The organism is Mucilaginibacter sp. P25 (assembly GCF_050859465.1).
Classification (GTDB): domain Bacteria; phylum Bacteroidota; class Bacteroidia; order Sphingobacteriales; family Sphingobacteriaceae; genus Mucilaginibacter; species Mucilaginibacter gossypii.
Genome location: NZ_CP193937.1, coordinates 5,973,806 through 6,204,491, shown reverse-complemented (window position 1 = coordinate 6,204,491; position 230,686 = coordinate 5,973,806). Strand labels below are relative to the sequence as shown.

Genomic DNA, 230,686 nt, shown 5'->3' with positions numbered 1-230,686 from the left:
CAAAAATCATCCGATGCAGATGATAATCGTTAATTTTCTGTGGTAGATTGGGGTTTTCGTCTTTCATAGCATAAGCAGCGAAAAGCCCTTCAGTCATTGCATCAATTAGTTGCTTGTATTCACCCCATCTATCAAAAACAATATAATTGCCATTTACAAAAGAATTAAGTTGAGCAACTGAATCAATCAGTTCATTGAAATGCCTGTTTCTGCCAACATTGCCGTCAATAAAAGATTGGTAGTTGTCCCTGATCTTACCAACCGCTTCGTGAATTTCATAAGCTGGCTCATTGATGAAATTTTGATTTTTTATCCATTTTGCAAGCTTCAGATTATGCCCTTTGGTGGCAGATCTTAAAACTACCTTATCCAAATCAATATTCTGATCCGAAGCAGCAGTATTTATAATATCGATATCATAATACCCCCTTTATCAATCTTCCCAGTTTAATCAGGTTAAACTGTGTAATGGCATAAATAACCGGCTTTTTCGCGATTTTTGCTTCTTTAGCAATTGTTTTTTGCATTTCAGCTGCTTTAACAAAATTACCTAATTGGTAATGCATGTAGGCAACCTTCATTTTATCAAGTAACCCTTCAGTAGGTTGATTATCAATTGATTTAATTGAACCTGGAATATCTAACTTGTAATACCGGCAAGCGACACAATCACATTCCTGATCCGGGAAATACCTCAATGATACATCCGATTTCCTGGAATCATTTCCAAGCCAATAAATATGATTTTCAGTAAATTTCTTTAAAACCAGCTTTGCTTTATTTTCCGCATCAACAACACCACTGATTAGTGATGGATTTTTAAATGTAATGGAATGGTCATCATTAACCTGAAAAGAGTCGAACAATTCTATCAATTCTTTATTATCAGTGGTTGCTTTGAAAGAATTAATGTATGGAATGAAACCATCAGCCTTTTTAAAAGGTTTATTTCGGATTAACAGGTGCCTTGGGAGATACCTGATCTCGTCATATAGGTATTCAAATAAATCATAAACCTGGTCTAATAATGGTTTCTTTTCGTCTACCTCAAAATCAGCTCCATTGGAAAAAATGGGGCTATCTTTATCTGTGGTTTTATAAAACTGTGTTGATTTAGATTCCCCGATCTGATCTAAAAACTTTTCAAAATTTTGTGCATTGAGTTGATGAGCCGGATTAATATAGATTTGCACACTTTCCTGATCATCACCAGCTTGATCAACTCTATCATCGACACTATCATCGAGTTGGATGGCGTGCCAAAAAACCTTTTGGTTAGGCACGTCGCACAACATAAACATGGTAGCAAAAGGTATCTCCTGCCGGTAATAACGAACATGCCGTAAAGAAATTTGAAATGATATTAAGCCTTTATTTTCCGTTTTAATTAAAGGTTTTACCGGGTCAAGGGTACCTTTATTTTGCAACTTAAATATCTCAAGAGTTTCGTTTTTAGCTTTTCCAATAATTTCAACCTGAAAATCGATTCCTCGGTCATCCTGGTTTTCCTCACTCACAACAGAAATATGAATTCCGGAATAGATATTTCCTATTTCATCGAAAGTCTTTTGGAGCAACAAATTGCCCTTTTTTCTTCCATCTATTGCTTTAAAGTCATCCGTGTAGTCCGTTTTCTTTTTTCCTGAAGTTTTCTTGCCCATAAATTGATAAAGTTTCTGGCGATTACTAAATTAAAGATTTTCAAATATTAAAACACGCGTTGTCCATCTGCTAACACAGTTTAATTGCCTATTTAATGGAAACAACTGTTAACATTGTTTAGGATGTATTATTTTAGAATTTATATAACACCTTATTCCAATGGTAAATAAGCTCTTTGATGATTTTGAAAGAACTGACATCAACCGTGATAATTTCGTAGTTGAACATTATACATTTTTAAATACCTCAGCTATTGACGAGGCCGAAAGAGCAAGAAAAAAGATTAATTTATGGAGTGATGGATTTCCGGTTACTACTGAATTTCTGAAGCGGTTCCGGTCAAAAAATAACAAGCAGCATACCGCTGCCTTATTTGAGTTGTATATATTTCATTACTTTAGAAATAAAGGATTTCCTATTGAAGCATTGGATAGAGGTAAAGTTGCTACTCCAGATTTTAAGGTTAGTATTGATGGTAAAACCGTATATGTTGAATGTACATGTTCAAGCAACTCCGGAATAACTGATACTATAGAGGAATTACAATCAGTTATCCTGGATTCATTCAAAAAAATAGATAAACAGGAGTATTTTATCAATATAGAGTGGCTTACTTGCGCCCCAAATACTCCCTCTTTAAAAAAGATTCTGTCATCATATACGGAACTATATAAACGATCAGCATCGAGCCAGGCAACTATTTATAGAAGATGGTGGCTGGAAAATCAACATCACCTTATTGTCAGCTCTCGTCATCCGTTAAGCGAGGGATCGGATTTATGCAGAACCCTGCACAGGTTGTTACACCTCATTTAAATGTTCTCACAGCTTTAAACGATAAACGTCCGTCAAAATATGATTTAAATGGTCCTTACATTATTGCATTGAATAGTGAGGATATGTTTCTTGGCCATTTAGATATGGAACTGGCATTATTTGAGGGCGCAAGGTTTCAGGATAAGTTACCCTTGAAACTTTGTAGGGATTTCGGATTTTTTATCGCAAAGCAGCACTTGGTCAATTCATCGGTTTCTGCGGTTTTGCTGGTTCAAAGACTTTCACCATATAGTGATGAATCGCCTAAAATGATGTTGTATAATCATCCAGAACCAAAATACACCTTTGCAAAAGAAAAATTACCAATAAATCAACAATGGTTTGAAAAGATTGATGAAGAAAATTATCAGGTAATAAATACTCCTGAATTATTTTAATCCTTCGAGATATAAAATCGGATACTGTAATTGAATCTGATTAATTTTACCCAAAATCTTATGGTATGCCTGTTTCACCTTCACCTACCAAACATATAATTACTGAAGCAGAATGGCTCTCATGCCAGGCGTTAGGTTTTGTGTTATATGCGCCAGGAAGTAAAACATCATTAGTTGACTTTTTAAATGCCAACTTTGATGGTTTTGAATTGCTTCAATTCTTATCAGAGATTAACAATATGCTTAGTCCGATGACTTCAAAGAAACTTACCAAAGTGATTAGTTTTGACGAAAAAGATCCCCAGGAGCTAATTATTCAATATTTTTCGGAGGATCATGACGATCCCCAAAATGGCCTTGTTTTTTCCAGAACCTTTATAAAGGACAATAATGAAAAAACGGTAATGCACGATTTTTTCAGAATTCCAAAGACAGCTCGAAATCAGGGCCATGGTAAAACAATGCTGAAAATCGGTTTACAACAATATTTAAATATCGGCGTTGATTTGATTAAAGTTCACGCGGCATTAGAAGATGGTGGTTTTGTTTGGGCTAAAGCACATTTTACAGCGGTTAACAAACCTGAAATGAGCCTTATTCTGGCAAATGCAAAATTATCTTTGAAAGCAGAAGAATTTAAAAAGGTTAAAGAGGTATTTGACAATTATTACAATCAGGAACCAGACGGTAAAGCATTTCCAATTAATAAATGGAGTAGTATGCCTGAAATGGTGTCAATCCTGCGTAATAGTGACTGGCACGGTGAAATAAATTTGAATAATCAGGAACTTTTAACTAATTTTAATGATTATGTTACTGGATAGAAACAAATATACAGAGGCTGGTTACATCGGAGAAGAGTTGATTGGTGATACAAACAAACAGCTTGATCAACGTTGTTTAGCTGTTCAGCATAGTATGAAAGACAAAGACTTTTCAACTTATGAAGAGACGCTGGCTGCATATCATGTTACTGACGCTGAGTATAAATTGTTTATAGGTAAAACTGCTATTAAAAATATCTTCGTTAGCTTTTCTGGCAGCACTTCACCAATTTTTAAAAAGGATTTTCTTGAAATCTATGAAAATATGTTGTTCACATATTTTCCGAGCCCATCTAACCGGGTTATATCTATTGCAAAGGGGATCGAAGAGGAAGCGAACGAGGTAGCTTAATTAAATTTTCTAAATTTTATTACTCCACAATAAGGATTCAATAGATTATATTGAACCGTATTCTTGTATTTTCTGCTTTCTGCAATCATTTAAAATCCAAACTCATCCAATTTTCCTGATTTAGTTTTAGGTACTTCCTAAGTACTCCTGATAAAATTGTGTTCGATAACTCAATATTCGGGCTTAGAAAATTGCCTATGAAAGCTAAAAAAACAGGTACACTTTCTGTTGATGAAGCCATCATACAGAATATTGAAGAGGTTGAACAGCAAAAAGAACTAAAGCTGATCAATCTGATATCAGAAATAATTGTCAACGCAACTTTAAGAGAATTAAATGAAACGAGCGATCAGGTATCTGAGATTTAGTAATCTTGGACAAAGTAACGGATCGATAGAACGCCAGGAACTTTATACGGACCAATATATTGAATATAATAAAATCCTGCTTGTAGATAGTTTTATTGACCGTGGCCACAGCGCCAAAACTTTTGACAGGCCAGATTTTTTAAAACTTCAGCAATTTATAAAAAAGCATCAGGGCAATGTTGACTATCTCATTGTCGATCAGTTAGACCGGTTTAGCCGTGACGCCGGAGAGGCTATGACTTTGGTGAAAAAATTACAGCGCCAATATAGCATCCAAATAGTCAGCGTCACAGAAGGGATAGTTTTTGATTATGATACTCCAGGTAGCTATTTCAGAACGGGCTTGCAATTACTATTAGCAGAAGAAGACAATATCAATCGAAGCATAAAAATTCGTGGTGGGAATTATACTGCCAGAGCTAAAGAGGGGCGGTTCATGAGTAATCTTCCACCATTTGGCTACAAAAAAGAAGGCGAAGGAAAAGAACGAACCTTAATTATTGATGAGGAAAAGGCCAAAATTGTTCATTTTATCTACGAATCTTATCTAAGGGATATTCCCTTGAATGTTATTAAAGAGCAGGTCAGAAAAATGGGCTTCGACAGAGGGGGTAATATGGCCGTAGAACGAGTACTAAGTAATCCTGCATACGCTGGCATGGTTAGGGCAAAAGCGTTTAAAGAACATCCAGGCGGACTATTTCCGGCAAGGCACGAACCAATTATTGACATGACAACTTGGAACGTGGTTCAAAATAAAATGATGAAGCCTGATAGAAGCAAGAAAACCCTTGATGATGAAATACCATTAAGGGGAATCTTAAAATGTCATTGTGGTCAACCATTATCCGGTGCTCCATCGAAAGGCAAGGCTGGTACGTGGTACTATTACTATAAATGCAAACATTCGCGGCATAATAATATAAGTGCCACCAAAGCACATGAACAGCTGCTACAGGTTTGCCAGCTTATGAGTCTTAGCATACAGCAAGTTCAAGCCATCAAAAACAAGGCAGAGGCATCTTTAAACGAAAAGTTTAAAGAAAATCAAGCAATTGCTAAAGAGAAAAAAGAAGAATTATTAAAGATTCAGGAAAAGCTTTACGCAGTGGAAGAAAAATGGATTAGTAATCAGATTAACCGAGAGACATACAATCGCTGGTACGCTAACTATAATTCAGAGATTCTCACCTTAAACGCAACAATAGAAAGATATAGTAAAGATCCGAAATCTGGCTATAAACTCGTGTCGAACCATTTAACCATGCTTACAGATATGGAATACGTTTATAATCAGGCAACTACAATTGAAAAAAGAGAGTTTATTTCTATGGTGTTCGACAGCAACTTGTACTATGAAAATGGTATCTATCGAACACCAACAATGATGCCATCGCTATCTCATAACTACCTGATAATGAAAGAAAAAGGATTGCTTGAATTGACAAAAAAAGGGATTTCCAATTGGAAATCCCTTCGGGTGGAGCCGGAGGGATTCGAACTCTCGACCCAATAATTATGACGGCTAATAATCTTAGGAAAAGATAGAGATAGTCAGAATAATTGGTTTGAATCAATATGTAAATGAAATTCATGTTAACATGAGTATCGACGCTCTGCTAATATGCCCAATTAGAATTTCAAAATTCTGAGTTGAAGTATTATGCTATTTATGGGAAGGGTCATCTTTCGGATCGACATAAGTTACTCCGGATGGGCCGAACCCGGTTATTTCGACAATAACTGGTTCTTTTCCGGTCATGGCAAAGTGATTCTGTCCGGCTACTTCCGAATAAATACTGCCTGCGGGCAACTCTTTGAGTTTTGATGAGTCAAATTTGTCACCGTAACCAAAGTGCCATGTGCCCGACAGTACCGTGGCCGTGCGTTGGTCCGGATGCATGTGGGCGGCTATTTTGGTATTCGGTTCAATCTCCAGCAGTATCATATACATTCCTTGTTTGGAGGGGTTGCCCATGATTACTATTTCCTTAACAGCCGAATAATTGGACGATCCGGGAGCATTTGTACCCCCACCGGTTTTGAGGGCCTTCACTTCGTGGAGATTTAGACGAAATTGACCGTTCTTGGAAATTTGGGCGCTGGCAGTGCCGGCGAATAAAAGCGCCGACAACGAGAAAGTAAGGATGCGAAACATAAAGTTTTTTTTAAAGGTGAAAAAGATGTTCATATCATCCCTTCATTCAACTTAGATGCCAGTATATTAAATTTCTGATTATCAGAAATTTAATATACTGTTGGTTTTTTCGGTACGACATATCGAGGTTGTGAATAAACAACCACGATATGCAGTGGTCCTAGGCAATCTTGAATGAAAAAGAATTCCAGTGGGGAGGGGATGTTCTGTACCGTAGGTTAAAGAAAGAAGGGGGATTAGTCATCCTCCCATTAAAACCGCATCGGTTTTGAACGAGATCTTTAAGCACAAACCTTTTTCGCTGATGATTTGAAGCTTGCCATTTAGCTGTTTACTTAAACCCTTAATAAGTTTCATCCCTAAAGAGTGGCATTCCTCTATATTAAATCCCGGCTTAAGCCCCCAGCCATTGTCGGCTATGATCAATAAATAGCTGTTTTCACAAGTTTCAGTAAGAGTTATGTTGATTGTTCCATAGCCATCTTCGGGGAAGGCATATTTTATAGAATTCGTGATCGCTTCGTTCAAAATAAGGCCAACAGGAACAGCCTGTGCAACATCCAGTTGTATCGCGTCCACCTCTCGCAGAAAGATTATCCGGCTTTGTGGATCAAGGTATTCTTTTAGATAGGAAACAAATCCATCAATGTAGTCCGCCATGTCAATTAATGCCAAGTCGTCGGACTGGTAAAGTTTTTGGTGGATCAAAGCGATCGACTGCATTCTGTGTTCGCTATTCTGAATGATCGCCAATGCCTCGGCGTTGTCGACAAAAGACGATTGTCTTTGTAAAAGGCCGATGACGATCTGAAGATTGTTTTTCACCCGGTGGTGTATCTCTTTGATCAGCCATTCTTTGTCCTTAACTAATTGGTTAAGTGCATCATTTTTCTCCCTGATCTCGTTATTGGTTTTTTGTTTGAGCCGGTAGTTGTAATAAAATAACACCATGAATAAAACTACCGCGGCGCTACCGCCCAGGGCAACATTGCGTGAAGTATTTGCCTGTCGGGCAATGTTATCCTTGATTTGATTGCTCTTAGTTAGTAATTTGATATCTTTCTCCTTTTGATCTGTTTCATATTTAATTTGCAATTCGGCAATTTGCTTGCTTGTGGCTTCGTTGAAAATCGAATCGCTTAAGGCTTTATATCGTTTAAAATGGTTTATGGCGGAAGGAAAATTTCGCAGCGCTGAGTCGATCTGAAAAAAGCAATTCAAAATCGCGGGCCCGCGGAATGCTATTTATCGTTATTCCTCCCTTTGAAAAGTAGGCGGCTTTGGTATATTTTTTCTGATGTATATAAAACCTGGCAATATCGTATTTCGCAAGTTCAATTATTTCCGTGTTTATACCGCCCTCATTGTAATCTCTCATCATCGCCAGGTAGTTTTTCTCGGCCATAGTAGGCTCGTTTAGCGCCTCGTAGCAATTTGCTTTGATTTGCTCAATTACGGCAGCCATGAACTTACTGTCATGCGGATGCCGCCTTTCTATATATTCGATATAATTCAGCGCTTCACGCGGCTGTTTTAATTTAATCAACCCCTGTACTACGAATCCCGCTGTCCTGAATATATATTCCTGCGGGACGTTATTGCCTTTCTCTCTCAGCTCGATCGTCTTTTTGTAGTAATAAATGCTCTTCTCCGTTTCTCCGAGGTCCTGATAGATCTGTGCCAGTTCACCATAGGTCGATTCAGAGGCCTTGCCCTTTGACTCCGATATTTTGACGCTTTTCAAGATATAAAAGAGGGATTGGTTCAAATTGCCTTGATATCGGTTTACAGACGCCAGGAGCCTGTATACTTGGTCAAGTTGCAGGTCGTTGGCGTTTTTATACTGGCTGACAACTTTTTTACAAATCTGTTGGGCTGTATCTAATTTATTTAGCGATACATAGCCGCCGGCAATTTCCAGGTTGACATCAATGATCCTCGCCGGCATTTTTAATTTTTGAAAAATTTCGAGCGCCTTCTTTAAAATTTCAATTTTTTCTGAAGCATCTGTTTCTTTCTCACCGAACCGTTGCAATATGCCAGCCTGATTGTAGAGGTCGTGGATGTCCTGGTAATGATTTATGATTTTCACGAAGTAAGCATCGGCTTGGTCTTTATTACCTTTCGCAAAACTGACTTCTCCTAGTTTGCCCAGGCTTTCGTACTTACCATACCTAGATGTGTCGTTTAAAGCATTGCTAAGCTCAAGTTCCTTAGTAAAGAAGTATTTTGCACTGTCCAGGTCGCTCTTCTTTTTCTGATATTGCTTTTTGAGGTAATAATTGCCTAATTCATGTAGGATTTTTAATTGAGCAGTATCTGGCTTGCTATCATGAAGTTTTTTTAATAAGTTGTTTTGCTGGCTGAAACAAGGGGAAACAATTGCCAATAACATTCCGGCAAAGAAAAGAAACTTCAGAATAGTATTTTTAGATCGTGCAGCCATTGAGTATTAACCAAAAAGTATCGTTCAATTTGTGATAAAAGGTTATTAAAAAAATATTAGCGTGATTAACGAGCCATGACTTGTAAATAATCGCCCGCAAAAAAATACTAACGGTCACTACAGTATTCGCCCAACTGAAGCAAATAACATAGTGACCATTAAAATTAAATATAGCGAATTACTTTAATTACCCGCCTTAGTTCCGCAGAAAGAAATCGAGCAGATCTTTCTGAACCTGCGGCGTATTTTCCTGCACAACCCAATGCCCCGAATTTTTGATGATTGATTCCTTTACGTTTGTGGCTACCAGCCTGCAATGCTCTGCAAGAAAGGAACCGGCAAAATGATCTGATCCCATAGCCAGCAAAGGCATCGGCAGCTTATTCTTCATCAGCTCAAGATTATCCTGGCCGTCCTGGTTAAATGCGCCGAACCAATGAAAAGCCCCTGTGGTAGCACCTGGAACCGAATAAGCCCGGATAAATTCATTCCGCTCAGCTTGCGTAAATGCGTCTTTTACATAACCCACCACAGGCCAGAAATCGGTGAAGAATGTCCCAACCCTGCCACTAACGAGCTCGCCTGAATGTGGCTGGGCGAAAAAGCCAAACCACCATGCCTGCGCTTTAACCTGGCTCCAGACAGGCTCAACCCCTGGCAGCAATGCGTCCATCAATGCCAGTTTCTTAACTTCGTTCGGGAATTGTGCGGCATAAGCATAGGCTACCATCAGGCCGATGTCGTGTCCGGCAAGATTGATATTTTTATAGCCGAGTTTTTTCATTAATTCGTGCATATCTATCGCCATATTTTTTTGTCATATCCATCGGCTGGCTTCGCTGATTCGCCGACGCCCCGCAGATCAGGGGCGATCACCCTGAAGTGTTTTGACAGTTCAGGCAACAAACGGTTCCACATATACCAGTTTTGACCGAATCCATGGATAAGAAGTAAAGGCTCTCCTTTACCGCCGGTTACGTAATGAATTTTGACGCCGTTTACTGTTGCGTATTGGTGCTTGAAACCAGTTGGGGGTGACGCAGGCGTTGTAATAGCAGCTGGTTTAGTTGCCGCCATGAAAGCTGAGGCATGTGTTGGGGCCAGCCAACCGGCGCTTGCTACTATTAAAAGAACGAGAAATGATTTGGTAATTGTTTTCATGATTTTGATGGGGTTTTATTGTCTGATAATTGTTACTGTCATTTGCTAAGTTGTTCTATTTTCCGGTGGGTAATTGCTCTATCCAATGGGCAATAAAATCTGCGTCTTCCTTCCAGGTGGGTTGACCCAGAACAAAATGATTTCTGTCCTTCGAATTCTTTATAGTCGGTTATCGATCCAGTATGTTTATATTTTTTATAGTTGGCGTAATTCAGTGCCGCCGGGATAAAATTATCGGTTGAGCCTGCTATGAATAATAAAGGTGCATGCGGCTTTTTAAAATCGACCTTTGCAGCTTTGGATATGGCATCCCTAACCACCAGTTTGGATTCTGGTATAAGATATTTGTAATACCCTTCCTTTTGTTCTTCATATGACATCCCATTTGTAAATGCGTATTGCCATTGCTTAAAAGACATTAAAAAGGATTTTTTTGCTGAAGTAAAAAATCCAAGTGGACCCCAACCGGCTTTATAAAAAGAGAACTTGAAGGTGAAGACGCCTTGCGGTTGCAAGGAGTGTATTGCTACTCCGGCAGCTGCCAATTCCCGTTCAAGTAAAATTTGGGTAATGAGCCCGCCCATCGAATGCCCTATTAGGATAGGTTTTTCAGGCAATTGCCGGACAAACTCGTCGAAATAATTCGTTAGGTTTTCCAGCCGTAGGGCCGCAATACAGGAGTTCGGTTGCGTTTGCCGCAGGTCATTGGCTGCGCCATCCTTAGCGGGCCATGGAGGAGCAATCGTTTTATAGCCTTCTCCTTCAAAAAAATACGCCATCTGTCCCAACACGAATTGCTCACAAATGCTCCTGTTATAAAGACTATGGTTTTTGAAGAATCTTTGTTCATGGTGTTCTGATAGTTAAAATTGTCATCGGACTGGCAGTCGCCGGGATCAACTCAATAGATATGCCAGTGCTTGAAAATAATTGATAATCAGATTTTTGTAAAATGGAATTATAGCCGTGTTACTTTATCTCGTAGCTGGCTCAGTATTATAACGAAATAGCGTTGTTTTTAGAGGTATTTTGGGTGTCAATACAGTGCGATGTAGCCTGCGATGTTCCTTGATTGCAGTTATTTTGCTGCGATAGCTTGGCCCCGAAAACAGCCAAACGAACACTTGTCCCGCTTATTTTTGGAAGGATCTTGTAATGCCTAATTTCTTCATTTTGGAATTTAAGGTAGTCGGCGGTAAATTCAGCAACCTGGCGGCACCGCCAGGGCCCCATATCTTCCAGCCGCATTCATTCAATGCCCGCAGGATATGTGTTTTCTCATTTTCTTTCATTGTTTGAACGTTTGCATTTGCAATGAAACTCATGGCTGGTTGCTCGGTTTGGAATGGTAACGCAATTGTATCAATAAAGTCGCTTTTAGCCAGTAACACGCTTCTTTCGATCAGATTTTCGAGCTCACGGATATTGCCGGGCCAGCGATAGGTCTGCATACTTTCCAAAACCTTTTCCGACAAGCCTTTAATTGCTTTCCCGGTTTTGCGGCTGTAAATAATTAAAAAATGATTAGCAAGCGCGGGGATATCTTCTTTACGCTCGCGTAGCGGAGGCATAACAATCGGGAAAACATTTAATCGGTAATACAGGTCGAGCCGGAAGCGACCTTCAGCGACTTCCATTTCTAAATTGCGGTTTGTAGCAGCGATAATGCGAACATCAGTTTTAATAGTAGTTCGACCCCCGATACGTTCAATTTCCTTTTCCTGCAGTACCCGCAACAACTTTACCTGCAATTCCAACGGGATTTCACCAATTTCGTCTAAAAACAATGTTCCTGTATGTGCTTGTTCAAACCGCCCTATTTTTCTCTCAAACGCTCCGGTAAAAGAACCCTTTTCGTGTCCAAATAATTCGGAATCAATTAAAGTGGCAGGCAAAGCAGCACAGTTTACCTTAATAAATGGTTTGGATTTACGCGGGGACAAGTAATGAATACGCTCTGCGATTCTTTCTTTGCCTGTCCCGCTTTCGCCCAGGATAAGGACGGAAGAATCCGCCGGCGCTACCTGTTGAACATTATCGAAAACATTTAACAAAAGGTGGCTGCTTCCGATAATCCCGGCAAATAAATCAGCACTCGTTTCCCGTCCCGCTGTTCTGTGCACTCCATTATAAACGGGGTTGCTACCCAAAGGGCTCTTTGAGTCAGAGACCATGATTTGGGCAAAATCACCAATTAAATTCCTGAATCGGTCGCACAATATTAAATGATCAGAGTCGTATGCATCTGGCCGACGGCCGTAGAAAAAGAAATAAATTGCCTGGTTGCCAGACAAGGGTACCGGAAAAACCAAAAGCGATTTCATTGAAAACGTTTCCGTTATCAGTTTTCTCATCGGTTGTTCATTAAAAGCCGCCTGCAGCTCCTTTTCGTCATACCAGGTTGCCAACTGCTCCCATGTGCTTTTTCCTTTCAAGGCTGAAAGCTCATATGATTTTTTGTTGGTGATAACCATAAGTTCCTTGGGACCAATGGTTTGGTATTCCTCGAATCCAATACGCATAAATCCAATTTCGTCATTATTGTTGTCATTTGACTTAAGGCCAACGGATAGATATTCGAATGGAATATAAGGTTGAAGTGCCTGGCCGATTTGCATCAGTTTGTAAGTCCAGTCTGCTTGCAAATCAATGATCCGTGCCACTTTTTTCTGCAATGCCGCATTTTGCCTCAATTTATTTTCAAGGTTGTTTTCATGCCGGTAAACGGCAATGTCTAAAGCCACAAGAACATCTTTTTCGCGGAATGGCTTTACGATAAAGCCGTAAGGATTCGTTTTCTTTGCTTCTTCAAGGATACTTTGATTGGAGTTCGCAGAAAGATATACAAATGGAATATTTTCTTCCGTTAACTGATTTGCCAGGTCGATACCGGTTAATTTGCCTTTCAGGTAAATATCCAACAAGACAAAATTAGGCCTATTGATCTCGATCAACTCCAGGGCTTCATCAACTGAATCAGCTATACCGCATATATCATAGCCGGCATTCTGTAATAAATTGCGTAAAACATCAGCAATGATATATTCGTCTTCGACGATCAAGATCTTCTTACTTAACTGGTCTGTCATGTTTAGTCCACCTGATATTGATTACATCTCGTCGGTTACAGTTTTTGTAAACGCACTAATTCATAAATCCTGCCAAATGAATCGAAAGTAACGCTTAATCAGCCGCTCGACTCAAATCAGTTAAAATTACATCACTTTCACCTAATATAACGAACATGAAGGTTTAATTCATGCCGAGATCTACATGGATGGCCATTATGGATTAATAATTACAACCATATTTCGTAAGGTTTGAATTTCAAGAACCACGATATTTCGTTGTTTTAACTCAAATAGTAATCATAAAATCACTGCTAAAAAGCATTATGCTTAATATCTTTAATGAAGTACGTCTCTTATTTGTCTTATATGTCACTCTTCTCTTGAAATAGCGTGATGTTGTACCTGTAGTCGAAAAATGGCGCAACCGATTGTTTTGCACTGTATTCTCGCACAATACATATGATCTCATCATTTTTGCCTGTTTGGAGTGTCAAACAGGCTCCGTCCAATTTTTGAGGTATTAATTATGTTTTATATTTGTGTGTGCGTACACACAAATACTTATTCTATTTTTTCTCGTAATTTATCAACTATGCTAAAAAGACTGTTGTTTTTAATTTGTATCGGCCTAACAAGCGTTACCAAAGCTCAGGATGTTTTTCTTTCGGGTGTAAAACCGGGCAAGGCATTCGTGTTTTCTACTAAAGGGGCATTGGTTTTAAAAAATAATTGTTTATCTGTAAAGTGGCTTGCTGGTAAATCGATAATTGCCATAAACGAATCTGCCGTTCAGAATAAGAAACAAATTAATTTAAAAGGCTCTCCTTTATTTGGATTAGAGTTTAAGGATGGTACTGTAATAAATTCTGCTGATTTTCAATTAAGTACCACTCCGAAAATTGTTCAGATCAAAGGAGATCCTGAGGCAGTTAAATTTTCTGAAAAGGAAGATGGTGTGAAAATTTTAGCCGAATTTTTGAATGTGAAATATGGCATTCGTGTAAAGTGGGAGGCCATTTTGAAAGATAATTCCAATTATATCAGACAAGTTTTCGGCGTTTTTGCTTTGAAAGACTCTTTAAAGATCAGGAAATTGAATCTGATCAATTTTCCGGCAGAAATGGGTATTAAGCTGTTGGGGGTTGTGGACGGATCGCCAATGGTATCGGATGATTTCTTTTTTGCCTGTGAAAGTCCGATAAGTAAATGCAATAATCAGAATGGCCGGATCAGCAGCTATATTGAACGGCAGGAGCCAACTCTTAATTTCGAAGCTTCTACTGTGTGGGGCATTGCCCCTAAAAGCCAGTTACGAAGGGGATTTCTTTATTACCTGGAGCGGGAAAGAGCGGCGCCATACCGCCAGATGCTTCATTATAATTCATGGTATGACCTTTCCTGGGCCGATCGTAAGTTAACCGAAGCTGGTTGTCTTGATCGTATTCAGGCATTTGGTGACAGTCTTACGGCAAAACGTCATATTAGCTTAAACGCATTTTTGTTTGACGATGGCTGGGATGACAACCAAACATTGTGGCAGATCAGCCAAAAGAATTTCCCTGCAGGTTTTGATAACATTAAAGCGCTGGCTGATAAATACGGAGCTTCATTGGGAGTGTGGATGTCGCCCTGGGGTGGTTACGAGCAGGCAAAGGAACAGCGGCTACAGTATGGCCGAAGCCAAAATCCTCCTTTTGAAACTAATTTGCATGGGTTTTCTCTTTCCGGGCCGGTTTATTCGTCCAGGTTTAAAAGTACTGCCGCTAAGTTCGTGACCAGTGATGGTATCTCTATGTTTAAATTTGATGGTGTAGGGGCGGGAGATCAGTCTACAGGTGCCACTGTTGAATATCAAACAGATATGGAGTCTTTGCTGAATTTAGTAACGGGCTTGCGTAAGGTAAAACCGGATTTATATTTTAGCCTCACCATAGGTACCTGGCCGTCGCCTTTTTGGCTTAAATATGGTGATGTAATTTGGCGGAATGGCTGGGATACAAACACGCAAGGGCAGGGCAATGGTCGTCAGCAATGGCTCAATTACCGGGATGGTCAGGCCTATAAGAATATTGTAATGCGCGCTCCCCTTTATCCTTTGAGCTCCCTGATGTATCACGGGATTTGTATTGCGGATAATGGCGCGCCTGCTAAGTTTGACATGGATGATAAAGATATTTCTGACGAGATATGGTCGTTTTTTGGATCTGGAACCAGTTTGCAGGAGTTGTATATCAATCCCCATAAGCTAAACGAGGCCAACTGGAATTGCCTTGCCGCTGCCATAAAATGGTCGCGCGAAAATGCGGATATTATGCCGGATGTGCATTGGGTAGGCGGCGATCCATCCAAAGGGGATGTTTACGGTTTTGCAGCCTGGTCTCCGCAAAAGGCTGTTCTTACCTTAAGAAATCCCTCGAATACAGCTAAAACATACCTGGTTAATACCCGGGAAGTATTTGAATTGCCATCAAATAGTACTCCAGATTATATCTTTTATAATGCGAAAGTTAACAGTAAAGAAACGAAGTCGTATGTGTTTAAGGGAGCCGTTCATGCTGTTAAGCTTGAGCCGTTTGAAGTGATGGTTTTAAACGCTGTACCTGTAAAATGACGGTTTAATCCATTTGTTTGTCTTCTGATTTGAATTATAAATTGATGTTGTAAGTGTGCGCGCAAACGCATTGGCCTGCATGAGGGTGTGTATGGCAACATTGTTTTTAAATAAATAAAAATGAAACGCGTATTCGTAGTAGTATTGCTAATCCTTTGCCTTTTTAATAAAACATCTTTTTCGCAAAATTTAGCTCCATATAAATGGTATAATCCGGTTAAGGCTGATTTTCCGGTTATAGAAGGGCAGGCCTGGTCAAAAGAAACGGCAGGTAGTTATGACAGGCTTCCGGCGCGTGCTCAAAAGGGCCTTAATCCCAATGTGTGGAACATCTCCCATAGCAGTGCCGGTTTGTACATTAAGTTTAAAACAGATGCACAGAATTTGGTTATCCGGTATAAAGTTAATGGCGAGTTTGCTATGTCACATATGCCGGCCACTGGTGTAAGTGGGTTGGACCTTTATGTATTGGATCCTAATGGCCAATGGTGCCTTGCTCCGGGTAGTTTCTCGTTTAAGGATACCATTACCTACCGGTTTTCAAATATTAAGGTAAGTGCCGATTTTGCGGGGCGAAGTTATGAATACCGGCTTTTCCTGCCTTTGTATAATTCGTTATCATGGCTTGAAATAGGTGTTCCACTTGGTAGTGCATTTAATTTTATGCCTTTATCCAAAGAAAAGCCGGTGCTTGTATACGGAACATCCATTGCGCAGGGGGCCTGTGCTTCAAGGCCAGGTTTAGCATGGACCTCCATTTTGCAGCGCGCGCTGGATCGCCCGTTGATTAATCTTGGTTTTTCCGGCTCCGGATTGCTTGAGAAATCAGTTATTGATCTGATGGCAGAGGTGGATGCGAAAGTATATGTGCTTGATTGTATGCCTAATATGATAAGTTTTTCTGACCAGGAAATCGAAGCACGTTTATCTGCAGCGATACAAACTTTAAAGCAGAAGCACCCATTGGTGCCGATATTGCTTGTTGAACACAGCGGGGGGAACGCGGGCGGACTATTGGATACGGGTAGAAATGCCGGTTATGGTCATGTTAATAAAGTGCTTGACCTGGCTTATTCAAAGTTGATTGCAGCCGGAACAAAGGGTATTTATTTATTGACTGGCAAAGAAATCGGGTTTGGTATCAACTCAACAGTTGATGGCTTACATCCTAATGATATCGGAATGGAGCAGTATGCCGCAGCATATGAGAAAGCAATCCGTGTTATAATTAATGAACCAATTGGCCGCTATTCAACCACGCGGCCCGCAGTACAAAGCAGGGATGGGTATTATGACTGGCGAAACAGGCATAATGAAATATTAACGCTTATCAAAACCAGTTCGCCAACGATTGTATTTCTTGGTAATTCGATCCTGAATTACTGGGGTGGTGAGCCTAAGGCGCCTTTAGCAAGAGGAGCTGATTCGTGGGATAAATATATCGAACCTTTGGGTGTGAAAAATTTTGGTTTTGGCTGGGACCAGGTAGAGAATGTGCTATGGCGTGTATACCATGAAGAAATAGAAGGGTTTAAGGCTGACAAAGTGATGATTATGATAGGCACCAATAACTTGTCTGCCTACAGTGACCAGGAAATATCAGAAGGGTTGAAAATGCTTGTGCTGGCTGTGAAGGAACGTCAGCCCACAGCGGAGGTTCTTTTGTCGGGTTTGCTGCCCAGGAGGGCGATGGAAAGCCGGATAAAGGTGCTCAATAAAGCCATTGCTAAACTGGCAGCTCAAACCCAGGTCCGTTTTATTGATCCGGGCAAACTATTGCTTAACCATAAAGGGAAGATTGATGAATCACTTTTCGGAGATGGCCTGCACCCCAATGAGGTTGGTTATCAAAAGCTGGCGGTAACATTGGTGCCATATCTTAAAAAATAATAAAGATGCCGGTATGAAATGCGCTTGACATGTGCAACGCTGAAATAAGTTCAGTATAGCGGAATTGTTTTAAAAGTAATTTCTATCAAATGATAGTCGATATTGATGAGATGGACTATATTAAATTACTTTTGCTATCTTTTCTACGCTAAAGTTTATTATGAAGAATAAAATTGTTCGCATTAAAGACATTGCCGAAAAAGCGAAGGTTTCGACGGGTACGGTTGACAGAGTACTGCATAAGCGCGGGCGGGTATCAAAAAAGGTAGAAGAGAAAGTGCTCAAAATTATTGAAGAGATGGATTATGAGCCCAATCTTATGGCAAGGGCTTTGGGATCCAATAAAATATACCAAATAGCAGCCTTAATACCCGATCATGAAATTGATTTCTATTGGCACGCGCCTAAGGCCGGAATTGAAAAGGCAGAAAAAGACTTGAAGCAATATGGCATTATTGTACAACAATATGTGTTTGATCCATATGATGTAGATTCATTTATAAGCAAGGCCAATAAATTAACCACTGATAAGCCCGACGGCATAATTTTATCGCCTATATTTTACCGGGAAACCCTCCCTTTTTTCGAGAAATGGAAGGTTGCCGAAATTCCATTTGTGTTGTTTAATACACAAATTGCTGAATGTGAGCCTTTAAGTTATATAGGCCAGGATTCATATCAGAGCGGGTTTTTGGCTGGTAAGCTTATTCATTATGGGCAACCCGATTCCTGCTCTATTTTAATTGCACACATTGATGAAGAGACGAGCAACGCCGCTCACCTTTTAAAAAAAGAGCAGGGATTTCGCAATTATTTTGCTCAAAATAACCTGGATCATCAGTACAAAATTCTGAGGGTTGAGTTAAACAGGTCAAATGCCGCTGTTTTTATGAAACAACTGGGGGATATTATTGACAGCACCCCTGATTTAGGCAGTATTTTCGTGACAACATCTAAAGCTCATGAAATTGCGAAGTACCTGGAACAGCGATATATAAAGCATATTAAAATAATAGGATATGATTTATTGCCTCCCAATCTGTATTTTCTGAATAAAGGGACAATCAGTTTCCTGATCAATCAAAACCCGAAAGGGCAGGGCTATTGGGGCATCTACCAGTTAACCGACAGCCTGGTGTTCAAAAAGGAAGTACCCATTATCAAGTATCTTCCGCTTGATATCGTTACAAAGGAAAATGCGAACTATTATGTTGATGATGAGGATGCCGTTTATTTAGATATCTGATCTCTCCTTAGCTAATTGTCCTTCATTCACAGGTCTGTATCCGCCATTGTTCGGTTATCCGGTTCAAACCCCAGTCAAATCCTTTTCTGCCAAAGCCCAATTTTTATGGGTTAAGAAAAAAGGTACAATAAATTACTTGATCTCTCACAACGGCGCTATGCTTTTAAGTTTCCCATTTGCGGCTTAGTGTCCTTGTACGCAAAAAACTTTTTAATAACATTTTTTGTGCACAACCAGAGGGGCTCAGCTCAGCGTGGTATCCGCCGATAAGTTCTCGCTGATTAATCTGTTTCATTTATATAACCCGAAGGTTTTTCCGGTGCATTATCCTCATGAAAAAAATAGTAACAAAAAATTAACAAAATGTGTGCGAACACACTAATATAATTATATTTTTATCAAGGTGTTTATGCTAATTTAATGTGTTCGTAAACATTTTGCTGATCTCAACGTATAAACGAAAAATAAATGTCATATAATATCTCTGAAATAGTATCCAATTTTTGCATTGAAGGAAATGTCGCAGCTATTATTCCGTATGGGTCCGGGCACATAAACGATACATTTCATTTAAAAAATGCAAACCCGGGTTTGCCGGGGTATTTGCTTCAGCGAATCAATCATCACGTGTTTGAAAACGTTCCGGCTTTGATGAAAAATGTACAATTAGTAACAGATCATTTAAAAGAAAAATTGACCGGCATTCCTGGTTCAAACCCCGATAAAGAAGTACTGACAATAGTTTCAGCTAAAGACAAACAGTGTTTTTTTTGTGATGAAACAGGTAATTACTGGAGAATGTATTGTTTTTTGAAGGATACCAAGAGTTATGACATGGTATTAACCGAGCAGCAAGCTTATGAAGGCGGCAAAGCATTTGGGAAATTTCAGTTACTGTTGTCAGATCTTGATAGCGGATTACTTTACGAAACCATACCAGGCTTTCATAACATCACCATGAGGCTTGATCGTTTAAACAAAGCGGTATTGGACGATCCGAAGAACAGGATTAAGGATGTTTTGACTGAGTTGTCGTTTATAATTGAAAGAGCAGATCAGATGGCTACTATCATGAATTTGGGAAAGGAAGGGAAATTGCCGCTGCGCATTATTCATAACGATACCAAATTCAACAACATATTGCTTGATATGAATGATCATGAACAATGTGTAATTGACCTGGATACAGTTATGCCAGGCTATGTGGCATATGATTTTGGCGATGCCATCCGCACTATCATCAATACCGCGCCCGAGGATGAGCAGGATGTTACTAAAATAGAGCTAAACATCCCCTTATTTAAAGCTTATGCAGCGGGGTATTTTGAATACGCCGGTAGCTTTTTGTCAGATACAGAAGTTAAATCGCTTTCGATGGGAGTTTTATTAATACCCTATATGCAGGGTGTGCGTTTCCTGACGGATTATATAGAAGGGGATGTTTATTACAAGATCCACTCTCCCGAACATAATTTACAGCGAGCCAGGGCGCAGTTCGAGCTGCTTAGTAAGCTTGAAAAAAATTACGACGTTTTTGATCAGATAATTCATAACACTGCAAAAAAGTACATACAGATAACAACCGAAATTAAATAATGGAACTTACAGTAGCATTTTTAGAAGATATGGACAAAAGCAGTCCTATTGAACACATGTCTGTTTTGTTAGACGAGCAGGAGAAGCACCTTGTTGGAATTGTACCATGGCCCGATTATGATTACAAACCCGATGTTCATTTTGCGATAGCTTACAGCAACGATTGTTTTATGTTGAAATATTACGTAAAAGAAAAAGCGATAAAAGCTTCCTGTTACAAACCTAATGAACCTGTTCACCAGGATAGCTGTGTGGAGTTTTTCATTGGCTTTGGTACCGAACTGGAGTATTACAATTTCGGGTTTAACTGTATCGGCACTTGTTCGCTTGGGTTCGGAAGGGGCAGGGAAAATCGCGAGTTATCACCTGAAAAGCTAATACGGCTTATAAAGTCTCAGGTGCGGTTAACACAGCAAACAAATATTGGGCATGGCGATATTAGCTGGGAGCTTACCCTGATGTTACCGTTGGATGTGTTTTATCATCATTCATTTACATCATTAAAAGGACAACAATGTCATGCTAATTTTTATAAATGTGGCGATGAACTACCTGAGCCACACTTTTTAACGTGGCATAATATTGAATGCGACGACCCTGACTTTCACCACCCGGAGTTTTTTGGGGAAATAAAGCTTGAAGCTTAACATAGCCATGCGGCATTTATATGTGTTTGAAGTTATTTGCAAGGTAATAGCACAGAGTTTTTTGTTTTTATTATTGATAATGTAGATCCCGGAAAAACGACGATTTTATGAGAATAAAACTTATATTAATAATGTTATTATATAGTGCAGTGGCTTTGGCACAGGTTAAAGTTGATGAAACTTACCAGGAGCTTCCGGATCCCAAACCTGTAAAACAGGCAAGCTGGAGTTCGCTGAAACCCGGAGTTTATGTAAGTTTCGCTACCGCCAATATACGTTATGATAAACATAATGCTCCTGCCATATCTCCTTTACAGGCTCAATGGAAAACCAAAGCCTGGAAAGGAGAAAAAGTGCATACTCAATTCCTGATATGGACAACCCGGAATCTGAAACAACTAAGCTTTATATGGAGTAAACTTAAAGATGGTAAAGGGCATGAAATCCCCGAACAAAATATAAACGCGAGTTTTGTACGTTATGTGATGGCCGATGGGTTAAACAACGAAGGCGGTGGCTGTGGTATATTGCCCGGCCATGATTCCAGCCTTGTTGAGGATGTTATTGACCCTGTAAAAATGCTTCCGGCAGGTAAAAATACAACCCGGCCGGTTTGGTTAAGTGTGAGTGTACCGGCTACTGCTATTGAAGGCCTTTACAGGGGGAATGTGAAGGTAATTGAAGGGAAAAATGCACCGCCTTTAATTTTACATTACGCTATACAAGTGCTTAATCATACCTTGCCTGCACCGGAGCACTGGAAATTTCACCTTGACTTGTGGCAAAATCCCTATTCGGTGGCCCGGGTGTATGGTGTAAAGCCATGGTCAAAGCAACATTTTTATGTAATGCGCCCTTACATGAAAATGCTGGCAAATGCCGGGCAGAAAGCAATTACTACCACACTCATTCATGATCCGTGGAATAGCCAAACCTATGATATTTACGGATCGATGATAAAATGGACAAAAAATAAGAATGGCTCATGGGGGTACGATTATTCAGTATTTGATAAGTGGGTGTCTTTTATGATGTCATTGGGGATTAATAAGTTAATCAACTGCTATAGTATGATTCCCTGGAATCTAAAGTTTTACTACTATGACGAAGCCCTGAGAAAAGACACGATGATCGTGGCTAAACCCGGCTCGGCAGAGTACGAGGCACATTGGCGCCCAATGCTGATGGATTTTGCCCGCCATCTTAAAGAAAAAGGATGGTTTAATAAAACCACTATAGCTATGGACGAAAGATCCATGGCCGATATGCAAAAAGCTATAGCGTTAATAAAAAGCGCTGATAAAAATTTTAAGATTTCGTTAGCGGGCAATTATCATCCGGAAATTGAAAAAGATTTGTTTGATTATAGTGTGGCGTCAAACCAGTTAATGGATCAAGCAACAATTCGTTTGCGCAGGGAATCGGGTTTAAATACCACCTATTATACCTGCTGCACAGAAGGGTATCCCAATACCTTCAGTTTTTCGGCCCCGGCCGAGTGTGTTTGGCTGGCATGGCATGCCGCATATAAAGGATATGACGGGTATTTGAGATGGGCTTACAATTGCTGGACCAAAGATCCTTTACGTGATACACGATTTGGGGCATGGTCATCGGGCGATGCTTACCTGGTTTATCCCGGTCCACGGTCCTCTGTTCGCCTGGAACGATTGATCGAGGGCATCCAGGATTTTGAAAAAATTAATATTTTAAAGGAACGGTTTATAAAAAATAACCAGCAGGATAAATTACTTCAGCTAAAAAATATATTGGAAGGTTTTGACATTGGAGAGTTGAAAAATAAGACTGCTGCCGAAACACTTCAGGTCGCGCAGGATCGACTGAATAGCTTATAAATCACAAAAAAAACGTTTTAATAATTTATATTTATTGTTTGCCCGCTTTCATTTTCAGTTTTTTTTTGACTTTATTTATACCTTCTGATTATTTTGAAAAGCTTAATATAAATGGCTTACACCAAGCCCTTAAGAAATAGCTTTTTTAATTTTAAAAAGTTAAAATCAATAATCGATAATAAGTACATTCTTTGGATGATGCCAATTATAAATTTTATAATGCAGAATGAATAGCCTGGAAATTCAGCTGATGACGGATGAGGATCTTATAGCATTGATCAGGGAAAATGACCTTGGGGCGTTTGAACGTATTTATAATAAATATTGGTCAAAGCTTTATCTTTCAGCATATAACATCATCAGAGATCGCCAGGTAGCTGAAGATGTAACCCAGGAAGTATTGGTAAACCTGTGGATGAAACGGGCCAATCTCAAACTCACTTCGTTAAATGCCTATTTATATACATCTGTTCGTTACCAGGTGTTTAATGTTATCCGTTCGGGTAAAGTAAGAGCGGATCTTTTTAACAGGCTGGAGGAGCTTTTTAGCAATAACGGCGGCGAGGAGCTCCTGTCTGAAAAAGAAATTAACCGTTTGCTGGAACAAGGTGTTGCTGAGTTACCTGAAAAATGCCGCCAGATTTTTATTATGAGCCGCAAAGAACACTTATCAACCAAAGAAATTGCCGAACGGCTGGGTATCGCGCCAAAAACAGTCGAAAACCAACTGACTGTAGCCCTGAACCGTTTACGTAAAACATTGGGCGATTTTGTTTGCATAGCCGCCATTATGTTATGCGGGCGTTGGTTTTAAGCTTTTTTACCTGTATCTGGTTGTATTTATCCCTTCCTTAGATATTATTACGGGTTTTACTCTCCAAAATTTCATGATTCCTTAATGCTGTAGAAATATTTTATTATTCTTTGGGGGTATGGCCTGTTTAGGGTTACTTACATACAATAACTACCCAAATGAAAAAAGAAACACTGATAAACTTAATAAACAAATACTTATCAAACGAGGCTACCCCCGAAGAGGAGGCCCGGTTGCTAAGCTATTATGATACACTCCAAAAAACAAGCTGCAATGGGATGAGCTTGAAATGGGCGATGAGAATGTAACAAAGAACGAGTTGTACAGCAAGATACTATCGGAGATAAAAAAACGTGAATCTGCACCTAAAAAAATGATTTTTCTGAGGAGGTGGTTTGTGGCAGCCTCTATCACAACATTGCTGATCGCGTCGGCTTCATTGGTTTTTTACATGAAGCATAACAGCTCATATTTCATCGCAAAAAATAGTATCTATCCCGTAAACAAGCACAGTATTGCCCCGGGAGGAAATAAAGCATTACTAACTTTAGCCGATGGTTCAAAAATTACCCTGGATGATGCCGCGTCCGGCGAACTGGCCAAACAATCGGGTACAAAAGTATCTAAGGCGGCAAATGGTCAGTTGGTTTACACAGTTGAAAACTCTGCATCTCATGCCACTGCTCCGGGTTTGCCCGAATACAATGTTATTGAAACCCCAAAGGGAGGGCAATACCAGGTTAATTTAGCCGATGGCACTAAGGTTTGGTTAAATGCCGGATCTTCACTCAAATATCCTACAAATTTTGATAGTGCAGTACGCAAGGTTGAATTAGCAGGAGAAGCTTACTTCGAAGTTGCTAAAAATGCACATAAACCATTTCAGGTTATCAGTAACCAGCAGATGGTGGAGGTTTTGGGTACACACTTCAATATCAGCTCTTATACGGACGAAACTTCGGTTAAAACTACTTTATTAGAAGGCTCGGTTAAGGTATCTGCGCTCAAGGCCAATCAATCCAAATTACTGAAACCAGGTCAGCAATCTGATATCAATTACGCAAATAACACAATTTCGGTACAACCGGTTAACACCGAAGAGGTTGTGGCTTGGAAAAATGGTTATTTCCTTTTTACCGACGAAGATTTGAAAAGCATTATGAGCAAGTTTGCCCGCTGGTATAATGTTGAGGTAGAATACCAGGGCAATGTGGATAATTTAAGATTTGGAGGGATGGTGTCGCGTTCAAAGGACCTGGCGCAGGCATTGAAGATAATTGAACAGACAGGGAACGTAAAAACCAGGATCGAAGGAAGGAGGGTTATCATTATGCCGTGATCATTACCCAGCATAAGGTAGCCTAAAAGGAAAGCCGGAAGTGGTGGAACACTTCCGGCCGGAAAGTTAGGGCTTTGCCATGAAATTAAATTCGTAGTCCAATTACAGATTAAACCCAAAACAAGTTCAAATGTATGAAATGTTATGAAATAAGTTTATACACAATCCCCCGTATAAAAAATAAAGCACTGTTGATCATGAAATTATCGATCATATTGTTATTAGCAACAATACTTCAGGTGAGTGCTAAAAGCTATGCACAAAAAATTACATTGTCAGAAAAAAATGCTCCGTTAGAAAAAGTGCTTAAAGAAATAAGAGAGCAAAGCGGGTACGATTTTTTTATAACTCAAAGCTGATTAAAGACGCTAATCCGGTTAGTATCAATGTACGGAATACAGAATTGGAAGAAGTATTGAAACTGGCACTTTCGGATCAGCCGTTTATCTATAGCATAGAAGAGAAAACAATAATTATAAAACCTAAGCCTGCGCCTGTTAAGCCCTCCGTTCAGGCAGTACCTACTATCAAAGTTTCAGGTGTTGTTACTGATTCAAAAGGTGTCACTTTACCCGGCGCGAGTGTACGTATCAAAGGGACTGATAAGGGGGTAATAACTGATAGCGAGGGGCGGTTTACCATTGAAGCTAATGATAACAGCACCCTTGTTATTTCATTTGCCGGTTTCATTGCCAAAGAAGTTACGGTTACCGGAGCAACATCTTTCCTGACCGTTCAGTTACTTGACGATACCAAGGGTATAAATGAGGTAGTGGTAGTAGGCTATGGTAAACAAAAGAAGCTGACCATAACCGGGGCTGTTACAACGGTGAATGTTGCCGATATAACAACTCCAAACCGCTCCTTATCTAATGCATTGGCAGGTAAGGTAGCCGGGGTTATATCAATGCAAAGAAGCGGGGAGCCGGGTTATGATAACGCGTCATTTACCATCAGGGGCATTGGCACTTTTACAGGTAACTCAAACCCGCTTATTATTATAGACGGCGTGCAGCGGGATGACGTGAACAGTACTTATGGTGGAGCTTACAACAACATCGATCCAGAAGATATTCAAAGCATTTCCCTGTTAAAAGATGCATCGTCAACCGCCGTATATGGGGCCAAAGGTGCCAACGGGGTTTTGATCATTACCACTAAAAAAGGTGTTGCAGGTAAACCTAAAATTTCCTTTAAGACAGAAACATCCATGTCGGGCCTTACCAGGACCCCTAAAATGCTGGATGCCGTTTCATGGATGAGGTTGCATAACGAAGCAACTACAAATGATGGTAACCCTGCTGCATATTCTGAAGAAACTATCCAGAAAACGGCAAGCGGGTTAGACCCATACCTTTATCCCAATGTAAACTGGATAAAATCTGTATATAAGAATTGGGCACCCGGCTATAATACCAACTTAAATGTAACCGGCGGTGCCTCAACGGTAAGGTATTATGTTTCTGCTTCTTTTTATGATCAGGAAGGAAGTTATAAAGTAACCAAACAAAACGGCTACAACCCCAACCTTAACTTTAAGCGTTACGATTTTAGGTCAAACCTTGACATTGATATCACGAAAACTACCTTATTGACCATGAACCTGGATGCGATGCTGGTAAGCAGCCGCTATCCCGGCATCTCGGCAGGAACCATCTGGTATGAATCATACTTAACCCCACCCAACGCGTTCCCGATAAGATACCCCGATGGCAAATGGGCCGGTCCGTATAATAACGGCGGATCTAACCCGGTAAATGATATTCAAAATTCCGGTTATAACAGCGAGTTTCGCCCTACTATCCAGTCTGTTTTTTCCATTAACCAGAAACTGGATGCTATAACCAACGGACTAAGCGCCATGGCTCGGTTTTCGTTTGATTCGTACAGCGAAAATGACAATGGCAGAACAGGGACAAATGATCTTTTTTTAGCCTCATCAAGAGACTCGCAGGGTAACCTTGTATTTGGCCAGTCGAGGTATGGAAGCCAGTTTTTGGGTTATACCCAGTATTCATCTGCCGAAAAAACCATGTACCTGGAAAGCAATATTAATTATGATCAGTCTTTCGGCAAACACCATATTGGCGCGCTTCTTTTGTACAATATGAGGTCAAGGGTCCAGAGCACAGCGGGTAGTGTTATAAACTCTATTCCTTATAACAATCAGAGTTTGGCCGGCAGAACAACCTATACATATGCCGATAGGTATTTGCTTGAATTTGATGCAGGCTATACCGGTTCAGAAAACTTTGAGCCTGGCAAAAAATTTGGCTTTTTCCCGGCTGTTTCTGCGGGTTGGGTAATTTCAAGGGAGCCTTTTTTTAAGGATTTTTCAAAAACGTTTAATCTGCTTAAAATAAGAGGTTCTCATGGCCTTGTAGGTAACGACCAAATTGGCTCTCACTACCAAATCACCAGGTTCCCATATATCAACCAATATGGCAGTGGCGGCTCCGTGGGCTTGGGCCTTAACGGAACTGTATATGGAGGCACTAAAGAAACTGTTATAGGTGTTGAGAACCTGACATGGGAAAAAGCCAGGAAAGATAATATTGGCCTGGAAATAGGGCTGTTCAATAAACTGAATATCACTATTGATGCCTATAAAGAGAGACGGACAAATATTTTAGTTCAGCGAAGCTCATTATCAGGGATACTGGGTGTAAGCGGGGTTGTATTTGCCAATTTGGGCGAAATGAATAACCACGGTATTGAGGGTAACATTGAGTATAATGACAATATCGGCAAGGTGGGCTTGCGCCTGTATGGCAATTTTACTTATAACAATAATAAAATTGTACAGCAGGACGAACCGAAACAGTTGTATGCTTATCAACAAGCCACCGGTCGCAAATATGGCGATAACCTGATGTACGTTGCAGAAGGGCTATTTACCTCACAGGAAGATGTTGATAAAAGCCCTACCCAGTTTGGCGCTGTGTTAAGGCCCGGCGATATCAAGTACAAAGATGTAAATGGCGATGGAGTGATCAACAGCTATGACAAGGTTTATACAGGCAAATCCGACATTCCTACCATATTGTATGGCGCAGGCTTTACGGTTGGCTATAAAAAGTTCGATCTTTCTCTTTTCTTCCAGGGAACCGGTAATGTAATTATCATGGCAAACGGTTCTTCTATAACCGGTGCAGGCGCAGAGGGCGCGGGTATTGTGCCATTTACAGGCATGGGCACTTATCCATCGGGTATGCTTGCAATTCTTGAGAACAGGTGGACAGTTGATAACCCGAATCAGAATGTTTACTATCCGCGTTTGGGCATTGCTAATCAAAACAGTAATAATTACCAGCCAAGTACATGGTGGTCAAAAGACGCAAGTTTTGTTCGTTTAAAACAGGCAACATTGGGGTACACACTTAAGCCGCTGTCCTTTACAAAGGCTGGTATTAACTCAGTTTACCTTTATTTAACTGGGCAAAACCTGTTAACATTCTCCAAATTCAAACTTTGGGACCCGGAGCTTGGCTCTAACGGCGCAGGCTATCCACCGGTACGAATACTTGCCTTAGGATTAAGGGTTGCGTTATAGAAATCGTGAATTTAAATCAGTTTCAAAAGAATTTAAAGTGTGCCAAATGAAAAAAACATACTAATAATGGTAGTTGGGATATGTTTCCTGGGTGCCTGTTTATCGTCCTGTAATTACCTTAATAAAAAACCGGATAACCTGTTAACATCAGATCTGATCTGGAGCACCAGGGCTAATGCCGAATCGTATTTATATAATATATATGGTTATATCAAACAAACCGATGGGGGAGATTACAGCGCGATGGGGGCAAGTGACGAGTCGTCGGTATCCATCCCCGGTACCAATGTAAGGCAAATGGTTGTGGGTAACTGGAGCCCGGTAAACGCCTATTTTGATTACTGGGATAACTACTATACCGGAATCCGGTCGTCTTTCATTTTTGAAGCCAATATTGATAAGGTTCCTGCTACCCAACTAAGTGTCAGCCTAAAAAATCAATATAAAGCCGAAGCAAGGTTTTTGCGCGGGTGGTTTTACTGGCAGTTAATAAAGCAATATGGTCCGGTGGTGAAAGTAACGGAAACGTTAAGCTTAAATGATGACTTCAATAAGTACCCGAGAGCGTCTTTTGACGAATGCAAGGATTATGTTAACCAACTGATGGATCAGGCCGCTTCGGGTTTACCGGCGCAATGGCCTTCAACCAGCAATTACGGTCGGCCAACAAAAGGTGCCTGCCTTGCTGTAAAAGCTCAGCTGGCCTTACTGTCGGCAAGCCCCTTATGGAATGGTAATCCATCATTTGCTTCTTTTAAAAACCAGGATGGCACCCCGCTGGCACCCACAGTATTTGACGCCGGCAAATGGAAAATAGCTGCCGATGCAGCCAAGGTTGTAATTGATCTTGGTTCGTACAAGTTATTTACAAATCTGGATAATGGCGGAACCCAGTTTGATCCTTATCTGTCTGTCAGGGACCTTTTCTTAACAAACTGGAACAGTGAGATCATATTTTCAAGAAACTCCTGGAATTATTGGGGATATACCAAATGTGTGTCGCCGGGGCCGGGAGGATATAGCATGTACAATGCCACCCAGAATGTTGTGGATGCGTTTTATATGAATAATGGCCGCACCATTGATGATCCGCTTTCGGGATATACAGCTACAAGTTTTGCTCAAAGTAATGGCGCAAAATATTGGGAGCACAGCAAAGGGCAATGGAACATGTATGCTAATCGCGAACCGCGGTTTTATGCCTATATCCAGTATAATGGCCGACCGGTATTGCCTGCGCCAACTGTTGATGATAAAAACTATTATTCATCTGCAGCGAATATTGACGGCACAGGCCGGGTTGAATTTTATTATAACGGTAAAGCCGGTGCAAAAGCCAGCGGCGCAAGTAATAATATTACCGGATATGATGTATTAAAAAATGTAAGTCCTGCCGATAACATAAGGATGGATGCCACCAACTACAGGCCGTTTATATTGATCAGGTATGCCGAGATATTATTGGATTATGTAGAAGCCCTGAATGAATATGATCCTTCGAACCCCAATGTCGTGCTTTATCTTGATCAGATCAGGACAAGGGCAGGCTTGCCTGGCATAGAGACAGTTTATCCGGGAGCTGTTGGAAACAAGGATTTAATGCGGAAATATATTTTAAGGGAACGCCAGGTAGAGCTTTGTTTTGAAAGCGACCGATACTTTACCCTTGTAAGAAGGCTGTTACTGGGTGCCGATGAAAATCAGACTATTTATGGCCTTAATGTCAACACTGACGATCAAGGCCTGGGATTTGCATTTACCGGGCTTTACAACAAAACGCTTTTTCAAAAAAGGGTATGGAACAATAAAATGTACCTATTCCCAATATCCCAGTACCAATTGGACCATGACAGGGCATTGGTACAAAACCCTGGTTGGTAATGATGACTCTTATTGACCCGACAGGGTTTAAAAGGTCTGGAAATAAATAATTAAACCGTAATTATTCAAATGAAAACATTCATAAATATATTGGCAAAAGGCATCAATCAATACCTGCTTGCCGGGGCGCTTTTTATAATGATAGCTTTTGTAAGCTGTAAAAAAGAAAAAGTTCCTGCACATGATCCTGCATCACCTATCAGTATTAGTACATTTATCCCAGCACAAGGTAGCGGTGGTACCGAAGTATTGATCTCCGGTACCAACTTTTCAACAGATACCTCGCAAATTTCGGTTACCCTGAATGGGTTCAAACTGAAGGTCATTGGTGCCAACACCAAACAAATGATGGTAGTGGTGCCTAAGAAAGCAGGTTCCGGGCCCATAGTTGTAACTATTGGAAAAGGAACCGCAACAAGCACCGATAATTTTACATACCAATATACCAGGACTGTCACCACCCTGGCAGGATCAGGTAAAGCAGGCTTTGCAAACGGTAAAGGAACAGATGCTATGTTTGATTTTAGCGGGCAAAGCTGGTACAGAAGCTGCGGGGTGACTGTTGATGACAACCTGAATGTTTATGTTGCCGATCCCGGAAATCACTGCATCAGGAAAATTGATACGGCAGGTAATGTATCTACACTCGCCGGTAATCCCCAGGTTTCGGGTTACGCGGATGGTAAAGGGGGCGCGGCAAATTTCTCCCTACCTTACGATGTTGCCGTTGATGCCCAGGGAAATGTATATTCCGTTGATCCGGGAAATTATGATATTCGTAAAATAAGCCCCGATGGTACTGCAACTACCTGGGCTTGGGGAAACCAATCGCCATGGAGCATTGCTGTTGACAGGACCACAGGTTATATTTATTACTCCAGCTGCTCCAGCCCCGGAAACATCTACCAGGTATCAGCTCAATGGACTACCAAACAGGTGATATCCGGTCTTAACTATCCCGCTGGAATCAAATTTGACAAAGCCGGCAACTTATACGTATCGGTTAATGGTGACCAGGTTATCAGAAAATTTAATGCCGGCGACTGGAAGGGCAGTATCATTGCAGGGCAGCTTGGGGTTTCGGGTTATTTAAACGGAGCGGCTGCAACTGCAAAATTCGCTTATCCATGGGGCATCGCGGTTGACAATAGCAGCAATATTTATGTGGCAGGCAATGGAACCTGGGACGGCGGAAGCTACAACCCCGACCAAAGTATCCGCTTTATACAAGCTAATACTTTTGATGTGAGCACCTTTGCCGGCAGCGGTACGGCAGGTTATGCTGACGCAATAGGAGGATCTGCGCTTTTCAGCGCGCCAACCGGTGTTGCTGTTGATAAGAATGGAACCGTGTATGTTTTGGATAAAAACAACAATCGGATAAGAAAAATAGTTTCGGAATAATTACGATCCTTTTTAAAAATACTATCACAGTTTATTTTTCAACCCAGACATATCCTTGTTGTCCGGGATAAATATGAGTAGTAGTTAATAATTGTTTGGGTTTATTTAAGGGGTACTCCGTAGCAGAAACACGTTTCTGCTACGGGCAGGTACTGCGCGGTTTTAAGTGCGAATAAACTTAATGCATGTCAAACAATGGCTACGCCAATTTTTCTTAGAATAAATTTAATGAAACATTATATAAATATCTTTTTAATACATGTTTTTGCCATTCAGGCAATGGCTTGCAGCAAAAAAACGGTAGGTAATGACGTAATAGTCTCAACCGGTAATACACATATCTACTATGTATCAGTTAACGGCTCTGATGCTAATTCGGGCAAAATCAATGCCCCTTTCCAGTCCATCAATGCCGCCTTAGATCATGCCTTGCCCGGTGATACCGTTATGGTCAGAGGTGGAAGCTATTATGATAAGGTTGTGTTTCCTAAATCGGGGGCAATGGATAAGTTGATCACATTGAAGGCTTACCCCGGCGAAAAGCCGGTGATAGACGGAAGTAAAATAATAGTTTCGGGCTGGGTGCCGCTGGTTACACTGAGCAATGTAAGATATATAACATTGGATGGCTTTGATATCTGTAATTTCACGAGCTCAACTTTTAATACCGATCCTGAAGGGATCGCCATCAATGGCAATTCGCACGATATCACTATCAAAAACTGCAACATTTATAACATAAAGAACAACGCATCCCTGAACGACTGGCGAAGCGGACACGCTATACTGGCAATTGGTAACGGAACTACTGCCATTACTAACCTGGTTATTACGCATTGTACTGTACATGATACGCAGACCGGTACAAGTGAAAATGTAACGCTGGCCGGTAATATTGACGGCTTTGTTTTTAGCCATAATAAAGTATATGATACAGAAAACATCGGGATAATTGTTGCCGGTGGTGATGGTTTAAACCCCAAAGGGGACGTAGCAACCAACTATGCCCGCAATGGCGTGATAGGTGATAACATTTTTCACGATAATACCATGACCAGGACGCCGGAAACCTGGGGCCCCGACAGGTACGGTGCTATCTCCATTTATGTTTGCGGCGGTGCTAATACCATTATCGAAAGAAACACAGTATACAACAGCGACCGGGGGATAGGACTGGTAAGTGAAAGCAACGTGTATGCAACCAAAACCACCATCGTGCGAAATAATTTTGTATATAACTGCTATCGCACAGGTATATACATGGGCGACTATCTGAACTACACATCCGGCGGAACTAAAAACTGTTACATAGTAAACAATACCTTATATCAGAATAACCGTGTACTGGGCGCTTTTGGCGAAATTGAAGGGGAGATCAGGCTTACGGAGCACTGCGACGATAACGTGATCAAAAATAACATAGTTTATGCAAGGCCCGTTGATGTATTTATTCATAAGTATACCACAACAGGCAGCAATAACATTATCGACAATAATTTATACTATACTACTGGCACTCCGCAATGGATTTGGAACAGTACTAACGGTGCTCCATATACCGATTTTAGCGCCTGGAAAGCATTCAGTGGCAATGATGCCGGTTCAACAAACGGGCAGGACCCTCTTTTGTTGAGTACATCATCGCCTGATCTCCATATACAATCGGCCTCTCCTGCAAAAAATACCGGAAATGTAATTTCTGCCGATATAAATGGCACTACAGATATTGACGGAAATACACGCATTGTAAATAATAAGATAAGTAAAGGCGCACAGCAGTAACATGTTTAATTAAAAAAGTATGCTTATGAAATGTAATGTCTATGTTTTTTTAATGCTTGGTTTTGCTATACAGGCATTTGGTTGCAGTAAAAAGAACGATCCCGGCGGTAATGTCACAATTACCGGGAGCACTCATGTTTATTATGTAGCTGCCAACGGGTTAGAGTCAAATAAAGGAACAATTGACGCGCCTTTTCAAACTATCAATAACGCGCTTTCCCATACCATTCCCGGCGATACCGTAATGGTAAGGGGTGGAGTATATAGCGAAAAGGTTGTATTTCCCAAATCTGGCGTAATGGATAAGTATATCACGTTGAAAGCTTACCGTGGGGAAACACCTATAATTGACGGTAGTGCTTTTAGTGTTAATGGGAGGGAAGCCCTGGTAACCATTGATAAGGCAAAGTATATAGTTGTAGATGGCTTTGAAATACGCAATCTTAAAACCGCAACCGGCGATCCCAAAGCCATTATGGTTGAAGGTGGATCCGACTACATTATTATAAAAAACAATACGGTATACGGTATTGATTATACTCAGCTACCGCTCAATGGAGGTGGAAATGCTATACTGATCATCGGGAATACTACCGATCCCGTAACTAATATTACCGTTACCGGGAACACAATCCATGATTGTAAAACCGGGTACGGCGAAAATTTAACCATCAATGGCTATGTTGACGGTTTTACCATCACCAATAATACCATTTATAATGCTCAAAATATTGGGATAGATGCAGCAGGAGGCTATGCCGCAAATAGCGATCCAACGCTTAACTATGCCCGTAATGGTGTTATCAGCGGCAACACCCTCTATAACATTGAAAGCAAAAGAGGACCGCTTGGTGGACATGGCGCCATAGGTATTTATGTAGACGGCGGCAGGAATGTGGTAGTGGAAAAAAACAAAGTGTCCGTTACAGACAGGGGGATTGGTGTTGTGAGCGAAACCAATGGCTTCCCCACCGATCATGTTACCATAAGGAATAACCTGGTATTTAACTGTTGGTGCTCCGGGATCTATATGGGTGGGTATTTAAATTACACAGGCGGTGGTACAAGCAACTCGGCTATAGTAAACAATACCTTGTATAATAACAACCAGGCATTAGGTGCCTTTGGCGAAATAGAAGGGGAGATAAGTATCAGGGAAGATTGCACCAATAACGTAATAAAAAATAACATCATTTATGGCGGGGCATCAGATATGTTTATTCATAAATATACCAACCGGGGATCGGGTAATATCATAGATTATAACCTGTATTACACCACAGGCCCCGCGCAGTGGACCTGGAACGGCGTGGCCTATACCGACTATAACTTATGGAAGGCAGCCTGCGGTGGAGACGCCAGTTCAACATATGGCACCGATCCTTTATTTGTCAATACATCCGGCCTTGATTTTCACCTGCAATCATCGTCAGTAGCAAAAAATAGCGGGCAGGTGATATCTGATGGCGTTAACGGTACGGTTGATTTTGATGGTAATACGCGTATCGTAAATAAGCAGATAAGTAAAGGGGCATATCAATAATCAATACCCATTGTTTTTAATCTTGATTACAAAATGGAAAAGATTCCCACAATTAAAGAGATAGCTAAACGCTTAAAAGTAAGCCCTTCAACAGTGTCGCGTGCTCTTCATGGTCATCCCAGCATTGGCCTTGTAACTACCATGCGGGTTAATAAGGTAGCAAGCGAACTAAATTATGAGCGAAATCAAACAGCTGTATTTTTTAAACAACGAAAAACATTAACTATTGGTGTAATTGTTCCGGATTTTTCTGACGCGTTTTTTTCTTCGGCCCTTAGTGGGATAGAAGATTACGCCAGCAAAAGAAATTATAACGTTTTTATTGGGCAATCGTTAGAAAACCCCGATAAGGAAAAACGTATCCTGGAAACAATGAAAACCCATCGGTTAGACGGCATTATCATTTCGATAAGCAAAAATACCACGAATTATGAAGTGTTTGAGCAATTGAAAAAATATAACATTCCTGTTGTGTTTTTTGACCGTATTCCCGGCATGGAAGATATTCATTACTCGGCTTGTAATCTCCAATCGGGAATGTTACAAGCCATTGATTGTTTAATAGAAAAAGGGCATCGTAGTATTGGGTTAATTAATGGTCCATCGCAACTGGCCGCAAGTAAAGAGCGCCTGGATGCTTATAAGCAGGGGCTTGATAAATATCAGATAGCAGTAAATACTGACCTGATAGTCTCTTCGGATCTGTCGTCGGCGCAAAATACTTATGCTATGCGGCGGCTATTATCTTTAGCTGATAAACCTACAGCTATTATCACTTTTAACGATTACGTGGCACGCGATGCAATTAAGTTGTTGAAGAACTATAATTTGGCTCCCAATCACGATATTAGCTTTGTCAGTTTTGCAAATTCTCCTATTTGGAGTTTTATGGATAGTGCCCCAATGGCATCCATTGAACAATTCCCCCAAAAGCAGGGCATAAAAGCGGCCGAAATACTTTTTAAAATAATTGATGATCGCATCAGTGAAGCGTCGTTAACACCGGTTTTCTATCATGCGGTATTTGATTCCAGTATGGTGTCTCATAGAGGGCGTACCAATGTATAGGATAAGGTTATAAAAGTCCCAATCTCGATTTGCATAAAGCATTAGCGGGTAATATTTATACAAAAAGGGGTTTATATATTTTTTAGAAATTACACGCAATAATTTGATTGTTAACTACATATGTGAATGTTGGCCCGGAATTGTGTTAACCCTGTTAACCCCTCTTTGTTAATAGAGTAAATCCAACCCAACACTATATATCGCTTAGTATCTGAAAAATTCAAAAAAAGCGGGGCTCATCATACCGCCTCGTTTTTTTGAATTTATAAGGCAGAGGTTGATAGGCTTGTTGTTTGTATACTCTTTAATATTCCAATTCAAAAGTGTCACTATACTTTAATTTGCTGCTCTTTTGTAAAGATTTGGGAATTTGAATACTTAACTGCCCATTTTGATAGGCCCATTTTAACTTTTCAGAGTTGCCCAACAGGCTTACTTTTTTAATCCGTTTAATATTGTTTACAGGGAAACTTACCTCGGCCGGAAGGGTTACATTATCTTTTTCTGATAGCCAGAAGGCATATAATGTGTTTTTTGTTTTTGACCTTGTAAAATATATGTTCCCAACAGAATAAGGTATAACAGGTTCGGAAGCGTAAATTCCTTTTCCGTTAATCTTCATCCAATTCGCAATGTCCTGTAACCTTTGATAGGTAATCAGATTCCAGTCGCCATCCGGTCGGGGGCTATATTAAGCAAGAGGTTACCTCCCCTTGAAACTATTTTTATCAGCGTTTGTACCAATTGACGGCTGGGCTTAAATTCGTCATCAGGAACATAACTCCAGTATTTGCCAATAGTCATACAGGTTTCCCATGGGTAGGATAAGGGCTTGTCCGGTACTTCCTGTTCGGGCGTGGTATAGTTTTCAAATTCGCCGGTCACTGTCCTGTCTACCATAATCAAACCCGGCTGATAGCTGCGGCTCATTTTTGCTATCCGGGCCATGTCAATATCCTGGTTATAGTGTTGCGGGTCGTTGTCCTTTGTAACAGATGGCCTTACCCAGCCGCCATCGAGCCATAAAATATCTATTTTACCATAACCGGTCATTAATTCTTCAATTTGGTTGTAGGTAAAATCTTTAAATTTTTGCCAGCGCTCAGGATATCGTTGCGGATCGTAGTTAACATTATGATCTTTAGGAGGAAAGTAAGGCCACCAATAATTTTCATTATGCCAGTCGGGTTTGGAAAAATATGCCCCTATCATAAAATTGTCTTTACGGAAGGCATTGAATATTTCTTTGGTTACGTTGCTTCGCGGATTTTTCGAAAACGGAGTTTTAGGGTCGGTAATTTTATAATCTGTTTGTTTAGTATCAAACATGCTAAAGCCATCGTGATGTTTAGTAGTAAATACCACATAATTCATCCCCGCAGCCTTGGCCGCTTTAACCCATTTTTCGGGGTTGAAATTGACGGGGTTGAAAGTGGTTTGGAGGTTTTCGTATGCTTTTTTATAAGTGAAATAATCATCGCTATAGGGGCCGGTACGCGTAACCCAGTCATCAGGGCAAATAGTCCAGCTTTCGGCCACACCCCATTGGCTGTATGTCCCCCAGTGCATAAATAAACCAAACTTTTGGTCTTGCCAGCGGGCAAGTTTTTGCCGTACCAGGGAATCTTTAGGAAGCTGGTACGTATCTGACATTTTATGCTCGTTTTGTGCCAATGCGGCCTGGCTGCATCCTAAAATAAACAGGCAAGGTAAAAGTTTTCGGATCATGATGGTATAATACATTGATAGTTTTGCTTTCATAGTAGATGAGCAAACATTAATTTAAAACCAATTCAATTACCGGTATCTCACTATCGGGCTTGGTTTCTGGTAGGTTTAATATCAGGTCGTTACCTGTGTCTTTTGATTTGCTATCCTGTTGTATCTCCGACGCGTCATGTAAAAACTGAACGTATTTTACTTTATCCTTGTAGCCTGGTAAAGTAAGTGTTTTGCCGGGATATGCTAACAAATGCACATATAAGCGCCGGGTATTTGCATTATAGGTAAGCAGGGTGTGCTCCGGGGCTACAAAGGTTTCCGGAGCTTCGGTACATCCGTAAATGGAGCGGCTGTTATATTTCATCCAGGCAGCTATTCCATCCAGCCTTTCGTTAGCACGTTTATCAAATAAACCGCGTGCAGTAGGGCCCACGTTAAGCAACAGGTTGCCTCTTTTACTTACGGCCTCTATCAACATCGTAATTAATTGCGTGGTGCTTTTCCAGCTGTTTTCATCCCGAAAATATCCCCAGGAACCAGAAAATGTTTGGCAGGTTTCCCAATAAGTTTTGTAATCGTTTTTTTGACCCATTCCGATAAATTTACCTGTTCGGGTGTCAGGTAATCCCAACCGTCCTGGTATTCATTTAAATCGAGGCGGTTATCAATTATAATATTGGGCTGTAGTTTTCTTATTTCTTTAACGAGTTCAACAGATCCCCAGTCTTTGGCCCCTTTTCCATGTTTGCCATTATCAGGGTACGAAAAATCGAGCCATAGCATATCAATTTTGCCGTAATTGGTAAGCAGTTCTTTAATCTGGTTGTGCATATAGGTACGGTACCTGGCCATATCACGCCCTTTGTTCAGCTTATCATAATCCTCGTCCTTTTCGCTTGCCGGTTGCAATGGGTGTAAAACATCAACGGTAAAGTCGGGGTGATGCCAATCCAACAGTGAATAATAAAAACCTATTTTTATACCCTCGGCTCTAAATGCATCAACAAAGTCCTTTACAAGGTCTCTTTTAGCAGCGGTTTTAGTAGCCTTGTAGTCAGTATATTTTGAATCAAACAGGCAAAACCCTTCATGATGTTTAGTGGTAAGCACAGCATATTTCATCCCGGCCGCCTTAGCTTTCTTTGCCCACTCTTTGGGATTAAACAAATCTGGATTAAACTCATCAAAATAACGCTGGTATTGCGCATCCGTCATGCGCTCCCATCTTTTTACCCATTCATGCCTTGCCGCCTGCGAATAAAGTCCCCAATGAATAAACATACCAAAGCGATCATTAGTCCACCAGGACATACGTTTGGCTTTTTGTTCGGGTGTTTCCGTTCCTATTTTCTTTTGGGCATATAAAGGGGAAAATGCAATAAAAAACAATAAAATACCTGTTAACGTTTTTTTCATTTGGCGGATAGCTGACGTTAGTTTTAAAAAGCGTGTTTAAAAAAGGAGATGTTTTACATCGATAAAATTTCATCAACCACTTCCAGTAAAGGCCTTTGAGGCTTTTCGGGATTTAGCTTTTGGTTGTCGTCCACCCATTTTCGTTCCCAGGAAAAGTAATCAGGTTCCTGAACGTTTTTACCTTGCAGATTGCTGCGCAGATAATCAAAATAACTCTCCCAGCGAGGCAAGTAATAGCTATCCATCAGACCGGCCCACTCTTTATAAGCATACTCATGCAGATTGTCTTCGGTACGCACATTTTCACCCCAATAGGTAATTTGCATTAATTCGTTTTTTAAATTGTTTGCTTTTTCTTCTGCGGTATTGCCGTTATCTATAGCTTGTTTGAGATAGGTGTTGAGCCTGAAATACTGATCGGTATTTAAGAGATCATCTGTCAGCCTTATCATATGCAGGAATTTTGCGCTGGCTGCGTTAAATGTTTGCAGATTCTTGCTGTTATAAGCGGTTACCATTTCATTAAATGTGAGCGTGCCTTTATTAGCCAGCAGTTGCCGCACCATATTGATGAGGTCTATTTTATAAGTAGCCGAATTTTTAAGAGCAGGCGCCGCTTTTGCAAATTCTTTTACCGCATTTGCAAAAGCAACTGTGTCATAATTCCGGGTGAGCGTACCCCAACTGGAAATTGATTTAACTTTAAGTGCGGGCCTTGCGCAAAAAATGGATTCGCCAGCCCCTTCCTGATAACCGGGAAGGCTTTGATAAATGGTTTGTAAAAATCCCTGCCAGGCATTACTTGCATGCCCATTGCTTTTACCATAACGATATAGAGCGTATTTATCGATCCAACTGCGGGTGTCTACATGTTCCTGGCGCCAGCCCAGTTCAAGCATCAGGTCATAATCAGGAGGGTTGTTATTGATGCCTTCAGGCATAATCCCCACACCTTTAAGATAATTGCTGTAAGTGCTTTTACGGGCACGGTATACCTCATCGGCAAAGCGCTGCAGTTTTCCATATACGCCAGGCCGTTCGCCAAAATTGTTAACGCTGCACCATATAAATGGTGTATTATCATAAGCCTTACGCTTTTCCCAGTTATTGGTAAACTCACCAAAAAGTTCCTGTACCAATACTTTTGATTTATCGAGACCATCAAGCATGGCCTGTTTGGGATTATCCTGCCAGCCCTGCAATACCCATGTTGAAGCTGGATAGTAATTTTGCATAGAAGCCTGTATGGCGGTACCTGCTTTTTTCAAATCCACTCCTTCCGTTTTACCACCTTCATGAAAAGGGTCGCCGGCAAAAAAATGGATGTTCTTACCGTATAATTTTTGAATTTCGCTATAGTAGATGCCGGCAATGCGGCTAAACTCAGGATCAGTGGGGTCAAGTATATCAGGTCTTTTAAAAGCACCCCAGGTACCCTGATCAATGATATGTGCTTTACTTTTGTTTTTTAATGAGCTTGGCACCATGCCGTAAAAACCTTGCAACACAGGTTGTATACCCAACTCCTGCATCCGCTTCATCATTTTCTGTTGAATCAGCTTCCTGTTGTCTATCTGGCTTTGAGGCATGGGACCTCCCCAGCCTTCAATATTTCCCATCAGCCACCATGCGGTATAAGCAGGCCCAACAATGAAACTGTTAATTTCATTTTCAGTGTATCCTATTTTCCTCAGCGTGTTTTGCCATACCGCTTCCATCCCTTCAACAGTAAGCATTGTATTAACACCATTTAACGCCATCCAGTCAAGCTCCCGTTCCCAGTCGGGCCAGCTATAAAAGCTCATTGTGTAATTATAGGTGCAGTAATTTAACGCATAACGATACTTGGCCGCAGCTTGTACGGTTACTTTTTTGTTAACATTAGGAATAGGAAACACGGGCGACATGTTATCACCCATGTGAGAAATAGAGCGATGGCAGTAATATTTTAAATACCAGTTTATACCAACAGCTGCCGCATTGGCTCCTGAAGCATGGATAACCAGTTTATTCTTGATGGTTTGCAGTTCAACTATTTCTGAACTGGTGTTTTTTAAGGGTTCAAAAACGATATGGTTGCTTAACCACGGAGCGCGCCTTTTAACCAGTGCTTTTACAGCATCAAATTGTTGCGCTAAAAGCTGTATAGGCAATAATAAAAGTAGCAGACAGGTTAGTTTTCGCATAAAAATTTGTTGGTTTTTTCTGTTAATATGTCCGAAACTAACTAAAATTTAATGGAAAGATTATGCATAATTCTATGCCCTGGAGCCTTGAAACCTACGCAAACGTTTGTTACTGTAAAGACAAACGTTTGCGTAAGTTTTCACTGTTTTTTATCAAATATAGAGCGGGCGATATGCTAATCCTGCCTGGATAACCCCGATTGACATTAACAGCCTGGGTTATTTTATGATAGGGCGAAAAAATGTAGCCGATATTACAGTTACCTAAGGACTGCCGATAACTACGGCCTATAACGGCCGCTGAAAAATGGAATAAAGGCGCTAAATTAGAGCAGAATTACGGATATTAATAACCTAACCAAACTGGTGGTTTAACTCACGAGTTCGGTTGATTTTTAATATGGTCACATGATACAATATTATAAATGTTAAAATCACTCTTGAATACCCGCATAAGTTATTATAAATATTATAACCGCAGTATATTAAAAGCAACACCGCTACTGCATTTACTGGTAACCTTAACAACAATAAGCGTTAGTGCTCAAAATTTGAGTGTAAAAACTGCTTTAGCCTCAAAATCAACAGATATTACAGTGGCCACTGCTCAAAAAAGTATAAGTTTAGCTATTGATAATTCTGATTACCAGGCGGTGAAACTTGCGGCTTGCTTTTTTGCTGACGATATAAAACAGGTTGCCGGAACTTCGCCGGCTATTACTACTTTGCAACGCCCCTCCGCTGAAATGATTATTGCCGGCACTATTGGTAAAAGCCCAGCTATTGATAGGTTGATAGCTGCACACAAGATCAAAGATATTATTAAAATTAAAGGCCGTTGGGAGGCTTCATTATGGCAAATAGTTAACAACCCCGCACCTGGTGTAAAAAAAGCGCTCATTATAGTTGGAAGCGATAGACGAGGGACAGTTTATGGACTCTTACAAATTTCAAGGAAAATAGGTGTATGCCATGGCATTGGTGGGCAGATGTTCCTACTGCTAAAAGAAAAACAGTTACGATCTCCGTACCTAAACCAACTTGGGATGAACCGGCAGTTAAATATCGCGGTATCTTTATTAATGATGAAGACTGGGGAATAAATCAATGGGCGAGGAAAAACTTTGAAAAGGATTTTGCACACGGCATTGGCCCCAAAACATATGAAAAATTATTTGAATTGATGTTGCGTTTGCGGCTCAACTATATTTGGCCTGCTATGCATGAGGTGTCTAAAGAATTTGGCGATACTCCCGAGAATGTAGCTTTGGCCGATCATTATGGTATTGTTGCAGGTTCATCACATTGCGAACCGATGCTGTATAATAACGTGCATTGGAACGAGAAACTTAAAGGTGCCTGGAATTATAGCACTAATCCTGATAGTATTTATAAATATTGGAAAGAAACTGCTAAGGACAGAAAAGACAAAGAAGCAGTTTGGACAATGGGTATACGCGGTATACATGATCGTGGTATGGAATCGCCACCATCAGGTATACCTGAAAGGATAACCCTTTTAGAAAAGGTATTTAAAGACCAGCGAGATCTTATTAATCAATACGTCAATAAACAATGGGGGGCTGTTGCTCAATGTTTTGTTCCTTATAAAGAAGTATTGCCTGTGTATGATGCCGGCTTAAAAGTACCTGATGATGTAACTCTGATTTGGGTAGATGACAATTTTGGATACATTCGCCGCTTATCGAATCCAACCGAAAGGAAGCGGTCTGGCGGTAGCGGATTATACTGGCACTTATCTTACTACGGTGGTCCTCATTCGTATACATGGATTAATTCTACCGCCCCGGCATTGATGTGGGAAGAGTTTCATAAGGCCTGGGAAAATCAGGCCCGGACGATGTGGGTGATCAACGTAGGTGATGTTAAACCGATGGAATTGGGGATCGACTATTTTTCACGCTTATCATGGAACCCGGAAAGTCAAAAGACGGATGCACAACCCCAATTTTTAAAAGCATTTCTTACAGAACATTTTAATGAAAATGTAGCTAAGCTTAACGACTTGCTTACAGAATTTTATCGTTTAGGCACAGTACGAAAACCTGAATTAATGAATCGTGATTGGGCTATTTCTTTGTCGGATAACGAAGCTGTGCAATTACAAGCTGATTATCAGAGATTATTAAATCTTGAAACTTCTGTAGCAAAGTCTGTACCCTTAAATAAGCAGGATCCTTATACAGAAATGATTGGTTTTCCGGCCCGTATCATGGCAGAAACCGGACTTATATTTATGCATGACAGGGCAATTGTTTATGGCGCAAATCAAGCTACCCATCATGTCGAGATAGATCGCCTTAAAGCGGCTTTGGAATCCGAAGTTAATAATTACAATAATAAAATAGCAGGGGGAAATGGCAATATATGATGCCGGGAACAATAACCGGTCAAAATCTTCTATCATGGAATAGCCAGGTAGCATGGCCATGGGCTGAAACCAGGAAACCGGATACCACCAAAAAAGCAATTCAGGCGGATATAACAAGAAACGCTTCATCTGCCGATGAACAAACCCCAGCCGGAACCGCAAAATGGTCGGTTATACCAGGATTGGGCAATAGCGGCCGGGCTATGGCATTGACACCGGTTAATCTTAATTTATCATGGAAACCTGGCGATGCAAAAGCTCCAACATTGAATTACAATTTTAAAACTGATGGTAATTCAGCAAAGGTGAGGATTGATTTTATGCCAACTTTCAGAATTTATCCTGGTATGCAATTAAGGGTAGCCATTTTAGTTGATAATAAATTTATTTCAACAACAGAAGTGCCGGGGTCAAATGGCAAGGAAGATGAGAATGGACCTAACCGTAACCAGGGTATTAGAAATAATTACGTTAGTGCATTAATAGATTTACCATCATTAACCACCGGTACACACAAATTATCTATCAGGGCTATTGACCCTGGCGTAGTAATTGATAAAATTTCATTTTATAAAAATTAGCGTCCTTAACTTTTTTATTTACTCCCAAAGCCGACGGGGCCAAAAGAAAACGATATATTCAGGAAACCGTCCTGTGGAAATCAGTAGGTGATTGCTGCGTGTGCTTCTTAAAGTATTTCAAAAAGTACGATGGGCGCCTACGACCCATGCAAAGCTCCATTCCTTTATGGCAGGATCTGTAAAATTTGTATTGGACATGCAGCGCCGTTTTGGAGAAACGAGGGTTATGTCGGCTCATGAATATTAAACTCCTGATGAACAACAAATGATGATCAAGACCAATCTTTCAGGAATGAGGCAAAAACTTCTTTATATTGTTCTGTTACAGGTATCGTAGTATTTGTAATCTGGACAGAATTTTTGGTAACGGATTTGACTGCTTCTTTGGATACGATAAATGAGCGGTGAATTCGCAGGAAAATACTGGCCGGGAGTTTCTCTTCAAGGTTTTTCAGGCTTGTGAGGGTTAATAACGGTTTATCCTGGTTCGCCAGGAAAATCTTTACATAATCTTTAAGTCCTTCAATATAAAGGATGTCTGCTATATTAACCTTTACCAGCTGATAATCAACCTTAAGATAAATATAGTTCTTTTCAACAGGCGTTCCGGGAGTTATATTATTTTGAGCGCTTTCCAAAATCTCAAAATAATCATATGCTTTGGCAGCCGCCTTTGAAAAATCAACAAAACTAAACGGTTTCAATAAGTAATCTAACGCGTTCACCTTAAAGCCCTCTAAAGCATATTGATCATAAGCCGTTGTAAATATAACGCGCGGACCTTTTTCTTTCCGGTTTGCTCAATGATCCTTGCCAGTTCAACACCGCTTAGGTCGGCCATCCTGATGTCTAAAAATATCAATTGAAGGCCGGGTTGTTGATGAATAGCTTTCAGCGCTTCGATAGCGTTGCCGAACGTACCCTGTAAATTTAAAAACGGGGTTTGTTCAATGTACGAAGTAATTAGCTTTAAAGCTATCGGTTCGTCGTCTACAGCTATGCAGTCAATTTTCATTTGAATCGGAAAGTTAAATTTACAATGAATTCCCTGATATTGGAGTCGCGGTCAACCGATAATGTGTAGCGCCCGGGATATAGCAGGTCGAGCCTTCTTTTCGTATTTACAATACCGATGCCATTACTATCTTCCAACTGAGCTGTTTGTTCTTCAAAAAGTGAATTCCTGATCTCCAGCTTCAACTCTTCGGCAGATTGGCTGACCTCTATATAAATGTAACTTGGGTGTACACCGCTGATGCCATGCTTAAAGGCATTTTCAACAAATGGCAGGAAAAGCATGGGGGCTATTTCATGATTTTTTAGGTTGACTTGTTTTTCAAAAATGATCTGTACATCATCGCTCAGTCTCAGCTTCATCAGTTTGATATAGTCCTCAATAAATTTGATCTCCTTTTCCAGGTCGGTCAGATCGTTCTTGGTTTCATAAATAACATAACGCATCATATGCGAAAGCGTGTAAACCGCATCTTTAGACGCCACGGGGTTGCTATCGGCGAGTGCATAAATGGTATGCAGGATATTAAAAAAGAAGTGCGGATTGATCTGCGCTTTTAAAAAGAAAGCTCTGAGCTGATTTTTTCCTGTTCAGTGGCACGGAAGGCTTCCTGATCGGCCTTGATCTTCCTGGAGACCGCGATGATTGTGCTCACTCCGAGTAAAACAAGTGCAGTTATGATAGTCCAGTAATTATAAACATGATTATCGTCAGATGATTTTTTAGCCGGGTTTTTGTAAACTTTGGTAAATACAGCTTTCCAGCCGGTTACTTCATCTAACCAATTGTTTAAGTACACAACGGAGACGAGAATAGCTATCATCAAAAGAACAAATAATACAGCCTTGTTTTTGTAAATCAATTGGGGCGTAAAATAAAACAGATTGGCATAGAATAATGTTGCCCATACCAAATGTATCAATACCTGTTTGATCCAAAATTCACCGGGGAGTTTCAAGGGCCAGGATAATGGGAATAACATTAACGCTAATAAACAGGCCACTATATAAAAGTGAACTGAGAAAAAGATCTTCTTTAAGCCTGAAAAAGCCATATCGCGAATTTTACCATAAAAATAGCGGAAAAAAAGTGCGTTTTGTTTCTCAGGCAAAACGCACCATACTGTATCAAATACAGTAATCAACTAAATCCCATCTCACCGGGATGCTGCAAATGACAAAATGTTTTTTTATTTTTTTTAGGAATAGATGGTTTACAGGAATTAATAGACAGAATGGCAACTTTGATCTATAGCTTTTATTGAAAATTCCTCCAATCACAAGGGCATAGACTCTAACGTTCATTTGGTCTATTATTAAGGCCGATCCGTCTATTCTGCAGATTTTGATCAATGTATTTACTTTGTTTTGTTTCAAAATCTCGAATATGGGAACTGAAAATTACAAGTTCAACTTAAAAAATACAACGAGCCTGCGGGCATTGAAACTGATAACCTGGTTTTTATTGGCAGCAGGGACTGTGCAAGCCCAACAGCCCGCAGGCCCGCCATCAGGTGCCCCTATGGGTAATGGAACTATCTTCGGAACCGTAATAGACTCCCTGACTAAAAAGCCACTGGACTATTCGACAGTAAGCTTATTTAAAGCTGGTACAACTGCTCCAGTGAACGGTAGCCTGGCAGATCAGAAAGGGAGTTTCAAAATCACTGGTGTGGCGCCGGGAACTTATCGCGTCCAAATCGCTTTTATAGGTTACTCCACCAAAACAATTGACGGGGTTGTTTTAACGGGAGCCAAAACCGACAGAAACCTTGGGCAGATTATCGTTTCGCCAAGCGCTAAGATGCTGGCTGATGTTCAGGTTACCGGGCAAAGAGCCCTGGTGGAGAACCACATTGATAAATTAGTTTTTAATGCAGAAAAAGATGTGACCAGTGCCGGCGGCAATGCTTCTGATATCTTGCGCAAAGTGCCCATGGTTTCGGTTGACATGGACGGCAATGTTTCCCTCCGCGGAAATCAGAACGTACGGATACTGATCAATGGCAAGCCTTCAGGAGCGTTGGTAACCAACGCGGGCGACGTTTTGAAATCCATGCCTTCCGATCAGATCAAGAATATTGAAGTGATAACGGCGCCCTCGGCTAAATACGATGCGGAAGGTTCGGCCGGCATCATCAATATTATTACCAAGAAGAAGGAGGTTGCCGGTGTAAGCGGCTCCATCAATATGGGTATAGGCACCCGTCAAAACAATGAGAGCGGGAATATCAATTTCAACAAAAATAAACTAAGCATTACAGCTAACCTGGGTTATAACGTTGGATGGCCGCAAACCACCTATCAATCCTTCAGCAGTCGAAATACCGAGCTGGGTACATCATCCTCGTCAAACGGGCAAAGTACATCAAATCGTCATTTTACTAATGGCTCGGCATCTTTGGGATATGATTTTAATGATCAAAACACGTTTAACTCTACTTTTAGCCTAAGGGGAGGGGCATTTAAAAATAAAGGTAACTCGGTAAATAGCAATAATTCTGCATCAGAGGGAAATATCGATTATACAGCCTTAACAAGCAACGAATTCAAAGTCTCCAACTTTGACTGGAATAACGATTTTACTCATAAGTTTAAAAAGGAAGGTGAAGAATTAAGCTTTGCTTTTCAATGGACACATGGTACATCAGATGTAAACTATCTGTCAGAATATTCTGCTTTTACCCAAAACCAGCGTGCGGTTAATAACGGTACCAATAACGAGTATACTTACCAGTTGGATTACGTACTACCGGTCAGCAAGGTATTTAAGCTGGAAACAGGTGCGAAAAGTATTTTAAGGAGGATCTCCAGCGAATACGATTTTTTCAATCCGGATGCTTCAGGCGCGTACGTATTTAATACGGCCACATCCAACACCTATAGTTACGACCAGGACGTGTACTCGGGCTACGGCTTGCTTACTGCAAATTTGAAAGATGGTTTTACTGTACAGGCAGGTGCCCGGTTAGAGCATACAAAAATTAATGGAAATTCGGGCAATGTAAGGGCCGGCCTGGCACCTTTTGATAATACCTATACCAATTTTATTCCAAGCTTTGTGATTTCAAAGGCTTTAACGCCTACCCAAACGCTGAAACTAAGCTATAGTAAGCGTATCCAGCGGCCGAGCCTGCAATATTTAAACCCGTTTCTGAATACCAGCAACCCTCTCAACCAAACGCAGGGCAACCCGGAATTGTCGCCCGAAATTACGCAGACCGTGGAAATGACTTATTCTACCTTCATCAAAAGCAGTGTTATCAATGCCTCCGTTTATTATAGGAAGACCGATGATATTATTGAAAGCTATGTACGTACAGTGCCTTACACCACGGTGGATAATAACGGGAACCCGGTTACCAGGGATGTTTCCCTCACCAATTACCTTAACGTGGGTAACAATAATTCCGTTGGTGTAACCTTCTTTGGCTCAACAGAACTGTTCAAGGTCCTCACCATACGGGGCAACGTTAATGCGTTTACCTATAAACCGCAGGTGATCAGCAGCCTTCAGCAAGCAAGCCAATCTACCTATGTTCAGTACAATGCCTTCATTAGCGGAACAGTAAAAATAAACAAGGCTTTGTCTGCCGAAACTTTTTTGATCCAGAACTCGGCAAGGAGAACTTTTCAGGGAACAAACCCATCTTTCAATTTATGGGTGATAGGTTTGAAGCATGATGTTTGGAAAAAACGCGGAACGATTGGTTTGAACATTACGCAGCCATTTAAGGATTATAAAGACTTTACCTCCAATATTAATAGCGGCCCGCTTAGTCAAAGCAGCAGGTTCTCAGTGCCGTTCAGATCTTTTGGCGTTAGCTTTGCCTACAATTTCGGTAAAATGAATTTTGGTCCGCAGATGCCTAAGAAGAAACGCGGCGTTAACAATGATGATTTAAAACAGGGCGACAGTAATGGGCAAGGGGCGCAAAATTGATAGAAAATATTGAGGGCAAATTTTTGAGTAATTCCCTTATCAAGGAAAATGAGGGCTATATGGGCTATATTTCTAACGAACTGATCCCGGCAATAACAAACAATCTGACTGAAAAAATATTCAAAAAACAGGAAAGGTACTACTGGTAGAGATTAAAATGGAAAAGCAACAACCCCATAAGTACCTGAACCTTACGCCGGGCTCGGCGGGAAATGACATACCTGCCGGGATATTTAAAAATGATAAAATGTAATCCTGATAAATATCCCGGACTGGTTTGTTTGATATGGTGATGCTATTTAAATGACTTAAAAGCCTCCGCAGCCTGGTTTAATTGCGCAGCGCTGTTAGTTTGCGGGCCATTGTGTATGATGATCCGATACCTGAATGTTACCGATTCGCCTTTCTTTAAAGTCAGGTTCTTTTCAGATTTGCCATTGGTAAACACCTTTTCGCCCAGCGGATTGGCTGCAAACAGGCCGTAGCCACGGGCATGCCAAAAAGTAGGATAATTAGGGTTTTGAGGATGATCGATAATGGTAACGCTTACCGAATCGGTTCCAATTTTACCATATACCTTGCACCATACGCCGCGGGTGCTCCATGCATCATTGCCTGTTTTGCCCTCGCTGGTGAGGTAAGTACCGTTGGCAACTTTATCAGTGCCACCTTTTACTATGGTAACATTACCCTTATCGTCAGTAAATTTCTGGTCGGCAGGGTCAGGGATTTGCAGCTCATGGGCCAGACGCAGGCCAAGCATGCCATCTTTGGCATCTTTAAAAAGAGCGTCCTTATCCGCAGTAAGCGTAGTTACACGGTCAATGATCCGTTCCCGGGCATTTCCGCTAAATTCAAAGCGGGTTTGCTCTTCCAGTATTACTTGTTTTTGCTGATCTGTCCAGTTTGCATGATAGGCCAGTATGCCTTTTGTGCCATCTTTTGTTTCCAAAATTTTGTCGGTTCGAATCCAACCATAACCACTCTTTTTAGCGGCCGGTATGGCATAAGAGTTATTCCAGAAATCAAGACCGTTCAGGTTTTCAAAGTTAAACCATAACCCTATGTGATGCGGATGATCTGTAGGATCGCCAGGCCGAGGGGCCAGCGGAAAGCCGCGGGTCACCAATGTGCCGTTTGCCGACCGCAAAGGGTAAAGAACGGGTTTTTCTAAACTATCCGGATAAAGGAAACTGGTAAAGGGTTTTCCACCTATCAGGATATCTATTTTATTATTTGTTGTTTTTACCAGCCTTACCGGTTCGGCTTTTTGAGCTTGTACTACAGGAAACAATAGCATATTTGCGGCAACGGCAAGCCCCAGTTTTTTTATGATCTTCATTGATTGATGTAAGGTTAAAAAAGGTTGTGCGCTAATGGCAAGGCACAGCCAATGTCAATAATGTTTGTGACCTATCCGGCTATTAATATTTAAAAACTTTTCCATTAGCCATTACTTCCTGGGTAGCTTCATCAAAAGTGGCCTTATAGCCGGTATGAACAGCTGCATTGGTCATGATATTGGCTATCGAATGGCTGTAACCGGCTTCAACCGGGGCGTTTGGCTGCTTACGACTGCGCACGCATTCCATCCAGTTGCGTACGTGGTTTGAAGTAAGTATATCACCTCCGGTATTGGCTGATGCTACCACCTTTTCGGTATTAGCCAGACTAATCTCAGGCAGCAGGTTTGCCTTCATATGCATGGCATCGGCCATTTTTTGAGTAAGACCTCCTTTTGGCGATACTGTATTGGTGATGAGGTTAAGCTCACCGCCGTTTGAATAGTAAATTTCGGCCGGGTGCTCATCGCCATTGTGCATGCGTGAGCCAAAAGTAACCTGGAAGCCGGTTGAAGGATCATTAAGCGGACCGTAATCAAAAGCGGCCAGTATGGTATCCCAGTTGCGGCGCCCATCTTTCCACATATAGATACCGCCGTTGGCAACTACACTACGCGGGTGTTTTAAGCCGGTAAACCAGTGTACCGTATCAATCTGATGGCTCATCCACTGCCCGGGCAGTCCTGATGAATACGGCCAGAACAGGCGGTATTCCAGGTATTTACGCGGGTCGAAATCTTCATAAGGCCGGTTCATTATAAAACGTTTCCAGTCGGTATCCTGTTCCTTCAGCTGTCCTAATAACTCCGGCCGGCGCCAGCGGCCTGGTTGGTTCACATTCCAGGTGAGCTCAACCATGGTGATAGGGCCAAACTTGCCCGAACTGATAAATTCATTGGCTGCATGATAATTAGCGCCGCTTCTGCGCTGCGATCCAATTTGCACAATTTTGCCCGATTCCTTTACTGCTTTTAAGGCAGCCCGGTTATCTTCCATGGTTTCGGCAAATGGTTTTTCTACATAAGCATCGCAGCCGGCCTTCACAGCTTCAATAGCATGGCGTGCATGCTGGAAATCAGCAGTGCTGATGAATACAGCGTCCACACTTTTACTATCATATAATTCTTCATTATTGCGGTAAGCTTTTACATCGTGCTGCATTTTTTCTTTCCAGAGGGCAGAGCCTTCCTCACGTCGCTTGTTCCAGATATCAGATACGGCTACTACATCAAAGTTGAGTTCTTTATAATGGTTCATGAAACTGGGCACGTGCGAACTTTTGTGCCTGTCTGAAAAGCCTACCACCCCAACCCTGACCCGGTCATTGGCGCCAATGATACGTTTATAACTTTGTGCGCTCCAACTTTTGGGGGCAAGCATAATTCCGGCCCCGGCTAACGAGACCTGCCTGATAAAGGTACGGCGTGATTTTTCCATGTAATAAATAGTTTTAGTTGCAGGTTGTTTTTCTTCAAAATACGGGTACGTCAGGGGGCAGGTACCTGTATTTTTTGCTGATTAAAAGGTAAACTGGTTAAAGCCGGTGCTTATGCGCGACTAAATCAAATATCGAAGAATAGAATTGAAAAGCAATAGCGTTTTTAAATGTTAATGTAACAATAATACTGTTTTTTGCAGATCAGATTTCCTTAAATAATGTCCTGGTTTAAAAATGTAACAGGTTAATATTTAATTAAACAAATTGGTTAAGTAACCCTAATTTATAGTGATATAAGGTTTGGGGATAAAACCCTTAATTGATAATTGTTAAATCCTAAAGCGCCTTTCATTTTTCATGAAAGGCGCTTTTTTTAACTGAAAGTTGTTCGATACTTTCAGATTTTAATTTCAATATATTGATTAATAGAATGTTAGTTTTTACTTAGTTAGCTTTCGTTTCATTAACTAACTTTCTTTAGGGTTAGGTTCCCCTTTACCTGTAGTAATAAGATTGTGCAAACTTCCCGTAATATAACCGGTCCAGGCGTTTGAGCAAACCTCATAACATTCATGAGGTGGAACCAGGCCCTGGTGGGTGAAGCGGACTTGTGTTTTGTCGTCCTGTTCGGAAATTTCAAAGATCACTTTGGTGCCTTTCCATTCGGTTTGATCTTTGGTGAAACTAAAATAGTTGTCCAGTACAAGCCAAACCACTTTTTGGTTGGGAACAACTTCTGTTAATTTCAAGGTACAGCGGTGAAGGTCCCTGGCTTTGTAGGTAAACTCGTCATTGAGTTTTTCTGTGCCGCCTTTAACTTCTTCCGACCACCATCCGCGAACATTATTGATGGCATCATAAGCCTCTTTAGGGGTTTTATCTACTGAAATGGTTATAGTTAAATCCTGATCTTTCATTTTTTGTTCATTTTATCGTTCATTAAAACTCCCAGTTTGTCCAGTTTATCGCCCCAGAATTTATCATAGTAGGCTAACCAGGCCTGTAGCTCTTTAAAGCCGTCTTGCTTCAACACACAATGCCTTTCTCTGCCGATGTCTTGTATAGAGATAAAACCGGCATTGTAAAGCACTTTGATATGCTTTGAAACGGCCGGCCTGCTCATATCAAAGTTCTCAGCCAGTGAGTTGATTGTACGGCTGTCTTTTGAAAGCAGGTGCAGGATCTGCCTCCTGCTTGGGTCAGCAATTACCTGGAATACATCAAGCCTGTGCTGTTCCATCTTTTTCCGCGTTTATGATCTGCAGCATTTTATTGATAAGCACCAACCAGCCTTTTTCCATCGAGCTAAACATCAACGGGTTTACAGAGTCTGCAAAATCACGGTGTACCAGCAAAAGTTCGGTGCCATTATCTTTTTCGGTTAACATCCAGTTTACTGTCGAGTTGCTTAGTTCACCATTGCCCGGGCCGAATTTCCATGAATAAGAAAGTTTTTTGAAGGGGATAACCTCCAGGATCTTGCAATAAAAAATCCCGTCGAAATCCATTTCGGGCATAGGTTTGGCCCTGAGCTGAAATTCGTGGCCCAGTACAGGTTTCAGATCGCCGGGCATGAGCCATTGCGATATCAGTTCCTGATCGGTTAAAAATTCCCAAACCACTGCGGGTGGGTGCGGATAAAATAATTGGTGCTGAATAATTTTTGCCATGATAGGTAACCTTTAAGTTACTCAAATGTATATGTAACTTGTGAGTTACGCAAATTTATTTTTATTTTTATTTGGGATGTTCGAAAAAGCTTGTTAAAAATGTAGAGACGCATCGCATGCGTCTCCCACATGCAGATTACGATAGGCAAGCGCTGTGTAAAGGAAGCTTGCCCTATGGGAGACGCAATTATGCATCTCTACGTAAAATGATTGGGGACTTTGTGTTTTAGGGTAGCTTTTCTACGCGGGATGAGCGTTTTGATATAGGATCACCCCAATTATTATCAAGGTTATTACAAGTAGCACGGCCAGGATAATCTTAATGACGCTTACCGGGCGCTGGCCGATAACTTCACCGGTGCTGGCATTAACTGTAAATTGATAAATCTTGTTATTGTAGTTATAGGCACTTACCCAAACCGGTAACATCAGGTATTTTATAGCTTTATCAAAATATTGGGTGTCGGTGCTGTCGATTCTTTGCTCGTCTCCGCCTATGTCGTCCCGTATTGCCGAATTTATCGCTCCAACAGTTTGTTCGGCCGCTTTAGTAAAACCTTGTTCCGGGCCTAACTGGTAAGTTTCGGAACGGAAACCGCTCATATAACGTTCATCAAACTTAACCAGCATATTAAAGTTCCATGGGCCGAGTTTGGTAAGCGTTTTTTCGGGCAATGAGTTGCTGGCGGGGACCATCAAATCGCGAAAATCACATTCCACCCTTCCTGATGCATATGACCAATCAGTATGGCGTACCTGCCTGGTTCTGGTCTGCGATTTCCCGTCTACGGTTTCAGTATACGTTTCGGTGGTGTAGTAGTAATCGCCGCGCTCACCGCTATAATCGGTGATGGTGTAGGTATCATAAGTCCAGTGAGGGAGGTAAACACCTTTTAGCGCCGATGACGCATCACTAACTTTTTTGCCAGATCGTTTGGCGCCCACCACAAGCTTTTAAGCCATTTTTTGAAAAAATCAACACCCTGTTGTTGGGTAACGGCAAATGGCAAAATATAATGAGGCGGCACATATTGCTGTCCGCTTTCAAGGTCCAAAACCAGGGGAGCTGTACAAAACGGGCATTTATCCGAGGTTACAAACTGATCGAGGATGGTTTGAGAGCCGCAGCTTTTACAATTCACTACCTTAAGATCGGCACTTTGTTTATTGTTGTCAATACCGGCGACAAATTCGTCATAATCATAAGGTAGAATATCGCGGCTGTCGGGGGCACTTTCAATGGCGTTGCTCACGCCACAGTAATCACACAGCAAATTATGGGTGCCGGGATTAAAGTGCAATAACGCCCCACAGCCCGAACAGTTTAAAGAGTTGTTTATAGCCGATGGGTTAACCTCGTTGTTCATTTCAGAAATATAGAATTAGGAATGATTATAGGTTAGGCTATTGGTGGAGGGACGTTACTAAATAATTCGGCTATTTCCTCAACAGATGATGCTACAGCCCAGGCAGCCATGCCTTTTTTCCAAACCATACTTTCCCTGCTTAGCTGCCCGCTGGCTATCATCGCATTGATGTCGTTTAATGAATGCGGACCGTCAGATTTGCCGTCTTTCGCAATATAGTACTGAACAGCGGGCTGGGGTGGAGGAGGCGGTACATTGCCACCGGTATTGTTGGGAGTAACCTGATTTTGCTGAAAGATATTGCCAACCTGGCCCATCATCGCAGCGCCAACACCAAGGCCCATACCGGCAGCACCTAAATTACCGCCTATGGTATTTTCGGCAGATTTTTCAATAGCATTGGCAGCCTGGAATTGTGCATAAGCGCCGAGATTACCCAATATGCCCATTTCGCTGCGTTTATCCAGCACCTGCTCAACTTCGGGTGGCAGGGAGATATTTTCGACTAATAGTTTGGTTAGGTTTAAACCAAGCTCAGCGAAATCGGGTTGGATAGATTCTGTTATGAATTTGCCCATTTCGTTGTAGTTGGCTGTCAGGTCAAGCACGTTTATCTTTGATTCGGCTACGGCATCCATCCCCCGCGAAACAACCGTGTTCCGCAACTGCTCATTGATATCGTCAATGATGAAATCGGGATTAGTGGCGGCGATTTCCTTAATAAATACTTTGGGGTCCAGAACCTTAAAGTTAAACGAACCAAATGCCCTCAGCCGCACCGGCCCAAATTCAGCATCGCGGATCATTACCGGGTTTTTGGTACCCCATTTTTGATTGGTGAACTGACGCAGGCTTACGAAGAATATATCAACCTTAAACGGGCTTTCAAAGCCATATTTCCAGCTCATTAAGGTGGTTAAAAGGGGCATATTCTGAGTTTGGAGCTCATAAGTACCGGGAGTAAATACATCGGCGATGAGTCCCTCGTTCATGAAAAGAGCGGCCTGCGATTCGCGAACAATAAGTTTTGCACCCATCTTTATAGCATTATCATGGCGCGGAAATTTCCATACAAGCGTATTTTGGGTGGTATCAACCCACTCTATTACATCTATAAATTCGTTACGAAGGATATTGAACAGGCCCATATTTTTTTGATATCAGGTTTAAATAATGATTAAATATGTGAAAAAAACAAATAGGTGAATGCGCCCACTGCTAATTATTTTATGTTTTTAAATCTGCATAAAATAAAAAACCGGACACTAATCAATTGACTAATGCCCGGCTCAAATGTTACAAAATGAACTAAATTAAGGAACGATCTTATCAAGCGGCGGGATATTGGTTTCAGCACCAGCGTATCCTTTACTTTGATTGATGTGACCATTTACGTTCAGGTCGATCTCGCTTTGCGGGACAGGCCACAGCACGTGATATGGTGAAATAGTATAGTGGTTACCCGAGTTGGTTACAACATTAGGGTTTTTGTAAAAATCGTTCTTCTCCATTATCCTGTCGTAAAAGAAGTTGCTTGTTGAAAAATTAGCTATGTTATAGCTTTTTCCGTTATAAGCGGCAATTCCTGTTTGCGCAAAAATGAAAGCGATACGGGTAAGCTCGGTTTTACGTGGCTCCTCCCAATACAGTTCTCTTTGGCGTCTCGTCAAGTATAGTGCCGATATTAACTTTGCCCGGATCTGTTAACAACTGTGCATTTGCACGTGCCCTTACTTTGTTGATATCATCCATAGCAAGTGCGGTTTGGCCTTTCCATACGTAGGCTTCGGCACGCAACAGGTAGGTTTCGGCTAAGCGAAAAACATACCAGTCGGTGTTGGTACCACGCGGAGGGCTCCACCATTTATCAAGCGCAATAGGGCCCGAGCCTATGAACACTTTGTAATGCGGCCAGCCAAACCAGGCGCGGATGGTATCTTTTGCTCCATTTAGGAAGCGTTGATTTACGTTAGCATCAGTATACTGTTCCAAATGTTTACCGTACCAGGTAGGGTCGGAAGTTTTAATTGCAGGACTGTTGTAAACCAGGTCAGTCATGTTCATCCAGTTGCCGGGTGCATGCCTTAAGTCTGTATTATCTGTCCAAATGTACTTGGTAGCATAAGGTGTACCACGTAAACGGCCAATACCACGGCCATACCATAAAGTAAGCGGGAACTCTTCGGTTACTTTATCCGAGATACCCGGCTTTAATGCACCCGGAGTAAGAATAGTACCGTTATGCCACATCGGCACGCAGTTCCTCATCACCTGCGATCCGTTTGGTGTTGCTCCGTCAAGTGTTTCGCGGTCAAGCACTACGTATAAAGCTTCGGCATTGGTTCCCAGCGCTTTGTTTTCAGGCCTGTGAAGGTCCCAGATGATGTTTTTAGAAGCATCGCCGGCAACAATACCAAAACGGCTGGTCATAAGGTGATATGGGCCGTTAATAGCAACGTTGGCGGCTGCAATGGCATCATCAAATAAACCAAGTGCCAGATCAACTTTAGCTAAAAGGTGGGCAGCACCGCCTTTGGAGATGTCGCCTTTAGCGTTCGCATCGGTAAGGTTAGCTACGGCGAACTCCAGGTCTGTTTTCATTTGCTTTAGGATAACGATACGCTGGGTACTGAAGTAGCCGGTGTTTACCGCAGTTTCTTCTTTTAGCAGCAATGGCACATCGCCAAACTCATGCACTAAACGATAGTAGCGGTAAGCACGATGAAATAAGGCTGTCGCTTTTACCAGGTTTTTATCGGCGTCTGACGGCCATTTAATGTTATCCAGCCTCGATAAAATAACGTTACAGTCATGTATCCCCTGGTACCAGGCGCTCCAGTAGCGGCCTATCTTGTTATAGTCGTCGCTGTTTAAGTTTGCGGTAGGGGTGATCCGCGCGTTCAGATCCTGTGCCGGCGTGGTTTTATCGGTAGTACCTTCAACTGCGGCATCAGTAAATATCGATTCGGTAAGCAACGGGGCCGAGTCGCCAAAGTATTCAAATCTGACGCTTACATTTAATGTAGCCAAAGCTGCTTTAAATGCAGCAGGTGAGGTATAAGTTACGTCGGGTGTAAATTTTGAAGGTGCCTGCGGATACAGATCGGCCCGCTTGGTACAACCCCCGGTTATAAATATGGTTACCGCTGTTAAAGCCGCAGCCATGATGTTTTTGTTTATCTTGTTCATGTATTAAATCCCTCCTTTAAAAAACTACGTTAAACCCGGCTGATAAATATCTTGGAGTAGGACCGCCGTTTTGCGGATCCCAAAGCGGCCAGCTTGAAAACACAGCTGCATTGCTTGCGTTCACAAATAATTTGGCGCTTGATATGCCCAGGCGTTTGATGAGCTGCGGACTGAAAGTGTAGCCGATAGAAGCGGTTTGCAGCCTTACAAACGAAGCTTTACGCCAAACATTAATGGTTGTGCCTGATGAACCTGAGTTTAAACGGGCGTAATCATCAATCTCGTTATCAGGTGTCCAGTAAGGCAATACGTATGAGTTCATACGCGCAAAGCCTACGCTGCCCGGGTTGTTTAAAGCCTGGTTGTATTGCCTTAACTGACCAATGCTTGATACCAGCAGGAATGATACATCGAAATGTTTAAGGAAATTAAAATCATTGCGTAACGACCAGCTGAAGCGTGGATTGGTAGAGCCCAGAAATTGCTTATCGTCGTTGGTGAATTTAAAATCGCCGTTTACATCCTGCAGTTTAAAATCACCGGGTTTAGCGCCGTATTTAGCTGCTTCAGTAGCATCTGCGGTTTTCCAAACACCCAGGATCCTGTAATCCCAAACAGCGTTGATATCGTGACCAATGAACCAGCCGTTGCCGATATCATCTTTTTCAACATTGGTGGTAACGCCGTTGGCATCGGTAACCGGGAATGCACCATACAGGTGAACAATTTTGTTGCGGTTTAAGAAAAATGTTCCGCTGGCATTCCAGTTAAAGTTTTCGCTTTTGATGACCTTGCCGTCCAATGAAATTTCAAACCCTTTATTGTTAACCTGGCCGATGTTGGTATACGGGTTTGAGTTATTAGTACCACCTGGTAAAATGTTTAATGAATTGTAACCCTGAACGTCAAGGATACTGCGTTTAACCAGCAGGTCGGTAGTTTTACGATCATAAACATCAATAGAGCCGCTAAGCCTGTTGTGCAATACGGTGAAATCAAGCCCGATGTTGGGGCCCACGGTGCGTTCCCATTTTAAGGCAGCGTTTTGTAAGGTACTTACATAGATACCGCTGTTGTTAGTAACCGTACCCGAGTTGTTTGCCGTGGGATATTTAACGCCACCCAATACAGCCAATGAGATAGAAGGATCGGCGGTAGTAGTAGAAGTACGGTTACCGTTAGCGCCATAGCTGAAACGTAGTTTGCCATAATCCAGCCATTTAAAAGCATCACCTTTCATGAAGCTTTCATCACTGAATACCCAGGCAATTGCTCCAGAAGGGTATACCTCGCGTGGATGCTGCAAGCCAAATGCGGAGAAACCGTCGCGGCGTACAGTGGCGGTAACAATGTACTTGCCCAACAAGGTGTAGTTGATCCTGCCCATGATGGCATCGGCATTATAAATTCGGTCATCGCTGCTTTCAACAGGTAAATTACCGGCGCCTATGTTGTGGTAACCCAAAATATCGGTTGGGGTTAACTGTGTGTTTGAAGCATTGGTATACCAGGTTTGGTATTTTTCTTTGTTAAGCAGGAAGGTTGCATCAAAGCTATGGATGCCAAATGTTTTGTTCCAGCTTAAAATATTATCAAGGTTGTACCTGTAGCGGTTTTCTTGCGAGCGTATAGCTGTACCTCCAGAAAGTTCATTAGGGTTAGCTACCGGGCGGAAAAAGAAGTTCCGGTACGATTCGATGGTTGGCGCATAATTCACCGTATACTTAATACCGAAAGGAAGATCCAAACGGGCAAAAAGTACCGAGAACAGCGTGTTTTGAACCGCTACGTTTTGATTATAGCGGTTGCCGAGAAATGGGTTACGCTGGTTCAAACCGCTGTCATCGGTATCGATACGGCGTAATGAGCCATCGGCATTGTACACATCTCCATAAGGAGATGAGTTAATGATCTGCGTCCAGTCGGCTTCGGTAGCGTCAATACCCTGACCACTCAGCGGGGTGCTGGCTGCACCTTCATCGCGGCTTGCAAACTGCGCATTTACACCAAGGGTTAAAAATTTAGCAGCCTTACCTTCCAGGTTTACGCGGAAACGTCCGTCGGTATACTGGCCGCCCTGGATCAGGTTCTGGTTTTTGGTGTAGTTGCCCGATACATAATATTTAACGGTTTCTGAACTTCCCGAAAAGCTGCCGGTATAATCCTGGCGGAAGCCATTGCGGAAAATCAGTTTTGACCAGTCGGTCATTTTACCAGCCTGGTAGTTGGCAATCTCGTTAGGGAATAAGCCCAAACGTTGCAGCCAGATGGTAGTTGGGTCGCCTGTAGCACCATTGAGGAACTGGGCAAGCGTTACACCATCGGGCAGTTTGTTAGGGTTGCTGTAATAGTAATAAGGATTTGAAGTATTAGAACTGCGGGCACCGTCGGCACGCCAGTTAAGAAAGCCGTCGCCGGTGTAATATTTTTGATTTTGCAATAGTTGAGCGATACCAAAGTTGGCATTCAAGGTGATTTGGGTGCCGCCTTTTTTACCTTTTTTAGTGGTAATGGCTACAACGCCGCCAGCAGATTGAGCACCGTATACAGCAAGTGCGCTTGGGTCGCGCAGTACATCAACGCGGTCGATATCGTTAGGGTTGATATCAGCCAGCTGGCCGGGATAAATAACACCATCCAATACGATAACAGGCTGTACGTTGCCCGAAAGAGAGGCTTTACCCCTGATCTGCAGGTCGCCTGTACCGCCGCCTTTGGCTGAGGTATTCAATGCAACCGATATCCCCGGGATGTTACCCCTGATAATGTCTGTAGCACTGGCCGGGTGTTCATTTTCCAATTTCTCGGCCTTAACACTGCTGATGGCACCGGTAACATCTTTAACGGCACGTGTGCCGTAACCTATAACTACAACTTCTTCCAACTGTTTGTTGGCATCGGCCAGTGTTACATCAATTGTTGTGCGTCCATTAACTGGCTGCTCTTGTGTGGCCGAACCCACAAAGCTGAAAACGAGTATAGCGTTGCTGTTGGCTGTGATAGAATAGCTGCCTTTTAAATCAGTAACTGTTACCGCACCTGTCGACTTGTTTTTTACAGTAGCGCCAGGTATTGGCAGACCCTGGCTGTCTTTAACAATACCTTTCACGGCAATGTCCTGTGCGAACGTGCGTGTTAGTATTGTAATAAGTAAAACAAAAATTAGCGTAATTTTTTTCTTCATAATTAATTGCTGTTTAATTGGTTAAGCAGCCCATGGCTGCCGGAACGGGCTATAGGCAAACCTGGTTTACACCATAGCGATGCAGGTAAATAACTGCTATGCAATCTTTACTTCATATAAGCGATTTGTTGGTTAAGCGTATTACTAATTGGTATTTGGTGGGGTAAATGTAACGCGGAATAAACCAATAATGCAATAGTTTGATTGTGTGTAAGTTATTGATTTTAAGATGTTTAAATCAATTTTGATACGTTTTGATAACGAGGAACTCAAACGTTGAAGTGGCGTATTTACAGCAGGTTACACCCGGTTTGTTTTTGCAGCTGATACGCTTGATGAACAAGAAAAAAAGTGAAAATAATTTAAAAAATGACAAAGGAGGAGATCGGGGAGATGGTTAATACTTGTTTTATAATGATAAAAATGAGGTTTTCACGCTATGAGGGTCCTCTGCGAGCTTGGGTTAACGCACAAAACTAATAGCAAATGGCTATTGCCAATCGACTGATTAGCGTAGGTTGAACCCCCTCTGGGTTTCGTAAAAGTGGGGAAGGATATTTCTACAAACCTTTTCCCGCTCTGGGTGACTAATAAACAAACATTAATTGAGATGTACTGACAGGTGGTGCACCAGAGGTGCAAAAGGTTTGCAGCTTCCAGTTCCAGTGGTAATCCTTTGCCCAGAGGGGCAAAACAAGGAGCTTTGCTGAATAAATCATCGTCGGCCACAACGGCGTCGTGTTTATAGCAAATATGGAGTATGTTTTAGCGCGTAGGTGCCTTCTATCGATATTCAGAAAGTTTACCTCACATCACCAACACCGTCCAGCCTTGCTGATCATTCTTCTTTCGTGATTTTTTCTTTTCATGCAACACTTTTTTTATGCGGATGGCGTAAGTCCAGCAGGTGCTTTGGCGGATATCGAGCTTTTCGGAAAGCTGGTGCGATGATATCGTGCCGTTAGTACTGTAAATAAGATAGGTTAGATAAAAAGCCTTATTGATAGGGATGCGGCTGTTTTGAAATATGGTATTATGCAGCGCTGATTCTTCATAACTGCATTTGGTACAGCGGCGGCTGTGCGGCAACCTTCCGGCACAATATGTTGTATTTGAGCAGCGGGTACAAATAAAGCCGTCTTTCCATTTTAAAGCCGACAGGAATTTAAAACAGGTTTCCTGGTCGGGATACTTTGCGCTGAATTCTTCATAGCCCAACTCTGTAGATAACGCGCGTGATTCGGTAACCTTTTCAATGTTTGTTTTGAGCTGAACATTATCTTTTTCAAGCAAGACATTCATTCTTAATATTTCACCAGCCTGCTTTTCCAACTGCTGGTTGGCCCGTAACAATTCTCTGTTTTGGTTTTCGATGATCTGGCTTTGTTGCCTCACCTCGTTTGATTTTTCAACCAGTTCGTGTGTACGGATTTCAACCTGGCGCTCCAATTCCTCATTTATCGAATCCTTCAACTGGCTGTTCAATTGCATTTGCCGTATGGTTTCTTCATGGGCTGCATCCTTCTCTTTCCGCAGGATCCTTACCTGGTCGCCAATGGCAAATGATAACAGTACCATCTCAATAATAAAACAAAAGCTGAGGCTATAGTAACTTATAGGAGCTGGTAAAAAGTAAGTATAACCAAGAGCGGTAAGAGCTTTAACTATAAAGCCCACAAACAAAATGGAGTAGGCCAGCACAAAAAAGCGGGCCGGCTTGTAACCGTTTTTATAGATATACACACCGGTAGCAAAAGCCAGCGATAGCGGAATCACTTCAACAAACTTATATACAAACAGCGAATTGTTGAAGAAAAGGCAATACAGAAAATAGGTGGTGCGCAGCAATATCACACAATTGATTATCCTGTTTAATTGCGGAGCTTTTGTTTTAACCTGCAATAACTCCTTGCTGAATATCAGGGCACAAATACTGGTAAAATATAGGGCAGTGCCGTTCCCGTAATTATTTAAAGCCGGCGCTCCCGGCCATAAATATTGGAACGCGATACCATCGGCACTCATTTCGTAAAGGCCTACGCTTAAAATGTAAAATACGTAGTACAGGTATTGTTTCTTTTTAACCGCAAGGAACATGAGTAGGTTATGGAAACAAAAAATAAGGATCATGCCATAAAACAGGCCGTAGGTTAAGTATTCGTTAAGCGCATAATGAATAAAGTAATTAATGGTACGGTAAACTATAATAACATTTACCGCATTGTGCGATTTGATCCTGAAATAATAAGTATGATAACCAGGTTTGGTATCTCCGATCTGAAACTCAAAGTTTTTATGATGAAAAAGCCTGCTGTTGAAATTAAGGCTAGCGCCCGATTCACTTTTGATATAGTTACCTGCCGCATCAGGCATATAAGCCGTTACCTCATCGGTTGTTTGATCAAACAGCTCAATAATGCTGTTGTTGTTTACAGGTTCGCTAAAGTACATCCGCACGCGAAACCAGTAAGCAGAGTTTTTATAGTGATTGCTGGGATAGTATGAGCTGTTTTCGTTAAAAGAGGAGCTTATTTCCTGTATATCCCGGAAAGTTAGCTTGCCGGTGCTATCCTGCAGGTATTTTACCTCGTTAAGGGTAAACTTATGTTGCTGAACACTTTTATCAACCCGGAGTATATTTTGAGCACGAGAAGTAAGTGCCCATAGGCATATAAAAAAACAAATAAATACTTAGTCAATGCAGGTAAATGTTTAATCAAATGTTTTCAATAAGTAGTGTAGCTTGCAATAATTTAAAATGCATAATTATTGCATTCTCCCATTTTTTGGGATGACGGCCATACACAATAATGTTTATTAAGAACAGGTTTATAATATCCCAAATATAATTAATTGTTAATTATTTGTCGTTGCTGGTTGCTCTATTTTCTTTATGTTTTCTGACACGCTTTTGATGGATTGTAATTCACGATGTATCAAAATAGGATAAAATTTGCGAATGAAAGCCTGCTACATTTTGATACCTTTGGCAACAACCAGTTATTAATTACGGCGGATGTTTCAGCAATTAAAGGCCTTTTTGCTCATTTTTTTATATGCTATTCTTTAGCAGCCATAGCAAAAGGCCCTGGTTTCCCGGTTAGGTATTTAGGTATTGAAGATGGCCTTTCAAACAATGCGGTAACCTGTATTACGCAGGATAAATATGGCTTTATGTGGATGGGAACTTATGACGGCCTCAACCGGTATGACGGCTACACATTTAAAGTCTTCCGGAACATCTGGGGCGATAAAAACTCGCTCGTCAATAATCACATTAAATCCATTAATGCCAGCGGCGGGCGAATATACGTGGGAACCGAAAAAGGACTCATGTATTTTGATTATGCCGACTCACGCTTTCACGCGCTTTATTGTTATAATGAAAAGCATGAGCCCATTAAAATTGGGTTTAATATCAATGAGATAGTCTCCGACCGGTCGGGCAATATTTTCGCGACCAATGGTACATACGGCTTCCTAAAATTTGGGAAAACAGATACCATTGGCAAAGAGATCCTGTATGATGTCAAAAAACAACAGTTTAATACAATTGCTGCCCAGATGGATACGCAGGGCACTATCTGGATTCTGGTAAACGGGGTTGGGCTTGGCAGGTACGATGCAGCGGCTGAAAAGATAAAAATTGTATCCCAAGAACTGGCATATGCAGGTTGTATGACCATTGATGGAAAAGGTAAAATTATTGCAGGCGCAGGTAATGAATTATGGATGTATGATCCTGTCACCTTGAAAACTACGCGGCTGGAGAACGGGCTTAACAAAGTGACCAACAACAATATTTTCAGCCTCACCACAACTAGAAACGGCGATATCTGGGTTGCAACCAATGGGGGAGGGATTAAAGTTTGGAACCCGGAGACCAATACGCTCATCTATATCAATGCAGGCGAAACACCTAACAGCTTACGGAGCGATGCTGTTGATGCTGTTTATGAGGATGATGAATCCCGGATCTGGATAGCAACCTTACGGGGTGGCGTGAACATTATTGACCGTAAACCGGCCTCATTTCATGTGTTCGCGCATGATGCTTTTAATAAAAACAGTGTTATCAATAATTTTATCCTGTCGTTTTGCGAAGATAAGCAGCATAATGTATGGATTGGCACTGACGGCGGCGGGTTAAATTACTGGAACACGAAAACAAATACGTTTACTGCCTATGTACACCAAAATATTCCGGGATCTATCAGCAGTAATTTTGTTGTAAGTATTTTAAACGACTATACCAATAAGATTTGGGTGGCAACCTTTAATGGTGGCATTGATGCGTTTGATAATGCAACCGGCCGGTTTAAACATTATAGCTGTTATAACCCGGTAGATAAAAAAGAAGAACGGAATTTTTGGAAGCTTTATGAAGATTCGCAGCACCGTTTGTGGGCAGGCAGTACCTGGGGAGGGGCATTGTTTTTGTACAACCGAGCCAAAGATCAGTTTGAACTTTTTGATAACAGCCTGGTAAATCTCCACGCGCTTTTTGAAGATCACAGAGGTAATTTGTGGGCGGGAAATTATAGTCGTCTCATCAAAATAGATGTTCAGCATAAAAAACACCAGGTTTATTTTGTCGGCCAGGCCATCAGGGCTATCACCGAAGATAATAAACGCAATTTATGGATTGGTACCGAAGGCGGAGGGCTGCTTCAATATAATACCGACACCCATCAGTATAAAAGATATACCGAATCGGCAGGGTTACCGAGCAATACTGTACTGAATATATTGGTTGATAACAGCGGGAATTTATGGTGCAGTACTTATAACGGCCTTTCTAACTTTAATGTAACAACGGAAAAGATCACCAATTACAACGCATCTGATGGATTACAAAGTAACCAGTTTAATTACAACGCGGCCCTAAAACTGGCATCAGGCAAAATGTTGTTCGGCGGTATAAAAGGGTTTAATTTGTTCTCGCCTGATAGTATTGCTCCTTACGCGCACCAGCCCCGGCTCATGCTTTCTGATTTTAAAATAAACAATGTATCAATTGAACTCGATAGTGCCTATGGCCTAAAACTGCCGTTAAATGAATTAAAGAAAGTAACTATCCCGTTTAGCCAGGCTACGCTGAACATCAGTTACACAGCGCTTGAATATTCATTTCCCGAAAAGATCTCCTACGCCTATTACCTTGAGGGCTGGGACCATGGCTGGAACTATGTAGGCAAAATAAAGTCGGCCTATTTTTCGCGTCTCAATGAAGGCTCCTATACACTGAAAATCAGGGCTACCAATACGGAAGGGCAGTGGACAGCGCCACCCATTACCATTAAAATTATTGTTTTGCCACCATGGTACCGCACCTGGTGGGCCTATGTAATTTACCTGTCATTAATAGTTGCTATAGGTTACGCGTTTTACAGGTACAGATTAAACCAGGCCAGGCTCAGGTTTAAGGTAAAGCTGGCCAACCTGCAGGTGGAGAAAGAAAAGGAGCTCAACGAAAAGAAGCTGACTTTCTTTACCAATGTATCGCATGAGTTCAGGACTCCGTTAACGCTTATTATTAACCCTATAAAGGACCTCCTTAATCAAAGTAAAGGCAATACCGAAGAGTTGAGCACGATATACCGCAACGCACGCCGTTTGCTGGGGTTGGTTGATCATTTGCTCCTTTTCAGAAAAACCGAAAGTGAAAATGCGTCGCTTAAAGTGAGCAGGTTAAATTTTGTTACTTTATGTAATGAGGTTTATTCGTGCTTTATTCAGCAAGCCAAAATTAAACACCTTAATTATACCCTCGCAGGTGGAGCAGATGCCATTGAAGTATACTGCGACCTGGAAAAGATAGAAATAGCCTTATTTAACCTTATTTCAAACGCTATAAAATTTACTCCGGATAAGGGGATTATCCACGTTGTAATTGAACAGGACGATGTTTATGTATATTTTAAGGTAATTGATAATGGTATAGGCATAAATACCGAAGCGGGCGACAGGCTGTTTGATAAATTTTACCAGGCAAAGGATAAAAATTATTTCCGCAAGGGTTTTGGCATAGGCTTATACCTGGTTAAGGTTTTTATAGAAAGTCATAAAGGTAATATCCGCTACTCTAATAATCCCGATGGGGGGACAACTTTCGTGCTTGCGTTGCCAAAGGGCAAATCACATTTTTCGGAGGATGTTATTGCTGACGATGTTGTGCCAGATTACACTTACGTAAATGACCTTATTGGCGAAGATAACAAGGATGTTATGCCGGAAGATGAGGACTTGGCGGCATTGGAACTCTTCAGTTCGGCGCGGCATACGCTTATCGTGATTGATGATAATGATCAGATCCGTTCATACATCAAAAAATTTTTACGCCGGGCTATAACGTAATCGAGGCACAGGACGGTACTACTGGCCTCGAACTTATCAAGAAGCATATTCCCGACGTAATTATAAGCGATATTGTAATGGACGGCATTAGCGGACTTGACCTGTGCCGGATTGTTAAGGAAGATCAGGCTATAAACCATATCCCTGTTATCCTATTAACCGGGGACACTACGCCTGATATTATGCTTAGAAGTATAGATGAGGGAGCCATTGATTTTTTACGCAAACCATTTGATAAAGAATTGCTGATAGCCCGGGTAAAAAGTGTATTGCGCAATAAAACCGAGCTCCAAAACTATTTTTATAAGGAAGTTACCAAGAAAAGTACCGGCCGTAGCATCTCCCAGGAAAACAAAGACTTTCTGAATAACTGTATTTCGGTAATTGAGCATTATTTTACCGACGATAAGTTCGATGTATACGTGCTGGCTAAAGAGATCGGCATCAGCTATGCAACGTTATTTAAACGTCTTAAAAACATCACGGGGCAATCGGTCAATAACTTTATCCGGTTTGTGCGCCTGCGCAAAGCTGCCGAATTATTGATCCAAACCAATTGTAATGTCAACGAAGCCGCTTTCCAGGTTGGCTTTAGTGATGTGAAATATTTTCGCGAACAATTCTTCAAACAGTACGGCATCAACCCGTCTGATTTTATCAAAAAGCACCGCGCCAATTTTCAAATTTCGTATCGACTGAACGAGTTCGAAAAAAGCTCTTCCAAATAGCCCGCCTTTATTAGGATGATATTCCATCACTCTGAAAGCTTGCTGAAATAAAATAAAAGTGAATTTGACACTTATTTTCTCGTGTATTCTACAGAAATCATCAAAAAGGCGTGTTTTTGTATGTTTTGACCCCGGTAATTTATAGTTTTACCCCTCTCTCGTAATGCCAAATTACGCTTATTTCGTTCCAACCGACAGGCAATAATCAGTACCAATATTTTATTGCCGGCAATTCATAAACTAAAAATTAATGCAATGAAAGTTTCAAAAATGCGCAACCGGGCAGCTTTTGCCATGGTGTTAAACCAGCCTGGATAGGCTCAGTTACCGCCCAAAATTCCAAATTAAATGAACCCTATAAACCAAATTAAATTATGAAATATAGATTTACTCTCTTAAAAAGTTTTTCCGTATTGCTTTTAATGATGATGCTCACAGGCATTGCTCAGCTGGCAAGCGCGCAAACAAAAATTAATGTAAAAGGTGTTGTAAAAGATGCCACCGGCAATGTGTTGCCCGGTGCAACTGTAAACATCCAGGGCACAACCCAATCAACCACAACCGATGTTAATGGCGCTTTTAAAATGGAAGTTGCCGAAGGCTCAACGTTAAAGATCTCTTTTGTGAGCATGATAACCAAATTCATTGAGGTTACAAAAAATACCACCACACTAAATATCGTACTTGAAGATAGTAACAAGCAGCTTAATGAAGTTGTAGTAGTAGGTTACGGTACGCAAAAACGATCGGACGTTACCGGCTCTGTTACAACGGTGCCTAAGTCCCGCTTGTCGCAGTTGCCTGTTACAAACGTTTTGCAGGCCGTAGAGGGAGCGGTTGCCGGGGTAACTGTAACCACATCATCCTCAATTCCTGGTCGCCAGCCTTCAGTTACGGTTAGGGGGCAAAACTCTATCTCGGCTGCTTCTGGCCCTTTTGTGGTAGTTGATGGTATCCCGCTTACCAAAAGTGGAGGATCACTTAATGATATTAACCCCAACGATATTGCATCAATGGAGATCCTTAAAGATGCTTCCGCCGTTGCTATTTATGGTGCTAACGGCTCGCAGGGCGTTATCCTGATCACTACAAAACGTGGTACTACTGGTAAACCTGTAATTCGTTACAATGGATATGCCGGCTATGAAAATCTGGGGCATATACTTGAACCACGTGGTCCGGCCTCATTTACCCAGAAGTTCCTTGATTATGAGTCGCAAAACCACTTAACCCAGCAATTTCCCGAGCCGGTGTATAATAACTCTGAAAGGGCTAACTACGCTGCCGGCCGCACTATTGATTGGGTAAAAGAAGTTACCCAGCAAGGCTTTATGCAGGATCACAACCTGAGTGTAACAGGCGGTACCCCTGATGTTAAATACTTTTTATCAGGCGATTACCTAAAACAAAAAGGTGTGATAAAAGGCTATCAGTATAACCGTGCAAGCGTACGTTCAAACTTGGATGTAAACGTAACCAGCTATCTGAGTGTAGGCGCCAATTTGTATTTCGCCAATAATAATTATGATGGCGGCAGGGCAAACTTACTCAACGCTACAGCCATGAGCCCCTATGGTAACATATATAATGCTGATGGCACTTATGCCATTTACCCAATGGCCCCCGAACAGCTATATGTTAATCCTCTGCTTGGTTTAACTACCGACCAGATAAACCGAAGCGTGAATATAAGCGGCAACGGCTATGCCGAAGTAAAATTTGGCGGTGTACTCAAAGGTTTAAAATACCGCTTAAATGCCGGGTATACTTACCTGCCTACCCGTGTAGACGGCTATAGCGGCCGTTTGGCTAATACACCTTTAGGTTCGGCAACCGCGGTAAGTTCCGAAACAAATAGCTACACGCTGGATAATCTGTTGCTTTATACCCGCGATTTTGGTAAGCACCGGATCGATTTCACCGGCTTATACAGTGCTCAACAACGTAAATATTTCATTTCGGGAATAGCCGGTACTGGTTATATAAACGACGAACTGTCATTTAACCAGATTGGTATTGGCGCAACAGTATCAGGTGCAAGTGTAAATGGCTTTTCAGGGAGCTATTCAGACAGATATGCGCTTAATTCGCAAATGGCCAGGTTGAATTATTCATATGACAGCAGATATCTGGTAACCCTGACCGTAAGGCGCGACGGTTCATCAGTATTTGGTGCCAATACTTCCAAATATGGCTGGTTCCCGGTTGCAGCCCTTGGTTGGAATGTAAGTAATGAAGATTTTCTCAAAAACTCCAAACTGATCAATAGCTTAAAGCTTAGGGCATCATATGGTAAAACAGGTAACGAGGCTGTAAGTGTTTACAGAACCATTACATCGGATGGTACGGTAAGGTTTCCTTTTAATGGGGTAAGCACCGTAGGCATACAAGCAAGCAACCTTGGTAATGGCAACCTGCACTGGGAGAGCACTAATCAGGCTAATATCGCGGCCGACTTTTCTGTGTTAAATAGCAGAATCAGCGGTACCGTGGAATATTATGATTCAAGAACAACCGGGCTATTGTTAAACCGTGCACTACCAACCATTACCGGTTACAACCAGGTTGTTGATAACATAGGTAAGGTAGCAAATAAAGGTATCGAGGTAACGCTAAATACCCGCAATATTGATGGCAAAGATTTTAGATGGGAAAGCACTATTGTGTTTGCAGCTAATAAAAATAGAGTTGTTGCCCTTTATGGCGATGGCAAAGATGATATTGGCAACAAATGGTTTATTGGCAAACCTATCAATGTAATATATGATTATAAAATGACCGGTGTTTGGCAAACAGGTGAAGATCCCTCCAAGCAGGATCCCGTTGCTAAGCCGGGGGATTTGAAATTTGCCGATATTAACGGCGATGGTAAAATTACTGCCGATGGTGACAGGGTAATATTGGGACAGCAGGACCCTAAATGGACGGGCGGTTTAACCAACACATTTCATTATAAGAATTTCAACCTAAGCATCTTTGTACAAACGGCACAGGGCATGTTAAAAAATAACGCCGATTTAAATTATGCCGACGAATCGGGCAGAAGAAATACGCCTGCCGCGGTTGGTTACTGGACACCAACTAATAATAGCAACGACTTTCAGTCATTAACTTATACCAACACGCGTGGTTATGGTTATCCGCGTAATGCCAGTTACACCCGTATTAAAGATGTGACTTTTAGTTACGTAGTTCCTCAAAGATTGCTTGATAAAGCAGGCATAAGCGGTTTAACCTTTTATTTAAGCGGTAGAAACCTGAAAACGTTTACAAACTGGATAGGATGGGACCCTGAGGCCAATTACTCAACCCGCGGATCGGGCGATTGGGTAAATAATTATCCACAAACCCGTACAATCATTTTAGGTGCTAATATTTCTTTAAAATAACTAACCCGTAAAAAGACATGAAAAACTATTCAGCAATATTACTCTTTGCAGGTGTGTTAACAGCATTCGCATCTTGCAAAAAATCATATCTCGACGAAAAACCATACTCGTCATATACTCCCCTTACTGTTACCGATTCATTGGGTATGGAGGCATCGGCAATAGGTTTATACAACCTTGAAACCGGTATCCTAACCTATTCAGGTGCGCAAGGCTGGCCAAGTGTTTGGCAGGTAGGTACCGATGTGGCGAACGCTACAGCCCAGCAGCAGGGGATAGAGGTGCCTTATTATAATTATAGTGCGCTGGCACCACAGGATGACGCCGCCAAATATATCTGGGGCAAATATTATGCGATGATCAATAACGCTAATATTATAATTGACAATGCTGAAAATCCATCAAATACAAAATTAGGATCTATAGGAAAAAAGCAAGTGGAAGCAGAGGCCAAGTTTTTCAGGGCCTATGCCTACAATAACCTGGTTACCTTATTTGGTAAAGTGCCGCTTACTGATCACGCTTTAACTGTTCCGAAGATAAACTTTACCCGTGCGTCTCTTGATGATTTAAACGCGCTTATTACCAGTGACCTTAACTATGCAGTTACTAACCTGGCCGACCTGAATGCCGGTACCGCGAAAACAAACGCTCAGGGTAAGCCGGTTGGCAGGGCTAACAAATATATGGCAATGCAGTTGTTAGCCGAAGCTTATCTGCGTATGGGTAAAAACGACCTTGCTGAGCAGCAAGCTCAAGCCATTATCAATAGTGGCAAATTTAGCCTGATCAAAGCCCGTTACGGCGTAAGGGCAGGTGGCGCAGGCGATTACTATTCAGATATGTTTGTATATGGCAATCAACGCCGTGCGCAAGGCAACGCCGAAGCTATCTGGGTGCTTGAGCAGGAAAATTCATCAGTTGTTGTAGGTGGAAATGTGGATAATGCTCAGCAACGCAGGGTGTGGGGCGCGGCATACTATCAGATTCCGGGAATGTTGCCTTGCGATTCCTTAGGTGGTCGTAGTATCGGGAGATTAAGATTAAGTAACTGGGTGCTTTATGGGCTGTATCCACAAGGGGACATTCGTAATTCACAATACAATATTAAAAGACAATACTATTACAATGATCCTAAGTACCCTGCGTTATTAGGAAAACCTGTACCATTTGCTGGCGCGGATACCTTATTCAGGATTTGCCCGAGTACAACTAAATGGGGCGCGTTTGATCCTAACGATACTTTTGGCTACGCCATGATCAAGGATTTTATCATGATGCGTTTAGGTGAAACTTACCTGCTACTCGCCGAAGCACAGTTTAAACAAGGTAAAACTGCTGATGCAGCCACTTCTATTAACCTGTTAAGGACGCGGGCCAATGCACCACAGGTAACGGCCGCGCAAATGACACTTGATTTTATACTTGATGAACGTGCCAGGGAATTGATCGGCGAGGAAAACCGCCGCCAAACCTTGATGCGTACAGGTACACTGGTTGACCGTGCCACGCGGCTTAATAGTAACGATGCCGTTCACCCAACAACCGGGCTCGCAGCTAAGAATCTGCTGCTACCTATCCCTCTGTCTGAAATTCAGTTGAATAAAGATGCGGTGCTGGAGCAAAACCCGGGTTATTAATTAAAACACAAATAAAAAGTAAGGGCAATATCCATTGCCCTTACTTTTACTTTTTTATGAAGCTATACCATTTAAGATCGCTGTTTTTTATATGTGTCCTGTTTGGGAGCACTATTGTTGTATCTGCTCAAACCGACAAGGTAACTACTACCACTATTGGTTTGGGCTGGGCTAATAACTCTGTCAATACAGTTGTTTTCCGCAAAAACTCATTAGTTACTTTTAAGGGTGAACAATACGCCGCTTATTATAACAACGACCAGGCTTTAGTGTTGGCTAAGAGAAAAAGCGGATCTGGTAACTGGCAGGTTGCTGCAACGCAATATAAAGCCGATGCTGCTGATGCCCATAAGGATATCAGTATCATGGTTGATGGTGCCGGCTATTTGCATGTTGCCTGGGGACACCATAATCAGACTTTAAACTATGCTAAAAGCATTAAGCCCGGAAGCCTAACTTTGTCGGCCCAACAAAGCATGACAGGGGTTGGCGAAAACAAGGTCAGCTATCCCGAATTTTATCGTTTACAAGATGGCGATCTGTTATTTGTTTACCGCGACGGAGGTTCGGGTAACGGAAACCTGGTCATGAACAGGTATAATATAACTACTCAAAAATGGGTTAACATACAGCAAAATCTTATTGACGGTGAGGGTAAACGCAATGCCTACTGGCAAATGTGCATCGATAAAAAAGGGACAATCCATATTTCATGGGTATGGCGCGAAACGCCAGACGTAGCAAGTAATCATGACATGTGCTATGCCCGATCAAACGACGGAGGTTTAACCTGGGAAAAATCGACTGGCGAAAAATATATGCTCCCGATTAATGCTGCTAATGCTGAGTACACATGCCGGATTCCACAGCACAGCGAGCTCATCAATCAAACATCCATGTTTGCCGATGACGGGGGCAACCCTTTTATCGCAACCTATTGGCGCGATAGCAGTTCAACTACACTACAGTATCATATTGTTTTTAAAACCAGCAGTAGTTGGCATTCGGCCAATCTTGGTTTTAGGAAAACAGCATTCGGTCTTGGCGGTACAGGTACCAAACTGATCCCGATATCGCGCCCGCAAATTATAGCCTGGAATAAAAGCGGAAAACAATCAGTAGCGATTATTTTCAGAGATACCGAACGTGGGGATAAAGTTTCTGTGGCTGTAAATAACGATCTGCAAAGTGCGAACTGGCAGGTTAGTGATTTAACTGCCATGCCTGTAGGGGAGTGGGAGCCCACCTATGATACCGAACTATGGAAAGATAAAGAGGTTCTTAACCTGTTTGTACAAAAAGTAACGCAGGTAGATGGTGAGGGTAAGGCCAACGTGGCGCCTACGAAAGTACAGGTGTTGCAATGGAAACCTTGAAATAGAAAGTCTTAAACCCTGATTCAGAAGTTCTAAGTCTTTAGAAAAACTTAAGACTTTCGACTTGAGACTTACAACATGGAACTTGAACCAAAGTATAATAAACAAATAACAGCCCGGATGAAGAAACTCATATTTTATTTTCTATTGATAAGTGCTCCGTTTTGTGCATCGGCCCAAAGCAAAAAGAATACCGCACAAGTATCCGACAGGAAACTGTGGTTAAGCTACATGGATAAGGTAGCCCGGCCAGTGATCAGCAACCTTGCAGCCGATCAGCTTAAGGAAAAATGCCAATGGAACTATCTGACAGAGTAGATAATAAGGAAAGTCGTGCTAAGGTGGGATACCTGGAAGCTTTTGGCCGCACATTGTGTGGTATAGCGCCGTGGTTACAATTAGAGGGAGGTGATCCCGCCGAAGTAAAACTTCGTGAGCAATACCGGGCATGGTCTTTAAAGGCTATCGCTAACGCTGTTAATCCGCAGGCTAAAGACTATATGCAATGGAGCGGTGGCCAGCCATTGGTTGATGCCTCGTTTGTTGCTTTTGCCTTGGTACGGAGCCCATGGTTATGGGAGCACCTTGATGATGCTACCAAAAAACAAGTGGTTGAAGTAATGAAAACTACCCGGGCAACTGTTCCGGTTTACTCCAACTGGATTTTGTTTTCGGGGATAATAGAGGCATTCTTTTGCAAATATGACCTGGGCTACGATCCGGTAAGGGTTGAATTTGGTATCCGCGAATTTACAGAACATTGGTATGTTGGCGACGGTATGTATTCGGACGGGATGAGCTTTCATCTCGATTATTATAATAGCATCGTGATCCATCCCAATCTGAGTACCATATTGGAAGAGGTAGATGCTAAAAAGAAAACTTATGTGCGTGAGGAACAACGTGAGCTGGCTGTTGGCCAACGTTATGCCGAAGTGCTTGAGCGCCTTATTAATGCTGATGGAAGTTACCCCGCTATAGGACGGTCGATAGTTTATCGCGGCGGCGCATTTCATCATTTAGCAAATATCGCCTACAAAAAACAACTGCCTGCAAGCCTGAAACCGGCACAGGTAAGATGCGCGCTAACAGCTATGATCAAAAAACGCTTGGCGCGCCGCAAACTTTTACTGCCGATGGCTGGCTTAATATGGGTTTATATGGCAAGCAGCCCAGCCTGGCCGATTTTTATATTACAACAGGCAGCCTGTATTTCTGCGCCACCGCTTTTGTACCATTAGGTCTGCCCGAAGCCGATCCGTTTTGGGCTGATGCGGAAGAACCCTGGACCGCAGTTAAAATTTGGAGCGGCCAAGATGCACCTGCAGATCATGCACTTGATATCAGAAAATAATACAACATCTTTATATGAAATACTATCGTTTTTTATTGCCGGCCTTTTTGCTGCTAAGTATCATCGGTCGTGCGCAAACCAAATTAACCAGTTTTAGTCCGGGCGCAATCTGGCCAGATGATAAAGGGGTGCACATCAATGCCCACGGGGGAGGCATTCTGTATAATAATGGGGTTTATTATTGGTTTGGCGAACACAAAATTGCCGGCGATGCAGGTAACCGGGCAATGGTTGGAGTTCATTGCTATCTCGTCAAAAGACTTATACAACTGGAAGGATGAGGGGATCTCGCTGAGTGTTTCGCCAGATACCACAAATGATATAGCAAAAGGCTGCATCCTGGAAAGGCCCAAAGTTGTTTATAACAAAAAGACAAAGAAATATGTAATGTGGTTTCACCTGGAACTATTAGGCAAAGGCTACAGCGCTGCCCGCGCCGGGGTTGCTGTAAGCGATAAGGTGACCGGCCCGTACAAGTTTATTAAAAGCTATCGCCCTAACCCAGGGCAGATGCCGTTTTATCCGGCACTTACACCCGAAGGTGATAAAATAAACTGTGTTAATCCGGCTCACGAAACCGATAAGTTTTTTTGCCGCGATTTGCCCGGCGGCCAGATGGCCCGCGATATGACTGTTTTTGTTGATGACGACGGCAAAGCCTACCACGTTTTTTCATCCGAAGAAAACTACACCCTTGATTTGGCCGAACTAACTCCCGATTATACAGGGCATACAGGTAAGTTTATCCGTATCTATATAGGCCATCAAACCGAAGCTCCTGCATTATTTAAACGTAACGGAATTTATTACATGATAGGCTCGGGTTGTACAGGTTGGGCACCCAACGCCGCCCGTTGGTTCAGTGCAAAATCAATTTGGGGGCCTTGGACTTACCACGGTAACCCTTGCCAGGGACAGGATAGCAAAATAACTTACGGCGGTCAAAGTACGCATGTATTGCCTGTGGCCGGTAAAAAAGATGCCTTCATATTTATAGCCGATAAATGGGCTCCAAAAGACGCCATTGATGGCCGTTACCTGTGGTTGCCCATCAGCTTTAAAGGTGATGATATCGAAATAAGCTGGGTAGATAACTGGAACCTTGACATATTTAAGAAATAATATGCGAAACTTCATAAGCTTATGCTGCCTGCTGTTCGTTACCGGTACGGCGACCGCTCAAGACAGTCTCATTACCAATATCCAAAGCCGTAAAGCACTTGATCTGAACGGCAAATGGCAATACATTGTTGATCCGTACGAAACCGGGTTTTATGATTATCGGTATAAGGAGCTCAACGAAAAAAATGGCGATGCCTATTGGAACAGCGGCATCCCGGCTAATAAAACTGAGAAAAAGGAGCACGGCTATATCGATAAATATAGCATTGATGTACCCGGCGACTGGAACCATCAAAAGCCGGAATTTACTTATTACGAGGGTACTATCTGGTATAAAAAATCGTTCGACTACGTTAAACCGGCCAATGGCGGCAGGCAGTACCTTTATTTTGGTGCGGTAAATTATAGGGCCGATGTATACCTGAACGGTAAAAAGCTGGGCATGCACAAAGGTGGCTTTACGCCGTTTAATTTTGAAATTCCTGCCGGGCTGCTTAAGGAAAAGGATAACCTGTTGGTGGTTAAGGTTGATAATAAGCGCTATGCAGACGAGGTGCCAACCCTTAACACCGATTGGTGGAACTACGGAGGTATCACCCGCGATGTAAAACTGGTTGAAGTACCGGCAACTTATATCCGCGATTTTGTAATCCAGCTTAAAAAGCCTGTTAATGGTGCGGCTCCCGCAAAACAACCGGAGATAAGCGGATGGGTTAAACTGAGCGATACTCCGCCAACTGGTCAAAATATCACCGTACAAATACCCGAGCTCAAGTTTAGTAAGCAGTTTGCTGCCACAGGCAAACTTACGCAGGTTAGCTTTAAATTGCCAAAGGTGCAGCTATGGTCGCCCGAAACACCTAAGCTGTATAAAGTTATCATAAGGTCCGGTGCCGATAAAACAGAAGATAAGATAGGGTTCCGCACCATCGAGGCGTATGGCCCGAAGCTATTGTTAAACGGTAAGCCTGTGTTTTTACGGGGGATCTGTATCCATGGCGAAATACCGCAGGACGTGAGAAGGGCTTACACCCAGCAGGATGCTGAACAATTGTTAACCCAGGCGCATGAACTTGGCTGCAATATGGTTAGGCTGGCACATTATCCTCATGACGAAAAGATAACCCGCCTGGCCGATTCGCTGGGGATTATGGTTTGGTCGGAGATCCCGGTTTACTGGACGATTGATTTTGGCAATGCTGCTGTACTTGAAAAGGCAAAAGCCCAGCTTAATGAAATGATCACCCGCGACCATAACCGCGCCAGTATCATTATCTGGTCGGTTGGGAACGAAACACCGGTGAGCCCGACACGTACGAATTTTATGCATGATCTGATTATCAGGGCCAAACAACTGGATGATACGCGCCTGGTTTCGGCGGCGCTTGAGGTAAATTATGGTTCGGGTAAAGATTTGAATGTGGTGGATGATCCGCTGGGTGAGTTTGTTGACCTCGTTGCTTTTAACGAATACCTTGGCTGGTATGGCGGCATGCCCGATAAATGCCGTTCTACAAACTGGAGCACGCCATACAATAAACCTTTATTTATCAGCGAAACCGGGGCCGAAGCTAAAACCGGTTTTCATGCCGATTCATTGACCCGCTTTAGCGAGGAGTACCAGGAGTGGTATTTTAAGGAGCAGGTAGCTATGTTTAAGCGGATGCCTGCAAATTTCGTGGGCCTGTCACCATGGGTAATGGCCGATTTCCGGTCGCCCAAACGGAATAACCCACTGTACCAGGAAGGCTGGAACCGCAAGGGTCTTTATGATGATAAAGGCAACAAAAAGAAAGCTTTTTATATTCTTCAAAACTATTACAAACAAAAAAGCGCAGAAGCGCTGAACAGATAGCGCATCACAATGAAAAAAATTACAATATCTTTTTTAACATTATTTTTATGCTTCAGCATAGCGGGCTTTTGCCAGGTACCCAAACATACCTTTGCGCTGGGCGATGAGGCTTTCCTGCTTGACGGGAAACCTTTCCAGATGATCTCGGGCGAAATGCATTATCCCCGCGTACCGCGCGAAGCCTGGCGCGCCCGCATGAAAATGGCTAAGGCAATGGGCTTAAATACCATTGGCACCTATGTTTTCTGGAACCTGCACGAGCCGCAAAAAGGCAAGTTTGATTTTAGCGGTAATAACGATGTGGCCGAGTTTGTTCGTATTGCTCAGCAGGAAGGCCTGTGGGTGATCCTTCGCCCAAGCCCGTATGTTTGTGCCGAATGGGAGTTTGGAGGATATCCTTACTGGTTGCAGAACGAAAAAGGCCTTGAGGTGCGTAGTAAAGAAGCCCAATACCTTAAAGAGTATGAAAGCTATATCAAAGAGGTAGGCAGGCAATTGGCCCCGCTACAGATAAACCATGGCGGTAATATCCTGATGGTACAAATTGAAAATGAATACGGCTCATATGGCAGCGATAAAGAGTATCTGGGGATTAATCAAAAACTATTTAAAGAAGCCGGTTTTGATGGATTGCTGTACACCTGCGACCCTGCCCCCGATTTGGTAGCTGGTCATTTGCCGGGATTACTTCCTGCTGTTAACGGTCTTGATAATCCTGCAAAGGTTAAAAAGATCATTAATGAAAATCACGATGGTAAGGGCCCGTATTATATTGCCGAGTGGTATCCGGCCTGGTTTGATTGGTGGGGAACTGCCCATCACACTATCCCTGCCGAACGTTATGCCGGTAGGCTTGATTCCGTACTGGCAGCAGGGATTTCTATCAACATGTACATGTTTCATGGCGGTACTACCCGTGCGTTCATGAATGGTGCTAATTTTAAAGATACCTCGCCTTATGAACCGCAAACGAGCAGCTATGATTATGATGCACCCTTAGATGAGGCAGGTAATGCTACCCCGAAATTTATACAGTTCAGGCAGGTGATCCGTAAGCATTTGCCTGCCGGTATGCAATTGCCGGATGTGCCGGCAGCCAAACCGGTAATCACAATTCCTGCTGTTAAACTAACACAATCGGTAAGTTTATTAAATACTCTGCCAGCTGTTAAAGAAAATCTAAGTCCGCTTACGTTTGAAGACCTGCACCAGGACTATGGCTTTGTGTTGTACCGAACTGTTTTAAACGAAAGCAAAAGCGGACAGCTCAAACTAAAAGAGCTTAGGGACTATGCGGTGATTATGATTAACGGTAAAAAAGTGGGCACGCTCGACCGTAGGCTTAATCAGGATAGCCTGTATCTAAAACTTCCGGCAGGTAAAGTAACGCTTGATATTTTGGTGGAAAACCTTGGCCGCGTCAACTTTGGTAAGTATCTTTTGCAAAATAAAAAAGGGATCACTCAACAGGTGCTTTTAAACGGAACAGAAGTGCAGCATTGGAAAATGTATTCGCTGCCGTTTCATGATCTAAGCACCGTGAAATTCTCCGCTGCAAAGCAAAATGTAGAATCGCCGGTTATCAGGAAAGGTGGATTTACGCTGGATAAAGTGGGTGACACTTACCTTGATATGAGCAACTGGGGAAAAGGTGTGGTATGGGTAAATGGCCACAACCTTGGCCGGTACTGGGGCATTGGTCCGCAGCAAACCTTATACCTGCCGGTTGAGTGGTTGAAAAAAGGATATAATGATGTTGAGGTGCTTGAGCTGTTAAAACCTGAGCAAGATCAGTTATCCGGCGTCGATAAACCGATATTGGATGTGGTAAAATCTTAAATAAGCTTAAAGCCGAAAGCTTAAGGCTCAAAGCCTTTTTATGTGTATCGGAGAAATAAACTAATAAAAGCTTTGAGCTTTTCGCTTTAAGCCTTAAGCTCTTTTAATAATATAAATACTATTTACAATGGCAAGAGTAGCATTTAAAATGAAGCTTCATGAAGGGCAAACCGCCGAGTACAAGGCGAGGCATGATGCCATTTGGCCCGAATTGAGCAGTTTGCTTAAAGATGTGGGGATCAGTAATTATTCTATTTTTTTAGATGAGGACACGCACTGGCTTTTTGGCGTAATGGATGTTGAAGATCAGGAAGCCCTTGATCATTTGCCTGATAGCCCTATTATGAAAAAATGGTGGTTATACATGGCCGATATCATGGATACTAATGCCGATCATTCGCCGGTGAGTGTGCCTTTGAAAGAGGTGTTCTTTTTGCCATAGATAGGAATATTGCTATTATTAAAATGGTTGTCATAAAGTGCGTGCTGCGGTAGGCGCCTTTGTGGTGCCCATTTTTGTTTTGTACGGATAGTATATGCCTGGCTTTCACCTTGCTGTATATGTTGTATCTTAATTAAAACAATTATTTTTACGGATATAGTTAGTTTCATACCATGGTTGAGATATTTCAGAATATCCGTAAAATATACAGGTTCAGCGCACCTTGCGAAGAGCTGGCTAACTATATCGAATTTTATTCACAATCAGTTTTAGATTTATCTGCACAGTACGTAAAAAATGAATTTTCATCGGTGAAAATGTTCCCCAGTTGGACACCTACTTTTTATATCAACCTTGGTTCGCCTTATTATATTGATTTGAAGGATACCCGGTATCATGTAAGGGAGCAGCAAGATGTTTTAATATTGAGAAATGAGGACGTTACCAGGCATAAACTACCTGCCGATAATATATTCACGGTTAAATTTAATCCGGGCGGTTTAGAAGCCGTTTCAGGTCTAAATCAAGTCCCGGTTATTGACAAGATCATTAACCTTAATCAAATTTTGCCCTGGGAATTACTTCAAAAAGTAAAACGGCCTGTAAGTTTCGAGGAGCGTGTAATCATTGTTGAATCATTTTTGTTAGAGAAGCTCATTAAACAGGTAAGCCAGGATCATTATGTTAAAATTGTTAACGACAGCATTGGCGAATATCAGGCTACTGGCATGCAGTTGAATACATCAAAAGTTGCTGAGAAGCTGTTCATTACTTCTAAAACTATCAATCGGTATTTCAACAGGGTGATTGGCACTCCGCCTAAAAATTATTTCTCAATTGTGCGGGGCAGAAATGCATTAACAGCATTTGTAAATAACAGAGAAAGCTTTGTTCCGATAGATTATGGATATTATGATTTGAGCCATTTTTATAAGGACGTTATGAACCTTACCGGTCAAAGGATAACCAAGCATCAATTTTAATTTGTCCGTTTTTTACTTTTAACGGGTAAGGCAGATCGCTTTCTTTGTAAGCTAAACAACGGTCATGAAAACATTCCTTATCATATTATTTGGCGCTACTTTTCTTATTCAAAAAGCTTATAGCCAGAAATACAAACCGGTATTAGAGCCTTACCCCGGGTTGGTTAAGGCAGACCCAAGGCTTGTTTTAAAGACCGGTTACCTTGTTGTACCGGAAAATAGAAGTAAACCGGCAGGGCGCAAAGTGAAGATCCCGTTTTTATTTGTACGCAGGCCGGATCAGGATGCACGCAAAAAGATCTCACTTTACACTACAGGGGGACCGGGTTATAGCACTACACGTAATATCGATAGCATAGGTTATGACTCCGGCTGGTTGGCCTACGGTGGCTTTATTGCTTTTGACCAACGCGGGACAAAGCGGGCGCAGCCATGCCTGGATTGTATGGAAGTAGCAGCGGCCATCAAACGCAGTTACAGGGAAGGGAAAAATAAAGATAGCCTCGTATCTCAGGCCGTTACCCAATGCCGAAACCGGTTTACAAAACAGGGTGTCGACCTATCAGCCTATAATACTATTGAAAGCGCAGAGGATATAAATGATTTAAGGTTAGCCTTAAATATTGATTCGCTTAACCTGGTTGGTATATCCTACAGTGGCGGCCTGATGCTTACCATGGCGCGAAACCATCCTGAGGGCGTTCGGGCGTTGCTTTTGAATTCACCGCTCCCCGGTTACGTAAATTTTGAGGAGCACGCTTTATTTAATATCAATGAAGCGCTTGAGCAGGTATTTCATAATTGCAAAACGGATTCCTCTGCCACGAAATATAAAAATTTAAGAACGAAGTTCCATCAATACTTCAGCGCTATTACCGGGAAGAAGTATACCATAGCTTATCAGGAAAAAGGAAGCAAGCAAGCTAATAATCTCACTTATACAAAAAACGAACTACTCGATGCAATAATAGGCCGGATGAACTCCCGGCAGGTTAGCACGGTGCCTGCGGTAATGATTGATTTAATTGAAGGCCGTCATGATAAATATGTACAGGAGGAGTTTGATGGCTATTTCGCGGGTAATTCAAGCGTATCACTGGGTATGAGGTATTCTGTTTATTGTTCAGAACAAATTTCATACGATGATCCTACATTGGAAGCACAACAACATTTGGTATTACCGTGGTTGGCCGGGTATCCGTTTAATGATGTAAATCATGCCATATGCAATTGTTGGAAGGTGAAGGCTGAACCTGCTATAGCAAAGCAGCCTGTTTATTCCACAGTACCGGCATTAATTTCGGCAGGTGACGTCGACCCTGATTGCAGGCCATTTTATAATAGATTAATTAAGCGTTATATGCCTAATAGCCAATTATTGATTATCCATAATAGAGGGCACGCCCCCGGTTTCAGTGTAGATGGAACTGATTATGTGAAACTTTTTTTGAAAACCCTTATAGAAAACTTACATCTCAATCAAAAAACCTGATCATAGAATAGCTTAATAGCTATTGTCAGGTTTTTCGGTAATAAAGGTTTTGTCGTCTGTTAACATTATGCTAACATAGCAGCCTTACATTTGAGCCAAAACAACTCTTTGGCATGTATCCTGCACTTACTGATGAAGCGTTGATGGGGCTTATCCAGCAAAGCAACCCCGTTGCCCTTGAAACTCTTTTTAACCGTTACTACAAAACCTTATGTCAATTGTGCACGGTGTACACTAAAGATTATACCGTTGCCGAAGAGATCACTGCTAATCTTTTTATTAAACTTTGGGATAACCGCGATACAGCCATCCTTAATGTAAAAAGTTACCTGTTTGTTGCTGCCAAAAACCTCTCTTTGAATCATATCCAAAAAAAGAAGGATCCGGTACATTCCATCGAAGATATCGACCTGCAGGGACATGTATTAAAAGACAGGGACAACCCATTCAAAATCCTTTCGGGTCGCGAATCGTACGATAAAATACTAAACCTTATTGATACGTTACCAACCAGTCAGAGGCAGGTGCTGCTCATGAGCCGTATCGATAATCTCGACAAAAACGAGATAGCCAAAGTGCTGGGGATCTCTGTGCGTACGGTTGAAACTACACTTTACCAGTCTATCAAAAAACTTCGTCAGCTGTTAAAAGGGCAGCACAATTTCACTTCCGAGGGTTAATAATTTCTTAATGTAAACTTAACTTTTTTCGCTACGTATCGGCTACGTAAAATCAGTCTTTATTGCAGAGACAGATTTAATGGAAGATAATAGTTACCGCTTAATAGTTGAATATTTTGAAAAAACCATCAGCGATGATGGCTTAACACAGTTACAGGAGTGGATTGAGGAGAACCCCGAAAACCTTGCCCAGTTTAGTGAAACCATCCAGATCCTGGAAGCATCCAAAACATACTTTAAACAACCGGAAAATGCCGAGAGCGCCTGGGCAAAAATCAATGCACATATAATCCAACCTCAAATACCTGTAACTAAACGCACTACTAAATTCAATTGGATAGCTTATGCTGCCGCCTGTTTGCTTATTTGTACTACCGGTTGGTTTGGATATATGTATTTCAAACAGTCGCCGGTTTTGGTTTACGAAGAGATCAGCAATGTTGATGGCAAGCATTCAAAAATAATGCTGCCCGATAGTTCGACAGTTTATCTGGGTGGTGGCAGCAAACTCAGATACGCCAAAAACTTTAGTGGCGAGAAACGTGATGTAACGCTTAACGGCGAAGCTTTTTTTGATGTGGTTCATCAAGCTAAGCCTTTTGTAGTTAAAAGCGGCGATATCACCACTGTTGTATTGGGTACTTCATTTAATATTAAAGCCTACCTGGCCGATCATAAAGTAGCTGTAACCGTGCAAAGCGGTAAAGTAGGGGTAATGGCCAATGTGCAGGGAAAACCTCAAATGGTTAAATACCTGGTAAAGAACGAAGCGATCAGCATCAATACCCAAAACGGTATCTACACTTTTAACAACACTGATGCATCATCAGTAAGCTCGTGGATCAATAACGAATTTGTTTTCTATAATACAACTTACAGTGAGATAGCCGCTTCGCTTGAGCATCATTACGGCGTTAAGATCAGGTTTACAGAACAGGATTTGGGCAATGTAAGGCTTACAGCCAAATTAAGAGGTATGACATTGACAGATGCCATGGAAACCCTTAGCGCGCTATCAGGATTAGGCTATACGCAAAAAGGTAGTCAGCTTTTTATTTCAAACAATAATCAAAAAGGAGGAAGTATAATGAAATAGTATTACCCGGCTATTGGTAAAAGCCTGGACGTTGCTGGTAACAACCCCAGGCTTCAGAATTTTGACAATTTAAACTCACGGTTAGACAAGTATAAATTAAAGTAAATATATGAAAAAGTTATGGTTATTAACCATGCTGTTCTTTTTACAATTGCCTTTTGGCGGCATAAACGCTAAGGCTCAAACAGTAATAAACAAAAGGATCACGTTTGGTGCCGAGGGCACCATGCTCAAGGATGCCTTTCAGCAAATTGAAAAATCAAGCGATATCTCTATCAGTTATAATAATAGCCTGCTTGATGATAAACGCAAAGTACACATAACAAAAGCAGAGCGCTCATTAGGAGAAACTCTTGACCTGCTTTTAAAAGGAACTACCTGCACTTACAGAGCAGCAGGCGAACGTAATATCCTCATCATTGCAAAAACACAGGATAGGGGTAGCATTAAAGGGAAAGTGGTTGATGAAAAATCAGAACCACTTCCAGGTGCTACAGTGAAAGTTCCGGGAACAGGGGTCACTGCTATCAGTGGCGTTGATGGTTCATATACATTAAATATTGTGCCGGGTACTTACACGGTTGAGGCAAGCTTTATCTCTTACGAAACAAAAAGGATTCAGAACGTAAGTGTTAGCTCAAATACAAACACTGTTTTAAATATCACACTTAGTCCCGCCGATAATAAACTTAACGAGGTTGTGGTAACAGCACTCGGTATCAAAAGGGAAGATAAAAGTTTGGGTTATTCCGCCCCGGTTATTAAAGGCGATCAGCTAACCAGCGCTCTTTCTGGTAACTGGACTGATGCGTTATCGGGCAAGGTGGCAGGTTTAAACCTCATCCGTTCAAACAGTGGACCGGCAGGATCAAACAAAATTATCCTGCGTGGCGAAAACAACCTCACCGGCGATAATGAAGCCCTGATAGTAGTTGACGGTGTTGTAATTAACCAGGGTAGCGGCAGACGTACAAGCAACTCCGGCGAATCGGCTTATGGTACCAGCAGCGATAACATGCCTGCCGATTATGGCAGCAACCTGAACGACATCAACCCAGAGGACATTGAAACGGTAACGGTATTGAAAGGCCCGGCGCGGCGGCGCTTTATGGCCAGCGCGGTGCTAACGGTGCTATTATCATTACCACAAAATCGGGTAAGAAACATAGCGGTTTGGGTATTACCTTTAACTCGAATGCGAGCCTTGAAAGCGTAAACCGCTGGCCCGATCTGCAATATGAATACGGACAAGGTACGGCAGGCTCCCGTTATTATTCATATGGTGCCGGTCCAGATGGTGCAAGCACAAGCGCAACAAGTTCGGCTTACGGACCTAAATTTGATGGCCAGCTTTTTTATCAGCTTGATCCCGTTACACAAAAGCAAAGTACAACGCGTACGCCATGGGTGCCATACAAAAACCAGATCCGCGATTTTTTTGATGTTGGCCAAACTTTCACCAATTCGGTAAGTGTTGATGGTGGCAGCGATAAAACAACGGCTCGTTTTTCGGCAACCAATGTTACCAATCACTGGATAACGCCAAACACAGGTTATACCCGTAACAGCATCGCTTTATCGGTAAATTCAAAGATCAATGATAAGTTGACCATCAACGCAAAAGTAAACTACAACAACAGAAACAGTGATAATTTACCGGGGGCGGGCTATGGTAACCAATCGCTGATGTACTGGTTTATTTTCTGGCAACCCAATGCCAATTTAAACTGGTTGAAGAACTACTGGAAAAACGGCCAGGATGGTAAAGCGATCTTTTATCCTTTCAGCTCGTTTCCTGAAAACCCTTATGCCGTTTCTTACGAGTTTATCAATAAATCAAACCGCAACTCGGTTACCGGGAACGTTGAAGCGCTTTACAATGTAACAAAAGAGTTTAGCGTACAGGTTCGTGCTACTTTAGATATGGGCTATGAGCAGCGCGCACAACAACGTCCGTATGATGCCGGTACCAAATATCCAAAAGGTTCCTATCGTACGCAAAACATCTATTCGGAAGAGCAGGGTGCCGATTTCCTGTTGAAATATAACAAGAAAATAACACACGATGTTAACATTACCGCTACAGCAGGTGGCAGTATGCTCCGCAACAATTATAATCGCGATGAAGTGCGCGCCGACTCGTTAGTATATCCGGGCGTGTATTCAATGGCCAATAATGCAGGGCCCCTGGTTACCCAGCCATATAAATCAAAATACGCTATCAACAGCTTCTACGGCTTATTGTCTACATCATTTAAAGATTACCTGTATGTGGATTTAACAGCCCGTCAGGACTGGATCAGTACGTTGGCTACTGCTAACCGCACCGATCAGGTTGGGTTCTTTTATCCATCGGCAAGTATGAGCTTTTTGCCATCAGAAGCATTCAAGCTGTTTAAATTCATCGACTATGCAAAATTGAGGGCATCGCTTGCAGGGGTTGGTAGCGGTACAACAAACCCTTATCAAACTTCATTTAACTATGTATCAGCGGGCAGTACCTATGCAGGTGGTTTGCAAAATCCGCGTACGCTATCAAACCCCGATTTGAAACCACTACGCACCACAACTCTTGAAGTTGGTGCCGAAGCAAGGATGTTCAATAATCGTTTGGGCTTTGACATTGCTTTATACACAGGTAACACCAAAAACCAGATCCTTAGTCGTACTGTCGATCAATCGTCGGGTTATAACCAGGCAGTTATCAACGTAGGTAAGGTAAGCAACAAGGGTATCGAAATTTCATTGAACGGTACGCCTGTGCGCAAAGCCAACGTGTTTAGCTGGAATGTTACTGCAACCTTCAGCGCCAATAAAAATACCATTGAACAGCTTGCCGATAGTGCCGTAGTGCTGCGTAACGGCCCAACAGGCGGTGGGCAGATTGTTGCTCGTGTAGGCGGCAGCATGGGCGATATGTATGGCCGCGGTTACTTACGCTCGCCCGACGGGCAAATCGTTTATGACCCATCTACAGGTTTCGCTAAACTATCAGATAACCTGGTTTATTTGGGCAACACCATTCCAAAATGGAAAGCAAGCATGGGGCACGATTTCAGATATAAGCAATTTAACCTGCACCTGTTATTTGATGCCCAGGTTGGCGGTGTGTCATACTCGCTATCAAACTATAAACTGGCCGAACAGGGTAAAACAACACTTACCTTACCGGGCAGGTATAACGGTATCATAGGTAAAGGTGTTATTCAAAATCCTGACGGAAGCTACCGGCCGAATGATGTCATTGCAACAGATGTTGACGGTTACTATCGTTCACACTATGGTATTGATAATGCCGAAGGCAATACGTTTTCAACCAACTTCCTGAAATTCCGCGAGGCAAGGTTTGACTATTCATTGAGCCCGCGTTTGGTTAAACGCCTTGGATTAACACGAGCTACAGTGGGTGTATACGGACGCGACCTGTACATCTGGACAAAGTGGCCAATCTTCGATCCTGAATTTGGTACCCTTTCGGGCAGCGATATAGTGCAGGGATTTGAGATTGCACAGTTTCCATCAACCCGCACATTTGGTTTTAACATAGTTATTGGCATTTAATAATTAACAATATGAAAAGGAACGGATATATACTTATATCGATGATGATGTTGTTCGTTAGCATAATGTCGTCATGTAAAAAGGATTTTATTGAACTTAATACCGATCCCAACGGCACGCCAAACGCCCTGCCGCAGCAATTGCTGGCTCCGGCGTTGGTAAATACATTGGGGACTAATATGCTTCGCGCTCGTAATTTTAATAACGAGCTGATGCAGGTTACCGTTGATCCCGGCGATTCGGAAGGCAAAGTATTCAGGTATGATATCAAACGCACCTGGGCCGATGCTACCTGGAATGCCTGGTATACCCAGTTAACCAACTTTAAAGATATTTATAACATAGCCAGTAAGGAAGTTACCTACAACAAAACGTATATGGGCATTTCACTTATTTGTCAGGCATGGTTATATTCCTTGTTGACAGATACTTATGGCGATGTGCCTTACTTTGATTCGAACAAAGGCAAGGAAGGGAACTTTACGCCTAAGTTTGATAAGCAGAAAGATATTTACCTGGATATTTTCAAAAACCTGGAAGCAGCAGATACCCTGCTCAATGCGTCGGCAAACGTAGTTGCCGGCAGTGATCCGGTATTTAGCGGCAATGCTTTAAAATGGCGCAAGTTTGGTAACACGCTTTATTTAAGGTTGTTGTTAAGGGTATCTGGCAAAGCCGATGTTTCGGCTGATGTGATAGCTAAGATCAAGCAAATTGTTGATACCAATCCCGATGTTTATCCCATTATGGGCAGCAATGATGATTCGGCAGTTTTGCGGTGGACCGGCTCCGGTGCTTTAACATCTCCTTTTATTGGCGGAGTACGTGAACAAGACTGGCGACAGCCCGGTGTTTGTGAGTTTTTTGTAAACAACCTTGCCAAATGGGCTGATCCCCGTTTAACTGCTAACCGCTGGTCGATATCAAGCTATCAGGGTGGTATCCAGGGAATCCCGAGCGGCTATGCGCCCGGCCAAAACATTGGTATCAAATCATATTTCCTTTCTACCACATCGGCAACTACATTGATGAACGACCCATTGATGGGTAACATCATGAACTATTCGGAGCTACAGTTTATCCTTGCTGAAGCTGCAGCGAAAGGCTGGATAGCCGGAGATGCGGCCACTTATTATAAAAATGGTGTACAAGCAGGTATCACATTCTGGATCCCGACTTATGCAACCCCTATAGATACCTATTTAGCAGGCGCCGATATTGTTTGGGACAATGCTGCCCCGCTTGATGAAAAGATGGAGATGATCCATGTTCAAAAATACTACTCCATGTTTTACACTGATTTTGAGCAATGGTTTGAGTACCGTCGTACAGGTCACCCGGTATTGCCAAAAGGTAACGGTTTAAGGAACAACGGCATTATGCCGGCAAGGCTGCAATACCCGGTTTATGTACAATCGGCCAATCCTGATAGTTACAAGGCCGCAGTGGCTGTACAGGGTGCCGATGAGATCAGCACGCAGGTTTGGTGGCAAAAACAATAATCAACTGGTTTTAAACTAAGAGATCTATAAAATGAAAAAGATATATTTATTACTGGTGCTTGCAACAGCCATCGGTATAAATTCATGCAAAAAGAATAACTATGCTGAAGGTTCGTTAAGCCCGATTATTGCCGTTGTTGACCTGAAGGGGATTTACAAAGGCTCGGATGTTGTGCTGAACAGCACCAATATGGGCGGAGCAAAGGAAATAGTGGGCGTAGTAATTTCAAACGCCGCAGCAGGTAATAGTCCTGCCGGCGTATTAGTGGTGCAAAACAACCGCCGTAACGCAGTTAGGGGTATTTCTCTCGAAATAGGTAATGCAGCTGCAAACTATGTTCCCGGCGATTCGGTAATAGTGCAAGTTGAGGGCGCTACACTTACCAAAGTAAACGGCAGTATGCGTGTTAAAGGCCTTACCGAAAGCTCAGTGAATAAAGTTGCCACGAATAAAGCCGTTAAAGTGCAGTCGGTTCCATCAGCAACCTTGCTGGCTTCGCCCGATGTTTACGAAGGTACACTGGTTACGATAGCTAAGGCAGTAACCGACCCGGAGCCGCAGCAGGGCGAAACTTACGCGGGTGATAAAACACTTAATGACGGTTTTGGCAAAATAATAATGCATACAGAGGCTAACGCTGCTTTCGCAACTACCGAATTACCGTTCAGCGCTAATTTTACAGGCATTCCGTTTGCGATAACATCAGGCACCGATACCAAAATGCAGCTTTGGCCGCGTACTATCGATGATGTGTTTACACTTGCTGCAACCAAGCCATCGCCAATCATCATAACCGGATACCTTACCAATCCTTCGGGCAGCGATGCTGATTATGAGTATATCCAGTTCAAGGCAACTAAGGACATTGACTTTGCGGTAACCAATTACGCTGTGGTAACCTGTAATAATGCGGGTACTAACCCGGCACCTGCCAATGGCTGGGCGCAAGGTTTGGCAAAAACTTACAAGTTTGACCTCACATCGGGCACAGTTAAAAAAGGCCAGTTCTTTTATGTAGGCGGTAATAAAAATATCTGGGGTAAAGGCTCAACAGATATCAGCTCATCCAACTGGATCAACAGCACCATGTATGCCGAAGTGCCGGGTGCTGATTTCGGCAATGTAACTACCAATCTGTTAGCTAACAGTGGTAACGTGGCAGGAGTTTCAGTTTTTGCGGGTACAACAGTGAGTGCCGCAAGCGTTCCGCTTGATGTTATCATGTACGGTGGCGGTGGTACCGTGTACTCGGCTGGCCCGCCGGAGATTGGCTACCGCATTACCAATACCGATTACTATAGTACCATTAATCCGGTAACCCGTACTGATCAGGGCTTTTATGGAGGCGGTACCAATACCTCAAAGCTCACCTTACCAACTGATGGCCTATTTAGCCAGTTAGGAGGTGTGTATGATGCGCTTACCGGCAGATGGGTAAGCGGCAGAACCGTAACCAGCGTTCCTCTTACACTAACATCGCCAATTAGCGCCATTGAAACGGCTACAGGCGTAACAACAATTCAAAATTAAAACCTCACCCCAACCCCTCTCCAAAGGAGAGGGGCTTTATATAACAGGATCAAAATATTTATTTAAGTCCTCTCCTTTGGAGAGGATTTAGGTGAGGTTAAAATATTATTAAATGAACAGAAGATCATTTTTACAGGGCATTGGCCTTATAACCGGCGGTGCGTTCATATCGCTCGGTGCCAACGCACTTACACAAATATTAACCGGTGATACCGTAAAAGGCCGTGTCACTGCAGGCAAAAAAGGAATTAAAGGCGTAGTAATATCCGACGGTTTTTCGGTAGTACTTACCGATGATAAGGGTAATTACGAGCTTACTCCAAATGAAAAAGCTAAAAGTATTTTCATGAGCACACCATCAGGCTACGAGTTTAAAACAGATTATAACGTATCTAAGCATTACGAAAACATAGGCGGCAGTTCGCATTTTGATTTTAAGCTGGAGCCGTTAAAAGTTGATGGTCACAATCACCACTTTATTATCTGGGCCGATCCGCAGGTTAAAAACAAAAAGGACGTTAAGCAGATGATGGATACCTCGGTTCCCGATACCATTGCTACCATAAAATCATTAGGTAAAAACGCACTGGTACACGGTATTTGCGTAGGCGATATTGTTTGGGATAACCATGAGCTTTTCCCGGATTATAATGAGGCCGTAGCACAAATGGGGATCCCGTTTTTCCAGGCGATAGGTAACCACGATATGGATTACCGTATGGGAGGCGATGAAACTTCTGATGTTACCTTTAAGCAAATCTACGGGCCAACTTATTATTCATTTAACCGGGGCAAGGCTCATTATGTAGTATTAGATAATGTTCGTTACCTGGGTGTTGAGCGTGAGTATGATGGCTATATTACCGAAGATCAGCTAAACTGGCTGGCAAAAGATCTGCAATACGTTAAGAAAGATCAGTTACTGATCATTAACCTGCATATCCCGGTATATAATCAGGTGAAAAATAACCAGGATTTTTATAAAGTGCTGAATGGCTTCAGCAATGTGCACATCATGTCGGGTCATACGCATTACCATGATAACAATATCACCAACGGTATTTTTGAGCATAACCACGGCACAGTATGCGGAGGCTGGTGGACGGGGCCTATTTGCGTTGATGGTACCCCACGTGGATACGGCGTGTATTCGGTAACTGGTACGGAGCTAAAATGGTATTATAAATCGACAGGTTTACCGGCCGAAAACCAGATCAGTGTTTATGCCGAAAAACTAACCGACCAGATGCGCCTCATCGCCAATGTTTGGAACTATGACCCACAGTGGAAGGTAGTGTATTATTTAGATGACAAACCGATGGGAGCGTTGTCAAAAGAACAGGGATATGATCCCTTATCGGTAAGTTTGTATAAAGGCGATCAGCTACCGGCAGGCCGGCATTTTGTGGAGCCGCATGAAACAGGGCATTTGTTTGTGGCGCACTTTGATCCGTCGGTTAAAAAGGTTAGGGTTGAAGCTACAGATCGTTTCGGAAATAAATATTCAAGCGAATTAGATGCAAAATAAAATAAACATTGTTACCGGTATAAGTCTTATCTTGTTATCAGGCTTTACCGTTGTTAAAAACATGGAACTAAAAAATGCAGATTTCCCCTCATTCAGCGCCGAAGCACATCGCGGCGGCAGGGGACTGAGGCCCGAAAATACCATTCCTGCTATGAAAAACGCCATCGATCTTGGTGTTGTTACTACGCTGGAAATGGATACGCATATTACGGCGGATGGGCAGGTGGTTTTATCGCATGATGAATATATCAATCCGCTGTTTTCGCTTACGCCCGATGGTAAGGATATCCTCAAGGAAGATGCGAAAAACCTGATCCTCTATAAAATGAAATATGAGGACCTGAAACAATATGATGTAGGTTCAAAGCCGTACAGCAAATTTCCGCGCCAGCAAAAGATAAAAACCTACATGCCATTACTATCCGAATTGATTGATTCGGTACAGCATTATATTAAGGTAAATCATAAAAAGCCGGTATTCTACAATATCGAAACCAAATGCTCACCAGAGGGCGATGGTATTTATAATCCAGCTCCGGACGCGTTTGTGGATAAGCTGATGGCTGTTTTGATCGAAAAGAAGGTCCTGCCTTACGTTGTGATCCAGTCGTTTGATAGACGTACGCTGCAGATCATCCACAAAAAATATCCTGATGTGCGTACTTCTTATCTTATCGAAAACAAAAAATCGTTTGAAGATAATATGGCCGATCTTGGTTTTACTCCTTTCATCTACAGCCCAGACTATAAACTGGTTGATGCCGACCTGGTAAAGAAATGCCATGATTCAAAGATTAAAGTACTACCATGGACAGTAAATACAAAAGCCGAAATTGAACAGCTTAAAAGTTTAGGTGTTGATGGTGTGATTACTGATTATCCGGATTTGTTTTAGGAAGCAAATCCGCCCTTTATAGCATGCGATTGCCACGTCGCGCCCAAGCTTATTCCCGTTTCGCTCCTCGCAATGACATGTTTTTTGTTGTGCCGAACCTTATCCACGCCAAATAAGCTGAATGTAATGTCAATTTACCATAATCTAAACATTGAATTTAAATGTGATATTGCAGTTTGTTAAAACGTTTTATCAATTTAACCAACAACCCAATCATGTTTAAGTTAAAAGCTATATGCTTTATTGCGATTTGTGCCGCTTCACTCTCACTAAAAGCACAAACGGCCCGGCAGCCTGTAAAACCGCTTGCCCAGCTTCAGCAGGAATTTGTCGATCTGCGCTTCGGTATGTTTATCCACTTTAACATCCCAACCTATATGGATCAGGACTGGGCCGATCCTGATGCTTTGCCAACTATCTTTAACCCTAAAAAACTGAATTGCGACCAGTGGGCAAAAGCCGCTAAATCGGCAAACATGACTTACGGTTGTATTACCACAAAACACCACAGTGGTTTTTGTATCTGGGATACCAAAACAACCGATTATAACGTGATGAACAGTCCGCTGAAAAAAGACGTAGTGAAAGAGTATACTGATGCTTTCAGGGCTAACGGTCTAAAGGTGTTTTTATATTACTCAATACTAGATACTCACCACAGGTTAAGGCCAAACATGATCACGCCAAAGCATATTGATATGGTAAAAGCGCAAATCACTGAGTTGATGACCAAATACGGCGAGATTTCGGCTCTGATCATTGACGGCTGGGATGCACCATGGTCGAGGATTTCATATGATGACGTTCCGTTTGAAGAAATCTACACATTGGTGAAATCATTACAGCCAAACTGTTTGGTGATGGACCTTAATGGTGCCAAATATCCGGCAGAAGGCATGTATTTTACTGATATCAAGACTTACGAAATGGGAGCAGGGCAACGGGTTTCAACTAAAGATAACCGCATGCCGGCTATTGCCTGTTTACCATTGCAGGCCAACTGGTTTTGGGAAACAAGCCACCCTACAACCCCGGTTAAGGAGCCTGCCAAACTGGTTAACGATATCCTGAAACCATTGAACAACGTCGACTGTAATTTTATCCTGAACGTGGCACCAAACCGCGATGGTTTATTTGACGATAACGCCCTTGCCGCGCTTAAAGAAATAGGCAAACTTTGGAAAAACGAAGGGCCAGTGGCTAAGCTTTCTACGTTGGATGCACCGATTATTTCATCAAACATTGCAAAAAATCAGCCGGCAAGCGCAAGCTGGAGCGATGATTCTGCTATTATGGATTTTGCTAACGATGATGATTTTCATAGCTCATGGGTGTCAAACCCAACAGTTAAAAATCCATGGTACGAGATAGATTTTAAGAAAGACCAGGCATTGAATACCATTGTTATTGCCGAAGAAAAACCGAATATTTCACATTACCGTTTGGAATATTACCTGAACGGAAGCTGGAAGCCATTGTTTGATGGTGATAATGCTAATAAGATTAAAGTTCACCGTTTTGACAGGGTATGGGCTGGCAAGGTTCGGATCTCGATAGATAAAGCTGATCATCAGGTATCAATAGCCGAATTCCAGGTTTATAACGAAAGAAGATAATACACTATAACTGCTGAAATTTACTAAGGAAGACCCGCCCGCAAGGCGGGTTTTTTTGCTGTACCCCGTTTTTGTATATTAAAATGCCAATAAGCATTATTTTTTATAGCTGTTGCATTGGTATACTTGTAAAAACAATTCTAACCTATTTATGAACCAAGGCTTGAAAACAACACTCCTGTTTGTAGTTTTACCGCTATGCATGCAATTGATTGCGCCAAACGCAAACGCGCAAAACAATACTTTATGGTATAAAAAGCCCGCAAAAGCGTGGACAGAAGCTTTGCCGATAGGCAACGGCAGATTAGGAGCCATGATTTTTGGTGGCGTTGATGATGAGTTGCTGCAACTCAATGAATCTACCCTATGGTCGGGTGGACCGGTGAAGCAAAATGTAAATCCCGGTGCATTTCAATACTTGGCCCAGGTAAGGGAAGCGTTGTTTAAAGGGGAATATCAAAGGGCACATGAGCTAACGCAAAAGATGCAGGGCTTATACTCTGAAAGCTTCTTGCCTATGGCCGATCTGCATATCAAACAATCATATAATGGTGGTAACAGCACCAGCTATTACCGCGATCTGAATATCGGGAATGCTGTTGCCACAACAAAATATACCGTTGGCGATATAAACTATAAACGCGAAATTTTTGCTTCGGCACCTGATAAGGTAATTGTTATCCGGTTTACGGCTGATAAGGCTAAACAGTTAAACCTTAAAATAAATACGAGCAGCCAGCTTCGTTTTCAAAAAGAGGTGCTGAATAAAAATGTATTGCAGCTTAGCGGTAAAGCTCCGGCGCATGTTGAGCCAAGCTATGTTGATTCAAAAAATCCGATAGTTTATGATGATGATGATAAGTGCAGAGGTATGCGGTATGAGGTGTTGGCAAAGGCCGTAAGCAGTGATGGTAAAATAACTGCCGATACAAGCGGGATCACCGTAAAAGGGGCATCAAGTTTAACGCTGTACGTTACCGCAGCCACCAGTTTTAAAGCATACAACCAATGCCCTGATGGCGACGAAAAGGTTGCGGCCAAATACCTTGATAAAGCTGCTGCCAAACCTTATGCACAGTTGCTCGCCGCCCACCTGACCGATTATCATCGTTTTTTTAACAGGGCAAGCCTTAAAATTAACGATAACAAGGGCAGTCATGCCGAATTGCCTACTGATGAACGACTTGCGCTTTACAATAAGAATCATGGTACTGATCCTGGCATTGAAGCTTTATATTTTCAATATGGCCGTTACCTGTTGATAAGCAGCTCCAGAACACCGGGCGTTCCTGCTAACCTTCAGGGCATCTGGAATAAAGAATTACGTGCACCATGGAGCTCAAACTATACCAGCAACATCAACGTGCAAATGAACTACTGGATGGCAGAGGATTGTAACCTGTCTGAAATGCACCAGCCTTTATTTGAGTTGATCAAAGGATTGTCGGAAACGGGCGCTGGTGTTGCTAAAGATTTCTACCATGCTAAGGGCTGGGTAACCCACCATAATACAGATATCTGGGCTTTGGCTAACCCCGTAGGCGACCTTGGTCATGGCGACCCTAAATGGGCAAACTGGGCAATGGGTGGCGACTGGCTAACCCGTCATCTTTGGGAGCACTATTTATATACCGGCGATAAAGCGTTTTTAAAAAATACAGCTTACCCTTTAATGAAAGGCGCCGCCGAATTTACTTTTGATTGGTTAGTGCCCGATGGTCAGGGCCATTTGGTAACTGCACCTTCTATGTCGCCCGAAAATGATTTTATTTATGCTGAGGGTAAAACCGGGGATGTTTCTGTTTCTACTACAATGGATATGGGTATCATCCGCGATCTGTTTGATAACCTGATAGCAGCAACTAAGGTACTGGGCGTTGATGCAGCTTTCAGGGATTCGCTTATCGCCAAAAAAGCTAAACTGATCCCGTATCAGATAGGCAGTAAAGGCCAATTGCAGGAATGGTACAAAGACCAGGAATCGCCTGACCCGCATCACCGCCATGTATCGCATTTATATTCGGTTTACCCGGCTAATGAAATTTCGATAGCTGTAAACCCAGAACTGGCAGCGGCGGCTAAAAGATCGTTAGAGTTACGCGGTGATGAAAGTACCGGCTGGAGCTTGGCCTGGAAAGTAAACCTTTGGGCCCGGTTAAGAGATGGTAACCATGCCTACAAACTTTACCGCGACCTGTTGCGCTTAACCGGCGAAAGCGGTTACAACTACAGCGAGGGTGGGGGTCTCTATCCAAATATGTTTGATGCCCACCCGCCGTTCCAGATAGATGGTAACTTTGGTGGTACCTCTGGTTTGGCCGAAATGCTGCTGCAAAGCCAGGATGGTAATGTACACCTGCTACCTGCATTGCCCGATGCCTGGGCCAATGGTGAAATTAAAGGTTTGGTAGCCAGAGGCGCATTTGTAGTTGACATGAAATGGGCAGCGGGCAAGGTTGTGACCGCCCAAGTGTTATCAAAAACAGGCGGCACCTGCCATATTATATCTAAATCCAAACTGACAGTTAAAGGTTTAAATGCTACTCCTGTTAAAGTAAAAGAGGGGTATGAGTTGGTGATCAATACAGAAAAAGGCAAATCATATCAATTAGTAAGCAGCATATGAGCAACAGCAGGAGAGACTTTTTAAAGAAAGCATCGCTGGCGGGCGCAGCAGCAATGGCAGCACCGGAATTGGTATCAGCATCAGCAAAGAATGATGATTATTTGCCAGATGATGGCATTGGAAAAACTTTTCTTTTCCAGGGCGATTCGATAACCGACGGCGGCCGCAGTTACGATAAAGACTGGAACCATGTTTACGGTCAGGGCTACGCTTATTTGATAACTGCCCGTATTAATTTTGACTATCCCGGCCGTGATTACCAGTTTTTTAACCGGGGCATCAGTGGTAATACCGTAAATGATCTTGCATCACGCTGGCAAAAAGATACGTTGGATATTAAGCCCGATGTATTAAGCATACTAATAGGCATTAACGATGTGCACAGGGTAATAATGCAGGGCCATAAAGCAACCGCCGACGATTTCGGCAATGCTTATGATAGGCTGTTAACACAAACTAAAGCTGCGTTACCCGATGTTAAGCTGATCATGTTAGAGCCTTTTATTTTACCCGTTGGTATGGTAAGCAAGAACCCGGAGCTTTGGACAACCGAAGTTCAAAAGCGACAGGTTATAGTTAAATCACTTGCATCAAAATTTAACGCCATTTTTGTGCCTTTGCAGGAGGTGTTTAATAAAGCTTTACAAAAAGCCAATGCTGAGCATTGGATCTGGGATGGTGTTCATCCCATGCCGGCAGGGCATGAGCTCATTGCCCGGGAATGGATGAAGGCGGTTAAAAAGCTGTATTGATTTTTGCCGTTTTACGATACAAAAACTCGTTGTGAGTATAGCGTGGCAATCCCATAGTCAATGCATGTCCAATTTGTACAGCTACGAGATTGTCTCGCCGTTTCTTTACATGACTTTTTAACCACTATCTCCAACCCAAATCTCTTCTTCCGAACACTAACAACGGCGTAGAAATTAATGAATCTTTTTCCAATCTATGATATCATGATATTCGTAGTAATCAGCAATAGATTCAATATCATAAAGAATTGGTTCTGCTGAAATGTGAATGCTTTCTAAATATTTTAGATATTTCTTATGGGTTGAAAAACCCCGCTCTATTTTTTTGCTGGAACCACAACATACCACCCTTCTTTAACATAATTTCCATGAAGAATTGAATTAGTGTAATAAACCAGAATTACGCCATCTATAACATTTGCTTTTTTAATGTGAGAAAAGCCTGTATCCCCATCTATGCCTTCCAGATTCATTCCCCATCCTGATTCTTTAGTTACAATTATTGCTTCATAAGGTTTAATGAATGGTAACCTGGCTGAATCCCATTCTCCTTTTGCTGTGTAAAATTCATCTATATTAGATCGTTTATGAGATTGCCCGGAGCAGGAGAATAGCAGTAAAATGGTTAAAGGAAACAAAAGAGTCGTTTTCATTGTGGTTTATTGTACATTTCGTTGCCAAGAGCTAACCAAAAAACTGTCTTCACGCAATTATTGGTTAAGGTAATAATAGAATTGTAAATAAAAGCTCTAAAAAAATATCAAACAGGCTGTTGGTCGGTTAGTTCGTAGCACAAATAAACTTTATCACTGGCTTTGTTTTTGATTTTAAAGAAAAAGCTTTAGTACTACAAAAGCAGATCGGGTAAGCCTGATCCGCTTTTGTAAAACTTAATTACTTTCTGCTATCAGCTGAATAGCTTCTTCTCGGGTTTTGTGTTCAATGGCCATTACAAATTCAACAGGGCCGCCGCCTTTACCGCAGCCAAAGCATTGAAAAATATTTTTTTCGGGCGACACCATCAGGGAGGTTGCCTGGTCTTTATGGAAAGGACAGCGGCCTTTTAAATTTCTCCGGCTTTCTTCAAGCAACACATATTTTGAAACAATTCGTACAAGATCGGCCTGTACCGGCAACAGGGAATGAGATGCAGACATGTTGGGCGATAGAATGATTAATTTATCAGGCTGCGAAAATAATTTTTTACCAGGTTGCAATAAGGGATTGTTGAAAAAAGTTATTCCCACGGGACAAAGTAATGCCTCTTTATCACATGTGGTAATTTACGTAGCAACTGGGCATCATTTTATTTAGCAGCCCACATGCTAAGTTGATGGATGTTTAACAGATTGCTTGCCCCGCGCATTCCCAAAACAAGTTCGGTATGACTTTTTTTAGTAACTGGCCATGCTTTCTGCTTTTCTCAGAAATATCTACTTTAGCCACACAAGCAAATCGGCAAAAAGACTTTGCGCTTTGCGAGAGAAAAATCAAACACCATGAACTACACTCAAATTTGCAAAGCTTTTAATGATTTAACCGTTACCGAGCTGTACCAATTACTAAAGCTCAGGAGCGAGGTATTTGTAGTTGAACAAAATTGTGTGTTTTTAGACACCGATGATAAAGACTACGCTTGCCACCATCTGTTATTGTTTGATAATGATCAGGAACTGGTGGCCTATGCCCGTATTGTACCCGCGGGTAAATCATATGCCGAAGCATCAATTGGGCGTATAGTTAGCAGCAAAAAAGTACGCGGTACGGGTGTAGGTAAAATACTAACCCAGGCCGCCATCGATCAAACTAAAAAGATCTATGGAGATGTGCCTATCCGGATAGGGGCACAGTACTATGCTATCAAGTTTTATGAACAGTCGGGCTTTAAAATTGATGGTGAAATTTATGATGAAGATGGTATCGACCATATTGAAATGATCCTGTCCTGACAGATCTCTACCTGAAAAGAGCACTGATGATTATTGTTGCCCGCTTTACTAATTTGATGCAGTTGTAAATGTGTTACTGATTAAATTGTATGATGACACTTCCAAAAAAACTACATAGCATGAAAGTCATAATCTGCGAGGCGATGGTGTTTATCACGCTTGTACTGTCATCTATTGGTTGGGATTTGTCATACACATACCATGATCATCCTATGCCGTTGATTTTTTACTTTTGGGTAACCGCATTTACGTTATATTGGCGCCGTAAAAAGACAGTTCAGCGTGTATAGGCATCTGCCAAAATATGAATAAGTTATAACAAGAATAACAATCACAAATTACATATATCATGAAAACAAACATCGGAATTAATGAAGCAGACCGCCAGGCCGTTTCAGATCAGTTAGCCAAATTATTAGCCGACGAATTTGTACTGTACACCAAAACCCGTAATGCTCACTGGAATATTGAAGGCCCCGACTTTCATTCAATGCATGTGTTTTTTGAACAGCAATACAACGAGCTTGATGAAATTATGGACAGCGTGGCCGAACGTATCCGTAAGATAGGTCATTACGCACCAGCTACTTTAACCCAGTTGTTGCAACTTACTCATTTAACCGAAAGGCTCGATCACAAAAACGATAGCGCTGGCTTTTTGAAAGAATTGCTTGAAGACCATGAAAGTATCATCGAGTTCATACGCGGTAATATCAATCCCTTCGCAAATCAGTTTAATGACGCCGGTACCAGCGACTTTATTACCGGCTTGATGGAAACACACGAGGGCATGGCCTGGATGCTGAGGTCGCACTTTAGATAAAATGATCTCCCCGTTTAAATAACACCTTTCGGCTCAAATGATCTTCCGGATGCAAACGGAAGATCATTTGAGCCGAAAGTAAAATAATTATCCCTGCAATATTATTCAGCCTGCTCAAGGTAAGTTAGTTGTTGATGATAATCCTATTGCCATGTAAACCTTTTGCACCTTCAGTGCATTGCTTACTTGTTCTGAAGTAAGCCCCCCAAAGGAGAGCGTTAATACCATCGATAGTATAATGTATTAAAAAAAGATAGTACAGGATGCCAGATCATGATGAAAGCGTTAGTATTGTTTAATTATAAACTTACCAGCTTTCACGATAAATCTGTCTCATTTGTATTTAATCTCCGGTAATATCTTTAAAGAAGGTGCGGTTAAAGACCTTGACTCGATAAAAAAGACTGTGATTAACCGGCAACTAATAAAGCAGTGCGAAATACGCCTTTACAGCAGTATTTTCCATTGGGCTCTTTCTCAAGAGCGGAATTTTAAAAACAGACAAAAAGATATTTTCACATGAAGAAAATCATCGGCATACTTACACTAACCATCATCTGTTTTATCTGTCAGGCCCAAAAGCTTCCTCCGGTTTTTGATGCTAAGCGATCTGCCGAAGCGCAATCTACAGAAACGGTAAGGAAATATCTTTCACCGGTCCGCATTCTTTGGAAATCGCCGAATGCAGCTACCAATATTATCAATGCCGAAAAACTGCTGAAGCAAGGTGATGGACAAGCCGATCTTTCAGGTAATGACTTGTGCATTCTTCAAAGTGATGAAAAGGGAAAGCCCGGTTTATTGCTTGATTTTGGTAGGGAATTGCACGGCGGTTTGCAATTGGTAACCGATCAGTCAAGGGGTGGCAAGCCGGTGAGGGTGCGTATCCGTTTTGGCGAATCGGCAAGCGAAGCTATGTCAAACATCGATACCATAAAAGGTGCTACTAACGACCACGCTATGCGCGATATGATTATGTCCCTGCCATGGTTGGGTAAGCTGGAAATCGGTAACACCGGTTTTCGCTTTGTACGGATCGATTTGCTGGATGATAACAGTCAACTTAAGCTGAAAGAAGCAAGGGCTATTTTTGTTTACCGCGATATCCCTTACCTCGGCTCATTTAAATGCAGTGATACGCTGCTTAACAAAATATGGCTTACCGGTGCGTACACCGTACACCTCAATATGCAGGATTATCTTTGGGACGGTATTAAACGCGACAGGCTGGTTTGGGTAGGCGATATGCATCCCGAAACATCAACCATTGCCGCTGTATTTGGCGATAATCCGGTAGTGTCAAAGAGCCTTGATCTGGCACGGGACATTACCCCTTTGCCCGACTATATGAACGGTATGGTATCTTATTCTATGTGGTGGATCCTAATCCAACGCGATTGGTATATGTACACCGGTAATTTGAAATATCTGCAGCAGCAGAAAGCTTACCTGGTAAAGTTGCTGAATCAGTACGCTGTACAGGTTGATGCAAACGGCAGCGAAAAGTTGGACGGCGCCGGTCGGTTTTTGGACTGGCCATCGAGCGAAAACAAACCTGCTATTCATGCGGGTTTACAGGCCATGCTGGTGATGACCCTGAATGCCGGTGCCGAACTCTGCAAAATATTGAATGATCAGGCCACCTCCCAAAAATGCGAAGCCGCGGTTGCTAAACTAAAAACCAATGTGCCGGATGCCAGCGGTTCAAAACAGGCGGCAGCCTTATTGGGCTTATCGGGTTTACTCCCTGCCGAAAAAGCAAACGATATTCTTTCTAAAGAGGGAATACACAATTACTCAACGTTTTTTGGTTATTATATGCTGTTGACCAAAGCCAAAGCCGGCGACTACCAGGGTGGCATTGACGCTATCCGCAACTTTTGGGGCCCGATGCTGAACCTTGGCGCTACTACTTTTTGGGAAGATTTTAATATCGACTGGCTGCCCAACGCTTCGCGGATAGATGAGTTGGTGCCCGATGGTAAAAAAGATATCCATGGTGATTATGGCGCTTATTGTTATAAAGGTTTCAGGCATAGTCTTTCGCATGGCTGGGCATCAGGGCCAACACCGTGGTTAACTGAGTATGTGCTGGGTGTAAAGATAATTGCGCCAGGTTGTAAGGTAATTAAGATTGAACCCCATTTGGGCGATCTGAGCTTTGCCGAAGGAACTTATCCAACACCATATGGTATTGTGAAAATTAAACATGTTAAGCAGGCTGATGGTAAAGTAAAAACCACAATTAATGCGCCCGCGGAAGTTAAGGTGGTCCAATAAATATCTACCGTTGCCGCTGGCAAAACCGTAAAGTATTGCCGTCAGTATCCGTAACATAAAACTCGCGCGTTCCCCAGGTTTGGTCGGTTGGTCCCTGGTGAACGGGCGATTCTTTTAACTGAGGTATCCAACCCGCGGGATAGGTAATATGTAAACCGGCTATCCACATCATTAACCCAAACATTTACCACCGAACCAAATAAGCGGTCGCTTTCATATACGGTTAACTACATCTCTCCAAATTCGCTTATTAGGTCAATAACGCCGTCATCAGCCGTGGCTTCAGGGTATTTGAGCCTGAAATCAAGCACGTTGGTGTAAAAACCGACGGCTTGTCGTAAATCGCGGCATTTAAAAAGCGGGATCATTTTCATTGTGAAGTATTTGCTTAAAGTTAGCCCTAAACTTTTGTTAGAAGAAATATTAAAAGCGCGGTGATTGAATAATTGGATTTTTCATTGTTCAAAACAAATTTGTTACGGAGTTATTGATATTAAAAGTGCTATCTTGGTGTAATTATAAATCGCTGTACCTATGTCTACAACAAAGCCCTTCACTCCAACCGACGGCGAAGACAATTCAAACGGAACGCGCCGTGATTTTCTTAAGCAAACATCGCTGTTAACGGCCATTGCCTTAACACCGGGTACTGTAGTTAAAGCGGCCGAAAACCAATGGGATGAGAAATTTGCCGGCGTTTTTGAAAAGCAAGCCCTGCACCTGGAGGTGAACGGTGTAAAACATGAATTGATGGTTGAACCGCGTGTGACCCTGCTGGAAGTGCTGCGCGAATACCTCGACCTTACGGGTACCAAAAAGGGTTGCGACCGCGGCCAGTGCGGCGCTTGTACAGTGCATGTAAATGGCGTACGCATTAACTCGTGCCTAAGCCTTGCATTGACAAATGATGGTAAAAAGATAACTACTATTGAAGGCCTTGCCAAAGAGGAAGAGCTGCATCCCATGCAGGAGGCTTTTATTAAGCACGATGGTTTTCAGTGCGGATATTGTACATCAGGACAGATCATGTCGGCCGTGGCTTTGCTTAAAGAAGGACATACCGGATCTGAAACAGAGATCAGGGAATTTATGAGCGGTAACATTTGCCGTTGCGGCGCTTATCCCAATATTGTTAAGGCTATTCAGGAAGTTAAAGGAGGTATGGTATGAACCAGTTTCAATACACACGACCAGCCGAAACGGCTGTTGCCATTAAATCATTGGCAAAAGAACCAAACGGCTACTTTTTGGCAGGCGGAACCAACTTGGTTGATATGATGAAAATGGGATTGGTAGTACCGGACAAGTTGATTGATATTAACCGCCTCCCGCTTAAAAAGATAGAGAGAACGCCTACAGGTATACACATAGGTGCTTTAGCCTCCAATAGCGAGGTTGCCGAGCACGCTTATATAAAGGCGCAATACCCGTTGCTGGCGCTGGCCATCAATGCCGGTGCTTCGCCGCAGTTGCGCAATATGGCTACCGTTGGGGGCAATCTTATGCAACGTACCCGCTGTCCTTATTTTTTTGATACTGCTATGCCTTGCAATAAACGTACTCCCGGAAGCGGTTGTGGAGCATTGCAAGGGATTAATCGTATGCATGCCCTTTTTGGCGCCAGCGATAAATGTATTGCTGTTAACCCCAGTGATATGAATGTGGCGATGGCCGCGTTGGATGCCACCATCCACGTAACGGGTGTAAAAGGCCCGAGAGCCATTAATATTGGTGATTTTCACCGCTTGCCAGGCGATCATCCGGAACTTGATAATACCTTGCAAAAAGGCGAGTTGATCACTTCAGTTGATTTGCCCGCAGCATCATCTGCTTATAACAAGCATGTTTACTATTTAAAGATTCGCGACCGTACATCATATGCCTTTGCCCTGGTTTCGGTGGCTGCCGCTTTGCATATCGAAAATAATACTATTACAGGTGCAAGACTGGCCATGGGCGGGGTGGCACATAAGCCATGGCGTTTAACCGCTGCCGAAATATTTTTAAAAGGTAAAGCTATTACTGAAGATAATTTTAAGCAGGCCGCGCAAATTGCCATGCAGGGTGCTAAAGCTTATGAGTACAATAAGTTTAAGTTAAAGCTTGCACCTAATGCTATTGTACAATCCTTAAAATTGGCCACCGGCCTTGCATCATAAATTAACGACTATTTAGCTAATAGATTTAATACTGATCTTCATGAAAAAAGACGCAATTGGCGATTCCTTAAGCCGTGTTGATGGCCGGTTAAAAGTAACCGGCGGAGCTAAATACAGCGGTGAGTATAAAGTCCCCAACCTCACCTATGGGGTGCTGGTATCGGCAACTATTGCTTCTGGTACGGTAACTGCACTTGATACCAGGGCTGCCGAGCGTGCACCGGGAGTGCTTGCTGTCATTACGCCATTTAATGCGCCAAAAGTACCGGGCTACCAGGCCGGCGCAGAAAGGCCGGTACGCGGGCTTAAGTTATTTAATGATAATAAGATTTACTTTAACTCGCAACCCATTGCGTTGGTAGTTGCTGATACCTTTGAACGGGCTACCTATGCGGCATGCCTGGTTAAAGCAACTTACAATACTGAGCCTTTTGAAACTGATTTTCATAAAAACATAGATAAAGGGGTAACCCCGCAAAAAGGTAATTATAAAGATTATGTGCGCGGTGAGGCAAATGCCTATAAAAATGCCCCGGTAGTGGTTGAGGAGGAATATCTGCTTCCTACAGAAGTACATAACCCTATGGAATTGCACGTTACCACCGCGTTTTGGGATGGGGATGATAAGGTTACACTGTATACCAAATCGCAGGGCGTAAAAGGCTCCCAGCGATCCATTGCTGCGGCGTTCGGACTTAACCCCGATAATGTGCAGATCAATTCGAGGTTTGTTGGTGGAGCTTTCGGCTCTTCGTTACGTACCTGGCCGCATGAAATTGCAGCCGCACAGGCAGCTAAACTGGTAAAACGCCCGGTTAAACTTACACTCACCCGCGAACAGATGTTTACGCAGGTAGGATATCGCCCTTTAACCATTCAAAAAATAGGACTGGGCGCTACTGCCGATGGTAAGCTGATTGGTATTACCCATGAATCGCATTCGCAAACAGCCGTTTATGAAGAATTTACTGAAGGGGCGGTAAATGTATCGCAGTTTTTATATAACAGTCCTAATGTAAATACGCTCTACAAGGTAGTGCCTTTAAATGTCGGTGTGCCTGCGCCTATGCGTGGTCCGGGAGAGGCTACAGGTTCTTTCGCACTTGAATCGGCGCTGGATGAGTTATCTTACAAGCTTAACCTCGATCCCATAGAGTTAAGACTAAGAAACTATACCGATACTGATCCTGAACGGAACAAGCCATGGTCGAGCAAATACCTAAAGGAATGTTACCAGAAAGGGGCCGAGGCCATAGGCTGGGCTGATCGTAAAGCCCAACCCGGCGCCAATAAAGAGGGCGAATGGCTGGTAGGCTACGGGATAGGCTGCGGTGCGTTTGGCGCATACCGGGGCAATGCCGTGGCTAAAATAAAGTTGACGGCCGATGGCAGTGTGAACATTCAGAGTGCCACGAGCGATATCGGCCCGGGCACCGGCACATCAATGGTATTGATAGCTGCTGATACTTTGGGAATCCCTGCGGATAAGATCACGTTTGAGCTGGGCAATTCGGCTTTTCCTAATGCGCCAACGCAGGGTGGGTCGGCAACGGTATCATCTGTTGGTTCGGCGGTACATGATGTGTGTGTGGCTTTGAAACAGAAACTGTACATTATGGCCGGCAAACCCGCCGATAGTATGGAGCCTATTGATTACGTTGCTGTGTTAAAGCAAAACAATATGCCGTCGGTTGAGCTTACACAAGAATCAAAAGGCAATCCCGAAGCGCAAAAATATTCCATGTACTCGTTTTCGGCGCATTTTGCCAAAGTGCATGTACACCCGCTTACAGGGCAGGTAAAGATCAAAAAGATTGTAGCCTGTGTTGATGCCGGAAAAATAGTTAACCACAAAACCGCCAGCAGCCAGATGATTGGCGGCGCGGTTGGCGGTGTAGGCATGGCCATGACTGAAGAAGCTGTTTTTGATAATCGCTACGGGCGCTATATTAATGGTAACTTTGCTGATTACCACGTGCCTGTAAATGCCGATATCCAGCAGATAGAAGCTATATTTATTGATAAGCCCGATCCGGTTTTAAACCCGGTAGGCACCAAAGGTATTGGCGAAATTTCGTTGATAGGGGTAGCTCCCGCTTTGGCAAACGCCATTTATAATGCTACGGGCAAAAGGGTAAGGGAATTGCCCATAACACCCGACAAACTGATATAGCTGTAAAGCTGCTGATGAAAGAGATCATTGATATTGTTGCTGCCTATGATGAGGCACATGCACTGGGAAAAAAACTGCACTGGCTACTGTTGTATTGGTGGAAGGTTCTGCCTATCGTCGGGCCGGCGCACGTATGCTGATTACTGAGGACGGGCAACTTACCGGCGCCATCAGCGGCGGGTGTTTGGAAGGCGATGCCCTACGCAAAGCCCGACTGGTGATCCTGCAGCAACAACCTTTACTGGTAACCTATGATACTACCGACGATGATGATGCCAAGCTGGGCGTAGGATTGGGTTGCAACGGTATTATCCATATTCTTATTGAACCCATAACCAGCGATATCAATAACCCAATTAGTCTGTTGAAAAATATCGTCAGCAATGGTCAGCATGTCGTACTTGCAACTGTATTCTCCATTAAAGACAGAAAAGCGGCGCAGCCCGGTACGTGCCTTTGCCTTACCGAAGATAAACTTACGATAAGCCATTCCGAGCATCTGCCATACCAGGTTGCTTTGGTAAGTGATGCTGAAAGGGTACTGGAGGAACAGCGATCAGAAATACGGTTTTACCAAGCTGATACCGAGTATACTGCTTTTGTAGAACATATTAAACCTGTGATTTCGCTCGTGATTGTGGGGGCAGGTAACGACGCAATTCCTTTAACACGAATAGCTGCGGTTTTAGGTTGGAATATTACCGTGATAGATGGTCGGCCTAATTATGCCGTTAAGCAACGGTTCCCGTTTGCTCAAAATATTGTAACTGCCAAACCGGCTGAGGTATTATCACATATAAAGATCGGTGATCGCACGGCTATGGTTATGATGACCCACAATTATAACTATGAGATAGCGCTGCTTAAAGAACTATTACCGACATCGTTACCCTATATCGGCATCCTCGGCCCCAAAAAGAAATTGGAACGTATGCTGGCAGAAGTTGAACATGCAGGCATATCTATTAGCGAAGCACAAATGAACAACATCTATGGCCCGGTAGGCTTGGATTTAGGCGCAGAGGGGGCCGAAGAGATAGCCTTATCGATTATGTCTGAAATTAAAGCGGTATTATCAGCACGCCAGGGATATTCATTGAAATATAAACCCGCGCCCATTCATATTTCTAATCTTCAATACCTGGTTAAGTAGCCGTCAGGTATCCGTTCTTTTTTATTATATACTTCTGATAATTTTTCAATATCTCCCGAATTAACCGTTTTGGTTGCGATTTGTCATACCGCAATCATTAATTATCTCAAACCGTAAAATAGACCAAAACATCAGAGCTTTAGCCATTTTTAATCAGGTATTACTGCGCAATTTTGTATCGCATAGGTGAGGTAATGCAGAGGAATGGGTTGAGTTTTTAAGTGTGTAATATTTAAACTAAGATGAGGCCGGTTGCCATAAACTTCAGTAAATTCATGGTAGAAAAACGAGGCAAATGAAGCCGGAATATTTTTCAGATCGGAACCTGATCCTGCTTTACCTGCCTATAAAATATTAAGTATCATGACAAGTATAACACCCCAAAGCGGCAAAAAAAGATAGTAATTGTTGGCGGCGGTTTTGCCGGGCTTAACATTGCACAGCAGCTATATAAAAACAATTATTATGATGTTACCCTGGTTGATAAAAATAACTACAATTATTTTACACCGCTGCTTTACCAGGTAGCAACCAGTTTCCTTGAACCATCAAGTATCAGCTATCCCTTCCGTAAGCTTTTCAGGGATAAAAGATTGAGTTTCCGTATGGCAGCCGTGGTTAAGGTTGATCCTGCGGCAAAGATTCTTTATTTGAGTAATGGCGAGCTATCTTATGATTACCTCGTTTTCGCGGCCGGTGCAAGTATAAATTTTTACGGGATTGAGAGTATCAAACAAAATGCCATCTCCCTTAAAGAAATTAACGACGCGCTCCGAATGCGTAACAGCCTTATTAAAACAATGGAAAAGGCAGCCATTACTACCGATCCAATAGAGCGTCAAAAGCTTTTAACCATAGTAGTTGCCGGGGGCGGTCCAACTGGTGTTGAAGTAGCTGGTATGCTTGCCGAGATGAAAAACTATATCCTGAAAAAGGATTACCCCGAGCTAATGAATGCCAAAGGTAAAATTTACATAGTTGATGGCGGCCCTGATTTGCTTGCCCCCATGAGTGATAAAACCCACAAGGAAACCCGCCAGGCGCTGATTGAGTTGGGTGTTGAAGTTAAATTAAATGCCCATGTAAACGATTTTAATAATGGTGTGATAACCTTTGCCGATGGTGAAACACTTGAAGCCAAAACCCTGATTTGGGCTGCCGGTATCATTGCCAATACTTTTGAGGGGATCCCTGCGAGTAGTTTAGGCATAGGCCGCCGCATGATCACTGATGAATATAACCGGGTTAAAGACCTTGAAGATGTATATGCCATAGGCGATATCAGCGTGCAAATAACCGATCCGGTTTATCCCAAAGGGCACCCGCAACTGGCACAGGTTGCCATACAAATGGGACGCAATACTGCCAAGAACTTTATAGCCATGGCAAAAGGCAAAGCCATAAAACCATTTAAGTATTTCGATAGGGGAGATATGGCCATTGTTGGCCGGCATAATGCCGTGGTCGACCTGTTTAAGCACAAGGTACACCTTAGTGGTATTGCGGCTTTATTTGTATGGCTATTTATCCACTTAATGTCGTTGGTGAATTATAATAATAAAATTAAAACTTTGTATAACTGGGCTGTAGCCTTTTTAACACGTGATCAGGCACTAAGGATGATATTCGGGAGCGGGCAGAGCCGGGCAGATTAATCGTCTGTATTAAATGGTTTGCTTATACAAAAAAGGGGCAGCGCCTGGTGCAGGTTGCTGCCCCTTTTTCGTTTCTCAAATAATGAGCAAGCGCCTTTATGGCCGGGAGCATTGTAACAAATGAGGTGTCCCAATTTTTTGATTCCCGAAAAAAAATGAAAAAAGCCCGGTGCTCCTTTTTTTGAAAATCCATGTGTTCCATTTTTTAAGTGAAAAATAACGGAACGGGATAAAAATGTTATTCGTTGATAATCAGAGGTTTGTGTTTTTGTGTGGAACACAGTTAAATTATTGATAATCAGTATTTAAAACTTTTTTGGGTATTTGTTAGGTGTTTCACCCTTAATCCAACGGTGGCTGATTTTGAGTGTATTTTTGTGCTTCTTTTTATGTTTTTTGATAAGACCGGTTGACGAGAATCTTGATGGTGACAAAGTACTGCCACCATTGCTTAAAGCCGGGAAGATTAGCTTTGCGCTTTTCTGTGTATATGACGAAGCTTCGCTTCGTCGGCCCTGAGGCCTGAGTACTTTTATTGCCGCTGCACATATGCCGCATGTGCTTTATCTGATATTAGTTTAAACATACCCGCGAAACGCGTACCAGCATGGTAAAATACTTGTTCGCACAATTGAGATTTAGCAGTTTAATGGTAGTTTTGAGCCAACCAATCGCAATTTTATGAGACGTTTAATTTATATGCTTGCTTCAGTATTTACTATGCTGACTGCCAATGCACAACCGGCTCCCGTTAAGGTAAATGAAGGGATGCTGCAGGGTACTTTTGAAAATAGCCTCACAGTTTATAAAAGTATTCCATTTGCCGCTCCTCCGGTTGGTAAATTGCGCTGGTGCCCTCCGCAACCCGCCGCAAAATGGGATGGTGTGCGCCTGGCCGACAAATTTGCCCCGGAACCTATGCAAGGGGGCAACCCTGTGTCGGGAAAAAGTGAAGATTGCTTGTACCTGAACGTTTGGACACCTGCTAAATCACCCGATAGCAAAATTCCGGTCCTTGTATGGATTTACGGCGGTGCTTTCAATGCCGGCGGCACTGCCGAATGGGCTTATAACGGTGCCAATCTGGCGAAAAAATGTGGTGCTGGTAAGTATCGCCTATCGCGTGGGCCAGCTTGGATTTTTGGCGCATCCTGAATTGAGCGCCGAAAGCCCCAAACGAGTATCCGGTAACTACGGCCTTCTTGATATGATAGCAGCACTTAAATGGATTAAACAAAATATTGCAGCCTTTGGAGGCGATCCTGGCAAGGTAACTATTTTTGGCGAGTCGGCAGGAGGCATCGCGGTTAGTATGTTATGTGCAAGCCCACTGGCTAAAGGACTGTTTCGCGGGGCCATTTCCGAAAGCGGGGGCTCATTTGGCCCAACGCGTACCACAACATTTCCGGGCGAAAATATGAAAAAGCTGCATGATGCCGAAGCTGCCGGCGAAGCATATGCTAAAGGTGCCGGGTATCCCTCAATTGACAGTTTGCGAAAAGTTGATGCTGATAAGCTCCCCGCCGTACGCGGGCTTGCATGGCCCATTGTTGATGGCTGGGTGATTCCCGATGATCAATATAAGCTCTACGAATCCGGTAAGTATAACGACATACCAATACTGGTTGGTTATAACTCTGATGAAGGGGCCAGTTTTTCGCCGCCTAAAACTACGGATGACTATATCGCCGCAGTAAAAAACCGTTATGGAAAATTCGCCGATGAACTTATTAAGGCTTATCCGCCCGGCACCGGTACGGTAGCCAAAACCGCGCGCGACTTAACACGTGATGCAGCGTTTGGCTGGCATACCTGGAGCTGGGCTACATTACAGGCAAAAAGGGGCAAATCCAAGGTTTTTTATTATTATTTTGATCAACACCCCGAGTATCCGGCAGGTTCCTCGCAGGCAGGTTATGGATCGCCGCATGCACAGGAAGTGGCTTATGTGTTCGGCCTGCTTAATGTATCAGGTGCGCAGGCTAAAGCAGACCTTGATATTTCGGATGCAATGAGTACTTACTGGACAAACTTTGCAAAGTATGGCGACCCCAATGGTGACGGAAAGCCCGAATGGCCGGCCTACAGCCCCGCCCGTCCGGCAGTAATGTACTTTTCCCAAACGGCGCATACCGGCCCTGTTCCGGACCTTGCGTCGCTGAAAGTATTGGATGCTTATTTCAGATGGAGGCGTTCGCCGGATGGCCAGGCCGGTGTTAAGTAAACCGGAGCGCCCGGCTCCTCGTAAATGGCAGGTACCGGATCAAAGAAAATAGCTGTTAGTCCGATTAAGCTTTAAATAAAACTTGAATGAAGTTAAGAACTATTGATGCAACATCACTGACACCGGCCGAAATGCAGGTTTATCTGCACTATGCCATTGCTCCCCGGCCAATATGTTTTGTATCCACTATCAACAAAAGCGGCGGGGTTAACTTAAGTCCGTTTAGTTTTTTTAATGTTTTTAGTATCAACCCGCCAATATGTGTTTTTTCGCCCACAAGCAGGGCGCGGGATAATACCACTAAACACACGCTCGAAAATGTTTTGGAAGTGCCTGAATGTGTGATCAATATTGTGAACTATGATATGGTGCAACAGACCTATTTAACCAGTATGGATTACAAAAAAGGGGTAAACGAATTTGCGAAAGCGGGCTTTACTGAACTGGCTTCGGATACGGTAAAACCACCGAGGGTGGCGGAGTCGACCGTTCAATTGGAATGTGCAGTGAATGATGTGATATCGTTAGGAAAAAACGGGGGCGCGGGTAATTTGGTTATTGCTGAGGTGAAACGGATCCATATCAGCGAAGCTATTTTGGATGCTAATGATAAAATAGACCCGCATAAAATAGATCTGGTGGCCCGTTTAGGTGGCGATTGGTATTGCAGGGTAACCGGTGATAATTTATTTAAAATTTCCAAACCAACAGGCAGCGCCGGAATAGGTATCGGTGTAGATGCTTTTCCAAAAGAGGTTAAATATTCCAAAGTATTAACCGGGAATGATCTTGGGATATTGGGGCTTGTTGAAGCGCTGCCATCACATGAGGAGGTAAACGCTTTTAGCAAAACCGATGAAATGAAAGAACTGGTTGATGCTGCCACCAGTGACACTCACACCCTGCACCTGCATTTAAAAGCCAAACAATTGTTAGATAACGGCCGTGTAACGGATGCATGGAAAGTGTTGCTGATGTAGGTTACGCTTGTGCCTGTAGGTGATTAGCTTATAAAAGTCAATGCTACCGTAAGCGGTAGTGAGTACTTACGGCAACGGGAATTGACAGCATAATAGTAATTGGCTTTTATAGTAAGGTGGATATTAGCTATTTTTGAGCATGAAACTAAACCGCCTTATCATACTGTGTTTTGCTGTTTTATTTTTTTATGGATGTAGAAAAGGAGAAAACGCAAAAGAAATAATACCAGCACTTACACCCGGTCCGGGAGCGGCAGAAATTGGACTATCAGGTGATATAAAAAACCCTGATGGCTCCGCGGCCGAAGGAGTGGATGTTACTATAGATGGACATAAAATCACAACTTCAGCTTCCGGCTTGTTTGAGTATACCGGCAAAGTAAGTAACGCTGATAAGGTAAAACTTTCGATATCTAAAAAAGGGTATTTCAAATTCAGTAAAACCTTTACCCTGGAAGAGAATAGTACGATAGAAAACCTCTCTTACCTTTTAGTTTTGGAACAAACCGTCGGAAGTTTCGGATCGGCAAGCGGCGGTACCATTACCACTACCTACGCTACGCTGGTTTTTCAGCCTAATAGCTTTGTTAACCAAGACGGAAGTGCCTATAATGGAAACGTGACCGTAAAAATGCCTCCCAATATCATTAGCGAATATGCGGATAAATTGCCGGGGGATACCAGGGCTTTAACGGCAACGAATCAGAAAGTTGTGTTAGACCATTGGGGCGGGATGAATGTGCAGGTTTATGGCAACACGGGGCAACTGCTTAAACTGGTAAAGCCGGTTAATTATACCTATAAAATTGACTGGCGATATGTTTACATTAACAAAAGCAACCCAATAAAGATATGGAGTTACGACGAAGCCGATGATATCTGGAAAGAAGCCGGCGACGCTACCTTGAACGGACAATATTTTACCGGTAGCACAACAAGCCTATCCTATTTGCAATGGGGCACAGCTTATCCGCAAGCTTTGCTCAGGGCTTATGTAACGGATGGCAATTCAAACCCGGCCAGCTTTTTTAGGCTTGGTTGCGGTATAGATAATTACGCCGTTAATAGTTTTTCGGGCGTAAGAATTAACTCGAAAGGCGTTGCATTAATTTACGTGCCGGCCAATACACAAATACGTACAGCCGTAGCATCGCCATGTTATGATATGTTGAACGCCTTTTTAATCCCGCCAATTGCGGTCGATAAAAAATTGGAGCAACCACTGGTTGTTAATTTGGCGCTATACATAACCACCTTTGAGGGTAAAATAGAAGATTGCGGATTTAACGGCGTGAAGGGCAGGGCCGAGTTTACTTTTAACGGCAAAAAGATGCTGAGTAATCTTGATAACAATGGCTATTTTAAGTTTACCTTCCTTCTGTGCCAGTTCAATGGTTACAATGGTAAATTGGTTGTTTATGATGAGCAAAACAAAATTATTCATCAAAACAGCAATAACCCGATAAGGGCCGGCATTAAAAATGCCTATTTGGCTTCATTGTGTACTGTACCGCAAGCTGGTAAGGTAACAATAAATGTAAATGGAAAAACCTATACGTTTGAAACGCCTAAAGATAGCCTGTCGATGAGCGAGACTTTTGAACCCTGGAATGGTAGCCCGACAACCATGATCTCTGCGCACAGTGCCGACAGAACACAGGGCTTTCTTCTGACTTATCTTGGCTTTAAAGGGGGGAAAGTTGATTTGTATACCTGCGGCTTTTCTATACCTTCAAATAATTACACCATGACGTGGGGGCTTTACGAACGTGGTACTACCCAGATCACAAAATATAAAACGAGCGACACCTTAATTGAGGGAACGTTTAAAACTAAAACTAATCTCAATTTTTCGGTAGGGGCGCCCGGTGAGGTGGTGGAGATAAGCGGTAGTTTTAATATTTCGAGGTAACGGGGGATTAGCCTATAAAATCCCCCGCTGCCGCAAGAGCTGGGGGGCGGCACCTGTGCACCAATTAAAGGCAGCGTATGCTATGATTAATTTTATAAAAATTCAATCAATTCCGCTTCTCCAACGCATCTTGGCCCTTCGTGTATCCACCATTTTCTGCCTATATTTAAGTAGTGCTCTATTTTCCAACCTAAAAAGAATCTTACAGTTACTGCTTTTTCTTCACCGGGCTCAATTGTAAACCCATCATCCCACCTAATATCCCCGATGTATGTTTCAAACCTGTTGCCATCTTTGTTATATTCAAAAACGTGATTGGGCCGGTATCCGCTTAATATCCCTGTTCGTCTTCCGCCATCTTTGGTTGCTTTTAGCTTTATTAAAGCTTTAACAGAAATTAGTTGGTGTTCTTCCTGCTTTATTTCCCTGATACTCGCAAGAGTATATTTATCATAAGCCATAACATCAAATACTTTTGATGCCCCTGTATCAAGCCATCTTTTGTAGATGAGTTTGCCGTTCATGTATACGTAGAGTTCGCGATCTTTGACTTCTTTGTGGATTAGCATGGTATTTATAAAGGTAGAAATTGTGCGTGTAAACACCATGAACTATAAGATAGTTAGTGTTGAGAACGTGCTACACATGAGCACCAGCCAAGGGGAGTTTAACCAACCACTGCGACAGCCATGTTTCAGGTGCTTTTTATCATTTTAAAAGAAATAATAAAAATAATAAAAATAATATCATAAGTTATAATTAAATCGTTAATAAGCTTAGTTACAAATCTGAACCTTACTTCAAGTCACAAATCATCCATGCTGAAATTTTTGCTAATTCTTTTCTTGATGAGCTTTTTATCATCTATCATCAGCGCTCAAACCTTAGATAGGATAGAAACCGGCATAACCGATACATCAAAAAAACATTCGCCTGTTCGATCCCGATCTGCTTCTTTTGCACCCAAAATTTATCAGTCACGAGAGAGAATATATCATCCGGATAGTTCCCATATCCCGCACAAGGCAGTTATGCGTTCTTTTATGATTCCAGGTTATGGACAGGTCTATAACCGCAGATGGTGGAAAGTGCCGTTGATTTATGGTGGCCTGGGACTCCTGGCCTCGGCAATAATATATAACCAACATCAATACAATGAATATCTCACTATATCGCGATATCGTCAGGGTGATCCGCCAAGCCCCGGCGCCCCCTATTACGACCGATATGTTCTTTTCAGGGATTATCAGGTTTCTGATGCCCGATTGAGCGATGTACGGGAGAATTCAAGAAGAAACAGGGATTTGAGTATAATGGGTTTTCTGGCAGTTTGGGGCATCCAGGCAATTGATGCATACATTGATGCGAAGTTCCTGCATTCTTATTCAGTTGATAATAATCTATCATTCAGGGCAACTCCCCAAGTTATAAATCAACGGGTATATGCACAGCATGCCGGCTTTAAATATATTCCGGGTATTAAAGTAATTTGTAGCTTCTGATAAGTTGTTTAAAAGCGATTCAGTAAAACTTATATTAAAAAGTCACGAGTACGCTACCCTTTTGCCCTGCGCTGCATATTCGCGCCAATTTGGAATAGCATTACAAACTATCAAAATCGTTGATTAATACCATTACTTGTCCGAAAAGCGCCATGGTTCATAGTAGGTTGCCTGTTAATTTTGTATTTAAAAAAGAAGCGCAAAATGAACAGGACAACCGCAACTCAAATCATCATCAGTCAGATCAAAAACAAGCAGGTTAAATACCAGGAATTGGCCAATGCCATCAGCAGAAGCTTAGTTTGGACAACCCTTGCGTTGCACGGGCAGGCTGTAATGGAAAAACACGAAGCCGAAAAGATCGGCGAACTGCTTGATCTGGATGCAGAACTTGTAACCTCCCTGCAGGAGATCCCCGATAGAGGTTCCTTAGATGAAATGCCGCCTAAAGACCCTACCCAATACCGTTTTTATGAATTGCTGTTGGTTTACGGCACAACCCTTAAAGCTATCATCAACGAACAGTTTGGCGACGGAATCATGAGCGCCATTGATTTTACCATGGATATCAGCAAGGTTGAAAACCCTGCCGGCGACCGCGTTAAGGTGATTATGGAGGGCAAGTTTCTGCCGTTTAAGAAGTGGTAAACTAACAATGTTTTCTTTGCCTTGGTTGGAGTTATACAACTGCTAAACTTCGACTTGTTGGGGACATGATTACATCCCCTCAATAGAATTCGATAGTGTACTACTTGCCGATCATTTTTTTACTTAAATATGGGCTGTAATCGAGAACGCCTGTGGAGGATGGACATTTATAATGTTGAAAAAAGAAAGGATAAAAAGCACTATACCTCCAATTGCTGGTGCACGCGTGTCGCTTGTACCTTGTCCGTTTGCTTTGAAAGGATTTTTGACGAATTTGCAACTTCACCTAATTAGATTTGTGACCAGTTGAGAGGAACACGCGGCACGCGTGCACCAGCGAAGGCTTTCAGCAAAACCGATGAAATGAAAGAACTGGTTGATGCTGACACCAGTGACACCCACACCCTGCACCTGCATTTAAAAGCCAAACAATTGTTAGATAACGGCCGGGTAATGGATGCCTGGAAAGCGTTGTTGATGTAGGTTATTTAAGCCTTGCGATAGCTTATATCGAAAGCTAAGGTCTTAAGCATGGTAAAATTCAACTTAACTTAGACTTAAAACTATGCAAGCATTTTGCTTGCGTAGTCTGACTGGCAGTAAAGTAATTACCACCGTCAAAAGTTGAGCTGAAAGCTTAACTCACTTTAGGACGAAGTTACGCTATCGCTAAACTTCGACCAGAGGGGGTAGCTTCAGCACTGCAAAGCGCATTATAATACGACATCTCCGTCAAATGGTGGCTGTAACAGAAAGTCCCGCCATGCTTCTACAAGTTCTTTTAATTCTGTAGTAGGAATTTCCGGATAATTCCTCCCAACATCATCTATATAAAATATCGTAATGGTTTTGTAAACCGTAATTTCTACAAGATCGGAACCAGATTCATATTCGGCAAGTTCACCGCTGAGTACTTTTTCTATCTGTGGGATTACTTCTTCAGTCAGGTCATCCGCCCCCCAACCATATAAAAAGCTGCTGGCTATACTATTGGTATGTGGTATCTTACTAATCTTTTTACCCCATTTGCCCATGTCCATAACCTTATTGGTAAAATTAATCTCGTATTTTTCTATTAACTCCCGGTTCATTTAGCGGTATTTTTTATGAGATAGATAAGCGTCATCGGTTATGCTCTCTTGTGGGCATGGTTTTGTTGATGATTTCTGTTTTTAAAGCTATGGTTAATTCTTGAAAGATACGGTATATATGATTGCGGTGTTGAGTGTTTTAGTACTGGTGCACGCGTGTCGCGTGTACCTTGTCCGTTTTGTTTTGAAAAGATATTTGACAAATTTGTAACTTCACCTAATTAGACATTCATGATCAGTTGAAAGAAACACGCGGCACGCGTGCTCCAGCGAAGAGATAGAGCATTAGTTCATTATATCAAATCAATACTTTCCAATGAATAACAATACGCGGACGGTATGCGATGTTACAACGTCAATATTTTAACTACAACACAAAAAAAGTATTAATATATAACTATTAATATTGGGACCTAAACTTGTTTATTATGATTATCAATAAAAGCAAAATTATTGCTGCTCCATTGTTATTATTTTTTGTTTTTTGGAGCATCATTTTAATGGGGCAGACGAAGAAAATCCATTTATTGTGCCCACGTAAAAATTTTGAAAAAAAATTATAGATTCTGTATTTGGCTATTTTAATTCAAGGAAAAAAATACAATTCTGCTAAGAATTCAAAAGAATAAGGATTCTACATCCAGTGTCGGAGTAGGTGTCTATCAGGTAAGACTTACAACATTGGCAGAAGATGATCTTTATAGTTTACTTTTAAAGAAAGACAAATACTACGGCTTCTTTGAATATAAAAAGCACCCTGTTTTAGTTTATGGCCGAAGTGAAGACCCGGGATACTTCTTTTCGAGATTAAAAGCTACGAAAGCCTTCAAATTCTTAAACGCATATCAAGGAGGTTTTGATAACGAACCGCCTGTAAGTATTGAGCCAACAGTTTTTATTTTTTATTATAATAAAGATCGTTTTTTATTTGGATTGAGTGGTATGTTTGGCTTTTGGGAATAAAGTTAATATAAGCGTACTACAAGAGATCTTAGACGAAATCTTGAATTACGAATGCTGTTACTTATTGTATGTTTGAACAACAAGGGCAGTTCTCTGAAACTGGAATATATATTCTGGTCGAAGCGGTAGCGTGACTTGAACCTAAAACTGTTCAAGCATTTTGCTTGCATGGCCTAAATAGTAATAAACGATATAACTGTCATAAAGTTAAGCTGAAAGCTTAACTCATTTTAGGAGTGATTCCTTTATATAGTTAATCTTGCTTTGCCAAAGAAAACGGTCCTTTATATCTTGCATAATTTGATCTCTTTTTGGAATTCTCTTTTTGCTTTGATATTGCTTAGTTTCTTTGAATAACAAATTCTTTTAAAAAATCTCTTAGCGCTTCACCCACAAATCAACCCCGCCACAGTCCTCACTTCAACAAAATCATCTCCTTCCAAATCCTTACAGTTCACATGCGTATCGGTACAAATGAGTTTCTTAATAGCCCCACAGGCTTTTAACTTTCCAATGCCATCGTTCACAAATAAACCATGTGTGGTGATCACATAAATATCCCCGGCACCGGCATTTTTGTAAGTCATCGCGGCGTTTACGATGCTGCCGCCCGAGCGGATCATGTCGTCATAGATAATAACCGTTTTGCCGGCTACGTCGGCGTTGATGGCGCTTACTTCGGTATGGTCGCCTTTGAGGCGGCGTTTCAGGATGAAAGCGGCATTTACGCCAATGTCGTTAGCTAATGACTCAACCCATTTGGCACGACCTGCATCCGTGCTGGCCATTACAAAGTTATCGCCGCCGTATCGGGTGGCCGCTTCAATCACAATATCTTTGCAGTATACGTGTACGGGGTACAGGTCCTGCTCAAAGTAGTACTGGATGCCCTCGCTATGCAGATCGAACAGCATCACTTTGTTGCCCCGGTTTGATTTTGGTATGGCCGAAAGCAGGCGCGCGCGGGTTTTGGCAGTTACAATTTCGCCGGGTTTAACGGCGCGTTCCATGGTGCTGTAACCAAAGTAGGGGATCACCAGCGTAAGCGAATCGGCACCATAACTTACCAGCGACGAAGCAAGGTCGTACAGTTCAAGCGTGGCGCTATCGCTCACGGTACCGCCGATCAGCAGCACCTCTCTGCCTTCCACGTTGGATAGGATACGCTGATAGCGCTCGCCATCGGTAAAGTGGCTTACTTCAATTTCGCCGCGTTCGCAATGGCCAAGGGCCAGTACTTTTTCGGCAAGGTATTCATATCCGGTTATGGCAAAAAGTAATTTTTTCATTATTGGTTCTGTAAGGTGTTAATCACCTGCTCAAAAGTAAAATCTTTAATGATATGGCCGTTCTCAAAAACGGTTTGCAGCTGGTCGGCCAGTTCGGGTTGTTCATCGTGGTGAAAGGTTTTATAGCCTTCGGTAGTTTTTACCAGTTTAAGTCTACCGCCTTTGCTCTTTTTGAAACTTGTGGTGATGTTACCGTTGGCATCCATTTCCGCAGGACTTTTCTCAACAGCTACTTCCTTACCGTTGATCACTGCGCTGCTACATTTCAGGGCAAACTTTTGGGTATCACGGTCTACCTTTTGTAGTAGCGCCCCGCCCATGCCCAGCACCAGGTTTTCGGCGCTGATGCCGTTTTCTTTCAGGGCTTTGTAAATCACGCCGATCTCGGTATAATTAACCCCATCGCCCTGGATCACCCTAACCTGCGGAGGCAGTACTTTATACCCTTTGGCATTGGTAGTAAAACCGAATTTATCAAACAGGATCTTGAAAATTTCCAGTAAGGTCATCACCGGATCGCCGCTATCCGGGCGGATTACCAGGGTGCCATCGCGTTTAAGGATTTCTTCTTTCAAATCCTCGCCCCAGTATTCGCTGCAGGCGCGGAAAATATTGAAACTATCGCTCACACAGGCAATAACGCCGGTAGGGAAGCTGCGAAGCACATGTTTAAATACTTCCAGTTCGCCTTCCTGCCCAAGCAGGGTGCAAATGCTGTGCTCCGTAGCCGGAATGCTTAGTCCGTATACCTTTTCGGCATGGTAGTATTTTATAGCCATACCAGAGCCGGCAAGGTTATCGCTGCCTGCAAAGCTGAGCAGGTGAGCCGCACCACCAATTTTGGCACTTTCTACACTACTCACCCCGCGGAAACCGAAGTCATTCAGCACAAAACCAATCCCGCCGAAAGCTTCTGGTGTGGCGGTTTCCTCGTAGTATTGGGTAACTACTTTTTAACCTCGTGGCTAAGCGTAGCCACGGTGCAAGGGTACCAAACCTGCATCAGCAGGGTTTCGAGGAAGTTGGTGAGCCAGTAACATTCGGGGTCGGTGTTTTCGATGGTCATGAGTACGTTGCCGGTGGGCACGCTGGTACCTTCGGCCACTGCTTTGATGCGTACCGGCAAATAACCGTTGTATTTATCTAATATGTACTGAAACTTGCTGCAATCAAACACATCATCGCGGCCAAATACCTGTTTCAAAAACTCGTCGGCCTCATCCAGGTCAACCTGGTTAAAGGCTGGTCCCTGCAGGTATTCTTTCAAAAAATATTGCAGACCGAAAAAAACGGTTTCGTTGAACATGCCCCCGCGGCTTTCCAGGTAACTGTAAATATTGGTGGTGCCAAGGTAGTAAAATTTATGGTGGGCGTATTTATATGCGTCGGCTAAGAGGATCAGATTTTCCTTTTTCATGGCTTTAATTTTTAAGGTATTTGCCGGTGATGAAATTAAACAATTCAATGTGTTCTTCGCTTACAGAGCCATCTTTTATCATTAAAGGCAGGTCTGTTAGTTTAAACCAGGCCAGGTCGGCAATATCATCCTGGGCCTTTGGTTCGCCACCAATAAAATCACAGCTAAACAGCAGGGTAATGATCTTATCAACCTCGCTGCGGTAGCGCCAGTCGTTTATTTTGGCCGATGTTTCGTACTGCATGGCGGTGGTTTGCATTTCGCCGCATTCCTCGGCAAGCTCGCGTTTGGCAGCATCTTCGTAACAGGCATCTTCTGGGTCGGAGAAACCACCCACAAAGCGCCATTTATTATTGATGACTTTTTTGCCTAAGAGGATCTCACTGCGGTTATTTCTGAAGAGGGCTACATCCACCGTAGGGTACACCTTTGGATATTGGTTATAGTAAGCGTATAGAATCCCCGCACGGAAATCGTTTGAGTCGAAAACCTTATCGGCGTATTGCTTGCGTAGCTCGGTTGCGTTATAATCACCGTGTTCGGGCAGTTCGATGGTTTCAAACTTACCGCTGTAGTAGGGAATGAAGCTGTCGCGGCTGCCGTACAGACAAAACTGCTCGGCATTGAAAACACTTTTCAGCAGGTTGTCCAGTTTATCCGACCAAACTTTATCGCTCGGGTTATCGCTGATGGGGAGCACCACAATTTCAGGATAATCTTTTTTGATCATCTTTTCACGCGTGTAATAGTCGTAAGGATTTTTGCGACTGCCTTTTATGGGGCTAACGCCCAGTAATATAATCAGTTTGGCATGGTTTTGCTTAACTTGTCCTATCAATTCCCGGTGACCCTCATGCAGGTACGGCGTTTGAAAGCGTGCTATTATTACTCCTGTTTTCATTTCTAATTTGCGTTAATTATACACAAATATAAATATGTGTTTTTAATACGCAAATTATTTTTTAATTTTTTTGGGGATAAACTTGTAATGGTGTTAAAATAAACTGGTCACGCTGAAGTTATTTCAGCACGCCATAAGCCGAGGCGCAAACATAGCGGAGACATAGCATGTGAGATCCCGAAATAAATTCGGGACGACGGGTGTGGGCATGTTGAACTTATTTCAACACGCCATAAGCCGAGGCGCAAACATAGCGGAGACTTAGCATGTGAGATCCCGAAATAAATTCGGGACGACGGATGTGGGCATGTTGAACTTGTTTCAGCACCCCACAAGCCGAGGCGTAAGCATAGCGGAGACTAAGCCTGTGAGATCCCGAAATAAATTCGGGACGACGGATGTGGGCATGTTGAACTTATTTCAACACGCCATAAGCCGAGGCGCAAGCATAGTGGTGACTTAGCATGTTGGATCCCGAAATAAATTCGGGACGATGGAAAAGTTAAAAGTCTCCCCAACCGGGGGAGATTTAGAGGGGCTCGGCTTATATCTCGAAACTAATTCCCTCTTTCTTCAACTGAAAATACTTTTCCTCGTTAAAGCGGAAAAGGTTACCCGGTCTGCCGGCGCCTTCGAGGGCCTGTTTTTCGGTAGTTTCTTCGAGGAAGCCGTATTTGGTGATCTTCTTTTTAAAGTTACGGCGGTCGATAGGGCGGTCGAGCACGGCGAGGTAGAGCTTTTCGAGTTCAGAAAAGGGGAACTTTTCTTCAAGCAGCTCGAAACCTACGGGCTGATAAAGCATTTTGCTTTTAAGGCGTTCGCGCGCTACGCTGATGATGGTGGTATGATCGAACGCCAGGGCGGGAAGCTTTTTGATATTGAACCAGTTTACATCGCTGGCGTCGGTAGCGGCTTTAACAACAAAGGCGTCGGGCCGTACAAGGCCATAATAAGTTATGGAGATCACCCTGTTACGCGGGTCGCGCCCCGGCTGGCCAAAGCTGTACAGTTGCTCCAGGTAAGTGATGTTTACACCGGTTTCCTCTCTTAGCTCACGCTGAATAGCTTCCTCTAACGATTCGTGGTCAGCTACCAGGCCGCCCGGTAATGCCCAGCTGTTTTTAAAAGGCTCGATATTGCGTTTAATGAGCAATACGGACAATCCCTCTTTGGAGGTATATCCGAATACTACGGCATCAACGGCAACCTTTATGTTTTGGGTGACTGGCATAATACAAAGTTAGATATTGGGAAGCGGTGGGGCAAGAGAAAGGCAACTATTCAATTAATTAAAACCAGGGTGTCAGCCACTATTTCATTATGTTTTATTAGCTGATGAGGTAACCTGTTTAATGGGTGGAATATTTAAAAGTTTTTTTATTTAAAAATTTTCTTGTAAATATGCCCTACCAATCAGTAAACCGTTTTACCGCCGCTATGCTTCACGATAAGGAATATCAAATGTGGCCCGATGCCCGGTTATTGGAGCAGTTAAGGCTTGATGACCGTAAGGCATTTGAAATTCTATACCATAAATATTCGTCGAAGTTGTTTTACGCGGCTTATAATCTTTTCAGGGATAAGGATGTTTGTGAAGACCTGGTGCAGGAACTATTTATTGATCTGTGGACAAAGCGCAATCAGCTAAATATCACTTCGCTTGAAGCTTATCTCAAAGTAGCCATCAGGCACCGCGTGTTATTTTATCTCCGCACAAAAAAAGCATCGGTAGATCTCGCCGTGATTGAGACACTGGTTGAAAAGTATTCGGCCGATAGTAAATTGTTCCAGGATGATATTGCTCATTTACTGGAAGATGGCGTAGCTCAACTCCCCGAAAAATGCCGGCAGATCTTTACCCTGAGCCGTAAAGAATATCTCAGCAATAAAGAGATAGCCACCCGGCTAAACATCTCCATTAAAACCGTCGAAAACCAGATCACTATTGCTTTGAGGTATCTGCGCACTGGCTTAACTGACTACCTGCCGTCGGTAGTGGCGCTGGTATTGCTGCACATGTTTGGCAAATAGACCCCAAAAAATATTTTCAATTGCTTTGGGGGTACCCCGGTTTATTGCATCCTGCAGTTATAAACCATGGCAAAATTCCCTTTCAGAAAAAAACAATCCGGTGCAAATGACAGGCATTTGCAGGAAGAGCTTGTAAATAAATATTTCGACGAGCTCGATCTCCGCAGCGTACAAAACGAGGCAGGTGATGAGGTGGAATTTAATGCTGATGGCGTGTACAGCAGAATCAATGCTGCTTTAGAGAATACAGAAAAGAAAAATCCGGGAAAATTAAAAAAATGGATGGTTGCGGCTTCGCTTCTTGCAGGCTTATGTATTTCGGTAACAATAGCTTATCAATACCGCTATGCCCTGCTTGATCGTTTGGATCCTATTGCCAGCAAACAATTGGTTGCCGCTAACGGGCAAACTGTAAATTTCACCCTTGCCGATGGTACCAGAATATGGTTAAATGCTGGCAGTAAACTTACTTATCCCGAAACCTTCCGGGGCGAAAAACGAGAGATCAGGCTGGAAGGCGAAGCTTTTTTGGATGTGGCACATGACCCTGCCAAAGCTTTTATTATACATACCGGAAAAGTGCGCACCCAGGTGCTGGGCACCAGTTTTAATATCAAAGCCTACGCTAACGAAAGCTTTATTAAGGTTGACGTTTTAAGCGGCAAAGTTGGGGTAGTTACTCCGGCCGGTGCAACAAAAAGTACAGCCACATTTTTAACCCCCGCCGAGGAGGTTGTTTTTGATAAGGATAAGCTATCCGTGATAAAAAATGCTCAGGTTGATGTAAACGCCCTAAGCAGTTGGAAAGACGGTGAATTGGTATTTAAAAATATGGCGCTGCCCGAAGTGCTCAACACCATTAACCGTCACTTCAATGTAACCGTAAAGGCCGATGTTAACCTGGCGCGTTGCTCTATCACCGCCAACTTTACCAATGTTTCACTGGAAAATATCATGAAGATCATATCGAAACTGGTGAAGGGAAAAGCTGTGCAAAAGGGCCCGGCTTATCAGCTAAAAGGCAAGGGCTGCTAACATAAAACCAACTAATAAAAGAGATATACCAATTATCAGTTAACCTAAATACAAGCTATGACAACATAAATACATTAAAAAACCCTGCTCAAAAGGGATTTTGACAGGGTTAAACTAAAATGCCGGATTATTAATAAGTGCAGCGTTTAGAGGTCCAATTCAGAACGAAGCACTTGAATTTCAAACACTTTAATTTTCTCAAATCTATGAATATATCTCTATTTTCAAATGGAGTAATCTCGTCATGTATTAATATTAATGAAAATTACCTCGCTTGCCTGCTTTGTGGTTTGCCTCATGTGCTTTACGGCCGTGGCAAACAACTCTTTCGGGCAAAAATTTCTGGAGGTATCGGTTACGCTCAAGCTCAAAAATGCCAAGCTAACCGATGCGCTGGATAAGATCTCGAACCAAAAGCATATCAAATTTGCCTACGCCGATAATGTACTTAAACCAACTTATGTCATAAGCCTTAAGGTCAAGGACAAAAGTATTAAGGAAGTACTTGATCAAGTTTTAACGCCCTTCAACCTCAGCTATAAGATCATTGACGATGTTATAGTTATTGATGAAAAGCCGGAGATAGAAAGCAGCACCGGCGGTATTGAGCAGGGCCCCAGGCAACCCATCAAAGTTAAAGGTAAAGTTACCGACGAAAATAACTTATTTATACCCGGCGCAAGCGTACGGGTTAAAGGTACAACCATTGGCACCGTAACCGATATTAACGGTAATTACACCATTGATGCGCCCGATGCTGACGCTGTACTGGTGTTTAACTTTATAGGCTATGCAACAAAAGAGCAGCCCATCGGCAACCAGGCTACGTTGAATGTGCAACTGGTCCCCGAGCGTACTTCGCTTAATGAGGTAGTGGTGGTAGGTTACGGTACCCAGCGGCGCACTAATGTTATAGGCGCGGTAGATCAGATCAGCGCGAAAGCCATTGAATCAAAACCTTCAATAAACTTAACACAGGCTTTGCAGGGCACTTCGCCCAACCTTATCATCCAGCAAACCAGCTCCGAGCCGGGAGCTTATGCCAATGTGAATATCAGGGGGTGAGCACACTTAATGATAACACCCCATTGGTGGTAATTGATGGTATTACCGGTGGTGATATCAACCTCCTTAATCCACAGGATATCGAAAGTGTTTCGGTACTAAAAGATGCCGGTTCGGCGGCTATTTATGGTTCACGCTCGGCAAATGGGGTTATTTTAGTAACTACCAAAAAAGGTAAGAATAATTCACGCACTACCGTAAATTACAATGGACAGGCAGGTATCCAATCCCCGCACGTGGGTTATAAACCGGTACACAGTTATGAAAATGCCATTTTACGCAATGAGGCTATGGTTAATGCCGGTTTGCAGCCTATTTATAGTCCGCAGCAAATTCGTGATTTTCAGCAACAGGGCGATCAACAATGGTTCCTGGATGCCATTTTGAAAGACTCATGGCAGCAAAGCCATAACCTAAGTTTAACAGGTGGCAATGCTACAACATCGTTCCTGGTGTCGGCGGGCGTAACCGACCAGCGCAGCAACCTTGTTGGTCCTGATTATGGTTTAAGGCGTTATAACTACCGCATGAACTTAACCAGTAACTACGGTAAGTTAAAGCTTACAAGTATCCTGGCTTATTCACGCTCCGAAATCAGAGAACACTCCTACAGCACAGGCACGCTGATAGTGGATGCAGGCCGTACACCCACCTATTATAAAATTAAAGACGATCAGGGCCGGTACCTTACCAATGATGTACTCACAGAGTTTAACCCGCTTGGTATCCTGGAACAGGGCGGTTACCGTACCCATGACGATGACAATCTGTTAGGTAACTTAAATGCAGAACTTTCTGTTACCAAAGATTTTAAACTGAAAGCTGTTTTTGGCGGCAGGTTATTGTCCGATCACCAGTTTACGCGTGTTAAGCAGGTGAATTTTTATCCATCCGGAACTTACGGGGCAGATCGTAACACCAATGATGATAATAACAAAACCCTGTTCACCAATACGCAGTTACTGGCCGAGTTTGCCAAAACTTTTAATAAATCACACAATGTTGATGTATTGGTAGGCGTGGCTAACGAATCTACCACGGCAAAGCAAAACAGTATCCATCTTAAATATACCGACCCGGAACTGGGTACACCTACCACCGGTACTATCATTGACCCCGCTACTTCATCAGCATCCAATAACGGAACTACCGAAACAAGTCTTAACTCATTATTTGGCAGGGCAAGTTATTCGTACCAAAATAAGTATTATGGCGAGTTTGATTTTCGTGTAGATGCTTCGTCAAAATTTGCGCCGCAAAATCGCGGCGCTTTCTTCCCTTCGGTATCGGGCGGCTACCGCCTTACCGAGGAGCGCTTCATGCAAAACTATCGTAACAACATCGGCGATTTGAAACTGCGTGCATCATACGGTATTTTGGGTAATCAAAGTGTTAGCGATTATCAATACCTGCGCACTTATGGCCCTTTTCAAAATGCTTATGGTTTTAACAACTCGGGCGTGGGTGGCACAGCCATATCCTTTGCCAACCCCGATCTGCGTTGGGAACGTGCTGCAACACTGAATATTGGGGTTGATGCAGGCTTCCTGAAAAACAGTTTGACAGTTGCTATCGACTACTTTAATAAAACCACCCGCGATATCCTGCTGCCACCCATTGTGCCGGGAACCTTTGGTGCTGGTTTGCCAAGTTATAACGCGGGCAAAGTACAAAACCATGGCTGGGAGCTAACGGTTAACTATTATCTCACTACGCAAAACTTTAAACACTCCTTTAGCTTCAACGTGGCTGATAGCAAAAACAAGGTGCTTTACCTTGAGGGCGGCGATCAGCTAAAAGCTATGATGAGATGCAGGTGATCAACCGCGTAGGCTTGCCGATAGGCTCATATGTTGCCTTAAAACGCGACGGCTATTTCCAAAACCTTCATGATATTCAAACAGGTCCTAAGCCAACCGGTTTAACCGTATCGCCCGGCGATAACCGCTATGTTGATGTTAACGGCGACGGCGTAATTGACGATAACGATAAGTTTGTTTTCGGTAACCCGTTCCCTCGCTTAACTTTCGGTTTTACATATAATGTAAGCTATAAAGGCTTTGACTTTAACCTGTTTTTACAGGGCGTAGGTAAACGCAGCATGTTTATCAGGGGCGAGCAGGTTGAGCCATTTCACGTAAACTACTCACAGGTTATCTATCAGCACGAGCTTGATTTCTGGACACCTCAAAATCCTGATGCCCGTTTTCCGCGCCTTGCGGCCAGCGGCAGCCAATCAAACGAAAACAACTTCAGGCGTGGATCAGATATGTATTTGTTTGATGGCAAGTACCTGCGCGTAAAAAATGTACAGGTGGGCTATACACTTCCAAATGCATGGGCCAAGTTGCTGGGTTTACAAAAACTGAGGGCTTATGTATCGGGCCAAAACCTGCTTACGTTTTCGGGCGTGAAATTTATCGATCCAGAATCGACCGAATTTAACAGTAACCTGGGGGCTGGCGGCGCTAACAGTGCGCGGTCATACCCAACGCCAATTTACTACGGTTTTGGTTTAGATGTAACCCTATAACACTATCCATCATGAAAAAATATTCGACATATAAAACCGCCTTTTTAGTATTACTGGCCAGTTTATCGGCTTGTAAAAAACTCGATCTGGCGCCTACCAATAAGTTCACCGACAGCAATTTCTGGACTACTACCGAAAAAGCCGGCGCGGTGCTTAATACCGCTTATTCGCAAATGTTCAGCAACGACTATTTCTTTTATAACGAAGGAGCGTCGGACAATGCATACAATGGCCGCGGTGACAACCAGGGTGCTGCCTCGCTTGCCGCGGGTACATATGATCCGTCGTTAGGGCGAATCAAACAGGAGTGGGGGTTCCACTACAGCGGTATAAAAACCTGCAACATTTTTTTAGAGAATGTAGACAGGGTAACTGCTATGGATGCAACGCTGAAAGCCCGTATGAAAGCAGAAGCAAGGTTTATCCGCGCTTTTCATTATTTTATGCTGGAAACCTGGTGGGGCGATGTGCCTTTGTTTGATCACGACATCAGCATTGACGAATCAAAAAGCATCGCCCGCACGCCAAAAGCGCAGGTTGTTGATTTTGTATTGAAAGAGCTTGACGCTGCAGCAACTGATTTGCCGGTAAATACCGCCTATAAAGATGCCGACAGGGGCCGGATCACCAAAGGTGCAGCCATAGCCTTAAAAGCAAGGGTGCTGCTATATGAAAGCCGCTGGCAGGATGTAGCAGCCACCTGCGAAAAGCTGATGAACGATAACAGCAATGGTACTTACAGCCTGTTTCCATCGTACGAAGGTTTGTTTTTACCGCAGAATGAGTACAACAGCGAGGTGATCCTCGACCTAGAATTTGTACCGGATGTAAAAACATACAGTAACTTTTTTGATATGGCTCCGCTTGCTGTTGGAGCCCGTTTAAATGCCCTTGCCCCAACACAGGAGCTGGTTGACAGTTACCTGATGGAAAATGGTAAAAAGATCACCGATCCAGGCTCAGGGTATGACGAAAATAATCCCTATGTAAACCGCGATCCAAGGCTTACCAATACGGTTGTGTACAACGGTTATAAATGGAAAAAGCCGGATAACAGCGTACAAATTATTTATACCAAACCGGGCGACGATCCGGGTGCTACCAAGCCTGATGAATATGCGCCGGGCAAGGTAAGTTCACCAACAGCTTATTATACCCGTAAATATTACGACCCTTCATCTGCCGTAAATTTTCAATCCGCTTTAAACCTGATTCTCATCCGTTATGCCGATGTGTTGCTGATGTATGCCGAAGCTAAAAATGAGCTTGGTCAGCTGGATGCCGGTGTTTGGGATAAAACTATCAAAGCGCTGCGCAGTCGTGCAGGCTTTACCGATGCCCCTGCATTAAATTTTGCAGCTGGAAGCCAGGCTGATTTAAGAGAGATAGTTCGTAACGAGCGCCGTGTAGAACTGGCTATGGAAGGCCTGCGGGTATTTGATATCCGCCGCTGGCACACCGCCGAAACCGTATTGAATGGTTGGGCGCACGGAGCCAAATTTGGTCCGGCATCGGTTGATAATGGCTACATCAGGGCCAACCTGCGCACCTTTGACAAAGGTAAAAACTACCTGTGGCCAATCCCTCGCGATGAGCGCGCTGTTGACCCTAACCTAACTCAAAACCCGGGCTGGTAAATCATTAATTATTTATAAAAAGACATTATAATCAATTACGATCATGAAAAATATTACATACTGCCTCATGGCAGGCATCATAGCCATTTTAATGGTAACAGGCTGTAAAAAGGATAAAACCTTACAACATACACAGGTATCGGCAGTAACCAACCTGTTTGCTCCTGCAAATAACAAATTCATCCAGTTAGAGCCGGTAACCGGTTCAGCCACTTTTGAATGGGCCGAAGCTCATGCCGAAGACAATGGCCTGGTTTTGTACGAGGTTGCCTTTGATAAAGAAGGCGGCGATTTTTCAAAGCCGATTTACACCGTTCCTTCAGATGCTAATGGTTTGTACAATAAACTTACCATCTCCTATAAAGACCTGAATAAGGTGGCCGATTTAGCGGGGATCCAACCGCAGGCTACAGGTAAATTGAAATGGACCGTAATGTCGTCGAAAGGTATTAATGTGGTTAAAGCGACTGCATCAAGCATTATTGAAGTGCAGCGTGCCGCGGGTTTTACTGATATTCCTGCCGATCTGTACCTGACAGGTTCGGCTACCGAAGGCGGCGACGACTTAGGCAAAGCTGTGCATTTTAAACAAACTGCTGCTGGTGTATTTGAGGCCTGGACTTCATTAAAAGCAGGTACTTATCACTTCGCCGAGCGTAACACAGGCACGCCCGCTACCTATTCTATTGACGGTATCAAGCTGCTGAAAGATGGTAGCACTACCGTAACCGGCGCAACTAAAGTTGAGCGTATCGTAGTTGACTTTACATCTGCATCGGCTACTATAACCGAAGTAACTGAGGTTGGTTTATGGTTTGCGGCAGATAATAAAGTATGGTTCCCGCTGCCTTATAAAGCCGGTGGTAAATGGGAAATAGATAATGCTTCTATTGTGTTTCACCAGGAATCATGGGGTAGGGATGAGCGTTACAAGTTCCGCTTTACCTTTAAAGATGCTGCGGGTAATACTTCAACCCAGTTTTATGGCAGCAAAAATTCGGATAACAGTCGTCCGGATGCCAATACAGCCAAATCATTCTGGTACATGGTGCCGGTTAACAACTCGCAATATGATTTCTGCTTTAAGTTTACCGGTGCAGCCGATAATCACAACGCCGATATCGTAGTTGACTTTAGCGCTGATGCTGCTGCTTATACCCACTCTGTTACTGTTAAATAATATTAACCGCCTACCTGCCGCCGTGTTGTCAAAATATGGCGGCAGGTTGACGATAAAAGATATTTTATGAAAAATAAATTGCTCAACATAGCTACTGCTGTCCTTATGGGCGGCATAGCCATGACTTTTTCATCGTGTTTAAAGGATAAGCCTTTCCCCTTGTACGGCAATAAAGCTTCGGCAAAGGTGCAATATAAGTACGCCGAAACAGCCGATTCATTACAGGAAAAAACATACACAACCTTCATATCTGCAAACGGAAATTATTTTGTGGCGAACAATGCCGGCAGTACCACTTTTAATTACTGGCCTAATGCCCATACCCTTGATATTTTTACCGATGCCTACCTGCGCACCAATAATGATATCTACAAGCAAAGAATGAGCTCGCTTTTAGCCGGAATAAAAACTACTAACGGCGGTCTTTCCAATAATTTTTACGATGATATGGAATGGCTGGATCTGGCTACATTAAGGGCTTACAATGCTACAAAGGATGCCGCTTATCTAACGGCAGCCCACACGCTTTGGACAGATATTCAAACCGGCGAAAACAATAACCAGGGCGGCGGTATAGCCTGGCGTAAAAATCAGTTGGATTATAAAAATACACCTGCAAATGCTCCGGCCATCATCTTTGCGGCCCGTTTATATGCTTTGGAAAAAAATGAAGCCGACCTCGCGACAGCAAAAAGATTATATACCTGGCTCAAGAAAACCCTGCTTGATCCTTCGGGCATTATCTGGGATGGTATCAACGCCAATGGCGACGGGCAGATCAGCAAGTGGAAGTTTACCTATAACCAGGGCGTGTTTATCGGGGCTGCATTGGAACTTTATCATGTTACCAAAGATGCTGCCTACCTCACCGATGCGGTGAACACAGCCAATGCCACCATTAATGATACAGATATTTCACCCGGCGGCATCCTGAAATCGGAAGGGCAGGGCGACGGTGGTTTATTTAAGGGTATCCTGATCAGGTATCTTACACTGCTGGCCCTCGACCCCGATATTGCTGAAACCGACAGGACTAAGTTTATCAGCTTCCTGAAATTTAATGCCGAAACACTTTATACAGCAGGTATCGAGCGGCCGTCACTCATGATCAGTCCCGATTGGAAAAAACAGCCATCAGATACTACGGATCTTACCACCCAGTTAAGCGGTGTAATGATGGTTGAAGCTGCCGCAACGCTGAAAGCGGCCGGTAAATTTTAAACAACAACTTTGTAACAATAAAAGCCATAAAAGTATTCAACCACTTTTATGGCTTATTTTAGTACTTGATTTATACCTGTCTCAAATACAATTATCTATGAAAATTAAACTTATCGCCCTGCTTTGTCTTACCGTAGCTTTTAGTACGTGTGCCCAAACACCTAATTACAAAGAGCGGATAAAAATCATCAATCAAAACATTAACAGCTATTTTGCCGATACAAAGACCGGGTTATACCTTGAAACCACCGACTCGGTTGAGAATAAGGGCAACCATTCGTTTTTGTGGCCACTTTGTGCCCTGGTGCAGGCTGCTAATGAAATGGAAGTGCTGGAACCTTCCAAACAATATCTTAAGCCTGTTATGGTTGCTATCCAGCAATATTATTCGCCCCGCTTACCTACACCGGCTTACCAGGCCATGGTAGCAAAGGAAAAACAGGATTCGCGTTTTTATGATGATAACGAGTGGGTGGCCATTGCCTTGATGGATGCCTATAACCGTACCCATAACAAACAATATTTGGAAACCTCCAAAATGATCTACCGGTTTTTACTAACCGGTTATACCAATGAGGCAGGCGGTGGTTTTTATTGGGAAGAAGGCAACCGGAAAAGTAAAAATACCTGCTCAAATGGTCCGGGGATTTTGGTGGCCTTGCAACTGTACAAAGCAACAGGTCGTAAACAATATTTGGACACAGCTTTACTGGCTTATAACTGGACAAACAAAAACCTGCAGGCACCATCCGGCTTGTTTTATGATAACATAAAGGTGCCGTCGTTAAAGATCGATTCGGCTATTTATACATACAACGCGGGCACCATGCTGCAGGCCAATGTGCTGCTCTATAACATCACCCATGAAAAAAATACCTGACCGAGGCCCGCCGGATTGCCAAAGCCTCTGAACAATACTTTTACCGCAACAACCGGCTGCCCGGCAATTACTGGTTCAATGCGGTTTTACTTCGTGGCTACCAGGAATTATATCGTGTTGATAAAGACAAAACACAATTTCGTTTTTTTGTTGACGACGCTAACCGCATATGGCAACAGGAACGGAACGATAAAAACCTGCTCGGTCCGCATCGCATCAAAAGCCTGATAGACCAGGCAGCGATGGTGGAGATTTATGCGAGGCTGGAGGAGATGGGGGGTAAAAACGTCGGTGTACAGCAAAAAAATGGATGTCATGCTTCGACGAGCTACCCTATGACAACTTAAAAAAGGGGTGTCATACTGAGCCTGTCGAAGTATGGAGGGCAGGCCTCTGCGCGCGACCCTTCGACAAGCTCAGGGCGACAGGCCGACACACAACAAAAAGGGATTGTCATGCTTCGACAAGCTCAGGGTAACAGGCCTTTATTTTTTGCTTTAGCTAATTCCGGTAAAAGGTCCCAAGTGTCGTTTTGATAGCTTCTTTCTTTTCTCTTCGCCATCCTTTAACCTGTTTTTCAAATGCTATAGCTTGGTTAACGTCATTAAATACCTCATTAAACACCAGTTCCAAAGGTCGCCGTTTAAAAGTATAACAAGTAGGATTCTCGCCGGATTGATGCTCAATCAATCTTCGCTCAATATTATTAGTTATTCCAGTGTAGTACGAACCATCAGCACATTTCAATATATAAACGCGATATTGATTCAGGCCAACGTTTATCATCCCTTACCCAAACAAATTATTGGTAAACTCCATTTTTATCCTTGTTTGAAAGTTATCTATCGTCTTAAAAATCTCCTTTAAGGCTACTTTTTCAATTTTGGTGAGTTTATCCGGATCGATGTAGTTGTCGGGTTCGGTGCGGTCCCGGATAATTTGGGAGGCCTGGTTGCGGAGGCGCAGGCCCATTAAAAAATAGTACGACTGGATCAGCTCATGAACCTCTTTTTCGTTGAACACACCTTTCTCTTTTAGCGCCTTCAACCGCTCGCCAGTATTCACCTCAAAAATACGGTGGCGCAGGGCGTACATCCGCACCAGGTCGACGATCGGGGTCATTGATTTTTTAATGTCGAAAACTTCCTGGCTGCCTTTGGTGAACGTTTTGATGTTTTTGAAAAAGGTGAGGGGCGGCTCATATTGCAAAGCATTTTTAGCCATATGGAAAAAGATCTTACCCAAAGGTTTTTGCAATTCCTCGTCCAGAAACTCTTTTAACTCATCCATAATGCCGGCTTCGCCATAGAGGTATCGGCAGTCAAAAAATGTAGAGAACTGAATTACAGTTTCGGGAACAGCTTCGGTCATCCAACTTTCGTAATTGCGTTTCCAATGGGAGAGAGAGTGCGTCCATTTGGGGTTTTGGGCCATGTAGCCGCCGGTGCAAAAGCTGAAGCCGATATGGTCAAGTTTTTCAGATACCTGTTGCGCAAAACTCAGGAAATATTCGCGCACTAACTCACGCTGCTCGTTGGCTTTATCTTCATAAATAATGGCGTTATCCTGGTCGGTTTTAAAAGTTTGTTCCTTACGGCCTTCGCTGCCAAGCACCATGAAAACAAATTTGGCCGGCGGTTGGCCCATTGTTGCAATAACGCTTTCAATTACTTTTATGGCAATGGTATCGGCAATAGTGGTGATCACCTGGTTTACAATTTCGGCGTTTACACCCCGACCAAGCAATTGTGTGACCATTTGCGGTACGGATTCCCATTTGCGCTTAAGCTCCTGTACTGAAATGGCTTGTTTTACCGATTGAATGAACACCAGGGGCGATTGCGCCTGTTCGGACAATAATTTATTCCTGCTGATGCTGCCTACAAATTCATCCCCGTTTTTGATGAGTAAATATCGGGTTTTGGTACGGAACATCATCAAGATAGCTTCGTATACATAAGCGTTGGTGCTAATGCAAACGATAGGGTTATCCATAATGTTGCCGACCGGTTGGGCGGTATCTGCCTGTTTTGCAACTACATTATCGCGCAGGGTTATATCGGTCACATAGCCTACAATTTTGGCTTGCTCATCGCGGATAAAAATGCAGCTTACCTTGTGTTTGGCCATCAACCGTGCCGTTTCATAAACCGGGGTCCCTTGAGGGCAGGATACTATCTCGCGGTATTCGATACTTTCAATTTTGCGCGAGTACATTTGTTCGGAAGCTATATAGCTTTCCTCAAAAGTTGCCGGGCGTTTGTAAAAATGGGCAAACTCATCATTAAGCATCCGTTTACCAAAATCGGCAGTAAAATATTGTACAAAGTCTTCGTAAGCTTTGCACAGCGACCGGAAATCTTTGCGATGTAAAAAGAAAACGGTTGTGCCCTTTTTGGCTATTACCGTACGGATAGACTGTTTACGGTTAAGCAATACCGAAATACCTCCATAGCAGTAACCCGAATGATGATACTCCAACAACCGCTTATTTTGCTGGGTGTCATAAAAAAGGATTCGTATTCGCCTTCGGCAATGATGTCTACGCCGCGCATTTTGGTTACTTCCTGCTGGTAAATAACCGTGTCTTTACTATAACGGATCTCCTGCAACTGGTCGGCAACCTGTTCCAATACTTCTGTTGGAAGCAGATTAAAAGGGGATACTTTACTTAAAAATTCAAGACGTTGAACCATATAACCAAAAAGCTATGATGATGATCAAACTTAAAATGATGGCTGCGGGTAAAAGGTATTTTTTTCGGAGCGGATTTTTTGCAGGTAAACCTCCTGGTGCTCCACGCTCTCTTCGGTAATATCGCCGCGTTTCAGCATCTCAAAAAAGCACTCGGCGGTAGCCTCGGCATCTTCAAGGGCGTTGTGCTGTCTGTCAAAGGTTTTGTTAAACAATACTTCGTACAGTTGGTTTAACCTTAAATACTTGGTTTGCGGGTTTTGTACCCACTTGGTGGTTGCCAGCATGGTACAAAAGGTTTTTAAATTTTGAAGCGGATTGGTGATCCCTGTGCGGTAAAACTCAACGCCGGCAACATTCAGGTCGAGCTCAATAAAATGACCTATTACCAGTGGTTGATACTCTAAAAGATCATTGGCCAGCATGGTCACTACATCTTTGCGCCATTCGCCGTGCTCAACCAAATACTCCTGGGTAAGGCCGTGTACTGCGTATGCTTTTGGGCTTATGGTGAAGTCATTATCTTTAATATAATGATCTTCACGCTTTACCTCCCGCATATCTTTGGTGTACACGATCCACGACACCTGCAGGGCATAAGGCCAGTTGTCGTTATCACAATAGGGCAGGTCCCACTTTTTGGGCAGGCCGGAGGTTTCGGTATCTATGAATAAAAGGTAATCTTGCACATGCTAAATTTATGAATTTATTTGAATGATGGTAACAGGCAACAAAATCCCTGCGGGGAAATATTGGTTTAAATAAAAAAACTCGCCTTGGGCGGGCGTTTTTATATGATTTTCTCCAATAGTTACCCCTTTAAGGGCTGGCGGTTACGGCGCTGTCAATACCTTCCTCTCCACTGTGTGCGCACTAAAGTAACCCAACGCGCCGCCTTTAATATTGGTTAGCGGATTTGCCGGGGCGGCGTTATTGCCATCGCCGTTGGCGCTGTTGCTGAGACTGTAAAAGTATTTGTAAACAGTCGGGTCAATGCTCATCATTTCAATGGTTACCTGGTTGCCTGGGCGGATATCGCGTGCCGGGTTATCGTTGCTGTTATCAAACCTGAGGTTGTTGTTCACCTCCTGCCCGTTGGTAAATTCATCGTCTTCCAGCATGATCGTTTCTTCTTTGCGGCCGTTTACATACTGTACAAAGCGATAATAGTTTTTGGTAGCAATAGGGTCGTCATATCGCACGGTAACATATTTGCGCGGGGTGCCGTCTTTATTATTTTGAAGCTCGTCTTTAACCAGGTAAATACTATCTAATGGAACGCCGGGGTGCATTAAGCAGCTTGAGGTGAATGTTTTGCCGTCAACACTAACATTAAGCTGATAAGTATGGCCGGGGTTGCCTGTTAAAGTACTGTTTTGGTAAATGCCGGTAATTGTAGCTGTAAGCGGGTAAACATTGTTATTATCATCGGCAATGGTAACGGTAGCGCCGCCTATGCCATTGAAGTCATTGTTATCGGTGAAGTTTTTGGTCTTACTTAATAATACTTTGCAGCCGCCGGCCTGGTTGGTTAATACACCTTCAACTACATATTGCGGGGTAGTATCTTTTAGTTTAAGGTCGATGGCCTTTTCGCAGCTGCTTAGGCTTGCTGCAAAAAGCAGGATAGTTATATATTTTATAGTGTTTTTCATCGGCTTAAAATTTAAAGTTATAGGTAACCGAAGGCACAAAGGTGAACAGGGTAGTGCGCACCGCCTCGGTACGGCTTGCGTCGGTCTTGTTGTCGCGGAAAAATATGCGGTAAGCGTTTGGATTACCGTATGCATTGTACAAACTGAATGTCAGATCAGACTGAAATTTCGCCGTTTTTTTAAGTTGCCTGGTTGCCCCTAAATCTAAACGGTGATAAGCCGGCATCCTGTCGGCATTTCGGTTGGTATAGTAGTAATAAGTTACGCCGTCAACCTGGTATTTACCACTCGGAAAGGTCACGGCATCGCCGGTATAGTAAACAAAGTTGGCGGAGAATGTCCATTTTTCGCTGGCTTTATACATGGCTACAATGGCAATGTCGTGGGTGCGGTCCTGCCGGGCATTGTACCACTTATTGTTATTGATGCCGTCAATCATCCGTTCAGATTTTGACAGCGTATAGCTGATCCAGCCGCTAAGCCTGCCGGTTTTCTTCTTCAGCAAAAACTCGGCACCGTAGGAGCGGCCTTTTCCAAAAAGTAACTGTGTTTCTATGGGTTGATTGGTGAACACATTGGCGCCATTGCGGTAATCTATCTGGTTTTGCAGCTTTTTGTAATAGCTTTCAACGGTAAATTCATAGTTGTGTTCGTTGAAATCCTTGTAGTATCCCACAGAGAACTGGTCAGCAATTTCCGGCTTAATGATATTAGTGCTGGCCACCCATTTATCCGTTGGTGAACCCGAGTTTGAGTTGGAGATCAAATGCAGGTTTTGCGCATTGCGGGCGTACGATGCCTTGATAGAACTTACATCATTTAGCTGGAAAGCCGCTGCAATGCGGGGCTCAGGGTTTATATAGGTTTTTACCTCCTGGCCGGAAGTGTAATGTTTAGAGCCTACGATGTTCCCGTCAGCATCAATATCGTAATAATCGCCTGAGCCAAGTATGGTAAAGGCCGACAGGCGTACCCCGTAGGTTAAAGTAAAACGATCTGTTGCTTTCCAGGTGTTGGTAACATAAGCGGCGTTTTCAAGGGCATACCTGTTTTGCAGGCTTTGAGATATAACGCCGGAGTTACCGGTAGCCGAAATTTCGCCCGGCTTAATGGTATGGTAAATGCTGTTTACACCAAAGCTGATGGTGTTTTTGCCGCCGGCATACCATTGCATGTCTTCCTTAAAGTTAAAATCGCGGATCTGCGAATAAATATTGTATTCGTTTACATCCTGCTTAATGTTAAGCTTATAGTCATAATTGCTGTAGATGAGCGAGGTGTTTGAAAACAGCTGACTGTTAAAAATATGGTTCCAGCGCAGGGTAGCCGTGGTGTTACCCCAGTTAATGCCGGCTATATCGGCAGCCTTAAGCACATCCTTTCCAAAATATCCCGAAACAAACAACCTGTCTTTATCGCCTAAAACATAGTTGGCTTTGGCATTAAGGTCATAAAAATAAAGCTGGCTTTTTTTGGCAATACTGTCTTTTGACAAGGCCAGGAAAGCATCGGCATAAGTACGCCGTGCGGATATCAGGAAAGATGATTTGCCCTTTTGAATAGGCCCTTCGGCATTAATGCGCGCGGCTATCAGGCCAATGCCGCCGCTTACGCCAAACTTCTGGTTGTTACCATCGTTCATTTTAATATCCAGTACAGATGAAAGCCTGCCGCCGTATTGTGCGGGCATATCGCCTTTATAAATATTGATATTCTTGATGGCATCGGAGTTAAAGGTGGAGAAGAAACCCAGCAAATGCGATGCATTGTATACGGGTGCCTCATCCAGCAGGATCAAATTTTGATCGGTTGCACCTCCGCGTACAAAGAAACCGCCGCTGCCTTCCCCGGCCGATTTGATTCCAGGCAGCAATTGGATGGTTTTGATCACATCACGCTCGCCAAGCAGGACGGGAATGTTTTTGGTTTCCTGGATGCTGAGGTGCTCAACGCCCATTTGCGGGCTGGCCAAGTCGCGTGCGCCGGCAGGCGCTGCTTTAACAGTTACTTCCTGCAATTGCTGGGCATTGTCTTCCAGTTCGATATTTAAACGAAGGTTGCCGGCTAATGATACCGGAACAACCGCGGCTTTTTGCCCCATAGCGCTTACCGAAAGTTGATGGTCACCGGCAGGCAGTGTAAGCGAATAAAAGCCGTATTCGTTACTTGATGTGCCAAAGTTTGCATCGGTAACCCTAATGCTTGCGCCAATAATAGTTTCGCCGGTTTGTTTTGATTTAACGGTGCCGCTTACCGTGTATTTGCCATCAGTGCCGGCGGCTGCCTGCTTTTTTACCTTGCCGGCATCGTATTTGATCAATACTTCATTATCAAGCACCGTAAAAATAAACGGGTGCGGAGCAAGGGACTTGCGTAATACCTCGCCCAAAGGTTGATTTTGGGCATTGACACTGATCTTAACCGTGCTTTTGGCAACTGTTTCATTATAGGTGAACCTTACGCCACAGGCAGCTGTGATTTTCTCCAAAGCCTGCTTAATCGGTTCGTTGTTTATGGTTATAGTAACGGGTTTATCTAAAGGTCCCTGGGCTTGTGCTTTGCTTAGTGCCATCATTAAAAATAACAACAAGCAGAGTGCCGTTCGGAAGGGTGTTCGCGTTATTTCGCAAATCAGCATGGAGGGCCATGCCGGTCTGTTGGTTTTCATAGTTGCTTTAAATTGTTGGTGTGGTTTGTTTCCTTTTTAGGGATGATGTTTTAGAATGAAAAGGTTAATTGTTGGATGATAAAGGTTGCAGGAAATATTGGTTTTCGACCCGTTTCCAGCGAAGGTCCATTACGGCGGAAAGTTTATTAAACGTTTTGTCGATAGGCTCATTCGTGTTGATATGACCGTAAAAACCGTTTTGGGTGATATCCGGCGTAAGGTGTATGCGGATACCATACTGATGCGACAGGTCGTCAACCACGGTTTGCAGTGACGCCCCGTCATAACTGAACAAACCGGTGCGCTGTGAAAGGAATTTGGAAGCATTGGGATAATTTTCCTTAATTAACGATCTGTCAGCCTTGTTATACAAGGCCCGTTGGTTAAGTACCATAATGGCTTGCTGGCTTTTGGGTAGGTTATGCTCCTGCACCGCCACTTTTCCGCTGATAACCGTAACTTCAGAGATAATCTGGTCGGGATAGGCTTTAACATTAAAGCTGGTACCTAATACCACGGTTTTAAGCTGTCCCGATTGGATAACGAATGGATGGTCCTCATCATGTACTACGTCGAAAAACGCCTCGCCCTCCAGTATTACCAAACGTTCTTTAGTCCTGAATTTATCTGGATAACTGATGCGGCTGCCGGGACTAAGCCAGATCCGGGTACCATCGGGCAAACTGATTTGCCGGTGTTTGCCCGGAGCTGTAACCAGATCGACCTGTTTGGCAGGATCAATAACTTCCAATACCTGGTTTTTGTAAAGCGCGGCAAAGGTAACCAGCAATACCAAAGCCGCTGCAGCAGCAATGTTTCGCCATAAGGTAAATACCTTACGTACAGGTTGTTCAGGTGTTTCCATTTGCGCGGTTATCTTACTCAAAATACTTTCCCGCAGCTGCTCAGGATTTTGGTATTTCGAGGCAGATAACAATACTTCTTCATCATTAAAACCAGCATACCAGGTATCAAGCCAGGCTTTTTCGTTAGCACTGATGGTGCCTTGTTTTAATTTATGAGCGAGCTCCCTTACGTTGTAGGTGTTGTTTTCCATTGTGCCTGATCTTTCAACCTTTTGCACATATAGTCAGTGATGGAAGCAGATACCCTTAGTGGAAAATGAAAAATATTTACCGCTATCTTTTTTTCTTTTTGGTGAGATAAAGATCTGTATAAGTTATGCCGGTTGAAAATTTACTAATTTTAAAAAAGCCAATTAAAACCAATCAAATGAGAAAAGTAATCTACGGCATTAACCTAAGCTTAGATGGTTGTTGCGACCATGCCAAATTTAGCGGTGGCAAGGATATATTAGAACATTTTACCCGACTTATGGATGATGTTGACCTGATTGTATACGGGCGTAAAACCTTCGAGCTTATGGTTCCGTATTGGCCGGATGCCGCAAAAGATCCTTTATCAACCAAAGAGGAAAAAGAATTTGCACAGGCATTTGACGGTATTGAAAAACTTGTTTTCTCACGGACGCTGACCGGCACCAACGATAAAAACTCTGTTATTAGTCAAGCAAACCCTGGCGACGAGATCCGCAAACTGAAGCAACAGGCCGGAGGTAATATTTCAATAGGAGGTGTGAACCTGCCCTTACAACTCATTGAACTTGGTTTGGTTGATGAGTTCCATTATGTTATACATCCCGTAATTGTAGGCGAGGGGAGAAGTCTGCTGGAAGCTGCAGGTTTAAAGGAAAATGTAGGCTTAAAACTAATTGAATCAAAGATCCTTGAATCGGGCTGTATCGCGCTTCATTATGTTAAAAACTGAAGTGTATATTAGCTGAGGAGTAAAATTAGCACCGGCAGAGAAATACCCAGCGATTGCCTTAACGAACTTAGTGCCTTTGACATATGCGCTTCAACGGTTTTTTGTGATATGCCCAGTTCAGCAGCTATCTCGGCATAGGTTTTATTTTCATCGCGGCTAAGCAGGAATACGATGCGGCATTTTTCGGGCAGAAGGCTGATGCTGTGGTTAAGCCGTTGGCGCAGTTCTTTTTCCTCCAGCCATTGAATAGTGCTGTCGTCTGTTTCGTGCGAGGTAAAAGCGAGTTCATCCAGGTGCTGTTGTTTCCTGTACTGACGATCAAGATGAGTGATCACCTTGTATTTAATGGCTACCGAAAGATACGTAGCCATGGTATGTGTTAACTTAAGGCTTGCACGGCGCTGCCAGATACTTAAAAATACTTCCTGCACTACTTCTTCGGCTTCATGCTCGTCATCTAAACGGTGATAGGCTACAGCAAAGGTTTTATCCCAATACCGGTTATACAGCTCGGTAAAGGCATCCCGGTTGTCGCAGGCCATTAGCTGTAATAACTGTTCGTCCGTGTGGGCTATGTGCTGGTTTGGTACAGGCATTATTTCATCTGCAATGCTATGTTAAATAGATTGCAAAATCTTATTTTTTGAACCTATTTAACATGTTTTAACAGTTTAGAGTTTAATCAACATATAAAGTTACAGAGCTATCAATATTTATGAATCTCCTCTAAAATAAAAAAGGTCGCCCCACAATCGGGGCGACCTGTATCGAATCAGTCAGTTAATAGTTTTTCAGTTAATTATTTAAAATGTAAAGCCTACCCTGGCAAAAAAGCGGCGGCCGTTTTCGCCCATTTGTACGGCATCAAACGGACCCGATGGTTCGTTGTTATAAGCCCATCCCTTAGCTCCCTTTACATAAGCCAGATCGGGATGTACGTTAAAAATATTGTCGGCGCCTATTGATACACGAACCGATTTCGCCACTTTGTAAGCGAAATACAGGTCGCTCACTACTTTGCCGCTGTAAATATATTGGTCGGGCAGTTGTGCCGAACCATTATCGGTTGGTACGGTAGGTGTAAGAGTTGTACCGTCGCCATAGCCATCAATAACAACTTTGCCAAAGTAAGTAAAGCGGGTACCTACGGTAAAGCTTTTGTGGCTAAACTCGGGGTTTAAGCTAAGTTTTTGAGGGGGGCCGATGCCAGGATAAATTTCTTTTCACGTTCGCTCAAAAATGTTTCGCGCAGGGCAGGGGTAGTACCAAGTATAGGCGGGTAATTTACCTTGTCAATCTTCATAGTTTGGAAATTGCCTGTAAAAAGTACCCTGAACCTGTTGGCGCCAATGGTTTTGTTGTAGTCAATAACTACGTCCAAACCTTTATTGGTAGTGTTTACAGCATTGGCAAAAAACTGGGCAGAGCTTACATGCAGGTTTTTCAGGGCATTGGTAAATGTAGGGTCGAGGGTTTCGTCATCGGCACTGAACTGGCCAGAAAGCACAACGCGGTCGGTAACTTTAATATAGTATCCATCAACAGTAAAACTTAACTCAGGCATCGGTTTAAAGGTAAAGCCTAAACCAGCATTTTTTGATTTTTCCTGTTTAAGGTTAGGGATGCCTGCTGCTTTGGTGATGGGGCTGTAGTTAGGGGCTATTTTAACTTCAGATATCACAGTGCCCTGTACGTTGGTAAAAGTTGAACTGTAATTGATCTGTTGTAATGAAGGTGCACGGAAGCCTGTACCCAATGAACCGCGGATGTTAAAGTTATCGGTGATTTTGTAACGTGTGGCCAGTTTAGTATTAAAGTTTGAACCAAAGTCGCTGTAATGTTCATAGCGGTTAGCGAAATCGACCAGCCATTTTTTAGTGATATCGCCTTCAAGATCAACATATACACCTTCTACCGAACGGTGGGCATTTACCACATCACCGGGCTGATAGCCTGGAAATCCCTGTGAGCCTGCCGCTTTTACACCGGTTGGGTCGTAATTTTTGTAGGATGCCTCTTCGCCCGAAAAGATCTTATAGCGCTCGTAACGGTATTCGCCGCCAAAACCAAGGTTAAGGCCCTGCATTACATTGCCAAAATGTTTGTTGATGTTCAGGTTACTGGTGTTTTGTAAAAACTCCGATCCGCCGTCGTCAAAATTGGTTTTATCAGCCCCTAAAGAAGCATTAAATGTTTTATAGCCAAAAAAGTGGAACTTATTGTTACCAATATTATTGCTCAAATCCCAGTCCCAGGCATTGCCCAGGGTGCCTTTTGCGCCTACGGCAATGGCAAGATCTGTATTATGTGTACGGATAATGGGATTGTAATATGATTCGCCGTCTGGGGTGTTAAAAATGATACCGCTCACCGGGATCATTTTGCCGCTGTTGTCGGTAGGGAAACGTTCAGGACGGCCAGAGAAATTACGGGTAAAGGCATAATCGTCAGATGCCTTATAGCTGTAACCACCAAAGCTGTACAAGGTTGTACGGGTACCGGCAAGAGGTGATTCATGGTTGAAAAAGAATGTGCCGCTCTCGGCCGATCCATCGCCATTGGCACGCCTGTACGGGTTTATAGGCAGCGCTTTAGGGTTTGAGGTTGTGGTATCATGCGTTTGGCGAAAGGTTTTGCCGTTTTTGGCATAGTCGCCCGTAAAGTTGATGAAACCGCCGTTTTTGCCGAGCGCTAAACCATAGTTGGCATCAATAGTGATACCATTGCCATCAATAGCACCCCCGTGAGGGTATTGAGACGCAACAACACTTTTACCACTGTTAAAAGCGGGATCATAATAACCAGAATAACCAACATTGGCATTAAACACGCCGGTGGTTTTCTTTAAAACAAGGTTGATAACACCCGCAATAGCGTCAGAGCCATATTGGGCCGAAGCGCCGTCGCGAAGGATCTCGATCCTGTCGATAGATGCGGTTGGGATAGAACTCAGGTCGACACCAGAGTTACCGCGACCGCGCGTACCGAATACCGAAACAAAAGCAGTGGAATGCCGGCGTTTACCATTTACTAAAACCAGGGTTTGATCGGGGCCTAAGCCGCGTAATGTACCCAATTCAACGTGGTCGGCACCATCCGAACCGGATTGTTTATTGTAGTTGAATGATGGGGCCGAATAGTTAAGGATGTCGGTAATATCCATACGACCGGTTACTGAGGCCGCTTTACCCACATTAACAATATCAACAGGAACCGCCGTTTCAAGTTTTACCCGCCCGGCAGATCGTGTACCTATTAATACTACTTCATTTAATTGGGCTATATCACCAACCAGTGTAATATCAATTTTAGTACGTCCGTTAATAGCAACTGTTATGGTTTTGTAGCCCGTATAGCTTATAATCAGTTCATCAGTTGCCGCTGCTGAAATGGTGTATATCCCCTTTGCGTTGGTGCTTGTACCTAAATTGCTGCCTTTTATATGTACCGATACCCCGGGCATTGGTGCATTGCTTGCCGCATCGGTAACGATTCCGGTTATAGCTTTCTTTTGTGCTAATGTCAATAGGGGAGTTATGGTTAGCAAAACGAGGGTGAATAGTAAAATTTTCTTCATAAAACGGAGGTTATGGCGATTGAAATAATGTTAATTTTAACGTAAGTTAATAATTATTGAATAATTGTCAATGTAAAATCAATTTTATTAGAAGATTTGTACTTGTGATTTACTGTTTTAGGTGATTTGTGATGAAAAATACTGGCATTTTTGTATTTTTTTATGCCAGAGTGTTGAATTAACAAAAAAAGCCAACTGCTGAAAGGTCTTAATTCTTAACAATTGGCTTTTTGGGATTTAAAAAAATGAATTGAACGTCTTTTTGTCGTTTGTTTTCTTAGTTAAATGGCTTTTTCAGGTTCGGTATCTTTCGTTGTTTTGCTCGCAGGCGCTTTTGCAGGAGTAATTGGTGCAGCGTCGGTTGCTTTTTCCCTTTTTTTGCTTTGGGTTCAGCGGGAGCGGCGTGTGCTTCAGGACGTAATTTAGCCGCCAATATTTTTGCCAGGTTTTTTGCAGCTTTGTCTATAGCTTTTTTAGCTTTGCTAACATCGGGGCCAAATTCACTTACCAGGGTTTCAATCTGGATAACTAATTTCTCTTTTATTTGTTTCTTAAGAGCTTTACGGGCTTGTTTAATAGCGGCTTTATCTTTTATGTTTTTCATGTGAATGGATTAGAGATCGGGTGAAGCACAGTTTTTTTCTGTGCGGTGCAAAGTTATGTTAATATAATGTGGTTTTAATATTATGTTTATGTTAACAACTACTATTTATGTTAAATTTTTATTAATTGATAATCAGTGCTATTAATTGTTGTTGCTTTATTTATTTTTTGTTTTATAACCCTTGGCCTAATACGGCTTTACTAATTTTTTGAAAGCCTTAGGGTTAATTCTTAACTTAGCCGTTTATTTATTGCCCTAAAACAACATGATCAAAGATTTAAGTGCATTAACCCAGGTAGCCGAATTTCATGCCACTTTTAAGCACCCTATAATTGAAAAACCTGCAATACCCTCAAAAGCACGCTGTGATCTGCGTATCGAACTTATTGCCGAAGAATTAAAAGAACTGCAGCAGGCTGTTAATGATAATAACATGGTTGAAGTAGCTGATGCCCTCTGCGATCTGCAATACGTATTATCAGGAGCAGTACTTGAATTTGGCCTGGGCTCAAAATTTAAAGAACTGTTTGATGAAGTGCACCGCTCCAACATGAGCAAAGCCTGCAAAACGGTTGAAGAGGCTGAGAAAACCATCGAACACTATAAAAATACGGCCAGTACGGATGCATACTATAAAGAGATAGACGGTTTGTACCTGGTGTACCGTACCTCTGATCATAAAACATTAAAATCTATCAATTATTCGCCTGCCTATCTGAATGGCATTGTGGGTTAATCATAAACTAAAAACACTATTCCATTGTCAGCACAAGAATCCAATCAGCCTCAGGCTAAAACCAATATGCACCCGCGTAATAAACACCGCGCGGGGTATGATTTTAAAGCATTGATCAAAGCCACGCCTGCCCTGAGGCCATTTGTGCGTACCAATGAATATGATAATTTTACCATTAATTTTGCCGATCCGGAAGCAGTAAAAACACTTAATAAGGCATTGCTGCAATATCATTACGATATAAACTACTGGGACATTCCCGAAGGTTTTTTATGTCCGCCTATACCTGGTCGTGCCGATTATATCCATTATGCGGCCGATCTGCTTGCTTCTGTTAATAACGGTGTTGTGCGCAAAGGCCGGAAAGTACGTGTACTTGACATCGGAACGGGCGCTAACCTGGTTTATCCCATAGTAGGTTTCAAAGAATATGGCTGGAACTTTGTTGGCTCAGAACTCGACTTGGAGGCTATGGCATCCGCACAAAGTATTGTTGAGCAAAACAGCCAGTTAAAGGTTGCTGTTGAATTGAGGCAGCAAAGCAAGAAGGCTGATATATTTAAAGGGATCATTAAACCCGGCGAGTTATTTGATCTTACTATCTGTAACCCGCCCTTCCACGCTTCGGCTAAGGAAGCTGCTGCCGGTTCGGCCCGTAAATGGGATAACCTGGGTTTACGAAAAGATAAACAGCCTATACTTAATTTCGGCGGCCAAAATACCGAATTATGGTATCCCGGGGGCGAAGCTGCATTCCTGAAACTGATGGCCGCGCAAAGCAAGGCCTTTGAAAAACAGGTTTTATGGTTTACCACGCTGGTTTCAAAAAAGAAAATCTCAGGATCTTGTATAATGCCCTTCAAAAAGAAGGCGTAAAAGATGTGCAAACCATCAATATGTCGCAAGGCCAAAAGGTAAGCCGCATCATGGCCTGGACTTATTTAACGCCGGAGGAGCAGAAAATATGGTTGAACCCTGATTTATAGGATTAAAGGATGCCGTGATATTTAAACCTTGATTTGCCGGACTTTAGGATAGCCTTGATGCTTTTTAATTCATGGTTATCCTAAAATCCTTTCAATCAAGGTTCAGCTTACACTCTCAAAAATGTCTTCTTGGTATACAAGTAATACAAAAACGCCCATTTTACCATTACGAAGCAAATAGCCATTACTACAATATTGTATGGATCGCCTACTAACTGGCCTATCCATCCAAAAAGGCCTTCGGTTGTATAACTCCATTTAATAAAGTGGCCCGAAATATAAATCAAAATGGAGTTCATGCCTATCACCCTGAAATAAAATGCCCATTTGTGATAGCCTTTTACATCAATAATATAGTAAAATAATGCCATCAGCAAAAGGCTTAAGCCGCCTACGTGCAGTACAAACGAGCTTGTCCACAGGTTTTTGTTGATCGGGAAATCGAGGTTCCAGATTTGTGCAAGGATCAGGAAGATGATACCTACTGCAGCCATGGTAGTTACCTTGCGCATTTGCGTAACACCGCCCTTTTTAAGCAACAGGCCGGTAAGGATGCCTAAAATACCGGTGCTGATGGCCGGGATGGTTGAAAAAAGCCCCTCAGGATCGTGGATGCCTAAATACAACCGGCCCGGTAGTATGCTGCGGTCAACGTATGAGGCAAAGTTGCCTTTCATGGTCAGGTCGCCCATAGGGAAGCCCGGTGCAGAGGTAAACTTAAGCAGCAGCCAATAGCCGATGATGAAAAAGCCAAACCAAAACATTTGCCAGCGCTCGGTACTGTACAGGTAAATGATGTTGGCAAACATATAGGCAATACCGATACGGCCCAATACGCTGGGGAACCGGATCTCTGAAACAGGCATAATTTTTAACCCGTTGTTTACCACAAGGCCGAGCAACACTAAAATAAATGCCCTTTTTATAACGCGCAGCAATAATTGCTGGCGTGTTTTGCCTTTTTCCAGTTCGCGCCCCACAGAAAATGGAGTTGATACGCCTGCCATAAACAGGAACAACGGGAAGATAAGATCATACAGGTGAAAACCATTCCAGTCGGGATGGGTAAATTGGTTGGCAATAGCGCCCCAGAAAGGTGAACCGGTGGCTTTGGCCATGCCGTGGAAGATCTCTTCGCCGCCCATAATCCAAAACATATCAAATCCCCGGAGGGCGTCCAATGAAAATAAACGGGTGCGCGCCGCGTTAATATCGTCGGCTTGTTTAGCACTTGCCTGGTCTGCTGTGGTAGTCATTAGTTTAATTGTATTTAGGTATGAACTAAAGATAGGAAAAGCAATACTATTTAAAATTATTTTTTTACATCAATAACTTTTAAAAGCTGTTTAAAAAGATTTTGTGAGGTATTTTAATGTGATGCGTTTCTGCGATGGAAAGATTTCGGAAATAAATCCAAAATGCTGCCGTAAATTCGCAGCCTTGTAATTATGCCCATGTTAGAGATCATATACCGCGATGAACACCTGATTGCCATCAACAAGCCCCATGGATTGCTGGTTCACCGGTCGCCCATAGCAGCCGATGCTTCAGAGTTTGCCCTGCAATTGCTTCGGGATCAAATTGGCATGAAAGTTAACCCTGTTCACCGCATCGATCGTAAAACCGGTGGCATCCTGCTTTTTGCTTTTAATAAAGAGGTAGAGATTGCCATGCAAAAAGCATTTATGGAAAACCGTGTGAGCAAGAAATACCTGGCCATAGTAAGGGGCCATACACCTGATGCGGAAGATATAGATTACCCGCTGCGCAAAGAGAATGGCACTTTGCAGGATGCATTTACCAGTTACACTACCCTAAAAAGGGCAGAACTTGATATAGCTCTAGGCAAACATCCAACTTCAAGGTATTCATTGGTTGAGGCTGTGCCTACAACCGGGCGTATGCACCAATTACGCAAGCACCTGAGCCACATTTTTCACCCAATTATAGGCGACCGCACCCACGGCTGTAACAAACAGAATAAGTTGTTTTTAGAGCAATGGGCAATGAAAACCATGCTACTGCATGCATCGCAGTTAAATTTTAAGCACCCCATAACCAGCGAAGAAATAACGATCAAAGCTGCACTTCAACCCGAATTTACCCGGGTTATGGAGATCATGAGCTGGTAAGCCAGTCTTAAGGTAATTATTTAAACAAAACGGGCTTAATATTGTAGTTGATAGATGGAAAAGTCGGTGATCTATGATCTGGATACCGAAGATGGTATACGCCAGATCGGCATTGAAGCGGTGCAGCAGCTGATACCCGGTACAAATGTGTATGCAACTGGCGTATTTAGGTTAAGTGAAGGGGAAACAGATCTTGGAGATATTGTTTTTGACGATCATATGCACGAATGGGAATATACCTGTATGGGGAATTTAACCCATCGGGAAGCTAAAAAGGTTGCAAGGTTTATTAAGCATAATTTTAAAACGGAGGTGGCGGAGTAAGAAGCTAATGGGAAAAATCCCTTCTCGGGAAGGAAATCGCACAATCTCCCGCTTTTTTAGTCCGTTAAGTTAATAGCTAAGCCGATACAGATAATCGGTCCCCCGGGGAAATTTTACCGTATCTTTGCGCCTCAACAAAAACAAACCATGATTGATCAGGCATTGAGTAACCTCGGCATAACTGCCCTTAACCCCATGCAGCTTGCCGCGCTTAGTGCCGCTAAAAAAGGTGATGTAATCCTTTTATCACCTACGGGCTCGGGGAAAACGCTTGGTTTTTTATTGCCTTTGCTTAACCTGCTTGATGCCGGTGTTTCTACAGTACAGGTGATGATCCTGGTGCCCTCGCGTGAGCTTGCTTTACAAATTGAGCAGGTTTGGAAATCTATGGGTACGGGTTTCAAGATCAATTGCTGTTATGGCGGCCATGCTGTAAAAATTGAACGGAATAATCTTTCGCATCCGCCTGCAGTTTTGGTTGGTACGCCGGGGAGGATTGCCTTTCATTTGCGTGAAGAAAATTTTAGTACTGATACTGTACGTACGCTCATTCTCGATGAGTTTGATAAAGCGCTTGAGTTCGGTTTTCAGGAGGATATGGCTTATATCATCAGGCAGTTGCCCGTTGTTAAAAAGCGGATATTGACTTCGGCTACAAAAATGAGTGAGATCCCGGATTTTACAGGGATTGCTAAACCTGTTGAAGTGAACTTTTTAAGTAATGTTACTTCGGCGCCAGATATTAAACAAAAAGCGGTGATATCCGAAGCTGCCGATAAACTGGATGCACTTTTTGCCCTGATCTGTAAAATTGGTAATAAAGCAACCCTTGTGTTTTGTAATCACCGTGAAGCGGTTGACAGGATCGGCGAGTTGCTTTGGTACAAGGGGTTGGAGCACGATGTTTTTCACGGCGGTATGGAACAGGACGACCGGGAACGCGCCCTGTTAAAATTCAGGAACGGAAGTCACCGTTTATTGATCACCACCGATCTGGCCTCACGTGGGCTGGATATCCCTGAAATAGAATATGTGATACATTACCAGCTGCCGCATAATGAGGAAGCTTTTTTACACCGTAACGGCCGCACAGCACGTATGAACGCTAAAGGTACATCATACCTGATGCTAATACCCGATGAAAAGTTGCCATACCTAAAACAACTGCCCCAAATTGAAGAACTGCCCGAAAAACTGATATTGCCGCCTGCATCGCCTTGGCTTACCTTGTACATAGCCGCTGGCAAAAAGGATAAAGTTAACAAGGTGGATATTGTAGGCCTGCTGCTTAAAAAAGGCGGGCTGGCAAAGGAGGACCTCGGTTTGATAGAAGTGCTTGACTACTCATCGTACGCTGCAATCAAGCGCGATAGAATAGAAAGTGTAGTAAAGCAGGTAAAGGCCGAAAAAATTAAGGGCAAAAAGGTGAAGATGGAAATTTCGAGGTAATTTTGTTTAAAAGAAAGATATATAATGAGCAATAACGATATCATGAAAAAGCTGCGGGTGGCTATGAAATTTACTGATGATGATATCATCAAGGTTTTGGCATTGGTTAATTTCAGGATCACCAAAGCCGAGATTGGTGCCATATTCCGTGCTGATGATCACCCCAACTTTAAACCCTGCGGCGATCAGATCCTGCGTAATTTCCTGAATGGCCTCATTATCTACAAACGCGGCCCAAGGGAGCCGAAACCGAAACCGGAGTAATCTGAACCGGGATTTGGGATGATTCACCGGATTTATAGGATTTGATTTGCGAGCGGAATGAGTAGATTGGTTGGATTTCACAGACAAGATCCTGACTTCCGAAAAATCCTATGAAATCCCGGTTCAGGCAATAATTAATGCCCTTCCACAGGCTTTTCCTGTATTAATCTGTATCTCCCTGATTTAATCAGCTTTTGTTGCTGAGCCGAAAATGAGGTCCGGCCGCCAAAATCCTGTACCCAATAGGTTTTATATTCTGCCACGCCAACTTCTTTAAAGTCCGGGTTCATGAGGTTGCGGCAATGGCCTTCACTTTTAAACCAGCCAGCCATCACTTCCGCAATGCTTTGTTGGCCCTGGGCTATGTTTTCGCCTATGGCAAAACTTTTGAACCCTTTAAATTTATAACCGGCGTATACTATGCGGTCTTCCATGCTGCGGCCGTCTTTGCTGTCGTGACTAAAATAGCTTTTGCGGGCCATGTCTTTAGCGTGCCCTATAGCTGCATCTTCCAAATCATTATTCCAGGTAAGGGGAGGGGCCGGCGGGAAATATTTGCTGCCGCAATTGCAGCCTTTCTGGCGTGTAGCATTAATGCTGTTTAAAAACTCGGTCCTGAAGTGTTTGCTGCTTTGGCTGTAGGCATTTGCAAACCAGAATAATGCAGCAAATAATACTATCAATTTTTTCATCTTAGTGCTTTGACACTTTTAAACGCCTGTGGTTTAAATTATTGTTTAGGCCTTCTGATAGCTGAACGCCAGCGGCCGGTTTTCTTTCGCCTGTAAATAATAATTATAGCTATAACGACGAGAATAATAGTGGTGACTGTGAGAATGATAACGATGTTATGTGCCTGGCGTACCTTAGCATTGGCCTGCGCCTGGAGTTTTTGGTAAATACTTTTTTTGGCTATCACCGAATCCTGTTTTTTGATCTTGATCGAATCGGCAGCAGCTACCTTGGCAATGCTGTCGACTGTGACCTGGTTAAGACTATCGTCCAAAAATTCATGGCGTTTAATAGCTACTGCAGCTTTATCATAATCGTTCATTTTCCGGTAAAGTTCGGCAAAGCCTACCTGCACTATCGACTCTTTTTTAGGATCGTGGGTTTTGAGCGATAAGGTTAAAGCATCGTTCAGGTCCTTCATACTGAGTTTATAGTCTTTGATGTCGCTTTTAATAGCTGCAAGCTCTATAAGCGAGCTGATAATATTAAGCGTATCCTTCCTTTGCCTCGATATGGTGTTCGATTGCAAAATGAACCATTTGGCCTCGCTGAATTTACGCTGCGAACGATAAACCTTTGCAAGCGCGTTAAAGCTTGTACGCAAGCCTAAAGTATCGTTATAAGTGGAATAGCTATGCAGGGCGAGCATAGTGTAATTAAGCGCCTCGGTTTGGAAGTAGTATTTCATTCGCCGGGTTGATACGGTATCGTATCCTAAATAATGGGCAGCTATTTGGGTATAGATAGGGCCTTTTAACGAATCACTGGTAACCTGTAATTTTTGCTTAAGACTATCAAGCTCACTGGCGTGTGCTGATAATTTAAGCATGGCTGTCAGAAAAAAAGTAAGGTAATAAGTCTCTTCATATAACAGATTACTCGAAAATGCAATAATCTACTTATAATTAGGCAAATAGCGTGCCTGTTTAAGGTCGCCGACATAGGTGTTTGTGAAGATCGCTTGACTTTTTATTCATTTTTGAACAGTATGAGCTGTTTTTCAGGAGGATAACCCTGGAAATATTAATTAACAATTGCCCGCGCATATCCCACAGCATCAGCTTTAATGCATAGTATTGTATACAAAAAAAGATTTTGCTATGCGATTGCTTAAGAGATCACCCGTTCGTATTTATTTAACGCTGATCTTAAACCTGCAAATTGCTTTAACAGTACATTGTATAAGGTAATACCTAATGCCGCACAAGTGATACCGGCTAACACGTCAAGCACGTAATGGTGGCTTGCATATACCGCCGTAAACCAGATGCCAACGGTTACCACCGCAAAAAAGATATTAGCAAGTCCCAGCTTGTTTTTTAAGCCGTAGTAAAGCACTATAACCGGGTATGATGAATGCAGCGACGGCATGGCAGCAAACACGTTTGATCCTTTTGTATAAATCCCTTTAAAAACCCCGGCATGAAAGTAGGCGTCAAACCTGGCCAGCCCGGCGGTATTGCCCATAGTTAACGGAATAAAATGAAATCCATGATATTGAACAAACCAGGGTGGTGCGGCAGGGTAGGCGTAGTAAACTATAAAGCCCAAGATATTCACCAAAACAAACGTTAACGAAAAATTAAGGAACTGTTTTTTGTTTTTGAAGAAAAGGTAAGCGGCAAAGCCCAGCGGCACAGGGATCCAGCACAAATAAAACAAGCCCGATAACACATCAATGAAAGTGTTGCTGTTGGCCAGCCAGTATTCATTAGGTGTAAGCAGTTTGCCGTTAAAATGAATGCCGAAAAGGTGTTTCTCTGCATTATAGAGCTCGGCAATATGTACCGGGTTGTAGTTATAATTGGGGAAGGCTTTCATGTAATCAAAAACAATCCAGTACACTATGAAAATAGTGAAGCCCAATATAAACTTACGGGTTATTGCCGACGCATAGAATAGCACATTGAAAATAACTACCAGCGTAAGCTCGTCTGGTTTATAACCAATAAGGAAAGTTGAAAACGCCAGGTAAGCAATGGAAAGCAGCGAAACAATAATTATCGACCGGATATTTACTGTTACGCCTGTATTGGCATTGGTCATTGCTATTTTTTTAAGAAATCTGAACGGAAAATTTTATCCCAGAAAGGTGAACTCACACCATAACCCTTTTCAGGATCCTGGTAGTGGTGCAGCATATGGTGTTGTTTTATTTTTTTGAACAGGCCGCTTTTAAAGTTAAAATGGTGCATGGCATAGTGAGATATGTCATAAAACAGATATCCTAAAATAAAGCCCGGGAAAAAGCCCCAGATGTAGTTTACAGGCAATAACCATTTAAACAAAAAGAAGAAGCCTGTAGCCAGCGGAATACTTAACGAAGGAGGCAATACCAAACGTTTGGCATCGCTCGGGTAATCATGATGCACACCATGCATAATAAAATGGAGGCGTTGCGCCCATTCCAGTTTTTCACTTGGTTGATAGTGAAAAACAAAACGGTGCATAATGTATTCGGTGATGGTCCAAATGAAGAGGCCGAAAATGAACAGGCCTATATAGGTTAATATGTCTAACCCTAAATCAAAGAATTTATAACTGCAATATCCAATAACAGGCACAAAAATGTACAGGGGCACGGTATAATGTACCTTTGATAAGCCTTCTAAAAAGTCGCTCTTAAACATTCGCACCGATTCCTGCGAGTTGGATATATATTTCTTTTTCATTGTTATAATCAGGTTTTAAAATGTTTTATTATTTCTCTGCCTGTTTATGGGTGTTAAAATTTTTCAGAATGGCTGGCCTTTAACCAGCAAAAGGCAATTTTAGCAAAGATATTACTAAGTGTAAAATGCCTTTATTTTATTGTTACGAAGATATGATATTTGTTGCGAAGTCTTAAGCCTAAAGTTCGCAGTCTTAAGATAAGTAATTCAACATCCTCGCTTAAGACTTTTTAACTTAGAACTACAGGTTTACTTACCTTCTTCCTCTTCCAGTTTAATTAAAGCTTTTTTAGCCTCTCTTAACCTGTTAAAAGCGGTGATATTGGTTAAAACAGCAAGTATTACCAGCGGGATTGTAAATATCGATATGGTTTCAAATACATGAAATTTAATGCCGGGAACAAATAATTTATAGTTACCGCCGATGTACTGAGCTACTATGCCCGATAAAGCTGCGCATAAGCCGATAGTTACTACACGTTCAGGCCTTTGCATTAAACCGCCTTTAATTTCAACCCCCAAACCTTCGGCACGTGCACGTACATAACTAACCATCATTGAGCCGATCAACGCTATAAAGGCAGCTATCGAGCTCAGGAAGTAGTGATGCGCCACCAGGTAATAGCAAATACCCAAAAACATGATCAATTCGCTGTAGCGGTCAAGTACGGAATCGTACAAAGCACCAAAGGTTGATTTCATATTCCCTAAGCGGGCTACCTGGCCGTCAAGCATATCAAATAAGCCTGCAAAAAGGATGAGGCCACCGGCCCAGCCTACGTAGGTTAAATCGCCGCGGTTACCTTCTTCGGCACCTAAAATAAATATCCCTGCAACGCCTACGTTAAGTACAAAACCTATAGTAGTTACGGCATTGGGGGTTAAGCCTATTTTTATAAGGATCTTCACAAACGGATCAATAACCTTATAAATGCCTAATTGCAAGTTGGTTCTGAATGATCTCCTAAGTGTTGTAGTTTGCTGTTCCATTTTTTATCTCTGCTTATTTAGGTACAATGATTAGAAGTCGAATTTAACCCTTGTGCGCAGGCCCCATTGGGCAACGTTTGGCTGGTCAAGGTAGTTAAAGCGCCTCACAAAATCTATGCGTATAAATTTAAATATATTTTCAATACCAACACTACCCTCAACATAAGGCGTTTTGCCCAATGTATAAGTAATCGGCACGCCATCGGTGCCAACAGGTAATTGATATAATGACGGATGTATCGAAGGATTGTTTTGGTCGGACAGGCCGCCGTATAATACTTTTAACGATGCGGTTTCGCGCCATTTCAATTTCTTTAACAACGGTATTTTGTTGAAGAAGAAGCCGCTGAAATGCTGGTCAATCCTGAAACTTGCATATTTATCACTCACAAACTCCAAAAAGTTCATTAAGTTGTATGAGTCGAGGTCATACGCGTAAGTTTGGTTAGCCCTGTGTATAGTTAACAAAGGGTACGGTACCGAACCAAAGATTTTACCAGCTGAAACATTGATATCCGCATAGCCTAGCTGTGAAAAGTAAAAGCGTTTATCAGCACGGAAATCAAGCTTTTGATAATTGTATTCACCGGCAAATAACCCTTTAATACCTTGAGCATAATCAAGTTCAAAGGCCGGGTATTTGTTAGGGATAGGGATGCGATAGATCTTGCCCTGGTAAAACTGCTCATGAGGTGCCCAGCGGATACTTCCGGTAAGTTCGGTGGTGGTTAAGTGATGGATAGAATTTGGCAGATCATTAACAACATTATCAAAATATAATGATCCTGCCGGCTCCTGAGTCCATTTTTTGAAGCCTGCGGCAAACGAAAGATGGCTTTCCAGTTCGTGTAAATAATCAAACCTGTAAAAATCGTTATAAAGGAACTTATCGTTCACGCCACGCTTAAACGATAACAGGAAGTTATCCTCCTGCACAAACTGCAGGCTTGCGCCAGGGATTTTGGTATCACGCTGAAAACTTGCCCTGATATAGTTTTGAGGGAAACGATAGATAGATTTATTATTAATAGAGTAGGTTGCACTTAAAAAGTACTTCCAGCGCTCATCTTTAAAGCCATAAGCTGCATAAGTTTCGAAATAATAACGTTTGCTTAATTCGGGCGTTGTACGACCGCCTACACGTAAACGGAAACCTTCAACCGGGTTAAAGCTGTAAAATGTGTTGGCAGGGCCTAACTCAAATTTACCAAAGCCTTTGTAGCCCGCAAGCAGGAGGGTTGCTATATCAACTGTACGTTTAAACGAAGGCATATTACGCAGGCTGTCGATGTTTTTATAAACTTTTGATTCGGCAAGCGTTAAAGTATCCGGCCTGTTTTCCTGCCAGAATGATTCGGGGCGATGTTTCACTTCATCGCTTAATTCAGCATATGGCGACCCCTGATAAGTTGTATCCGGCCGGGGTTTGTTAACTACGTAATTGCTGTAGGTTATGGCCCGGATACCAAATAAACCACTCTTTGCATCTTTTTTGGATGCGCCAAAATCTGCAATGGTAGTACTTTTGCTCAGGTGATAGCGGCCATCCGGGTTTTGTTGAAACTCCAGGTTAACGGTCATCGACCTGATAAAGTTGATGTTGATATGTTTGTTGATAGTTAAATCACACTTTTGAACAGCGTAGTTGCCATCGAGCGTGATGTATATGCTACCCTCAAAAAGTACGTCGGTACTGTTGCGCGGCGTAAAATCAAGTTTAACAAGCTTGTTATTGTGCTCATCAAGAATAGTATCGGCAATAAAGTATTTGTAATAGTTTGGCGAGTTGTCAGATATTGGGCTAAGAAACTGGCTGGTTATCAAAAATACGTTGTTGGTATAAATATCAACCTTGTTGTATAAGTGCTTGAAATATTGTGTAAGCCCTTCATTATCAATACCCGCACCGTAGTTAACACTTTTTTGGCCGGTTATATCTTCCCTCGTTTTTTCGGGATTTTTACGGTAATAAACCTGTTGCAGCTTTTCATCAAGATAAATAGGCAGCAATGATTTGCCTGGTACCAATGAGCTATCACGGTTATCTAAAATGAACTTATACTTGCGGAAAAATTTCCTGTCCGAAAACTGGGCGGATACATTGCTTAGCGCAAACATCATTTTATCATACTCCTTGTATTCAACATAGTTGTATGCTTCGGGACAGTTCTTTTCTTTATTTTCGATAACCTTTCGGATCAGTTCAACGGCGGGGTTGTCTTTATTACGGTATTTAGGTTTTTTGCCCGATTTTACCACAACTTCGTTAAGCTGTTGCGAAGCCGGGAACATTTTTACATTTACAACCTGCTCTTTACCGGGAACAACAGCTAAAAAAGCGTCTTTATAACCTAAAAATGAAATTTTGATTTGTTTGTATTGCTGATTGTTTGTAGCCAGGCGATATTTGCCATTAACATCAGTAGTGGTACCGGTAGTGGTGCCCGTGAAAGAAATACTAACAGAAGGCAGGGTTTGTTTGTTACCTGCATCGGTAACGGTACCCGTTATTACCGTTTGCTGTGCATATAATGCCGAAGCAGAAAAGAACAGTATTAAGAAAAATAAGCTTTTATAAAATTTTTTACAATCCATGTACTTTGTGCAATTGTGCAAATACAAACTTCTTTTTCGGCTCAATACTGTTATTATTGGATAAAGAGGTATGTATTAAATTATTCAAATATTCCTGGCAGGTTAATTATGTCCGCCCCTGTATGTTTTTCGTTGTTCTGCCACCCAATCTTTCCCCGCTTACCCTGCTTTGTACACTCCCGGCAGATGGTTATTACGGAGTTTACAATTAACAGGCCAAAGGTAAAAAAATCGCTACAGACTAATGTGGTCAAAAAGTCAAATATTGTTTACAGCTATTTACTGTATTATATTACCTTAGCCATAATAACCCAAACAACGGCTTTGAGCAGCCATTAGTACGCTCGTTACTTTTCGGTTTACTATATTGTTTATTTTATAATGATCTGGTAATCAAATACAATCAGGGGTTTTTGTTGCCGACTGAAAGCGTGCCAGGCTATTCAAATAACATTATTTAACAATTTATTCTTGGTGTTAATAAGACTAATGCTGATAAAGTAATGTTACCTGCCCCTGAATTTTTTTACCTCACAAAAACAAAACAGCCGTGAAGCAGGGGTTCAACTGCTTACGGCTGTTTTGACGGTATTTGGTAATTTAACGATTATTCGGTCGCGAACATGTCGTCATAGTAATCCAAACCAAGGTGGGTGATCAGGTCTTCGCCCATCAGGTAACGAAGGGTATTCTCCAATTTGATCAGTTGTTTAAAGATGTCATTTTCTGCATGTAAACCCGGTGCAGTTTGAGGCGATTTCAGGTAGAATGACAGCCATTCCTGGATACCGCTCATACCAGCACGTTTAGCCAGATCGCAGAAGATAGCCAAATCAAGCGCGATAGGCGCAGCAAGTATTGAGTCGCGGCAAAGGAAGTTGATCTTGATCTGCATTTTGTAGCCCAACCAGCCAAAAATATCGATGTTATCCCAGCTCTCTTTGTTATCACCATGCGGAGGGTAGTAGTTAATACGGATCTTGTGGTAGATGTTACCATAAAGTTCCTGGTTATCTTCCGGTTTGAAGATATCTTCCAATACACCCAGTTTTGATACTTCTTTAGTTTTGAAGTTATCCGGATCATCAAGAACCCAGCCATCGCGGTTACCCAAAATGTTGGTCGAGAACCAGCCGTGCACACCTAATGAACGTGCTGCCAAACCTGGGGCCAATACTGTTTTCATTAAAGTTTGACCTGTTTTGAAATCTTTACCAGCAATTGGAGTTTTGGTTAATTTTGCCAGTTCGATTAATGCAGGGATATCAACTGTTAAGTTAGGGGCGCCGTTAGCAAAAGGAACGCCTAATTTTAAAGCCGCGTAAGCATAGATCATGCTTGGAGCGATCAGCTTGTCGTCATTTTTCAAACCTTCCTCAAAAGCGGCTAATGACTGGTGTACAGCAGATGCTTCATAATAGATCTCGGTTGAACCGCACCATACCAACACAACCCTGTCAAGACCATTAGCCTCTTTAAAGTTTTTGATATCTTCCATTACCTGCTCGGCAAGTTCAAGCCTGGTTCCGGTTTTAACGTGGGTGCCATCAAGGTTTTTAGCGTAGTTTTTATCAAACGCGGCTTTCATTGGCTTTATAGCTTCCAATTCGGCTTTAACCGAATGTAAAAGTCCTGCTTCCAGTACCTGTGCGTTTGAGGCTGCTTCAAATACGTTATCTTCATAAACATCCCAACCGCCAAATACGATGTCGTTTAAATCGGCTAAAGGAACAAATTCTTTAATTTTCGGGTTACGGTTTTCGGTTCTTTTTCCTAAACGTATGTGGCCCATTTGAGTAAGGGAGCCAATTGGCTGCGAGATGCCTTTTTTAACGGCCTCTACGCCGGCAATTAAGGTAGTTGCTACTGCGCCTAACCCGGGGATCAGGATGCCAAGCTTACCTTTAGCAGGTGTAATGTTGATTTTCATTTATGTTACTATTATTTATTTCAAATTAATCGGCTAAAGCCATTTGTTGGCTTTATACCATTTTAGCGTTTCGGCCATGCCGTTTTGCAGATTGTATAAAGGATAAAAACCCAGGTCGGATTTAGCTGCTTCAATATCGCAATTCCAGTTAATGGCGGTCAGTTCATTAAGCTTTTCTATATTCAGCACCACAGCTTTGTTGCTCAAAGAACTTATTTTTTCAGATACTGCTGCAATCATTTTAACAAAATTTACAGGCAGATGAAACTTTAGCGTTTTTAGCATTAATACATCTTTGGTGATGGTGCCTAACTCATAACGGTTATAAAAATTACCATCGCTCAGATTATATGTCTTGTTATTGCCACCGTATAAAGCCTTGATACTTGCTTTGGCCAGGTCTTTAACATATATAAAGCTGAGCTTTTGCTGCGCCCTGCCTATATAGGGCTCAATGCCCTTCACTATCTGTTTAAAAAATATAAATATGCCGGTGTCCCTCGGTCCGTAAACCGCGGTTGGTCTTAGTATGGTATAATTCAGGCCGCTCACCGTTTTTAATTTCTGTTCGGCAAGCAATTTGCTCCTGCCGTATGCTGTAACCGGATGCGGAGGAGTTGCTTCGGTTATGGTGCCGGTTAGCGTATTAAGCGGCCCAACTGAAGCCAGGCTGCCAATAAGTACAAACTTTTTTAAATCAGGGCAAGCTTCATAAGCCGCCGAAGCAAGGTTATGGGTATATGTTGCGTTGATCCGGTTATATTCGGCTTCGGAGCGGGCACTGGTTACACCTGCCGCGTGGATGATATAATCGGGCTTTATTTCTGCCAGTTGCTTCTTTAGTGTTTCTTTATTGTTAAACTCGGGGTAGATATATTGAATGTCTAATTCCTTAAGGTGATCAATTTTGCTGCTTTTGCGTATAGCTATAAAAACCTCCAGGTTGTTTTGAAGGGCTTCTTCAATTAAATGATATCCAACAAATCCGCTTGCACCGGTTATTAAAACCCGTTCCCTCATATCGCTTTTTGATATAACCTGTATTTTTTATAAGGATCGCCTTTTATGGCTTCAATGGCACGGTTCATCATATCATTGTTCTCCAGTGTCCAGCCGGCTTCGGCATGTTTATAACCCTTGGCCTTATATTCCCTTATAATGGTGCCGTATAAGCAGGCTTCAATGCCCATTTTACGATAATCTTCAATAACGCCTAAGGCATAAATACGGATGCCGGTGATGCTTTTTTTGCCGAACAATAATTTGAAAATGCCGGTGGGCAACAAACGGCCGCGTTTTATTTTTTTGAAGATATCGTTATAATCGGGAAGGGCCAGGCCAAATGCAACTATCTTGCCACGTTGCTCGGCAACAATAGCAAAATCAGGATCAAGGATCAGTTTAAGATCTTTGGCCAGGTAATCGTATTCTTCATTGGTTAGTGGCACAAAACCGGTGTTTTTGTCCCAGGCCGAGTTATAAACGTCGCGAAGTTTTGCAGCCTCTTCCTTAAAATTTTTAAGGTTGATCTTGCGGATAATGATATCGTTGCGTTTTAACCGATCTTCAAGCGCGTTTAATAACCTTACCGATTTATCATCATAGGCTTGTCCTTCCCAATGCCATCCAATCAGGTCAACATCTTTTTTAAAGCCAAAATGCTCAACCAGGTCGGCATAATACGCAAAATTGTAGGTGTTCATCAGGAATGGTGAACTATCAAATCCCTTTATTAATAAGCCACAGGGCTCATTTGTTGAAAAGTTGGTAGGGCCTAACAGTTTACCGGTAACGCCTTTTTCTTTAAGCCATTTGGTAACGGTTTCAAAAAGCAGGTTAGATATCGCGGTGTCGTTAATACAATCAAAAAAGCCAAAAAAGCCATCGTTAACATGGCTGTATTCGTTATGCCCGTTATTAAGGATCGCGGCTATCCGGCCAACAATTTTATCGCCATTATAAGCTAAAAAGGGTTGTACGGTATTGTGTTTATGGAAGGGGTGTTTGGTTAAGAGGTCCCTTTGGGCAATAAACAACTCAGGAACATAGTAAGGATCGTCCTTGTACAGGTCATGCGGGAAATCAATAAATGAAGCCAGTTCTTTTTTTGATTTAACCGTTACTATTGTAATCATGTGTGGTAAATGATTGAATAAAGCAAATTGGTATGCTTTAAAATAAAAAGTGCATTTAGCTTACCTTAATTAAAAAGCAGCTAAATGCACCTCAGGTTTCTTCATTATATTTTTTCTTTAACAGAAGCGGTTACACCAACTTCTTTAAAGGCTTTTGACAGTTTTTCAACGGCTTCGTCAATTTGCTCAAAGGTATGGGTAGCCATCAATGAGAAACGAAGCAGTGACGAATCGGAAGGAACGGCAGGGGATACAACCGGGTTAACAAATACACCAGAAGCTTGCAGGTGTTTGGTAACCGCGAAAGTTTTTTCGTTATCACGAACGTAGATCGGCAAAATAGGGCTTTCGGTAGGGCCAAGGTCAAAGCCTTCTTCCAGTAAAAGCTTCATGGCATAATTGGTGTTATCCCATAATTTTTCGATACGCTCCGGTTCTGATTCAATGATATCTAATGCTGCAATTACGCTGGCTACAGAGCCCGGAGGCATACTCGCGCTAAACATCAATGAACGCGCGCGGTGTTTGATATAATCAATAGTGTCCTGGTCGCTGGCAATAAAACCACCTAACGATGCTAATGATTTACTGAAAGTACCCATGATCAGGTCAACTTCATTGGTAAGGTTAAAGTGTGAGGCGGTACCTGCACCTTTATCACCAATTACACCAAGGCTGTGGGCATCATCAACCATGATATTGGCACCATAAGTATCGGCAAGCTCAACGATTTTAGGCAATTTAACAATGTCACCTTCCATGCTGAAAATACCGTCAACAGCGATAATCTTCACGGCATCTTCAGGAAGTATGCTTAATTTGCGCTCCAAATCGGCCATATCGTTATGAGCGTACTTGATCACTTTTGAAAACGACAGGCGGCTGCCGTCAATGATGCAGGCATGGTCATACTCATCAAGTATGATATAATCATTCCTGCCGGTAACGCACGAAAGCACACCAAGGTTAACCTGGTAACCTGTGCTGAATAAAACAGTAGCTTCTTTGCCTACATAGTTAGCAAGCCTGTTTTCAAGCTCAATGTGGATATCAAGTGTACCGTTCAAAAAACGTGAACCGGCACAGCCAGTACCATATTTGTCAATTGCTTTTTTTGAAGCTTCTTTGATTTTTGGATGATTGGTAAGGCCTAAGTATGAGTTAGAACCAAACATTAATACCCGCTTGTTGTCAATAATTACCTCAGTGTCTTGTGCAGACTCAATAGGCCTGAAATAAGGATATAACCCTCGTTCACGCAGCATATTTGCTACTTGAAACTGAGCGATTTTCCCATGTAGTTTTTTAACCATGTATATTAACTCTGCTTAAATTTTGTGTAAAAATACCATGAATAAGCATATAACTTATACGGTGTGTGTAAATTTTTTTAAAATAATGCCTATTAACGTATCAATACTACTTAAGAAGCACACAAATTCTTACACGGCAAATTAATTAATTTTTTTGTTTATATCGAGCCTATTATTTTCATTTTTTTGTCAAAAGCCCAAAAAGCTGATACTATCCCGTGTTTTTGTAATTTTTTACGTAAAATTCTTGTTCGTGATTTTAAATTAGTAATATTAATTACATATTCGCATTCCCCGTAACAATCCTGCACTAATTATAAAATTTTTTCTTATAATTTTTGCCTGATATACATTGTTATTTATGGCTACCCTATGAAAAAACACAAGTACTTTTTGGCGCTTCTTGTACTTAATTTAACATTGAATTTACATAGCAATAGTTATGCCCAAACTGCCGCTGATAGTATAAGCGGACCGGTTTCCCTAAAACAGGCTATTGACTTTGCCTTACGTAACCAACCAACAGTAAGGCAGGCTTCCATTGATGAACAGATCAATGAGCGTGATATTAGAATTGGCCTGTCGGCCTGGCTGCCGCAGGTGAACGGCTCGGGCCTTTATAATTATTACTATAAGGGCAGCCCGCAGGCTGGCGCCTCCGGTGCTAACATCCCCAGCAACGCGGGCAGTATCCGTAACCTTTCAACTCTGGGCGTTACGGCCTCGCAGGTACTATATAACAACGATGTATTTCTTGCTTCAAGAGCGAAAAGATATTCGCGCGAGTATTATAAGCAGAACACCTTGAGCAGCCAGATTGATGTAGTAAGTGATGTTAGCAAAGCTTTTTTTGATGTTTTACTATCCGGCAAACAACTTGACATCACTAATGAGGACATCATCAGGTTGCAAAGAAGCCTGAAGGATGCCAAAAGCAGGTATACCGCCGGTGTATCCGATCCTACAGATTATAAGCAGGCAACCATCGCTTTAAATAATTCACTGGCTACCCGTAAACAAACCGAAGAGGCCATCAAAAGTAAAACTGCTTTATTAAAGCAGATCATGGGCGTAGGCGCGGCTACACCGTTAAGCCTTTCTTATGATTCGAGCCGGTACGAGCAGGAGGCCAGTATTGATACTTTACAATCGCTCAATGTAAATAACCGGATCGAATACCGTTTGCTTGAAACAACAAAGGCACTCAATAATCTCAACGTAAATTACTACCGTTTTGGGTTTTTGCCTTCATTATCGGCTGTAGGGAGTTACCAGCATGCATACTTCAGCCATGATTTCGGTGATTTGTATAACAAGTCTTTCCCTACAGGTTATGTTGGTTTAACGCTGGCTGTACCCATTTTCCAGGGGACGAAGCGCCTGCAAAACCTCGCTAAAGCCAGGCTGCAGGTTGAACGTACCGACCTGGACCTGATCAATACAAAAAATAGTATTTATACGGAATATACCCAGGCACTGGCGGCATATAAAAGCAATTATACCAGCTACCAGCTCATTCGCGAAAATGTAACACTTGCAAAAGATGTATATAAGGTGGTAAGCCTGCAATACCGTGAGGGAGTAAAAACTTACCTCGACGTAATTGTATCGCAGGCAGATCTGCGTACTGCCGAACTGAGCTATTATAATGCCCTGTTCAATTTACTCAGCAGCAAAATTGACCTGCAGAGGGCTCTTGGAATCCTGCCTGTTCAGCAACCATAAGATATCGTCATAAAAAAATAAAAACTACAGCAACACACGAACAACCTATTCTACATGAAACATACATATATATATTGGTTAGCCCCTGCAGCACTTTTAACATGGGCATCATGCGGTAAACCTCAAAAGGGCGGGCCGGCGGCCATGCCCCCAACCCCAGTATACCTTGCCGACGCTAAAACAGCCGAAGCAGTATACTATGATAAATACCAGGGTATTGTGGTTTCGGTGAACACTGTCGAACTGCGCAGCCAGGTACCGGGTTTTGTAACCGGTATATTTTTTAAAGAGGGTGATGTTGTGCAAAAAGGCAAAGTATTGTATGAAATAGATAAACGCAAATACCAGGCTGCTTTTGACCAGGCCAAAGCTAATGTGCTAAGCGCCGAGGCCAATTTGGTTAAAGCGCAAAAAGACATTGACAGGTATAACATGCTGCTTAAGAGCGATGCGATTGCCCGTCAGACAGTGGATCAGGCACAGGCTACTTACGAAACTAATAAAAGCCAGGTTGCTGTAGCGAAAGCCGCGCTTGAGTCGGCCCGTACCGATTTATCATATGCCACCATTACTGCGCCTTTTACGGGGCGAATAGGGATCTCGCAGGTGAGGCTTGGAACACAGGTAGCAGCAGGTACCACATTGATGAACACCATATCGGCCGAGCACCCCATAGGTGTTGATGTGGTGATCAATGAGCAGGATATCAACCGCTTTTATGGTCTTCAAAAATCAAGTACCGACAGTACCTTTAAACTGGTGCTACCCGACGGAAGCAAATACAACAAGACAGGTAAAGTACTGGCGATTGATAGGGGCGTTAGCAATCAAACCGGCAGTATTAGGGTGAGGATCCAGTTTCCGAACGAGGATGACGTGCTTAAGGATGGCATGAGTTGTGTTTTACAGGTGCTGAACAGCCAGTCGGGCCAGCGGGTACAAATCCCTTACAAAGCAGTAACTGAGCAAATGGGTGAGTTTTTTGTTTTCGCAACAAGAGATACTGTTGTTAAAGACACAGCTGCCGATAAAACTGTTAAGGACAGGCGCGATACAATTGCAAAACAGGTGAAGGTGAAATTAGGGCCGCGTATTAACAGCGACGTAGTGATAATGGATGGCATAAAACAAGGTGATAAAGTGATTACCGACGGTTTTCAGCGTTTGCGCGATGGTGGTAGGGTCACTACCGGAACAGCCGCGCCTGCCGGAGCAGCACCCAAAAAATAAATTTATATCAACAGGAAAAATTTTAAGCCGAAGAAGGGGCGCATCTACCCTGGAAAACTTAATATAGAGAAAGAATGATCGCAGATACTTTTATAAAACGACCGGTTACCGCCATTGTAATATCCCTGGTGATATTAATAGTGGGCATCCTGTCAATATCCAGCCTGCCTATAGGCCAGTACCCTGATATTACACCTCCAACCGTGTCAGTTAGCGGTAACTATGTCGGTGCTGATGCGTTAACAGTTGAGCAAACGGTTGCTACACCGGTTGAGGTGCAGGTAAACGGCGTACCCGGTATGACCTACCTGCAAAGTAACAGCAGCAGCAACGGGCAAATGAGCATGACGGTTAACTTTGATGTTGGTACTGATATTAACATTGCAGCCCTCGACGTGCAAAACCGTGTAGGTATTGCTTTACCAACTTTGCCGCAGGAGGTACAGCGTTTGGGTATGGTGGTACGTAAACGTAATCCAAGTATCCTGATGCTTGTGGCCATGTTTAGTCCTAAAGGCACCCATGATGTTACTTTTACTGATAACTACACCAACGTATTTATAAAGGATGCTATTTTGCGTACCAAAGGAGTGGGCGACGTTGTTACACGTGCCGATGATTTTAGTATGCGGATCTGGCTTAACCCGGATAAACTTGCTGCGTTAGGTATGAGTGCTGCGGATGTAACCAGTGCCCTGCAAGAGCAAAACGCGCAGGTTGCCGCCGGTACAGTAGGTGCTACACCTCAGTTAAAAGGACAGACATTTGAGTATTCGGTTATTGTAAAAGGCCGTTTAGAGAAGCCGGAAGAATTTGGTAATGTGGTTGTTAAAACCCAGCCTAACAATGGGGGTATAGTACACTTAAAAGATGTTGCCAGGATTGAGCTGGGTAAATTCAACTACTCAGGTAACTCATTTGTTGATGGTAAAAGGGCATCTTATCTGCTGGTGTACCAGGCCCCGAACAGTAACTCGCTTGAAACTGCCGATAATGTATACGCTACTATGAATGAGCTTAAAAAGAGCTTTCCTAAAGATATAGATTACGTAGTTCCTTTTGAGGCCATAACCGTGGTAAAGGTGTCGGTAAGCGAGGTTATCGAAACGCTGGTTATTGCACTTGTACTGGTTATTATTGTAGTATTCCTGTTTTTACAAAGCTGGCGCACAACCCTCATTCCGGTACTGGCTATTCCGGTATCAATTATTGGTACGTTCATTTTCTTTATTCCGCTCAACTTTACTATCAATACGTTAACGTTGTTTGGTTTCGTACTGGCCATTGGTATTGTGGTGGATGATGCTATTGTGGTGGTTGAGGCTGTACAGCATTATATGGATGAGGAGGGTATGACACCTAAAGAAGCCACCCAGCACGCTATGGCCGATATCTCGGCCCCCGTAATAGCAATTGCGCTGATCCTGGCTGCAGTGTTTGTGCCGGTAGGCTTTGTGCCGGGTATAGTAGGGCGATTGTATCAACAGTTTGCCATCACCATTGCCATATCTGTATTGATATCAGCTTTTGTTGCGCTATCATTAACACCTGCATTGTGTACGTTGATATTAAGGCCGCATAAGATAGATGAAAGCTCTCGTGGCTTAAATAAGTTTTTCTTTAAATTCAATACCTGGTTTACCCGCGTAACCGGTAAATATCGAAACACAGTTGATAAAAGCATTAAAAACTCAAGATACATTATCATTCTGCTGGTGTGTATCATTATAGGCGCGATACTTTTATTCAGAAGTAAACCATCTGGTTTTATCCCGCTGGAAGATGATGGCCGTGTTTATATCACTTTTGATTTACCCGAGGCTTCAGCAACCGGCCGTACTGTTGATGTGTTGCACAACATGATGAGAACGCTTGATAGCGTGCCGGAAATAGCCCATTACGCGGCGTTGGGTGGTTTGAATGCCATCAGCTTTGCAAGTAAATCAAATAGTGCAACCATATTCGTGCAGTTGAAACCTTGGGATGAGCGTAAAGAAAAGTCGCAGCAGATAACAGCGCTTGTTGCACGGTTAAACCAAAAGCTCGGTAAGTATAAGGAAGCCAATGTTGTGGTGATCCAGCCACCGGCAATTCCGGGGTTGGGTAGTACAGGAGGTTTCTCGTTTATATTAGAAGAGAAACAGGCAGGTGGCGACATTAAGGTATTTGAGAAAACGCTCCGAACGTTCCTTGGCGCAATTAATCAGCGTAAAGAGATAGCAAGGGCCTTCTCGTTCTTTACTGCCAGTACGCCTGCTTACCAGTTAACGATAGACAGAGAGAAATCTAAAAAGCTTGGTGTAGCAATATCTGACGTGAACAATGCGCTGCAAACCTATTTGGGTAGTACCTATATCAACGACTTTACCATTTATGGTCGTAACTTCAGGGTAGTAGCCCAGGCCGATACCAGTTATCGTACCAATGTGCAAAACATAGGACAGTATTTTGTGCGTAATTCATCAGGAGCCATGGTGCCATTGAGCACACTTACATCATATAAGGTAATTGAAAACTCACCGTTGATATCGCACTATAACCTGTTCCGTTCGGCCGAGATTAACGGTAGTACCAAGCCGGGGTATAGTAGTGGTGATGCTATTACCGCTTTGAAAGAGACAGCCGCGCAGGTATTGCCGCAAGGTTACGGTTACGAGTTTTCGGGCCTGAGCCGTGAGGAGTTATTATCCGGGTCAAAAACGGTATATATATTTGCACTGTCAATAGGATTCGTGTTCCTGTTCCTGGCTGCTTTGTATGAAAGCTGGTCGGTACCGTTCTCTGTGTTATTGTCAGTGCCCCTGGGTGCATTTGGTGCCATATTGTTCCTTACTTTCTGGCCTGATCTTACTAACAACGTTTATGCACAAATTGGTTTGATAACGCTGATTGGTTTGGCGGCCAAAAACGCCATCCTGATCGTAGAGTTTGCCAAGGAACGTGTAGACGCAGGCATGGAATTGGAAAAAGCTACGCTCGAGGCTGTCCGGCTACGTTTAAGGCCAATCATCATGACGTCGATGGCATTTATATTAGGTGTAGGTCCGTTGATGGTTGCATCGGGCGCCGGTGCTGAAGCCCGTAAAACCATAGGCTGGACGGTGTTTGGGGGAATGCTTACTGCTACATCATTGGCTATATTTATAGTACCGGTTTTATTTTACCTGATCACTAAAATGGCTTACGGTAAGGAAAAACTTGCCGAGCTTGAAAAAAATTATGATCCTAAAAAGCACGGACCGGAGGTATAATAATTGTTAAAGTTTTGTAAAAAGAGAGGCGCAAGTCTCTCTTTTTTACTTTCCGACAGGTTTGGTATACTGCTACACCTGGCTATTTAACCATTTATGCGCTCGAAATTAGGTGTTAGTAGACACTTTTGATGCTTATGCAGGGCAGTTTTTTATAAAACTATTCATCATAAAGTATATTAAACGGTCATTATTTTGTATTGACCTCATCGCTTTAAATAATATTGATTTTCAATTATTAAGCCGTGTGTGATTGGATTAAACGCGGTTGTTTTATTGGTTTAAATAATATCCTGGATAGTGAATGATGCCAATAATGGCAAAGTATTTGTTAAGGAGGAGTTAATACAATGGAAAATTAAAAAAATCAACATTGTAGAATTTGACTAAAAAACACAACTATGAAAACAATGACTAAAATGATAGCTTCGGCGTTTACTGCGGTGGCTATCTTCATCGGAACAAATGTTAAAGCTCAAACTACACCAGCGAACGCACTACGCTTTGGGGTAGGCCTGGAAGCAGGTATCCCAACAGGTAACGCTCACGACATTTCAAAATTTGAGTTAGGCGGTACTGCTCGTTTGCAATATGGTGTAAGTAATGATTTAGCCCTTACACTTACCTCGGGTTATTACAATTTTTTTGGTAAAACCTATACTTCATCATTTTCCAACTCTACGTCAACAACTACAGTTACAGTTAAAGGCAGGTCTTTAGGCATAATTCCGGTAAAAGCCGGTATTAAAGCTTTTGTTGGCGATGGCTTTTATTTCGCAGGCGAAGTGGGTGCCGGTTTTGAAGTTCACCCACCAATTGCGGGGGTGAAAAGAATACTAAACTTATCCTTTCTCCTGGCTTAGGTTATGCCACCAAATCATGGGATATTGGTGTGCGTTATGAAAACTTCTCGGGACAAAGCAATAACTATGGCCTGGTTGGCTTACGTTTAGCTTATGGATTTGGATTGTAATTTTTAATATACTTAAACAAAAAAATCCGCTTGCCAACAGCAAGCGGATTTTTTATTTCTGAACCGGGATTTGCGGGGATTTACCGGATTTATAGGATTGATTTTGCTGTGCAGACAATTAATATCCTGATAATCCTCAAATCCTAAAAATCAAGGTTCAGTTTATTATGCCAATTTACCCAACGCTTCTTTTAACCTTCTCATAGCCTCAATCAGTTTGTCTTCGGCCGTGGCATATGATAAACGGATTGAAGAAGGATCACCGAATGAATCGCCGCCCACGGTGGCTACGTGGCCTTCTTCAAGCAGGTACAAGCTTAAATGGTCAGAGTCATTGATCACGCGTCCGTTGTAGCTTTTACCAAAGAAAGAGGTAACGTTAGGGAAAAAGTAGAACGCTCCATCTGGCAGGTTTACTTTAATACCTTCTATTTCACTCAGTAATTTATAAACAATATCACGGCGTTTTTTGAATGCGGCGCGCATTTCAAGCACACTTTCCAAACCCCCTTCGTAAGCGGCTATGCCGGCACGCTGAGTAATTGAACAGGTACCGGAAGTTACCTGGCCTTGCATTTTATCAAATGCGGCGGCCAATTCTTTAGTGCTGGCTGTGTAGCCAATACGCCAGCCGGTCATGGCAAAGGCTTTCGACCAGCCGTTGATGATAACCACACGATCTTTGATATAGTCAAATTGCGCGATAGACTCGTGTTTGTCAACAAAGTTGATGTGTTCGTAGATCTCATCGCTCAGGATATAAACATGTGGATGTTTTTCGAATACCTTAGCTAAACCTTCAAGTTCATCTTTAGTGTAAACACTGCCGGTAGGGTTACATGGCGATGAAAACATGAACAACTTGGTATTAGGAGTGATGGCTGCCTCTAATTGCTCGGGGGTGATTTTGAAGTTAGTATCAACGGTAGTGTTAATGAAAACGCTTTTACCTTCGGCCAATTTAACTACTTCACTGTATGAAACCCAGTAAGGAGTAGGGATAATTACTTCTTCGCCTGGGTTAACCAAACACAATACCGCGTTAGCGATAGCCTGCTTGGCACCTGTTGAAACAACTATGTCGGCAGCATCATAATCAAGATTGTTCTCGTTCTTCAGCTTGGCAACTACGGCTTTACGAAGTTCAGGGTAGCCTGCTACTGGTGTGTAGTAGGTAAAGTTCTTGTCCATGGCCTGCTTGGCGGCTTCCTTGATGTGTTCAGGGGTATGAAAATCAGGTTCACCAAAGCTAAGGCTGATCACGTCGACACCTTTAGCGGCAAGTTCACGGCCCAGTTTGGCCATTTTAATCGTTGCAGATTCGGACAGGTTTTGTATCCGGGTACTTAATGCGCTCATATAAATTATGTTATCGCGGCAAATATAGAAAATAACTTTACTGCTACTTACGCTTGTTATTTTTTAAATTTGCGGCCTAATACCACCCTTGCTTTGAATCAACAAAAAAGGATCATTTTAATTTCGCTTATAACGGGGATTGTGCTGATGCTGGCGAAATTTGGCGCCTACTTTTTAACAGCCTCCAATTTTGTACTTACCGATGCCGCCGAAAGTATTGTAAATGTAATTGCAAGCTCATTTGCCTTTTACAGTATCTACCTCTCGGCCCTGCCACGAGATGAAAACCATCCTTACGGCCACGGCAAGGTGGAGTTTTTTTCGGTTTTTATAGAAGGATCACTTATCGGCATTGCCGGGTGCATCATCATTGTAAAATCGGTTTACAGCTTTTTCTTTCCCAACATTATCCATGACCTGTTTACCGGTGCTATTATTATAGCGGCAACCGGAGCCATTAACGGCGTGTTGGGTTATTATATGATCCGTAAGGGCAAAGAGCTTCGTTCCATCACCCTTGATGCCGACGGTCGTCATTTGCTGGCCGATACCGTTACCAGCGTAGGCCTGGTGGTAGGTTTATTGTTAATTGAATTTACCAGGATTTTATGGCTCGATAGTGCATTATCTATATTGGTTGGCTTATATATAGTGTACAGTAGTTACAAATTGGTTCGTAAATCGGTAGGGGGATTAATGGATGAGGCAGATTTTCAGGTAGTGACCGGGATCGTGAACGTTTTAAGTGAAAAACGCCGTGAGGCCTGGATAGATGTACACAATTTGCGCGCGCAGAAATATGGACATGAGCTGCATATCGACTGTCACATGACGCTGCCCAACTATTTTGATCTGAATACAGTACATACTGAAATATCATTGGTTGATAAGATGATAAATAACGATATGGGCATAAAAACGGAGCTTTTTATTCATGCTGACCCTTGTGTACCCAATTGCTGCCACTACTGCAGTATGCCCAATTGCCCTATCCGGTCGGAAGCAAAAAACGAAACAATAGCCTGGACAATGGAAAAGGTTGTACGTAATAAAAAACACTTTGAATAATGGAATACTTTAATGTAAGGGTTTACGGTCTGCTGCTGAACGATGATGATGAATTGCTCATAAGCGATGAACAGGAATACGGTGTGCGTTTTTCAAAGTTCCCGGGCGGAGGCCTGGAACTTGGTGAGGGCCTGATTGACGGGCTTAAACGCGAGTTTATGGAAGAGTGTAATATTGAGATTGAAGTTGTAGGCCATTTTTACACCACTGATTTTGCCGTAAAATCGGCCTTCAATAATTCGCAGGTTATCAGTGTATATTATTTAGTGCGAAGCATTACTCCGGTTAATTTGAACATAAAGGCTGTTGCCTTTGATTTTGATGGGGAAGGAGAGGTGTTGCAGGCTTTTAGATGGGTGCCACTTACCGCGCTTAGTGTGGCCGACTTTGAATTTCCGACAGATAAACGTGTGGTTGAACTTTTACAGAACGAACTATGAACCTTACCGAAAGGGATTTAAAAGTAATATGGCACCCCTATACCCAAATGAAAACCGCGCAGCCGCCTGTAGGTATTGTACGTGGCGAAGGGGCACTGTTATTTGATGAAGAAGGAAAACAATACATTGATTCAGTATCGTCATGGTGGGTAAACATTCACGGGCATGCGCATCCTTATATTGCCCAAAAGGTATCAGAGCAGCTTCACAAACTGGAACATGTGATATTTGCAGGTTTTACCCATGAAGGCGCCGTTGAATTGGCGGAACGGCTGTTAGCAATTTTGCCGGCCAACCAAAAAAAGCTTTTTATTCAGATAACGGTTCAACCGCTGTTGAGGTTGCTATAAAAATGTGCCTGCAATACTGGCTTAATAAAGGCGATCAGCGCACCAAGATCATCGCTTTTAATAATGCTTACCACGGCGATACATTCGGCGCGATGGCCGTAAGTGGCCGCAGTGCATTCACTAAAGCTTTTGACAGCTTACTATTCGAGGTAGATTTTATAGATATACCCAACGTAGAAAATATAGAAAGCCTCAAATCTCAGATCTCAGATCTCAAATCTCAGACGGCCTGCTTTGTTTTTGAACCATTGGTGCAGGGCTCGGCAGGGATGATCATGTATGAGGCTGAGTATTTGAATGAATTGATGGCCCACTGTCGTGAGGAAGAAGTGATGCTGATTGCCGATGAAGTTTTCACCGGCTTCGGGCGTACAGGCAAACCTTTCGCCACGAATCATGTAAATGTTGAGCCGGATATCATGTGTTTCTCCAAAGGACTTACAGGCGGCACGATGGCGCTGGGCTTAACTACCTGTACGCAGCAAATTTATGATGCCTTTTTATCGGATGATAAGTTGAAAACCCTTTTCCACGGGCATTCGTTTACGGCCAACCCGATAGCATGTGCTTCGGCATTGGCCAGCCTGGATCTGTTTCAACAACCCGAAACGGCAGAGAACATTGCCAGGATCAAAGCCGCTCATACTGCCTTTGCCGATAAGATCCGCAATCACCCTAAAATAAAAACCGTGAGGCAAACAGGCACTATACTGGCCATGGAGTGGGAAACCGGCGATAATACCTCATACTTCAGTTCGCTCAGGGATAAGCTGTACCATTATTTTTTATCCGCGGGGATCATATTGCGCCCCCTGGGAAACGTTATTTATATTTTACCGCCATATTGCATTACTAATGAGCAACTCAGTTATGTTTACAGCAAAATTGAGCAGGCTCTTGAAGAATTATAAATTATGCTGAACAAAATACTACCTACTATAATAGCCGATAACGAACTTCATTCACGCTGGTTAAACACATTATCGTTAATGGAAAATACCGGCGCACGCAAGATTTCGGCCAGTGAAGACCCGCTTACGGTTACTTACATTATATTAAAGCACGCTGCCGAAGAGCACCGTCATGCCTTTTACCTTAAAAAGCAACTGGAAAAAACGGGTGTAACGTTACCAACCTACGCTGCCGAATACCTGCTGGCCCCGGGCTCAAGCAAGTATTATTTAAATCAGTTGGATGTGGATGTTTGCCGTTATTTAAAAAGTGAGCTGAACCTGAAAGGCGCTGAGCTCCGTTTTGCAGCTTACCTGTTGGTTACCTACGCTATTGAGGTACGTGCCGATGAACTTTATCCAATTTACCAGGATGCCCTTGACGAAGCAGGTAGCAAAGTAAACGTAAAATCGATCATTTTAGAGGAAGAAGGCCACTTGGAAGAGATGATCAACCAGCTGCAGCATTTCTCGCCCGATTGGGAACTGCACGCTCAAAAAGCTGTTGAATTTGAAACCAAACTGTTTAATCAATGGGTTGAGCAGTTGGGTAAAGAATTGGCTTTGTAAGGAATAAAAAATCTGTCATTGCGAGCGTAGCGCGGCAATCGCACTGAAGCTGAACGGCTCTGTATAGCTACGACATTGCTTCGTCGTTCCTCCTCGCAATGACATGAATAAACTTTAATACCCCATATACTCCGTAAACACCTGCTGCAAATAAGCTTTACCACAAGCAATCGCCGCTTCAGTAGCATTTTTATCAGCATTTGGTTTGCTGTTATAGATCATGGTGCGGCCGGCGTTATCATATGAAACAGCCTGCCCCGGCTGCATAAAACCGAACCCATTATCCCAATCAAAAAAAGCAAACTCTTTACTATTGGAATTCAAGAGATCTTTCGACCACTTAAACTGATTATGTGGCATACCTAACTGAGCCAGCAGGGTAGCTGCGAGGTCTGTTTGTCCGCCCAGTTTACTGTTTTTTTACCACGATATTCGGGCTTGATCACATCGCCGAAAAACAAAAGAGGTATATGGTATTTAGCCGGGTCGTAAGCCTCGGCTGTATTACGCGGCAGGCGGTGACCGTGATCGGCCACCAGGATAAACAGTGTGTTTTTATACCAGGCTTGTTTTCTGGCCTGCTCAAAATAAGCGTTCAGGCATGAATCGGTAAAATAGGCTGTGCTTCTGAATTTATTACTTACATCAGCGTCATCATTAAAATGGTGCTTAACAGGTAGTACAAAAGGCTCATGATTGGATGATGTTTGTACATAGTTAAAGAACGGCTGTTTTTGACGGGCCAAATATTGCAGGTTTCGGGTAAGCAGGTCATCGTCATAAACACCCCATTGTGTTTTTATATGGCTGTTATCAAAGCTGGCCTCGTCGATAATATGATCGATATTATGTGAAGTCATGAACTTATCAAAATTCATATAATTACTTTTGCCACCATAAAAATAAGCGGTTTCATAGCCTGCATCTTTAAACGATGCAGATAAAGCCGGAAGTTTTTTATGTTTAAGCGTATCGCTGATTATGGTACGGATTGCCTGTGACGGGAAGCCACTCAGGAGAGCTACAATACCCTTGTCGGTACGATCGCCTGAGGCATAAATGTTGTTAAAGAACAGTCCGTTTTTAATGAACTTTTCAAAGTTTGGCGCTACGCCTTTATCTCCTCCTAATGATTCTATCACGTCGGCTGTATAGCTTTCCATTTGGATGATTACAATGTTTGGGCGGCTGATAGTCAGGATTTGTTCTGTTGAATTGCCTTTAACATTATATAATTCTTCAACGGTTTTTGCGGCCTCATCCGGGCGGTCGTATAGATAGGGATTGTAAAGCGGGCGCAAATTTTCAAATACATTGTTAAAGAGGTTCCACTCGGTGTTGAGGGCACTCTGGTTGAGGATTTGCTTTTCGGAGAAATAAGCAGAGTTCTGGCTTACCGGCTTAGCTTGCAAACCGCCGCGCATCATCACAAAGTTTACAAAAAGCAGCAATGTGGTAAGCGAAACTTTAAGGCTTGGCCGGACATCAGGCTTTTTAAACTGATAATTGATGATGAAATGAGATAGCATTATACCGGTGGCCAGTAAGGCAATCCCGATAAAAATACATTTACCCACCGGCGATGATCCACTTGATGCGATTGCTTCTGAAGGTGCGTGATAAAACGAAGTAAACACCCTGAAACTAACTTTGGTGCCCCATTCACGGAAAATATTAAAGTTAAGTACCGTATTCAACGAAATGCAGAACAAGCAAAACCAAACATATACTTTTAGCCAGATGGGTTTTATTCTAACCTTTGGGATAAACCAGTTGATGGCAAATACAAGGATGGGAATGATACAGATATATGCTGTTGCCGATACGTCAAGCCTTAAGCCCCAGAAAAACGTTTGAAGGATTTCCCCGATGCGGGCGTGATCCAGCTTGTGCAGAAAATAGATCTCAAATGTCGCTCTCGTAATTGCGAAAAAAGCGATCCAAAAGATGAAGAATCTGAAAAAGCTAAAAGGTTCTTTAACATTGGGGTAACAAAAATAGTATTTTGCCACAATGTTAAGGAACCTTTAATGAATTGTTAATGAAATATTCGATTATCTGCCGCCGCTCATAGCTTTCAGGTCATCCAGGGTGATCTTTTCAAAATCAGCAGGGATCCCGAATGTACCGGCAGGGTTTTTTTGTTCGGTAATACTTTTAACAGTAACCTCGGTGCTTTGACCTTGTGAAAATGAGGTGTATTGTACCGGGAAACCACCAACAGCGCGGTAGTATTTAGCAATAGCAGTTACAGGTACAGTAACATCATTAGTTACCCAGATATCATAAGTTTTGTTGGCTTTTGCATCTGTAGCTACCACTTTTTTGCAGTTAAAACCCGAAATAACTTTAGTTTCGGTACCGGGAGCAAAGGTAAGAGTTGGTAATGAAGCCATAGCCTGGTCAACCTCATCAGGAGTAGCAACCGCAGCTTTCTTGATAGACGCAACAGGTACATCAACCATTACAACTAATGATTTACCGTCGGCATCGGTTAATATTTTTATGGTAGCGGGCCCTGTAGTAAATTGCATAGCGGCCGAATCGGCGCGGAAATAACTTTTAGCTTCAACCTGTTGCCCCTGCATAGCCGTTGAAATAGTTACCACGCCCTCTTTGTAAGCTTTTTGGGCGTTTGCGCTGATAGCTGTTGCGGTAAGGGCAAGGCCTAAGGCAACATTGAAAATTTTAATGTTCATGTTTTGAGTTTGATTTAATGCCAAATTAATTTTTAATAATTAAAAGACAAATTTTTAGATAAGTAGTTTAATATGTTTTTCAATTAGATGCCGTTATGAACGATTTGTTACGTTTTAATATTACATAATTGCCATGCAGGGCACGTGCCTGATCAGCAATAAATTGTACGGTTTTAGGGGCATTGGTGGCATCAATAATTATATTATGATATTCGTGATTTTTATTAATAATAGCAAGCGGAATTTTAGGGTTCCCGGTTATGTATAGGTAGTCGGTTTTTTGTTTTATCGCGGATATGGTATCCGCATAATCTTTGTTCACAACAGCTATCGACCGATTTCGAAATTGAATAAAATTATCCTGTTTTCGTAAAAAGCCAGATCGGATATCCTGATTAGGTTGATACAAAGAGATGTCGTTTATTTTACAACTATCAAGATAGGGTTGGATAGAATAATGGTAGTTTTTGTCGGTATCAGTGAGGTTAGTTAGTACAATAGCACGGTTACCGTTTTTAAAGATGATCCCCATGTTTTTACGCAGGTTTAAAAAGGCGATGCTGTTGGTTGTATATGAGCGGTATGTTTTTATGCTGATACTTACAGCTAACAAAAAAATCAATGCAATACCTGCTCTCAGCAGCCATATTTTTCTATCGTACAAAAAGTAAAAAAACATATGATAATAGCATAAAGCAGCAAGTACTCGGTTGCGGTAAGCCATATTTTGTTGATGCTTGCAAAGGGCAGGTGCTCAAACCAGGCCAGTACAGCGTTCATGAGCAGGATGGTTTTTTCGAGGAGCCAGGCAAGGCCGGCAGATATAAAGGGGATTTGCGGCAATAGCAGGTAAAAGATCCCGCTATACATAATAACAGCTGTGGGAATGATAATGAACAGGTTGCTAAACAAAAAATAAACCGGGAACTGGTGAAAATAAAAAGCGCTCAGCGGGAACGTAATAACCTGTGCAGCTATTGATACCGAACACAAAGCCCATAGTTTGTCGATCCATTTATTAGAAAAAGTAAACCATTTATAAACCACAGGTTGTAAAACTACCAGCCCGGCAACCGCGAGGTATGACAATTGGAAACCTACATCCGTTATCAGCAAAGGGTTATAAAGTAATAATATAAAAGCCGATATAGCCAGGATATTTAAATTGTTGATGTACCGGTTGTAAGTTTTACCGATGATAACCGTGCTGATCATGACAGCTGCCCGGCAAACCGCGGGTGAAAAACCAGTTAACATGGCGTAATACCAGATGATAGGAATAATGATGATCGCTTTGATCACCCTGCCAGGCCCGAACCTGTTCAGGAAATTCAGCATAAATGCCAGCAAAGCCCAAATGATAGCCACATGAGCGCCGGAAACCGATAACACATGAATGGTGCCGGTTTTGGAATAGGCCTGCAACACATCTTCGCTCAAATCAGCTTTATAACCTAATATTAAGGTGGAGGCTACGGCTATAGCATTTGGATTGTGCATTTGGTTTTTTAGCTTTTCAACCATTTGTAGCCTTAGCGCCAGTGCATTTGCCATGAACATATTGCCGGCGTGTGATTGCACCAAACGGTATTGTCCCGGGTATAAAAACTCCTGGTAATAAATGTTTTGGTGTGCCAGGTACTTTTTATAGTTAAACTCGGCAGGGTTAAAAGGCGGGTCGATAGCAGTGTATTTACCGGGGACCAACAGTTCATCGCCATAAGCCATGTGCACCGCAGCACTATCTTTTATGGTGATCATCAACGTCCCGGTTGCCGGGAGGGAATGTTTTTGATTGATGTTCGCTACAACGTTTGCCGTAAAATGGATCAGCCCGTTTTTTATTTGCGGCTCATTATTAATGCGTACAAGCAGCCGTTGCGCGGGCAGCTTTGAAAAATGACCGGAATTATTAAGTTCGTTATTGTTCATGACAGCTATCCAGCCGGCAAGAAACAATAACAAGTGAATGATGATTCCGCCAAGCCACCGCCTTTTATAAACTTTAAAACGGCTGTAATAAAAATTAAGCAGCAGAAATAATATCAGCAGACTGGCAAACCCAATAGCCAACGGCATTAAATAAGCGGCAGACCTTAAATTGATCCCAACGCTTATACCCAATAAAAAAGGAATCAGTAAAATAACAACCGGGATCTCGCCCTTGTGGTTAGCGATCATATATCTTACAGATTGTTATAGCAGGTGACAGCATGGTTATAGGTTAACCCGACGGTATTTTAGAAATAAAGATAGTTTTTATGCGGAAGATTACAACTGGTCGCGTACCTCAAGCAGGAATTTTTTGAGATTTTCGAGAGAATCAATAACGCGCTGGTTATCCCTGGTATCGCCCATGTTGTTTTTAAGATGATCTTTTGCTCCGTTTAAAGTGTAGCCCTTATCACGGATGAGGTGGAAGATGATCTTAAAGTTTTCAATGTCTTCGGGGGTGAAATACCGGTTGCCTTTTTTGTTTTTCTTGGGTTGCAGAACATCAAACTCTTTTTCATAAAAACGTATAAGCGACTGATTAACATCAAACATGGCCGATACCTCGCCCATGGTGTAGTACATCTTGCTTATCTCACGTTCTTTATACGGCATAATACAAATGTATCTATTTGATTTCGGAATTGGGAATTTCGATTTCGGAATTTTCTTTGAATCTGATCCATATAATTATATATTTATGGCTCTAATAACCTTATGACTATTAAACTATTGATAACATACACGCTGTGTGTGTTATGTACTATGCGGTTAAGTGCCCTCAAAGTTGATTCGGCTGTAACCATAACCTCCTTGAAAAATGAGTTTCGGTTTAATTGGAACAGCAAAGATAACCGTGTAGAGATCATCCAGAAACTTAATAATATCTACACCAGTAGTGCTTACCAGGTTAATTACACGGTATCTGAATTTTACAACAACAATATCTCTATTGATGATATAACCTGCAAAGTTGACGGCCGCACTCCTCGCGGTTTTAAACCTGAGTATACTTATTACAGCAATAATGATATTTTTTATTCGGACGAACGGTTGTGTTACTTTACGCTCGATCTGGCAAAAAAAGGAAGTATTGGCAATGTTACTTTTGAAGAAACCGTTAATGATCCCCGCTATTTTACCAATATTTATTTTGCTGATAACCTGCCGGTCCAACAAGGCGAAGTTAGTATCGAAATTCCGCGCTGGATGAAGGTGGATATTAAGGAGTTTAATTTTAATGATTTTAATATTAAAAAAAGTACCGTTTATAACAGCAGCAATGATGCCGATATTATAACATATAAGTTTACTAATATCCCGGCAATGAAAAAGGAATTGCATGGTCCGGGCCCAACCTACGTATATCCGCATTTGCTCATCATGTGTAAATCGGCGATTGTAGGGAGTAAACAATTTACTTATTTCAATACTCTTGCCGATCTTTATGCATGGTACCACGAGTTAGTAAAGGATGTGGCCGGCGACCCCGCGCTGTTACGTACTAAAAGTAATGAGCTCACTGCAGGGTTAACTAATGATTTAGATAAAATAAAAGCCATATTTTATTATGTTCAGGACAACATCAGATATATAGCATTTGAAGATGGCATAGCAGGTTTTAAACCTGAAAAAGCCGACGAGGTGCTAAGAAAAAAATATGGTGACTGTAAGGGAATGGCCAACCTGACCAAGGCCCTGCTTGTATCTGCAGGCTTTGATGCCCGGCTTTGCTGGCTGGGTACAAAACATATTGCTTATGATTATCAAACACCCTCAATGGCAGTTGATAATCATATGATTTGCGGGTTGCCTTATAAAGGCAAAATCTACTATCTTGATGCCACTGAAACCTATATAGGTATTAATGAATATGCTGAAAGGATACAAGGCAGACAGGTTTTAATGGAAGATGGTGATAAGTATATTCTCGGTAAAATACCATACGCGCAACCTCAGCAAAATGTAAGCAGCGAAATAAGCAAACTCCATATAAATGGAGCAAGCCTTGCCGGTAAAGTGAGCAACGTTTGGAAAGGAGAGGATAAAGAAGCAGTATTAGCTGGAATAAATAGCATTAAGCATGAAAATGTCGAAGATGTTATGAAACATTATCTTGCTGCGGGTAATACCGATTATGCCATCAATAACCTTGTTTTAAGTAGTACAAGCAATGCCGACAAAGATTTAAATGCCGGGTATGATGTTGACCGTAAAAGTGGAATATCTGCTTTTGGTAAAGAGTATTATATTGATCTGGATAACCGTAAAGAGCTTTCGGGGGCTGTCATAGCTATTGATGAGCAAAAAAATGATTACTGGTTTTCAAGAAAAGATCAGATTGCAACCGAGACCGAACTCACGCTGCCGCCAGGTTATAAAGCTGCAAGCATACCGCCCGGCGTTAACATATCCAGGCCGGGGTATGAGTTTTATATCACTTACATCAGTTCGCCCGGAAAAATCACTTATAAAAAAACGTTGCTCATAAAGAACACGCTGCTTACAAAGGCAAATTTTGCGCAATGGAACCAGGATATTGAACTCTTGAATAAAGCTTACAACGAAAATTTAGTTATAAAACCTGTATCACAATGAAAAAAACATTACGTTTATTATTTTTCTTTCCTCTGTTTGCTATGACCGCGGGTGCGCAAAACAATAACCAAACCTACGCGGAAAAAGCAGCCGAAATTCAGAAGGAGGTTTGGGGGACAACCGTGCCTGAATTTGCAACCACAAAGGTGCCTGTTAATTTAAGTAATGAAAGCGCCGTGGTTTTTGCCAAATCATACAGCATGCAAAGATCGCTGACCAATAAATTTAAATTTATGATCATCACGGCGTCATCAACAACTCGGGCACTCAAGCTTACCACTTTTCACGAACGGGTTAAGATAAACGACAAATCAGCACTTGAAGATTTTTCAACTATATCTTACCAAAAACGTCTTGATGAAAGCGTACATATTTTGAGCGCTAAATTTTTCATGACACATGACACCTACATTGGGGCTAAGATCATTAAGCCAAGCGGCAAAGAAGTTGTGGTAAACACAAGCGAAGAAGTTCTGATAAAAAATGAAAAGAAAGATCAGGTGAGTAAACTTGCCATATCCGATTTGCAGGTTGGTGATATACTTGATTATTACGTGAGCACTGTCGACGTAAACGAAAATGCAAGTACCGATAATTTTGCTGATAACGATATGGTTTTTGTATTGGCCGGCGAGTATCCTGTTTTATACAGCAGCTACGATTTTCAATATTCAAAAAAAGATAATGTAAAGCATATTTGTGCAAATGGCGCCCCGCAGTTTAATATAAGTACGAACGCAGCAGGCGACCAGATATACAGTTTGAAGGTCAGAGATCAGGCCAAGTATTCCAGTGAATTTTGGACTTCCAAGTTTCGTCAGTTCCCTTATATCGAAATCAGCAGTTCACACACCATGGGTTTTGTAAAGTTTGTTTCGGGTGGTAAAGCAGGTGAAAGCGCTGCTGATAGGTTGCAGGCCAATAAGGCAATTTTTGAAGGCACTTTTACCGAACGGGACATTCCTTACTTCAGCAATGTTGTTGACCGTTTAAAAAAATATTTCGACGGCAAAAAGAACATTAAAGCTGTACCGCTTGATAGCGCTATGAAGGTGCTTTACAATATCAGGAAGGGAATGGTTTTTGGTAGTTATAGTAAGGATGATGTTGGCAAAGTTGATGAAATCAATTATCGTCGTATGTCCTCAAAGTTTAATACGGTTGTTATGAGCATGGCTTTAAATGATCTGAAAATTGATCATGACGTATTGTTGGTTTGTTCGCGTAATGCTAATACACTCGATAATATCTTTAACTATAGTGATTTTGACGCCTGCATCCGCATAAACGATACAAAGCCGCTATATATGTTTTTTGATGACGCCGCAACTCACTTTAATGAGATACCTCAACGCTTTCAGGGTGAAAAAGTGATTGTGCTTACTCCTAAGCGGGAAAGTTCAACCAAATATTCGTTTACTGAAGGTACAGCAGTTTTGCCCGTAATGCAGGCCGCTATTAATAATATAAATGAAGACATTAAGGTATCGCTTTTGCCGACCAATATGCAAAAGATAAAGATACAGAGGTTGGTTAAACAAACAGGTTTGATGAGGCATGATGATCAGTTACGTTTACTGCCGGTAGTTGATATTGATAACATCCTTATGGAATTATCTAAGAGTGAAAAGCTGGAAAAACGATTGGCAGAAAACCCCGAAACAAAAAAACTGCGTGATGATTTCAGCTACGCGTTTTCGGATGATGAGTCAAAGTCAGTAAAGAAATTTACGTCTGAAATAAAAGCCCAGTACGAGCAGGAGCCAACCCAGGTTACAGATTGTAAAATTATTAATGCCGCTCTTGATAATAGCAGTCCGGTTTTTCAGTATTCGGAATCATTTGTATTGGATAATCTGGTAAAAAAAGCGGGCAATAATTATATTATTGACGCCGGTAAACTTGCAGGATCGTTTTACAAACTGGAAGAAAAAGAACGAAAACGCACTTATGACGTGTATATGCCATGTTCCCGTAGTTTTAAATACACCATAAACATTGCTGTGCCACAGGGATATACAGCCAAAGGGCTGGAGGAAATAGCAGCAAAAAAGACTAATAAAACCGGTTCGTTTTCGTCAGAAGCAACCCTTAACGGTAATGTTGTAACTATTGTGATAACACGTGTTTACAATAATAATTTTGAAAAAGCAGAAAACTGGCCGCTCCTTAGCGAGGTGATTGACGCTTCAGCGGGATTCAACGCGCAGAAAATACTATTTGAGAAAAAAGTTAATAGCTGTTGAAAAAGAGTCCGGATACAACATCCGGACTCTTTTTCAACAGTCTCTATAATTGCACCAGCAATTATTTTTTATGTCCGCTAAATCTGTATCGTATGGCTATTTGGTTTCGCTCCAGGGTAGGGAGGAGGCTTTGCCTGCTAAAAAATCGGCTTTGCGGCTGGCCATGTCTTTAGCTTGTTGTTCAAGCACGGCATCGCTTTCATTATCTATGCGGTAATTATAGTCCAAACTATCAAGAAAAGCCAGGAGCACTCGTTTCTCCTGTTCGTTTTGAATATCAACTCTTAAAGTTTCCATAAACAAATTTACACCAAATAAGATAAATTGTTTAATTGTATCGATGAATGGGAGGGTAAATCAACTGTAATCAATAAATAAATCCGAAATCGAAAATCCGATATCCGAAATAATTGAAAATCCTATCTTATCGTCCCTTCAGGGTCTCTCGTAGAGGACCCTGAAGTCATAAATTGTGTCGATTTCAACCTTGGCCGCTTTTATTACGTGGTTTAACTTTCGCCTTTCTGTAAAACTATGAAATTGCATTGCGAATACCTCAGGGTCCTCTGCGAGAGACCCTGAGGAGACAGAAATCTCTCGCGGTAATTCCTTTTTTACTTTCCGACTTCCGGACTTTCTGACTTCCCGACTATTATTTACCTTTGCTTCCTATGACTGCTACCGAAATACGACAGGCTTTTCTTGATTTTTTTGTTTCAAAGGGACACACCATCGTTCCTTCGGCTCCAATTGTAATTAAAAACGACCCAACCCTGATGTTTACCAACGCGGGGATGAACCAGTTTAAAGATATATTTTTAGGCGAGGCGGCCCCGAAAGCCCCGCGCGTGGCGGATACGCAGCGTTGTTTACGTGTATCTGGCAAGCACAACGATTTGGAAGAGGTGGGTATCGATACCTATCACCACACCATGTTTGAAATGCTGGGTAACTGGAGCTTTGGCGACTACTTTAAAAAAGAAGCCATTGCCTGGAGCTGGGAACTGCTTACCGAGGTTTACAAGCTTCCTAAAGACCGCCTGTATGTTACCTACTTTGAAGGTGACGAAAAGGAAGGCCTTGAAGCAGATTCCGAAACCTATGAACTGTGGAAGCAGTACGTAGCGGAAGATCATATTCTCCGTGGTAACAAAAAAGACAACTTTTGGGAAATGGGCGAGACTGGTCCGTGCGGTCCTTGTTCGGAGATTCACTTTGATAGCCGCCCGGATAATGAGCGTGCCGAAGTAAACGGCGCCACTTTAGTTAATGCCGACCATGACCAGGTTATCGAAATCTGGAACGATGTATTTATGCAATTTAACCGCCTTAAAGGTGGTGTATTGCAACCGTTGCCTAACAAACATGTGGATACCGGGATGGGCTTTGAGCGTCTGGTACGCGTGTTGCAGGGCAAAACATCAAACTATGATACCGATGTTTTTCAACCAATGATTCAGTTCATTGCCGAAAAATCGGGTAAGAAATATAACAGTGCTGCTAAACCGGGTGATGCGGATTGGAATGATGCTGTAGCTATGCGCGTATTGGCCGATCATATCCGCGCTATAAGCTTTGCTATTGCAGATGGGCAATTGCCCGCAAGTAACAAAGCGGGTTATGTGATCCGCAGGATCTTACGTAGGGCAGTGCGTTATAGCTATCAAACTTTAGGCTTTAAGGAGCCTTTCTTTAACCAACTGGTACCATTATTGGCGGAACAGTTTAAGGGAGTATTCAATAATCTTTTTGAGCAAAAGGATTTTGTGCAAAAAGTGATTTTGGAAGAGGAGGTTTCATTTTTACGGACTTTGGGAAGCGGTATTAATAAGTTTAACGAATATGTAAAAAAGCAAAATGAACGTTTTTCTACTCCCTCAACTTATGGTAAGACAGTTTCATTTCCTGTAAGTGGGAAACTTTATGATAACCACGACGGAAATCCGAAAATGATTGTCGGTGAATTTGCTTTTGAGCTGTCTGATACAGATGGGTTTCCTATAGACTTAACCGACTTAATGGCTCGTGAAATAGGATGGACTGTAGATATAAAAAAATTTAATGAGGAGCTAATTAAGCAAAAGGAACGCTCCCGCGCTGCCACCGCTATTGATACCGGCGATTGGATCGTACTAAAAGGTGATGAATCGGTTGAGTTTACCGGTTATGACGAGACCGAGAGTATCGCCCATATTGTAAAATACCGTAAGGTAACCGCTAAGGGTAAGGAACAATACCAGCTGGTATTGGATAAAACGCCTTTCTACGCCGAAAGCGGTGGCCAGGTAGGGGATAAGGGCGAACTGGTTTTCCCTGATGGGGAGATCATCCTGGTTACAGATACGAAAAAGGAGAACGGACTGATAGTTCATTTTACCGATAAATTGCCGCAGGATATTGACGATGCCTTAACTGCTATTGTTGATCCTGCTCTACGCAGCCAAACCAACGGTAACCACTCGGCTACGCACTTGTTGCATGCTGCAATGAAACAGGTTTTGGGTAGCCATGTAAACCAAAAAGGTTCATTGGTGAATGCCGATTACTTAAGGTTTGATTTTTCGCACTTTGCCAAAGTTACCGATGAAGAGCTGGCGCAGATCGAGGCCATCGTAAATCAAAAGGTACGCGAAAATATTCCGCTCAAGGAAGAGCGCAGTGTACTCTATGCCGAAGCCATCAGCAGTGGTGTAACTGCTTTGTTTGGTGAAAAATATAGCGAGTATGTACGTGTGATCACTTTTGATGATAACTTCAGCAAGGAGCTTTGTGGCGGTACGCATGTGAAAGCTACCGGGCAAATTGGTTTCTTTAAAATTATTGCCGAAAGTGCGGTAGCTGCCGGTGTTCGCCGTATTGAGGCTATTACCGGTGTTGCTGCCGAAAAATATATCGTTACCCAAAATGCTTTGGTTAACCAGTTAAAAGAACTGCTTAAGAATCCAAAAGACCTTTCAAAAAGCGTTGAGGGATTGTTGGACGAAAACGCTAAACTGAAAAAGGAGATCGAAAAATCGATCCTTGAAAAATCATCAGGCTTAAAAACTGAGCTGGCTCAAAAGGCCGAAGCCATCGGCGATATTAATTTCATCGCCCAAAAAGTAGCCCTGCCCAATGCCGATGCAGTTAAAAATCTGGCTTATCAGCTTAAGGACATAGTTTCAAACCTGTTCCTGGTGCTGGTTGCTGATTTCGATGGTAAACCAAGCATTACCGTAATGATTGCCGAAAACCTGGTGAAGGAAAAAGGCCTGCATGCCGGTAACATCGTAAAAGAGCTGGCTAAGGAAGTTAAAGGCGGAGGCGGCGGTCAGCCGTTTTTGCTACCGCGGGTGGCAGTGATGTAAGCGGATTGGATAAAGTATTAATGAAGGCGAGGAGCTTTGCGGGGTAAAGAGGCTGTCATGGGTAGCCTGTCGAAGCATGGTGGGTAAGGCCTCTGCGCGCGACCCTTCGACGGGCTCAGGGTGACAGGCTCTCTATAGCAAATAGCATTTCACCGTTCAAACCGGATGTCCAAATTCCCATGACGTGGCGTATAGATAATCTAATAAAAGTAAAAAGACCGCCTTAACAGAAGCGGTCTTTTTACTTTTATATTTTTTAGGGGAAAGCCTGTTAGACAATTAATGGTGGTGACCATTTTTTTGTCCACGGTGTTCAACTACGCGGGTACGTTTTACTACGGTTTTATGTGGCTTTTGGTAATGGTTTACTACCCTGGTACGATTAACCACATGTGTGCGGTTTACTACCCTGGTGCGGTAGTTGTCTCGTACTATAACATTCTTTGTACCGCGGTAGCGGGCATAGGTATCACGGTCGTGCGTAAAATAGGTATACGCTCTTGGGCGGTTTACGGCCACTTTGTAGCCTGTTGCAATGTTGTAGCTGGCATAGCGTGGCGGCAATGATCGTCTCCAAACCCAGTTTCCGCCATCCAAATAAACATATTGATGAGTAGGGACATAATAGTAGCTTTCTACATCGGGTAAGTAGTAATAATTAATACCGGCATATTCGGCGGGCGGGTTCCATAAGCCAACGTTTAAATTTACACTTACCTGTGCATTTGTCCTGGTAACCGAAGCTGCAAGTAAAAAGCATCCTGCAAGCATTCCTAAAATTAATTTTTTCATGGTGTCTGTCTAAATATGAACACTTATTCAATTTCTGTGCCTGACAAATAAATAGACGGCGGCGGATACAAAAAGTTTAATCATGCTGATGACAGGCATGTTTGATTTGAATATTTTCATCAACTGATCTCCAATCATGGGGTATAATCTCTATAACCCCTACCTTACAACTATATAATTGCACTTTTACCGTTGTTTTAAAAGCAAAATGGTGTTGTTACTGTATTAATCTTTATATATTTGACTTTTATACATCAGTAAAATCATAGCTGAATTTTTATTTTTATGACAGTTCTCGCAGACGGGGTAGCTGAAAAGTACGAGTTGGTGATAGGCCTCGAAGTACACGCACAGTTATCTACATCAAGTAAGATATTCTCGGCAGATTCGGCTGCCTTTGGTGCCGAACCTAACCGCCATGTTAGCGCGGTATCGCTGGGGCATCCAGGCACTTTGCCCTTTATTAATAAAAAAGCGGTTGAATATGCCGTTAAAATGGGCCTGGCCTGTAATTGCACTATCAACCTGAATAACAGCTTCGCCCGTAAAAATTATTTTTATGCCGATCTGCCTAAAGGCTACCAGATTAGCCAGGACCAGGCGCCTGTTTGCCTTAACGGTTATGTGCCCGTGAAACTGGCCGATGGCACTGAAAAGAACATAGCCCTGCACCACATTCACATGGAAGAGGATGCCGGGAAAAGTATGCATGATCAGCACCACGCCGATTCACTGATCGACCTGAACCGCGCCGGTGTACCGCTGGTGGAAATCGTATCTGAACCAGATATGCGCAGCGCCGAAGAGGCCGGCCAGTTCCTGACCGAAATGCGTAAAATTCTCCGCTATCTTGATATTTGCGATGGTAACATGGAAGAGGGCAGCATGCGCTGCGACGCTAATATTTCGGTGCGGCTTAAAGGTGCAACTGCTTATGGTAACCGTTGCGAGGTAAAAAACCTTAACTCCATCCGTAACGTGCAGCGTGCTATTGAGCATGAGTTTGCTCGCCAGGTAAACATTATTGAAGCCGGCGGCCACATCGATCAAAATACGCTGAACTTTAATGCCGATACAGGTGAAACTTCAGTGCTCCGTTCAAAAGAAATGGCCAACGATTACCGCTATTTTCCCGAGCCGGACCTTCCGCCCTTGAAGCTTACCAATGAGTATGTGGAAAACGTCCGCAAAAGCTTGCCAGCTCTACCCGGTCAGTTGTATCATAAGTATACAGAGCAATTAGGCTTAACCGATTATGACGCGTCGGTCATCACTGCTGATAGGGACACCGCCTTTTATTTTGAATCGCTGATAAAATATACCGATCATTATAAAGCTGCTGCTAACTGGCTGATGGGTGCTGTACGCTCATACCTGAATGATCATAACCAAACCATTGGTAACTTTGCTGTTACGCCGCAAAACCTTGCCGCCCTCATCAAACTAATTGACACCGGGGTGATAAATAATTCTGTAGCTTCGCACAAATTGTTTCCTGCCATGATCAAAGAACCCGGCAAAAAACCGGATGATCTGGCTAAGGAACTTAACCTGCTGATCAGTGCCGATGGTGATGATGTAACTCGTTTTATAAAGGATGCCATCGCCAAATATCCTGATAAGGTTAAGGAATACCAAAAGGGGAAAAAGGGTGTTTTAGGCCTGTTTATGGGCGAGATTATGAAAAGCTCAAAAGGTAAGATCGACCCGCAGAAAACTAACCAGCTATTGATAAAGGAATTAGAAGCAAAGTAAATGAAAGTTAAAAATCTGGCTGCCGGCGCGTTGTTATTGCTTAGCGCGGGCATGTACTCTTGTAAAAACGAATCGCAATTTAGTGTTTCGGGAACTATCAAAAATCCGGGTAACCTTAAAGCTGTTTATTTGATTGAGGCCGATAGCTCGGGCTTAAAGGTTGTTGATTCTACTTCGTTAGGCGAGGGCGGTAAGTTTGAGTTTAAACATGTGGCGCTTTACCCAAACCTGTTTAAACTTCGGGTAGGCAATACCGGTCCGCAGGGTGGCGAAATGCAGGGCGAAAACCTGTACGATTTTATTGCTAAAAATGGCGATGATATTGAGTTTGAAACAGACAATAACAATAAAAACCACGAGTATACTATCAAGGGTTCCGATGATTCGGACAAGATAAAGGAGTTTAACCGCATCAGTAATCTTTACGGCGATAAAAATACTAAGCTTTTTGCCGAATACCAGGAAAAATCTCGCGGTGAGCGGAACGATTCGCTACTGAAAATATACATGCCTATATTTTTAAAGAATATGAATGAAGGCGGCGAGGCGGTTTTAAAATTTGTGAACGATAATAAAAAATCGCTTGCCGGCTTTTATGCAGCTACCACGCTCGATCCTACCAAATACGAAGCCCAGCTTATCAAATTTGCTGATGAAATCAGGGGCGATTTTAAGGATAACCCTACGGTACAAAAGTTTATTGCGCAGATGGATAAGGCTAAGCCGATCTCTCTTGGTCATAAAGCGCCTGAGTTTACCATTAACGGTATTGATGGCAAGCAAATTAATTTGTCTGATTACAAAGGCAAATATGTAATGATTGATTTTTGGGCTTCATGGTGCCAGCCTTGCCGTCAGGAAAATCCTAATGTGGTTAAACAGTACAATGCCTTTAAAGGTAAAGGCTTTAACATCTTAGGTGTTTCCCTTGATAAGGACAAAGCACCGTGGCAAAAGGCTATCAGCGATGATAAGCTTGCCTGGGCCCATGGCTCGGATTTAAACGGCTTTGAAGGCGCTACAGAAAGGCTTTACCGTATTGAAGCTATCCCTTCAAATTTCATCATCGATCCGCAGGGAAATATTGTTGCCAAAAATATTACAGGCGCCGATCTTGAAGCTTTTTAAATAAAACATTTAAATAGCCTCAACTTAGGGTTAATATAAGGTAACGTTTAACAATTTGTTAATATTGGCTTAACCATTAGCTGTTGTAAAGCGTATACTTTTATACAAAAAAATTAACGCAACATGAGCAGCACCGCAAAACAGAAAATACTTATTGTTGATGATGAACCGGATATTTTAGAACTGATTGAGTATAACCTCAAAAAGGAAGGTTACCAGGTATTTTTAGCACGTAACGGCCAGGAAGCTGTTGCTGAGGCGAAGAAAGCCTTGCCTGATCTGATTGTACTTGACATCATGATGCCTAAAATGGATGGGATAGAAGCGTGCCGCATTATGCGCACCATGCCCGAGTTTAAAAATACCTTTATGGTGTTTTTAACAGCCCGCAGCGAAGAGTATTCGGAAATTGCCGGTTTTAACGTAGGTGCCGATGATTACATTGCAAAACCTATCAAGCCACGTGCGCTGGTTAGCCGCATAAACGCCATACTTCGTCGTAATGCCCCTGCCGAAGACGTAATTGATAATAAACTGGAAATAGGCGACCTGGTTATCGACCGTGAAGCTTACCTGGTTTATAAAAACGGTGTTAAAGTAGTATTGGCCAAAAAAGAATTTGAGCTATTGTACCTGCTGGCTTCAAAACCCGGCAAAGTTTATACCCGTGAGGTGATCCTTAAAAACATCTGGGAAGATTCGGTAGTGGTTACCAACCGTACCATCGACGTACACATCCGTAAACTACGCGAAAAACTGGGCGACGATTGCGTTGCTACCGTGAAGGGTGTGGGTTATAAGTTTGAAGCTTAAGCCCCCCGGCCCCGAAGGGATTTATTAAAAAAGCGATTGGATTGTCCCCAATCGCTTTTTTTGTGGGATGGCATTGTAATTAGTCCCCTTTGGCTATAACTTCATTACGATAGTATTTTCTGCGAAGCCAAAATGCCACGTTAACCAGCGCTATCAGTGCCGGAACCTCAACCAGCGGGCCGATTACCCCTGCAAATGCTTGCCCCGAATTAATACCAAATACACCAATAGATACGGCGATAGCCAGCTCAAAATTATTGCCGGTAGCTGTAAACGCAATGGAGGTACTTTTTGAGTAATCGGCACCAAAGTATTTGCCGATGTAGAAACTAAGCAGGAACATAATTGCAAAGTAAAATACCAGCGGTATAGCAATGTGAACCACATCCATAGGGATTTGCACTATAAGCCTACCCTTGAGGCTAAACATAAGTATAATGGTAAACAACAGCGCAATAAGCGTTATGGGCGAAATAAAAGGAACAAATTTTTGCTGAAACCAACCCTCGCCCTTTAGTTTGATCAATGTATAACGACTAATAATACCAGCGGCAAAAGGAATACCGAGATAGATACCCACGCTTTTGGCAATCTGGAGCATGGTAATATGTACCTGGAGACTTTTAAAGCCAAGCACCGGCGGCAGTACGGTTATAAAAATGTAAGCATATACGCTATATAAAAGTACCTGGAAAATACTGTTCAGGGCTATCAAACCGGCGGCATATTCGCGGCTGCCATCGGCAAGTTCATTCCATACTACAACCATGGCAATACAACGGGCAAGCCCAATTAGTATCAGCCCTGTCATATATTCGGGGTAACCGCGCAGGAAAACGACAGCTAAAATGAACATTAGGATAGGGCCTATTATCCAGTTTAAAACAAGTGAGGCACTTAATATTTTGATATCTTTAAATACCCTGCCCATTTGTTCATATTTTACTTTGGCAAGCGGCGGGTACATCATTAATATGAGGCCGATCGCCAACGGAATATTAGTAGTCCCGCTCGAAAACGAATTGATAAAATCGGACGATGAGGGTATAAAGTATCCTGTTACAACGCCTATAGCCATAGCCAGGAAAATCCAGATGGTGAGATAACGATCAATAAAACCGAGCCGTTTTCGTTCAACAGCCGGAGTGCAATTATTGGCAGACATATTATTGCGCTTCGGTTAAATGCTGTTCTACAAATTGTTGGGTGTACGCTTTGATCTGTTCACGTACTTTTCTGAATTCGCCCATCACTTCATCTTCGGTGCCGCGGGCTTTGGCCGGATCCGGGAAGTTGTAATGAAAACGTTTCACATTCCCCGGAAAGTAAGGGCAGGCTTCGTTAGCATTATCGCAAACAGTTATTAAATAATCAAAAGCAATGTTGGCGTATTCATCCACATGGTTTGAGGTATGGTTGGAAATATCAATATCATCCTCGGCCATGGTTTTAATGGCTTTGGGGTTTACGCCATGTGTTTCAATGCCCGCACTGTATATGTTTGCTTTACTGCCCGCAAAATGCTTTAAATATCCCTCGGCTATCTGACTACGGCAACTATTGCCTGTGCATAGTACTAATATATTTTTCATAATTGTTTTATTGGCAGCAGCCTGGTTCGCAGCATACTTTTGTTTCGGGTTTTTCGGCATACACGGTAACGCTTACAATAGCGCCGTTGCCGTTTTTAAATTCGTTAATTTCATCTGCCGATAGGTAATTGCTTAAAATATCGTCAGGAATAATAATGGGTTTTTCTTTTTGCACAATGATATTGACAAAACCATTTTTGCTGATGAGATCAAGGTATTCCTCTTTTTGAATGGCCCCTGATACGCAGCCTGCATACATTTCGGCGGCTGTCCTGATCTTTTCGGGCAGGCTGCCTGTCAATACAATATCCGAAATGCTAAAATGGCCCCCGGGTTTCAATACGCGGTAAATATCTTTAATGACAGCGTTTTTATCAGGCACCAGGTTTAATACACAGTTGCTTACAATCACATCGGCCGCGTTGGCAGTTACCGGCATATGCTCGATATCGCCCAAACGAAACTCCACATTATTAAAGCCAAGTTTGTCGGCGTTTTCGCGGGCCTTGCTAATCATAGCGTCTGTAAAATCAATCCCTATTACTTTGCCGGTCTCGCCGGTTTCGGAACGGGCGATAAAGCAATCATTGCCTGCACCACTGCCGAGGTCAATTACCGTATCTCCCTTTTTAATTTGGGCGAATTGCGTGGGCAAACCGCAGCCTAAACCGAGATCGGCATCGGCATTGTAACCCTGCAGTTTGGTATAATCTTCGCTCATGATATTGTAAACCTCGGTTGAACATCCGCCAGCCCCGCAGCATGATGATTGATTGGTATCCTTATCCTGTAAGGCAATTTCGCTGTATTTCAGCTTTACCAATTCTTTTAATTCCTCGTTTGTTTTCACTTGTGTATTGCAATATTACGATTAATGTGACCAAAAAATTTTAACAGCAATTATTGAAGTCTTTGTACGATGAGAATAGTTTATTTAACTCATCATTCAGGTTTTTCCAGGCTTCGGGCTCAATGCAATAGCAAACACTTACACCTTCAATAGTACCCTGTATGAGGCCTGCATTCTTTAATTCTTTAAGATGCTGGGACACTGTAGGTTGTGCCAACCCTAATTCAGATGACAGATCGCCGCAGATGCAAGCCTTAGCTTCAATAATAAGCTGCAGGATGGCAATCCGGGCCGGATGAGCGATAGCTTTAAGCTGCACAGCCAGTTTGTTCTGCTCGTCGGTAAATATTTCTGTTTTAGTGATGCCCATAATTATATTGCAATATTACGATTAATTAAATTGCTGTCAATAGCTTTTGCAATTTAATTTTAGGCTGAATGTTGGCTGATGAAGTAAATTCGGAAGGAGGAGAGGAAGACCTGCGAAGTTTCTAAAACTTCGCAGGTCTGAAAATTGGCAACCTTACTTAGCTGTAGCTGCCGCTTTCTTTTTAACGCTGGTAGCTGTTTTGGCAGTTTTCGATGCTATGGCCTTTTTAGCTTCCGTGGCTTCAGTTTTGGCTTTTGTGGTAATAGCTTTTGCTTTAGTTGCTGCCTTTGCTTTTACATCAGCCACAGCTTTTTTAGCGGTTGCCGCTTCATCTTTTGCTTTGGCGGTAATGGCTTTAGCCTTGGTTTCGGCTTTCGCTTTTACTTCAGAAACTGCGTTTTTTGCTTTGGTGGTTACCACATTTGCTTTTTTAGCTGCTGCGGTTTTAGTTGGCGCAGCTTTTTTGGTAGCCGTGGCTTTTTTAGCGGCTACTTTTTCCTTGATATCCTCTATTTTTTCTTCGGCTGCTTCTTTTACGTCTTCGGCTGTATCTTTTGTGCCTTCCCAAAGGCTTTCAATTGTTTCTTTAACCTTCTCGAAAAATCCCTTTTCTTCAGGTTGGGTTGATTGATCACTCATGATGTTTTTATAGATAGGTAAACAGATTGTTATTAATTAACCTGTTAACCTCAAAAAGTTTAGGTTTGTTTTAAATCTGCTTAACAAACATTAAACATCGAAGCCATTAAGATCAGCCCGTAAACCTGGCATTACTCAACCCATATAAGCCGTCTATTATTTTTAAAGTAGCCTCGCCAACTCTTTGCTTCAAGAGTGATCGTATCTCGATATAGATATCTTGTTTAACCCATAAATGTATGGCCTGAAGTGTTTCGGTCTTATTACCCAGATGTTCATAAAGCGATACGCAGGCGGCATTCCACAGGTTTTCAGATTTTTGCCTGAAACACCATTCGGCAAAATCATAGTTCTTTTTGAGTTGTGCGACGTTATTACTTTTATGAGACGCTACAGTAACCGGTAATAACTCCATGAAAACGCCATAAATTGAAGTTTGTGGATCCTCAAAGTCCTTCTTTAAGGAAGGGAGGCTTTCAATTGCCCGTTTTCGCCAGGCGCTCATTTTGTATATCTATGGTTATATCAGGAACTAATATAAAGCAAAAAGTCCTGCCGTTGGGCAGGACTTTTGTATAAAAAAGTGTTCAGTTATTTTACTACCGAAAACTTATAAAGCGATTGCGTTTTATAGGTATCGCCGGGTTTCAATTCCGTAGAAGGGAATTGCGGCTGATTTGGTGAATCAGGAAAATGCTGGGTTTCCATCGCGAACGAAGTCCGGTACTCATCTTTAATACCGCGTTTCATTGCGTTTTTAGCCTGCATAAAGTTACCGCTGTAAAACTGTAAGCCAGGTTCTTCGGTAAATACTTCCATTTTGATACCGCTTTTATCACCTACAACAGTCGCAATTGGAGTGCTCAGGTCATGTTTGTTCAGTACAAAGTTGTGGTCGTAACCTTTGCCATCTTTTAACTGCACATTGTCTTCGTTAATACGTTTGCCAATGGTTTCGGGCTTAGTGAAATCGAACGGAGTGCCGGCAACTTTTTCAAGTTTCCCGGTAGGGATCAAGCCTGCATCAACCGGTAAATAATTATCAGCATCTATCTGCACCAAATGATTGAGGATTGTACCGCTGCCTTCGCCATTGAGGTTAAAGAACGCGTGGTTGGTAAGGTTAACAACCGTTTTTTTATCGGTAGTAGCTTCGTACTGGCATTTAAATGAATTATCGTCGGTAAGGCTGTAAATTACTTTAACATTGAGGTTACCGGGGAAGCCTTCTTCCATATCTTTTGAAAGATAGGTAAGCTCTACGGTAGATGAATCGATCATTTTACCATCCCACACCACTTCCTGGAAACCGTGTTTGCCACCGTGCAACATATTGGGCGTATTGTTAATTGACGATTGATAATCTTTACCATCTATTTTAAAATGGCCTTTGGCAATACGGTTGCCGTAACGGCCAATGGTAGCGCCATAATAACGTTCGGTTGATTTTTCAAAACCTTCCACATCATCAAAACCTAAAACAACATCGGTTAACTTGCCATTTTTATCGGGTACTAACAAGCTTACCACACGGCCGCCATAATTGGTGATGGTGGCAATAATGCCGTTTTTGTTTTTAAGGGTAAATAAATGGGTTTGTTTACCATCGATTGTTTTTTCAAATGCTGATGCAGTGGTTTGGGTGCTATCCGCCATAGTAGTGTTTTTCGGTGAGGTTGAATTTTGATTACAGGCAGCCAAATATAGGCTACAAGCAGGTAAAATTGTTAAATAAATACCTTTAATTAATTTTCTCATAAATAGGTTGGTTATAGTTTGGTTTAAAAATAGCGTTTTTTCATTATTCCCTCGTTTTATAATGGACCTCACTTAAACCACGCAATTTTTCAGCAGCAAACTCTGCTGTGATATCGCGTTGCGGATTGGCAAGCATCTCATAACCTACCATGAACTTTTTAACCGTGGCCGAACGTAACAGCGGCGGATAAAAATGCATATGCCAGTGCCAGTAGGGATGATCGCCCGAGTTAACCGGAGACTGGTGCATACCAGCCGAATAAGGAAACGATGTTTCAAACATGTTATCATACCTGATGGTGAGCCTCCTGATAGCGTCGGCAAGGGCATGTTTTTCCTGCTCGGTAAAGTATAAAATGCTTGTTACATGCCTTTTGCTTACAATCATAGTTTCGTACGGCCAAACTGCCCAAAATGGTACAAGCACAACAAAATGTTCATTTTCAAAAACTATGCGGTCCTGCTTTTTAAGTTCTAATGCAAGGTAATCGGCTAAAAGGCTTGTTCCTTTTTGCTCAAAATGCAACTTTTGCTGCTGGGTTTCTTTAGCTACTTCAACCGGCAGGCTGTTTTGCGCCCAGATTTGCCCATGCGGATGCGGATTGCTGCAACCCATGATATCGCCCTTGTTTTCAAAGATCTGGATGTGCTTGATCCATGGATAAGAAGCCAGGTCTTCAAATTCCGACTGCCATACGTCAACCACTTTGCTAATCTCTTTGGTGGTCATCTGGGGCAGGGTGAGGTCATGCCTCGGCGAGAAACTGATTACCCGGCAAATGCCTTTCTGGCTGTTAGCTACCAGTAGTTCATCTTCATTTAAACCGCCATCGGGCGTATTCAGTAACAACGATGAATAGTCATTGGTGAAAACAAAGCTCCCTTTATAATCAGGGTTTTCGCTGCCATCGGCCCTTTTGTTTGTAGGGCACAGGTAACAGGCCGGATCATACTGCGGGCGGTCGTCGGCTTGTGTAGCCTCAACTTTGCCTTGCCACGGGCGTTTTGTACGATGCGGCGATACCAGGATCCAGTCGCCTGTTAAAATGTTTAACCTGCTGTGAGGGTGCTCTTTAAGATCAAAATTTGTATCCATTAGTTTAAAATCAGGTATTAATTGGCTTATACATGTAAGGTAGACAGTTATACCTTAGCGATTTCAAAGTTGGTAAAAATAAATGTAAATCATACATTTAAAATAAATTTTTCTAAATAAATAGTTACAGTAGAAAGATTGATAGGATTTGTAGAAAAGGGGGGATTGAATGTCATACGAGTAGGAACGACGAAGCAACAACATTCTATACAGGTGGCTATGCTTCCTGGCGGTTGCCGCGCAATGACGTGCTTTGGAAGTTTAGAATCCCAATCCACCGGCCTCCACCACTGCCGAATCGCAAATATAAGTTGGCACAATGCCGGTGGCGGTGATGCGGTTTTCGGCGTCTTTGGCCTGGGTATTACCGGATAGCACCAGTACTGTATCCAAACCAAATTTATTACCGCCCAGAATATCTGTTTGCAGGGTATCGCCTACCATCACAATATCTCTTTTACTGATCGGCCTGCGCTCGCGCAGCAGATCGTAGGCAAACATGAACATCTGCGAATCCGGCTTACCAAAACGAATAAACTCTTTACCTACAATTTTTTCTATCATACTGGCTAAGCCGCCTATGGCTATCGATACGTCATGTTTGGTTAGGGGATAGGCATGATCGGTATTGGCTACAATGGCTGGAATGGTGCGCTTACGCATGAGGTTAACTGATTTGTTCAGGTCACGTCCCCAGTCAAAACCTTCGTCATCTAAAAACACCAGCGCGTTAACCCTGTCAATATTGCTTTCGTTTACTTCGCTGATAGGCAATGTATGCAGCCCCGAGCTATCAATGTAATGGGCAGAATCGGGCGTACCTAAATAAGCTACGATACCGTCGTTCACCTTCAGGTCAAGATATTCTTTGGTAAGCATGCCCGATGATATGATCCTGTCGGGTGTTATGGCGGTCAATCCTTTAGTGGTATAGGATTCCGCTAATTGCACCGGGCTTCGTGAAGCATCGTTGGTTACAATGTAATACTCCTTACCTTGTTCTGCCAGGTAAGAAAAGGTGCGCTCAATACTCGGAAGCAAACCGCCATAGTTTTTCAGAACCCCAAAAGCATCAAAAAAACAACTTCGTATTTATCAATTATGGATTTAAAGTTGTCTATCCTGGTCATGCTTATCTGTTTTAGGGCTTTTTATAAAATCAGCCCGAAAGATAGCTAACCTATTTTAATTTTAAGGCCTCAATGATCTTTTCGGCATCAAAATCCCTGTCTACCGATGGTAAATAGATGTCAAAAGCTTCAGTCTGTAGTTTTTTGGCATATTGTTCGCTAAAAAAGTGCTTGCCATCTTTAATTACGTAATTCAGGATAAAAAAACGATAAGCTTCTTTTAAAAAGCGGATCTCATCGGCAGTAAGCGGGTTAACTTTATGGTATTCTTTTAAAAAAATGATGAATCGGTCTTCCATCATGGTGTTGATCACGTAGCTGAAAACGGTACGGTCGCCGATATCAGAAACTACGCGACTAAAAAAATAAAAATCGAGCAAACGGTAACTCATCCTGAACCAATCATAATCCCAGCGCGAGTAAAGCTCAAGATCAGGTGTTACCGAAAAGTTGCCGATATTCCAGTCGATAAATACAGGAATGATCTCGAACGAGCTCATATTGTATTTGGAGCGGTTTTTCAAAAAGGTTTCGCAGTGGTATTTTAAAAAGTCGGCCTGCATACCGGAGCCAAATTGTTTTGGGTTGGTCTCGATTTGTTGCTGCAACGCCCAGATATCGGTGCGTAAAGTCTTTGACGATTTAGGCAACACATTTTTAACCCTGGAGCATGCTTTATGGAATTTGCCAACCTGCTGACCAAGTTTTTTAATATGGTTTTCTTCTAACCGGCGTGGCAGGCGCTGTAAAATACGTGTAGGGTTATAGAAAACCACCCAGGCATCGGTTTTGCCGTGTTTATGATGATAGATGTAAACGCGGTTGTTTTTTTGTAAAGAACGGGCCAGGAAATTCTCAAACGGGTAAAGCAGGTTAATTGCCAGCGTTTGAATAATGCGGTGGTCCTCCTTAAAATGTTCGAACTTGCCAAAGTATGAGAGTTTGGCTATGATAATATCATCGTCATCAAACGTAATACGGTACACGTGATTGGTTGAAACCATAGCGCTGATATCTTCAATATCGCGGATGGTTTTTGACGCGTCATACCCTTCCCAGGCCTTGCGGATAATAAAAGAATAGTCCATTTGTATGTATCTGCCGGCAAAGTTACGCCATTGGCAGCATTCGGTTTATAATTAACGGTGTAAATATATTATTAATTTCTGAACCGGGATTTGGAAGGTTTTTTGGGATGGGCAGGATTTTACCTGGTGCTTTTCTCTGAACCAGGATTAAATGGATTTTTAAGATTTATTGGATTTTATCTTCAGGGTTTATATTTTTTGTTTAGGAGTCTTTTTACAGTTAATGATTTGCTGCCAAAATTTAATAGCAAACCAACCTCTACATTATAGGCTTCCAGATAGTTTGTGGCCTGTGCCAAATGAACATCTTCAAGTTGGGTAATTGCCTTAAGCTCCACCATGATCATTCCGGATACAAAGAAATCAACTCTGCGGGTTCCGATATGAAGATCCCTATAATGGATTGGCATCTCCTTCTCCCGTTCAAACACAAGGCCATTTAAGGCCATCTCAATTTCTAAAGCTTTCTGGTAAATAACCTCCTGAAATCCGTTGCCCAAAGTGCTATGTACCTGCATAGCACATCCAATTATTTTACCTGTTATGTCGGTGTGTTTAAGTTGATCCATTTTGAAAACAAAATAAAAGAGCCATCAGCATAACAATCTTTGCCCTCATGCATATCAAAATCCTGTAAATCCGAAAAATCCCCCCAAATCCCGGTTCAGATAATCTCAAAATACCTTTTCAACTCCCAGTCGGTTACGCTTTTGGCAAACTGGCGGTATTCCCACAGCCGGGTTTGGGTAAAGTGATCAACAAAACCTTCGCCGAAGAGCTCTTTGGCAATATCGGAGTTTTGCATGGCTGTTGCGGCTGCATGCAGGTTTGGCCATAGTACACCATTAGTTTTGTCCTGGTAACCATTGCCTGTTGTTGGCTTAATATTTAGTTCAAGCTTGTTTTTAATACCGTACAGACCCGAAGCCAGTGCTGCAGCCATGGCCAGGTATGGGTTAGTATCCGAGCCCGGGATGCGGGTTTCCAGGCGGGTATAGTTTTCGGTGGTATTGATAACACGTAGCGCGGTAGTGCGGTTTTCAACACCCCATGTTATGGTGGTGGGCGCCCAGGCGCCTTCAACAAGGCGTTTATAACTGTTTATGGTCGGCGCGTACATCGGCAACAGGTAAGGCATGCAATATAGCTGGCCTGCAAGGTAATGCTTATGCAGGTCGCTCATTTTGTTCACATCGTTAGCATCGTAAAACAGGTTCTTTGATTGGTCTTTAGTCCACAGGCTTTGATGGATGTGGCCACTGCAGCCAGGCAGCGTTTCGGTCCATTTGGCCATGAATGATGCCATGATACCGTGTTTATAGGCTATCTCTTTAACTGCGGTTTTAAACAGCGTTGCTTTATCTGCGGCAGCTAAAACTTCATCATGAAGTATAGCAGCTTCATATACTCCCGGGCCAGTTTCGGTATGCAGCCCTTCTATTGGAATATTAAATTTAGTAAGCAGGTTAAATAGGTCGTAATAAAAATCGCTGTTTTCAGATGTGCGTAGTATAGAATAGCCGAACATGCCCGGTGTAAGTGGTTCAATATTGGTGAATTTTTTATCGACAAGGGTTTGCGGCGTCTCTTTAAAATTGAACCATTCAAACTCCTGAGCAAACTCGGCATGATAACCCATTGCTTCACACTCGGCCTTGATATGTTTGAGAAGGCTACGAGGGCAAGCCGGCAGATCGTTGCCGTCGGATTTGCTGAAATCGGCTAAAAAAAGGGGATATCATCCTGCCAGGGTACATTACGCAGGGTCGACAGGTCAATACGGCAAAGTTTATCCGGGTAACCGCTTTGCCAGCCGGTTAACTGTACGTTATCATAACAAACATCGCTGCTATCCCAGCCAAATACCACATCGCAAAAGCCATAGCCACTTTGCAATCCATCAATAAATTTTTTAGGGTGGATCACCTTACCGCGTAAAATGCCATCAATATCGGCAAAGGCGAATTTTATTTTCTGGATATTATTCTGTTCTATATATGCTTTGATCTCTTCTGTGTTCATGGTATAAAAGTATGGCCGGTTAAGGTGCAGCAAGATAGCTATTATGGCTTAAACTATAAAAAAATAGCCTGTGCGTGTATAATACGCGATAGCGTTTACCTTTGTTTGAGTTATTTATGGAAACAACAAGTCAATTTTTATTTGTGTATGGCACATTGCTGCAGCCTGGTAATGAGTTTGCAGCGTATCTAAATAAACACTGTAAATTTATAGGTGACGGAAGAATAAGAGGGCGACTTTATGATATTGGCCAGTATCCCGGCGCTGTGATCGGTAATACTGAAGAACGCTACATTTACGGTAGTATTTTTATGATGGATGACCCTGAAACAATATTGAAAGTAGTTGATGATTATGAGGGAATAGGAGAATTGTACAATCATCACGAATATATCAGGGAGAAGGTTGATATTTTTACTGATAATGGAGACATAAATTGCTGGATGTATCTTTATAATTTACCTGTAGCCGCTTATAATGAGGTTACCACGGGTGACTATATCCAATATTTAAAAGATACTTCTGCCCAAAATAATGCTGCTAAACAGCCATTTAAATAAAAGTTGAACATAAATATATAAAGCTAATGCTTGGATTGAAAACTATATGTAGTTGGCAAACAGATTGTAAAAAAATCCCCCGGTTTATAAACCGGGGGATAAAATAATAACTATTTATTAGGGGGATTAAATCTTAGCTGATTTTACAGTTTTGATGATCACAGCAGCAACTTTGTATGGATCGGCAGCTGAGTTAGGACGACGATCTTCCAGGTAACCGCTCCAGTTGTGATCAACAGCATACAGAGGGATACGGATAGAAGCACCACGGTCAGATACACCATAGCTAAAGTCATGGATAGAAGCTGTTTCGTGTTTACCGGTTAAACGCTGATCGTTATCAGCACCGTAAACAGCGATACACTCAGCAACTGCAGGGCGGAAAGACTCGCAGATAGCTGTGAAAATTTCTTTGCTGTTTGCAGTACGTAAAGTAGTATTTGAGAAGTTAGCGTGCATACCAGAACCGTTCCAGTCTAATTGACCAAGCGGTTTGCAATGCCAGTTAACAGCAACTCCGTATTTTTCGCCAATTCTTTCCAATAAGTAACGTGCAACCCAGATCTGGTCACCAGCTTCTTTAGCACCTTTAGCAAAGATCTGGAATTCCCATTGGCCGGCAGCAACCTCAGCGTTGATACCTTCAACGTTTAAGCCTGCTTCTAAACATACGTCTAAGTGTTCTTCAACAATTTCGCGGCCGAAAGCATTGTTTGCACCTACTGAACAGTAGTAAGGGCCTTGCGGACCAGGGTAGCCACCTGCAGGGAAACCAAGTGGTTTGTTTGTTGCGGGATCCCACAGGAAGTATTCCTGCTCAAAACCGAACCAGAAATCATTATCATCATCAGCGATGGTAGCACGGCCGTTTGATTCATGTGGTTTGCCATCAGCACTTAATACTTCGCACATTACTAAGTAAGCGCTTTTTCTTTGCGGATCTGGAACAACAAAAACTGGCTTTAAGATACAATCAGATGAACCACCTGGTGCCTGCTCAGTTGAAGAACCGTCAAAGCTCCAGTTATCTAAATCTTCTACTTTTCCGCTAAATTCTTTAACGATTTTTGTTTTGCTACGCAGGCTTTGTGTTGGTTTATAGCCGTCAAGCCAAATGTACTCGAGTTTCGTTGCCATTTTTTAATTAATTTGTAAAGTTGGGGTTCTAATTATAGTTTTTGTATTAATCTCAATAATTATTAAGGCGAATTTAAATTATTTTTACAAAATTCATTACAAATGTTAAGAAATTTTGTATTTTTTTTCAATAACACGTTAATTATAGCTGTAAACCTGTAAAAAAGGGTCTGTAAAACTGTGTTTTTAACAATTTCATATTTTCGGGAATGAATAAGGGGTGTTTTTTATCAATAATGCAAATGTGCGTGTACGGGGTAGCCTTGCAGGTATTAATACAAGCAGATATACTTGCCTCTTCCGGTAAGGCTGAGATAAAAATTATTGATACAGGAACTTAGTCGCTTAATTTTTCTGAGATGTTCTTAATAGCGTCGTCGAGCCTGGTGGCCGAATCGTAAAGATGCTTTTCAACCTGTAAAAACTCCTCTTTTTTGTCCTTGCTTTCGCTCATCAGCTCAACGAGGCCTAATATATTGGTAAGATGTTTACGTACCTCATGCGAGTTGATAAAAGCCAGCTCGTTTTTTTGGTATCATATAATAATTTTTCATAGTGCCGTTTTTGCCTGGCGCTGCGGTATAACAGGGCAATAACAGCAAACATGAAAACTGTGGTAATGCTGATGAGGATCAAAATAAGGCGTTCGCGCCTGTATTTTTCGGCAGTATCGGTAAACGAGGTTTCAATCTTATCAATTTTTATTTGCGCCGATACATTGCCCACCTGTGTGGTATTATTCAGGCTTTCTTCTGATTGTTTCAATGCAAGGTCAAAATTCTCGACAGCCAGTTTGTAATCGCCCCTGTCCCGGGCTATTTTTCCAAGCAATTGATAAAGATGATGCTTTATTTCAGGGTGATTATCAGAATATGGAAGCGCGAGCAGCTGGTTAGCTATAGAGCTTGCCGAATCCGGTTGTCCGTTCAGGTAAAAAGCATCGGCCAGGTTTTGTTTCTCAACATCGTTAGGTACATATTTTTTGTCCCTTTGAAGGTTTTTGATTTGTGTTATGGCTTTGTTATAATCATGTTTTAACAGCGATATATAATAGGCAGTACGATATTGATAGCTGAATAGTTTATAACTTTTGTTGTTTGGCCCCATTAAATCATCATGACATCGCTGCAGCGAATCAAGGTTTTTCGTCCTGAAAAAGTTTTCGGCCTTGTTATAGCTTATTATCGTGTAAAATCTGTCGTCCTTTATCTTATTTTCTTCCTTAATATGAAATGCCTGGTTAAGGTAATATAATGACTGACTATACAGGTTGAGTTTGTAATACAGATCGGATATATTGATATTCAAGAATACCTGCAATAGCGGATCGTTAAGTTTTAAAGCTTGTTTTTGAGCCAGACCGTAACTGTATATGGCGCCTATGGGGTTGCCTTTATCTGTTTGAATAAAAGCAAGATGGCTAATAAACGAATAAAGCAAAAAATCGGCTTTGTTTTTTGATGCCTGGTTAATGGCTTTAACCATAGCCGTTTCAGCTTCGGGGAGTTTTAAAAAGCGTTTCTGAATAATGCTTTCAATAAAGTATTTTAAAGCTTCCTTGTCGCCCACATCGTATTTATCAAGCTCTTTATAAACTTCATTTTTACCCTGCGGGATCGTATTTACGGGCCCCTGCTGAAAGCGAAGCTTAATATAATTAACCAGTTTTTTATCCTGAAGATCCCTGTTCTGGATCTTTAAAAAATGAACAAGACTGTCTTCTGGAAGATATACATATGGATCAGCTTTTGAATAGCTCACGCCAGATATTATCAGCAAAATACAGAAGAGGGATTTTTTTAAGCTACGCGCCATGGAGCATAAAAATACGTTGGCGTATGATAATTTCAAATACTTTATACCATTTAATTTTAACTGTCAAACTTATCAAGCAGCTTCAAAAGCGTTTCAAAGTCTTTAGGATATGGAGCATGGATAGTAACTTCGGTTTCGGGATTGATACGAAATGTTATTTCATAAGCATGCAGGGCAAAGCGCTTCATGATAGGCAGCTCTTCCTGATCTTTACCTAAATGATATTTGCGCTTTATTTTGGAGAGAAAAACAGGCTCGCCCTTATACATCTCATCGCCGGCTATGGAGGCCCTTTGTGTAGCCAGGTGGATCCTGATCTGGTGCATACGGCCTGTAACCGGGCGACATTCAACCAAAGTATAATGTTTATAATATTTTAACGACTGAAACCAGGTTTCGGCACGCTTGCCTTCCTGCCTGCTAATGGTTACACTGCCCTTGCCAACATTTAATATAGGCAAATCAACAAGCAGGTTATCGAAAGTATGCGTACCGTCAATAACCGCATGATATACTTTTTTAACTTTACGCTTTTCAAACTGAATGGAAATCGATCGGTAAGCCTCGGGATTTTTTGCAAAAATAAGCGCGCCGGATGTTTCTTTATCAAGGCGATGACAGATCTGCGCATCGTCCCAATAAGTCTTAGCCAGTCTTAACATGCTGATCTCACTGCTGCCTTCGCCCCGTTCATCAAGTGAACTTATAAAAGGCGGTTTGTTTACAACAATAACGTCGTCGTTCTCAAACAGTATCAGATCGGCAAATTTGGGAAACTTCATAGCCCGCAAAAATACGGTTTATAATTTAAACAGCTGCCACCGTATTTTATTCATTTGTGCTGCTAAATTGAAGCTGCAAACAGGGTAGCGAATTAAGTTGAATGTTAATAAAAGTTTTAGCTAATATTTACTCCATATCATCATTGTTTAATAAATAAAACTTCCTGTTTTTCCTCATTAAAAAAGTGTACCTTCGCGCCGTTATTTTCATGGTGGTGCTGAGCGCTTTTTTGCCTGTAATCCCTTCATCGACAATAAAAAAGAATTAAATAAACAATGAAAAAAATTGGCGACTACAGGAAACTCCTGAACGTGACCGAAAATGCGGAGTTAAGTGAGTTACGTTCGGTTTATAAAAGCATGATGAAAACCTGGCATCCCGACAGGTTTCAGGACGACAACAGGGCAGAGGCAGAAGAGAAGAGTAAAACAATTATTGAAGCTTATCATTTTTTGGTAAGTATTGCCCCTGAAACCCGTGCTCAAACTTTGCCCGATTATACAGCTACCACAACGTTATCAAACATTGCCGATTTTGAGTATAAGCAACAGGTACTGAAAGTTACTTTTCTTGATGGTAATGTATATGAATATTTTGGAGTGCCCAAAGCGGTCTATATCAAACTGATCAATGCTGATTCGCCCGGCCGGTTTGCCCGCAGGCATATTTTTAACGAGTTTGTATATCGCAGCGTAAATAAACTGGTTGCTTCGGCTTAATGATCTTATCCTACCTGGTTAAGCCTTTCTAAATCATCGGCGGTGTCAATGTCAATAGCGCCCAGCGGAAAAGGGAGTATAAAAACGTCATCGGTATGTGCTTCGATGATTTTTTTGCACCTTCTACCCCCTGCAGGCCAAGTAGTTCAGGGAAATATTTTATATCGAACAAAGCGGGCGCGCCCAAAACATCACGATAGCCGCAGGCAATAATACCGCAGTCATTAACCTCCTTTTTTTCCATTAATTGTGATATCAGGAATGAATCAACAAATGGCTGATCGCAAAGCATCAGGATAATTGAAGTTATGCCGGGTTCAAGCCTCAAAATTTCGGCTACACCAACTTTTATTGACGAACCCATTCCCTCTTCCCAACGCGGATTGTGAATAACGCCTACAGCTTGTTCATCTATATTGGGACGGATTAATTGTTCATTGGCTCCTAACACCACAATAACTTTTTCGCAATTCAGGCAGGTAAGCGCGGTTTGAATCGCCCGCTGTAAAAGGGTTTTACCCTGGTAGATTTGGTTTTGCTTGGGGGAGCCAAAACGATTTGATGCGCCTGCTGCCAGAATAATAATCCCTGTCATTTTTTATAACTGTTACGTTAGATGTTGATATGACTATTGTTGTAATGCCTGGTTAATGATCATGCATTACCATTTTGTAGCTTCCGGTCCTGCGTTTTATGTTTGTTTAGGCTCAGGGGGCTTCCTTTTTATAAATTCTTTGGGGCGGATGCTTGCCTTAATACGGTAATAATTTAATGAAAGTTTTAATTAGATCTGTTCATTTATAACAAATTGATTTTTTGTGCTTTATGTGTGTATTGCGAAAGGAGTATAACCCGGTTACGCTTTGGTAATTTTATTTAAGACCGGATATATCACTGAGGAAGGAAATAAAAATACATTTCGTAAACATCTCCAAGCGGGGTAATGCTTATTTTTACAATTGCCATGCATAAACTTAAAGGTGTAATGGCTGTTAATTAATTAAATTTACAGGATAAAAAGGCTACATTTTGTTAAAAGATAATCATGGACGGAAGATCAGCTATATGCGCCTCGCGGTGACAGACAGGTGCAACCTGCGCTGTTTTTACTGTATGCCTGAGGATGGGTTGAACTGGCTTTCACGTGCCGAGCTCATGACCTATGAGGAAATGCTGCGCAGTTGCAGTTTGCTTGTAAAAATGGGTATCGAAAAAATCCGTATTACCGGGGGCGAGCCCTTTGTACGCAAAGATATTATGCATTTGCTCACAGCTATATCCAGGCTGGATGGTTTGAAAGAGCTGGGCCTTACAACTAACGGCGTACTTACAGCTCCTTATGTGCCCGAATTAAAAAAGATAGGTGTACGGTCAATAAACCTGAGCCTGGATACGCTGGATGCCAACCGCTTTTTTACTATTACCCGCCGCGACAGAATTTGCCAGTGTGATGACAGCCTTAGATGCCATGCTGAGCCATGATATGGAAGTAAAGATCAATGCTGTGGTGATGGATGGCAAGAACATTCAGGACATTATCCCGCTGGTTGAATTGGCCAAAGAGCTGCCTGTAAGTGTCAGGTTTATAGAAGAAATGCCTTTTAACGGCGATGGCCATGTATACGACGGGTTGCACTGGGATTACCTTCGCATTTTAGATGAAATAAAAAGCAAATATCCGCAAATAAAGAAACTGGATGACCCGGCTTATTCCACTTCATACAATTATCAGGTCCCGGGGCATAAAGGTACAATTGGTATTATAGCCGCTTATTCGCGTACATTTTGCGGCAGCTGTAACCGTATCCGCATAACGCCTCAGGGTGGGTTAAAAACCTGTTTGTATGATGATGGCGTGCTCAATTTAAAAGATCTGATGCGCGCGGGAGCTTCTGATGAAGTATTGGAGGATGCCTTGTTAACCGCTTTTGGCCACCGTCCGGCAGATGGCTGGGAAGCCGAGCGGGCACGGGTAGCCAAAACAGGCATCCACGAGTCAATGGCCACTATTGGCGGATAGTTTTAAACTACATATATATGACAACGGTTGAAGAAGCTGAAAAACTGGTGCTTGCACAAATCAGGGATTATGGTACTCAAAGCTTCCCGTTTGAACAGGCTTTGGGCTGTGCCCTGGCCGAAGACCTGAAGGCCGACCGCGACCTGCCCCCTTTTAACCGCGTAACCATGGATGGTATAGCTGTAAAATATGAAGCTATTGAAAGTGGGATCAATATTTTCCGGATCAAAGCTACCCAGGCAGCCGGTGACGAGCCGGTTCAAATCGACAGCGCCGAGGAATGCATCGAGATCATGACCGGTGCTGTGTTGCCCGCTTCGGTTGATACAGTGATCCGTTACGAGGATGTGGAGATCATCGCCGGGTCGGCGAGCGTACACACCCGCGACATAAAAAGGGGCAGAACCTGCATTTGCAGGGCCTTGATAAAAAACAAAATGATGTTATATCATCGGCAGGACAGGTGGTAAGCCCCGCGATCGTTAGTGTGGCGGCATCAGTAGGTAAAACCCACCTGCTTGTTAAAAAAATGCCGCGGGTGGCAATAGTTTCGTCAGGAGATGAATTAGTTGATGTGCATGAAACGCCGCTGCCGTACCAGATCCGCAAATCAAACAGCTATATGGTAAAGGCCGTTTTAAAACAACATGGTACCGATGCTGATATTTTGCATATCCCCGATGAGCCCGCGGTTACTAAAGAAAAGATCCAATACTGTTTACAAAACTATGATGTACTGCTGCTAAGCGGCGGTGTTTCGATGGGGAAGTTTGATTATATCCCCCGGGCGCTTGAAGAATTAAAGGTTGAAAAGTTGTTTCATAAAGTAGCCCAGCGGCCCGGTAAACCCTTTTGGTTTGGCAGGCATAATAACGGTGCATTGGTGTTTGCTTTTCCGGGTAACCCGGTAGCCACATTTATGTGCCTGCACCGTTACTTTTTAACATGGCTTAATACAGCGCTGGGCTTGCCCGCAAAAGCCGCCACATATGCGGTATTAGGGAAAGATTTTACATTTCAGCCGGCTTTACAATACTATCTGCAGGTAAAACTGCAAAGTAACGGGCTGGGCCAATTGATAGCTACGCCTGTTGAAGGAAATGGTTCTGGCGATTTTGCTAACTTAGCAGATACCGAAGCTTTTTTAGAACTTCCGCCTGAAAAGAATAATTTTAAAGCAGGAGAGGTGTTTAAAGTTTGGAGGTTTAACCATGATTTGTAGGATTTTGGGATTACCCTGATAGAGATCGAAAACTGAATAAAAGTAAATTGTAAATGCAAATATCCTTAAATCCTATAATCAAGTAAATCAAGGTTCAAGATGTTAACCCACATAAACAAACAAGGCGATCCAAATATGGTTGATGTAACTGAAAAACAGGTTACATACCGTACTGCTACTGCGCGTAGCATTGTTAGTTTGCCGGCAGAGGTATTTGAACTTTTAGCAGGGAATGAATTGCAGAGTAAAAAAGGCCCTGTTTTTCAAACCGCTATTATTGCCGGTATCATGGCGGCAAAAAAACCGGCGATTTGATACCGCTTTGCCACCCGCTGGGTTTAGATAATTGCAATGTAGCCGTACATATCAACGAACAACAGGAGGTTGTTGTTGATTGTACTGCAAGCATTACCGCCAAAACAGGCGTAGAAATGGAAGCGTTGGTAGGAGCTTCAATAGCGGCGCTTACTATTTATGATATGTGCAAGGCCATGAGCCATGATATAGTGATAAAAGAAACCAAACTGATCTCAAAAACAGGAGGTAAACGTGACTTTAAAAGATCATAACCAGCCGTCGGGCACCCATAAAAAACACGCGAGGCTGTCAAGGCCTTCAACCGGTAACTTTGGCCGTAACGAGTGGGCTATTCTGGGCGGCCCCTGTACCGTGATCAAATTATTGGCCGATGATGTGATCCGTTCACTTTCACCGGTTTATAAATGTGCTTATGTGGATATGTCACATAATGATGATATTACTTTGCTGCCCGGCAGATTGGTGAGCGGCGCCTCGCTCGAATATACCGACCAGGTAAACTATCAGCAATTCAATTATCAAAACCCGGTATATCCTTATCAGCTCAAACAGCAATTTTCATTTGCCGACCTGATATTGGTTAATGGTAACCATCAGCAGGCCAATGGCCAGATAGTTATCATCGATAGTAATAAAGAAGCGTCGCTGCAAAAAAGGACAGCTCATCTCAACAACGTTCAGCTTTTTCTGCTGGCCGATAATGCAAGCGAAATTCCGGGCTTTATACAGGAGGTTATCCCTCACTGGCAGCAGATCCCCGTTTTAAAAGTAGATGACCGTGAAAGGATCGTTGCTTTTTTGAGACTGCTTTAAAACAGGCCAAACCTGTTTTAAACGGCCTGGTATTGGCTGGGGGCAAAAGTACCCGAATGGGTTTTGATAAAGGTACGGCCACGTGGCATGGCAAGCAGCAACGGTATTATATGGCCGATTTGCTCAAAAACTTTTGCCGGGAGGTTTACATTTCCGGTCGCCCCGGCCAGCAGCAGGAAATTGACCCGGCTTATCCCGTTATAGAGGATACATTTGCTGGTTTAGGGCCTTACGGGGCTATTCTTTCCGCTTTTCGCGAACAGCCGGATGCCGCCTGGCTGGTCATAGCCTGCGATTTGCCTTTGATGGATGAAGCTACCCTTCGCAATTTAGTAGCCTGGCGGAACAGTTCGTCGGTGGCTACGGCTTATCACAGTCCGGTAACCGATTTCCCGGAACCTTTGATAGCCATATGGGAGCCTAAAAGCTACCCTGTACTGCTATCGTTTTTGGCGCAAGGGTATTCATGCCCGCGTAAGGTTTTGATCAATAGTGATATTACATTGTTAAACGCCCCACAACAGGAGGCGCTTACCAATGTGAACACGCCTGAAGAATTGGAGAAAGTAAAATCAATGATCCACCATACAATAGTTGCTACTAATGAATCAGGATTTACAACGATATAACTGCCAGATAGCACTGCCCGGTTTTGGCGAGGGAGCCCAGCAATTATTGCAGCAAGCCCGCGTACTGGTTGTTGGGGCAGGAGGGTTGGGCTGCCCGGCTGCACAATACCTGGCATCAACTGGAATAGGCACATTAGGTATTGCCGATTTTGACCAGGTATCGGTAAGCAACCTGCATCGCCAGGTATTATACACGCCGGCCGATGAAGGCGAAAATAAGGCTGAAGTGGCCTGTTCACGCCTACAGGCCCAAAATCCGGGTATTAAGCTGGTACCTCATGCCATCAAAATAACATCCGATAATGTGATGGATGTCATCAGCAATTACGACATTGCGCTGGATGGTACCGATAATTTTGAAACCCGTTATTTGCTCAACGATGCCTGTGTTTTGGCAGGTAAACCCCTTGTTTACGGTGCTATTTACCAGTTTGAAGGGCAGGTTGCCGTTTGGAACGTAAGCAACGCTAAAGGGCTTAATTCGCCCAATTATCGTGATCTGTTTCCCGAGGTAGATGCTACCCAGATCCCTAATTGTACCGAAGGCGGGGTGGTACCAACCCTGGCCGGAATTATTGGCTGCATGCAAGCCAACGAAGTAATCAAGTACATCACTAAAACTGGTGAATTATTGGCTGGAAAAGTGCTGATCTTTGACGCACAAAGCATGCAAAGCCGTATCTTTAAAATTGGCCCGGTGACAAAAACGCATATCCGCAGGTTAAAAACAACTATCACCATTCCAACCATCAACGCTGATGAACTAAAAAAACGAACCCTTTTGGATGATACCATAGAACTTATTGACGTGCGTACCATTCAGGAGCGTGAAGCCTATGATATTGGCGGTACGCATATCCCGCTCGATGAAATAGAAGAGTACCTGGCCTATTTTACCAGCCCTAATACCAAAGTCCTTTACTGCTCATCGGGCAAACGAAGCGACGAGGCGGTAAAACTAATTCTCAAAATGATTCCCGATGCAGATGTATTTTCGTTGGAAGGTGGATTGGAAGAGTACAAGGTTGGATAGATGATTTCGGATTTCGGAATTTCGATTTCGGATTTTTTTATTGTGATGTTGGCGGTGTTGTCACCGTGCTGTTGTTGGTGTTGTCACCAACAATCATCGGCTAAGATCATAAATATTGGCAATTGCATGGCGTAAAGTTGTTGGTGACAACACCAACAACGGCACACAGTTTTTTTAAATGAAAAATCCAAAATCGAACATCCCAAATCCGAAATCCTAAGGATGTGCTGCCACCCAAACATCGCCGTCCTCAAAGCTTTCTTTTTTCCAAATAGGGACGGTTTGTTTAAGTGTATCGATAATATACCTGCATGCGTCAAAGGCAGCATCACGGTGCGCTGCTGAAACTGCAATAACAACCGGCACCTCGCCAACCTGCAGCAATCCGGTACGGTGGTGGATCAGTATTTTTTGAATGGGCCAGCGTTCAAAGGCCTGGGCGGCAATTTTGTTCATCTCGCTGATAGCCATGGGCTCATAAGCTTCAAAATCGAGCCTTAAAACTTTTTCCCTTTGGTTGCATTACGAACGGTACCAATAAACACGTCTATCCCCCGGATTCGGGTGACATGATCCAATCAATACACGATTGAATATCCAGTGTTTGGGCCGATAAGAGGATCTGTGTATTCATAGCAATGCAAATCTATATTTTATCTACCAATGATTTCATGAGGTATTTGGGCGATTCGGTATAACCCTGCCTGTAATAAAACCGGTGGGCATCAGTCCTGCGTGTATGGCAGTGTACCTCTATTCTGTCGGCATTACATTCTTTGCCAAGTTCGGTAATATAATCCTCAAGCGACTTGCCAATACCTTTGCCCCGGGTGTTTTCATCAACAGAAAAACAACTGATGCGAATAAAATCACCTTTAACTACCAGCTGTGTTAAAAAATCAATGGCGATAAAACCTGCAACCGCACCTTCACTTTCATAGACCAAAACCTGCGAAGAAGATTGTCGCAACATCTTTTCAAGGTTTTCCGGCAAAAAATCTTCAGTGCCAGGATAGCCCAATTGCGTTAGCAGGTTTGATATTGCAGTATGATCGGCAAGCGTAGCGCTTCTGATGGCCATTGCTATATTAAATTGATTGTTTAATATTAATGAAATTAAGGATCAGTTATTAAATACTACTGCAAACTGCCGCTAAAAAAGTTTACTGCCACTGCTACTTAAAAACTGCAAACTGATCTATCCCCCGCTTACCGGCGGAATAATCGCAATTTCGTCACGTTCGTGAATGGTATCACCGGGCAGGGCATATTCGTTGTTAACAGCCAGCATGTATGATGATAGCTGTTTTAAACGCGGATATTGTTGCTCAAGCAGATATTTTAAATTGGAGATAGTAGCATCGTTGGTCATTTCCAGGCTAACTTCGCTGCTTCCAAATATCTCCTTAGCCACTCCAAAAGCCAGTATGTTGATCTTCATATCTCAAAAATATTCAAATTAGCTTACAAAACGAGCAACAGGTTTAAATTTAACAAATCAACATATGTAAGTTCACTATGCGGGTTCAGGCGTCGGCGCTTTAACCTAAACAAAAAAATAAGTGTGGAGGATTAACCTTGCCGGGGTTTACATGTGTTAATACTGTTTTTTATGTAATTAATTGGTTGTCAACTAAGTAATGTAAAATAGTTCGAATTTCTGTTAACCCTGTTAACTCCTTGCCAGCCTAAGTTAACGGCTGTTTTGCAGACGCTTGCCTCAAAAACAATTCAAACGAAGGGACTTAAGCTGGCCTTCTGCATATAAACTTGCATAAACAAACTATTCCATAAATTGTATCTTTGAATATGTCTTCTCCATCAGTTATTCATATCCCGGTTGTAAAAGTTAACGCTAACCGAAGCGCACGGGAGGAGGATAGCGTAGCCATTGAAGAACCACTTGAAATTAAACTGGAATATGGCCCTGCAGATGGCAGGGAGCTACGTAATATCTCTGTAACTATGCGTACCCCCGGGCATGATGCCGAACTGGCAACCGGTTTCCTTTTTACCGAAGGCATTATTAAAAATGCAGATGAGATAAAGTCGGCAAAACACAGCTTTATCGCCTGTGCCGAAAACAAGGAGAATACCATGCTGGTAACACTTGAACAAGGTGTGATACCACATCTTCAAAATACTGAACGTAATTTTTATACCACCAGCAGTTGCGGTGTGTGTGGCAAGGGTTCTATCGACGCTATTCGCACGGTAAGCAATTTTGCCGCCGGGTCAGATGATGGCAATGTGATCCACAGTTTGGTACTTAATCAGTTGCCGAAGATTTTGCGCGGGCACCAGCGTGTATTTGATGATACGGGTGGTTTGCATGCATCGGCTTTGTTTACTCCTTTAGGTGAGTTGTTATTATTGAGGGAAGACGTAGGCAGGCATAATGCTTTAGATAAGCTGATAGGTGCTGCTATGATGTATAACTGGTTGCCGTTGCAGCAAACAGTATTGTTACTTAGCGGCAGGGCAAGTTTTGAGCTTATTCAAAAGGCCGCGATGGCCGGCATCAGTATTATTGCGGCAGTAGGTGCACCGTCAAGCCTGGCTATAGAACTGGCTAACGAATTTAATATTACACTAATTGGCTTTTTACGCGATGAGCGCTTTAATATTTACGCGGGCGCGCACCGGTTAATGGTCCCCGATGAGGCCGTACTAACGGCGCCATCGGCGTAAACTGATTGATACCAATGAAAATAAGGATAAAAGGTAATTCACTAAGATACAGGCTCACTAAAACCGATGTAGCCAAACTGGCCGAAGAAGGTTATGTTCAGGAAACCGTCGATTTTGGCAGTCAGCAGCTTATTTATGCTTTGAGACTGGTTGATGATGAGCATCTTTCGGCAACCTATAAGGAGAATGCCATAACACTATATGTGCCAAAAGCTGTGGCCACCGGCTTTGCCGACGACGATAAGGTAGGTTATGAAGGTAAACACGGCAGTTTGAATTTACTGGTTGAAAAAGATTTTACGTGTTTGGATGAAGTCGCCGAAGATCAGAGCGATAATTATCCTAATCCTTTAGCAGCTAAAAAGCCATGAGCAAGCAAGCAGAAAAAGGACCGGCAGCAGAGAATCCTGAGGAATTGCTCGACCTGAAAATAACACATCCAAAAGACTGGGCGGCGGGTATCCCTGCTGTAACAGTGGCTATGGTTGATATATTAAAGGAAACTGGTTTGGCAAGAGGTATGGAGGGTTTGTTTCATATGAACAAAAAGAGCGGCTTTGATTGCTCTGGCTGTGCCTGGCCCGACCCGGATGACGACCGTTCTCCCATCGCCGAATATTGTGAAAATGGAGCCAAAGCGCTTGCCGAAGAAGCTACTACCAAAAAGCTCACTGGTGATTTTTTTGCTGAAAATTCGGTAGCGGATCTTGCCAAACTTAACGATTATGAGATAGGGAAGAAGGGACGCATAGCCCAACCAGTATATCTGGCCAAAGGAGCTACACATTACACACCGGTAAGCTGGGATTTTGCTTTTAAAAAGATAGCAGATGAGCTCAACGCTTTGGCATCGCCTGATGAAGCTGCATTTTATACATCCGGCCGTACCAGTAACGAGGCTTCATTTACGTACCAGCTATTTGTGCGCGAGTTTGGTACCAATAACATGCCCGATTGCTCCAATATGTGCCATGAAAGTACTGGCGTTGGCCTTGCAGATACCATTGGCATTGGCAAGGGGACAGTCACCCTTAATGATTTTTACGATACCGATGTAATCATTATCATGGGGCAAAACCCTGGTACCAATCATCCCCGGATGCTTAGCGCGCTTGAAAAGGCCAAGCAGAAAGGCTCAAAGATCATTGCGGTAAACCCCTTGCACGAGGCTGGTTTAATGGGTTTTAAAAACCCACAAACGGTAAAAGGCATTTTAGGTATCAAAACGCAATTAGCCGATCTGTACCTGCAGGTAAAAATAAACGGTGATATGGCTTTGCTAAAAGCCATGGAAAAACTGCTATATGAAGCCGAGCGGGAAAATTCCGGCAGTGTCTTCGATCATGAATTTATTAAAAAGAACACTACTGGTTACGTTGCCTTTTTAGACAGCCTGAACCAATACAAGATTGATGACCTGGCTAAAGCCGCCGGTTTAACAGTGAATGAAATTGAGCAGGCGGTTGATCTGATTAAAAATAAAAGCCGCATCATCATTTGCTGGGCTATGGGCATCACCCAGCATAAAAACGGAGTGGATACCGTAAAAGAAATTGTGAACCTGGCCATGCTTAAAGGCGCTATTGGCAAACCTGGTGCAGGTTTGTGTCCCGTGCGTGGCCATAGCAATGTGCAGGGTAACCGTACCATGATGATTTGGGATAAGCCAAAACCGAAGCAGTTGGATAAACTCAGGGAAGTTTTTGGTTTTGAACCGCCGCGGGGGCATGGCTATGATGTTGTTGAATCTATTAAAGCTATGGACGAGGACAAACTTAAAGTGTTTTTTGCCATGGGCGGCAATTTCCTTTCGGCTACACCGGATACCCTGTTTACGGCACAGGCCATGCGTAAACTTAAGCTGTCGGTACATGTATCAACCAAATTAAACCGCAGTCATCTGGTTCATGGTGAGGAAGCTTTGATCCTGCCAACACTATCACGAAGTGATAAAGACGTTGTAAATGGCGAGGAGCAGTTTATAAGCTGCGAAAACTCTATGGGGGTTGTCCAGATGTCAAAAGGGATGCTGAAGCCGGTATCTGAACATCTGATGAACGAGAACCAGATCATTTGTAATCTCGCTAAAGCCACATTAGGTAATCGCGCCTTTGTCGACTGGGATAAGTACTCACAAAGCTATGATGCAGTGCGCGACGCGATAGCCAAGGTTATTCCGGGCTGTGAGGATTATAACCAAAAGGTACGTTTGCCAGGTGGTTTTTACCTGCCCAATGCTGCGCGGGAGGGTAAGTTTATCACCGAAAAAAATGGAGCTGTTGTGCCTTTCAATATCGCCCCGTTGCCGAAGCATGAACTGGCTGCCGACAGAATACCATATGGCCACTATCCGCAGCCATGATCAGTTTAACACCACCATATATGGCCTTGACGACCGCTACCGGGGCATTCACAATGAGCGCCGGGTAATTTTGATGAACGAAAACGACATGAAAAATGCCGGTTTTAGAGCGGAGGAAAAAGTTGATCTGTTTAATTATGATGATGGTGTTGAGCGGGTAGCGAGGTTGTTTGTAGTTGTACCCTACAACATTCCCGAAGGGAATACAGCTACCTATTACCCCGAAGCCAATGTGCTGGTCCCTATCAACAGCGTTGCCGAACAAAGTAATACGCCCACATCCAAACTGGTTAATATCAAAATCAGGAAACACGTGGGTTAATAACCATTCTAAATACTTACACCTTAAAACAAAAGCGTTTACATAATACTTATCTCCTTAAAAAAGTATTATGTCATTTGATCAATATCACGAGCCGGCAAATGAACTATCCGACGAAACCCGCACCTTTGCCCGAATGATAGTTTCATTAACCGAAGAGGCTGAGGCTATAAACTGGTACGAACAGCGGATTTCTGTCGAAAAAGATAACCAGGCCAAGGCCATTATGCAAAACGCACAGCAAGAGGAATTTAAGCACTTTGGTATGGACCTGGAGTTTTTGCTGCGCAAAAAACCGGTATGGCGTACTACGCTGCAGGCTATTCTTTTTAAAGAGGGTGATATTGTTGAGCTGGGCACCAAAGGTGAAGAAGCGGCAGAATAATAGTCATTTTTACATTTTTAATACCATTGTTTTATCATCGTTATATTAAGTTGGGGCTATTGTATTATCTTTAGCGCTTAAATTAATACGGCCCTACTATAAAAGAATATGATCTGGTACGAAGAGGATGTGAAGCAGCTGGAAATTAAGCGAACCAAGCTTGATTATGTGCCGCGGGTAATTTTTTATGGAAGCTCATCCATTCGTTTGTGGAATACGCTTGATGCTGATTTTGATGACATGCAACCTGTTAACCTTGGCTTTGGCGGTTCTACACTGGCTGCTTGCGTATGGTTTTTTGAACGTATAATGCATTCCTATAATCCAGAATCCATTGTAGTTTATGCGGGCGATAATGATCTCGGCGATGGCCGCAATCCCGAGGAAGTTTTTATATTTTTTAAGCAGCTCACTGTTGAGGTTGAGCGGCTTTTTGGTAATATTCCCTGCTATTATATATCGCTTAAGCCAAGCCTTGCCCGCTGGCCTATTGTTGAAAAGTACAGGTACACCAATAGCTTAATTGAAAACGAGATAATACACCGCCATAAAAACTGGCAGTTCATCAATATATTTAATCAGATGATAGATGCTTCTGGTAAACCAATACGTGAATATTATGATAAAGATGGTTTGCACTTGAGCAGCGCCGGTTACGCTTTGTGGAAAAACGCAGTTTTACAGCGAATGCCGCAAAGTATCAAATTAGCTTAATATAGGGTTTACACGCATTTGTCATCTTTCAGCGGTTTAAAAGATGAAAAGAGAGTACCACAAGTGGTTCAGTCCGTCGCTTCAGCGTAATATGGAATTGCTGGTTTTTGGCCATGCGGGCGCCTCTGTCTTATTTTTTCCCACCCGTACAGCCCGGTTTTATGACTATGAAGACTGGAAAGTAATTGAAGCCTTACGCAGTAAAATTGAGGCGGGTCACCTGCAGGTCTACTGTGTGGATAGCATCGACCGGGAAAGCTTTTATAATGAGTTCAGTCATCCTTACCATCGCATGGAAAGGCACCTGCATTATGAACAGTATATTTTGCAGGAGGTGGTGCCGTTGATGAAAACACTTAATGCCGCCGGTTCAATTATTTCGGCGGGTTGCAGCATGGGGGCTTATCATGCGGTTAATATTGCATTTAAACATCCGTCGGTATTTGTGAAGGTAGTGGGTATGAGCGGCCGTTATGACATTACACAGGCTATGGGCAATTTCCGCGACCTGTTAGATGGCTACCGCGATGAGAATGTGTATTTCAACATGCCCAACCAGTTTTTAAATAACCTGCATAGCCCCGAAATTATTGACCAGATCAAACGCCTTCAAATTATCCTGGCGGTGGGCGAGGAGGATGCATTTTTGGAAGATAATAAATACCTAAGCACCGTACTGGCCAGCAAAGGTATCCAAAACAGCCTGTATATCTGGCATGAGGAAGCACACCGCGCCCGTTACTGGCGCAAAATGGTACAACTGTATTTCTAAAAGCAAAACACTTTCCTGTTTGTTATCAGCTGTAAATCTAAAATGTTATGGGTACTATTGAACTGGTACAGGGCGATATCACAAAAATTAAAGCTGATGCCATTGTAAACGCGGCAAACACCTCGCTCATGGGCGGCGGCGGTGTTGACGGTGCTATCCATCGTGCCGGCGGGCCGGAGATCCTGGAAGATTGCCGTAAGATAGTAGCCCGGCAGGGCGGCTGCAAGACCGGGCAGGCTGTGATTACAACCGGCGGTAAGTTGCCGGCTAAATACGTGGTCCACACGGTTGGCCCCGTTTACAATAGTGGTAAAAGAGGTGAGGACAGAACTGTTGCAATCCGCTTATTTAAATAGTTTGAAGCTTGCGGCAGAAAACGACGTGCATATCATAGCTTTTCCTAATATCAGTACTGGTATTTATCATTTTCCCAAGGATAGGGCTGCGGCAATCGCTGTTAAAACGGTTAGAGATTTTTTGGCAGATAACGAGGTAGTTGAGAAAGTGATATTTGTCTGCTTCGATAACGAAAATTACAGCTTGTATAATAAGCTGCTTACTTAGCAGCACACTGTGCTTATCCCTTATATGTTGCAGACCCAGACTTACGAAGTTTCTAAAACTTCATAAGTCTTCACAGTTTAAAATAATCCGGAATTTGTCAACCCGATGCTAACTGCATAAATTGCAGCTATGCATCCTGCTTTAAAACAACATCTTGAAGGTAAATTAATCCTCTCGCCTGAACATGAGCGGCTGATTGCTAATTGTTTTAAAACCCGTTTTACCAAACGAAACGAGGTGCTGGTTGAAAAGGGGAGCATCGCAAAACATTTGTATTTTGTGGTAAAAGGATGCCTTAGGGTATTCTTAACTGATAATGACGGCAATGAATCAACCCGGTTCCTGATATTTGAAGGGCGCATGGGGACCGCATTCCCGAGTTTTATACTGAAAGAACCCTCTGTTGCATCTATTCAAAGTCCGGAGTCGTCCGAACTATTGGTGCTGAGCTATGCGGATCGCGACCTGCTCCTTCAGGAGATTCCCGGTTTTGAAACTATGTACCGTACGGGTCTCGAGCTTGATTATATCGCATCCATCCAGCGGATAGAAAGCCTTATCACTATGGATTCAAAAGCCCGTTATAATATCCTGATGCAAACCCAGCCCGAAATCATTAAAAGACTGCCCAATAAAATAGTTGCTGATTACCTTGGCATCTCGCAGGAGACCCTGAGTCGCCTTAAATCAAAAAAGTGATTTATTGACTATTGTCAATCTTTTTGACTCATTAAATGTCTTGTTTTGTGATATAAACGCTAAACATTATGTGGAAACAAACCTTCACCATGATTATAATTTTGCTGTCAGGCCATCTTGCGATTGCCCAAAACTTAGGCGAACGCACCCTCAATTTTAAAGATGAAAGCCGTAATAACCGCCCGGTGGTAACGGAAATCTGGTATCCAACTGGTGATACATTGAAGGCTGCTGATAAGCACTTTTCGCCCTTTTTACGACAGCCAACAGTTCGTAATGGTAAGCTTTCGGCAAATAAACTGCCGCTTATCCTGCTCTCTCATGGTACAGGCGGCGGCCGGTTAACTTTGGAGTGGCTGGCCCAGGCCATAGCAAACAGCGGTTGTATAGTTGCTGCTGTCGATCATTACGGCAATACGTATGATCATAAAATTCCTCTTGAATTTGTTAAGCCATGGGAACGCCCGCTGGATATCAGCTTCGCCCTTACATCCTTACTGAATAACCCCGAAGTTGGCCCGCTTATCGATCAGCAAAAAATAGGGGCAACCGGTTTTTCATTTGGAGGCTACACCATGATCGCTCTTGCCGGTGCAAAGCTCGATTTTGAACAGGCCCGCAATTATTATAAAACCACAGGCCGCAAAGAGCTGGAGATCCCTGAATTTCCGGGCTTAGTAAAATTACTGGACGATAGCTCCATGATCGCCGATTCCAAACATGTGCCCCCGCTAAAAGATAACCGGATCAAAGCATTCTTTTCCATATCGCCTGCCTTAGGCTTTGGCTTTACCCGTAAAGAGCAGGTAGCTGATATTAAAGGCGCCTTGTGTATTGTAGGCTCACAAAGTGATAGCATAGCCCCGGTTAAAACCAATGCAAGGCATTATCATCAGCTAATCGGTAAATCAAAATACAAAGAGCTGCCCGGTAAGGTAGGCCATTACGTAATGCTTGGCGAGGCCATTGACGCTATAAAAAAGGAAGCCCCGATATACTTTACCGATGATCCTTCAGTTAACAGGCATACCATTCATTCACAGATGGACAGTTTGGCTGTCGGCTTTTTTAAGACGTCGTTAAAGTATTAGCCGGCCGGTAAAATTTAACAAAACCTTATCATTAAGCTAAAAACATTTTTATCGTGCAGGAGTTGATAGTTAAATCTGAATCGTAGAATTTTTTCCTGCCGATACTATGAAAGCTTTTCGCGGCCTTTCCGGCAGATGCTATAAATGATTAGCGTTAAAATTAGAAGGTTCGCAAATGCCAGGCTGGATGAGTGCCTGTGAAATTAGGGCTACAGGTTACTTTAAGCTCATTTAAGAGTTAAATGTAATATATAAAGGTTGTGACTATGCAAGTGACAGGTGTAAACCTCTTCACTCAAACGATATAGTTAAAATATACGGCTCCGGCATGGCTGCGCCCACACAGGTTTATATATTTGAAATTCCAACCCAATATAACCACATGAGAATTAACTATTATCTGCCGCGGGTATTTGTGGCATCTGCTTTATCCATTAGCTTTAGCCTGGCAGCCTCGGCACAGCAAAATAACATCTATCATAAAGGCTGGATAGATTTTAACAAGAACGGTAAAATGGATGTATTCGAAGACCCGTCACAACCGATTGATAAGCGTGTAGCCGACCTGGTAAGTCAGATGACCGTTGAAGAGAAAACCTGCCAAATGGCTACCCTTTATGGTTATAAGCGTGTGTTAAAGGACGAAATGCCCGTCCCTAACTGGAAAAATGAAGTGTGGAAAGATGGCATAGCCAATATTGATGAAGAACTGAATAATCTTACTTCGCATACTGATGATGCGCCTACACAATATTCATATCCGTTTAGCAAGCACGCTGCTGCTATTAACACCATTCAAAAATGGTTTGTTGAAGAAACACGTTTAGGGATCCCGGTTGATTTTACCAACGAGGGTATCCATGGCCTTAACCACGATAGGGCCACGCCATTACCCGCGCCAATATCCATAGGTAGTACTTTTGATAAGGAACTGGTATACCAGGCGGGTAAAACCGTTGGCCGCGAAGCCAAAGCGCTGGGGTATACCAATGTTTACGCCCCCATACTTGACCCCGCCCGCGACCAGCGCTGGGGCCGTGTGGTTGAATGTTATGGCGAAGACCCTTTTCACATTGCCGAAATGGGCAAGCAGATGGTGCTGGGCATCCAGGAAGGCGGCGTAGCGTCAACCCTTAAGCACTTTGCTGTGTACAGCGTGCCTAAAGGAGGCCGTGATGGCAGTGCCCGTACCGATCCGCATGTCGCTCCGCGCGAAATGCACCAACTATATTTGTATCCCTTCCGCAGGGTGATCCAGGAGGCGCATCCAATGGGGGTAATGAGCAGTTATAATGATTGGGACGGCGTACCAATAACTGGCAGCTATTACTTCCTTACGCAGCTTTTACGTCAGCAATTTGGCTTTAATGGCTATGTGGTAAGCGATAGTGAGGCTGTTGAGTTTCTCTATTCAAAACATCATGTTGCTGCCGATTACAAGGAAGCTGTAAGGCAGGCTGTTGAGGCTGGCCTTAACGTGCGTACAAATTTCACTATGCCGCAAACCTTTATTATGCCTTTGCGCGAGCTGATCAAAGAAAATCGCATCTCCATGAAGATCATTGATACCCGTGTTGGCGAGGTATTGAAAGTGAAATTCAGGTTAGGTTTGTTTGATAGCCCTTATGTTAAAGATCCTAAAGCTGCCGATAAAATAGTGCACATCGATGCAGATAAAGCCATGAGCCTGAAAATGAACCGCGAGTCGATGGTATTGCTGAAAAATGCAGGCAATCTGCTGCCGTTGGATAAAAAGAAATATCCTAATATCCTGGTAACTGGTCCGCTGGCTAAGGAAACTAACTATGCTGTGAGCAGGTATGGTCCATCGCATAACCCGGTTATTACAGTGTTTGACGGCGTTAAAAATTACGTAGGCAGCGATGCCAAAGTAAGCTATGCTAAAGGCTGTGACATGATTGATGCTACCTGGCCGGAGAGCGAAATTATTGAAACCCCGCTAACC

The 230,686-nt window shown here is 42.6% G+C and carries 204 protein-coding genes and 6 pseudogenes (2 of these 210 cut by a window edge); 118 read left to right on the top strand and 92 right to left on the bottom strand.

The annotated features are described in order from the left end of the window. Window positions 1-373, bottom strand: partial view of a hypothetical protein gene (locus ACRQ5D_RS31195; protein WP_432327700.1) — the 5' portion only. It extends 218 nt beyond the left edge of the window; 373 of the gene's 591 nt are visible here — the first part of the coding sequence; its start codon is at window positions 371-373; its stop codon lies beyond the left edge, outside the window. 43 nt (window positions 374-416) lie between these two features. Next, a complete protein-coding gene (locus ACRQ5D_RS31190) occupies window positions 417-1,661 on the bottom strand; it encodes a DUF4365 domain-containing protein (RefSeq protein ID WP_432327698.1) in 1,245 nt (414 codons plus the stop codon). A gap of 160 nt (window positions 1,662-1,821) precedes the next feature. Here ACRQ5D_RS31190 and ACRQ5D_RS31185 point away from each other — a divergent pair, with 160 nt between their 5' ends. The 6 genes from ACRQ5D_RS31185 to ACRQ5D_RS31160 all read left to right on the top strand — a co-directional run bounded on the left by ACRQ5D_RS31185 (window position 1,822) and on the right by ACRQ5D_RS31160 (window position 5,936). Next, window positions 1,822-2,478 (top strand): hypothetical protein, encoded by a 657-nt coding sequence (locus tag ACRQ5D_RS31185; protein ID WP_432327696.1) that lies wholly within the window; start codon window positions 1,822-1,824, stop codon window positions 2,476-2,478. Next, window positions 2,442-2,876, top strand: a complete 435-nt coding sequence (locus ACRQ5D_RS31180) for a hypothetical protein (RefSeq protein ID WP_432327695.1) — start codon at window positions 2,442-2,444, stop codon at window positions 2,874-2,876. The genes ACRQ5D_RS31185 and ACRQ5D_RS31180 overlap by 37 nt, the downstream gene beginning before the upstream one ends. A gap of 65 nt (window positions 2,877-2,941) precedes the next feature. Beyond that, window positions 2,942-3,700: a hypothetical protein gene (locus ACRQ5D_RS31175; protein WP_091207524.1), complete on the top strand. Its 759-nt coding sequence runs from the start codon at window positions 2,942-2,944 to the stop codon at window positions 3,698-3,700. Continuing rightward, window positions 3,687-4,052, top strand: coding sequence for a hypothetical protein (locus ACRQ5D_RS31170; protein ID WP_143065068.1), 366 nt, complete (start codon window positions 3,687-3,689; stop codon window positions 4,050-4,052). The genes ACRQ5D_RS31175 and ACRQ5D_RS31170 overlap by 14 nt, the downstream gene beginning before the upstream one ends. Before the next feature lie 197 nt (window positions 4,053-4,249). After that, window positions 4,250-4,420: a hypothetical protein gene (locus tag ACRQ5D_RS31165; RefSeq protein ID WP_167667790.1), complete on the top strand. Its 171-nt coding sequence runs from the start codon at window positions 4,250-4,252 to the stop codon at window positions 4,418-4,420. Beyond that, window positions 4,389-5,936: a recombinase family protein gene (locus tag ACRQ5D_RS31160; protein WP_432327692.1), complete on the top strand. Its 1,548-nt coding sequence runs from the start codon at window positions 4,389-4,391 to the stop codon at window positions 5,934-5,936. The genes ACRQ5D_RS31165 and ACRQ5D_RS31160 overlap by 32 nt, the downstream gene beginning before the upstream one ends. A gap of 150 nt (window positions 5,937-6,086) precedes the next feature. Here ACRQ5D_RS31160 and ACRQ5D_RS31155 read toward each other — a convergent pair whose 3' ends face one another. From ACRQ5D_RS31155 to ACRQ5D_RS31125, 7 genes are all read right to left on the bottom strand, one after another. Next, window positions 6,087-6,476, bottom strand: a complete 390-nt coding sequence (locus ACRQ5D_RS31155; protein ID WP_218134355.1) for a cupin domain-containing protein — start codon at window positions 6,474-6,476, stop codon at window positions 6,087-6,089. A gap of 342 nt (window positions 6,477-6,818) precedes the next feature. Further along, on the bottom strand, window positions 6,819-7,673 hold the full coding sequence (locus ACRQ5D_RS31150) for a sensor histidine kinase (RefSeq protein ID WP_431198730.1): 855 nt from the start codon (window positions 7,671-7,673) through the stop codon (window positions 6,819-6,821). Between the two features lie 61 nt (window positions 7,674-7,734). Continuing rightward, window positions 7,735-9,024, bottom strand: a complete 1,290-nt coding sequence (locus ACRQ5D_RS31145) for a tetratricopeptide repeat protein (protein ID WP_432327690.1) — start codon at window positions 9,022-9,024, stop codon at window positions 7,735-7,737. 196 nt (window positions 9,025-9,220) lie between these two features. Continuing rightward, window positions 9,221-9,808: an alpha/beta fold hydrolase gene (locus tag ACRQ5D_RS31140; protein ID WP_431198728.1), complete on the bottom strand. Its 588-nt coding sequence runs from the start codon at window positions 9,806-9,808 to the stop codon at window positions 9,221-9,223. 14 nt (window positions 9,809-9,822) lie between these two features. Next, window positions 9,823-10,185 carry an alpha/beta fold hydrolase gene (locus ACRQ5D_RS31135; RefSeq protein WP_431198727.1) on the bottom strand — a complete coding sequence of 121 codons (363 nt, stop codon included), beginning with the start codon at window positions 10,183-10,185 and terminating at the stop codon, window positions 9,823-9,825. Window positions 10,186-10,223: 38 nt separating this feature from the next. Further along, window positions 10,224-10,964 (bottom strand): alpha/beta fold hydrolase, encoded by a 741-nt coding sequence (locus ACRQ5D_RS31130; RefSeq protein WP_431198726.1) that lies wholly within the window; start codon window positions 10,962-10,964, stop codon window positions 10,224-10,226. 354 nt (window positions 10,965-11,318) lie between these two features. Then, entirely contained in the window at window positions 11,319-13,274 is a 1,956-nt protein-coding gene (locus tag ACRQ5D_RS31125) for a sigma 54-interacting response regulator (protein ID WP_091163339.1), read from the bottom strand. A 574-nt stretch (window positions 13,275-13,848) separates the two neighbouring features. Between ACRQ5D_RS31125 and ACRQ5D_RS31120 the strand changes: the two genes are divergently transcribed. The 16 genes from ACRQ5D_RS31120 to ACRQ5D_RS31045 all read left to right on the top strand — a co-directional run bounded on the left by ACRQ5D_RS31120 (window position 13,849) and on the right by ACRQ5D_RS31045 (window position 36,486). Next, window positions 13,849-15,867 carry a hypothetical protein gene (locus tag ACRQ5D_RS31120; RefSeq protein WP_091163340.1) on the top strand — a complete coding sequence of 673 codons (2,019 nt, stop codon included), beginning with the start codon at window positions 13,849-13,851 and terminating at the stop codon, window positions 15,865-15,867. A gap of 120 nt (window positions 15,868-15,987) precedes the next feature. Then, window positions 15,988-17,757: an SGNH/GDSL hydrolase family protein gene (locus tag ACRQ5D_RS31115; RefSeq protein ID WP_091163341.1), complete on the top strand. Its 1,770-nt coding sequence runs from the start codon at window positions 15,988-15,990 to the stop codon at window positions 17,755-17,757. Window positions 17,758-17,917: 160 nt separating this feature from the next. Next, entirely contained in the window at window positions 17,918-19,003 is a 1,086-nt protein-coding gene (locus ACRQ5D_RS31110) for a substrate-binding domain-containing protein (protein ID WP_091163342.1), read from the top strand. 468 nt (window positions 19,004-19,471) lie between these two features. After that, a complete protein-coding gene (locus ACRQ5D_RS31105; RefSeq protein ID WP_091163343.1) occupies window positions 19,472-20,599 on the top strand; it encodes a phosphotransferase enzyme family protein in 1,128 nt (375 codons plus the stop codon). Then, complete coding sequence (locus tag ACRQ5D_RS31100; RefSeq protein WP_091163344.1) at window positions 20,599-21,246, top strand: carbohydrate-binding family 9-like protein; 648 nt, start codon at window positions 20,599-20,601, stop codon at window positions 21,244-21,246. The genes ACRQ5D_RS31105 and ACRQ5D_RS31100 overlap by 1 nt, the downstream gene beginning before the upstream one ends. A 131-nt stretch (window positions 21,247-21,377) precedes the next feature. After that, window positions 21,378-23,102: a DUF4091 domain-containing protein gene (locus ACRQ5D_RS31095; RefSeq protein WP_218134356.1), complete on the top strand. Its 1,725-nt coding sequence runs from the start codon at window positions 21,378-21,380 to the stop codon at window positions 23,100-23,102. A gap of 226 nt (window positions 23,103-23,328) precedes the next feature. Continuing rightward, window positions 23,329-23,916, top strand: a complete 588-nt coding sequence (locus ACRQ5D_RS31090) for an RNA polymerase sigma-70 factor (RefSeq protein WP_091163346.1) — start codon at window positions 23,329-23,331, stop codon at window positions 23,914-23,916. A 158-nt stretch (window positions 23,917-24,074) separates the two neighbouring features. Continuing rightward, complete coding sequence (locus ACRQ5D_RS31085; protein WP_431198724.1) at window positions 24,075-24,224, top strand: hypothetical protein; 150 nt, start codon at window positions 24,075-24,077, stop codon at window positions 24,222-24,224. After that, window positions 24,206-25,255: a FecR family protein gene (locus ACRQ5D_RS31080; RefSeq protein ID WP_432327685.1), complete on the top strand. Its 1,050-nt coding sequence runs from the start codon at window positions 24,206-24,208 to the stop codon at window positions 25,253-25,255. The genes ACRQ5D_RS31085 and ACRQ5D_RS31080 overlap by 19 nt, the downstream gene beginning before the upstream one ends. A gap of 197 nt (window positions 25,256-25,452) precedes the next feature. Further along, window positions 25,453-25,614 (top strand): hypothetical protein, encoded by a 162-nt coding sequence (locus ACRQ5D_RS31075; RefSeq protein ID WP_432327683.1) that lies wholly within the window; start codon window positions 25,453-25,455, stop codon window positions 25,612-25,614. Further along, window positions 25,611-28,808, top strand: coding sequence for a TonB-dependent receptor (locus ACRQ5D_RS31070; RefSeq protein WP_432329920.1), 3,198 nt, complete (start codon window positions 25,611-25,613; stop codon window positions 28,806-28,808). Before ACRQ5D_RS31075 ends, ACRQ5D_RS31070 begins: the two co-directional genes overlap by 4 nt. A gap of 66 nt (window positions 28,809-28,874) precedes the next feature. Further along, entirely contained in the window at window positions 28,875-30,689 is a 1,815-nt protein-coding gene (locus ACRQ5D_RS31065; RefSeq protein ID WP_432327682.1) for a RagB/SusD family nutrient uptake outer membrane protein, read from the top strand. 69 nt (window positions 30,690-30,758) lie between these two features. Next, complete coding sequence (locus tag ACRQ5D_RS31060; protein ID WP_218134358.1) at window positions 30,759-32,093, top strand: IPT/TIG domain-containing protein; 1,335 nt, start codon at window positions 30,759-30,761, stop codon at window positions 32,091-32,093. A gap of 228 nt (window positions 32,094-32,321) precedes the next feature. Further along, window positions 32,322-33,875, top strand: a complete 1,554-nt coding sequence (locus ACRQ5D_RS31055; RefSeq protein ID WP_176844379.1) for a right-handed parallel beta-helix repeat-containing protein — start codon at window positions 32,322-32,324, stop codon at window positions 33,873-33,875. Window positions 33,876-33,900: 25 nt separating this feature from the next. Next, window positions 33,901-35,418, top strand: a complete 1,518-nt coding sequence (locus ACRQ5D_RS31050) for a right-handed parallel beta-helix repeat-containing protein (protein WP_176844380.1) — start codon at window positions 33,901-33,903, stop codon at window positions 35,416-35,418. A 33-nt stretch (window positions 35,419-35,451) separates the two neighbouring features. Then, window positions 35,452-36,486, top strand: coding sequence for a LacI family DNA-binding transcriptional regulator (locus ACRQ5D_RS31045; protein WP_091163351.1), 1,035 nt, complete (start codon window positions 35,452-35,454; stop codon window positions 36,484-36,486). A 304-nt stretch (window positions 36,487-36,790) separates the two neighbouring features. Here the strand turns inward: ACRQ5D_RS31045 and ACRQ5D_RS31040 are convergent, their stop codons facing one another. From ACRQ5D_RS31040 to ACRQ5D_RS31020, 5 genes are read right to left on the bottom strand one after another with little or no spacing between them, the layout of a single operon-like run. After that, on the bottom strand, window positions 36,791-37,108 hold the full coding sequence (locus tag ACRQ5D_RS31040) for an alpha-L-fucosidase C-terminal domain-containing protein (protein WP_431200907.1): 318 nt from the start codon (window positions 37,106-37,108) through the stop codon (window positions 36,791-36,793). A gap of 35 nt (window positions 37,109-37,143) precedes the next feature. Next, window positions 37,144-38,247: an alpha-L-fucosidase gene (locus ACRQ5D_RS31035; protein WP_432327681.1), complete on the bottom strand. Its 1,104-nt coding sequence runs from the start codon at window positions 38,245-38,247 to the stop codon at window positions 37,144-37,146. A gap of 16 nt (window positions 38,248-38,263) precedes the next feature. Continuing rightward, window positions 38,264-38,800, bottom strand: coding sequence for an alpha-L-fucosidase (locus ACRQ5D_RS31030; RefSeq protein ID WP_431198718.1), 537 nt, complete (start codon window positions 38,798-38,800; stop codon window positions 38,264-38,266). Next, window positions 38,692-39,624: an alpha-L-fucosidase gene (locus tag ACRQ5D_RS31025; RefSeq protein ID WP_431198717.1), complete on the bottom strand. Its 933-nt coding sequence runs from the start codon at window positions 39,622-39,624 to the stop codon at window positions 38,692-38,694. The genes ACRQ5D_RS31030 and ACRQ5D_RS31025 overlap by 109 nt, the downstream gene beginning before the upstream one ends. A 53-nt stretch (window positions 39,625-39,677) precedes the next feature. Then, window positions 39,678-41,810: an alpha-N-acetylglucosaminidase gene (locus ACRQ5D_RS31020; RefSeq protein WP_091163353.1), complete on the bottom strand. Its 2,133-nt coding sequence runs from the start codon at window positions 41,808-41,810 to the stop codon at window positions 39,678-39,680. A gap of 425 nt (window positions 41,811-42,235) precedes the next feature. Between ACRQ5D_RS31020 and ACRQ5D_RS31015 the strand changes: the two genes are divergently transcribed. From ACRQ5D_RS31015 to ACRQ5D_RS31005, 3 genes are read left to right on the top strand one after another with little or no spacing between them, the layout of a single operon-like run. Next, window positions 42,236-42,913, top strand: a complete 678-nt coding sequence (locus ACRQ5D_RS31015; RefSeq protein WP_256337353.1) for a hypothetical protein — start codon at window positions 42,236-42,238, stop codon at window positions 42,911-42,913. After that, complete coding sequence (locus tag ACRQ5D_RS31010; protein ID WP_431200906.1) at window positions 42,832-44,202, top strand: glycosyl hydrolase 115 family protein; 1,371 nt, start codon at window positions 42,832-42,834, stop codon at window positions 44,200-44,202. The genes ACRQ5D_RS31015 and ACRQ5D_RS31010 overlap by 82 nt, the downstream gene beginning before the upstream one ends. Then, entirely contained in the window at window positions 44,199-44,783 is a 585-nt protein-coding gene (locus ACRQ5D_RS31005) for a hypothetical protein (RefSeq protein WP_431198716.1), read from the top strand. The genes ACRQ5D_RS31010 and ACRQ5D_RS31005 overlap by 4 nt, the downstream gene beginning before the upstream one ends. A 272-nt stretch (window positions 44,784-45,055) precedes the next feature. Here ACRQ5D_RS31005 and ACRQ5D_RS31000 read toward each other — a convergent pair whose 3' ends face one another. From ACRQ5D_RS31000 to ACRQ5D_RS30985, 4 genes are read right to left on the bottom strand one after another with little or no spacing between them, the layout of a single operon-like run. Then, entirely contained in the window at window positions 45,056-45,508 is a 453-nt protein-coding gene (locus tag ACRQ5D_RS31000) for a LytR/AlgR family response regulator transcription factor (RefSeq protein WP_432327679.1), read from the bottom strand. A gap of 11 nt (window positions 45,509-45,519) precedes the next feature. After that, window positions 45,520-45,798: a LytR/AlgR family response regulator transcription factor gene (locus ACRQ5D_RS30995; RefSeq protein ID WP_432327677.1), complete on the bottom strand. Its 279-nt coding sequence runs from the start codon at window positions 45,796-45,798 to the stop codon at window positions 45,520-45,522. Further along, window positions 45,795-46,310 (bottom strand): sensor histidine kinase, encoded by a 516-nt coding sequence (locus ACRQ5D_RS30990; protein WP_431200905.1) that lies wholly within the window; start codon window positions 46,308-46,310, stop codon window positions 45,795-45,797. The genes ACRQ5D_RS30995 and ACRQ5D_RS30990 overlap by 4 nt, the downstream gene beginning before the upstream one ends. A gap of 44 nt (window positions 46,311-46,354) precedes the next feature. Then, window positions 46,355-46,756, bottom strand: coding sequence for a hypothetical protein (locus ACRQ5D_RS30985; protein WP_431198715.1), 402 nt, complete (start codon window positions 46,754-46,756; stop codon window positions 46,355-46,357). 428 nt (window positions 46,757-47,184) lie between these two features. Between ACRQ5D_RS30985 and ACRQ5D_RS30980 the strand changes: the two genes are divergently transcribed. After that, window positions 47,185-49,740: an outer membrane beta-barrel family protein gene (locus ACRQ5D_RS30980; RefSeq protein ID WP_091163357.1), complete on the top strand. Its 2,556-nt coding sequence runs from the start codon at window positions 47,185-47,187 to the stop codon at window positions 49,738-49,740. Between the two features lie 295 nt (window positions 49,741-50,035). On the opposite strand, the gene ACRQ5D_RS30975 is transcribed toward ACRQ5D_RS30980, so the two are convergent. From ACRQ5D_RS30975 to ACRQ5D_RS30920, 12 genes are all read right to left on the bottom strand, one after another. Then, the gene (locus ACRQ5D_RS30975) at window positions 50,036-51,082 is read right to left on the bottom strand and encodes a PmoA family protein (RefSeq protein WP_091163358.1); all 1,047 of its coding nucleotides are present in this window, start codon (window positions 51,080-51,082) and stop codon (window positions 50,036-50,038) included. Window positions 51,083-51,164: 82 nt separating this feature from the next. Continuing rightward, window positions 51,165-52,520 (bottom strand): Gfo/Idh/MocA family protein, encoded by a 1,356-nt coding sequence (locus ACRQ5D_RS30970; protein ID WP_091163359.1) that lies wholly within the window; start codon window positions 52,518-52,520, stop codon window positions 51,165-51,167. Window positions 52,521-52,988: 468 nt separating this feature from the next. Further along, window positions 52,989-53,438 carry an SRPBCC family protein gene (locus tag ACRQ5D_RS30965; protein ID WP_091163360.1) on the bottom strand — a complete coding sequence of 150 codons (450 nt, stop codon included), beginning with the start codon at window positions 53,436-53,438 and terminating at the stop codon, window positions 52,989-52,991. Continuing rightward, window positions 53,435-53,761, bottom strand: coding sequence for an ArsR/SmtB family transcription factor (locus tag ACRQ5D_RS30960; RefSeq protein ID WP_091163361.1), 327 nt, complete (start codon window positions 53,759-53,761; stop codon window positions 53,435-53,437). Before ACRQ5D_RS30960 ends, ACRQ5D_RS30965 begins: the two co-directional genes overlap by 4 nt. Then, window positions 53,742-54,191, bottom strand: coding sequence for an SRPBCC family protein (locus ACRQ5D_RS30955; protein ID WP_091163362.1), 450 nt, complete (start codon window positions 54,189-54,191; stop codon window positions 53,742-53,744). The genes ACRQ5D_RS30960 and ACRQ5D_RS30955 overlap by 20 nt, the downstream gene beginning before the upstream one ends. Before the next feature lie 240 nt (window positions 54,192-54,431). Beyond that, on the bottom strand, window positions 54,432-55,139 hold the full coding sequence (locus ACRQ5D_RS30950) for a hypothetical protein (RefSeq protein ID WP_432327673.1): 708 nt from the start codon (window positions 55,137-55,139) through the stop codon (window positions 54,432-54,434). Continuing rightward, window positions 55,085-55,558 carry a zinc finger domain-containing protein gene (locus ACRQ5D_RS30945; RefSeq protein WP_432327671.1) on the bottom strand — a complete coding sequence of 158 codons (474 nt, stop codon included), beginning with the start codon at window positions 55,556-55,558 and terminating at the stop codon, window positions 55,085-55,087. The genes ACRQ5D_RS30950 and ACRQ5D_RS30945 overlap by 55 nt, the downstream gene beginning before the upstream one ends. 32 nt (window positions 55,559-55,590) lie before the next feature. Beyond that, a complete protein-coding gene (locus tag ACRQ5D_RS30940) occupies window positions 55,591-56,706 on the bottom strand; it encodes an SPFH domain-containing protein (protein WP_091163364.1) in 1,116 nt (371 codons plus the stop codon). 165 nt (window positions 56,707-56,871) lie between these two features. Continuing rightward, window positions 56,872-57,228: a RagB/SusD family nutrient uptake outer membrane protein gene (locus ACRQ5D_RS30935; RefSeq protein ID WP_432327669.1), complete on the bottom strand. Its 357-nt coding sequence runs from the start codon at window positions 57,226-57,228 to the stop codon at window positions 56,872-56,874. Continuing rightward, entirely contained in the window at window positions 57,185-58,747 is a 1,563-nt protein-coding gene (locus ACRQ5D_RS30930; RefSeq protein WP_432327667.1) for a RagB/SusD family nutrient uptake outer membrane protein, read from the bottom strand. Before ACRQ5D_RS30930 ends, ACRQ5D_RS30935 begins: the two co-directional genes overlap by 44 nt. A gap of 16 nt (window positions 58,748-58,763) precedes the next feature. Beyond that, window positions 58,764-61,931, bottom strand: coding sequence for a SusC/RagA family TonB-linked outer membrane protein (locus ACRQ5D_RS30925; protein ID WP_091163366.1), 3,168 nt, complete (start codon window positions 61,929-61,931; stop codon window positions 58,764-58,766). 807 nt (window positions 61,932-62,738) lie between these two features. Then, window positions 62,739-64,604: a 7TM diverse intracellular signaling domain-containing protein gene (locus tag ACRQ5D_RS30920; RefSeq protein WP_431200904.1), complete on the bottom strand. Its 1,866-nt coding sequence runs from the start codon at window positions 64,602-64,604 to the stop codon at window positions 62,739-62,741. Between the two features lie 258 nt (window positions 64,605-64,862). Here ACRQ5D_RS30920 and ACRQ5D_RS30915 point away from each other — a divergent pair, with 258 nt between their 5' ends. The 25 genes and pseudogenes from ACRQ5D_RS30915 to ACRQ5D_RS30795 all read left to right on the top strand — a co-directional run bounded on the left by ACRQ5D_RS30915 (window position 64,863) and on the right by ACRQ5D_RS30795 (window position 100,295). Next, on the top strand, window positions 64,863-68,288 hold the full coding sequence (locus ACRQ5D_RS30915) for a ligand-binding sensor domain-containing protein (RefSeq protein ID WP_431198710.1): 3,426 nt from the start codon (window positions 64,863-64,865) through the stop codon (window positions 68,286-68,288). After that, window positions 68,252-69,016, top strand: a complete 765-nt coding sequence (locus ACRQ5D_RS30910) for a response regulator (protein ID WP_431200903.1) — start codon at window positions 68,252-68,254, stop codon at window positions 69,014-69,016. Before ACRQ5D_RS30915 ends, ACRQ5D_RS30910 begins: the two co-directional genes overlap by 37 nt. Before the next feature lie 374 nt (window positions 69,017-69,390). Next, complete coding sequence (locus ACRQ5D_RS30905; RefSeq protein ID WP_091163368.1) at window positions 69,391-72,405, top strand: SusC/RagA family TonB-linked outer membrane protein; 3,015 nt, start codon at window positions 69,391-69,393, stop codon at window positions 72,403-72,405. A gap of 17 nt (window positions 72,406-72,422) precedes the next feature. Continuing rightward, window positions 72,423-74,045 carry a RagB/SusD family nutrient uptake outer membrane protein gene (locus ACRQ5D_RS30900; protein ID WP_091163369.1) on the top strand — a complete coding sequence of 541 codons (1,623 nt, stop codon included), beginning with the start codon at window positions 72,423-72,425 and terminating at the stop codon, window positions 74,043-74,045. A 56-nt stretch (window positions 74,046-74,101) separates the two neighbouring features. Further along, complete coding sequence (locus ACRQ5D_RS30895; RefSeq protein ID WP_091163371.1) at window positions 74,102-75,421, top strand: BNR repeat-containing protein; 1,320 nt, start codon at window positions 74,102-74,104, stop codon at window positions 75,419-75,421. Between the two features lie 78 nt (window positions 75,422-75,499). Further along, window positions 75,500-75,739 carry a hypothetical protein gene (locus tag ACRQ5D_RS30890; RefSeq protein WP_432327663.1) on the top strand — a complete coding sequence of 80 codons (240 nt, stop codon included), beginning with the start codon at window positions 75,500-75,502 and terminating at the stop codon, window positions 75,737-75,739. After that, window positions 75,712-76,775 (top strand): annotated as a pseudogene (locus ACRQ5D_RS30885) (DUF2264 domain-containing protein). Before ACRQ5D_RS30890 ends, ACRQ5D_RS30885 begins: the two are co-directional and overlap by 28 nt. A gap of 14 nt (window positions 76,776-76,789) precedes the next feature. After that, window positions 76,790-77,056 carry a hypothetical protein gene (locus tag ACRQ5D_RS30880; RefSeq protein WP_432327661.1) on the top strand — a complete coding sequence of 89 codons (267 nt, stop codon included), beginning with the start codon at window positions 76,790-76,792 and terminating at the stop codon, window positions 77,054-77,056. After that, on the top strand, window positions 77,007-77,897 hold the full coding sequence (locus ACRQ5D_RS30875) for a glycoside hydrolase family 43 protein (RefSeq protein ID WP_432327660.1): 891 nt from the start codon (window positions 77,007-77,009) through the stop codon (window positions 77,895-77,897). The genes ACRQ5D_RS30880 and ACRQ5D_RS30875 overlap by 50 nt, the downstream gene beginning before the upstream one ends. Window position 77,898: 1 nt before the next feature. Continuing rightward, on the top strand, window positions 77,899-79,752 hold the full coding sequence (locus tag ACRQ5D_RS30870; protein WP_091163376.1) for a glycoside hydrolase family 2 protein: 1,854 nt from the start codon (window positions 77,899-77,901) through the stop codon (window positions 79,750-79,752). Window positions 79,753-79,761: 9 nt separating this feature from the next. Continuing rightward, window positions 79,762-81,591, top strand: a complete 1,830-nt coding sequence (locus tag ACRQ5D_RS30865) for a glycoside hydrolase family 35 protein (protein WP_091163378.1) — start codon at window positions 79,762-79,764, stop codon at window positions 81,589-81,591. Between the two features lie 127 nt (window positions 81,592-81,718). Continuing rightward, window positions 81,719-82,033: an L-rhamnose mutarotase gene (rhaM, locus tag ACRQ5D_RS30860; RefSeq protein WP_090532916.1), complete on the top strand. Its 315-nt coding sequence runs from the start codon at window positions 81,719-81,721 to the stop codon at window positions 82,031-82,033. Between the two features lie 173 nt (window positions 82,034-82,206). Then, window positions 82,207-83,016: a helix-turn-helix domain-containing protein gene (locus ACRQ5D_RS30855; RefSeq protein ID WP_091163381.1), complete on the top strand. Its 810-nt coding sequence runs from the start codon at window positions 82,207-82,209 to the stop codon at window positions 83,014-83,016. A gap of 64 nt (window positions 83,017-83,080) precedes the next feature. Then, window positions 83,081-84,508: an alpha/beta hydrolase gene (locus ACRQ5D_RS30850; protein WP_431198707.1), complete on the top strand. Its 1,428-nt coding sequence runs from the start codon at window positions 83,081-83,083 to the stop codon at window positions 84,506-84,508. Between the two features lie 113 nt (window positions 84,509-84,621). After that, complete coding sequence (locus tag ACRQ5D_RS30845) at window positions 84,622-85,188, top strand: RNA polymerase sigma factor (protein WP_091163386.1); 567 nt, start codon at window positions 84,622-84,624, stop codon at window positions 85,186-85,188. A 79-nt stretch (window positions 85,189-85,267) separates the two neighbouring features. Continuing rightward, on the top strand, window positions 85,268-86,284 hold the full coding sequence (locus ACRQ5D_RS30840; protein WP_431198705.1) for a FecR family protein: 1,017 nt from the start codon (window positions 85,268-85,270) through the stop codon (window positions 86,282-86,284). A gap of 109 nt (window positions 86,285-86,393) precedes the next feature. Next, complete coding sequence (locus ACRQ5D_RS30835) at window positions 86,394-87,500, top strand: carboxypeptidase-like regulatory domain-containing protein (RefSeq protein ID WP_432327655.1); 1,107 nt, start codon at window positions 86,394-86,396, stop codon at window positions 87,498-87,500. Continuing rightward, the gene (locus tag ACRQ5D_RS30830; protein WP_432329917.1) at window positions 87,419-89,845 is read left to right on the top strand and encodes a TonB-dependent receptor domain-containing protein; all 2,427 of its coding nucleotides are present in this window, start codon (window positions 87,419-87,421) and stop codon (window positions 89,843-89,845) included. The genes ACRQ5D_RS30835 and ACRQ5D_RS30830 overlap by 82 nt, the downstream gene beginning before the upstream one ends. 11 nt (window positions 89,846-89,856) lie before the next feature. After that, entirely contained in the window at window positions 89,857-91,347 is a 1,491-nt protein-coding gene (locus ACRQ5D_RS30825; protein ID WP_091163390.1) for a SusD/RagB family nutrient-binding outer membrane lipoprotein, read from the top strand. Between the two features lie 31 nt (window positions 91,348-91,378). After that, window positions 91,379-92,878, top strand: coding sequence for a DUF5689 domain-containing protein (locus ACRQ5D_RS30820; RefSeq protein ID WP_091163393.1), 1,500 nt, complete (start codon window positions 91,379-91,381; stop codon window positions 92,876-92,878). Between the two features lie 112 nt (window positions 92,879-92,990). Continuing rightward, window positions 92,991-94,406 (top strand): calcineurin-like phosphoesterase C-terminal domain-containing protein, encoded by a 1,416-nt coding sequence (locus tag ACRQ5D_RS30815; RefSeq protein ID WP_091163396.1) that lies wholly within the window; start codon window positions 92,991-92,993, stop codon window positions 94,404-94,406. 61 nt (window positions 94,407-94,467) lie between these two features. After that, a complete protein-coding gene (locus ACRQ5D_RS30810) occupies window positions 94,468-95,301 on the top strand; it encodes a glycerophosphodiester phosphodiesterase family protein (RefSeq protein WP_256337355.1) in 834 nt (277 codons plus the stop codon). Window positions 95,302-95,516: 215 nt separating this feature from the next. Next, on the top strand, window positions 95,517-96,917 hold the full coding sequence (locus ACRQ5D_RS30805; RefSeq protein ID WP_431198704.1) for an alpha-L-fucosidase: 1,401 nt from the start codon (window positions 95,517-95,519) through the stop codon (window positions 96,915-96,917). 163 nt (window positions 96,918-97,080) lie between these two features. Beyond that, window positions 97,081-99,543, top strand: coding sequence for a glycoside hydrolase family 95 protein (locus ACRQ5D_RS30800; RefSeq protein WP_256337356.1), 2,463 nt, complete (start codon window positions 97,081-97,083; stop codon window positions 99,541-99,543). Next, a complete protein-coding gene (locus ACRQ5D_RS30795; protein ID WP_218134360.1) occupies window positions 99,540-100,295 on the top strand; it encodes an SGNH/GDSL hydrolase family protein in 756 nt (251 codons plus the stop codon). Before ACRQ5D_RS30800 ends, ACRQ5D_RS30795 begins: the two co-directional genes overlap by 4 nt. A 317-nt stretch (window positions 100,296-100,612) precedes the next feature. Here the strand turns inward: ACRQ5D_RS30795 and ACRQ5D_RS30790 are convergent, their stop codons facing one another. After that, window positions 100,613-100,948 (bottom strand): hypothetical protein, encoded by a 336-nt coding sequence (locus tag ACRQ5D_RS30790; protein WP_431198703.1) that lies wholly within the window; start codon window positions 100,946-100,948, stop codon window positions 100,613-100,615. Between the two features lie 237 nt (window positions 100,949-101,185). Next, a complete protein-coding gene (locus ACRQ5D_RS30785) occupies window positions 101,186-101,452 on the bottom strand; it encodes a CHC2 zinc finger domain-containing protein (RefSeq protein ID WP_129570681.1) in 267 nt (88 codons plus the stop codon). A 342-nt stretch (window positions 101,453-101,794) separates the two neighbouring features. On the opposite strand from ACRQ5D_RS30785, the gene ACRQ5D_RS30780 reads away from it, so the two are divergent. The 3 genes from ACRQ5D_RS30780 to ACRQ5D_RS30770 all read left to right on the top strand — a co-directional run bounded on the left by ACRQ5D_RS30780 (window position 101,795) and on the right by ACRQ5D_RS30770 (window position 105,347). Continuing rightward, window positions 101,795-102,244, top strand: a complete 450-nt coding sequence (locus ACRQ5D_RS30780) for a GNAT family N-acetyltransferase (protein ID WP_091163410.1) — start codon at window positions 101,795-101,797, stop codon at window positions 102,242-102,244. Window positions 102,245-102,593: 349 nt separating this feature from the next. Next, entirely contained in the window at window positions 102,594-103,067 is a 474-nt protein-coding gene (locus tag ACRQ5D_RS30775) for a Dps family protein (RefSeq protein ID WP_091163413.1), read from the top strand. A 519-nt stretch (window positions 103,068-103,586) separates the two neighbouring features. Then, on the top strand, window positions 103,587-105,347 hold the full coding sequence (locus ACRQ5D_RS30770; protein WP_091163415.1) for an alpha-L-rhamnosidase C-terminal domain-containing protein: 1,761 nt from the start codon (window positions 103,587-103,589) through the stop codon (window positions 105,345-105,347). Between the two features lie 4 nt (window positions 105,348-105,351). On the opposite strand, the gene ACRQ5D_RS30765 is transcribed toward ACRQ5D_RS30770, so the two are convergent. Together ACRQ5D_RS30765 and ACRQ5D_RS30760 are read right to left on the bottom strand one after the other, a co-directional pair. Then, window positions 105,352-105,519 carry a hypothetical protein gene (locus tag ACRQ5D_RS30765; RefSeq protein ID WP_432327650.1) on the bottom strand — a complete coding sequence of 56 codons (168 nt, stop codon included), beginning with the start codon at window positions 105,517-105,519 and terminating at the stop codon, window positions 105,352-105,354. Between the two features lie 55 nt (window positions 105,520-105,574). Next, window positions 105,575-105,715 carry a hypothetical protein gene (locus ACRQ5D_RS30760; RefSeq protein WP_432327649.1) on the bottom strand — a complete coding sequence of 47 codons (141 nt, stop codon included), beginning with the start codon at window positions 105,713-105,715 and terminating at the stop codon, window positions 105,575-105,577. Window positions 105,716-105,881: 166 nt separating this feature from the next. Here ACRQ5D_RS30760 and ACRQ5D_RS30755 point away from each other — a divergent pair, with 166 nt between their 5' ends. The 8 genes and pseudogenes from ACRQ5D_RS30755 to ACRQ5D_RS30720 all read left to right on the top strand — a co-directional run bounded on the left by ACRQ5D_RS30755 (window position 105,882) and on the right by ACRQ5D_RS30720 (window position 117,603). Beyond that, window positions 105,882-106,517: a (2Fe-2S)-binding protein gene (locus ACRQ5D_RS30755; RefSeq protein WP_091163420.1), complete on the top strand. Its 636-nt coding sequence runs from the start codon at window positions 105,882-105,884 to the stop codon at window positions 106,515-106,517. Beyond that, complete coding sequence (locus ACRQ5D_RS30750) at window positions 106,514-107,506, top strand: FAD binding domain-containing protein (protein ID WP_091163422.1); 993 nt, start codon at window positions 106,514-106,516, stop codon at window positions 107,504-107,506. The genes ACRQ5D_RS30755 and ACRQ5D_RS30750 overlap by 4 nt, the downstream gene beginning before the upstream one ends. Before the next feature lie 40 nt (window positions 107,507-107,546). Further along, window positions 107,547-109,679 (top strand): xanthine dehydrogenase family protein molybdopterin-binding subunit, encoded by a 2,133-nt coding sequence (locus tag ACRQ5D_RS30745; RefSeq protein WP_091163424.1) that lies wholly within the window; start codon window positions 107,547-107,549, stop codon window positions 109,677-109,679. Between the two features lie 97 nt (window positions 109,680-109,776). Then, window positions 109,777-110,832, top strand: a complete 1,056-nt coding sequence (locus tag ACRQ5D_RS30740; RefSeq protein ID WP_432329915.1) for an XdhC family protein — start codon at window positions 109,777-109,779, stop codon at window positions 110,830-110,832. Window positions 110,833-111,185: 353 nt separating this feature from the next. Beyond that, window positions 111,186-112,487 carry an NAD(P)/FAD-dependent oxidoreductase gene (locus ACRQ5D_RS30735; RefSeq protein ID WP_432329913.1) on the top strand — a complete coding sequence of 434 codons (1,302 nt, stop codon included), beginning with the start codon at window positions 111,186-111,188 and terminating at the stop codon, window positions 112,485-112,487. A gap of 681 nt (window positions 112,488-113,168) precedes the next feature. After that, window positions 113,169-114,711 (top strand): annotated as a pseudogene (locus ACRQ5D_RS30730) (carboxylesterase/lipase family protein). A gap of 86 nt (window positions 114,712-114,797) precedes the next feature. Beyond that, the gene (locus tag ACRQ5D_RS30725) at window positions 114,798-115,691 is read left to right on the top strand and encodes a flavin reductase family protein (RefSeq protein WP_091163440.1); all 894 of its coding nucleotides are present in this window, start codon (window positions 114,798-114,800) and stop codon (window positions 115,689-115,691) included. A gap of 139 nt (window positions 115,692-115,830) precedes the next feature. Next, the gene (locus ACRQ5D_RS30720; protein ID WP_091163443.1) at window positions 115,831-117,603 is read left to right on the top strand and encodes a hypothetical protein; all 1,773 of its coding nucleotides are present in this window, start codon (window positions 115,831-115,833) and stop codon (window positions 117,601-117,603) included. 92 nt (window positions 117,604-117,695) lie between these two features. Here ACRQ5D_RS30720 and ACRQ5D_RS30715 read toward each other — a convergent pair whose 3' ends face one another. After that, window positions 117,696-118,127, bottom strand: coding sequence for a hypothetical protein (locus ACRQ5D_RS30715; RefSeq protein ID WP_432327646.1), 432 nt, complete (start codon window positions 118,125-118,127; stop codon window positions 117,696-117,698). 294 nt (window positions 118,128-118,421) lie between these two features. Here ACRQ5D_RS30715 and ACRQ5D_RS30710 point away from each other — a divergent pair, with 294 nt between their 5' ends. From ACRQ5D_RS30710 to ACRQ5D_RS30700, 3 genes are all read left to right on the top strand, one after another. Further along, window positions 118,422-119,105 (top strand): DUF5683 domain-containing protein, encoded by a 684-nt coding sequence (locus ACRQ5D_RS30710; RefSeq protein WP_432327644.1) that lies wholly within the window; start codon window positions 118,422-118,424, stop codon window positions 119,103-119,105. Window positions 119,106-119,309: 204 nt separating this feature from the next. Beyond that, window positions 119,310-119,753, top strand: a complete 444-nt coding sequence (gene cynS, locus ACRQ5D_RS30705) for a cyanase (protein WP_091163451.1) — start codon at window positions 119,310-119,312, stop codon at window positions 119,751-119,753. A gap of 306 nt (window positions 119,754-120,059) precedes the next feature. After that, a complete protein-coding gene (locus ACRQ5D_RS30700) occupies window positions 120,060-120,236 on the top strand; it encodes a hypothetical protein (protein WP_432327642.1) in 177 nt (58 codons plus the stop codon). A 230-nt stretch (window positions 120,237-120,466) separates the two neighbouring features. On the opposite strand, the gene ACRQ5D_RS30695 is transcribed toward ACRQ5D_RS30700, so the two are convergent. Further along, entirely contained in the window at window positions 120,467-120,844 is a 378-nt protein-coding gene (locus ACRQ5D_RS30695; RefSeq protein ID WP_091162069.1) for a hypothetical protein, read from the bottom strand. A gap of 681 nt (window positions 120,845-121,525) precedes the next feature. Between ACRQ5D_RS30695 and ACRQ5D_RS30690 the strand changes: the two genes are divergently transcribed. Next, complete coding sequence (locus ACRQ5D_RS30690; protein ID WP_432327640.1) at window positions 121,526-121,807, top strand: hypothetical protein; 282 nt, start codon at window positions 121,526-121,528, stop codon at window positions 121,805-121,807. Window positions 121,808-122,193: 386 nt separating this feature from the next. Here ACRQ5D_RS30690 and ACRQ5D_RS30685 read toward each other — a convergent pair whose 3' ends face one another. From ACRQ5D_RS30685 to ACRQ5D_RS30665, 5 genes are all read right to left on the bottom strand, one after another. Further along, window positions 122,194-123,096, bottom strand: coding sequence for a ribose-phosphate diphosphokinase (locus ACRQ5D_RS30685; RefSeq protein ID WP_091162072.1), 903 nt, complete (start codon window positions 123,094-123,096; stop codon window positions 122,194-122,196). After that, window positions 123,096-123,986, bottom strand: a complete 891-nt coding sequence (locus ACRQ5D_RS30680) for a hypothetical protein (RefSeq protein WP_432327638.1) — start codon at window positions 123,984-123,986, stop codon at window positions 123,096-123,098. Before ACRQ5D_RS30680 ends, ACRQ5D_RS30685 begins: the two co-directional genes overlap by 1 nt. A gap of 56 nt (window positions 123,987-124,042) precedes the next feature. Beyond that, complete coding sequence (locus ACRQ5D_RS30675) at window positions 124,043-124,513, bottom strand: nicotinamide phosphoribosyltransferase domain-containing protein (protein WP_432327636.1); 471 nt, start codon at window positions 124,511-124,513, stop codon at window positions 124,043-124,045. Window positions 124,514-124,517: 4 nt separating this feature from the next. After that, window positions 124,518-125,414, bottom strand: a complete 897-nt coding sequence (locus tag ACRQ5D_RS30670) for an NUDIX domain-containing protein (RefSeq protein ID WP_091162074.1) — start codon at window positions 125,412-125,414, stop codon at window positions 124,518-124,520. Window positions 125,415-125,958: 544 nt separating this feature from the next. Next, window positions 125,959-126,645 (bottom strand): NUDIX hydrolase, encoded by a 687-nt coding sequence (locus ACRQ5D_RS30665; RefSeq protein ID WP_091162075.1) that lies wholly within the window; start codon window positions 126,643-126,645, stop codon window positions 125,959-125,961. 170 nt (window positions 126,646-126,815) lie between these two features. Here ACRQ5D_RS30665 and ACRQ5D_RS30660 point away from each other — a divergent pair, with 170 nt between their 5' ends. The 9 genes from ACRQ5D_RS30660 (at window position 126,816) to ACRQ5D_RS30620 (ending at window position 136,996) form a co-directional block, all read left to right on the top strand. After that, window positions 126,816-127,445, top strand: coding sequence for an RNA polymerase sigma-70 factor (locus tag ACRQ5D_RS30660; protein WP_143020659.1), 630 nt, complete (start codon window positions 126,816-126,818; stop codon window positions 127,443-127,445). Between the two features lie 66 nt (window positions 127,446-127,511). Beyond that, on the top strand, window positions 127,512-128,480 hold the full coding sequence (locus ACRQ5D_RS30655) for a FecR family protein (protein ID WP_091162078.1): 969 nt from the start codon (window positions 127,512-127,514) through the stop codon (window positions 128,478-128,480). Window positions 128,481-128,738: 258 nt separating this feature from the next. Continuing rightward, window positions 128,739-129,545: a carboxypeptidase-like regulatory domain-containing protein gene (locus ACRQ5D_RS30650; RefSeq protein WP_432327632.1), complete on the top strand. Its 807-nt coding sequence runs from the start codon at window positions 128,739-128,741 to the stop codon at window positions 129,543-129,545. Next, on the top strand, window positions 129,542-131,365 hold the full coding sequence (locus ACRQ5D_RS30645) for a SusC/RagA family TonB-linked outer membrane protein (RefSeq protein WP_432327630.1): 1,824 nt from the start codon (window positions 129,542-129,544) through the stop codon (window positions 131,363-131,365). Before ACRQ5D_RS30650 ends, ACRQ5D_RS30645 begins: the two co-directional genes overlap by 4 nt. Then, the gene (locus ACRQ5D_RS30640) at window positions 131,356-132,078 is read left to right on the top strand and encodes a hypothetical protein (RefSeq protein ID WP_432327628.1); all 723 of its coding nucleotides are present in this window, start codon (window positions 131,356-131,358) and stop codon (window positions 132,076-132,078) included. The genes ACRQ5D_RS30645 and ACRQ5D_RS30640 overlap by 10 nt, the downstream gene beginning before the upstream one ends. A gap of 11 nt (window positions 132,079-132,089) precedes the next feature. Continuing rightward, window positions 132,090-133,715 (top strand): RagB/SusD family nutrient uptake outer membrane protein, encoded by a 1,626-nt coding sequence (locus tag ACRQ5D_RS30635; protein ID WP_091162082.1) that lies wholly within the window; start codon window positions 132,090-132,092, stop codon window positions 133,713-133,715. 43 nt (window positions 133,716-133,758) lie between these two features. Beyond that, entirely contained in the window at window positions 133,759-134,895 is a 1,137-nt protein-coding gene (locus ACRQ5D_RS30630) for a SusE domain-containing protein (protein ID WP_091162083.1), read from the top strand. A gap of 66 nt (window positions 134,896-134,961) precedes the next feature. Beyond that, window positions 134,962-136,116 (top strand): glycoside hydrolase family 76 protein, encoded by a 1,155-nt coding sequence (locus ACRQ5D_RS30625; RefSeq protein WP_091162085.1) that lies wholly within the window; start codon window positions 134,962-134,964, stop codon window positions 136,114-136,116. Window positions 136,117-136,213: 97 nt separating this feature from the next. Continuing rightward, window positions 136,214-136,996, top strand: a complete 783-nt coding sequence (locus ACRQ5D_RS30620; RefSeq protein WP_431198679.1) for a glycoside hydrolase family 76 protein — start codon at window positions 136,214-136,216, stop codon at window positions 136,994-136,996. A gap of 501 nt (window positions 136,997-137,497) precedes the next feature. Here the strand turns inward: ACRQ5D_RS30620 and ACRQ5D_RS30615 are convergent. The 7 genes from ACRQ5D_RS30615 to ACRQ5D_RS30585 form a co-directional block, all read right to left on the bottom strand. Next, window positions 137,498-137,743, bottom strand: a complete 246-nt coding sequence (locus ACRQ5D_RS30615) for a GIY-YIG nuclease family protein (RefSeq protein ID WP_431198678.1) — start codon at window positions 137,741-137,743, stop codon at window positions 137,498-137,500. A 42-nt stretch (window positions 137,744-137,785) separates the two neighbouring features. Continuing rightward, the gene (locus ACRQ5D_RS30610) at window positions 137,786-139,477 is read right to left on the bottom strand and encodes a DUF294 nucleotidyltransferase-like domain-containing protein (RefSeq protein WP_432327626.1); all 1,692 of its coding nucleotides are present in this window, start codon (window positions 139,475-139,477) and stop codon (window positions 137,786-137,788) included. Further along, complete coding sequence (locus ACRQ5D_RS30605) at window positions 139,399-139,692, bottom strand: hypothetical protein (protein ID WP_432327624.1); 294 nt, start codon at window positions 139,690-139,692, stop codon at window positions 139,399-139,401. Before ACRQ5D_RS30605 ends, ACRQ5D_RS30610 begins: the two co-directional genes overlap by 79 nt. 30 nt (window positions 139,693-139,722) lie before the next feature. After that, window positions 139,723-140,379 (bottom strand): 3'-5' exonuclease, encoded by a 657-nt coding sequence (locus ACRQ5D_RS30600; protein WP_431198677.1) that lies wholly within the window; start codon window positions 140,377-140,379, stop codon window positions 139,723-139,725. 144 nt (window positions 140,380-140,523) lie between these two features. Continuing rightward, window positions 140,524-141,345 carry a DUF4249 domain-containing protein gene (locus ACRQ5D_RS30595; RefSeq protein ID WP_091162093.1) on the bottom strand — a complete coding sequence of 274 codons (822 nt, stop codon included), beginning with the start codon at window positions 141,343-141,345 and terminating at the stop codon, window positions 140,524-140,526. Between the two features lie 4 nt (window positions 141,346-141,349). Further along, a complete protein-coding gene (locus ACRQ5D_RS30590; RefSeq protein ID WP_256337307.1) occupies window positions 141,350-144,013 on the bottom strand; it encodes a TonB-dependent receptor in 2,664 nt (887 codons plus the stop codon). A gap of 64 nt (window positions 144,014-144,077) precedes the next feature. Further along, entirely contained in the window at window positions 144,078-145,070 is a 993-nt protein-coding gene (locus ACRQ5D_RS30585) for a FecR family protein (RefSeq protein WP_091162097.1), read from the bottom strand. Between the two features lie 176 nt (window positions 145,071-145,246). Between ACRQ5D_RS30585 and ACRQ5D_RS30580 the strand changes: the two genes are divergently transcribed. Next, window positions 145,247-145,801: a dihydrofolate reductase family protein gene (locus ACRQ5D_RS30580; RefSeq protein ID WP_091162897.1), complete on the top strand. Its 555-nt coding sequence runs from the start codon at window positions 145,247-145,249 to the stop codon at window positions 145,799-145,801. Window positions 145,802-145,809: 8 nt separating this feature from the next. Here the strand turns inward: ACRQ5D_RS30580 and ACRQ5D_RS30575 are convergent, their stop codons facing one another. The 4 genes from ACRQ5D_RS30575 to ACRQ5D_RS30560 form a co-directional block, all read right to left on the bottom strand. Beyond that, the gene (locus ACRQ5D_RS30575) at window positions 145,810-146,397 is read right to left on the bottom strand and encodes an RNA polymerase sigma factor (RefSeq protein WP_091162099.1); all 588 of its coding nucleotides are present in this window, start codon (window positions 146,395-146,397) and stop codon (window positions 145,810-145,812) included. Window positions 146,398-146,604: 207 nt separating this feature from the next. Continuing rightward, window positions 146,605-146,814 carry a hypothetical protein gene (locus ACRQ5D_RS30570; RefSeq protein ID WP_431198676.1) on the bottom strand — a complete coding sequence of 70 codons (210 nt, stop codon included), beginning with the start codon at window positions 146,812-146,814 and terminating at the stop codon, window positions 146,605-146,607. 164 nt (window positions 146,815-146,978) lie between these two features. Further along, window positions 146,979-149,378, bottom strand: coding sequence for a TonB-dependent receptor (locus tag ACRQ5D_RS30565; RefSeq protein WP_432327621.1), 2,400 nt, complete (start codon window positions 149,376-149,378; stop codon window positions 146,979-146,981). A gap of 277 nt (window positions 149,379-149,655) precedes the next feature. Then, window positions 149,656-149,982: a hypothetical protein gene (locus ACRQ5D_RS30560; protein ID WP_431198673.1), complete on the bottom strand. Its 327-nt coding sequence runs from the start codon at window positions 149,980-149,982 to the stop codon at window positions 149,656-149,658. A gap of 265 nt (window positions 149,983-150,247) precedes the next feature. On the opposite strand from ACRQ5D_RS30560, the gene ACRQ5D_RS30555 reads away from it, so the two are divergent. Both ACRQ5D_RS30555 and rlmF read left to right on the top strand, forming a co-directional pair. Beyond that, a complete protein-coding gene (locus ACRQ5D_RS30555; protein ID WP_218134322.1) occupies window positions 150,248-150,718 on the top strand; it encodes a nucleoside triphosphate pyrophosphohydrolase family protein in 471 nt (156 codons plus the stop codon). Between the two features lie 66 nt (window positions 150,719-150,784). Beyond that, a pseudogene (gene rlmF / locus ACRQ5D_RS30550) lies at window positions 150,785-151,704 on the top strand (23S rRNA (adenine(1618)-N(6))-methyltransferase RlmF). A 107-nt stretch (window positions 151,705-151,811) separates the two neighbouring features. Here rlmF and ACRQ5D_RS30545 read toward each other — a convergent pair. Further along, window positions 151,812-152,960, bottom strand: a complete 1,149-nt coding sequence (locus tag ACRQ5D_RS30545) for an acyltransferase family protein (protein ID WP_091162108.1) — start codon at window positions 152,958-152,960, stop codon at window positions 151,812-151,814. Between the two features lie 198 nt (window positions 152,961-153,158). Here ACRQ5D_RS30545 and ACRQ5D_RS30540 point away from each other — a divergent pair, with 198 nt between their 5' ends. The 4 genes from ACRQ5D_RS30540 (at window position 153,159) to ACRQ5D_RS30525 (ending at window position 155,873) form a co-directional block, all read left to right on the top strand. Further along, window positions 153,159-153,836, top strand: coding sequence for a pseudouridine synthase (locus ACRQ5D_RS30540; protein ID WP_091162110.1), 678 nt, complete (start codon window positions 153,159-153,161; stop codon window positions 153,834-153,836). A gap of 54 nt (window positions 153,837-153,890) precedes the next feature. After that, window positions 153,891-154,160, top strand: coding sequence for a hypothetical protein (locus tag ACRQ5D_RS30535; protein ID WP_091162112.1), 270 nt, complete (start codon window positions 153,891-153,893; stop codon window positions 154,158-154,160). Between the two features lie 147 nt (window positions 154,161-154,307). After that, on the top strand, window positions 154,308-155,609 hold the full coding sequence (locus tag ACRQ5D_RS30530; protein ID WP_091162113.1) for a DEAD/DEAH box helicase: 1,302 nt from the start codon (window positions 154,308-154,310) through the stop codon (window positions 155,607-155,609). Window positions 155,610-155,633: 24 nt separating this feature from the next. After that, entirely contained in the window at window positions 155,634-155,873 is a 240-nt protein-coding gene (locus tag ACRQ5D_RS30525) for a DUF1456 family protein (protein WP_091162115.1), read from the top strand. A gap of 134 nt (window positions 155,874-156,007) precedes the next feature. Here the strand turns inward: ACRQ5D_RS30525 and ACRQ5D_RS30520 are convergent, their stop codons facing one another. The 10 genes from ACRQ5D_RS30520 to spt form a co-directional block, all read right to left on the bottom strand. Further along, a complete protein-coding gene (locus ACRQ5D_RS30520; protein ID WP_090526334.1) occupies window positions 156,008-156,565 on the bottom strand; it encodes a CAP domain-containing protein in 558 nt (185 codons plus the stop codon). 38 nt (window positions 156,566-156,603) lie between these two features. Next, complete coding sequence (locus ACRQ5D_RS30515) at window positions 156,604-157,434, bottom strand: hypothetical protein (RefSeq protein WP_431198672.1); 831 nt, start codon at window positions 157,432-157,434, stop codon at window positions 156,604-156,606. A gap of 281 nt (window positions 157,435-157,715) precedes the next feature. Next, window positions 157,716-158,651, bottom strand: a complete 936-nt coding sequence (locus tag ACRQ5D_RS30510) for a phosphatase PAP2 family protein (RefSeq protein ID WP_091162121.1) — start codon at window positions 158,649-158,651, stop codon at window positions 157,716-157,718. 2 nt (window positions 158,652-158,653) lie between these two features. Then, complete coding sequence (locus ACRQ5D_RS30505; RefSeq protein WP_091162123.1) at window positions 158,654-159,277, bottom strand: sterol desaturase family protein; 624 nt, start codon at window positions 159,275-159,277, stop codon at window positions 158,654-158,656. Window positions 159,278-159,526: 249 nt separating this feature from the next. After that, on the bottom strand, window positions 159,527-160,267 hold the full coding sequence (locus ACRQ5D_RS30500) for a CDP-alcohol phosphatidyltransferase family protein (RefSeq protein ID WP_129569662.1): 741 nt from the start codon (window positions 160,265-160,267) through the stop codon (window positions 159,527-159,529). A gap of 30 nt (window positions 160,268-160,297) precedes the next feature. Then, a complete protein-coding gene (locus ACRQ5D_RS30495; RefSeq protein WP_432327616.1) occupies window positions 160,298-162,862 on the bottom strand; it encodes a DUF5686 family protein in 2,565 nt (854 codons plus the stop codon). A 607-nt stretch (window positions 162,863-163,469) separates the two neighbouring features. Further along, window positions 163,470-164,792, bottom strand: coding sequence for an inositol-3-phosphate synthase (locus ACRQ5D_RS30490; RefSeq protein WP_090526349.1), 1,323 nt, complete (start codon window positions 164,790-164,792; stop codon window positions 163,470-163,472). Between the two features lie 33 nt (window positions 164,793-164,825). Further along, on the bottom strand, window positions 164,826-165,812 hold the full coding sequence (locus ACRQ5D_RS30485) for an NAD-dependent epimerase/dehydratase family protein (protein WP_432327614.1): 987 nt from the start codon (window positions 165,810-165,812) through the stop codon (window positions 164,826-164,828). After that, window positions 165,809-166,927 carry a GNAT family N-acetyltransferase gene (locus ACRQ5D_RS30480; RefSeq protein WP_091162131.1) on the bottom strand — a complete coding sequence of 373 codons (1,119 nt, stop codon included), beginning with the start codon at window positions 166,925-166,927 and terminating at the stop codon, window positions 165,809-165,811. The genes ACRQ5D_RS30485 and ACRQ5D_RS30480 overlap by 4 nt, the downstream gene beginning before the upstream one ends. 104 nt (window positions 166,928-167,031) lie before the next feature. Beyond that, entirely contained in the window at window positions 167,032-168,240 is a 1,209-nt protein-coding gene (gene spt, locus ACRQ5D_RS30475) for a serine palmitoyltransferase (protein ID WP_090526354.1), read from the bottom strand. Between the two features lie 372 nt (window positions 168,241-168,612). Here spt and ACRQ5D_RS30470 point away from each other — a divergent pair, with 372 nt between their 5' ends. The 4 genes from ACRQ5D_RS30470 (at window position 168,613) to ACRQ5D_RS30455 (ending at window position 175,309) form a co-directional block, all read left to right on the top strand. After that, window positions 168,613-169,965 carry a TolC family protein gene (locus tag ACRQ5D_RS30470; RefSeq protein ID WP_432327611.1) on the top strand — a complete coding sequence of 451 codons (1,353 nt, stop codon included), beginning with the start codon at window positions 168,613-168,615 and terminating at the stop codon, window positions 169,963-169,965. Window positions 169,966-170,019: 54 nt separating this feature from the next. Beyond that, window positions 170,020-171,195, top strand: a complete 1,176-nt coding sequence (locus ACRQ5D_RS30465) for an efflux RND transporter periplasmic adaptor subunit (protein WP_413318104.1) — start codon at window positions 170,020-170,022, stop codon at window positions 171,193-171,195. A gap of 74 nt (window positions 171,196-171,269) precedes the next feature. Next, window positions 171,270-174,446, top strand: a complete 3,177-nt coding sequence (locus ACRQ5D_RS30460; RefSeq protein ID WP_091162135.1) for an efflux RND transporter permease subunit — start codon at window positions 171,270-171,272, stop codon at window positions 174,444-174,446. Between the two features lie 401 nt (window positions 174,447-174,847). Further along, entirely contained in the window at window positions 174,848-175,309 is a 462-nt protein-coding gene (locus tag ACRQ5D_RS30455) for a hypothetical protein (protein WP_431198670.1), read from the top strand. 275 nt (window positions 175,310-175,584) lie between these two features. Here ACRQ5D_RS30455 and ACRQ5D_RS30450 read toward each other — a convergent pair whose 3' ends face one another. Continuing rightward, the gene (locus ACRQ5D_RS30450; protein WP_176844328.1) at window positions 175,585-176,778 is read right to left on the bottom strand and encodes a pyridoxal phosphate-dependent aminotransferase; all 1,194 of its coding nucleotides are present in this window, start codon (window positions 176,776-176,778) and stop codon (window positions 175,585-175,587) included. A gap of 93 nt (window positions 176,779-176,871) precedes the next feature. On the opposite strand from ACRQ5D_RS30450, the gene ACRQ5D_RS30445 reads away from it, so the two are divergent. The 4 genes and pseudogenes from ACRQ5D_RS30445 to ACRQ5D_RS30430 all read left to right on the top strand — a co-directional run bounded on the left by ACRQ5D_RS30445 (window position 176,872) and on the right by ACRQ5D_RS30430 (window position 180,156). Beyond that, the gene (locus ACRQ5D_RS30445; RefSeq protein ID WP_091162900.1) at window positions 176,872-177,846 is read left to right on the top strand and encodes a cation diffusion facilitator family transporter; all 975 of its coding nucleotides are present in this window, start codon (window positions 176,872-176,874) and stop codon (window positions 177,844-177,846) included. Beyond that, window positions 177,846-178,286 carry an NUDIX domain-containing protein gene (locus tag ACRQ5D_RS30440; protein WP_091162137.1) on the top strand — a complete coding sequence of 147 codons (441 nt, stop codon included), beginning with the start codon at window positions 177,846-177,848 and terminating at the stop codon, window positions 178,284-178,286. The genes ACRQ5D_RS30445 and ACRQ5D_RS30440 overlap by 1 nt, the downstream gene beginning before the upstream one ends. Further along, window positions 178,283-179,547, top strand: a pseudogene (bioA, locus tag ACRQ5D_RS30435) (adenosylmethionine--8-amino-7-oxononanoate transaminase). Before ACRQ5D_RS30440 ends, bioA begins: the two are co-directional and overlap by 4 nt. A gap of 3 nt (window positions 179,548-179,550) precedes the next feature. Next, entirely contained in the window at window positions 179,551-180,156 is a 606-nt protein-coding gene (locus ACRQ5D_RS30430) for a hypothetical protein (RefSeq protein WP_218134323.1), read from the top strand. A 114-nt stretch (window positions 180,157-180,270) separates the two neighbouring features. Here the strand turns inward: ACRQ5D_RS30430 and ACRQ5D_RS30425 are convergent, their stop codons facing one another. The 6 genes from ACRQ5D_RS30425 to ACRQ5D_RS30400 all read right to left on the bottom strand — a co-directional run bounded on the left by ACRQ5D_RS30425 (window position 180,271) and on the right by ACRQ5D_RS30400 (window position 185,462). Then, window positions 180,271-180,516 (bottom strand): hypothetical protein, encoded by a 246-nt coding sequence (locus ACRQ5D_RS30425; RefSeq protein WP_432327607.1) that lies wholly within the window; start codon window positions 180,514-180,516, stop codon window positions 180,271-180,273. Between the two features lie 2 nt (window positions 180,517-180,518). Beyond that, window positions 180,519-182,168 carry an LTA synthase family protein gene (locus ACRQ5D_RS30420; RefSeq protein WP_431198668.1) on the bottom strand — a complete coding sequence of 550 codons (1,650 nt, stop codon included), beginning with the start codon at window positions 182,166-182,168 and terminating at the stop codon, window positions 180,519-180,521. Window positions 182,169-182,210: 42 nt separating this feature from the next. Beyond that, complete coding sequence (locus ACRQ5D_RS30415; RefSeq protein ID WP_091162144.1) at window positions 182,211-182,855, bottom strand: DUF4412 domain-containing protein; 645 nt, start codon at window positions 182,853-182,855, stop codon at window positions 182,211-182,213. 79 nt (window positions 182,856-182,934) lie between these two features. Next, entirely contained in the window at window positions 182,935-183,519 is a 585-nt protein-coding gene (locus ACRQ5D_RS30410) for a hypothetical protein (RefSeq protein WP_431198667.1), read from the bottom strand. Further along, window positions 183,492-185,036, bottom strand: a complete 1,545-nt coding sequence (locus ACRQ5D_RS30405) for a ComEC/Rec2 family competence protein (RefSeq protein ID WP_431198666.1) — start codon at window positions 185,034-185,036, stop codon at window positions 183,492-183,494. Before ACRQ5D_RS30405 ends, ACRQ5D_RS30410 begins: the two co-directional genes overlap by 28 nt. A gap of 90 nt (window positions 185,037-185,126) precedes the next feature. Further along, the gene (locus ACRQ5D_RS30400; protein WP_091162148.1) at window positions 185,127-185,462 is read right to left on the bottom strand and encodes a MerR family transcriptional regulator; all 336 of its coding nucleotides are present in this window, start codon (window positions 185,460-185,462) and stop codon (window positions 185,127-185,129) included. 102 nt (window positions 185,463-185,564) lie between these two features. On the opposite strand from ACRQ5D_RS30400, the gene ACRQ5D_RS30395 reads away from it, so the two are divergent. Together ACRQ5D_RS30395 and ACRQ5D_RS30390 are read left to right on the top strand one after the other, a co-directional pair. Continuing rightward, complete coding sequence (locus ACRQ5D_RS30395; RefSeq protein ID WP_432327604.1) at window positions 185,565-187,445, top strand: transglutaminase-like domain-containing protein; 1,881 nt, start codon at window positions 185,565-185,567, stop codon at window positions 187,443-187,445. Further along, the gene (locus ACRQ5D_RS30390; RefSeq protein ID WP_432327602.1) at window positions 187,442-189,691 is read left to right on the top strand and encodes a hypothetical protein; all 2,250 of its coding nucleotides are present in this window, start codon (window positions 187,442-187,444) and stop codon (window positions 189,689-189,691) included. Before ACRQ5D_RS30395 ends, ACRQ5D_RS30390 begins: the two co-directional genes overlap by 4 nt. A 96-nt stretch (window positions 189,692-189,787) precedes the next feature. On the opposite strand, the gene ACRQ5D_RS30385 is transcribed toward ACRQ5D_RS30390, so the two are convergent. After that, window positions 189,788-189,988 (bottom strand): hypothetical protein, encoded by a 201-nt coding sequence (locus tag ACRQ5D_RS30385; RefSeq protein ID WP_091162154.1) that lies wholly within the window; start codon window positions 189,986-189,988, stop codon window positions 189,788-189,790. Window positions 189,989-190,362: 374 nt separating this feature from the next. Here ACRQ5D_RS30385 and alaS point away from each other — a divergent pair. Continuing rightward, window positions 190,363-193,085: pseudogene (gene alaS, locus ACRQ5D_RS30380) on the top strand (alanine--tRNA ligase). A 232-nt stretch (window positions 193,086-193,317) separates the two neighbouring features. Here alaS and ACRQ5D_RS30375 read toward each other — a convergent pair. Beyond that, window positions 193,318-193,830 (bottom strand): hypothetical protein, encoded by a 513-nt coding sequence (locus tag ACRQ5D_RS30375; RefSeq protein ID WP_091162158.1) that lies wholly within the window; start codon window positions 193,828-193,830, stop codon window positions 193,318-193,320. 285 nt (window positions 193,831-194,115) lie between these two features. On the opposite strand from ACRQ5D_RS30375, the gene gatB reads away from it, so the two are divergent. The 3 genes from gatB (at window position 194,116) to ACRQ5D_RS30360 (ending at window position 197,526) form a co-directional block, all read left to right on the top strand. Then, window positions 194,116-195,585, top strand: a complete 1,470-nt coding sequence (gatB, locus tag ACRQ5D_RS30370) for an Asp-tRNA(Asn)/Glu-tRNA(Gln) amidotransferase subunit GatB (protein WP_091162160.1) — start codon at window positions 194,116-194,118, stop codon at window positions 195,583-195,585. Then, a complete protein-coding gene (locus ACRQ5D_RS30365) occupies window positions 195,586-196,713 on the top strand; it encodes a redoxin domain-containing protein (RefSeq protein WP_432327599.1) in 1,128 nt (375 codons plus the stop codon). It begins immediately after the preceding gene. A gap of 123 nt (window positions 196,714-196,836) precedes the next feature. Beyond that, entirely contained in the window at window positions 196,837-197,526 is a 690-nt protein-coding gene (locus ACRQ5D_RS30360; RefSeq protein ID WP_022831601.1) for a response regulator transcription factor, read from the top strand. Window positions 197,527-197,605: 79 nt separating this feature from the next. Here ACRQ5D_RS30360 and arsB read toward each other — a convergent pair whose 3' ends face one another. The 13 genes from arsB to ACRQ5D_RS30295 form a co-directional block, all read right to left on the bottom strand. Further along, the gene (gene arsB, locus ACRQ5D_RS30355; protein ID WP_091162162.1) at window positions 197,606-198,691 is read right to left on the bottom strand and encodes an ACR3 family arsenite efflux transporter; all 1,086 of its coding nucleotides are present in this window, start codon (window positions 198,689-198,691) and stop codon (window positions 197,606-197,608) included. A 1-nt stretch (window position 198,692) separates the two neighbouring features. Further along, the gene (locus ACRQ5D_RS30350; RefSeq protein WP_091162902.1) at window positions 198,693-199,118 is read right to left on the bottom strand and encodes an arsenate reductase ArsC; all 426 of its coding nucleotides are present in this window, start codon (window positions 199,116-199,118) and stop codon (window positions 198,693-198,695) included. 7 nt (window positions 199,119-199,125) lie between these two features. Next, complete coding sequence (locus tag ACRQ5D_RS30345) at window positions 199,126-199,968, bottom strand: arsenite methyltransferase (protein ID WP_091162164.1); 843 nt, start codon at window positions 199,966-199,968, stop codon at window positions 199,126-199,128. A 40-nt stretch (window positions 199,969-200,008) separates the two neighbouring features. Beyond that, window positions 200,009-200,338, bottom strand: a complete 330-nt coding sequence (locus ACRQ5D_RS30340) for an ArsR/SmtB family transcription factor (RefSeq protein ID WP_091162165.1) — start codon at window positions 200,336-200,338, stop codon at window positions 200,009-200,011. Between the two features lie 153 nt (window positions 200,339-200,491). Then, window positions 200,492-200,977 carry a hypothetical protein gene (locus ACRQ5D_RS30335; protein WP_091162168.1) on the bottom strand — a complete coding sequence of 162 codons (486 nt, stop codon included), beginning with the start codon at window positions 200,975-200,977 and terminating at the stop codon, window positions 200,492-200,494. Window positions 200,978-201,089: 112 nt separating this feature from the next. Continuing rightward, a complete protein-coding gene (locus tag ACRQ5D_RS30330) occupies window positions 201,090-201,482 on the bottom strand; it encodes a DUF7674 family protein (protein WP_091162170.1) in 393 nt (130 codons plus the stop codon). Between the two features lie 86 nt (window positions 201,483-201,568). Then, window positions 201,569-202,633: an aldose epimerase family protein gene (locus ACRQ5D_RS30325; protein WP_431198661.1), complete on the bottom strand. Its 1,065-nt coding sequence runs from the start codon at window positions 202,631-202,633 to the stop codon at window positions 201,569-201,571. A 145-nt stretch (window positions 202,634-202,778) separates the two neighbouring features. Continuing rightward, window positions 202,779-203,831: a UDP-glucose--hexose-1-phosphate uridylyltransferase gene (locus ACRQ5D_RS30320; protein WP_091162174.1), complete on the bottom strand. Its 1,053-nt coding sequence runs from the start codon at window positions 203,829-203,831 to the stop codon at window positions 202,779-202,781. A 261-nt stretch (window positions 203,832-204,092) separates the two neighbouring features. Then, window positions 204,093-204,872: an HAD-IIA family hydrolase gene (locus ACRQ5D_RS30315; protein ID WP_432327596.1), complete on the bottom strand. Its 780-nt coding sequence runs from the start codon at window positions 204,870-204,872 to the stop codon at window positions 204,093-204,095. Window positions 204,873-205,011: 139 nt separating this feature from the next. Beyond that, window positions 205,012-206,049, bottom strand: coding sequence for a hypothetical protein (locus tag ACRQ5D_RS30310; RefSeq protein WP_432327594.1), 1,038 nt, complete (start codon window positions 206,047-206,049; stop codon window positions 205,012-205,014). Window positions 206,050-206,231: 182 nt separating this feature from the next. Beyond that, on the bottom strand, window positions 206,232-206,618 hold the full coding sequence (locus ACRQ5D_RS30305) for a GxxExxY protein (RefSeq protein WP_091162179.1): 387 nt from the start codon (window positions 206,616-206,618) through the stop codon (window positions 206,232-206,234). Window positions 206,619-206,713: 95 nt separating this feature from the next. Further along, entirely contained in the window at window positions 206,714-207,688 is a 975-nt protein-coding gene (locus tag ACRQ5D_RS30300) for a glutamine synthetase family protein (protein ID WP_431198660.1), read from the bottom strand. A gap of 83 nt (window positions 207,689-207,771) precedes the next feature. Further along, a complete protein-coding gene (locus ACRQ5D_RS30295) occupies window positions 207,772-208,071 on the bottom strand; it encodes a hypothetical protein (protein WP_431198659.1) in 300 nt (99 codons plus the stop codon). 116 nt (window positions 208,072-208,187) lie between these two features. Between ACRQ5D_RS30295 and ACRQ5D_RS30290 the strand changes: the two genes are divergently transcribed. Continuing rightward, on the top strand, window positions 208,188-208,631 hold the full coding sequence (locus ACRQ5D_RS30290) for a gamma-glutamylcyclotransferase family protein (protein WP_091162183.1): 444 nt from the start codon (window positions 208,188-208,190) through the stop codon (window positions 208,629-208,631). Between the two features lie 126 nt (window positions 208,632-208,757). Here the strand turns inward: ACRQ5D_RS30290 and ACRQ5D_RS30285 are convergent, their stop codons facing one another. The 3 genes from ACRQ5D_RS30285 to ACRQ5D_RS30275 form a co-directional block, all read right to left on the bottom strand. Continuing rightward, window positions 208,758-209,768, bottom strand: coding sequence for a glutamine synthetase beta-grasp domain-containing protein (locus tag ACRQ5D_RS30285; protein ID WP_091162185.1), 1,011 nt, complete (start codon window positions 209,766-209,768; stop codon window positions 208,758-208,760). A 468-nt stretch (window positions 209,769-210,236) separates the two neighbouring features. Then, window positions 210,237-211,529, bottom strand: a complete 1,293-nt coding sequence (locus tag ACRQ5D_RS30280) for a hypothetical protein (protein WP_431198658.1) — start codon at window positions 211,527-211,529, stop codon at window positions 210,237-210,239. Between the two features lie 110 nt (window positions 211,530-211,639). Next, complete coding sequence (locus tag ACRQ5D_RS30275) at window positions 211,640-212,365, bottom strand: RluA family pseudouridine synthase (RefSeq protein WP_091162188.1); 726 nt, start codon at window positions 212,363-212,365, stop codon at window positions 211,640-211,642. Between the two features lie 276 nt (window positions 212,366-212,641). Here ACRQ5D_RS30275 and ACRQ5D_RS30270 point away from each other — a divergent pair, with 276 nt between their 5' ends. Beyond that, on the top strand, window positions 212,642-213,085 hold the full coding sequence (locus ACRQ5D_RS30270) for a KTSC domain-containing protein (RefSeq protein WP_090526427.1): 444 nt from the start codon (window positions 212,642-212,644) through the stop codon (window positions 213,083-213,085). A 28-nt stretch (window positions 213,086-213,113) separates the two neighbouring features. Here the strand turns inward: ACRQ5D_RS30270 and ACRQ5D_RS30265 are convergent, their stop codons facing one another. After that, window positions 213,114-213,680, bottom strand: coding sequence for a nucleotidyltransferase family protein (locus ACRQ5D_RS30265; protein WP_431198657.1), 567 nt, complete (start codon window positions 213,678-213,680; stop codon window positions 213,114-213,116). A gap of 434 nt (window positions 213,681-214,114) precedes the next feature. Between ACRQ5D_RS30265 and ACRQ5D_RS30260 the strand changes: the two genes are divergently transcribed. From ACRQ5D_RS30260 to ACRQ5D_RS30225, 8 genes and pseudogenes are all read left to right on the top strand, one after another. Next, window positions 214,115-214,567: a radical SAM protein gene (locus ACRQ5D_RS30260; RefSeq protein ID WP_431198656.1), complete on the top strand. Its 453-nt coding sequence runs from the start codon at window positions 214,115-214,117 to the stop codon at window positions 214,565-214,567. After that, the gene (locus ACRQ5D_RS30255; protein ID WP_431198655.1) at window positions 214,536-215,105 is read left to right on the top strand and encodes a hypothetical protein; all 570 of its coding nucleotides are present in this window, start codon (window positions 214,536-214,538) and stop codon (window positions 215,103-215,105) included. Before ACRQ5D_RS30260 ends, ACRQ5D_RS30255 begins: the two co-directional genes overlap by 32 nt. Before the next feature lie 17 nt (window positions 215,106-215,122). Continuing rightward, window positions 215,123-215,575 carry a hypothetical protein gene (locus tag ACRQ5D_RS30250; protein ID WP_432327590.1) on the top strand — a complete coding sequence of 151 codons (453 nt, stop codon included), beginning with the start codon at window positions 215,123-215,125 and terminating at the stop codon, window positions 215,573-215,575. Beyond that, window positions 215,518-216,327 (top strand): molybdopterin molybdotransferase MoeA, encoded by an 810-nt coding sequence (locus tag ACRQ5D_RS30245; protein WP_432327588.1) that lies wholly within the window; start codon window positions 215,518-215,520, stop codon window positions 216,325-216,327. The genes ACRQ5D_RS30250 and ACRQ5D_RS30245 overlap by 58 nt, the downstream gene beginning before the upstream one ends. Before the next feature lie 99 nt (window positions 216,328-216,426). After that, window positions 216,427-216,896: pseudogene (gene moaC / locus ACRQ5D_RS30240) on the top strand (cyclic pyranopterin monophosphate synthase MoaC). Next, window positions 216,877-217,458, top strand: a complete 582-nt coding sequence (locus tag ACRQ5D_RS30235; RefSeq protein WP_431198653.1) for a hypothetical protein — start codon at window positions 216,877-216,879, stop codon at window positions 217,456-217,458. The pseudogene moaC and the gene ACRQ5D_RS30235 overlap by 20 nt, the downstream one beginning before the upstream one ends. A 32-nt stretch (window positions 217,459-217,490) precedes the next feature. Further along, window positions 217,491-218,087 (top strand): NTP transferase domain-containing protein, encoded by a 597-nt coding sequence (locus tag ACRQ5D_RS30230; protein ID WP_431198652.1) that lies wholly within the window; start codon window positions 217,491-217,493, stop codon window positions 218,085-218,087. Further along, complete coding sequence (locus ACRQ5D_RS30225) at window positions 218,062-219,120, top strand: HesA/MoeB/ThiF family protein (protein WP_091162199.1); 1,059 nt, start codon at window positions 218,062-218,064, stop codon at window positions 219,118-219,120. The genes ACRQ5D_RS30230 and ACRQ5D_RS30225 overlap by 26 nt, the downstream gene beginning before the upstream one ends. Before the next feature lie 216 nt (window positions 219,121-219,336). On the opposite strand, the gene ACRQ5D_RS30220 is transcribed toward ACRQ5D_RS30225, so the two are convergent. From ACRQ5D_RS30220 to ACRQ5D_RS30210, 3 genes are all read right to left on the bottom strand, one after another. Next, window positions 219,337-219,591 (bottom strand): molybdenum cofactor biosynthesis protein MoaE, encoded by a 255-nt coding sequence (locus ACRQ5D_RS30220; protein ID WP_432327585.1) that lies wholly within the window; start codon window positions 219,589-219,591, stop codon window positions 219,337-219,339. A 175-nt stretch (window positions 219,592-219,766) separates the two neighbouring features. After that, window positions 219,767-220,201: a GNAT family N-acetyltransferase gene (locus ACRQ5D_RS30215; RefSeq protein ID WP_091162203.1), complete on the bottom strand. Its 435-nt coding sequence runs from the start codon at window positions 220,199-220,201 to the stop codon at window positions 219,767-219,769. A 117-nt stretch (window positions 220,202-220,318) separates the two neighbouring features. Continuing rightward, entirely contained in the window at window positions 220,319-220,561 is a 243-nt protein-coding gene (locus ACRQ5D_RS30210; protein ID WP_090526447.1) for a MoaD/ThiS family protein, read from the bottom strand. Between the two features lie 368 nt (window positions 220,562-220,929). Here ACRQ5D_RS30210 and fdhD point away from each other — a divergent pair, with 368 nt between their 5' ends. The 12 genes from fdhD to ACRQ5D_RS30150 all read left to right on the top strand — a co-directional run. Next, window positions 220,930-221,811, top strand: coding sequence for a formate dehydrogenase accessory sulfurtransferase FdhD (fdhD, locus tag ACRQ5D_RS30205; RefSeq protein WP_091162205.1), 882 nt, complete (start codon window positions 220,930-220,932; stop codon window positions 221,809-221,811). 14 nt (window positions 221,812-221,825) lie between these two features. Further along, window positions 221,826-222,182, top strand: a complete 357-nt coding sequence (locus ACRQ5D_RS30200; protein WP_091162208.1) for a DUF7009 family protein — start codon at window positions 221,826-221,828, stop codon at window positions 222,180-222,182. Continuing rightward, entirely contained in the window at window positions 222,179-224,173 is a 1,995-nt protein-coding gene (locus ACRQ5D_RS30195) for an FdhF/YdeP family oxidoreductase (RefSeq protein ID WP_432327582.1), read from the top strand. Before ACRQ5D_RS30200 ends, ACRQ5D_RS30195 begins: the two co-directional genes overlap by 4 nt. Continuing rightward, a complete protein-coding gene (locus tag ACRQ5D_RS30190) occupies window positions 224,151-224,495 on the top strand; it encodes a molybdopterin dinucleotide binding domain-containing protein (protein WP_432327580.1) in 345 nt (114 codons plus the stop codon). The genes ACRQ5D_RS30195 and ACRQ5D_RS30190 overlap by 23 nt, the downstream gene beginning before the upstream one ends. A 70-nt stretch (window positions 224,496-224,565) precedes the next feature. Beyond that, complete coding sequence (locus ACRQ5D_RS30185) at window positions 224,566-224,880, top strand: hypothetical protein (RefSeq protein ID WP_091162212.1); 315 nt, start codon at window positions 224,566-224,568, stop codon at window positions 224,878-224,880. Between the two features lie 108 nt (window positions 224,881-224,988). After that, complete coding sequence (locus ACRQ5D_RS30180; protein WP_091162214.1) at window positions 224,989-225,594, top strand: GDSL-type esterase/lipase family protein; 606 nt, start codon at window positions 224,989-224,991, stop codon at window positions 225,592-225,594. Window positions 225,595-225,637: 43 nt separating this feature from the next. Beyond that, window positions 225,638-226,366, top strand: a complete 729-nt coding sequence (locus ACRQ5D_RS30175; RefSeq protein ID WP_091162216.1) for an esterase family protein — start codon at window positions 225,638-225,640, stop codon at window positions 226,364-226,366. Between the two features lie 47 nt (window positions 226,367-226,413). Next, the gene (locus ACRQ5D_RS30170) at window positions 226,414-226,722 is read left to right on the top strand and encodes a macro domain-containing protein (RefSeq protein WP_432327578.1); all 309 of its coding nucleotides are present in this window, start codon (window positions 226,414-226,416) and stop codon (window positions 226,720-226,722) included. A gap of 1 nt (window position 226,723) precedes the next feature. Continuing rightward, window positions 226,724-226,930: a macro domain-containing protein gene (locus tag ACRQ5D_RS30165; RefSeq protein ID WP_431198648.1), complete on the top strand. Its 207-nt coding sequence runs from the start codon at window positions 226,724-226,726 to the stop codon at window positions 226,928-226,930. 129 nt (window positions 226,931-227,059) lie between these two features. Beyond that, entirely contained in the window at window positions 227,060-227,629 is a 570-nt protein-coding gene (locus ACRQ5D_RS30160) for a Crp/Fnr family transcriptional regulator (RefSeq protein ID WP_091162221.1), read from the top strand. Window positions 227,630-227,697: 68 nt separating this feature from the next. Further along, window positions 227,698-228,720 (top strand): alpha/beta hydrolase family protein, encoded by a 1,023-nt coding sequence (locus ACRQ5D_RS30155; protein ID WP_091162223.1) that lies wholly within the window; start codon window positions 227,698-227,700, stop codon window positions 228,718-228,720. Between the two features lie 382 nt (window positions 228,721-229,102). Further along, window positions 229,103-230,686, top strand: partial view of a glycoside hydrolase family 3 N-terminal domain-containing protein gene (locus ACRQ5D_RS30150; protein ID WP_091162225.1) — the 5' portion only. 834 nt of this gene lie beyond the right edge of the window; the window shows 1,584 of its 2,418 coding nt (coding positions 1-1,584); it begins with the start codon at window positions 229,103-229,105; its stop codon lies off the right edge, out of view.

Excerpts from the sequence above, each read along its gene's own strand:
- ACRQ5D_RS31190 (WP_432327698.1), bottom strand. The coding sequence starts at position 1,661 with ATGGGCAAGAAAACTTCAGGAAAAAAGAAAACGGACTACACGGATGAC.
- ACRQ5D_RS31185 (WP_432327696.1), top strand. The coding sequence starts at position 1,822 with ATGGTAAATAAGCTCTTTGATGATTTTGAAAGAACTGACATCAACCGT.
- ACRQ5D_RS31180 (WP_432327695.1), top strand. The coding sequence starts at position 2,442 with ATGCAGAACCCTGCACAGGTTGTTACACCTCATTTAAATGTTCTCACA.
- ACRQ5D_RS31175 (WP_091207524.1), top strand. The coding sequence starts at position 2,942 with ATGCCTGTTTCACCTTCACCTACCAAACATATAATTACTGAAGCAGAA.
- ACRQ5D_RS31170 (WP_143065068.1), top strand. The coding sequence starts at position 3,687 with ATGTTACTGGATAGAAACAAATATACAGAGGCTGGTTACATCGGAGAA.
- ACRQ5D_RS31165 (WP_167667790.1), top strand. The coding sequence starts at position 4,250 with ATGAAAGCTAAAAAAACAGGTACACTTTCTGTTGATGAAGCCATCATA.
- ACRQ5D_RS31160 (WP_432327692.1), top strand. The coding sequence starts at position 4,389 with ATGAAACGAGCGATCAGGTATCTGAGATTTAGTAATCTTGGACAAAGT.
- ACRQ5D_RS31145 (WP_432327690.1), bottom strand. The coding sequence starts at position 9,024 with ATGGCTGCACGATCTAAAAATACTATTCTGAAGTTTCTTTTCTTTGCC.
- ACRQ5D_RS31140 (WP_431198728.1), bottom strand. The coding sequence starts at position 9,808 with ATGAAAAAACTCGGCTATAAAAATATCAATCTTGCCGGACACGACATC.
- ACRQ5D_RS31135 (WP_431198727.1), bottom strand. The coding sequence starts at position 10,185 with ATGAAAACAATTACCAAATCATTTCTCGTTCTTTTAATAGTAGCAAGC.
- ACRQ5D_RS31130 (WP_431198726.1), bottom strand. The coding sequence starts at position 10,964 with ATGGCGTATTTTTTTGAAGGAGAAGGCTATAAAACGATTGCTCCTCCA.
- ACRQ5D_RS31125 (WP_091163339.1), bottom strand. The coding sequence starts at position 13,274 with ATGACAGACCAGTTAAGTAAGAAGATCTTGATCGTCGAAGACGAATAT.
- ACRQ5D_RS31120 (WP_091163340.1), top strand. The coding sequence starts at position 13,849 with ATGCTAAAAAGACTGTTGTTTTTAATTTGTATCGGCCTAACAAGCGTT.
- ACRQ5D_RS31115 (WP_091163341.1), top strand. The coding sequence starts at position 15,988 with ATGAAACGCGTATTCGTAGTAGTATTGCTAATCCTTTGCCTTTTTAAT.
- ACRQ5D_RS31110 (WP_091163342.1), top strand. The coding sequence starts at position 17,918 with ATGAAGAATAAAATTGTTCGCATTAAAGACATTGCCGAAAAAGCGAAG.
- ACRQ5D_RS31105 (WP_091163343.1), top strand. The coding sequence starts at position 19,472 with ATGTCATATAATATCTCTGAAATAGTATCCAATTTTTGCATTGAAGGA.
- ACRQ5D_RS31100 (WP_091163344.1), top strand. The coding sequence starts at position 20,599 with ATGGAACTTACAGTAGCATTTTTAGAAGATATGGACAAAAGCAGTCCT.
- ACRQ5D_RS31095 (WP_218134356.1), top strand. The coding sequence starts at position 21,378 with ATGTTATTATATAGTGCAGTGGCTTTGGCACAGGTTAAAGTTGATGAA.
- ACRQ5D_RS31090 (WP_091163346.1), top strand. The coding sequence starts at position 23,329 with ATGAATAGCCTGGAAATTCAGCTGATGACGGATGAGGATCTTATAGCA.
- ACRQ5D_RS31085 (WP_431198724.1), top strand. The coding sequence starts at position 24,075 with ATGAAAAAAGAAACACTGATAAACTTAATAAACAAATACTTATCAAAC.
- ACRQ5D_RS31080 (WP_432327685.1), top strand. The coding sequence starts at position 24,206 with ATGGGCGATGAGAATGTAACAAAGAACGAGTTGTACAGCAAGATACTA.
- ACRQ5D_RS31075 (WP_432327683.1), top strand. The coding sequence starts at position 25,453 with ATGAAATTATCGATCATATTGTTATTAGCAACAATACTTCAGGTGAGT.
- ACRQ5D_RS31065 (WP_432327682.1), top strand. The coding sequence starts at position 28,875 with ATGGTAGTTGGGATATGTTTCCTGGGTGCCTGTTTATCGTCCTGTAAT.
- ACRQ5D_RS31060 (WP_218134358.1), top strand. The coding sequence starts at position 30,759 with ATGAAAACATTCATAAATATATTGGCAAAAGGCATCAATCAATACCTG.
- ACRQ5D_RS31055 (WP_176844379.1), top strand. The coding sequence starts at position 32,322 with ATGAAACATTATATAAATATCTTTTTAATACATGTTTTTGCCATTCAG.
- ACRQ5D_RS31050 (WP_176844380.1), top strand. The coding sequence starts at position 33,901 with ATGAAATGTAATGTCTATGTTTTTTTAATGCTTGGTTTTGCTATACAG.
- ACRQ5D_RS31045 (WP_091163351.1), top strand. The coding sequence starts at position 35,452 with ATGGAAAAGATTCCCACAATTAAAGAGATAGCTAAACGCTTAAAAGTA.
- ACRQ5D_RS31040 (WP_431200907.1), bottom strand. The coding sequence starts at position 37,108 with ATGAAGATTAACGGAAAAGGAATTTACGCTTCCGAACCTGTTATACCT.
- ACRQ5D_RS31035 (WP_432327681.1), bottom strand. The coding sequence starts at position 38,247 with ATGAAAGCAAAACTATCAATGTATTATACCATCATGATCCGAAAACTT.
- ACRQ5D_RS31030 (WP_431198718.1), bottom strand. The coding sequence starts at position 38,800 with ATGGGTCAAAAAAACGATTACAAAACTTATTGGGAAACCTGCCAAACA.
- ACRQ5D_RS31025 (WP_431198717.1), bottom strand. The coding sequence starts at position 39,624 with ATGAAAAAAACGTTAACAGGTATTTTATTGTTTTTTATTGCATTTTCC.
- ACRQ5D_RS31020 (WP_091163353.1), bottom strand. The coding sequence starts at position 41,810 with ATGCGAAAACTAACCTGTCTGCTACTTTTATTATTGCCTATACAGCTT.
- ACRQ5D_RS31015 (WP_256337353.1), top strand. The coding sequence starts at position 42,236 with ATGTTAAAATCACTCTTGAATACCCGCATAAGTTATTATAAATATTAT.
- ACRQ5D_RS31005 (WP_431198716.1), top strand. The coding sequence starts at position 44,199 with ATGATGCCGGGAACAATAACCGGTCAAAATCTTCTATCATGGAATAGC.
- ACRQ5D_RS30995 (WP_432327677.1), bottom strand. The coding sequence starts at position 45,798 with ATGAAAATTGACTGCATAGCTGTAGACGACGAACCGATAGCTTTAAAG.
- ACRQ5D_RS30980 (WP_091163357.1), top strand. The coding sequence starts at position 47,185 with ATGGGAACTGAAAATTACAAGTTCAACTTAAAAAATACAACGAGCCTG.
- ACRQ5D_RS30975 (WP_091163358.1), bottom strand. The coding sequence starts at position 51,082 with ATGAAGATCATAAAAAAACTGGGGCTTGCCGTTGCCGCAAATATGCTA.
- ACRQ5D_RS30970 (WP_091163359.1), bottom strand. The coding sequence starts at position 52,520 with ATGGAAAAATCACGCCGTACCTTTATCAGGCAGGTCTCGTTAGCCGGG.
- ACRQ5D_RS30965 (WP_091163360.1), bottom strand. The coding sequence starts at position 53,438 with ATGAAAGATCAGGATTTAACTATAACCATTTCAGTAGATAAAACCCCT.
- ACRQ5D_RS30960 (WP_091163361.1), bottom strand. The coding sequence starts at position 53,761 with ATGGAACAGCACAGGCTTGATGTATTCCAGGTAATTGCTGACCCAAGC.
- ACRQ5D_RS30955 (WP_091163362.1), bottom strand. The coding sequence starts at position 54,191 with ATGGCAAAAATTATTCAGCACCAATTATTTTATCCGCACCCACCCGCA.
- ACRQ5D_RS30945 (WP_432327671.1), bottom strand. The coding sequence starts at position 55,558 with ATGAACAACGAGGTTAACCCATCGGCTATAAACAACTCTTTAAACTGT.
- ACRQ5D_RS30940 (WP_091163364.1), bottom strand. The coding sequence starts at position 56,706 with ATGGGCCTGTTCAATATCCTTCGTAACGAATTTATAGATGTAATAGAG.
- ACRQ5D_RS30930 (WP_432327667.1), bottom strand. The coding sequence starts at position 58,747 with ATGAACAAGATAAACAAAAACATCATGGCTGCGGCTTTAACAGCGGTA.
- ACRQ5D_RS30925 (WP_091163366.1), bottom strand. The coding sequence starts at position 61,931 with ATGAAGAAAAAAATTACGCTAATTTTTGTTTTACTTATTACAATACTA.
- ACRQ5D_RS30915 (WP_431198710.1), top strand. The coding sequence starts at position 64,863 with ATGTATCAAAATAGGATAAAATTTGCGAATGAAAGCCTGCTACATTTT.
- ACRQ5D_RS30905 (WP_091163368.1), top strand. The coding sequence starts at position 69,391 with ATGAAATATAGATTTACTCTCTTAAAAAGTTTTTCCGTATTGCTTTTA.
- ACRQ5D_RS30900 (WP_091163369.1), top strand. The coding sequence starts at position 72,423 with ATGAAAAACTATTCAGCAATATTACTCTTTGCAGGTGTGTTAACAGCA.
- ACRQ5D_RS30895 (WP_091163371.1), top strand. The coding sequence starts at position 74,102 with ATGAAGCTATACCATTTAAGATCGCTGTTTTTTATATGTGTCCTGTTT.
- ACRQ5D_RS30890 (WP_432327663.1), top strand. The coding sequence starts at position 75,500 with ATGGAACTTGAACCAAAGTATAATAAACAAATAACAGCCCGGATGAAG.
- ACRQ5D_RS30880 (WP_432327661.1), top strand. The coding sequence starts at position 76,790 with ATGAAATACTATCGTTTTTTATTGCCGGCCTTTTTGCTGCTAAGTATC.
- ACRQ5D_RS30870 (WP_091163376.1), top strand. The coding sequence starts at position 77,899 with ATGCGAAACTTCATAAGCTTATGCTGCCTGCTGTTCGTTACCGGTACG.
- ACRQ5D_RS30865 (WP_091163378.1), top strand. The coding sequence starts at position 79,762 with ATGAAAAAAATTACAATATCTTTTTTAACATTATTTTTATGCTTCAGC.
- rhaM (WP_090532916.1), top strand. The coding sequence starts at position 81,719 with ATGGCAAGAGTAGCATTTAAAATGAAGCTTCATGAAGGGCAAACCGCC.
- ACRQ5D_RS30855 (WP_091163381.1), top strand. The coding sequence starts at position 82,207 with ATGGTTGAGATATTTCAGAATATCCGTAAAATATACAGGTTCAGCGCA.
- ACRQ5D_RS30850 (WP_431198707.1), top strand. The coding sequence starts at position 83,081 with ATGAAAACATTCCTTATCATATTATTTGGCGCTACTTTTCTTATTCAA.
- ACRQ5D_RS30845 (WP_091163386.1), top strand. The coding sequence starts at position 84,622 with ATGTATCCTGCACTTACTGATGAAGCGTTGATGGGGCTTATCCAGCAA.
- ACRQ5D_RS30840 (WP_431198705.1), top strand. The coding sequence starts at position 85,268 with ATGGAAGATAATAGTTACCGCTTAATAGTTGAATATTTTGAAAAAACC.
- ACRQ5D_RS30835 (WP_432327655.1), top strand. The coding sequence starts at position 86,394 with ATGAAAAAGTTATGGTTATTAACCATGCTGTTCTTTTTACAATTGCCT.
- ACRQ5D_RS30825 (WP_091163390.1), top strand. The coding sequence starts at position 89,857 with ATGAAAAGGAACGGATATATACTTATATCGATGATGATGTTGTTCGTT.
- ACRQ5D_RS30820 (WP_091163393.1), top strand. The coding sequence starts at position 91,379 with ATGAAAAAGATATATTTATTACTGGTGCTTGCAACAGCCATCGGTATA.
- ACRQ5D_RS30815 (WP_091163396.1), top strand. The coding sequence starts at position 92,991 with ATGAACAGAAGATCATTTTTACAGGGCATTGGCCTTATAACCGGCGGT.
- ACRQ5D_RS30810 (WP_256337355.1), top strand. The coding sequence starts at position 94,468 with ATGGAACTAAAAAATGCAGATTTCCCCTCATTCAGCGCCGAAGCACAT.
- ACRQ5D_RS30805 (WP_431198704.1), top strand. The coding sequence starts at position 95,517 with ATGTTTAAGTTAAAAGCTATATGCTTTATTGCGATTTGTGCCGCTTCA.
- ACRQ5D_RS30795 (WP_218134360.1), top strand. The coding sequence starts at position 99,540 with ATGAGCAACAGCAGGAGAGACTTTTTAAAGAAAGCATCGCTGGCGGGC.
- ACRQ5D_RS30790 (WP_431198703.1), bottom strand. The coding sequence starts at position 100,948 with ATGAAAACGACTCTTTTGTTTCCTTTAACCATTTTACTGCTATTCTCC.
- ACRQ5D_RS30785 (WP_129570681.1), bottom strand. The coding sequence starts at position 101,452 with ATGTCTGCATCTCATTCCCTGTTGCCGGTACAGGCCGATCTTGTACGA.
- ACRQ5D_RS30780 (WP_091163410.1), top strand. The coding sequence starts at position 101,795 with ATGAACTACACTCAAATTTGCAAAGCTTTTAATGATTTAACCGTTACC.
- ACRQ5D_RS30775 (WP_091163413.1), top strand. The coding sequence starts at position 102,594 with ATGAAAACAAACATCGGAATTAATGAAGCAGACCGCCAGGCCGTTTCA.
- ACRQ5D_RS30770 (WP_091163415.1), top strand. The coding sequence starts at position 103,587 with ATGAAGAAAATCATCGGCATACTTACACTAACCATCATCTGTTTTATC.
- ACRQ5D_RS30765 (WP_432327650.1), bottom strand. The coding sequence starts at position 105,519 with ATGATGTGGATAGCCGGTTTACATATTACCTATCCCGCGGGTTGGATA.
- ACRQ5D_RS30760 (WP_432327649.1), bottom strand. The coding sequence starts at position 105,715 with ATGATCCCGCTTTTTAAATGCCGCGATTTACGACAAGCCGTCGGTTTT.
- ACRQ5D_RS30755 (WP_091163420.1), top strand. The coding sequence starts at position 105,882 with ATGTCTACAACAAAGCCCTTCACTCCAACCGACGGCGAAGACAATTCA.
- ACRQ5D_RS30750 (WP_091163422.1), top strand. The coding sequence starts at position 106,514 with ATGAACCAGTTTCAATACACACGACCAGCCGAAACGGCTGTTGCCATT.
- ACRQ5D_RS30745 (WP_091163424.1), top strand. The coding sequence starts at position 107,547 with ATGAAAAAAGACGCAATTGGCGATTCCTTAAGCCGTGTTGATGGCCGG.
- ACRQ5D_RS30725 (WP_091163440.1), top strand. The coding sequence starts at position 114,798 with ATGAAGTTAAGAACTATTGATGCAACATCACTGACACCGGCCGAAATG.
- ACRQ5D_RS30720 (WP_091163443.1), top strand. The coding sequence starts at position 115,831 with ATGAAACTAAACCGCCTTATCATACTGTGTTTTGCTGTTTTATTTTTT.
- ACRQ5D_RS30715 (WP_432327646.1), bottom strand. The coding sequence starts at position 118,127 with ATGAACGGCAAACTCATCTACAAAAGATGGCTTGATACAGGGGCATCA.
- ACRQ5D_RS30710 (WP_432327644.1), top strand. The coding sequence starts at position 118,422 with ATGCTGAAATTTTTGCTAATTCTTTTCTTGATGAGCTTTTTATCATCT.
- cynS (WP_091163451.1), top strand. The coding sequence starts at position 119,310 with ATGAACAGGACAACCGCAACTCAAATCATCATCAGTCAGATCAAAAAC.
- ACRQ5D_RS30695 (WP_091162069.1), bottom strand. The coding sequence starts at position 120,844 with ATGAACCGGGAGTTAATAGAAAAATACGAGATTAATTTTACCAATAAG.
- ACRQ5D_RS30685 (WP_091162072.1), bottom strand. The coding sequence starts at position 123,096 with ATGAAAAAATTACTTTTTGCCATAACCGGATATGAATACCTTGCCGAA.
- ACRQ5D_RS30675 (WP_432327636.1), bottom strand. The coding sequence starts at position 124,513 with ATGAAAAAGGAAAATCTGATCCTCTTAGCCGACGCATATAAATACGCC.
- ACRQ5D_RS30670 (WP_091162074.1), bottom strand. The coding sequence starts at position 125,414 with ATGAAAACAGGAGTAATAATAGCACGCTTTCAAACGCCGTACCTGCAT.
- ACRQ5D_RS30665 (WP_091162075.1), bottom strand. The coding sequence starts at position 126,645 with ATGCCAGTCACCCAAAACATAAAGGTTGCCGTTGATGCCGTAGTATTC.
- ACRQ5D_RS30660 (WP_143020659.1), top strand. The coding sequence starts at position 126,816 with ATGCCCTACCAATCAGTAAACCGTTTTACCGCCGCTATGCTTCACGAT.
- ACRQ5D_RS30655 (WP_091162078.1), top strand. The coding sequence starts at position 127,512 with ATGGCAAAATTCCCTTTCAGAAAAAAACAATCCGGTGCAAATGACAGG.
- ACRQ5D_RS30650 (WP_432327632.1), top strand. The coding sequence starts at position 128,739 with ATGAAAATTACCTCGCTTGCCTGCTTTGTGGTTTGCCTCATGTGCTTT.
- ACRQ5D_RS30640 (WP_432327628.1), top strand. The coding sequence starts at position 131,356 with ATGCAGGTGATCAACCGCGTAGGCTTGCCGATAGGCTCATATGTTGCC.
- ACRQ5D_RS30635 (WP_091162082.1), top strand. The coding sequence starts at position 132,090 with ATGAAAAAATATTCGACATATAAAACCGCCTTTTTAGTATTACTGGCC.
- ACRQ5D_RS30630 (WP_091162083.1), top strand. The coding sequence starts at position 133,759 with ATGAAAAATATTACATACTGCCTCATGGCAGGCATCATAGCCATTTTA.
- ACRQ5D_RS30625 (WP_091162085.1), top strand. The coding sequence starts at position 134,962 with ATGAAAAATAAATTGCTCAACATAGCTACTGCTGTCCTTATGGGCGGC.
- ACRQ5D_RS30620 (WP_431198679.1), top strand. The coding sequence starts at position 136,214 with ATGAAAATTAAACTTATCGCCCTGCTTTGTCTTACCGTAGCTTTTAGT.
- ACRQ5D_RS30605 (WP_432327624.1), bottom strand. The coding sequence starts at position 139,692 with ATGGTTCAACGTCTTGAATTTTTAAGTAAAGTATCCCCTTTTAATCTG.
- ACRQ5D_RS30595 (WP_091162093.1), bottom strand. The coding sequence starts at position 141,345 with ATGAAAAACACTATAAAATATATAACTATCCTGCTTTTTGCAGCAAGC.
- ACRQ5D_RS30590 (WP_256337307.1), bottom strand. The coding sequence starts at position 144,013 with ATGAAAACCAACAGACCGGCATGGCCCTCCATGCTGATTTGCGAAATA.
- ACRQ5D_RS30585 (WP_091162097.1), bottom strand. The coding sequence starts at position 145,070 with ATGGAAAACAACACCTACAACGTAAGGGAGCTCGCTCATAAATTAAAA.
- ACRQ5D_RS30580 (WP_091162897.1), top strand. The coding sequence starts at position 145,247 with ATGAGAAAAGTAATCTACGGCATTAACCTAAGCTTAGATGGTTGTTGC.
- ACRQ5D_RS30575 (WP_091162099.1), bottom strand. The coding sequence starts at position 146,397 with ATGCCTGTACCAAACCAGCACATAGCCCACACGGACGAACAGTTATTA.
- ACRQ5D_RS30565 (WP_432327621.1), bottom strand. The coding sequence starts at position 149,378 with ATGAAGAAAATTTTACTATTCACCCTCGTTTTGCTAACCATAACTCCC.
- ACRQ5D_RS30560 (WP_431198673.1), bottom strand. The coding sequence starts at position 149,982 with ATGAAAAACATAAAAGATAAAGCCGCTATTAAACAAGCCCGTAAAGCT.
- ACRQ5D_RS30555 (WP_218134322.1), top strand. The coding sequence starts at position 150,248 with ATGATCAAAGATTTAAGTGCATTAACCCAGGTAGCCGAATTTCATGCC.
- ACRQ5D_RS30545 (WP_091162108.1), bottom strand. The coding sequence starts at position 152,960 with ATGACTACCACAGCAGACCAGGCAAGTGCTAAACAAGCCGACGATATT.
- ACRQ5D_RS30540 (WP_091162110.1), top strand. The coding sequence starts at position 153,159 with ATGTTAGAGATCATATACCGCGATGAACACCTGATTGCCATCAACAAG.
- ACRQ5D_RS30535 (WP_091162112.1), top strand. The coding sequence starts at position 153,891 with ATGGAAAAGTCGGTGATCTATGATCTGGATACCGAAGATGGTATACGC.
- ACRQ5D_RS30530 (WP_091162113.1), top strand. The coding sequence starts at position 154,308 with ATGATTGATCAGGCATTGAGTAACCTCGGCATAACTGCCCTTAACCCC.
- ACRQ5D_RS30525 (WP_091162115.1), top strand. The coding sequence starts at position 155,634 with ATGAGCAATAACGATATCATGAAAAAGCTGCGGGTGGCTATGAAATTT.
- ACRQ5D_RS30520 (WP_090526334.1), bottom strand. The coding sequence starts at position 156,565 with ATGAAAAAATTGATAGTATTATTTGCTGCATTATTCTGGTTTGCAAAT.
- ACRQ5D_RS30515 (WP_431198672.1), bottom strand. The coding sequence starts at position 157,434 with ATGCTTAAATTATCAGCACACGCCAGTGAGCTTGATAGTCTTAAGCAA.
- ACRQ5D_RS30510 (WP_091162121.1), bottom strand. The coding sequence starts at position 158,651 with ATGACCAATGCCAATACAGGCGTAACAGTAAATATCCGGTCGATAATT.
- ACRQ5D_RS30505 (WP_091162123.1), bottom strand. The coding sequence starts at position 159,277 with ATGAAAAAGAAATATATATCCAACTCGCAGGAATCGGTGCGAATGTTT.
- ACRQ5D_RS30500 (WP_129569662.1), bottom strand. The coding sequence starts at position 160,267 with ATGGAACAGCAAACTACAACACTTAGGAGATCATTCAGAACCAACTTG.
- ACRQ5D_RS30495 (WP_432327616.1), bottom strand. The coding sequence starts at position 162,862 with ATGGATTGTAAAAAATTTTATAAAAGCTTATTTTTCTTAATACTGTTC.
- ACRQ5D_RS30490 (WP_090526349.1), bottom strand. The coding sequence starts at position 164,792 with ATGAAAATCAACATTACACCTGCTAAAGGTAAGCTTGGCATCCTGATC.
- ACRQ5D_RS30485 (WP_432327614.1), bottom strand. The coding sequence starts at position 165,812 with ATGAGGGAACGGGTTTTAATAACCGGTGCAAGCGGATTTGTTGGATAT.
- ACRQ5D_RS30480 (WP_091162131.1), bottom strand. The coding sequence starts at position 166,927 with ATGATTACAATAGTAACGGTTAAATCAAAAAAAGAACTGGCTTCATTT.
- spt (WP_090526354.1), bottom strand. The coding sequence starts at position 168,240 with ATGGTTAAAAAACTACATGGGAAAATCGCTCAGTTTCAAGTAGCAAAT.
- ACRQ5D_RS30470 (WP_432327611.1), top strand. The coding sequence starts at position 168,613 with ATGAAAAAACACAAGTACTTTTTGGCGCTTCTTGTACTTAATTTAACA.
- ACRQ5D_RS30465 (WP_413318104.1), top strand. The coding sequence starts at position 170,020 with ATGAAACATACATATATATATTGGTTAGCCCCTGCAGCACTTTTAACA.
- ACRQ5D_RS30460 (WP_091162135.1), top strand. The coding sequence starts at position 171,270 with ATGATCGCAGATACTTTTATAAAACGACCGGTTACCGCCATTGTAATA.
- ACRQ5D_RS30455 (WP_431198670.1), top strand. The coding sequence starts at position 174,848 with ATGAAAACAATGACTAAAATGATAGCTTCGGCGTTTACTGCGGTGGCT.
- ACRQ5D_RS30450 (WP_176844328.1), bottom strand. The coding sequence starts at position 176,778 with ATGAGCGCATTAAGTACCCGGATACAAAACCTGTCCGAATCTGCAACG.
- ACRQ5D_RS30440 (WP_091162137.1), top strand. The coding sequence starts at position 177,846 with ATGGAATACTTTAATGTAAGGGTTTACGGTCTGCTGCTGAACGATGAT.
- ACRQ5D_RS30430 (WP_218134323.1), top strand. The coding sequence starts at position 179,551 with ATGCTGAACAAAATACTACCTACTATAATAGCCGATAACGAACTTCAT.
- ACRQ5D_RS30425 (WP_432327607.1), bottom strand. The coding sequence starts at position 180,516 with ATGCCACATAATCAGTTTAAGTGGTCGAAAGATCTCTTGAATTCCAAT.
- ACRQ5D_RS30415 (WP_091162144.1), bottom strand. The coding sequence starts at position 182,855 with ATGAACATTAAAATTTTCAATGTTGCCTTAGGCCTTGCCCTTACCGCA.
- ACRQ5D_RS30405 (WP_431198666.1), bottom strand. The coding sequence starts at position 185,036 with ATGATCGCTAACCACAAGGGCGAGATCCCGGTTGTTATTTTACTGATT.
- ACRQ5D_RS30400 (WP_091162148.1), bottom strand. The coding sequence starts at position 185,462 with ATGCCGTATAAAGAACGTGAGATAAGCAAGATGTACTACACCATGGGC.
- ACRQ5D_RS30395 (WP_432327604.1), top strand. The coding sequence starts at position 185,565 with ATGACTATTAAACTATTGATAACATACACGCTGTGTGTGTTATGTACT.
- ACRQ5D_RS30390 (WP_432327602.1), top strand. The coding sequence starts at position 187,442 with ATGAAAAAAACATTACGTTTATTATTTTTCTTTCCTCTGTTTGCTATG.
- ACRQ5D_RS30385 (WP_091162154.1), bottom strand. The coding sequence starts at position 189,988 with ATGGAAACTTTAAGAGTTGATATTCAAAACGAACAGGAGAAACGAGTG.
- ACRQ5D_RS30375 (WP_091162158.1), bottom strand. The coding sequence starts at position 193,830 with ATGAAAAAATTAATTTTAGGAATGCTTGCAGGATGCTTTTTACTTGCA.
- gatB (WP_091162160.1), top strand. The coding sequence starts at position 194,116 with ATGACAGTTCTCGCAGACGGGGTAGCTGAAAAGTACGAGTTGGTGATA.
- ACRQ5D_RS30365 (WP_432327599.1), top strand. The coding sequence starts at position 195,586 with ATGAAAGTTAAAAATCTGGCTGCCGGCGCGTTGTTATTGCTTAGCGCG.
- ACRQ5D_RS30360 (WP_022831601.1), top strand. The coding sequence starts at position 196,837 with ATGAGCAGCACCGCAAAACAGAAAATACTTATTGTTGATGATGAACCG.
- arsB (WP_091162162.1), bottom strand. The coding sequence starts at position 198,691 with ATGTCTGCCAATAATTGCACTCCGGCTGTTGAACGAAAACGGCTCGGT.
- ACRQ5D_RS30350 (WP_091162902.1), bottom strand. The coding sequence starts at position 199,118 with ATGAAAAATATATTAGTACTATGCACAGGCAATAGTTGCCGTAGTCAG.
- ACRQ5D_RS30340 (WP_091162165.1), bottom strand. The coding sequence starts at position 200,338 with ATGGGCATCACTAAAACAGAAATATTTACCGACGAGCAGAACAAACTG.
- ACRQ5D_RS30335 (WP_091162168.1), bottom strand. The coding sequence starts at position 200,977 with ATGAGTGATCAATCAACCCAACCTGAAGAAAAGGGATTTTTCGAGAAG.
- ACRQ5D_RS30330 (WP_091162170.1), bottom strand. The coding sequence starts at position 201,482 with ATGAGCGCCTGGCGAAAACGGGCAATTGAAAGCCTCCCTTCCTTAAAG.
- ACRQ5D_RS30325 (WP_431198661.1), bottom strand. The coding sequence starts at position 202,633 with ATGGCGGATAGCACCCAAACCACTGCATCAGCATTTGAAAAAACAATC.
- ACRQ5D_RS30320 (WP_091162174.1), bottom strand. The coding sequence starts at position 203,831 with ATGGATACAAATTTTGATCTTAAAGAGCACCCTCACAGCAGGTTAAAC.
- ACRQ5D_RS30310 (WP_432327594.1), bottom strand. The coding sequence starts at position 206,049 with ATGGACTATTCTTTTATTATCCGCAAGGCCTGGGAAGGGTATGACGCG.
- ACRQ5D_RS30305 (WP_091162179.1), bottom strand. The coding sequence starts at position 206,618 with ATGGATCAACTTAAACACACCGACATAACAGGTAAAATAATTGGATGT.
- ACRQ5D_RS30300 (WP_431198660.1), bottom strand. The coding sequence starts at position 207,688 with ATGGGTTATCATGCCGAGTTTGCTCAGGAGTTTGAATGGTTCAATTTT.
- ACRQ5D_RS30295 (WP_431198659.1), bottom strand. The coding sequence starts at position 208,071 with ATGAACACAGAAGAGATCAAAGCATATATAGAACAGAATAATATCCAG.
- ACRQ5D_RS30290 (WP_091162183.1), top strand. The coding sequence starts at position 208,188 with ATGGAAACAACAAGTCAATTTTTATTTGTGTATGGCACATTGCTGCAG.
- ACRQ5D_RS30285 (WP_091162185.1), bottom strand. The coding sequence starts at position 209,768 with ATGGCAACGAAACTCGAGTACATTTGGCTTGACGGCTATAAACCAACA.
- ACRQ5D_RS30275 (WP_091162188.1), bottom strand. The coding sequence starts at position 212,365 with ATGAAGTTTCCCAAATTTGCCGATCTGATACTGTTTGAGAACGACGAC.
- ACRQ5D_RS30270 (WP_090526427.1), top strand. The coding sequence starts at position 212,642 with ATGAAAAAAATTGGCGACTACAGGAAACTCCTGAACGTGACCGAAAAT.
- ACRQ5D_RS30265 (WP_431198657.1), bottom strand. The coding sequence starts at position 213,680 with ATGACAGGGATTATTATTCTGGCAGCAGGCGCATCAAATCGTTTTGGC.
- ACRQ5D_RS30255 (WP_431198655.1), top strand. The coding sequence starts at position 214,536 with ATGACAGCCTTAGATGCCATGCTGAGCCATGATATGGAAGTAAAGATC.
- ACRQ5D_RS30250 (WP_432327590.1), top strand. The coding sequence starts at position 215,123 with ATGACAACGGTTGAAGAAGCTGAAAAACTGGTGCTTGCACAAATCAGG.
- ACRQ5D_RS30225 (WP_091162199.1), top strand. The coding sequence starts at position 218,062 with ATGAATCAGGATTTACAACGATATAACTGCCAGATAGCACTGCCCGGT.
- ACRQ5D_RS30220 (WP_432327585.1), bottom strand. The coding sequence starts at position 219,591 with ATGGCTATCAGCGAGATGAACAAAATTGCCGCCCAGGCCTTTGAACGC.
- ACRQ5D_RS30215 (WP_091162203.1), bottom strand. The coding sequence starts at position 220,201 with ATGGCCATCAGAAGCGCTACGCTTGCCGATCATACTGCAATATCAAAC.
- ACRQ5D_RS30210 (WP_090526447.1), bottom strand. The coding sequence starts at position 220,561 with ATGAAGATCAACATACTGGCTTTTGGAGTGGCTAAGGAGATATTTGGA.
- fdhD (WP_091162205.1), top strand. The coding sequence starts at position 220,930 with ATGTCTTCTCCATCAGTTATTCATATCCCGGTTGTAAAAGTTAACGCT.
- ACRQ5D_RS30200 (WP_091162208.1), top strand. The coding sequence starts at position 221,826 with ATGAAAATAAGGATAAAAGGTAATTCACTAAGATACAGGCTCACTAAA.
- ACRQ5D_RS30195 (WP_432327582.1), top strand. The coding sequence starts at position 222,179 with ATGAGCAAGCAAGCAGAAAAAGGACCGGCAGCAGAGAATCCTGAGGAA.
- ACRQ5D_RS30190 (WP_432327580.1), top strand. The coding sequence starts at position 224,151 with ATGGCCACTATCCGCAGCCATGATCAGTTTAACACCACCATATATGGC.
- ACRQ5D_RS30185 (WP_091162212.1), top strand. The coding sequence starts at position 224,566 with ATGTCATTTGATCAATATCACGAGCCGGCAAATGAACTATCCGACGAA.
- ACRQ5D_RS30180 (WP_091162214.1), top strand. The coding sequence starts at position 224,989 with ATGATCTGGTACGAAGAGGATGTGAAGCAGCTGGAAATTAAGCGAACC.
- ACRQ5D_RS30175 (WP_091162216.1), top strand. The coding sequence starts at position 225,638 with ATGAAAAGAGAGTACCACAAGTGGTTCAGTCCGTCGCTTCAGCGTAAT.
- ACRQ5D_RS30170 (WP_432327578.1), top strand. The coding sequence starts at position 226,414 with ATGGGTACTATTGAACTGGTACAGGGCGATATCACAAAAATTAAAGCT.
- ACRQ5D_RS30160 (WP_091162221.1), top strand. The coding sequence starts at position 227,060 with ATGCATCCTGCTTTAAAACAACATCTTGAAGGTAAATTAATCCTCTCG.
- ACRQ5D_RS30155 (WP_091162223.1), top strand. The coding sequence starts at position 227,698 with ATGTGGAAACAAACCTTCACCATGATTATAATTTTGCTGTCAGGCCAT.